Source organism: Pseudomonas sp. FP597, from assembly GCF_030687435.1.
Classification (GTDB): Bacteria; Pseudomonadota; Gammaproteobacteria; order Pseudomonadales; family Pseudomonadaceae; genus Aquipseudomonas; species Aquipseudomonas lactucae.
This window is the reverse complement of the sequence record NZ_CP117432.1, coordinates 3,218,198-3,448,883: the sequence shown is the minus strand read 5'-3', so window position 1 is coordinate 3,448,883 and position 230,686 is coordinate 3,218,198. Positions and strand designations below refer to the sequence as shown.

Here is a 230,686-nt window from a genome sequence, read left to right as displayed (position 1 = left end):
AGGTGTGTTGTTACTCAAGAACCTCTCCACAGTTGCCAATCAGAAAGGCGAAATCTCCAGCGAACGTGGCTTCTCCCTGACTGCAGAAAGCCTGGACAACAGCGAAGGCAAACTCCTCAGCGATCAAGCCGTGACGCTGAAAATTGAACAGGCCCTCGTCAATATCAAGGGTGTAATCGCAGCGGCCGGCCTGAATGCACAGGCAGTCCGGTTGGATAACACTGAAGGTGTGCTCACAAGCTCAAAAGACTTGAGCCTAGCGGTGGTCGGTGAATGGCTGAACATCGACGGGGAAGTCTCAAGTGCCGGCGTCAGCGTGATTGATGCGATGACGCTGAATAACCGAAATGGGCAGGTTATGAGCGACGTCAGTCTCAACCTGATAACCCGAGGCGCGTTGGCGAACCAAGGCGGTACGCTCGGTGCCGGGCAGCGTCTACAAATCAACGCCTCCAATGTTGACAACAGCCAGTCCGGAAGCTTGGTCAGCGATGGCAGCGTCACCGTGCAGGTGGATGGACTTCTGAATAATCAGGCCAAGGGGCGCGTGTTGTCCAAGGGCGACATGACGGTAAAGGCGGGCAGCCTGGACAACCGTGGCGGTGTACTGAATAGCAAACAGGCACAGGCCCTCACCGGGCAATCCTTGAACAACCAGGGCGGCCTGATCAGCGCCGCCGGGCCACTGCTCCTGATGTGGGGGGCGGCAGACAACACCAAGGGCCGTATCGCCAGCCAGGCCGAACTCGACGCTACAGTCGGCGTGTTGAAACAACAGGGTGGTGAACTCGTCGCACAAGGCAATCTGAGCCTTACTGGCAACGACTTGGATAACCGCAACGGCGGTTTGGTAGGCGGGACAAAGGCGCTGAAACTCAACGTCGATCGGGTGGATAACCGTGCCGGGGAAATCTCCGGCCAACTCAAGACCGAGATCAGCGGGCAGCGCATGGACAACAGCGGCGGTAAGGTATTGGCCAGCACTGCGCTGGAATTGGTTATGGCTCAGGTGATCAATCGCACCAAGGGCCTGGTGTTCGCCCAAGATCTACACCTTAGTGGTTCGAGCCTGGACAACACTGACGGCACATTGGCCGGTCAACGTTCGTTGGCGGTGCAACTGTCGGCGGGGCTGGACAATATGCGCGGCAAGATCAGCAGCGAAGGCAGCCTGATACTGCGTAGTCAGCGGGTCGACAACTCTGGCGGCAGTCTTTCCAGCGCAGGCAACCTGACCCTAACCAGCGACGGCGAATTGCTCAACGTGGGCGGCGTCGTGGAGTCTGCGCAGGCGCTTAATGTCGCCAGTGCAAGCCTGGACAATAACGAGCAAGGTCTGTTGAAAAGCCAGGGTGCCACCATCGTGACCACCGGGCGCTTCAACAACGATCTTGGCGGGCGCGTGGTCAGTGTCGGCAACCTTGACCTTAAAACCACCGATCTCAAAAACGGTGGGCGCATTGCCAGCGGCGGCGCATTAACCGCAAACCTTGCAGGCTTGACCCAAGTAAGCGGCAGCGAGTTGTTCAGCAGCAGCCAATTGAATCTGGATATGAATCAAGGGCAGTTGACCAACGCTGGTGTGATCAATGCCCCCATCTTGGTGTTGAAAAATCTCGGGAGCGTGAACAACCGCACCGGTGAAATTTCTAGCCAGGGCGCTTTTACCTTGGTGGCAAAAAGCCTGGATAACGGCAACGGCAAGCTGATCAGCAACCAGTCGCTGGATCTGCGCATCGAGCAGGCTTTGGCCAACATCAAAGGTAGCATCAGCGCAGTCGGTCTCAACGCACGCAGTGCAAGCTTGGACAATACCGACGGTCTGATCAGCAGCCGTAGCGGCTTGGAGATCAGTGCTGATGGCCTGATCGATAATCAGCGTGGCAGCGTGATTGGAGACGGTAACGTTCTGATGGCGGCCGCAAAACTGGACAACCGCGCGGGTGAATTGGCAGGCAAGGCCCAGTTCACAATCAACGCCAATCGTATCGACAACCAGAAAGGCCAGGTGGTCAGCACCGAGACCCTGGCGATGACCAGTGCCAACCTTGACAACCGCGATGGCCTGGTTGGCGCTACAAAAGCGCTGAAACTAGACGTGCGTGATGTCGACAACCGTGCCGGTGAACTGACCAGCAACGCCGACTTGAGCGTCACCGGCCAGCGTCTGGATAACAGCGATGGCGGGCAGGTATTCTCGGCCACAGCCCTGAGCTTGGCTGTGAACCAAGTGCTCAACCGCGCACGCGGCCAATTGAGTGGACAGTACCTGTCACTGACAGGCACTGCGCTGGATAACAGCGGCGGCAAGTTGTTCAGCCAGCAACCATTAGTAGTGGACCTAGCGGGCGAGCTCATCAACAGCCAGGGGCTGTTGAATAGCGAGGGTATGTTGGACGTCAAGGCACGCAGCCTCGACAACACCGAGGGCAGCCTCTCCAGCGCGCAAGGTCTGAGTGTTGTTGTCAGTGATAACCTGAACAACCAGCGTGGAGAACTGGTCACCGATGCTAACTTGATACTGCGCAGCGCCAGCCTGGGCAACCAGCAAGGTACCGTCAGCGGCAAAGGTCCGGTCTTTGTTACCACCGGCGCACTGAACAACCAGGCGGGCCGCCTGAACAGTGGGGACACCTTGACCCTGGTCACCGCACAGTTGAACAACGGTGGCAGCATCGGCAGTGTCAAGACACTGAGCGCCACGCTGACAGGCCTCGATCAGCAGGCAGGCAAGCTGTTCAGTCAGTCTGGATTGAGCCTTGACTTGAAGAACGGCCAGTTGAATAACCGTGGCGGTTTGATCAATGCCAACGGCGCGTTATTGCTGAAAAATCTCAACACCATCGACAACCTGAACGGTGAAATTTCCAGCGATCAAGCCTTCACCCTGTCCGCGCAAAGCTTTGATAACAGTAACGGCAAACTGTTGAGCAACCAGGACCTGACGCTGCGAGTAAACCAGGCTCTAGTCAATATCAAGGGCCTTATCGGCTCCGCTAACCTCAACTTGTATGCAGGTTCCGTAGACAACCAAGGCGGTACTCTGACCGGCCGAGGCGAACTGCAGTTGACCAGCGACGGCTTGTTGAACAACCAGAGTGGCAATCTGTTGGGGGGCAGCCGTGCGACTCTCAGCGCAATGACCCTGAATAACACTACCAATGGGTTGATCAATAGCCAAGGTACCCTCGACATCACAGCAAGCGACCTCACCACCGGTAGCGGCGGTGAAGTCTCAGCCAAGGGCACAATGGACTTGAAGCTTGGCGGCTTAACGCTGTCCGATGGTCAAATTGTGGGTGGGCAGGACGTGACCCTGGATTTGAACAATGCGGATTTGGATAACCGCAACGGTCTGATTGCCGCCAAAGGTGCGTTGGCCCTGAACCGCGTACGGGCAATCAATAACCAGAATGGCGAGCTGTCTACTCAGCAAAACTTGACGCTGAACCTAAGTAGCCTGGACAACAGTGGCGGCAAGTTGATTAGCAGCCAAGTGCTGTCGGTCAACGCAGCTACGCTGCTCAATCAGAACGGTCTGTTGTCCGGCTGGCAAGGCTTGAGCGTCATTGGCGATAGTCTCGATAATCGCAACAACGGCACGCTGTCCAGCCGCAATGGCGCAGTGGATGTACGCCTTACTGGCGCTTTACTTAATACCGGCGCCGGCGCGTTGGTCAGCCAGGGCCGGCTGGGCCTCAGCGCTGGCCGTCTCGAAAACAGCGCAGGAATACTCTCCAGCGGAGCGGGACAGCGCCTGACAGTCAACGGCCAGTTGAACAACGACAACGGTGGTCTGATCGACAGCGGTGCCGAACTTGACCTGCAAGCGCTAACTTTGGGCAACCAGGCGGGTACGATTAACGCACAAAAAGCGCTGACCATCACCGGCACCGACCTCAACAACACCAGCGGCATCGTCGCCGGTAACGACCGATTGACCCTGAACCTGCTGGGTTCGCTGACCAACAAAAACGGAAAACTGGCCAGCGCAGGCCCGCTGCTGCTCCAGCGTGCGATGCAGGTCAACAACCAGGGCGGCCAGATCGCCAGCCAAGGGTTGCTAACCTTGCTGGCCGGTAGCCTGGACAATCGTCAACAAGGCACCATCGCTGGTAAGAGCCGTGTGGCGATCACTAGCTCCAGTGCCCTGCAAAACGACGCCGATGGTCTGATCTACAGTCAGGACGCCGACCTGCAGATCAAGGCCTCAATCCTCACCAATGCCGGCGGTTCAGTGCAAGGCCAAAGCGGCCTTAGCCTCGACATCAGCGGCGACATCGACAATCAGGGCGGCAAGCTCCTGGCACAAACCGGTGATGCTTCCATAAAGGCCAATACCCTGAACAACCAGGGCGGCGGTGTGGCTAGCCTGAACGGGCTGGTGGATGTCACTCTGAACGATAGCCTGCTCAATGGCGTTGGGTACAGTAAAGGCGGGGTCGTGCAAGGCCAGCGCGTGAACCTGGTTGCGCTCACCGTCGATAACCAACAAGGCCGTATCGCCGCCCAAGACGGCGACGCCATCATTACCGCCAGTCACTTCCTCAACGCCTATGGCGGGCTCTACGCCAATGGGGCCTTACAAACACGAGGCACCGCGCTGGATAACAGCTTCGGACAAATCGCCGCCAAACGCATCGACCTCGGTCTCAGTGGTCAATTGAGCAACCATTTGGGGATTATCGAAGGTGATGAGACGCTGACACTGCACACCAATGATCTTGTTAACCAGGGAGGCAAGCTGCGTGCCTTGGCGCGCACGGGTAAGACCCAGTTTCAGATCGGCAATCTGTTTGACAACCGAAATGGCATCGTTGAAATCGCCAACGCTGACCTTGCCCTGATAGCTACTACTTTCCAGAACACCGGCGGCCAACTCCTGCACGCCGGGGAGGGTGTTTTTGATATATCTCTTCCCAATGTCACCGGTGCTGGCGGCAATATTGTCACTCGTGGCGGCCTGACCCTGAACGCCGATACATGGACTAACAGCAGCGTTATTGAGGCCGGACGTCTGAATGTGAACGTCGGCACCTTTACTCAGACTGAAACGGGGAAGTTGTTGGCGTCCTCACGCCTGGAAGGTAAGGGCGGGCACTGGATTAACAATGGTTTGATTGCCAGTGATGGCAGCCTGGCGCTGGATTTAACAGCTGGCTATGAGGGCATCGGTCGGGTCAGTAGTGTGGGGGCGATGGACCTTACGTCTGCCCAGTTGTCCTTGGCGCAACTCAGTACCATCGCCGGTGGTGGCAATACGCGCATAACCGTAGGCGGTGCACTGGCAAATGAAGGTCGAATTACTTCGGCTGCAGACCTGAACGTCACTGCTGGTGTTATCAACAACTACGGCACGTTGGGCAGTACCGGCAACTTGCGTTTGTCCACGTCCGCACTGCTGAACCAGAATGGTCTGATCTTTAGCGGCGACGATATGGCGCTGCGCACTGACACGTTCACCAACCGCTTCGCGGACATATACGGTCTGGGGAATGTCAGCATTGCCAAAGACGACGACAACGGTCAGAGCACGTCGATTAACAATATTTCGGCGACGATCGAGAGTGGCGGTGACCTGAGTCTGGCGGCTGTGAACATCGAGAACCGCAAGGATGCGTTCAAGGCTACGGGCGGCCTGGTATCCAGTTACATTGGTGTTCAGTGCACCAGTTGTACTTCGATCGTTCCGAATCGTTCATCTGACAGTTATCTGGTCTGGGTGCAAAACTTCAAATCGCAAATAGTCGCGGATTCAGCATCGGCTGCGATGACCGCTGGGCGCAATTTCCTCGTCACCGGGGGAGACATGAGTAATAAGAACTCAACTCTCAGCGCGGGCGGCGACATCAATTTTGCCCTGCAGAACTTTACCAACGAGGGTGCGTCGGTTGGTGACTACAGCCTGCGTCGCTCGTACTCCTACGATGGATTGCATCCTTACGACCTATCGCGTTTCATGGTGACGGTCATGAACTACAACCGTGATCACGACCCTTACTACAACGCGCCTGCTCCGAATATTCATGTTTGGACCAGCGATGGGACGGAGTCCATTGTTCGTGTGGGCCACCAGCGCAATGGCCGGGAAGACCGAGGGTCAACGATTTATGGTCCTTTAATTCTCCAAAACTCCGATAAAGGCGTTGACCCTGGAGTTGGTGCTGCGGATGGCCCTTGGGAGATGCTCACCACTCAGCCATTTAATAACACCACCATTGGTTCCTCGAACGCGGCAAACGCCGTTGTTCAGGCGGGTGGAGCGGTCAGCATTAACGCAACACAAACCCTGACTAACAGTGTTGTGCGTCAGAACGTCGCCGTAACCGGCAACGGATCGCGTGTGGGGGCAACGCAAGTTGCCGGAAATACCGCGGTGATGATCACGATCAACCGCGAACTACCACCAGGGCTTGCTCTGCAGCAGGTTAATCCGCTGACTCTGCCAGGCTTCAGCTTGCCAAGCGGAAAAAACGGATTGTTCCGCCTGAGTGGTCAGGCAGCGAACGATAGCCCGGTGAGCCATGACAACGTCGGTTCGCAGAACTGGGCCATTGGCGGTTCTAACGTCAGCGTAGCGCAGCGCCAGCAAACGTCTCCCGGCACAACAGGCCGTATCATTAAGACCGCTGATGCAGCGCAAACTGCTGCCGGTGCGCGTCAGGTAGTCTTGGCTGCCCGCGAAGCCAGTGGCATCAACGCTAGCGCCAGTACGATCAATGTTGCTGGCAATGTAGACAGCGGCGAATGGCAGCCCGGTCGTACCCCAGGAATTGAAATCAACCACGGCGATGGGGCTAACACGCAGATTCTCCGTCCAGAGAATTTCAACTCGCTAGGGTTAACACCTATTGAACGCGACACCGCTGCCCAAATTACCTCGCTGACAAACGCCTCCCGGCCAAGTCTGACCGTACCTGGCCTATCTAATGTCGCTCGTGACACTTCTGTAGTAGCGAATACCGGCGCGGCTATTAACATTCCAGGTCTGACCCCGCAGGCTCAGGAGATCACCCAACTTGGCGCGGCACAACCTATTAATCGCGTAAAGGGATTGCCCAACAACAGCGCAGCCTCGCAACCACACAAGTACCTGATCGAAACCAATCCGGCACTCACTGAAATCAAGCAGTTCATGAGTTCGGACTACCTGCTCGCCGGACTGGGCTACAACCCCGACGACAGTGCCAAGCGCCTCGGTGACGGGCTGTATGAACAGCGCCTGATCCAGCAGGCGGTAGTCGCTCGTACTGGCCAGCGCTTCCTCGACGGCCAGACCTCAGATGACGCCCTGTTCCGTTACCTGATGGACAACGCCATTCGCAGCAAGCAGAGCCTGGACCTGACGGTGGGTGTGTCGCTGACCGGTGAACAGGTCGCGGCGTTGACTCACGACATTGTGTGGCTTGAAGAGCATGAGGTGGCGGGCGAGAAGGTTCTGGTACCTGTGCTCTATTTGGCCAATGCCGATCAGCGCCTTGCGTCGAACGGGGCGTTGATCGCCGGCAAGGATGTCAACTTAATCGCCGGCAAGGACCTGGTGAACGCCGGGACTTTGCGTGCCAGTAACAATCTTTCAGCCACCGCAGGCAATGATCTGATCAACAGCGGCCGGATCGAGGCGGGCAACCGTCTGGATCTGCTTGCAGGTAACAACATCGTTAACCAATCCGGCGGCGTGATTGCTGGGCGCGATGTGACGCTTTCTGCGACAAAGGGCGATGTAATCAATGAGCGCAGTCTTACCGGATTTGGCACAGGCAATCGTAATTACTATGGCGATTCGGCACGTATTGAAGCCGCAAATGCACTGAGCATCACGGCCGGGCGTGACGTGACCAACAGCGGTAGCGTGCTTAAGAGCGGTGCTGATATGGCCATCAGTGCCGGGCGCGATATCAATATTGTTTCTACTGAAACGCGTGATTCCGGGAACAGTGGGATGGGCGCGCGCTCCTCATCTGTAACGCAGAGCAGTTCTGCTATTGATGTCGGTGCAAATCTTCGCATGACAGCTGGGCGCGATGTAAGCGTCGTAGCGAGCCGAATCGACGTTAAGCGCGACCTGGCCATTGCTGCGGCCGGAGACCTGAGTATTTCGTCAGCAGCAGAGGAGGAGCACTCCTCAAGTCACACCAAAAAAGTCACTCGCTCGGAAGACCACATAAGCCAGGTTTCCAGCGTGCTGACCGCTGGTGGGAACGTATCGCTGAATGCGGGCAAGGACTTGGAGTTAACCGCCAGCCGCATCACGGGCGGCGGTAACGTGGCCCTGGAGGCACAGCGTGACCTGAGCATTCTTTCAGCGCTGGACGAAGACGCCTCGTTCTACTCGAAAAAGAGCAAAGGCTCGTTTGGACGCAGCAAAAGCGAGCAGCGGGAAAGCTACGACAGTACCAACGTGGCTTCCGTCGTGGAGGCGGGCAAAGATTTGACGATCAATGCCAGCAAAAAAGCCGATGGCGGGATGAACATCGAGGGTGGGCGTGACGTCACTGTGATCGGCAGTCAGTTGAAAGCCGGTGGCGACATGCTGCTGGGCGCCACTGGTGACATCGCGGTGCTGTCAGGGGTTGAAGAGCATGGCTCTTACAGCAAGAAGACGAAGTCTGGATTCCTGGGGCTTTCAAAAAGTGGCAAGAGCCAACTGAAAACGACCGCCACTCAGGTAGGCAGTGAGTTGGAGGCCGGTAACGACGTGGTGGTGGCTGCGGGCAATGACATTCGTTTGCGGGCGAGTGAGATCAATGCCGAGAACGATGCAGAGTTGCGGGCCGGTCTGGTGAAGGATACCGGTGACATCAACCTGGTATCGGCCAATGACACGGCCTATAGCCGTAGTGAGAAATACGAGGAAAAGACCGGTTCAATGTCGGGTGGCTTCATCGCAATTTCCTCGGCCAAAAAAGCCGGACAGGAAGCCCAGAGCAGCACCAGCGTTGGTAGCCAGGTTATGGCGGATCGCGATGCGACTCTGCAGGCTGAGCGCGACATCAACCTAGTGGGCAGCGGCATCAGTGCCGGACGTGACGTCAGTCTGAACGCGGGGCGCGACGTCAACGTAGTCGCCGCGCAAAACTCGAAAAGCGAGCGTGATTGGGCAAAGTCTAAACAGTCGGGGATTGGTGTATCCAGCGATGCCAACGGGGTAACGTTCTTTGCCGGTACTGATCGCAGTGTCGAGAAAAATCGTCTTGAGCAACAGACTGCAGCCGCGAGCCAAATCAGTGCAGGTGAAAATCTGGCGATCACGGCCAAACGGGATGTCAATCAGCGCGGCTCTGATCTGGCGGCTGACAACGATATTGATCTGAAAGCTGGGCGCAATATCAATATTGATGCGGCTCGTGAGCGGTTGTTGGTAGAGCAACAGCTTGAAAAGGAGCGCAATGGGGTTAGCGCATCGCTTAATCATAACTATGGCAGCACGAAAGATGCTGTAAATGGTGCAGGCAAGGGTGAGGACAATGTCAGCAAGGGCTCCAGCGCCCTGAGGGGCGTCGATGCTGTTGGCCAATTCCTGGCAGGTCCTACGGGAGACCTGAAAATAGGTAGCAGTAGTGAAAGTACCAGCAAGCAAGTAGTGGAAGTGACCAATCGGCCTTCGACACTCCACGCTGGTAAGGACCTCAACATAACTGCCGGTAACGATGTTGCAGTCGCTGGTGGTCAGTTAAGCGCAGGGCGGGATATCAACGTAACAGGGCGCGATATCAAACTTGATGTGGCCAAAGGCAGTATCGAACAGAATAACTCCCAGACCCAGAGCTGGGCTGGCATTCACGGCGGTACCAGCGGCGGGGCTAAGCTGGGGATCGGTGGCAGTCATGGTGTTGCTGACGAAGATGCCAGCCACGAAACTTCAACTCCCACAGTGGTAGACGCTGGACGAGATATCAATCTGGTTGCCAGTCATGACTTGAATCTTAGTGGAACTCAAGCCCGGTCGGGTCGCGACATCGATCTAAAAGCAGGAAATGACCTGAATATTGGTGCGGCGAAAAACGAGAGCAATAGCGAAAGTAAAAGAAGCAGCGGTGGAGGGGAGGTAGGACTCACCTTTGGCGGTGAAGAGGGCGCTGGTATCTATGTGAGCGTCAGCATGGGGAAGGGGGACCTTGAAAGGGAGAAACAGGGTCAACAGAACGCCTACCTATATGCAGGGGACCATCTGAGTTTCAACAGTGGGAGAGATACCAACATCGCAGGCGCTGAGCTGCGCGGGGATCAGGTGATCGGTCGCGTGGGTCGAGATTTGAGCGTTTCTTCTGTTCCTGACACCGGTAAGGTTAAAGGGAAGGAATTTGATATCAGCGCAACCGTAACAATTGGCCCAGGCGCGGGTGTTAGCGGCTCAGTAGGTTATGGTCAGACCACGGGTAAAACCAACTGGGTAGAAGATCAGACCCGTATCACTGGGCGAGACAAGGTAGATATCCGCACAGAGGATCATACGCAATTGGATGGTGCGTTGATTGCTTCAGACACCGGTAATCTTAAACTGGATACAGGCACACTCGGGTTCAATGACATCGCTGGCAAAGATACTGAGCATGGTTATTACCTGAACGTCGGTGGGACCTATAAAAGCGGTCAGAGCACCACTCAAGACCCGAGTCAAGTGGGTAAGGGAAAGGCAGGTGATACAGGTTGGAGCGCTTCAGGCTGGAAATACGACAAGGAGCGCGAGCAATCGGTCCGTGCAACGGTTGGGGCGGGAGAGGTCATTGTTCGCGAAGCTTCCGATGCGGGTTCCGCTATTGCAGGTCTCAATCGAGACGTGGAAAAAGCATTCGAAGTAACGAAAGACAAAGAAAAGCGTACGGACCTTTACATCAGCGACTCTTCGTTGACGGCGGTGACTAACCCAACAGCAGTCATTGGGCAATGGAAAACGGATGCTAATAAATATGGGGACCAAACAGAGGAAACCATTCACAAATTGCTGGATCTGTTTGGTGCGGGTGCGCAGATTACCGTAGGGACGAATCCTGATGACGTCTCCAAAGAGATGCTCGGCAAGGCTTTATTTAGGCAGTTAAGTAGTCGTCATGCGGAAGATCGCGCAGCGCTGATCACTAAAGCGATAGGGGGAATCACTGGAAAAGAACAGGCACCTGAAAACCAAGCGCTGATTGATAAGCTCACTCAGATTGCAGGGGATGATCCTAACAAAGTTTTGAGCATCATTAGCTTGTTGAAGAGCTTGAATGGGCCTGAAACTGGCGCGAAAAACTTTGTGGCGGTTCCTATTATGGCGGCTGATGCTGTCGTAGTGACTGTCGGTGCTGTTTTGGTAGCTTCAGACGCAACGGTACAGGAAAAAACACGCATTGCTGCCAATGCTCTCGTTGCTGAAGGTGCGAAGCTCGGCAAGGAAGGCGAGAAACAGATCAGGACTTCCATTGCTCTGTGGGAGCTTTTGCTTGGAACACAATTTCCGGCTCACCAGCTCGATCCTGAAAATCTGGTATATATCACGCCAATCATCAACGTTCTTATCGAGCATCCGAGCAGTGGTGGTTTCGCTACTGGTAGCGCTGTTAACCCCGCGATCAATACCGGAGGAACCCAGCTGGATGGGCAGCGGGATGATGGGAAATACGTAACGCCTGAGCACCGCCTTGACCCGGGGAATATGTATAGCGAGAATGGTTCTGGTCCAAAAGCAACTACTAACGCTACAAATACACCCAGGTTCATTACGGATTCTGCCGGTAATGCTATTGATTTAGATTATACCAAGGGACTCAGGGAAACGAATGTGACGGTCACGGGAACGCGTGGTGGTGTTCAGTATCCGTTGCAAGGGCAAACTCCCGATTCTTATGCGAATCTTGGAAATGGGCATGTTGTTGTCTACGGTCCTGAGGGGCGTGCACTATATGATGTGTCTAGCTCTCGGATTAAGGTGGTCGAATGGAACCAAGCTCCGAATGGAACATATTTCCCCAAGAAGGGAAGTGATACAAAATTTTTTGAGGGAAAAGTTCCTCAGTCGGTTCTCGATAGCTTAGGGTTGAAATGATGAAAGTTTATCAGGGTAATATTTCTAAAGAGTCGTTGAGTCTGTTTGTTTCAGATATTGGCTCCGGGGAGTTTTTTTCATATGTAGGGCACTTGGTTTCATTGGAACAGGCAATTTCTGTTCTGGGTTTGCTCTCTCCTGATTTTATTGAGGACAATGGTCATATTTTCTGGCTGCCTAACGCTCAGCAATACGATCCGCAAAAATTTCATTTGAACGGGCTGGTTGAGACCGAATCTAGTGTGTTGGAACAAAGTACGTCGCGTAGAGACGTTGAACGATACAGAAATACTTTTTCAATAAATCAGTTCTTTTCAAAGTGGGAGGATGCACCGGGCCGACCCGTTTTTAAAGTGGGCCTGTCGGAAGAAGATTATCGTCTTTGTCATTTATTTGCTGAGCAGATCACTAGATATTGGAAGCGCGCGTTATTCGATGCCTTTCCAGAGAAGGTATTTCAGTTTGAAATTGCTGACGATCTTCTCGATGAATATGGCGTCTGTCTGACATTCTGGCAGTCGTAGTTTAAATGGCGCACAGGATGTGTCCGCGCCATTAAAATCACTGCCAGAGACTAAACAATAATTATGCGTTTAGAAATGATTGAGAAAAGCCTTGTAGAAAAACTTAAGGTAGTCAGTGAGAAACAACGAAAACGTGCTGTAAAAGTGGCTTGCGAACTTGCTTTACAGGCCTGCCCAGTAGAAGTGTCTATTGTTGCCGAATCTCTTAGGTATCTACAATCTGGTAATCAACTCACGACTGATCAGGTTTCTGGACTAGATGCTTTAGCTGCATAGTTAGACGAGAAGTATTTTGACTTGCAAGACAGCCTAGACGAAGGTCGAAGCTTAAATGTAGAAGGCCTTCAGCTGTTTAGCCAAGCTCGCGCTGTATCGGCGCTGTCCTTAGCTGGTGGAGAGGATTCGCTTATGGCTGCTACCGGAGCAATATATGAGGCATCATCAGCCGTTGATGATGGAACTCATATTTTTAAAGCAGTACTTTCGTTTTTGCCAAAGTCTTAATCAGCAGGCGTTTTGCTTTGGCTGATATCCGGCGCACTCTTGCTCCGGTATTTTGTAACCGTCCAGGCAACACACCTTCCTGACACCGTCGCTTGAGGCGAAGGTGTCCACCTAAAAATGATCTGACCCCGAAAAGTTGGACGCATTCTATGCCTGCCGTGCTTGACCTTGTCGGATGCGCAAACGATGGATGCCGTTCGAGCTATTGGAAATGGCCCCGCGCTTGAGGCTAGGGCCGATGGCGCCTCGTTGCATCAAACGACAATTAGCGGGATTAAAATTGAGCTCATTAATGTTGGGGACCGCGTTAGTGCTGGCTACACTTGAGGCAGAGGCTGCACGGATTCGACGAAATTCTGATTGGTGAAATATGTTTAAAGGATATGAATTTTTGCTTGATTCGACAGGGTCTGACGATTACTGGGCGGATGTAGGAATTGATATCGCGGCCTCCAAGATCTCTCAGTTTGATAATTCAAGCTGGAACCAACTTGAATCTGCTCTTGTGGCGAAGTCTGAAGTCTGGCGAGGTCGGTGCGCGGAGTCTCTCGGTGACTCGAATGATGAGCGGGCGTTGCGCGTTTTGCTAACGCTTCTAAAAGCTGGAGGGGAGTCTGTTGTCATTCACGCAATTGAATCAATTGAATCAGTTTTTTTGGCTGGTTATATTCTTGACAGGGCGCAGGTCATACGCGTTCTAGATGAGGGGTCTGAGGCCGGGAGCAGAACGTTGAAGCTAATGGCAGCTACGTTGGTCAGGAAGTTAAGTGAGGCATAAAGGTTGCTCGATAGCTGACAGCGAACGCCTCCTTTTCCTACAAGACATTGCTTCACCACGCTTTGACAAGCTAATCCAACACGACTAACTTTCGTTGCGTGCTGCACTCACGCGGCTCACGCTATGCAGCAACCATATATCTCCACCACGTTCTTCCATGGCACCGTTGCGACTAACAGCCAGCAAATGACTGTTAATCATTTTGACGGGCCTAACCTGAAAATATGGCTGCCGAACGACGCTTTGTTCCAGGTCGCTTGACGCGCCAACGATCTCTCCTTGGGCACCTATCCTGAGATTGATCTGCGTGAAGCACGCTCCTTGTGTCATGACGCCCGAGCGCTCTCGCGAAGGATATCAATCCCATGCTGACCGCAAATAAAAGCGACACGCTGCGGCTGTGAACAACATCCTGGGCAAGTGAGCAGGCAAGTAAGCTAGTCTGTTCGCGCGATAGGCCGTCGGTATTCGCCGGCCTGAAAACAAAGGCGTTATCAATGTCGAAGCATTTGCTGTTGGGCTGGACCCGTTCCTTGTGCGTGCTTGCTGCCTTGAGCGGCGCGGCCACCATGGCAGTTGCTGTTGCGCCTGAAAATACCGCTACGGCGGCATCGGACGCGCAATCGGTGTCCCTGGCAGGCGGCAAGCTGAAGTTCGTGCTGAAAGGCGTCGAGGCCCGTACCTTGAACAGCGAGCACGGCGGCACGATGTACTTCGATCCGACAAGCGAGCGGGCCATCATCGTTACCGAAGGTCCGGCGCCGACATCGGGCACCACCCCGGACGCTGCGTTTCGCCTTGGCGTGGATACCTTGAAGGAAAAGCAGCAGGCCGCGTCACCCAACTTTCGCATGACTGGAGAGACGACCATTCAAGTGAACGGCTTGAAGATGTACCGCCTGGACGGCACCGACGATTTCAACGGCCTGAAACTACTGGTGGCTTCGTTGATGACGATGAGCGATCAGAACATCACCATCATCGAAGTGATGTCCAGCGTAAACGATCCGGCCGGCCATACCGCTGCGTTGAAGAACATTCTGGGCAAGTAAACCGCAGGTTTCCGGATAGTAGGCTGTCGGCTCTCGACAGTCTGTCCATCACAAGGAGCCCGCATGATCTCGTGCAAAGCCCCGGAACCCACTGGATTTAGACGGACGGCTTTGGATTCGAAATCGAATAACCTATTGTTACTAAAGCTTTTTTTGAATCTGTGGAATTCAGTTACAAGCTATCGGGGTCCCCAAAAAACATCTGAATCCGCGACCTCAACCACCGCTCCCCAGGGTCGTTGTCCTGCGACCCGCGCCAGGCCATGTGCAGCTCGAACGAGCGCACCGGTAAGGGTGGATCTTCCGCTCGCAAGCCGCCCGCTGAGGTCAATGCCTCGGCCGCATAGTCCGGCACTGTTGCAAGAATATCGGTGCCCGCCAGCAAGGTGCCGAGGCCGTTGAACTGCGGCACGGCCAGTACGACGTGGCGTTTGCGATCGAGCTTTTCCAGTTCCTCATCGATAAACCCGCTCAGGTCGCCGGCAAAGGACACCAAGGCATGGGGGCGGGCGCAGAAGTCGTCCAGGCTCAGGGAGCCCGGTACGCTGTCGGCACGCAGCAATTTTGGCATGCTGCGGCGCAGCACTTTGCGTTTGGCGTTGGCCGGCAGGTCGGCGGTGTAGCTGACACCGATGGAGATTTCGCCGGAGGCCAGCAGGCCGGGCATCAGGATGTAGTTGACGCGGCGCACCACCAGCACGATGCCGGGGGCTTCGGCGCGCAGGCGTTTGAGCAGTTGCGGCAGCAAGGCGAATTCGACGTCGTCGGACAGGCCGATGCGGAACACGGCGGTGCTGGTCGCCGGGTCGAACTCGGCGGCGCGGCTGACCGCGGTGGAAATGGAATCCAGGGCCGGGGAGAGCAGGGCGAAGATCTCTACCGCACGGGCAGAGGGCTCCATGCTGCGACCGGTGCGCACGAACAGCGGGTCATCGAACAGCCCACGCAGGCGCGACAGCGCCGCGCTGATCGCAGGCTGGCCGAGGAACAGCTTCTCGGCGGCGCGGGTCACGCTGCGCTCGTGCATCAAGGTTTCGAATACGATCAAGAGGTTAAGGTCGACACGACGCAGGTCGTTACGGTTCATCTTGTGTCCTGGAAGAGTCAGCAAACTTGACGAGAGCGGTCATATGAGAACAATGCCCGGCATGAATCTTACGGGGAAAGGCTGGTACTCTGCACAGGATAATTGAGTTTTCCTACAAGACTTGGTGTCTGTTCCTCAGAAGCTGAATCAATGACAGGCATGTCGACTATTAACGGTGACCGGTGGTCTTACCCCTAAAGCCCAGATAGAGTTCAGGGCATTAGAAGTTACTTTGACGAGGTTTGCGATGTCCCGCACGATCCGTTTTCACAAGTTTGGTCCGGCCGAGGTGCTCAAATGCGAAGAGCATGCAGCCGCGCAGCCCGCACCGGGCGAAGTGCAGGTGCGTGTCGAGGCGATTGGCATCAGCTGGTACGACATTTTGTGGCGCCAGAACCTGGCGTCTTCCCATGCACGTCTGCCCTCGGGGCTGGGGCATGAGATGGCCGGCGTGGTCGTGGCCGTTGGCGACGGTGTGGATGATTTGGCCGTGGGCGACAAGGTGGCCAGTTTTCCGGCCGAGAGTCCCAACGATTATCCGGTATACGGCGAACGGATCGTATTGCCGCGTTCGGCCCTGACCCGTTACCCGGATGTCTTGAGCCCTATCGAAGCGAGTGTGCACTACACGCCGCTGCTGATCGCATATTTTGCCTACATGGACCTTGCGCGGGTCAAGCCTGGGCAATTTGCCCTGGTTACGGATGCCAGTCATTGCGCCGGTCCTTCTTTTGTACAATTGGGCAAGGCCCTGGGTGTGCGGGTGATCGCGGCGACCAAGGACAGTACCGAGCGTGAGTACTTGCTCTCCCTCGGCGCCGAGAAGGTCATCGTCACCGAAGAACAGGACCTGCTGATGCAGATCAACAAGATCACCGATAACCGCGGCGTCGATGTGGTGTTCGATGGCTTGGGCGGCCCGCAGATGTCATTGCTCGGTGATGTGCTGGCTCCCCGTGGCAGCCTGGTGCTGTATGGCCTGCAGGGCGGCAACCAGACGCCATTCCCGGCATGTGCGGCGTTCCAGAAGAACATCCAGTTCTTTGTGCACTGCATTGGCAACTTCACCGGCAAACCGGAACTGGGCATCATCCAGGACCATGTGGCCTTGCAGCGAGCGTTGCGCGATATCAACCAGCTGACCGCCGACCGCGTGCTCGTGCCATTGAAAACCACGGTGTTCCCGTTCAACCAGTTCGTGGAAGCGCACCGCTATATGGACGAATGCCCGTGCCGCGAGCGCGTGGCCTTGCAGGTTGAAGCTGTTTAAGATGTAGGAATATTCGCAAACAAGTCGTTATAGCCCTTGGCGCATGAGGCAAATGCGCCATTTAACAGGGCTTAAACCGCGCGCGCCTTGGCGCGTAGGCTGGGCGCCCGAGCCCCTGAAACCAGTACTTTTTCCCTGACGCCGCCCTGTATTGCAGTGCGGCGTCTTCGTGTGCGCGTCCTTTGCGCATCCCGCCGTCACCCATCTGCACTGCTTTCAGGCCAGGTTCTGTATCTATTAATCATTATTCCAGCACTGATAATTACCGCTTCAACTTTCATCTCAAGGAACGAGCAATGATTGATTCTATGACGCAGCTGCCAATAGTTGACTCTACCAAGCGCAAGGCCCTTTCAGGGGGGCAGGGAAATAGGCTCTGGCATAAAAAGTCACTCTCCAATAAATGGGAAAGTTACTTAAGTTTATTTGTCAGATGCTTCCTTAAATGAGGGTTAAGAATGTGTAGGAGTATGTCGGAACCATCCTAGGGCCACTACCTTGTCCCGTAATCCCAAGGGTTCAAGGGGGGCGTGCATATTTTGTGGGCAGGATGCTCACCCCGCCGCCGCCTGTCATTTTGTTGCTCGATGCTAATGTCTATTTATCGAAACAGAGCACCGCACGCAACTCTCCTGCACACGCAATAGGTCGAGCAAACGCTCTCGGCAGTTGCTTGAAACTGATATTTCAACTTAGGTAGTAGAACCATGAGCACTATTCACGAACAAGCTATGAATCACGTTTATCAGCAAGTTCTGCAGCGTTTAGTTGGGCACTTCAGCCGCTCGGGGCGCACGGCACTCCAGCTATTGATCCAGCGTATCGTCGTGGCGGCCGGGGGCATGGAGCAGGTGGGAGAATACAAAGTGCTGGTCACCCATGGTGGCGGTGAAGTCAGCAGCTATACCCTGGCGCTGCTGCGTGCTGCCCAATTGACGATTGCCGGGCGTGCGCCGCGTACCTTTCACCTGCGCGTGGCCACGCTGCGCTATGCGGGGATGACCGATGAGCAGCTCGACACCCTCGATCGCGGTTACAGCCGACTGTTTCTGCATGATGATCCGCGCGTCGAGTTGTTGATGGTAGAGAACCAGGAGATACAACCCTTCAACTACTTGCGTTCGTCGTCGCTGGTCGCTCGCGAAAAGAGCCAGCGCAACCGGCTGATGGTGGGTCACGTGACCTCCGGCGACTGTCGCGAAACACTCTGCAATGACACATACCTGGCCCTGGGGGATTTCTACCAGCGTGTCACCACCTGCAACGGTGGTGTGCATGCGCTGGTCACCGGAGACTCACCGCGCAAGCAAAGCCAGTTTCTGGCCTGGGTCAAGAAAACCGCCCAGGGTGCTGGCATTCCTATCGCCAGGACCCGGCCGCTGATGCTGCACGAGTTGTTTGCGCGCATGGACGAATGGAGCGCCGGGTATTACCGCGATGTGTATGGCGAGCACTATGTGGCCGACGACAACCCCAGCAAGGTCGGCCATCGCCATCTGGCCTATATCGGCATCGCGGACCTGCTGGAAGATGTCGACCTCGCATCATCGTCCCTGCTGAGCGAGTTCATGGCCTATGCGCCCGATCCGCTGGGCTTTCACTTCAGCCACCCGGCGTACTCCTACCCGTTGCTGATGGCACACTTGCGCGGCCTGCAGGCCGAATGCCTGCGCGAGCTGGACTACGAAGACGGTGTCGATAGCTTTATCCAGCAAGCCAGCCAGTACCTGCATCACTTGCGGATGCCGGAAGAACTGCTCGCGCGGGCCACGACTCAGGAAGGGCGCATTCAGGCGAGTATCCAGGCCCAGCAGTTTTTTGGCCTGGATGAAACACAGTTGACCTGCCTGTTGTTTTCGCCGTTTATCCACCATGGCGAACGACTCGAAGGCTTTTTGCGCCAATGCCACCCAGGCATGCTGGTGGCCTTGCCCGAATTGCACAAGGCGCTGCAGGGCAAGCCCTCGGCCGAGATGCTGCAGCAGTGGGTGATGGACATCAGCGGTCTGTCGATGCCGTTACTCCAGCACTTGTACAAGCGGCGGCCGGTGCTGCCGCGCCGCGCCAGGCTGCGCACGGCCTGCGCCGCGGACGACGGTGCCGCACAGGCCTTTCAATTGTCCGAGCGATGACCCTGCGCGGCGAGCGGCAGGCGGACTTTGCGTATCAGGCGGTCTATCGCTACATGATCTGCCTGATCAATGAAGTCAGTACCGACACTCGGGTAAAGCTGCCGTCCTTGCGCCAGTTGGCCGAGCGCCTGAATGTATCGATCTCGACGATCCAGTACGCCTATTCGTTGCTGGAAAAGGAGGGCCGGGTCTATTCAGTCGCCAAGTCGGGTTATTACGCCTGGCCGGTCTCGACCAACGCACTGGCGTGGAGCGGCGGCGATCTGCTCGATCGGCTCTATGCCGCGGCGCGACGTCCCGGCATGGTGGTACTCAGTGGTGACGAGCCGGCGTTACTGGCCTCCCTGGACAGCACCTTATTGCGACTGGAGCGTGAACTGGTGCGCCAGTATCCCGGGCATCTCCAACCCTGGTCGCAGCCTTGCGGCGTGTGGGAGCTGCGTACGGCACTGGCGGCACGCTATACCTCATCGCCTACGCGCTGCTGGCATGCGGATGATGTGTATGTCGGCGCCGACTTGCGCGGCGTGCTGGACATTCTGATCGACGTGCTCGCCCTCAGAGGGACCACGATGATCGTCGAGTCGCCCTGCGACTGGTTGATCCTGCGCTTGTTGCAGGACGTCGGAGTGCGCATTCTCGAACTGCCCTGGACAGCGGAAGGCGGCCTGGACCGCGACAGCCTGGAGCGGCTGTTGCGTGATGAGCCCGTGCGCCTGGTCTTGCTGTCATCGGCGGTGAGTTTGCCGGCGGGCGTGTGCATGTCGGCCCACGAGCGCCTGGAGGTGGCGCGCCTGCTGGAACGCTACGGCTGCTGGCTGCTGGAAAACGACACCTTTGGCGACTTGAGTTTCGAGGCCACGCACGCTGCGTTGCGCGAACTGGTGAATCCGGAACGGCTGGTAGTGTTTTCATCGTTCGAGAAAATACTGGGACAGGAAGCGCCCTATGGCTACCTGCTGTGCCGGCGCATGAGTGGTGAACTGCAGCGTCAGTTCCTGCTGCGTTCATTCCGTCTATCATCGATTCGCCAACGCGCCATCGCGCGGTTGTACCAGAGCGGCCGGGTTGACCAGCACCTGCACGCGCTGCGCGATCAGTTAAGTGAACAAGCGGCGCGCATGGACCAGCGTCTGGCCCAGCACCTAGAGGGGCAGGTGACGTATCGAATGCCGGCGGCCGGAGCGACATTCTGGCTCAGGTCCACGCACGCAGTGGATATGCGCCAGGCTTTCCAGCGCTTGCTGGCGCGCCAGATAGTGGTGGCACCGGGTGAGTTGTTCAGTGCCAGTGGCTTGCATCACCAGAACCTGCGCTTGAGCCATACCTTTCATGGGCAACCCAACCTGGACGTCGCGCTCGCAGCCCTGAGCGAGGCATTGCGTCAGGCTGAGACCGGATGAGATTTCTCTTAATGTTGTAGGATTTATAACGTCGCGCGGTAGTCCAACTCCCAGTAAACTGACACTTTTCCGAATCCTTCTTCTCGAGGTTTATGCATGACAATCAGTCCTTTTGCGGGCAAACCGGCCCCGGCACACCTGCTGGTGGATATCCCGCGACTGGTCACGGCCTATTACACCGGCCAGCCTGATGCAGCGATCTCCACCCAGCGCGTGGCCTTCGGTACCTCCGGTCACCGTGGCAGTTCGTTCGAGCTGAGTTTCAACGAATGGCACGTGCTCGCCATCAGCCAGGCCATCTGCCTGTACCGCGAAGCCAAAGGCATCGACGGTCCGCTGTTTGTCGGCCTGGACACCCATGCACTGTCGACGCCTGCCGGCGCCAGCGCCCTGGAAGTGCTGGCCGCCAATGGCGTGCATGTCATGCTTGCCGAAGGCGATGAGTACACGCCAACCCCGGCGATTTCCCACGCCATCATCTGCTACAACCGCGGTCGCACCAGCGGCCTGGCCGACGGTATCGTCATCACGCCGTCCCACAACCCACCGCAAAGCGGCGGCTATAAATACAACCCGCCCAACGGCGGCCCGGCCGACACCGATGTCACCAAGTGGATCGAAGCCAAGGCCAACGAACTGCTGGCCAACAAACTGGCCGGGGTCAAGCGCATCAGCCATGCCCAGGCCCTCAAGGCTGACACCACACACCGTCACGACTATTTGAACACCTATGTGGCCGACCTGATCAATGTGATCGACATGGACGCCATCCGCAGCGCAGGCCTGCGCCTGGGCGTTGATCCGCTGGGTGGAGCAGGGGTGCGCTACTGGTCGGCGATTGCCGAGCACTATCGCCTGAACCTGGACGTGGTGAACACCGAAGTCGATTCCACCTTTCGCTTCATGAGCGTCGACTGGGATGGCCAGATCCGCATGGACCCGTCCTCCAGCTACGCCATGCAAGGCTTGATCGGCCTCAAGGAACGCTTCGATGTGGCCTTCGCCTGCGACCCGGACCACGACCGCCACGGCATCGTCACCCCGTCCGGCGGCCTGTTGGCGCCGAATAACTACCTGGCGGTGTCGATCGATTACCTGTTCCAGAACCGTCCCGAGTGGCGCGCCGATGCGGCCGTGGGCAAGACCGTTGTCAGCAGCGGCCTGATTGACCGCGTCGCCGCGCGCATTGGCCGTCGCCTGTACGAAGTACCGGTGGGGTTCAAGTGGTTTGCCGATGGCCTGTTCGAAGGCTCGCTGGGCTTCGGCGGCGAAGAGAGCGCCGGCGCCTCGTTCCTGCGCAAGGACGGCAGCGTATGGAGCACCGACAAGGATGGCCTGATCCCGGCCTTGCTGGCGGCGGAAATGACTTCGCGCAAAGGCCGGGACCCAAGCCAGCTCTACCGTGGCCTCACCGAGGTGCTGGGCGAACCGTTCGCCATCCGTGTCGATGCCAAGGCCACGCCGGCGCAGAAGGCATTGCTGGGCAAACTGTCGTCGCAGCAGGTGACCTCCACGGAACTTGCCGGTGAGCGCATCCAGCAGGTCCTCAGCCACGCGCCGGGCAACAACCAGGCGATCGGCGGGCTCAAGGTCATGACCGAAAACGGCTGGTTCGCCGCGCGGCCATCGGGCACCGAGGACATCTACAAGATCTACGCCGAGAGCTTTATCGGTGAAGACCACCTCAAGCAGTTGGTGGAAGAGGCGCAAGTGCTGGTGGACGGCGCAATCAGCTCCAACTGACACTGCTGTAAAAATGTGGGAGGGAGCAAGTCGAATCGTCGCACCCCCCTCCCACATTTCGATCAGGCTAAATCGACCAACACGATCTCGCTGTCCTCAACGGCCGTGACCCGCAACACCTGCTCATCCTCAACCGCCACACCGTCTCGCGCCTGCGCACGCAGGCCATTGACTTCAATCACCCCCGTGGCCGGCACCAGATACGCCCGGCGTCCGTGATCCAGCCGATATTCGGCACTTTCCCCGGCTTTCAGGTTGGCCGCTACCAGGCGTGCATCGGCGCGAATGCGCAGGCTTTCGCTGTCGCCGGCCTTGCCGCTGGCCAGGGTCACAAAGCCCTCGCGGTTGCCCTGAGGAAACGGTTTGGCGCCCCAGGAAGGCGGCAGGCCGGCTTCATTCGGGATGATCCAGATCTGAAAAATCTTCGTCGGCGTGGCTTCCAGGTTGTACTCGCTGTGGGCGATCCCGGTGCCGGCGCTCATCACCTGGACATCGCCCGCCTCGGTGCGGCCTTTGTTGCCCAGGTTATCGGCATGGCTGATCGCACCTTCGCGCACATAGGTGATGATTTCCATATCGCGGTGCGGGTGCTGCGGGAAGCCCGTGCCCGGCGCGATGATGTCGTCGTTCCACACCCGCAGGTTGCCCCAGTGCATACGTTTGGGGTCGTGGTACTCGGCGAACGAGAAGTGGTGGTGAGCGTCAAGCCAGCCATGATGGGCGCCGCCCAGGGAATTGAAAGGTCGAAGTTCAAGCATGATTGCCTCCTGTTGATGGCCCTATCATCCGACAGCCCATCATCGATAAAAAGCGTAAAAAATGCCTGATTCCTATCGGTTAAATTGATGTTTTATTGAGGTTTTAACTTTCACTTCATCGCCTAACCGCATGACTGCGCAGCAATTGGCTGGAACTGAGGGGCGTTTCCGGCGACCATGGCGCACTTGTCAAAGCCAAGCTCATCGCAGGAGTCCGCGTGCCGCAACAAAAGCCTGATCTGCCCCCTGAACTGCGCCCATTGGCCGAGATGCCGCTGTTGAAACGCCTGGCTGCGCGCCTGTTTGGCCACGGGTTGACCCGCCTGCGTGCGCAGCACCGGTTTTCCTGGTTGCACGGGCAAGCCGATGGCTTTCGCAGCGGGCATGAGGCGGGCGTGGAGTACGGTTACCGCGAAGGCAAGGCCGAGGGTATCGAAGAAGGGCGTCAGGTCCTGTTGATTCGCGATGTCCGTGCGGATGAACACCGTGCTCCCGGCGTTGACGACAGCCTGTTCGACGACTGGCGGCTGCCCCTGACCGCCGACCTGAAAAAGCGTATCAAGGCCGATGTCGCCCGTTTGCTGCCGGCCCATGCCCAGCCGAGTGCGACGCAATGGAAGATGATCTTCAGCGATACGCCGTCAACGTCCGTGATTGCAGGTGCCGGGGCGGGTAAATCCACCTCGCTGGTGCTGCGCATTTTGCTGCTCACCCATTACCTGGGCTTTGAACTGAGCTCAATGACGGTGGTGACGTTCACCCGTGAATCGCGCAAAGACTTCATCAGCAAGCTCATGGAAATCCTCAACCTGTGGGGCCAACCCCTTGCTCTTAAAGAGGCTGAGGCGGTGGTGCGAACCTTCCATTCGCGCATCCTGCCGATGGTGCGCAGCCTGCCGGGTTTTGAGCGCCTGCAAGCGTTCGAGAACCTGAACTCGGGTTTTGAAGGTGCCGACAGCAACCCGTTCGACCTGCGTATCAATGACGCCCAGCGCCAGCAGATGAATGCGTGCTATCACCGACTGCACGGCCGTCATCCACGCTTTCGCGAGTTGATCGCGCCATTGGCCCGTCATGGCTTGCAGCTCAAGGAGCTGGAACGTGACCACCCGGATGTGCAGAAACGTATGGCGGTCACCGAATTGGCCGCCAAACGCGATGAAGAGCTGTGCGATGTGATTGAAGACCTGTGGTTTCGCGCAGGCGCCTGGCCGATCAAGGGCATCGAGCCCAACCGTCAGACTGTGGAGATCAACGGCGCGCTGTTTCATTGCCACGGCTATATCGCCGAACTGGATGCCTGGGTAGTGCTCGGCTTCGACCCGCGGGAAAATGCCCAGCTCAGCCGGCCCAACGCCAAGTTGTCGGTCCGGGCGGAATGGGCGGTGAAGCGCACACTGTTTCAAGCTTTTTGTCGTAAACCATTGATTTGGCTGGATAGCTATGAGTCCTCCAAGCGTCTCCTGAGCAGCCTGGCGGGTGATGCTACAGCCGGTCCCGGCTTTGATTACAAGGTCAAGGGTGAGCTGGCCTCGGCGCCGCTGCTGGACAGTTTTGTCATGGCGGCGGGCTTTATCGAGAACCTCGGCCTGGATGTACCGGCCGCCGTGGGCCAGATGAGCTTTGCCAAGGATGATCCGGACCGTTTCTTCTTTGAAGCCTTGAGCATTTTCTGGAGGGCCCTGGAAGACCACCTGCTCGAACAATCGCCGCCGATCATGACGTATAACCGTATGTTTTCGTTGTTTGGCGAAAATACCCCGGAAAACCTCAAACTACTCAGCGATCCGTTGCTGCGACCCCTGTCGCACCTGATGATCGATGAATTCCAGGACGTTTCGCCGCAAATCGTCTCGTGGATCCGCGCCAGCCTGCGCGAAATCCGCAGCCGAGGCCCGGCCATGCACGTCGGGCGTGGTGCACAGCGTTCTTCGCTGTTATGTGTGGGAGATGACTGGCAGTCGATCTATGGCTGGCGCGGCAGCTCGCCGAAGTACTTCATGGCGTTCAACAAGGAATTCCCTTCACCGAGCACCACCCGAGTCATGCTGGGCGAGAACTACCGCAGCCACCAGCACATCATCGACGCGGCCGAACACATCGTGCGCGCCGCGCCGGCGATCCCCGGCAAGAAGGCCAAGGCCAGCGGCGCGCCCAAGGTACTGGAGCCGGTCAAGGTGTTGGCACGCGACGATGCCGCGCTGGGACGTCAATTGGCAGCGCACTACCAGAAAGGCGATTCAGTATTAATGCTTTATCGAAAAAGCAGCGATAAGCTACTGATTCAAGAGCATATTCAGTCGATAGTTAATGTGGATTCTAGCTTGCCGCCAGCAGCTCGCCGGCTGAAGCAACTGACCTATCACAGTGCCAAGGGCCTGCAGGCCGATGCGGTATTTCTGCTCGGCGATTGCCAGCATGTGACCAGCTCGCCCTACAAGAACCAGGTATATCGCATGGCGGGTCTGGGCAAGGACGGTGATAGCGAACCCTATGACACCGCGCAAAAGGACGAGGTGCTGCGCCTGGCCTACGTCGGCATTACCCGGGCCATCAGCCATTGCTACTGGTATGTGGAAAAGCCCGAAGGCCAGGCCGTGAATGTGCCCCGGGCCTCGGAACGGGTGGATGGGAAAAAGGCTTTTTTTGACGACCAGCGCAATTAGGCCGGTGAATGCAAATTCAAAGGTGCGATGGGCCGTACCAGGCGAAAGATCGCGATTCAGGCCCGCAACGACAGCGGCGGCACAAAAGACGCCAGTTCATCCTCCACGGCCTCGATAATCCGTTCCACATCGGCGGCATTCATCACCGTGGCGCACGGGATACCGGCAATGGCGATCAGGGTTTCGCCGCTGGCGCGATCGAACAGGCGGGCGACCATACTGCCAGGCGCGTCCATGCTGCCCTCGAAGCCCATCGGATGGAAATGCCAGCGCATCAACTGGCAGGCGTTGGGGAACGTCACTTTATTCATGTTGCCCACCTTGTTCATTGAGCGCTTCCTTTAGCTCGCGGCAGGGGCCATGACCGTCACTGGGCATGGCGTCGGAGCATTAAAAATAGCATTCGTTCGCAACGGCAAAGTGAATTTTTTCGCTCCGTTCGGCGGTTGTTTCGCATCGGGTTGACGCAGGTCATGTCTTGCGCAAATTATGGCGAATTGCCATTAGTCAGGCGCTGCGACTGCGGTCTGAAGGCGTTCCCGTATGCATAGGGCGCTGATCTTCGGCGATCGGCGCCTTGGACGACGCGTGGCCTCCGTCCCGCGTAGCAGCTGCCGAGCGCAAGCGAGGCTGCGTCAGCCGCACCGCCGATCTCGAAGAACGCTTACGGTTTTTCCAAATCATGCCCCAACGACTGGATAAACAACGAGAACAGCTCCGGCTGTGACGATATGTCCAGCTTCGCGTACAGATGCCGACGGTGCACTTTCACCGTGTCCGGCGATATGTTCAGGCGCTCGGCCATGGCTTTTGAAGAAAACCCGCGCAGCACCAGGCGGGCAATTTCCAGTTCGCGCTCCGACAGCACGCCGCTGCCGAATTGGCTCAGCGCATCGCGGATCTGGCTGTCCATGGCCGGTACGCGTTGAGTGCTCTGTTGCCAATGCTGCTGCATCAGCGGCAACACCCAGGCCGCCAGCAGGGTCATCAGCCCGGTCTCTTCCCCGCTGAAGCGCCGCTGCATGCCCAGCGACAGTGATAACGTGCCCGCACCCGGCAGTTGCAGGATGAACTGCACTTCGTCTTCCAGTACGTTGTCGTGGAAATAGTTGAGGAAGTATTCGCTCTGGCGAAAATGGTCCGGCGCGACTTCCTCCAGGCGGTACACGCCGCTGGCATAACCTTCGCGACAGGCCTGGAAAAACGGGTCGAGCAGGTACAGACCATTGAGGTACGCCAGCATCGAGGCCGGTTTGCTGCTGGGCTGGGCGTCGTATTCCTCCAGGGCTTGGGGTGGCCCCTCCAAAGGATAGAAAATCGCCAGGGCGTTATCGAAAGGCAGGCACTGGTGCAGCAACAGCACCAACTGTTTCCAGAACCGCTCGGTGCCGAGGTGTGCGACGGCGCGGCCCAGGCCGGCGTGCATGGCAACTTCGCGAAACAGGCGCATAGGGCAGGCTCCCGCCATCCAAAGATCGGCCAAGGGTTCGGTTTTTGCCGGATGCCGTCAAGGGGAGTACGCCAATAGGGGAATAGTCCGACAACCGCGGCTTCGATAACGTCGCCTTCATCCAACGGGAAACATATCCCGAAAAAACATCATTTTTCGTTTCTGCCTCACACCAAGAACAACGACAGAGGATAACGATATGAGCACTTCCCCCACGCCCGATGGCGTGTTGAAACCCACCCTGAGCGTGTTCGATGTGGTGGCCATCACCGTCTCCGCCGTGACGCCCGCAAGCTCCGTGTTCGTGATCGCGCCCTTTGCCATCCAGCAAGCCGGCAGCGGTGTGTTCCTGGCGTTTGTGATGGCCGGCCTGCTCGCGCTGATGTTCGCCTTCTGCTACGCCGAACTGGGCCGTGCCCACAACAGCGCCGGCGGCGAGTATGTGTACGCCAAGCGTGTGTTCGGCGGCATGGCCGGCTACGCGACCTTCCTCACGGTGCTGGTGATGTTGCTGTTTATCCCGCCGGTACTGGCGACCGGTGCCGCGACCTACCTCAATAACGCCTTGGGCACGACGTTCGATTCGCAAACCGTCGCCCTGGTGATCGTGGTCTGCAGCTACGCCCTGGGCATCCTCAATATCAAGCTCAACGCCTGGATCACCGGCACCTGCCTGCTCCTTGAAGTGGCGGCCTTGCTGGTGATCGTGTTTATCGGTTTCGGCCATCCAGTGCAGCCCGCCAGCGTACTGTTCCAGCCGCAGATCGTCGAAAACGGCGAGCTGCACCTGGCGCCCTGGGCCTTGGTGATCGGCGCGGTGGGTATCGGGTTGTTTTCCTACAACGGCTATGGTCCGGCGGTGTTGCTCGCCGAAGACATGAAATGCGGCGGCAAGGGTGTGCACAAGGCGGTGCTGTGGTCCCTGGGACTGGTGGTCATTATCGAACTGGTGCCGATCACCGCGCTGTTGATCGGCGCACCGTCCCTGAGCGCGATGATCAGCAGCCCCGACCCCATCGGCTACCTGCTGACCAGCCACGGCAATGAAACCCTGTCACGCCTGGTCAGCGCGGGGATTTTCCTGTCGGTGTTCAATGCCATCGTCGCCATCGTCATCCAGATCGGCCGCGTCGTGTTCAGCAGCGGGCGCGATGCGCTGTGGACGCCGGGCATCAACACACTGTTCACGCGCATTCACCCACGCTGGGATTCCCCCTGGTTGGCTACGCTGTTCCTGGCTGTCCCTTCGGCGCTGCTGAGCTTCAGCTCCAACCTGGCCGACCTGACGTCGTTCAGCGTGCTGTTGATCATCCTGGTGTACCTGGTGGTGGCATTGAGCGCGTTGATGAGCCGCGTGCGGTTGCGCGACCGCGAACATCCCTACCGCATGCCGCTGTGGCCGTTGCCGGCGTTGCTGGCGGTACTGGGCGCGGGGTACTTGTTGATCACGTTGATCATTGCGGCCTCGGTGCGCGACATCCTGGTCATCCTCGGCTTGCTGGCTCTGTCAGTGATTTTCTATTGCATCAGCGGCCGGTCGAGTCCGGTCTTCCAGAAACTGTAAGGAGAGGTTATGCGCGCACGTCAATTGGGTATTACGTTGGGGCTGGGCACGCCCGGCGAGTTGAACGCCATCACCGATGTGCCCGGTGTTCGGGTCGGTCACAGCACACTCAAGGCGCGCATCGGCGGCAAACAGGTGCGCACCGGCGTCAGCGTGATCCAGCCGCGCGCGGTTGAGGCGCGCCAGCAACCGTGTTTCGCCGGTTACCACGTGCTTAACGGCAACGGCGATGCCACGGGCCTGGAGTGGATCAACGAGTCGGGATTGTTGACCACGCCGCTGGCGATCACCAATACCCACAGTATCGGTATCGTGCGCGATACCTTGATTGCCCTGGAGCGCGAGCGCCTGGCCGACCCGGCGGTGTATTGGTGCATGCCGGTGGTGATGGAAACCTATGACGGCCTGCTCAACGATATCTGGGGCCAGCATGTGCGCCCTGAACATGTGCGCGAAGCCGTCGACACTGCGCAAACCGGCCCGGTGCAGGAAGGTGCGGTAGGCGGCGGCACCGGGATGATTTGCCATGAGTTCAAAGGTGGTATCGGCACCGCGTCGCGGCGTCTGCCGGCGGAGCAGGGCGCTTGGACCGTGGGTGTACTGGTGCAGGCCAACCACGGCAAGCGCCAGGAACTGCGGGTCGACGGCTACCCGGTGGGCCGTCGGCTCATGGACATTCCCTCGCCATTCGCCGAGCGCGGCACGCCGGGGATGGGCTCGATCGTGGTGATCCTGGCCACGGATGCGCCGTTGTTGCCGCACCAATGCCAACGCCTGGCGCAACGTGCCTCCATCGGCATCGCCCGTACCGGCGGCGGTACCGAGGACTCCAGCGGCGACCTGTTCCTGGCCTTCGCCACTGGCAACCAGGACCTGCCACCCGCGGATTACGGGCGCAAGGGCCTGCCGTTTTGCAGCACGTTGCGGATGGTCAACAACGATCATATTTCGCCACTGTTCAGCGCAGCGGCGGAAGCGGTGGAAGAGGCGATCATCAACGCAATCCTGGCCGGGGAGGACATGGCCACCGACGACGGTGTGCAGGTGCCGGGTCTGGCCGGCGAAACCCTGGTGCAGGCGTTGCAGGGTACGGGCTGGCGGGTGTGCCGGGAGTGAGGCGAGGTTAATGCTTAGTTGAAGTAGTGGCTGTTTAATGTCGCCAATGCCACCGTGGCAATATATTGGATCCATTTATCAAGTGCGCCGCTGAAGTTGAGCGGCGTTAGCGCTATTTAATATTTAAATAAGAGCGGCCTGCTTTTTGTCCGACAAACTCACACCACCCCAATAAATACGGTATGAACTAGCGTTAGTTGCCAAATCGAAGATTTTCCACCCTGGAAATAGAGGTAGACGAAAGATTTCAAGTTGTGTCAGTTTCATGACGCCTTCAAAAGAGGCGAGTGATAGGACGATCTCGCCAGCGGGGTTCCTATCGAACAAAGACTGATGCACTTGCACACAAGGAAGTACGTTTATGTCCAAAGTAAAAGACAAGGCTATCGTGTCGGCGGCGCAAGCCAGCACCGCTTACTCGCAAATCGATAGCTTCAGCCATCTGTATGACCGTGGCGGCAACCTCACGGTCAATGGCAAACCCTCCTACACCGTTGACCAGGCAGCCACCCAGTTGCTGCGCGACGGCGCCGCGTACCGGGACTTTGACGGCAACGGCAAGATCGATCTGACTTACACCTTCCTCACCTCGGCTTCCTCGGCCACCCTGAACAAACATGGCATCTCCGGGTTCAGCCAGTTCAACGCACAGCAGAAAGCACAGGCCGTACTGGCCATGCAATCCTGGGCGGACGTAGCCAACGTGGCGTTCACCGAGAAAGCCTCCGGCGGTGATGGCCACATGACCTTCGGCAACTACAGCAGCGGCCAGGACGGCGCCGCGGCCTTCGCCTACCTGCCCGGCACCGGTGCAGGCTACGACGGCACCTCGTGGTACCTGACCAACAACAGCTACACGCCGAACAAGACCCCGGACCTGAACAACTATGGCCGGCAGACCCTCACCCACGAAATCGGCCACACCCTGGGCCTGGCTCACCCCGGCGACTACAACGCCGGCGAAGGCGCGCCCACCTACAATGACGCGACCTATGGACAGGACACGCGCGGCTACAGCCTCATGAGTTACTGGAGCGAGAGCAACACCAACCAGAACTTCAGCAAAGGCGGGGTCGAAGCCTATGCCTCCGGCCCGCTGATCGACGACATCGCCGCGATCCAGAAGCTCTACGGCGCCAACTACAACACCCGCGCCGGCGACACCACCTACGGTTTCAACTCCAACACCGGGCGTGATTTCCTCAGCGCCGGTTCCAATGCCGACAAGCTGGTGTTTTCGGTATGGGACGGTGGCGGCAACGACACCCTGGACTTCTCCGGTTTCTCCCAGAACCAGAAGATCAACCTCAATGAGACCTCGTTCTCCGACGTAGGCGGCCTGGTGGGCAACGTGTCCATCGCCAAGGGCGTGACCGTCGAGAACGCGTTCGGCGGCGCCGGTAACGACCTGATCATCGGCAACAACGCCGCCAACGTCATCAAGGGTGGGGCCGGCAACGACCTGATCTATGGCGGCGGCGGGGCGGACCAACTGTGGGGCGGCGCGGGCAGTGACACCTTTGTGTTCGGCGCCAGTTCCGACTCCAGGCCAGGGGCGGCGGACAAGCTCTTGGACTTTACGTCGGGCTCGGACAAGATCGACCTCAGCGGCATCACCAAAGGCGCCGGCCTGAGCTTCGTCAACGCATTTACCGGGCATGCCGGCGATGCGGTGTTGAGCTACGCCGCGGGCACCAACCTGGGCACCTTGGCGGTAGACTTCTCCGGGCACGGCGTGGCGGATTTCCTCGTCACCACGGTCGGCCAGGCAGCGGTCAGTGACATCGTAGCGTGATACAAGGGCGCGGCGTTTCGACGTCGCGCCTGCACGAGGGAGCGTGAAGATGCAGCGTTTTTTCAATGTGATCGCCTGCGGGTTGCAGGTGATGTTCGTGTCGGCAGGAGCCCACGCAATGGCGAGCAGTCTTGTATTACCCACCACGGCCCAGTTGGCCGGGCATTGGCAGTTGCACCGGCAGGATCAGGTATGTGCCCTGGACCTGTTTGAACAGGCGAATGCGCTGGGCGGCGATGTGGCCTGTGCCGAGCAATGGCTGGGAGAAAAACCCCTGACCTGGTCGCCGACACCTGACGGCATCTGGCTGTTCAATGCCGAGGGCAGCGGCATTGCACACTTGAATCGCCAGAAGAGTGGCGACTATCAGGCCCGCACCAAAACCGGCGCCGTCATTGAACTAAAACGAATGCCTTAGTTATCGCTATAAGCTTATTGCTGGATTTTATTAGTTGTTCGGCCTGTATCAGGGTTCGGGCAGCTTATGCGCGCAATTTGGTTCAAGGAAGATAAAAAACATATGGCCAAGCCCCCTGTTGTTGCGCCGTTATTCAAAGCGCTGGGTGAATACAAGAGCATCTTGATCAGTATTGGCTGCTTCACCGCCTTGATTAACCTGTTGATGCTGGTGCCGTCGATTTACATGCTGCAAGTGTATGACCGTGTGCTGTCCTCCCAGAACGAAACCACCCTGGTGATGTTGACGCTGATGGTCGTGGGCTTCTTTGCGTTTATTGGCACCCTGGAAGCGATCCGCAGTTTTATCGTGATCCGTATCGGCAGCCAGTTGGAACGGCGTTTCAACCTGCGCGTGTACAAGGCCGCGTTCGAACGCAACCTGCAACGCGGCGAGGGGCATGCCGGGCAATCCCTGGGCGACCTGACCCATATCCGCCAATTCATCACCGGGCCGGCGCTGTTCGCGTTCTTCGATGCGCCGTGGTTTCCCATCTACCTGTTGGTGATTTTCCTGTTCAACCTGTGGCTCGGCGTACTGGCCAGCGCCGGCGCGCTGCTGCTGATCGGCCTGGCCTGCCTGAACGAATACCTGACCAAAAAGCCTCTGGGTGAGGCCAGCGGTTTCTCCCAGCAATCGACCCAGCTGGCCACCAGTCATTTGCACAACGCCGAAACCATCCAGGCCATGGGCATGCTCGGTGCGTTGCGCAAACGCTGGTTTGCCGTGCATACGCAGTTCCTGGGCTTACAGAACACCGCCAGTGACACCGGTTCGGTGGTCACCTCATTGAGCAAATCCCTGCGTCTGTGCCTGCAGTCCCTGGTCCTGGGCCTGGGCGCGTTGTTGGTGATCCGTGGCGAGATGACGGCGGGGATGATGATCGCCGGTTCAATCCTGATGGGCCGGGTACTCAGCCCTATCGACCAACTGATCGCCGTATGGAAGCAATGGAGTTCGGCCAAGCTGGCCTACCAGCGCCTGGATGACTTGCTGCGCGAATTCCCGCCGCAAGTGGAGCAGATGGCCTTGCCCGCGCCCAAGGGCCAGGTGAGTTTCGAGCAGGTGAGCGCAGGCCCGCCGGGGCGGCGTCTGGCGACCTTGCAGCAGGTCAGCTTCAACCTCGCCGCCGGCGAAGTGCTCGGCGTGCTCGGCGCCTCGGGGTCCGGCAAATCCACCCTGGCCCGCGTGCTGGTGGGGGTATGGCCAACGCTGGCCGGCACCGTGCGCCTGGACGGTGCGGATATCCATCGCTGGGACCGCGACGACCTTGGCCCGCACATCGGCTACCTGCCCCAGGACATCGAACTGTTCAGCGGCAGCATCGCCGACAACATTGCGCGCTTTCGCGAGGCCGACCCGGAGCAGGTGGTGAAGGCCGCTCGGCAGGCCGGCGTGCACGAGCTGATCCTGCGTTTGCCCCAAGGCTACGACACCGTCTTGGGCGACAACGGCGGCGGTCTGTCCGGCGGCCAGAAACAACGCGTGGCCCTGGCCCGTGCACTGTACGGCGGGCCGCGCTTGATCGTGCTGGATGAACCCAACTCCAATCTCGACACCGTCGGCGAAGCCGCGCTGGCCGGTGCCATCGTGCAGATGAAAGCCCAGGGCAGCAGCGTGGTGCTGGTCACCCATCGCTCCTCGGCGCTGGCCCAGGCCGACAAGTTGCTGGTGTTGAGCGATGGGCATTTGCAAGCCTTCGGGCCGAGCCAGGAAGTGCTGCGTGCGTTGTCCGGCCAGCAACAAGCGCCCAAGGAAAAACCGGGCGTCAGTTTCAGTCGTCAGTATCAAGCCGGAAGGAATCCAGGCGCATGAGCAGCCTTACATTTGCACAACGTGACGCGCGGTTTTTCGTACGCGTAGGCTGGTGGCTGACCGTGGTCGGCGCCGGCGGTTTTTTCCTGTGGGCCAGCCTGGCGCCCCTGGACCAGGGCATTCCGGTCCAGGGCACAGTGGTGGTGTCCGGCAAGCGCAAGGCTGTGCAAACCCTCAGCCCCGGCGTGGTCAGCCGCATTCTGGTGCGCGAGGGTGAGCGGGTGAAGCAGGGCCAGCCGCTGTTTCGTCTTGACCAGACCCAGAACCAGGCCGACGTGCAGTCGTTGCAGGCCCAGTACCGTATGGCCTGGGCCAGTGTGGCACGCTGGCAGAGTGAGCGTGACAACCAGGCCGGCGTGACCTTTCCGGCCGAGCTGAGCGCCAATCCCGATCCGGCCCTGGCGTTGGTGCTGGAAGGCCAGCGCCAACTGTTCAGCAGCCGCCGCGAAGCCTTTGCCCGTGAACAAGCCGGTATTCGCGCGAATATCGACGGCGCTTCGGCGCAGTTGAATGGCATGCGCCGCGCCCGCAGTGACCTGACCGCCCAGGCGCAATCCCTGCGTGACCAATTGAATAACCTGCAACCCTTGGCCGACAACGGCTACATCCCGCGCAATCGCTTGATGGAATACCAGCGCCAGTTGTCCCAGGTGCAACAGGACTTGGCACAGAACACCGGCGAAAGCGGCCGGGTAGAGCAGGGCATCCTCGAGTCGCGGCTCAAGTTGCAGCAGCACAGCGAGGAATATCAGAAGGAAGTGCGCAGCCAACTGGCCGATGCACAACTGCGCAGCCTGACCCTGGAGCAGCAACTGACCTCGGCCGGGTTCGACCTGCAGCACAGTGAAATCAACGCCCCGGCCGACGGTATCGCCGTCAACCTCGGTGTGCACACCGAAGGCGCCGTGGTGCGTGCCGGCGAAACCCTGCTGGAAATCGTACCCCAGGGCACACGCCTGGAAGTCGAAGGGCACCTGCCGGTGCATCTGGTGGACAAGGTCGGCACCCACCTGCCGGTCGACATCCTCTTCACCGCCTTCAACCAGAACCGCACACCAAGGGTGCCAGGGGAGGTCAGCCTGATTTCCGCCGACCAGATGCTCGACGAGAAAACCGGCGCGCCGTACTACGTGCTGCGCACCACGGTCAGCGAAGCCGCCCTGGAGAAACTCCACGGCCTGGTGATCAAGCCCGGCATGCCCGCCGAGATGTTCGTGCGTACCGGCGAGCGCTCGCTGCTCAATTACCTGTTCAAGCCGCTGCTCGACCGCGCCGGCTCCGCGTTGACCGAGGAATGAGCATGAAACCTGTGTTCATTGCCCTGCTGTTCAGTTGTGCCAGCGCCCAGGCGTCCATGGGCCCATTCGATGTGTACGAGCAAGCCCTGCGCAACGATCCGGTGTTCCTTGGGGCCATCAAGGAGCGCGATGCCGGTCTGGAAAACCGCACCATCGGCCGCGCCGGCCTGCTGCCCAAGCTGTCGTACAACTACAACAAGGGTCGTAACAACTCCGAGGCGCACTTGCCGGACGGGCGCGGCGGCAGCTACCGCGACGACCGCAACTACAACAGCTACGGCTCTACCTTCAGCCTGCAACAGCCGTTGTTCGACTACGAAGCCTACGCCAACTACCGCAAGGGCTTGGCCCAGGCGCTGTTTGCCGACGAAAGTTTTCGCGACAAGAGCCAGGCGCTGCTGGTGCGCGTGCTGACCTATTACACCCAGGCGCTGTTTGCCCAGGACCAGATCGACATCGCCCGCGCCAAGAAGAAAGCCTTCGAGCAGCAATTCCAGCAGAACCAGCACCTGTTCCAGCAAGGCGAGGGCACCCGCACCGATATTCTCGAAGCCGAGTCGCGCTATGAGCTGGCCACCGCCGAAGAGATCCAGGCGCTGGATGAGCAGGACGCATCGTTAAGAGAGCTGGGCGCGTTGATCGGCGTGCAGAGCGTCAACATCCACGACCTGGCACCGCTCAACCAGGGCTTTGCGGCGTTTACGCTGAGCCCGGCCAACTACGACAGCTGGCATGAACTGGCGCTCAGCAGCAACCCCACGCTTGCGTCCCAACGCCAGGCCCTGGAAGTGGCGCGCTATGAGGTGGAACGCAATCGCGCCGGGCACCTGCCCAAGGTCACGGCCTACGCCAGTTCGCGCCAGCAGGAGTCCGACAGCGGCAACACCTACAACCAGCGCTACGACACCAACACCATCGGCGTGGAAGTGAGTGTGCCGCTGTATGCCGGTGGTGGCGTCTCGGCCGCAACCCGTCAGGCCAGCCGCGCCATGGAGCAGGCCGAATATGAGCTGGAGGGCAAGACCCGCGAAACCCTGATCGAATTGCGTCGGCAGTTCAGCGCTTGCCTGTCCGGCGTGAGCAAGTTGCGCGCTTACCAGAAGGCCCTGGCCTCGGCCGAAGCGCTGGTGGTGTCGACCCAGCAAAGCATCCTCGGCGGCGAGCGGGTCAACCTCGATGCGCTCAACGCCGAGCAGCAGCTGTACAGCACCCGTCGCGACCTCGCCCAGGCGCGTTATGACTACCTGATGGCCTGGACCAAATTGCATTACTACGCGGGCAACCTGCGTGAGACCGACCTGGCAAAGGTGGACGAGGCCTTTGGCCCCGTGAGCACACGCCCATAACAACAAACGGAGGTTCTGATGAGCACTGATGTGTCGCGTTTCAAGCCGTTTACCGCAGGTTCCTTGTTGCTCTTGTCCGTGACGGCACAGGCGCAATACACCGAGACCGGTCAACTCGGTAACCCCGCCAGTTGGCGCTCCACCGAGTACCTGAGCGACTGGGGCCTGGACCGCATGCAGGCCAACCAGGCCTACGCCGCCGGGATCAGCGGCAGTGGGGTCAACATCGGTGCGCTGGACTCGGGCTTCGATGCCAGCCACCCCGAGGCGTCCAGGGACCGCTTCCACCCGGTCACCGCCAGCGGCACTTACCTGGACGGCAGCCCGTTCAGTACCACGGGCGCACTCAACTCGAATAACGACTCCCACGGCACCCACGTCACCGGCACCCTGGGCGCCGCGCGTGATGGCGTCGGCATGCACGGCGTGGCTTATAACGCGCAGGTCTACGTGGGCAACACCAACGCCAACGACAGCTTCCTGTTCGGTCCCACCCCGGACCCCAAGTATTTCCAGGCGGTGTACGGCGCCCTGGTGGATTCCGGCGTGCGCGCCATCAACAACAGCTGGGGCAGCCAGCCCAAGGATGTCAGCTACCAGACCCTCGGCGACCTGCATGCCGCCTATGCCCAGCACTACAACCGTGGCACCTGGCTGGACGCAGCGGCGCAAGTGGCCAAGGCCGGTGTGATCAATGTGTTCAGCGCTGGCAACAGTGGCTATGCGAATGCCAGCGTACGTTCGGCGCTGCCGTATTTCCAGCCGGAGCTGGAAGGACACTGGCTGGCGGTGTCGGGGCTGGATAAAGCCAATAACCAGAAATATAACAAGTGCGGTATCGCCAAGTACTGGTGCATTTCCACCCCAGGTGCGTTGATCAACAGCACCGTTCCCAATGGCGGTTATGGAGTGAAATCCGGCACCTCGATGTCGGCGCCCCATGCCACGGGGGCCTTGGCGCTGGTCATGGAACGCTACCCCTATATGACCAACGAGCAGGCCTTGCAGGTGCTGCTGACCACCGCCACCCAGCTCGACGGCTCGACCACCCTGGCCCCCAACGCAAGCGTGGGCTGGGGCGTGCCCGACCTGGGTCGGGCGATGCACGGGCCGGGGCAATTGCTCGGCGCGATGAACGTGAATCTGGCTGCCGGGAGCGGCGATCTGTGGAGCAACGGCATTTCTGACCAGGCCCTGATCCAACGCCAGGCCGAGGATACGGCCGAGCACGCCGCCTGGCAGCAAACGCTGATCGACAAAGGCTGGCAAAACGGCGTGAGCGCTAGCGCCAGCCAGCAGGACCAGACGGACTATGCCGTGGGGACGGCCCGTGACCGCGCTGCAGCGAATCGGGTCTATGTCGGCAGCCTGGTCAAGTCCGGCGCGGGCACCCTGGTACTCAGCGGCGACAGCACCTATCGCGGCGCCACCACCGTCAACGGCGGGTTGCTGGCCGTCAACGGTTCGCTGACCTCGGCGGTAACCGTGAACGACAGCGGCACCTTAGGCGGTTCCGGGCGGATTGCTGCGTTGTCGGTCAACAGTGGCGGGCGCGTCGCACCGGGCAATTCCGTGGGCACCTTGCAGGTGGCGGGGGATGTGAACCTCGGCGCGGGCTCGACCTACGCCGTGGAACTCACGCCCACTGGCAGCGACCGGATTGTCGCCGGCGGCCAGGCCATCCTCGGCGGCGGCAACGTCACCCTGGCCCTGGAAAACAGCCCGACGTTGCTCAGCGCGGCGCAGGCGCACAGTCTGATCGGTCGCCAGTACAGCATTCTCCAGGCGACGGGCGGCATCCAGGGGCAATTTGGCCAGGTACTGCCCGATTACCTGTTCCTGGGCGGCCGCCTCGATTACGCAGGTAATGCCGTGCAACTGGACGTGGTGCGCAATGAGGCGAGTTTCGCCAGCGTCGCGGCCAACCGCAATCAGCGTGCGGTGGCCGATGCCGCCGAACAACTCGGCGCGGGCAACCCGGTGTATGAAAGCCTGCTGCGCTCCGACTCCCTGGGCACTGCGCGGCAAGGCTTGCAGCAACTGTCCGGAGAGATCTACCCGGCACTGGGTGCCCAACTGATCAACGACAGCCGCCAACTGCGCGATGCGCTGGGTGAGCGGCTGCATGACGAAGCGGCGACGGCGCAGAGCAACCTGTGGCTCAAGGCACTCGGCGCCTGGGGCAAGACCGACAGCCGCAGCGAAACCGCCGGTTCCACCGCCGCCCTCGGCGGCCTGCTGCTGGGCGTGGACGGTGCGTTGGATGAGCAGACCCGCGTCGGCGTAGTCGCAGGCTACAGCGACAGTTCGCTGAACATGGGCAGCAGCTCCCATTCCCGGGCCGCCGTCGACAGCTACCACTTCGGCACCTATGCCGGGCGCGAAATCGGCGCCTGGCGTCTGAGCGGCGGCGCCACTTATAGCTGGCACCGCGCCGACGTTAAGCGCGACCTGCAATACGGCGAGGTCAGCGGCAAGCAAAAGGCCAAGCTGGACGCGCGCAGTGCCCAGCTGTTTACCGAAGCCGCTTACCGCCTCGCGCTGCAACCCCTGACGCTGGAGCCGTTCGCCAACTTGGCCTACGTGCACCTGGACACTGATGCATTCCACGAAAAGGGCGATGCCGCCGCCCTGCAACGCGGCAGTGACCAACGCGATGCCGTGCTCGGCACCCTCGGCCTGCGCGCGCTGAAGACCCTGGCGCTCAACGATCACCAGCAACTGGAACTGTCCGGTTCGCTGGGCTGGCAACACAGCCTGAGCGCCGTCGAGTCCGAAGAGCACCTGGCGTTTGTCGCCGGCGGCCCGTCATTCGCGGTGCGCAGCGCGCCGTTGCTGCGGGATGCAGCGCTGGTGGGCGTGCAGGCGAGCCTGGCGCTGAGCCCGGCGACGCGGGTCAACCTTGATTACAACGGGCAGTTGGGCGGGCGCGCGAAAACCCAAGGCGTGGGCTTGAGCCTGAACTGGCAGTTCTAGCGTGGGAAGTGTTTACACACCGGCAATAAGAAAACTAAGGAAGGTCACCGTGAATAAATGCAAGTCAGGGTTAACTACCGCCATCCACACCGCCTTGGGCTACCCGCTCAAGGCCAACCGCAGCGCGCCATACGGTGCGTTGTTGTGTTGCCTGGCAAGCCTGGGTACCGCCCAGGCCGCACCCTACGTGGAAACCGGCAAGCTGGGCGATGCGGCCAGTTGGCGCAGCGCCGAGTTCAAGGCCGACTGGGGCCTGGGCGCCGTGCGGGCGGACACCGCGTACGCCGCCGGCTATACCGGCAAGGGCGTCAAACTGGGGATCTTCGACCAGCCGGTGTACGCCCAGCACCCGGAATTCGCCAGCCCTGGCAAAGTGGTGACGGTTGTCACCGAGGGCATTCGCCAGTACACCGACCCCTATATTCCGGTCAAAGCCGGTGATGCGTTTCGTTATGACGGTACGCCGTCGCTGGGTTCCAACGGCAAGCTGGGTAACCACGGTACCCACGTCGGTGGTATTGCCGCCGGCAACCGCGATGGCGGGCCGATGCACGGCGTGGCCTTCAACGCGCAGATCGTCAGCGCCGAGAACGGCGATCCGGGGCCCGAGGACGGGATCATCCTCGGCAACGACGGGGCGGTGTACAAGGCCGGCTGGGATGGCTTGGTCGCCAGCGGCGCGCGGATCATCAACAACAGCTGGGGCATCGGCATTGGTGACCAGTACGCCAAGGGCGGTCGCGACCCGGCCTTTCCAAACTTCACCGTCAATGAAGCGCAGGCGCAGTTCGATAACATCCGGCCGATCCTCGGTACGCTGGCAGGCGGCGCTTATCAAGGCGCGATCGACGCCGCCCGCAGTGGCGTGCTGACCATCTTCGCCGCCGGTAACGACTACAACCGCAACAATCCCGATGCCATCTCGGGGCTGGCGTATTTTGTACCGCAGATCGCCCCCAACTGGCTGTCGGTCGCGGCATTGCAGCAGAACCCGGACACCGCCAGCGCCAATCCTTACGTGATCAGCACGTTTTCCTCACGCTGCGGGTATGCCGCGAGTTTTTGTGTGGCGGCGCCGGGAACCAGAATCTATAGCTCGGTGATCAACGGCACCAGCCTTGAGAACCTCACCACCGACTGGGCCAACTTCAACGGCACCTCCATGGCCGCGCCGCATGTGGCCGGCAGTGCGGCGGTGTTGATGGAGCGCTTTCCCTATATGAGCGGCGAGCAGATTTCCACCTTGCTCAAAACCACCGCCACCGACCTGGGCGCGCCGGGCATCGACTCGCTGTATGGCTGGGGCATGATCAACCTGGGCAAGGCCGTCAACGGCCCTGGGATGTTTATCACCGCTGAGGATATTCCCGCCGAGTTCCGCATCGATGGCGCGTATGGCAGTGGGCAGTTCGTCGCCGACCTGCCGGGCATCGGCGCGGTGGTGGATGCCGGCAAGCCGACCCAACGCCTGTGCAACGACGTGCACTGTGGCCTGGATGTGTGGAGCAACGACATCTCGGGGCATGGCGGCCTGACCAAGCTGGGCGTCGGCGCGTTGGTACTGACCGGCAGCAACACCTACAGCGGCCCGACCCTGGTCAACCAGGGCCTGCTGGCGGTCAATGGCTCGATCACCTCCGACGTCACCGTCAGCCAGAGCGGCGTGCTGGGTGGCTCGGGGCGCATCGGTTCGCTGCTGGCACAACGCGGCGGCACGGTGGCGCCGGGTAATTCGATCGGCACGCTCAACGTGGCAGGGGACGTAACGTTCGAAGCAGGCTCCACCTATGCGGTAGAACTGTCGCCCACCAGCAGCGACCGCATCGTCGCCGGGGGAACCGCGACGCTCAACGGCAACACCGTAACCCTCGCGCTGGAAAACAGCCCGACGTTATTGAGCACGGCACAGGCCCAAAGCCTGATCGGCCGCCAGTACACCATTCTGCAAGCCGCGGGCGGCATCAACGGTGGTTTTGGTGCGGTATTGCCCAACTACCTGTTTATCGGTGGTGACCTGAACTATGCGGCCAACGGCGTGCAACTGGCTGTGGCGCGTACGGCCAACAGCTTCGCCAGCGCGGGTGCCACCGACAACCAACGCGCCGTGGCCGCCGCCGCCGAGCAACTGGGCGCGGGCAATGCGGTGTATGAAAGCCTGCTGCTGGCACCGAATGTCGCCACGGCGCAGGGTGCGTTCCAGCAACTGACCGGGGAAATCTACCCGGCGCTGCAAAGTGCGCTGGTCAACGACAGCCGCTACCTGCGCGAAGCGGTGGGCGAACGCCTGCAAAACGGCGAAATGGGTGCCAGCAGCCAGACCGTCGACACGCGCGGCAACGTCTGGGTCAAGGCGCTGGGTGCCTGGGGCAAATCCGATGGGCGCAGCGATACGGCAGCCTACACCACCTCGATTGGCGGCCTGCTGGCCGGGGTCGACGGTGCGCTGGACGACGACACCCGCCTGGGCCTGGTCGCGGGCTACAGCGATACCTCGCTGAATATGGGCAGCGGCACGCATTCCCGGGCAGCCGTCGACAGCTACCACTTCGGCGCCTACGCCGGACACGAAATCGGCGCCTGGCGCTTGAGCGGTGGCGCCACCTACAGCTGGCACCGCGCGGACGTCAAACGTGACCTGCAATACGGTGACGTCAGCGGCAAACAAAAAGCCAAGGTGGACGCACGCAGCACCCAAGTATTCGGCGAAGCGGCGTACCGCGTGAACCTGCAGCCCCTGGCCCTGGAGCCGTTCGCCAACCTGGCCTACGTGCATCTGGACACCGACGGTGTGACCGAAAAGGGCGATGCCGCTGCCTTGAAAAGCCGCGATGACCGCCGCGACCTGGTGCTGAGCACCTTGGGCGTGCGTGGCCTGAAGACCTTCAACGTCAATGACCACCAGCAACTGCAACTGTCGGGCACCCTGGGCTGGCAACACAACCTGAGCAGCACCGCGTCGCAGCAGCACCTGGCGTTCGCGTCGGGCGGCCCCTCGTTTGCGGTCGAGAGTACGCCAATGACGCGCGATGCCGCGTTGGTCGGCGCACGCGCCAGCCTGGCGCTGAGCAAGGAGGCACGGGTTAATTTCGACTACAACGGCTTGCTGTCCGGCAAGGAGAAGGTCCACGGCGTGGGCTTGAGCCTCGACTGGGCGTTCTGAAGGTTCCAACGCCCCGCAAGGGGCGGTATCCAACAATAAGAAAAGAGGATGCAGCATGGCTGTCTTTGACTATAAAAACCTCGGGGTCGAGGGTTCCAAAGCGCTGTTCGCCGATGCCATGGCGATTACGTTGTATAGCTACCACAATCTGGATAACGGCTTTGCCGTGGGCTACCAGCACAACGGTTTGGGCCTTGGCTTGCCCGCCACACTGGTCGGTGCGTTACTGGGCGGCAGCGATTCCCAAGGCGTGATTCCCGGTGTGCGCTGGAACCCCGACTCGGAAAAAGCCGCGTTGGAGGCCGTGCAAAAGGCCGGTTGGACGCCCATCAGCGCCAGCACCCTGGGCTACTCGGGCAATGTCGACGCCAGGGGCACCTTCTTTGGCGAAAAGGCCGGTTACACCACGGCCCAGGTCGAGGTGCTGGGCAAGTACGATGACGCGGGTAAATTGCTCGAAATCGGCATTGGCTTTCGCGGCACATCCGGCCCCAGGGAAAGCCTGATCAGCGACTCCATTGGCGACCTGGTCAGTGATCTGCTCGCCGCGTTCGGCCCCAAGGATTATGCAAAAAACTACGCCGGCGAGGCCTTTGGCGGCTTGCTCAAGCACGTTGCCGACTACGCCGGCGCCCAGGGCCTGAGCGGCCACGACGTGGTGGTCAGTGGCCACAGCCTGGGCGGCCTGGCGGTCAACAGCATGGCCGACCTGAGCGCGGGTAAATGGGCGGGGTTCTACCAGGACGCCAAGTACGTGGCCTATGCCTCGCCGACCCAGAGCAGCGGTGACAAGGTGCTCAATGTCGGCTACGAAAACGACCCGGTCTTCCGTGCGCTGAATGGCTCGTCCGTCAACGGGTCGTCGCTGGGCGTGCATGACCAGCCCCACGCGTCGACCACCGACAACATCGTCAGCTTCAACGACCACTACGCCTCAACGCTGTGGAACGTGCTGCCGTTTTCCATCGTCAACCTGCCAACCTGGGTCTCGCACTTGCCCACCGGGTATGGCGACGGCATGACGCGCATCCTCGATTCCGGGTTCTATGAGCAAATGAATCGCGACTCGACGATTATCGTCGCCAACCTCTCCGACCCGGCCCGCGCCACCACTTGGGTGCAGGACCTCAACCGCAACGCCGAACCGCACAAGGGCGATACCTTCATCATTGGCAGCGACGGCAATGACCTGATCCAGGGCGGTAAAGGCGCCGACTTTATCGAGGGCGGCAAGGGCAACGACACGCTGCGTGACAGCAGTGGGCATAACACTTTTTTATTCAGCGGGCAGTTTGGCCAGGACCGGGTCATCGGCTATCAACCGACGGATAAGCTGGTGTTCACCGACATCGCGGGCAGTGCCGATTATCGTGACCACGCCAGGGTGGTGGGCGGCGATACGGTAATCAGCTTTGGCGAGGATTCGGTGACATTGGTGGGGGTGAATGGTTTGTCGGGGGAGGGGATTGTGATCAGTTAAACGGGCTGCTGTGGCGAGGGAGCTTGCTCCCGTTGACTGCGCAGCAGTCTCCGGCTTTAAAGGGGCGCTTCGCACCCCAGCGGGAGCAAGCTCCCTCGCCACAAAGTCGAATCGTCGCACCGCCCCTCCCACATTTGATCGGTGTTGATTGAAAGAAATCAGTTTTCCTTGCGCACGGTGGCCACGTCATCAGCCTTGACGCGGATACGCTTGCCGGCGATATCGGTGAACTCGTAAAAACCGTCGACGGTTTTGGCGTTCGGTGTGTCCTTGGTCAAATACTGTGTGCCATTTTGCAGCGTTACCACGGTTTGCGTGGCGCAACCGGCCAATACCAGAAAAGTGAGTGCAACCAGCGGCAGACCCAAATTCTTCATGTTCATAACCCTTACCGTTAACCCTGGAAAGTCCCGCGCCAAAGGCGGCGGGGTATAAATGTTACGCCATCGACTCCACTATCTGATCACTTTTATACAAAAAGTTGCGTACGCCATTTATCTATTACCGATTGCAACACGGCATTGGCAACGGCACTCTGTATGCATAACCAGTATTTGATCAGCGCGCACCATGGCCAACCCCCTCGAAGATCCGCTCTATTACCTGCATAACTTCCGCCAGGTCCTGCATTGGCTGGGGGAGCGCTATGCCGATCTGCTCGATCCTGATGAACAGCATTTCATTCAGCAATTTGACAGGTTGCCGCAGGCATCCCAGGCGCTGTTGGTGCGCATGGTGATGCGCAAGGGCGTGCATTTTCGCGCGGGTAAGCTCAACTATGTCGAGATCGGTTGTACCCATGCCGCCGCCGCGCCGCTGCTGGCACTGGGCTGGGTCGATGACCAACCGCTACTGGACGTCGCAGAACTGTTCGCACTGCTGCAAAAAGCCGAAATCCTGAGCGCCTTCGCGCCTTGGATTGACCAGCCAAGAGCCAGGAAAGTCGATTGGCTGGAAGGGTTGTCGCTGCAGTTCACCGACCGCCGCCGCTTTGCCCACTGGTGCCCCGGGCTTGCCGATACGCTGTACAGCCTCACCGTGATGGAGTTGTGCGAGCGCCTGCGCTTGATGTTTTTTGGCAACCTGCACCAGGACTGGTCCGAGTTCGTGCTGGCCGACCTTGGCATCTACACCTATGAAAAAGTCCAGTTCTGCGCCGAGTCCCGTGGCCTGCGCAGCCGTGACGATGTGCACGGCTATCTGTTCCTGCAGCAGTGCCAGCGCGCCTTTGAAAGCGGTACGGCGTTGGAAGAGGTGCTCGCCGACATTGCAACCCTGGGCACTGACAACCCCTGGCTGGAGAAACGCCGCGCCAAGCTGTTGTTCCAGATCGGCCAGTCTTGCGAGCGCAGCGCCGAACTGGCTCTGGCGCAGCAGATCTACCGCACCTGTGCCTACCCCGGCGCGCGCTCGCGACTGATCCGCGTGCTGGAGCGCCAAGCCGACTACGTCCAGGCCATGGCCCTGGCGAGCGCCGCGCAACAGGCACCGGAAAGTGCGGCGGAACACCAACACCTGTTGCGTGTAATACCGCGCCTGCAACGCAAATTGGGCGGGCCTGCCGTCCCCAGGAGCAAGCCTCGCGAAGTCACGCGCCTGGACCTGGAGCTGGCGCTACCCGAGCCGTTGATGTCGGTGGAGTATTGCGTGCAGGCCCACCTGAGCGAACCCGATGCGCCGGTGCATTACGTCGAGAACGGGCTGATCAATTCGCTGTTCGGCCTGCTGTGCTGGGACGTGATCTTCGCACCGTTGCCGGGCTCGTTTTTCCACCCGTTCCAGCGCGGTCCGGCGGACCTGCACAGCGAAGACTTCCAGCATCGCCGCGCGCCGCTGTTCGCCGCGTGTTTCGAGCAACTGTGCGATGACCGTTATAAAACCAGCATCCGCCGGCGCTACACGGAGAAATGGGGGATCCAGTCACCGTTCGTGTTCTGGAACCTGCTCAGCGAGGAGCTACTGGAACAGGCGCTGGAATGTCTGCCCGCCGCGCACCTGCGCTGCTGGTTCGAGCGCCTGCTGCTGGATATTCGCGCCAACCGCGCCGGCATGCCGGACTTGATCCAGTTCTGGCCGGCGCAAAAGACCTACCGCATGATCGAGGTCAAGGGCCCTGGCGATCGCCTGCAAGACAACCAACTGCGTTGGCTGGAGTTCTGCGCGCAGTACCAGATGCCGGTCACCGTCTGCTACGTGCGCTGGGCGGAGCAACCCGCTTGAGCTACAGCGTGGCCGTGCGGGCGCTGTGTGAGTTCACGGCCAAGGTCGGTGACCTGGACCTGCGCTTTACCCCGTCGCCCAGTGCCCAGGAAGGGATTGTCGGGCACCGCACCGTGGCGTCGAGGCGCAGCGCGCACTACCAGAATGAAGTGGCCCTTGAGGGCGAGTACCAGCAACTCAACGTGCGGGGCCGGGCCGATGGCTATGACCCGGACGCCAATCGTCTGGAAGAGGTGAAAACCTATCGTGGCGACCTCGATGCCCAACCCGCCAACCATCGGCAATTGCATTGGGCCCAGGTCAAGGTGTACGGCTGGCTGATGTGCCAGAAACTCGGGCTCGCGGAAATCGATCTGGCGCTGGTGTACTTCGATATCGTCGGCGAAGGGGAGACGCTGCTCAACCAGCGCTGCCGGGCGGACGAGCTGCAAGCCTTCTTCAACACGCAGTGTGCGCTGTTTCTACGCTGGGCCGAGCAGGAGATGGCGCACCGCGCCGCGCGCAACCGTGCGGCGCAAAGCCTGGCGTTCCCGCATGCCGATTTTCGTCCCGGCCAGCGCGCGTTGGCCGAGTCGGTGTACAAGGCCGCCAGTACCGGCCGTTGCCTGATGGCCCAGGCGCCTACCGGCATTGGCAAGACCATCGGCACAATCTTCCCGCTGATCAAGGCCCTGGCCCCCCAGCAACTCGACAAAATCCTTTTTCTCACGGCCAAGACCCCAGGTCGCAAACTCGCCCTCGATGCGGCCCGGGTGCTGCACGCCGGCGAGTTGCCGTTGCGCGTACTGGAACTGGTCGCCCGCGATAAAGCCTGCGAGCACCTGGATAAAGCCTGTCACGGCGAGTCCTGCCCGTTGGCCAAGGGTTTCTACGACCGTCTGCCGGCCGCGCGCGAGGCCGCCGCCCAAGTTCGCCTGCTGGACCAGCGTACGCTGCGCGAGGTCGCCCTGGCACACAGCGTCTGCCCGTATTACCTGAGCCAGGAAATGGCGCGCTGGGCCGATCTGGTGGTCGCCGACTACAACTACTATTTCGACTTCGGTGCCCTGTTGTTCGGCCTGGGCCAGCTCAACGGCTGGCGTGCTGCGGTGCTGGTGGACGAAGCCCACAACCTGGTGGAGCGGGCGCGCGCCATGTACAGCGCCAGTCTCGACCAGTACAGCCTCAAGACCCTGCGCGATACGGCGCCCGAACCGCTGAAAAAACCCTTGCAACGCCTGAACCGTGAATGGAATGCGTTGCACAAGGACCAGATCGCGCCGTATCAAGCCTACGCCGCCAGGCCCGAAAAGCTGGTGCAGGCCCTGAGCCTGTGCACCAGCGCCATGGGCGACTATTTCAACGATCACCCCGAATCACTCAGCGGCGAGCTGCAAGCGTTCTACTTCGAGGCCCTGCAGTTTGCGAAGGTTGCCGAGTTGTTCAACGAACACTTTATCTTCGATATCAGCAAGCGTCAGCTCAATGCCAGACGCAGCAGCTCCACCCTGTGCCTGCGTAACGTGGTGCCCGCCGAGTTCATCCGCCCCCGGCTCACCGCCGCCCGCAGCAGCGTGCTGTTTTCGGCCACGTTGAGCCCACGCCACTATTATGCGGATTTGCTCGGCTTGCCCGCTGACACAGCCTGGATCGATGTGGAATCACCGTTCAAGGCCGAACAACTGCAGGTGCGTATCATCGACCGGATCTCCACCCGGTTTGTGCACCGCCAGGCATCACTGGCGCCGATCGTCGAGCTGATTGCGCGCCAGTTCGCGCAACGACCGGGTAATTACCTGGCGTTTTTTTCCAGCTTCGATTACCTGCAGCACGTGGCGCAGTTGCTGGTCGAACGACACCCGCAGATCCCGCTGTGGCAGCAATCGCGGGGCATGGCCGAAGCCGAGCGCCAGGCGTTTCTCGACCAGTTCACCGAACACAGCCAGGGTATCGGCTTTGCCGTGCTCGGCGGCGCGTTCGGCGAGGGCATCGACTTGCCCGGCGCACGCTTGATCGGTGCGTTTATCGCCACCTTGGGCCTGCCGCAACTGAACCCGGTCAATGAACACATGAAGGCACGCATGGGCGCGATCTTCGGCGCCGGTTATGACTATACCTATTTGTATCCCGGCATTCAGAAAGTCGTGCAGGCAGCGGGGAGGGTGATCCGCAGTCAGCAGGACCAGGGAGTGGTGCTGTTGATCGATGACCGGTTTGGCGAGGCGCGGGTACGTCAATTGTTGCCGAAGTGGTGGTCAATCGATAGTTGAGAGGGACGGCGCCCCAAATGTGGGAGGGAGCAAGTCGAATCGTCGCACCGCCCCTCCCACAGTTTTTATCGGTGGGGTGCTTAGACCACCTCCAGATAAGAGCTGTGAATCGACCGCGCCAACTCACGCACGGTGTCGATAAAGTCCGTCAGGCGGGCATGCAGGCCGTCCTCCAGAATTTCGTCGATCCCCGTGTAGCGCAGGCGCGCTTCAAATTCCGCTGCGAGGCGTTGCGCGGTGCGCCCATAACTGCCGGGCAGGTCGGCGAGGATATGGCTCAGTTCCTCGATACAGGCATGCAACGAGCGCGGCACGTCGCTGCGCAACAGCAGCAGCTCCGATACCGACCGTGCATTCAGCGCATTCGGGTACAGCTCGGTGTACGCCTCGAACGATGACAATGCCCGCAGCAGGGCGCTCCACTGGTAATAACCGCGTGCCGACAAATCGCTGACTTCTTCCGATTCCTCGCCGAACATTTCGTAGCGCGCATCCAGCAGGCGCAAGGTGTTGTCGGCACGCTCGACAAAAGTGCCCAGGCGAATGAACCGATAGGCGTCATTGCGCATGATGGTGCCCGAGGTCGCGCCACGGAACAGGTGCGAACGCTGCTTGACCCAGTCACAGAAGTGGCTGATGCCATGCCGTGCCAGGCCGCCGGCGGCGATGCTGCGCATTTCCAGCCAGGTGGAGTTGAGGTTTTCCCACATATCGGCGGTGATACGCCCGCGTACCGCGTGGGCATTGCCGCGGGCGGCGCGCAGGCAGTTGTAGATGCTCGCGGGGTTTTCTTCGTCGAGGGCGAAGAAGTGCAGCATGCGTTCGGCATCCAGCGTCTGGTGGCGTTCGAGGTAGCTGTCCAGGGTGCCGCTGCTGAGCAGCGACATGGCCAGTTCATCGAGGCCGTCGGTATGCCCGGCCTGGGGCATCAACGACAGCGAGTAACTGACTTCCAGCATGCGCGCCAGGTTCTCGGCGCGTTCCAGGTAGCGGGACATCCAGTACAGATCTGCGGCGGTTCTACTCAACATGATTCAGCCCTCCACCACCCAGGTGTCCTTGGTTCCGCCGCCTTGCGACGAGTTGACGATCAATGAGCCTTCACGCAGGGCCACCCGCGTCAGGCCACCCGGCACCAGGCGCGTTTCCTTGCCCGACAGCACGAAGGGACGCAGGTCGATATGCCGGGGGGCGATGCCGTTCTCGACAAAAGTAGGGCAGGTGGACAGGCTCAGGGTCGGTTGGGCGATATACGCATGGGGACGGGCCTTGATGCGCTGGCGGAAGTCTTCGATCTCGGCGGCGCTGGCGGCAGGGCCCACCAGCATGCCGTAGCCACCGGAGCCCTGGGTTTCCTTGACGACCAGTTCCGGCAGGTGGGCCAGCACGTGGGACAGCTCATCGGGCTTGCGGCACTGGAAGGTCGGTACGTTTTGCAGGATAGGTTCTTCGTCCAGGTAGAAGCGGATCATTTCCGGCACATAGGGGTAGATCGACTTGTCATCCGCTACGCCGGTGCCGATGGCATTGGCCAGCACCACGTTACCCGCACAGTAAGCCGCCACCAGGCCGGGCACACCGAGCATCGAGTCGGGGTTGAACGCCTGCGGGTCGAGGAAGGCGTCGTCAATGCGCCGGTAGATCACATCCACGGCCTTGGGGCCGTCGGTGGTGCGCATGAACACCTTGAGGTCGTGCACGAACAGGTCGGCGCCTTCGACCAGTTCCACGCCCATTTCCCGGGCCAGGAACGCGTGTTCGAAGAACGCACTGTTGAAACGCCCAGGGGTCAGCACCACCACGTTGGGGTTGTCCAGGCGGCTGGAGCTTTTCAGGGTCTTGAGCAGCAGGTTGGGGTAGTGGTCCACCGGCGCGATGCGCTGCTTGGCGAACACTTCGGGGAACAGGCGCATCATCATCTTGCGGTCTTCGAGCATGTAGCTCACGCCGCTGGGGGTGCGCAGGTTGTCTTCGAGTACGTAGTAGGTGCCATCGCCGTCGCGCACCAGGTCGACGCCGGAAATATGCGAGTAGATGCCGCGATGCAGGTCCAGGCCCACCATGGCCTTCTGGTAACCCTCGTTGCCCAGCACCTGATCCGCCGGAATGATGCCGGCCTTGATGATGCGCTGGTCGTGGTAGATGTCGGCAAGGAACATGTTCAACGCGTTGACCCGCTGGATACAACCGCGTTCGATCACGCTCCATTCACTGGCGGGGATGCTGCGGGGAATGATGTCGAAGGGGATCAGGCGCTCGGTGTCCTGCTCGTCGCCATAGAGGGTGAAGGTGATCCCGGCGCGGTGAAACAGCAGATCGGCTTCACGGCGACGCTGAGCCAGCAGTTCCGGCGGCGTATTGGCCAGCCAGCGGGAGAATTCCTGATAGTGCGCACGGCACACGCCGTGTGCGTCATTCATTTCATCAAAGAAAGATCGAGCCATTCCAGTACCTTGTCAGTGCCCAGTGTTACGCGGATGGCACTGCCGCTTAAAAAAACGCATGTTTTTATGAGCCCGTGGCTATGGGTGCCAACAGACCTGGTCCTTACTTTCTTATAGGGTCGGCTCTGGGTCGGGGGGTAACGAATGCTCCTTTATTCGGGCAGATGAATGGTTTAAGCAATGCCTGTGCCGAAACCGCTCTGGCCTGACGATTACCTTGTGGTGAGCGGGCTTGTAGTGAGCAGGCTTGCCCCGCGCCGGGCCGCGCAGCTGCCCCAAAAACGGGAGCGCTACGCACTCCAGCACGGGGCAAGCCTGCTCACTACAGGTCGTGTCGCTCATCCCCACAATAAGGCAGGGCGCGCACAGCTTTGGTGCGCCAACAAACTTGAACTTCACCTACCCCTGATTCTTCTAAACAGTTTCGCCACTGTGTGGAGCATCGCTGTGCCCAGAATCATCGCCCCCGATACCCCAGAAGCGGTCCTGACCGATCACAGCGAACACAATGCCAAGATTTTCGGCTCGCCCAAGGACCGCCTGGACTTCTACCGCCGCGAGATCCAGTACGAAACCTCGATCCTGGCCAACCGCACCGACGCCTACCTGACGGCGCAGTCATTCCTGGTGATCGCTTTTGTGTCCGGCATGGGCAACGTCAACCCGGAGTGGGGCAAGTTGTTCACGCTGGTGGTGCCGATGTTCCTGGCACTGCTGGGCATTCTCAGCTCACTCAATGCCTGGCCGGGTATCCGCGCGGCCTACGAAATCATCGACCACTGGCACTACAAGCAAAGCGAACTGCTGCGCAGCGAGCCGGTGATGGGCATGGCCTATGACGAGTCGCCGTTGTTCTCGGAAGTGGAGTCGTCCCACAAGGGCTATCGCAAGTCACTGCTGTTCTCGATGCGCGCGCCGTGGTTGTTCATGGTGTTCTGGTTGCTGCTGGGGATCTATGCGTTCTACATCCAGATCGATAACCCCATCCGATGATCCATCGCATGGAACTTCAACCTGCGTCGCAGCGCCTTAACTTTACCCAGCACAGGCAGAGGTGCACCATGAGCACAGATAACGATCCACAAGTGAGTAACCGTAACGACCCGGCCATCGACGGCTCGCAGCCGACTCCCGGCACTGCCGCCGATGCACCGAAAGACCCCAGGCCCGCCAGCGATCCCAAGGCCAGGGACAACGACTACAGCCCTGACTTCAAGCCTGAGCCCGAGCACAAGCCTGAAACCGATGCCGATATCGATACCCAGGGCGGTTAGAGGAACAGGTCATGTCAACAGAACCGGATGAAGAGCCCAACGACCCTGGCAATGAAGACCCAGGCTCGTTGATGGACGAGGCACAAGTGCCGCTGATCGATCCAGAGGACGCGGCCGAGGGAGGCGATCCCCACCCGTCCGGCTAACCCGCAACCGTGGCGGCCGCCCCGGTTGCGGCTTCAACCTGGCGCGATCAGGTCTGGGCCCAGGAATGATCAGCGCCTACTTGAACCCTGAATTTGTATCTCAGCGGGAAATAATGTTCCTTCATCCGTTTTATCTGATTATCCAGCAGGTCTGGAGGAACAATGCCTTGGCTTGTGTAATGGTCGAGCACGTCGTCTTTAATGTTGACGATCGGACCCGAAGATACAAGTTGGCCATCGACCAATTTCGAGTCTTTGGCAACACCATCCAGTCCAAAGTCATACATGTCGGGCTTTTTCAGCTTAAGCCTGTCATTGAATAAGTTAGGCCCTACGGTATCGAATATCTTTCGTTCATAGGCGTTGAATTCAGGGGTGTATTGCAGCTTGCCGTCGGCGCCTCGACTGATGTTGGGGCGTGTGGTGGGGAAGGTCGCCTTGTTGGTGGTAAAGCGTTTGTGCATTTCGCCGATGATATCGTCGATCACTGGATTGCCAGGCCGAGTTGCAAAGTTGCTGGTGTTATAGAAGGGTTTGTAGTCAGTCAGACTGTGCACGACCGCAGCGCCAAGCAGGACATCGTCAGCACTGGCTTGTAAGGCAACATCATCGACTTTTGCCGCAATCAAATCATCGGTGTCGAGATAGATGCCGCCGTGTTTATTCATGATCGGGTAACGGGCTACATCCGAAGCGGCGGCCAGGTTTTTCGTGGGTCCGTTGCGAAAATAATCATACATTCCGCCTTTTTTCAGGGTTTTGAAGACCTCCTCCTCCTGCAGATTCATGACCGTCAGGCCAGGGGCTCTTTTTTGCAGATCGTCTTTTATCTTTTGCAGGATCTCCGGCGAATCGGCATCCACGTGAATAATCGATTTGTAGCCTGGCGTCTGGCTGGCATTTCTGGTCATGTTCTCGATCAGGTGCGAGGGAATTTCACGACCCGCCCAAAAGTAATGCAATGCTTTGGGGAGTGGTTTTACGTCGTTGGGGATTTTCAGCGCAATCGAGGGGGTAATGTCTACAAAGCGGTAATGATGGGCGTCCAGTATCTTGGCCTTTTTAAGTTCTTCGAGCGTCCCGCGTTGCCATTCGACCTTATCTTTGCCGGTTCTCCAGAAATAGGTGCGGGGGGCATCATCGGCACCGCTGGCAACTTTGCTGTCTGTCCACGCGCCGGCCAGACTATTGAACCTGACGTCTTGGTCCGTGCCCTTATAGTTGAGCGTAAAGGGCGCGGACGCGTTTCCCGTAACCTTGATGTCGTCCATCGGCACGACATGGGTCGTGTCTCCGAGCCGCCACCGGATGGGCGTTGAGCTTGCGCCGCCGAGCAAGCGCGGAGTCCGAGCGGCGGGTTCCCACCCCAGGGCGCCCAGGTCTCTGACAGGGATATCAACGCCCGTGCCTGCTGGATGCAGGATGACGCGTTGACCCTCCTTCAACTGGGACTCATAAAGCATCCCATCGACTTTCACGTATTCTTTTTTACTGCGACCCACATAGATATTGCCCTGCAGGCCCTTGGGACTCAGCTGGTCAGGCGCAATGTATTTAGCCTCGTACCCCAGAAGCGTGGCATCCACCGGCCTTAACTCACCGCTGGCCGCTACATGGGTGGGGCTGAAATCTTTCAGTGGCGGGCCAAACGCCCGTTTTTTCAGGGTGTCGTATTGATGCCAATTGCCCTGAAACATCACGGCGTTACCCGTGACCGTCTCCTGCCCGACCTTGAACGTACCGATTGCCGCCAGACCGTGTTGCTGGCTGGCCGCCTGGGCCGGATTGGCACTGCCGATGCCTTGCAGGCCCTCGGCGCCGCGCACGCCGGGCGTATCGGCGACGAAGTGTTCCAGCGGTTTGCCGTAGGCCTGCTTCGTCTGAAGATCAAAGGCGTACCACTTGCCCCTGGCCTCATCGTACTGGGCCAGGGCTTTGCCGCTGTGCGCGCTATTGACCGCCTTGAAAGTACCTTCTGCGATATCGGGTCGCTGGGCCAATTCCAGCAAATTGACATTCCGATAAGATCCGCGCAGTTGTTTGACCCCTCTGTAGGCTGCTCCCGCGACTGAGCGCACACCCCTGGCAACGCCACGAACCAGGTCATCCACTCCGCTCAATGGGTTAAGCGCGCCTACCGTTGCCCGGCCAACCACCTTGCCGACCTGGCCAATCTTTGAAAGCACCGAGGCGCCCGCGAATGCGCCTTTCGCGCCTTTTGCCGCAGCACCGAGGCCGACCGCGAAACCAAAGATATCGAAAGCCAGGTCAACGACGCCGTCTAACACCTTGCCATTTTTGAAGTTCTGGATGGCGGACCTGAGCGGTATCAGGTTGAGCGCAATCTGTTCAACGATCTTGTACGTCGGCAGTTCGGTATCGAAGGTTGTCGCGCCCTGGGCGTACTTTTTCACCGCAGGCAGTTGCATATCGTCGATCACCGTATCGACGATGTACTGGGTTCTGGCACTGCTGAAGCTATTGGGCACGCCCGATGCGCCCGTGTTTTCCCGAGTGATCCCGGCAGGGTGCTCGCCTGCGGGTTTCACCCGGTCGTAGCGCTTGCCTGGGGACGGATACAAACCGTCTCTTGGAGGGCGCTCCTTATACGTTGCGTCCGGCCGCCGGGTGATCGTGCCCTTCAAACGATCGATTTCATACGTCATGACGTTGCCGTTGCGCTCGGTTTCAACCAGCAGAACGCCCTCTGCCGCTCGACGGTCATCCCGGTGGTATTCGATTTCCTTGCGGATGGTTATTTTGCCGAACTCCAGGTTCTTGCGGTCTTCCATCGGCAGTCGGGAAACAAGGTATTTGAGGTGTGCCGCGGTCGTTTTCTTGACGGCGCCGGCGTAGTTCGTGAAGGCCTCATCAAAGATTTTTTGCGGTCGCGGCAAGTGTTTGATCGCTGCCAGTACTTCGTTGACAGGGATTGCATCAGTGCTTGAGACCCATGTCCCGGGCTTCCCGTCAGGCGGTATGTTGACTTGCCCAAGCGTGATCCCTTTTACAAATCCGCGACCCCATGTGCCCCAGTCATCCGCCGAGTCGGGTGCTTGATGCAGTCCGCGACCGTCTATGAACAGATCCAGAATCGAGTAAGGCCCAGGATAAAACCGGTTGGAGGGCTGCGAACGGATGACGTTTTTTTCGAACAGTTGCGGGTCCATGTCCGGCAGCGCTTTTTTCAACTGTTCGAGAGCGATAGTGCGGGTCATCGGCAGTTCAATGTCGGGTGTTGCAGCAGCTTCGGCGAGTTCTTTGACCTGCGTATCGAACGCCTGACGCACGTCGGCCACCTGCTTATCGGTCGTTGGGTAGCCCATACCCGCGGCGGTGCCCCAGTTCTTGATCGCCTGGTTCTGGGCGGCATATTCAACCTGGCGTTCTTCATCGCTGATGGGGGCGATGCTGGCCTGGAGCATGACTTGCGCATAACTCATCGTCGCCGTCGCCCCAGGGGCTTTCGCTTCGATGCGTGCGACCGCCGTGGCAAAGCTGACCCAGCTGTGGGTGCCCACCGCCACTTGCTCCGGGATGTCCCTGACCAGGAATTCCGGCGCGCGAAGGGCGAGTGCGAGGTGAGCGCGTACCGCTGCGATTTCCGGGGACGCGGCACTGCCGGTCGCCAACAGATAACCCTCAATGCCCTTGATTATCGCCGAAGCGGACTTGTTGGCATTGTGCGCAGCGAACACTTGATAGCCCTCAACATTGGTTTCGCCGCGGTCGTCCGGTGTGGTCCCGACAGTCAACGCCGCCAGCAGCCAGTCGGTGGCACTGCCTTTTACATCCCGAGCCTCGAATGTGTCACGGATGGCCTTGCCCAGCGCCTGGCCTCTGGGCGAGTCGAGCAGGGTGGCGATCAACCGCCGTGGGTTGTGCTGCTCATCAGCAGAGATGGGCCTGCCGTCCAGCAGATACTCGAGCACCTTGCGAAAGGGGCTCAGCGTTATATCGGCGAATTTCCCCGCGCGTATGGATTTTCTCAACGCTTCCAGGCTGCCTGGGTCAAGCCAGGCCAGCGCGCCAACGAGGTTGCCATGGGTGGGGGACTGAGGTTGCACGGTGGACAGCGCGTTCGCCAGATTCAACAGTTGTTCGCGATCGGTGGGAATGTCCCAGCCACGATCCTGCAGGAACTGCCCAAGGCTGCCCCCGTTCCACTTGTCGTTACTGACGGGGGCATAGGGGACACGGGTATCCTGCGTAATTATCTCCCGCAACGTATCCCGGAGTTTTTCGGAGAAATCGGGGCCATCCTCTGCGGTTGTCGCCAGGTGTCGAAGCAGGTCGATGGCCGTATGGCGATCGTGGATATCGCGCAGCGCCGCTCTATGTTCCTGGAGCGCATTTTCACTGCGCGACCGGACCAACTCGGCGCAGGTGTGTGGATCGAGGGGTTTAAAGCTCCGGTCCCGGCCAGGATCATCCGAACGGTTGCGCGGGGCCGTCGGCTCTTGATAGAACCGCCCGATCAGCCAGGCAGGAACGGGGTTATTCAGACTGTTTGCCGGCGGCTTGAACGGGGCGTGCGGATTGATGACTCGCGCAGCGTGAAGAACCGGCCCGCTGATCGCCGCCCAATGGCTGTCGTCTTGCCCGACGGTGTGGCGCTTTTGTTGCGGGTCAAGGCGGCGCGTCAGCGTGAAGGAGATTTCGCCTGACCGTGGGTCGAGCGTTATCGATGAAGTATCGATGCCTTTATCCCGCAGCCACTGAGCAACATCAGCGGACTGGAAGGCGCTGCGCAACTGTTCCCACCACTGGCCGAACGTGGAGTGTGGCGGTATCGGCCACAGTTCGCGATTCGTTTCGCGATCTCCGCTCGGTGGACTCAGTTGGGCGTGGTACATCGCGCCCAGCTCATGATCACCTTCGGCGCGAGAGGTACTCCGCGTCTCCTCCGTTTCTCCTGTGGCCGAGAGGTCGCGCTTTTGCCTGGGCTGCGGCTGCGGGATATGCAGCGGTGACATCGGTAAAGGTTGGGAGAGCGCGCGCGTGCCATGGAGAGCGTTGTTCATGATATCTACCACCGTCGTCAGAGGTTCGCTTGAGGCTCATCAGTCCTCGAAGCAGTAACCGTATGTAGTGACGACGACCGGATTGATTCCATGACGATCCGGTTCAGTGGTTGCGTTTTATTGCAAAGTTTAGGAAAACGTCTCTTGTGCCGCCAGGGCGCCGGCCTGATGTCGGCCGGCAACCCGCTTGGGCGATTGCTCTTGACCGTCTGAATGTCTCACTGCTGGCGCAACAGCCGCTCCAGGTTGTCCACCGGCAGCGGTCGGCTGAACAGATACCCTTGAATCTGATCGCACCCGGCTTCTTTCAGAAATGCCATCTGGTCCTGGGTCTCTACGCCTTCGGCAACCACGCGCAGTTTCAGGCTGTGGGCCAGTTCGATGATCGTGCGGGTAATCGCCGCGTCCTGGGGGTTGGTGGTGACTTCGCGGATAAACGCGATATCGATCTTGAGCGTGTCGATGGGAAAGCGGCGCAGATACGCCAGGCTTGAATAGCCGGTGCCGAAGTCGTCGATGGCGATCTTCACGCCCTTGGCGCGCAGGCGTTGCAGGCTGGCGATGGTGTGCTGGGTATTTTCCATCAGCGAACCTTCGGTCAGTTCCACCTCCAGGCAATGGGCTTGAACGCCGGTCTGGTCGAGGATCAGCCCGATATCGGCAATCAGGTCGCCCTCGATCAGTTGATGGCCGGAGACGTTGACCGCGACTTCAACCACGCCGATGTCGCACTGCTGCCACCTGGCGATCTGTCGGCAGACCGCCTCGATCACCCAGCGCCCCACGGGCACGATCAGGCCCAGGCTTTCCAACACCGGCACGAACACCGCGGGCGAAACCGCACCGTACCCCGGTCGATCCCAGCGCAGCAAGGCTTCCAGAGCGCAGATGCGTCCGCTGGCCACCTCGACCTTGGGCTGGTAATGCAGCGTGAACTCATCGCGCTCAACGGCCGCGCGCAAGGCGGTTTCCAGATCCTGTCGAGCCAGGTCGTGCACGTTCATACGGGTGGTGTCATCGCGCTGGCGTTGCAGTTGCTGCTCCAGCATTGCGCTGTGTTTTTTCAACTGGTCGCCATGGCTCTTCAGCCGCAGCAAATTGCGCACCCGCAGCCACAGTTCGATGTGCTCCACCGGCTTGTTGATGAACTCTTCGGCACCGGTGTGCAGGCCGCTGACCCGCGCGCCGGGTTCGTTGAGGGCCGAAAGCATGATGATCGGGATATTTGACGTCGCCGGGTTACTCTTGAGCCGGTTGGCCACCTCAAAGCCGTCCATGCCCGGCATCATGACGTCCAGCAGGATCAGGTCGGGCGGCTGCTGTGCCACCAGTGTCAAGGCTTCTTCCCCGCTACTTGCACTGCGTGTCTGGTAACCCTCGTGTTGCAGCAGGGTTTCCAACAGCTTGCGAACCTGGGGTTCGTCGTCAACGATCAACAGCGTTGCGGGTGAGCTGGCCATGGAGAAGACTCATACGGGGGGTGTGAAGGTTGGGTTCAGCAGGGTGTCGATCACTTGGTACAGTTCTTTGTAGCGCAGGGGTTTGATCACATACGCGTCACAACCGGCCAGGCGGGTTTTTTCGCGGTCTTCCTTCATCGCCATGGCGGTGAGGGCAATCACCGGAATGTGCGCGGTGTGCGGGTCCTGCTTGAGCAGGCGCGTCGCCGCCAGGCCGTCCATGCCCGGCAGCTGGATGTCCATGAGGATCAACGCCGGTTTCTGCTCGCGTGCCATGGCCAGTCCGGTTTCGGCATCGGCGGCCCACAGCACGCTATGCCCGGCAGTGACCAGCAGCAGGCGCGCCAGGCGCATATTGGCTTCGTTGTCCTCGACGATCAGGATTGTGGCCATACCGCCTCCGTAGGCTTGGCGCGGTGCAGCGGCAGCCACACCACAAAACGTGCACCCAGGCCCTCGCGACTGGCCACGGCCACGCTGCCGCCATGCAGGTCGGTGAGTTGCTTGACCATCGCCAGGCCCAGGCCGGTGCCTTCGAATTTGCGCGCCAGGCTGCTATCGATCTGGCTGAACGCCTTGAACAGCTTGCCCATGTCGTCGGCGGCAATGCCGATGCCGGTGTCGCTCACGCTCAACTCAAGAAAGCGCTGGTGCACGCTGGGCTGCAGGGCGAAGCCATACACGGGCCAGTCACCTGGTACCAGGCCGACCTGGTCGCGATCTACCTCGCACACCGCCAGGTGTACAAAGCCTGCGTGTGCGCTGAACTTCACCGCGTTGGCCAGCAGGTTGTAGACGATCTGTTTGGTCTTGCGCTGGTCGAGCATCAGGGTGCCCAGGTCGCCCTGGCTGTCCAGTTTCAACTGGATACGCTGCTGGGCGGCCTTTTCCCGCACGATCAGCAGGCTGTTGGCCAACAGACCCGCGAGTTCCACCGGTTCCAGCTCCAGGTCCATCATCCCGGCCTCGACCTTGGACAGGTCGAGAATGTCGTTGATCAGCGACAGCAAATGCTGCCCGCTGGTGAAGATGTCGCCGATGTATTCACGCTGGGTATCGCTCATGGCGCCCACCAGTCCATCCTTTAACGCCTCGGAAAAACCAATCACCGCGTTCAACGGTGTGCGCAGTTCATGGGACATGGTGGCGAGAAATTCAGACTTCATGCGGCTGGCGTGTTCCAGCTCCAGGTTCTTTTCCTCCAGCGCGCGTTCAAAGCGTTTGCGCTGGGCCTCTTCCTGTTTTCGCGCGGTGTTGTCGGTGCCAATCAACAGATACCCGATGATCATATCGCTGCGGTTGCGCAACGCCGTCACCGAGACCATGGCCGACAGGCGACTGCCATCCTGGCGGATATAGGTCAGCTCGTAAATGTCCTCAATCCCACGTGAGGCCTTGAATACCAAGGCTTCAAAGCCGGGAGTGATGGGGGTGTCCAGCTCCAGGCTCAGGGCGGCGGCGCGGATGATCAGCTCGGCGGGGTCGGAAATGTCGGCGGGGGTGATGCGGTTGACCACATCGGCGGCGGCATAGCCGAGCATGCGTTCGGCACCGACGTTGAAGATCTGGATCACGCCTTTTTCGTCGGTGGCGATGCTGGAGAAATACGCGCTGTTGAAAATCGCATCTTGCAGCGCACCGGCCTTGAGCAGGGTTCTCTGGCGCTTGAACTCAACGAGCTTTTCGGCCCGCGATTGCGGCAGGGAGGAGGGCGTCATGTCCATCGCTTGAGCATTCCATGATTGTGAGGCCCGCCATCGGCAATCGGCGATGGCGCAGAGCATGCTCACAGAAAATCGCGGAAGGCGATGAGGAGGAGATGAGTGCTGTGACAATAGCAGAACCGTGCACAACTGACCTGTGGCAGGGGAACGAGCGCCCTTGCAACGAAAATGTTAGAAATGTGGAAATTGCGGTTTATGTGCCTGGTGAAACGTTTCTTCTAGCGACAAACGGACAACGCAAGCGCTTGCGTAAGCAAATGTATCTGGCTAGAGTCGGTGGCAATCGGCTCTGATCCAAAGAGGGCTGAACAACAAAAATAATAAATCCAGGAGCTCATCCATGAGCCTTGAACCCTTGCTCGAGATGCAGGGCATCAGCAAAACCTTCAACGGGTTGCGCGTGCTCAAAAGTGTCGGCCTGAAGGTCTATCCCGGCGAAATCCACGCCTTGATGGGAGAGAACGGCGCCGGCAAATCGACGCTGATGAAAATTCTCTCCGGCGCCTACCAGGCCGACCCCGGTGGCGAAATCCGCATTGGCGGTCAGCCCATCGCCACCTACAACCCCGCAACCGCCAAAGCCCTCGGCATCGCTGTGATTTATCAGGAATTGAGCCTGTGCCCGAACCTGAGCGTGGCCGAGAACATCTACCTGGGCCGTGAACTGCGGCGTGGCTGGACCATCGACCGCAAGGGCATGCGGGACGGCTGCAAGGAAGTGCTGCAGCGCCTGGGCGCCGAGTTCACCGCGGCAACCCAGGTCAGCAGCCTGTCGATTGCCGAGCGCCAGTTGGTGGAAATCGCCCGCGCCCTGCATGCCCACGCCAGGATCCTGGTGATGGACGAACCCACCACGCCGCTGTCGTCCCGCGAGACCGACCGCCTGTTCGCGCTGATCAAACAGCTGCGCAGCCAGGGCCTGGCGATCATCTATATCAGTCACCGCATGGCCGAGATCTACGAACTGTCCGACCGGGTATCGGTGCTGCGTGACGGCCAATACATCGGCGAGCTGACCCGCGACGCGTTGTCGGCCGAGGTGCTGGTCAAGATGATGGTGGGCCGCGACCTGTCCGGCTTCTACAAGAAGGAACACGCCGCCTACGACCCCGGCGCGGTGGTGATGCGTGTGCGCGACATGGCCGATGGCAAGCGGGTGCGCAATTGCAGCTTCGACCTGCACGCCGGTGAAGTGCTGGGCATCGCCGGCCTGGTGGGGGCAGGGCGCACGGAACTGGCGCGTTTGATCTTCGCCGCCGACCCGCGCACCAGCGGCACCCTGGAAGTGGTGGGCAAGACCGTCACCCAACTGCGTAACCCCGCGGATGCGATACGCGCAGGGGTGGTGTACCTCACCGAAGACCGCAAGGCCCAGGGCCTGTTCCTGGACATGAGCGTGGCCGACAACATCAACGTCTGCGCCTGTGTGCCGGACGCCCGTGCCGGTGGTGTGCTCGACCGTGGCCACGCGGCGCAACGCGCGAATGACGCGATCAAATCGCTGTCGATCCGCGTGGCGTCGGGCAAGGTCAATGTGGGCGCGTTGTCCGGCGGCAACCAGCAGAAGGTGTTGCTGGCGCGGCTGCTGGAGGTCAAGCCGCATGTGCTGATTCTCGACGAACCCACGCGGGGCGTGGACATCGGCTCCAAGTCCGAGATCTACCGCATCATCAATCAACTGGCCCAGGCCGGTGTTGGCATCGTGGTGATCTCCAGCGAGCTGCCGGAGATCATCGGCACCTGCGACCGGGTGCTGATCATGCGCGAAGGCCAGTTGGTGGCCGAAGTCGGCGGGGCCTCGGGCCACGCTATTTCCCAGGAACGTATTATTGACCTCGCCACCGGTGGCGATCAGGTGGTTGCCAATGGCTGATTCGATGATTGCACCAATAGGCAAGGCAGAGCGCGCACGTGAACTGATGCGCACGGTGGGCATGTTGCCGGTGCTGGTGTTGCTGCTGGTGGGCTTTGCCCTGGCCAGCGAAAACTTCCTGACCATGCAGAACCTGTCGATCATTACCCAGCAGGCCTCGGTCAACGTGGTGCTGGCGGCGGGCATGACCTTTGTGATCCTGACGGCGGGCATCGACCTGTCGGTGGGGGCAATTCTAGCGGCGTCGGCGGTGGTGGCGCTGCAGGCGTCGATGTCGCCGCAATTGGGCATGTTCGGGATTGCGGCCGGGATTGGCTTTGGCCTGTTGCTGGGGCTGGTCAACGGCGGGTTGATCGCCTTCATGCGGCTGCCGCCGTTTATCGTCACCCTCGGCGCACTGACGGCCATGCGTGGTTTGGCGCGCCTGTTGGCGGACGACAAGACGGTGTTCAACCCCGATCTGCCGTTTGCCTTTATCGGCAATGACTCGATCCTCGGCGTGCCATGGTTGGTGGTGATCGCCGTGGCGGTGGTGGCGCTGTCATGGTTCATCCTGCGGCGCACGGTGATGGGCGTGCAAATCTATTCGGTGGGCGGCAACCCGGAAGCGGCGCGACTGTCGGGCATCAAGGTGTGGAAGGTGCTGCTGTTCGTCTACGCCATGTCCGGTGCTTTGGCCGGGCTCGGCGCGGTAATGAGCGCCTCGCGCCTGTTCGCCGCCAATGGCCTGCAACTGGGGCAATCCTATGAGCTGGACGCGATTGCCGCGGTGATCCTCGGCGGCACCAGTTTTACCGGGGGCGTCGGCACCATCGGCGGCACGCTGATCGGCGCACTGATTATCGCGGTACTCACCAATGGCCTGGTGCTGCTGGGGGTGTCGGATATCTGGCAATACATCATCAAGGGCATCGTGATCATTGGCGCGGTGGCGCTGGATCGTTATCGCCAGTCCGGTGCGCGCACCTGATTTGACTCCTACAACAATCACAAGAGAGACCCGCATGAACGTCAAACGAATCTTCCCCGTCATTGCTCTGGCTGCGCTCATGTCCCAAGCCGTCGAAGCGCGTGAACTCAAGGCCCTCGGCATCAGCATGGGCTCCCTGGGTAACCCGTACTTTGTGACCCTGGCCGACGGTGCGACCGCACGCGCAAAAGAGCTGAACCCCAACGTCAAAGTCACTTCAGTGTCGGCCGACTATGACCTGAGCAAGCAGTTCTCGCAGATCGACAATTTCATCTCGTCCAAGGTCGACCTGATCCTGATCAACGCCGTCGACCCGTCCGCCATGGCCTCGGCGATCAAGAAAGCCCGTAACGCCGGCATCGTGGTCGTGGCGGTGGACGTGGACGCCAAGGGCGTGAATGCCACGGTGCAGACCGACAACGTCGAAGCCGGCAAGCTCGCCTGCCAATTCCTGGTGGACAAACTCTCGGGCAAAGGCAATGTGATTATCCAGAACGGCCCGCAGGTGACCGCTGTGACCGACCGGGTCAAAGGCTGCAAAGCCGCACTGGCGGGCGCACCGGATATCAAGGTGCTGTCCGACGACCAGGACGGCAAGGGTTCGCGTGAAGGCGGCTTGAACGTGATGCAGGGTTACCTCACGCGCTTCCCGAAAATCGACGGCCTGTTTGCGATCAACGATCCGCAAGCCATCGGCAGCGACCTGGCGGCCAAGCAGCTCAAGCGCAGCGGCATCGTCATTACCTCGGTGGATGGCGCGCCGGATATCGAAAACGCGCTGAAGACCGACACGCTGATCCAGGCCTCCGCCAGCCAGGATCCATGGGCCATGGCCCAGACCGCCGTGAACGTGGGCAATGACCTGCTCAATGACAAAGCCCCGGCCGAAGCGGTGACCCTGCTTACACCGAAACTGATCACCCGCGACAACGTCGGCACGTACAGCGGCTGGTCGAGCAAGCATTGATCCAGCGGCATTGATGGAGGAACAGCGCCATGGTCACCATGGACGATGTGGCAAGCCGGGCGGGGGTGTCGACGTCGACCGTGTCCCATGTGCTCAACGGCACCCGCAAAGTCAGCCCGGCCACGGTGCTGGCGGTGCAGCAGGCGATCCAGGCGTTGGGGTATATCCCCAATACCCTGGCGCGCTCGCTGGCCCGTTCCAGCACCAGCACCATTGGCGTGGCGATCTCGGCGTTGTCCAACCACTATTTCAGCGAAACCGTGCACGCGATTGAAACCGAGTGCGCCAAACACGGTTACATGATGTTGTTCGTCGACACCCATGACGACCCGGAGCAGGAGCTGCGGGTGGTCACGGCGCTGCATCATCGGCGGGTCGACGGCATTGTGTTGGCGCCGTCGAACGGCTCATTGGCCCTGGAATACCTGCGGGCCAACGAGATTCCGGCGGTGTTGGTGGACCGGATGATGAGCGAGCGGTTCGATCAGGTCGGGGTGGAGAATAGCCAGCCCACCCAGGCCCTGATCGAGCACCTGATCGCCCATGGGCACCGGCGCATCGGCTTTATCGCCGGGCGCAGCGGGTTCAGCACGACGGATGAGCGGGTGGCCGGTTATCGCGCGGCGTTGCAGGCGCAGGGGCTGGCGTTCGACGCGCAGTTGCTGGTCAACGGCGGCTCCAATACCGAACCGGCACGCCAGGCCACGGTGCAGCTGTTGGGCCTGGCGTCGCCGCCCACCGCGATCATGGCCGGTAATAACCTGATGACCCTCGGCGCGATGCATGCCCTGCGGGACGCGCATATCGAGGTGCCGGGGCAGATGGCCCTGGTGGGGTTTGATGATTTTGAATGGGCCGACTTCTTCGTGCCGCGCCTGAGCCTGATCGCACAGCCGGTCAAGGCGCTGGGCGCCCGCGCGGTCGACCTGTTGCTGCAACGCATGGCCGCGCCCGACGCGCCGCCGCAGAGTGTGCGCCTGGCACCGACTCTGCAATTGCGTAACTCCTGTGGCTGTTCTTGATTGGAATAACACGTATATGAGCAGTCCTGTTTCCCTTGGCATTGACCTGGGTACTTCCGAACTCAAAGCCATTCTCATGGGCCTGGACGGAACGGTGCTGGCCCACACCGGCGTACGCTTGAACGTGTCGCGACGCCACAGCGGCTGGTCCGAGCAGGCCCCTGAAGATTGGTGGCAGGCCTGTCTGCAAGCGCTTGACCTATTGCGCGCCCATGAAGCGTTTGACCGCGTGGCGTGTATCGGCCTGTCCGGGCAAATGCACGGTGCGGTGTTGTTGGGCGCTGACGACCGCGTGTTGTACCCGGCGATCCTGTGGGACGACTCGCGCGCTGTCGCCGAGGCCGAACAACTGGGGCCGGGCTTTGCCCAGGTGACCGGCAGCCTGCCCATGGCCGGGCTCACCGCGCCCAAGTTGCGGTGGCTGCAACGCCACGAACCCGAGGTGTTCAAGGCCATCGATTGCGTGCTCTCACCCAAGGATTACCTGCGCCTGCGGCTGTGTGGCGAGCGCATCAGCGAGATGTCGGACGCCGCCGGCACGCTGTGGCTGGATGTGGCGCGGCGCGAGTGGTTCACGCCGATGCTGCGTGCTACGGGCCTTGAACCTGCGCAGATGCCCACGCTGGTTGAGGGCGGTGCGGCGAGTGCCCGTGTGACCCTGACGGGCTTGGGTCTGCCCGCCGACGTGGTGATTGCCGGTGGCGGCGGCGACAACCCGGTGGCCGCCGTGGGGATCGGCGCGATCAACCCCGGGGACGGTTTCATCACCCTGGGCACCAGCGCGGCGATTGTCGCGATTACCGACCACGCCGCCGGCAATCCGGCCAGTGCGGTGCACAGCTTCTGCCACGCATTGCCCGAGCGCTGGTACACCATGGGCGCCATGCTCGCCGGCGCCAGTTGCCTGCGCTGGGTCACGCGACTCACGGGCATGGTCGATGAACAGACGCTGCTGGAGCAGGTGCAGGCGCAGTTGCCGATCGGGCAACCGGTGCCGCTGGGCACACCATTGTTTCTGCCCTACCTGGCCGGTGAGCGCACGCCGCATAACGATCCGTTGTTGCGGGGTGGTTTTATGCATCTGGGCCATGACTGCACCCCGGCGATGCTGGGGTATGCGGTGATGGAAGGGGTGGGCTTCGGTTTGCTGGATGCGCTGCGCGCGGTGCAATCGGCCGGCGCCGACGTGACGTCCTGCGCCCTGGTGGGCGGCGGCGCGCGCAGTGAGTATTGGGCGCAGTTGCTGGCCAATATCCTGCAGCGGGAGATCTTTACCTTGCACGGCAGTGAGTTGAGCGCCTGCATCGGTGCGGCGAAGCTGGGGTTTATGGCGATCGGGGAGGGTGCGGGTTTGCTGGCGGCGGGGATGCCGGTCAAGGCGCGGTATCAGCCTGACCGCACGCAGCAGCCGGTGTTGGAGGCGCGCTATCGCAAGTTCCAGGGGTTGCTGACCGCCGCAAAGGCCCTTCATGACTAACCTCTGTGGTGAGCGGGCTTGCCCCGCTCACCACAGTAGGCCTGCTCATCACAGCAAGTCCGTTTGCCACGGTTTGTTGTCGTTCAGCCGCTGGTCAACGGTGGCAAACGCCGCTTCACCGGGGTTTTCTTGACGATCGCCGTATTGGTCTCGGCATAGCCGTTGAGCCGGTCGAGCAGGCTGTCGAGGTGGTCCATGGTGCGTACATGCAGGCGCGCGATGAAGCAGTCGTCGCCTGTCACTTTGTCGCACTCGGTGAACTCGGGAATTGCCTGGATCTGGCGCTCCACTTCCTGCAATTGGCCTGGCAGGGGGCGGATGCGCACGATGGCTTGCAACAGGTAACCGAAATGTTTGGGGTCGATGTCGACGGTGTAATGGGTCAGTACGCCGCGCTCTTCCAGGCGGCGCAGGCGTTCGCCAACGCTGGGCGAGGACAGCCCCGTAATGCCCGCCAGCGCCTTGAGGGACAAACGTGAGTCGTCCATCAAGGCGGCGATCAGTTGCTGGTCGATGGTGTCGATCATGGTTTACGCCTAATAAGAAAAGGTGATTATGTGACTTTGCCTTTTTTAGTCACTGGAGCCGCTGCCGAGCAGATTGCCATAATTGAGCCTCAATTGAGGAGCATCAATCATGGACTCATCCATTCGTCGCGGTTCGTGGGAAATGATCGCCGCCATGCTGATCTCGGGCACCATCGGCTGGTTTGTGCTGGTGTCGGGCGTGTCGGTGATCGAAGTGGTGTTCTGGCGCTGCGTGATCGGCGGCCTCACGCTGCTGCTGGTGTGTGCGGTGCTGGGTTATCTGCGCCTGGACCTGCTCAGTTGGGCCAAACTCGGACTGGCGATGCTCAGTGGTGTCGCCATCGTCGGTAACTGGCTGTTGTTGTTTGAATCCTACTCTCGCGCGTCCATCGCCATCAGTACGGCGGTGTACAACGTGCAGCCGTTCATCTTGGTGATGCTGGCGGCTCTGTTCCTGGGTGAAAAGATCACCGTGCAAAAGCTGGCGTGGCTGAGCGTGGCGTTTCTCGGGATGCTGGCGATCGTCACTGCCCATGGCGAGCAACAGAGCGGGGGCGGGGATTACCTGACGGGGATTGCACTGGCCCTGGGCGCGGCGTTTCTCTATGCGGTGGCGGCACTGATCATCAAGCGCTTGAAGCAAGTGCCGCCGCACTTGATGGCGCTGATCCAGGTCATCACCGGCGCGTTGCTGCTGGCGCCGCTGGTGCCATGGAACAGCCTGCCGGCGGCGAGCAATGCCTGGGCGGCATTGGTCACGCTGGGGATGGTGCATACCGGCTTGATGTATGTGCTGCTGTACGGCGCGATCCAGAAACTGCCCACGGCAATCACCGGCGCGCTGTCGTTCATCTACCCGATTGCGGCGATTTTCGTGGACTGGATTGCCTTCGGCCATCGCCTGGGCTGGCTGCAATGGCTGGGGGTGGCGGCGATTCTGCTGGCGGCGGCGGGGTTGCAGCGGGGCTGGTGGTTGCCCCGCGCTCGCCGGGTCAGTGCGTGCCCTGAAAGATGATGTTTTGCGGGTTGAAATGCTCCACGGTACTGCCCGGTTGCGGCAACCCAAGGATATGCCCCTTGATCTTGCCCACCACGTGCATCTCGCACGGCTTGCAGTCGAACTTCAGCGTCAATACTTCATCGCCATGGATCAACTGCATCGGCGCCACCTTGGTCTTCACCCCGGTCACCCCCTTGGCCTGTTTAGGGCACAGGTTGAACGAGAAACGCAGGCAGTGCTTGGTGATCATCACCGGCACTTCGCCGGTTTCTTCATGGGCTTCGAACGCGGCGTCGATCAGCTTGACGCCGTGACGGTGGTAGAAGTCGCGGGCCTTCTGGTTGTAGACGTTGGCCAGAAACGACAGATGCGCGTCCGGGTACACCGGCGGCGGCGTGGTCTCGGCCTTGCGTCCTCCGCGTGGATGCGCGGCAACACGGGCGGCGGTCAGCGCTTCGATCACTTCACGGCGCAGTGCCTTGAGCTGCGAGTTGGGAATGAAGAACGCCTGTGGCGCATCCAGCTCGATGCGAGTGGCGTGGTACTCGGTGGTGCCGAGTTGGCCAAGCAGGTCACGCAACGTATCCAGTGCCTGTTCCGGCTTGTTGGCCACGCCGAACGGGCCGGGCAGGGCCACGCCGGCGCTGATGCCTTCTTCGCTGGTCGCGGTGATTTGCAACTGGTCTTCGCGCAGGCGCGCCACCCACGACAGGCCGATACGCCGCTCGGCGGAGGTCTTGAGCAGCGCCTGTTGCCAGTTGTGGTCCAGGTTGCGATTGAGCGGGTGATGCGCACGCAATTGATGCAGGCCGGCGGGCATTTCGTTCGGCTCGACGCGGTAGCGGTAACGCTTCTGGCCGTCTTCTTCGAATTCACCCTTGGGTTCGGCGATGTTGGCGCGGAAACCCACCACCTCACGCTTGATCAGCACATTGAGGCCGTCGCCGTTGGACAGCGGCTCATGGGTGACCACTTGCAGGTCACGCTTGCCGGCTTTTTCCACGGTGCCCACCGGCAGGCCGGTAAAGGTCGGGGTGTCGAACGCGCCGATGTCGATCTTGCGATCACTGACAAAGTAGTCGGTGCTGCCACGGTGGAAGGTTTTTTCCGGATCGGGCAGGAAGAAATGCGCGGTACGGCCGCTGGACGCACGAGCCAGGTCGGGGCGGTCTTCGAGGATTTCGTCGAGGCGCTGGCGGTAATAGGCGGTGATGTTCTTCACATAACCCATGTCCTTGTAGCGGCCTTCGATCTTGAATGAGCGCACACCGGCTTCCACCAAGGCACGCAGGTTGGCGCTCTGGTTGTTGTCTTTCATCGACAGCAGGTGTTTTTCGAAGGCTACGACGCGGCCCTGGTCATCCTTCAAGGTGTACGGCAGGCGGCAGGCCTGGGAGCAGTCGCCACGGTTGGCGCTGCGGCCATTTTGCGCGTGGGAGATGTTGCACTGCCCGGAGAACGCCACGCACAGAGCGCCGTGGATAAAGAACTCGATGGCGGCATCGGTTTCGTCGGCGATGGCGCGGATCTCTTGCAGGTTCAGCTCACGGGCCAACACCAATTGCGAGAAACCGGCCTGGTCGAGGAACTTGGCGCGGCCCAGGGTACGAATGTCGGTCTGGGTGCTGGCGTGCAGCTCGATGGGCGGAATATCCAGCTCCATCACGCCCAGGTCTTGCACGATCAACGCGTCGACACCGGCGTCGTAAAGCTGATGGATCAGCTTGCGCGCGGGCTCCAGTTCGTTGTCGTGCAGGATGGTATTGATCGTGGTGAACACGCGCACATGGTAACGGCGGGCAAATTCGACCAGTTGAGCGATATCGCTCACCTCGTTACAGGCGTTATGGCGTGCGCCGAAGCTCGGGCCGCCGATGTAGATGGCGTCGGCGCCATGCAGGATGGCCTCGCGCGCAATGGCAACATCGCGGGCAGGGCTGAGCAATTCCAGGTGATGCTTGGGCAAGGACATAGTTTTTTTAGTCAGGCTTGTCACGGGTGAGGCGCGCATTGTAGCTGTGAAATGCGTGGCGGGCATCCACCGTAGGGCTAAACGAGCATTGCTTATTGAATGATGTCATTATAGTGGCGCCCCGCCCAGCACTGATTAAAGAAGGGAAGCTAATGTTACGAATACTCAAAAAATACCTCGAATGGAGCGATCGACCAGTGCTCAAATCATTCGTCTTCACTTTTCTCTCGTTTTTGTTATGCATCGTTCCTGTCTTGTTAATCATAGGTAGCAGCGTCTGCTTGCATGGCATTCAGTGGCTATTGCAATGGATACTGACGTTTAAATGGCCTTGCTTGACGTATGCCATCGATTGGTTGCTGCGGACAATCGCATGGATGATCGAAAACCTCACACTACTGGCCATGCCGACGCTATTCGTGGTGCTTGGGGTGCCATGCCTTTGGTATTTCTCTCACCGAGCCTCGATCCGCTTGATGCTCGCTACTTACATTTTCAAGCGAGCGAGCGAGCCGCTGCTGGCCTTGCACTTCGCGGCGCTGATGGTTAATTGGCTCACCAGCCTCACGTTGTTTGAATCGATGGACGAAGAGCTGTTGAGCACATTCGGCACGCAGTTCACCGTCGGGAGTGGCCAGATGGTCTTGGTCACACTTGTGATGTGGTTCTTGCTGAGTCTCGCCCTTAATTGTCAGCTCAAAATCATTCGCAAAGAAAAAGCCAAGGCAGGTCAGCCGGATATCCTGGAGAGCATTCGCTTGCTGTTATTGGATCGAATAAACGATGCGTTGCCTGATAAAAAAAGCCGGTCATGAACAAGCCGATGCCTACTTGTGAATGCTGTTCAAACTTCACTGCAAAGAGAGCCTTTCAAATGAAGGATATCTTTGATCTGGAGACAACACTGCGGATAGACCCTGATAACGCCTATATTCGCGCCTATCCGCATATGCTTTCTTCGCTGGCCGGCCAGACCTCGTTTACCGAGCGCGACTTCATCTGCGCGGCTCATATGGTGTATGGCTGGATGCCGACTATCTTGGAGATTCATGCGACTAAGATGGTGAGCGTCGCCATGGGCGCACAGATATTGACTGAGGCCAAGCAGAACGGTGCATTGAGTCATGCCCAATTGATTCACTTGGCTCAGTTGGTGAATCACTCTGTGGTCGGGGCCTCCAAATTGCTTCATTTCGTCAATCCAGATGCATTTCCCATTTGGGACTCGCGGATCTATGCGTTCGTCCATGGGGTCAAGGCTCATCAATACCGAGTCAACAATGCCGCAGCTTATGAACATTACATAGCGTTGCTTCGCGACCTCCAAAAGGATAAGCGTCTTGCGACGTTGCGCGCATCGATCGACAAAAAAATGGGATATCCGGTCAGTGCGTTACGGGCATTGGAGGTCGTGATGTTTCTCAGCTGATACGCGTTGCTTGATTTCAGGCCTTGGCCGCCATCGCCGTAACCTCCACACGCATGCCTTCCACCGCCAGCGCAGCGACGCCAACCGCCGCGCGTACGGGCCAGGGCTTGGCAAAGAAGCGTTTGTAGACCTCGTTGAAGGCGGCGCGATCGGCCATATCGGTCAGATAAATGGTCAGGTGCATGACGCGGTCCATGGCGCTGCCGGCTTTTTCCAGGGCCACTTTCAGCGCTTGCAGGGTGCATTCGCTTTGCACGGTGATATCGCCCAGCTCCAGGCTGCCGTCGGCGCGGGTCGGGATCTGGGTGGAGACCAGGATGCCGTTGAAGCCGATCACGTCCGAGGAAATCGAATCAGCATCGGGATCGGGGGTGTAGGACAGGTCGTGGTTGGCCATGGGCGCCTCTCATTGGCAGAACAGAAAGGCGCCATGGTCCCTGAAATCAACCGCAGGGGCAAACCGCCGCTTATGCCCAGCGGCGGAACAGCACGCTGGCGTTTACGCCGCCAAAACCGAAGCCATTGGACAGCGCGTATTCAATCGCCATAGCGCGCGCCGTGCCGTGCAGCAGATCGAGGCCCTCGGCGAGGGCGTCTGGGTTTTCCAGGTTGAGGGTTACCGGCGCGACCTGATCGCGCAAGGCGAGCACGGTGAAAATCGCCTCGATCCCGCCGGCAGCCCCCAAGAGGTGACCGGTCGCGGATTTGGTCGAGCTGATCGCCGGGCTGCCCGTGGTACCGAACACCGTGCGGATCGCGGCCAATTCGCCCTTGTCACCCACTGGCGTCGAGGTGGCGTGGGCGTTCAGGTACTGCACTTGGGACGCGTCGATACCCGCCTGGCGCAGCGCTTGCATCATCGCCCGACGTGCGCCGTCGCCGTCTTCGGGCCCTGCCGTCATATGATAGGCGTCGGCACTGGTGCCGTAGCCGACCAGCTCGGCGATAGGCTGCGCACCCCGTGCGAGGGCGTGCTCCAGCTCCTCGATGACCAGGATGCCAGCACCTTCACCCATGACAAACCCGTCACGCGCCTGGTCGAACGGCCGCGAGGCGCGTTCGGGCGTGTCGTTGCAGTCAACGGACAAGGCCCGCGCCGCGGCAAAGCCGGCGAGGCTGACCCGATGAATCGCTGCCTCCGCGCCGCCGCACACGGCCACGTCGACTTCGCCGGCGCGGATCATGCGCGCAGCGTCGCCGATCGCTTGCACGCCCGCTGCGCATGCGGTGACCGGTGCGCCCAGCGGGCCTTTCAAGCCGTAATTGATCGAGACATGCCCGGCCGCCATGTTGCTCAGGAAGGACGGAATGGTGAACGGCGAAAGGCGCCGCGGGCCCTTACTGTCGGTCGTGCGGACCGCCTCGGCGATCGCCGGAAAGCCGCCCACGCCGGAAGCAATGATGGTCGCGGTGCGTTCCTGCTCTTCAGGCGTTTTGGGCGCCCAGCCGGCCTGTTTCAACGCTTCATCGGCCGCCGCAAGGGCAAACAGGATAAACCGGTCCATCTTGCGCTGCTCTTTGGCGGCCAGCAGGCGATCAGGATCAAACCCTGCTTCAGGGTCTTGCTCGAGGGTTTGCACCTGGCCACCGATGCTGACCGTCAGGTCGCCAATCAGTGTTTCCGGCAGGCGGCGAATGCCCGATTGCCCGTCCAGCAGGCGTTGCCAGGTTGGCTCCACGCCGCAGCCCAGCGGCGTCAGCGCGCCCATGCCCGTCACAACGATTCGTTTACTCATGATTCATCGACTCCGCTTGCATTGAGGGATACAGACTCAGTGGACGTCACTATCATCATGAAAGTAACATGGCGACCTACAACTTTGTACCCGCACACAGGAACCGCCATGCAGCGCACGTCTCTCACCCGCAACGAATGCCCCATCGCCCGTAGCCTCGATCAGGTCGGTGAATGGTGGAGCATCTTGATCATGCGCGACGCCGTGCAGGGCCTGCGTCGCTTCGATGAGTTTTCCCGTAGCCTGGGGATTGCGCCCAATATGTTGACGCGGCGCCTTAACGCGTTGGTGGAGGCCGGGATGCTGGAACGCCGGCCCTACAGTGAGCGCCCGCCGCGTTACGAATACGTGCCGACGGCCAAGGGTGAGGACTTTCGCATCGTGCTGATGTCACTGGTGGCGTGGGGTAACCGGCATTACGCCGAGGAGGGCGCGAGTGTGCAGGTGGTCGAGCGTGGCAGCGCACGTGTGCTGGAGCCGATGATGGTGGATGTCGTCGATGGCCGAGTGGTTCCTTGGGAAGCTTGTACCTTGCAGGCAGGGCCGGCAGCGAGCAGCGGCATGCGCGAGCGATTGACGTCGCTGGCGCAGCCGCGGAAATCGCCTTGAACAGCTACTTTCATAGCGCTTATTTGACGCCAGAAAATAAACATTAAAATTGCGTAAAGTCGCGTATTCCGCCGCCGATAGCCCGATTAGAGATGGGTTCTTCGCACGGCTGAGGGTACGTCATGTTCAACAAAACGCTCAAAACAGAACTGGCGGCCAGGACGGCCGAAGTTAGTGAATACAAAGGACTGATCGCTGCCCTTGAACGCTCCATGGCCGTGGTCGAATTCGACCTCAATGGCAAGGTGTTGCGTGCCAACGATAATTTTCTGAAAACCATGGGCTACAGCCGCGAACAGTTGGCCGGCAAATCCCACCGTGACTTCTGTTTGCCGGCGCTGACCAGCAGCCCGGCCTACGGTCAGTTCTGGAGTGAGCTCAAGTCCGGCAAGTTTGTGTCGGGTACGTTCAAGCGCGTGGACGCTCATGGCCGCACGGTGTGGCTGGAAGCCAGCTACAACCCGGTGCTGGATGAGCGAGGCCAGGTGTTGAAGGTGGTCAAGTACGCCCTCGACGTCACTGCCAAAGTCGAGCTGGAAGCCGCGACCCGCAGCAAGCTGACCGCGCTTGACCGTGCCATGGCGGTGATTGAATTCGATCTGAACGGCCAGGTACTGGATGCCAACGAAAACTTCCTGAACGTCATGGGCTATTCACTGGCCGAACTCAAAGGCAAACATCACCGCATGTTTTGCGAGCCGGCGCTGATCAACAGCAGTGAATATTCGGACTTCTGGCGCCGCTTGAACAACGGCGAATTCTTCACCGGGCAATTCAAGCGCATCGGCAAACACGGCCGTGTGGTATGGCTGGAAGCCAGTTATAACCCGGTCTACGACGGCGACGGCAAGCTGATCAAGATCGTCAAGTTCGCCAGCGACATCACTGAACGCGTGGAAAAATTCGAGGAAGACTCACGCGGCGCCTCGCGGGCCTACCATATTTCTTCCGAAACCGAGCGTTTCGCCGAGCACGGCACCCAGGTGATCCAGGAAACCGCCACGGAAATGCGCCGGATTGCCGAAAATATCGGCGCTTCGGCGCGTCTGGTTGGGCAGTTGGGTGACCGTTCCGAGCAAATCACCGCGATCGTCAACACCATTCGCGGCATCGCCGACCAGACCAACCTGTTGGCGCTCAACGCGGCCATCGAGGCGGCGCGGGCGGGTGACCAGGGGCGTGGTTTTGCGGTGGTGGCCGACGAAGTCCGGCAACTGGCCGGGCGCACCAGCCGTTCTACCGCAGAAATCGCCGAGATGATCGGCATGATCCTCTCGGAAACCCGCGATGCGGTGGCCAGCATGAGCGCCACCCAGGAGGGCGCGCAACGCGGTGTCAGCCTGGCGGACCAGGCGGGCTCGGTGATCCTGCAGATCCGCACCAGCACCAGCGATGCGGTGCAGGCGGTGAGCATGTTCGCGTCGAAACTGGATGAGTCGGAAGTGATTCCCAAGACTGCCGTCGGCTGGGTAGGCTGATGCCAATGGTCCGGCCAGCCGCAACGCTGGCCGGACCGCACGGCTGCCCTAGAGCAAGGTAAACGGATAGTCGACAATCAAGCGCAGTTCATTCAAATCCCCATCACGCTGATCGGCGTTCGACGCCACGATCGCATCGCGCACCCGCAACGACAGGTTCTTCGCCGGTCCACTCTGAATCACATACTTGGCTTCCACATCCGTCTCGTGCTGCGCGCCGTCCGCGCCGAAGTCACCGGCGTAGGCACTGTGCTGTGGCGTGTGGGTGCCATCAATGTCGGAGCCGTTGATATAGCGCGCCATGAAACTCAGCCCCGGCACGCCGTAACTGGCCATGTTCAGGTCATAACGTATCCCCCACGACTGCTCGCCCGGGCCATTGAAGTCCGACCATTGCACCGAGTTGGCCAGCAGGATCGAGTCGCCACCTTCGCCCGCGCCGTTATTACCGGTGCCGATGTAGTCAAAGGGCGTGTCGCCATGCACCTTCTGAAATGACAGCGTCAAGGTGTGCGCCTGCAGGAAAGTGTAGGCCGCCGCCAACGAATACGTGGTGTTGTTGATTGCACCGGCTTTGGCGCTGCCGGTGTCGAGGGTGCGGTACAGGTTGCCGTCCAGGGCCAATGACTGGTCGTGGGGCAGGGCGATGACGTAATTGAGGTTGGTGTAGTACTGGCGCCAGATATCCTCAAGCTCGCCGGCGTACAACGTGGCGCTCAAGGACGGCGTGAAGCTGTATTTGCCGCCGACGAAGCTCGCGCTGTTGGCCGCGACATTGGCGTACGTGGCGTAGATATCGTGGTCGTGGCTGCTGGTCATGCCACTGTTGGTGCTGGTGAAATGCCCGGCTTCCAGATCCAGGCCGGCGATTTCGCTGCTGGTGAGGTCAAAACCGGTGGCCGTCTGCGGTAACAGGCGCGTACCACCGGTGGCGAATACAGGCGCGGTAGGTTGCATATCGCCAAATTTGAGCTGGGTCCTGGAGATTTTCACTTTCACGGCTGCGCCCACGGAGCCGTAGGCATTTTCGGGATCGCCGTGGCGGTCGGTGGGCAGGTTGCCGGTGCCGGCGTCGGCGTGCGTGGCATCGAGCTTCAACCCGCCATAGGCGTAGGCATCCACACCAAAACCGAGCGTGCCCTGGGTGAAGCCCGAGGCATAGTTGAGCATTGCGCCTTGGGTCCAGTCGCGGTTGTCGGCCCGGCCGCCTTCACGGTTGCGGTTCATGTAGAAGTTACGCAACAGCCCGGTCACGCTGCTGCCCTCGATAAAACCCTTGGACTCGGCCTGGTCCGTGACGGACTCGGCAAACGCCACAGGGCTGACACTGGCACACACGGCCAGCGCTAACAGACTCCACTGTTTAAGCATGTTCTGACTTCCCCGGAATAATGAACGCGCGCGTAAACATTGCGCTTTTTGGATGGCGCATAAACGCTGTAAGGGCAGGTGTGTTTTCAGCTAAGCGTTAACAGTTTTTGGTCTGTCGGATGTGTTGTCGAGGCCGATTCTAAGCACAGTCTGCGCGGGCTGCAGCCCTGTAGCGGATTAAACTCGATTAATTAAACTTCACTCTTTTTAATCGGCGGGGAGGTGTAGCGTGAGGACTGTCTTAGCCGCTCTGCTTCGACAAAATCCTTTGGTTGCCGCCGCAGATAATGCGGCGGATTTTTTCGTGGGAAAGGGGAGAATCGTCCCTGCTTCGCGCTGTTTTATTCTTCCACGTCCATGAATTCCTTGGCCCACGCCACATAACTCTCCGGCAGCGTATAGGTATGGGTCAGCTCGGTAGCACTCAGGTTCGAGGTGCTGTGAGTCAACTGACGCTGGGCACGCAAGCTGTCATAGGTGGCCTTGATCGCCGCGAAGTAAGCGCCATGGCCTGCGACCACCACGCGTACGCCGAGGTCGGCCAAACGCTGGGCGTCATTGAGCTTGGGATTGCCGTAGGTCACCAGCATCAGCGGCACCGTAAGGTTTTCCGCGATTTTCTCCAGATGCTCGAAATCGCTGACGCCCACCATGCAGATCCCGTCGGCACCGGCTTTCTGGTAAGCCTGGGTGCGCTCGATAACGGCTTCGGTCGACAACACACCGGCGTTGGTTCGGGCAATGATCGACAGCTCGGGATCGACACGCGCTTCCAGGGCCGCGCGGACCTTGCCGATGCCTTCCTCGATGGAAATCAAGTCGGTGGATTTGCGCCCGAATTGCGCCGGCAGCAGCGTGTCTTCAATGGTCAGCGCAGCCACGCCGGCGCGCTCAAGTTCTTCGACGGTGCGCATCACGTTGAGGGCATTGCCGTAGCCGTGGTCGGCGTCGGCGATAAAAGGCAACTGCGCTACCCGGCCGATGCGTGTGGCCTGTTCAACGAACTCACTCAGCGTGATCAATGCAAAATCGGGCGCCGCAAGCACCTGCAACGAGGCGACCGAGCCACCCAGGATGCCCACCTCGAAACCCAGGTCGGCGGCGATACGCGCCGACATCGGGTCGAATACGGAGGCGGTTTCAACGCACGCAGGCGTTGCAAGCAGTTCACGGAAGTTGCGGCGCAACGCTGAGTGAGATTTTTTTGGCATGTTCTTTCCTGGCTCTGGTCATCGTCATGTGACGATCTATGTCTATTCGTGGTGGCGCGAGATTACCATGCAGGCGAACCGGGGATTATGACGTTTGAACATGGGGCATGCGGATGACACATGGAACCCGTCGCGATAAAAATACGCAAAAGACATTATTATAGAATTACGTTATGCGTTATCAGTATTTTACATGCCCGGTACCTGGCCTCATCGTACGCCGCTGACTACCCCTTTTGAATATCAGCGAGACCGCACGCGCGGATCGACTTGAAATGCCTGACAAGGCATCTGGAGACGAGCGTGCGTTACCTCACAACACTGGCGGCCGGGTTGGCCACTCTATTGCTTTGCCTGGGCGCGAATGCGCAAACCCTGGTGGTCGGCGATCAAAGCTACAACGCCCAGGCGGTGATGGAGGCCGCGGGCGTGCTGGATGACCTGCCGTATACCCTTGAATGGAAGCAATTCACCGCTGGCTCGCCGGTTGCCGAAGCGCTCAACGTCGGCAGCCTCGACATTGGTTTGCTGGGGGATGCGCCGGTGCTGTTCCTGGGCGCATTGGGCGCACCGATCAAGGTGATCGCCGTCAGCCGGCAAAACCTTGACGGCGTGGCCATCCTGGTCAAAAAGGATTCCCCCATCCACAGCCTTGCGGACCTCGCAGGCAAGCGCGCCGCCATCTGGAAAGGCTCCTGGAGCCAGCAATTGTTGCTCACCGCGCTGGATAAAGCGGGCGTGCCCCGCGACTCGCTGGAGCTGCGCTATCTCAGCGCATTGGATGCTTCCCATGCGCTCGAAGGTGGCTCGGTGGACGTGATCGCTACGTGGGAGCCTTACGTCACACAACAGGAACGCCAAGGCGCACGGGTGCTCGCGACGGCCGAAGGGTTGATTCCGGCCCAGAGTTTCATAGCGGCCAATGCCAAGGCCGTCGAGACCAAACGCGCGCCCATCAGTGATTTCCTCCAACGCCTGAAAAAAGCCCGCGACTGGGCGCGTCAGAATCCCGCCAACACTGACGCGTATGCAGATGCCTGGGCCAAACGCACAAGGGCGGATGCGGACATCGCACGAGTCTGGTTTGCCCGCGCCCGCACCACGGTCGAGCCGCTGACGGCCCAGTCGCCGGTAGAGGCGCAGAAAACCGTGGACTTTTTTGCAGGCGAAGGGCTGGTCAAGGCTTACGCGGCGACCCGCTTATTCGACGATTCATTCGCCGCATCCTTGCAACCCGCCGTCGCCAAGACCCAGCCCTGAAGGCACCCAGGAAGACGCCACACATGACTAAAAGACAGCTGAAACTCGGGGCCCTGACAATGGGCTGTGGTGGTCCGGGCCGCCATAACCTGTGGCTTGACCCTCAATTGCCGGCCGATGCCAGCGTCAACGTCGACTGGTACATCGCTATTGCGCGCCAGGCTGAAGCGGCACTGTTCGACCTGATATTTATCGTGGACAGCCAGTTCATCACGCCGGGGTCACCGTCCCACTACCTGAACCGCCTGGAACCGCTGACCCTGTTATCCGCGCTCGCAGTGAGTACACGGCATATCGGCCTGGTCGGTACGCTGACCACGTCCTACAACGCGCCGTATAACGTCGCACGGCGTCTGGCGTCCCTGGACCTGATCAGCAAGGGCCGTGCAGGGTGGAACGTGGTGACCAGCGGCGATGCCGGCACGGCGGGTAATTACAGTCGGGACGAACATTATGATTACGACACGCGCTACGGTCGCGCCGCCGAGCACGTTCAGGTGGTGCAGGGGTTGTGGCACTCCTATGAGGACGATGCATTCGTGCGCAACCGCGCGACGGGGCAGTTCCTCGACCCGAGCAAGCTGCATAGCCTGAACCACCAGGGTGAGCACTTTTCGGTGGTCGGCCCGCTGAATATCCAGCGCTCGCCTCAAGGCCAGCCGGTGATATTCCAGGCCGGTGACTCACCGCAAGGTCGCGACCTGGGCGCCGCCACCGCCGATGTGATCTTCACCCACGCCGCCAGCATCGAGCAGGGCCAGGCGTTCTACAGGGATGTAAAGGGCAGGGCAGTGCAACGCGGTCGCGACCCGGAACAACTGCTGGTCATGCCCGGTGCCGAAATCTACATCGGCGACACGGACGAGCATGCCCGTGAAATCGAGCAGCACTACCATCAGGTCGATCACAGCTTTGAGCTGGCGCTGAAGGAGTTCGGGCGTAATTTCGGCTGGCACGATTTCAGCCAGTACGACCTCGATGCACCGTTTCCACAGCAAAGCCTGGAGGCTGCCCGCAGCAGCTTTTTTACCGCCGCCAAACGTATTGCGGACCAGGCGCGCGAGAAAGGCTTCACCTTGCGCCAGGCGGTTGAATTCGGCCGGCAACTGCGTCCGGGCGCCTTCGTGGGCTCGGCTGAGACGGTCGCGCAAAAAATGACGGATTGGTTCCAAGCGCGGGCGGTGGATGGGTTCAACATCTACATCGGGCACCCGGAGCAATTCAATCGGCTGACTGAACACGTCATACCGTTGTTGCAGGCGCGTGGGGTGTATCGCACGGCGTATGAGGGGACGACGTTGCGCGAGAGCTTGGGGTTGGATATTCCAACGTTCAATCGGTGAAACGGTTGCGACAGCGCAAGCCTTCCATTGCACCCGTGGGCTGGAAGGCTTACGCGTCAGCCGCGCACTCAGCCGACCGACTTCAAGGGCATGGGCCCTTTGATCCGCTCCAGCATAGTGGCGCAATACCAATCATCGAACTGGCAAACCCCGGTCTCGGCAGTTTCGGAATACGGGCCTGGCTCATAAGAGGGCGAGGTTACACCGCGCTGTGTACCTTCGACCAAGGTGCGGTCCTGATCATTGGTGGCGATCCAGACCTTGGTCAGTCGATCAATGTCGTAGTCCACGCCTTCCACGGCAGTCTTGAGTACCAGCCATTTGGTGGTCACCTGGGTTTCTGTCGCGCTGATCGGCAGCACCCGGAAGCTCAGGGCGTGGTCGCCCAGGAAGTGATTCCAGGTAGACGGGTAGTTGAAGTACAGCAGTGCGCCGATATCCGCTTCGCCGGTGTTGTCCAGGCGGCGAGTGACCGCCGGTTTGCCGTCCATGGTGTAGCTCACCGCGCCCTTGGACAAGGGAATACGCGTCATACGGAACTGACCTTTGATGTCCATCACCAACCGGCTTGGTAACCCGGCTCGTTCGCATTTGTTCCAGTAGGCCGAGAGTTCTGGATCGTCGTCGCCGCTGGTACCGCCCACGGACAGGTTGTCGACGAACGATTGCAGCAGTTCAGGGTGGGAACCGTCGCAGTGATAGCACTCACGGTTGTTTTCGAAGACCAGTTTCCAGTTGCCTTTTTCGACGATAGTGGACTCGAAGGCGACTTTGCAGTCATCGAGGTTATGGGGTGCTACAAAAGGCGTCACGGCGCTACGGAAGGCCTCGAAGTCCGGTGCCTTGCTCGCGACACACACATAAATAAAAGTGTTCACGATTTCGCAATGTACGCTTTTGAGCGTGTATTCGGACTTGTCGAAGTCCTGCCCCATGTTCCCGGCGAAGAGCAGGTTGCCATCCAGCTCGTAAGTCCACTTGTGGTAAGGGCAGACCATCTTGGCGACCTTGCCATGCTCGGCTTCGCAAATTCTGGCGCCACGGTGGCGACAGGCATTGTGAAACGCACGGACCTGGCCATCTTTGCCACGCACCACCGCTACCGGGTAGTCACCCACTTGCAGGGTGAAGTATTGGCCGGGTTTTTCCAGTTCAAAGGTGTGCCCGGCGAAGATCCAGTCTTTATGCCAAATCTGCTCAAGGTCCTGACGGTACACACCTTCGCTGCTGTAAAGCGCCCCTGGGAGTGAGTGCCATGGTTTACGTTGGGCAATCAGGTCAAACACGGTTTGTTTATTATCCATCTTATCCTCCCAGGATAAATAACGTGAGCGCTCACTGTTAACGGTGACTTTTATAGTGCTCTAGAAGTTCGGCATCGGTTTAAGACTTAGAGGGTGCGACAACGGCATAGCGTTTTTAGATAGAGGCCAGCCTATAGCGGCGGCTGCCGCGCTCGCAAACGACATTTCGTAGGGGTAATCAATAATGGCAGGTTATCGATCAGTGGCCTCGCCGGGATGCGCGGCGCATGAAAAAAGCGGCTCAAGGGTGGCAATGGCTGAGTGCGACTGAGCAAGCGAATGAACCGCTCGCTTCACCGCAAGACTTCGCTCAAGCCCAAGATGGGTACAGAACAAGTCGAATTTTTTATCCAGCTCATCCGCCGTCATCGCGGTGTGGGGATCACCTTTTGCCGCTGTCACAGGGCTGACGATGACCGTGCCATTGTTTAAGGCAAGGGTGAGTCTGGAGAGGATTTCATCCGGGAACCGCGCAGAGATATCCGGCGCTTCGAGGACTTCGATGCGCGCACTCAGCGCCAGAATGTCGGGGGCAGTGATGGCGTCACCCGTGACCTCATCAGGCCCCAGCTTGCCTCTGACGATCAGTGCCGCCAGCGGAAACGCCAGCGCATATTGGGCCTCATCGGCGTTACGTGGAGCATGGCCTTGCAAGCACATTGATTCGTAGAACGTTTCGACGCGGATCGTTTTGATCGCATCAGCGCTCAACGCGGGATGATGGCGCTGTATTTCAAGCATTGCAGTCAGTGCCGGCTGCGCCCATCGGCACACAGGCCAGGGTTTGAAGTACTGGCTGTCTATCTCCCAGCGTTGACCAATGTCGGCCCAGTGCGGCGCAACGCTGGGGTCCTCAACCGTTTCCGCAGGTGCACCGGTCATGCCGGCCTGCGCCATCAACAATGAATTCAAACCGACGTACGCGCCTGCGCCATGGGCATCACGCAGCATGGTGGGCGACAGCACCACGCGCATCATCGGGCAGCGGGCGCTGAAATACTCGGCAATGCCCAGAGCATGCCGAAACGTCGGCTCATCGAACCCCAGCAACCGGGCGCCGGCGCACACCACTCCCATGGCGGAAAACCCGCCGGAGGCGTGATAGGTGGGGGAGGTCGCCATTAATGCAGTGCCGGCGCGCAGCGCGGTTTCATAGCCGATGCACAGCGCCGACAGGAATTGGTGCCCGCTGATGTCCTGGCCGTTGTGGTGCAGCGCATCGGCCAGCGCCAGTAACGCCGGGACCACGGTTGCACCGGCGTGCCCCTTGGATTTGAAGTGGCCTTCGTGGGCATCCAGGCTGTCAGCGGAAAATCCGCCAGCCCAAGCGGCGCCGAGCATATTGACGCGTTGACCGTCGAACATCAGGCGGCTGGTGTACAGGCCAGCAGGGTAGTGCAGCCGCGCATAAGTGCGCATCGCCTGGCTGGTGTGATTGGATGCCGCGCCCGCCATGACCGCGACGATATCCAGCAAGCTGTTTTTGAGTATTGTCTGCGTGTTGGCGGGCGCGTGCTGGAAGTCGAAATCGCGACAGAATTCGAACAATGACATCCTGGGTTTCCTTACGAAAATGATGATGGGGTCGCTGCACGATGACCCAGCGAAGGCTCACCGTTCCAGCAACATTTTCGTAGGGCAATCGATAACAAAAATGCCGACTTTTCTGCCGACGTTGGCAGCGTCAGCGGGGGAACTTGGACAATATCCACTCACGGAATTGGCGCAGTTCATCTTCGTTCTCGGCATTCTCTCGACAGCTCAGGTAGTGCGAGCTGTTGCGTAGCTGAACCTGCTGCGGGATCGGTCGCACCAACACGCCGCGCTCCACCAGCCGGATGACCAGGTGGTTCCAGCCCAAGGCCACGCCTTGATGTGTCAGCACCATACTGATCAGCAAGTTGTAGTCGTTGGCATTGAAGATGGTCGGACTGCCTGCCGCGCGCTCGTCAATGTCAATCGACTGGAAAGCAAACCAGACACCCCAGTCGACATGCTCGGCCACCTGGGATCGGCCGTAGGGGCTCAGGTTCAGCAGCGCCGAGTTTCTAAGGCCTTCGATCGTCGAGATTTCCGGATGCTGCTCCAGAAACTGCGGGCTGCATACGGGGTAAATGACGTCATGACACAACGGGTAGCTTTTGTAGTCTTCCCGGATGCGAGCCATCTTGGTAATGAAAACGTCCGGTTGAACACCCGGCTCCATGGTCTGGAAATTTTGCGTCGTGACCAGGTTTAGCTCGATGTCGGGGCATTGCTCGATGAATTCCGGCAGGTGCGCCGACAGCCACAGCGCGGAAAACGCGGGCGAACAGCAGAGGGTCAGCATTTTTCTGGAGGATTGGCTGCTGCGAATTCTCTCGGCGGCCTGTGCGATGTTCACGAACGACAGCTGGGCCGCGTCAAAGAACACCGCGCCGGCGGAAGTCAGCTCCACAGTGCGTCCAACGCGAGTGAAAAGCTGTGCGCCCAGATAATCCTCAAGCTCGCGAATCTGCCGACTGATAGCCGCCTGTGACACACAAAGAGCCTCGGCGCCGAGGGTAAAACTTTCGTACTTGGCCGCCGCCACAAAAGCCTTCACAGCCCTCAAGGACGGCATTTTCAGCAGAATGCTGTCAGGGTCGACATGCTTTGACATTTTAATTTCTCCTTACGCCATCGCTCCCCAGCGAAGCGACGCGAGGGTAACTGAAGCCGGGCGGAGGCAGCGTTGCACAGGTCGTATTTGGGACATAATCGGTCGCACCTGAGCGACGTCGCCAAAAAATGAGACGCTTTGGGCGACCTATAACCCGACGTTATCCAATTGTCCCCGTAAATGTAGTTGGATTTGACAGAGTGTTACCCATAGATTTGAAACGTCCCTCCTTCCTAGGGGCCAAAAAATAATAAAAGGAAAATCGTCGTGAAACTTTCTATTCATTACCGCTGCCGTTTAAAACTATTTTCGATCGTTTGCGCCTCGCTTAAAGCGAACAGTGCTGAACACGAAGGGGGCAAGGTATGACTAATTCCGACGAGATTATTTCGGTCAAGAATGTCTATAAGGTATTCGGCACGCAGCCAGACCTCGCAATGAAGATGCTTGCCGAGGGCGCCTCCAAAGAGGAAGTCTTCAAAAAAACCGGACAAGCCATTGGTGTGTTTGATGCGAACTTTTCCGTCCGCCGCGGCGAGATCTTCGTCATCATGGGCCTGTCGGGATCGGGTAAATCAACCATGGTCCGGTTGTTCAATCGTTTGATTGAGCCCACCAGTGGTTCGATCTTTCTCAATGGCAAGGAAATTACCGGGCTGGCGGATAAAGATCTTCTGCAAGTGCGCAGGAAAGACATGGGCATGGTCTTCCAGTCCTTTGCACTCATGCCGCACATGAGCGTCATCGACAATGTCAGTTTCGGTTTGGAAATCAGCGGTGTCGCCGAAAAAGAACGCTATTGCCGGGCCATGGGCGCGTTGGCGCAGGTCGGGCTTGCGGGCCAGGAGTTCAGCTTTCCCCATCAACTGTCCGGCGGCATGCAGCAACGGGTCGGGCTCGCCAGGGCCTTGGCCAATGACCCCGCAATCCTGCTGATGGACGAGGCGTTTTCCGCCCTCGACCCGATGATTCGCAGCGAGATGCAAGGCGAGCTGATCAAGCTGCAAGCCGAGCAAAACCGAACCATCATCTTTATTTCCCACGATATCGAAGAAGCCGTACGTATCGGGCATCGCATTGCAATCATGGAAGGCGGCCGGGTGGTGCAAATTGGCACGCCCCGTGAGCTGCTGTGTAATCCGATCAATCAATACGTGCGCGACTTCTTCAACGGGTTTGATACCAGTCGAATTCTGAAGGCGGGCGATATTGCTCAACAGGACGCCAGTATCGTTTATGAGCCTGGTCGTCACACCCCTCTAAAAGCCGAAGCGTCGCTCAGGGACATTCTTCATCTAGTTGCCGCGTCTGCGACGCCCATGCCGGTCGTGGACGAGATTGGCCTGTACAAAGGCTCGATTTCGCAAGGCCATCTGCTGAGCTGCCTGAATAACAGTTAATTTGAATAATCAGAGCAGTCTCACGTTCTGAGGGTGAGGAAACATCATGTCGGATTTCAATTATTTGGACCCGTTCCAAAGTTTTACCGTTCCACTGGGCGCGTGGGTAGAAGCAGCGCTTACTTACCTGGTGCATAACTTTCGAGAAGTGTTCAGATCGATCAGGTGGCCGGTCGATCAAGTGCTTGACGGTATTCAGTGGGGCCTGCTGTCCGTACCGCCCACGGTATTCATTATTATCGCGGGTTTGATCAGTTGGCAGATCGGCGGTAAGCGAATCGCTATCTTCAGTGTCGCCACGTTGACCGGGTTGGGCCTGATTGGCGTGTGGGCCGATTCCATGGTCACCCTGGCCCTGGTGCTGACCTCGTTGCTCTTTTGTGCCGTCATCGGTATTCCCCTGGGCATCCTGTGTGCCCGTAGCGACCGAATGGAAGTGATTGTTCGTCCGGTACTGGATGCGATGCAGACACTGCCTGCCTTTGTTTATTTAGTGCCGGTGGTGATGTTATTCGGCATCGGTAACGTGCCGGGCGTGATTGTCACCATTATCTTCTCGGTTGCGCCCTTGGTGCGCCTGACCAACCTCGGTATTCGCCAAGTCCCCGCCGATAAAGTTGAAGCCGCCCGTGCCTTCGGTTGTACCGCTACCCAGATGCTTTTAAAGGTCCAGTTGCCCCTTGCTGCGCCGACCATGATGGCGGGCTTGAACCAGACGCTCATGCTGTCGCTGTCGATGGTCGTGGTCGCCTCGATGATCTCCGTGGGCGGTCTTGGGTTGATGGTGCTGAGCGGTATCGGCCGTTTGGACATGGGGCTGGCCAGTGTCGGGGGTGCGGGGCTGGTACTCCTGGCCGTCTTCCTTGATCGCTTGACCCAAGCGATGGGTGAACGCAGCGCCGATCTGGCAACAGGCCAGCGCTGGTACGAGACCGGGCCGGTGGGCCTGGTGCTGAAACTCAAGAAGAAAAAGAACCTGGTACACCCAGTGACGCCTTAAGCGCATCTGCTCACCTACTATAAAATCAAGCGTGGTGAAATATGAAACTTGCAAACCTCAAGCAAACCGTCGTTGCGACACTGATGGCGACTATGTTGGGTGCGACAGCGTGTTCAGCGGTATATGCCGCTGATGCAAACAAACCGGGGCAGGGTGTTTCGATCACGCCTATTTTCCCGACGATTGCTGAAGAACGTTTTCGGGGCGAGGTGGCAATAGCAGGGTTGAAAGACCTCGGTTATGACGTGAAGGCGCCCAAGGAAGTTGATTACCCTGCGATGTTCCTGGCGCTGTCTTACGGCGACGCGGACTTCACCGTGCATGAGTGGGAAAACCTGCACGCGGCGTTTTATCAGAAAGCCGGTGGCGACGACACGATGGTGAAAGTCGGGCAGGTCATGAAGGGCGTGTTACAGGGCTACATGATCGATAAGAAAACAGCCGAGGCCTACAACATCAAGGACCTCTCGGACTTGAAGAAACCGGAAATCGCCAAACTGTTCGACGCCAATGGCGATGGCAAGGCGGACATGACCGGCTGCAACCCTGGCTGGGGCTGCGAAGTGATGGTCGAGTACCACATGAAAGCCTATGGCCTTGGCCCAACGGTGGTGGATAACCGTGGTTCTTACTTTGCGTTGATGGCCGACACCATCGCGCGGTTCCAACAAGGTAAACCCGTGTTGTATTTCACTTGGGTGCCGCAATGGATCTCTGGCGTTCTGGTCGAAGGGCGCGATGTGGTGTGGTTGCCGGTTCCATTTACCGCGTTGCCTGATGGCAAGGACAATAAAGACACCTTTTATCAAGGCAAAAACCTCGGTTTCCCGGTGGATAACGTTAACGCAGTGATGAACAAAGAGTTCGCCGAGAAAAATCCGGTGGCGCGCAAGTTCTTGTCGCAAGTCAGTATCACCACGGATGACGAAAGTGCGCAGAACCTGCGTATGCAAAAGGGCGAGAAATCACTGGCTGACATCAAGCGACATGCGGCCGAATGGATCAAGGCTCACCAGGCACAATACGATGGCTGGTTGAGTGACGCACGCGCCGCAGCCAAACAATAACAAAGAACGAGAGGCGTGCGGTCAGCGTCTATAAGAGACTGGCCGTGTGCAGGATCGGCTGCGTTCGTTTTACGTAATAAGTGATCAGGTGGCGAAGATAATGGATACTTTCCAAAGTTCGTTGAAGTTTCAGAACATCGCCTTTCAGCAAACGACCGACTCGGCGCGTCACGAAAAAATAGTGCGCGTGGCATTCATTGTGCTTGATCACTTTTCGTTGACGGCACTCTCAATTGCAATGGATGCGCTGGCGACCGGCAACCTGATCAACAGCCATACCGTCTACAAAGTATCGATGTACTCGCTTTTGGGCGGGTTGGTGGAAAGTGATATCGGTATACCGCTGTCCTCGGAGCGTTTGAACGCTGAAAAAATCAATCACGATGTGGTGATCGTCGTCGGTGGCCTGCGTGTAAGGCTGTCCAGCAACCCGACCATTCGACGCGCCTTGAAAAAAGTGGCGAGCGCAAAGGGTGTAGTTGCCGGCATATGGAACGCTGCCTTTTATCTGGCCGATGCGGGCTTGCTCGATGATCAGGACTGCGCGTGTCATACCGATAGTTGTGCACTGATAAACGAGTATTTCCCCCAGGTTAAAACGGGGGAGGCTGCATACACCTTTGCCCGGCGCCGCGCGACATGCGCAGGAGCTTTGTGCGCGCTGGACATGATCCTGGCGATCATGCAGGACCTCGGCGCCCATCGCGACGCTGACCTGGTGGAGGAGATCAAACGAGTGCATCAACCCAAAAAGCTGCACTTCGATGATGTGTCCCTTGGCGCGGCCGGCCTGGCAAGACCGGTTCCTCGTCCGCTGAATGTGGCGGTCTCGCTGATGGAAAATCACATCGAAGAACCCATGGAGATTGACGAAATCGCCAGCCATGTCGGGGTTTCGCGCCGACAGTTGGAAAGACGGTTTGCACGCTATTTGAACGCGGCGCCCAACCGATACTACCTGGAGCTGCGCCTTACCCGTGCCAGGCAACTGATTATCCAAAGTAATCGATCATTGACCGATGTGGCACTGGCCACCGGGTTTGTCAGTTATCCGCATTTTTATAAACGCTTCAAGGATTTGTTCGGGGTGCCGCCGATGTCGTTCAGGGAAAGTTATTATTCCAGCGACTTCGGCAATTCGGAGCGCTACGCCATTGCGGCAGGTTTTTGAGTAAAGTTTAAAAGGCTTCAGTTAAAGGGTTATCGGCGGGGTGGGCTATTGCAACTCTCCTGCGGCGTCGCCCTGTTTCCGGCTGGTTATTGAGTTATTACCGCCCAGTGCAACTTCACCTTTACGGCCATATGATTATGAAAGTTACCTCGCTACCTGCCGACGACAATAGCTGTGGCTGGTTTCATTTAAGCCGGCCGCGTGAACCCAGGCCTGCCCATCATGGGCACCGCACCGCCCGCTGGGTGATTATTGGCGCGGGATTTACCGGGCTGGCGGCGGCGCGGCAACTGGCGTTGAATTTTCCCGACGACGAAGTCGTGCTGGTGGAGGCTCAGGAGGTCGGCCTTGGCCCTTCGGGCAGGAACGCAGGGTTCGCAATTGACTTGCCCCATGATATTGGCGCCGAAGATTACATTGGTGATATCGCCCTCGCGCGAACCAGCCTGAAACTCAATCTGGCAGGGCAATCCATTCTGCGCGACCTCGTCGAACAACACGGCATCGACTGCCAGATGAAGGCGTGCGGCAAATACCAGGCCGCCGTTGAAGATCGGGGAATCGCCGTACTCAATGCCTATCGGCGGGGCCTTGATAAACTCGATCAGCCTTACCAGATGATTGATCAAGATGAATTGCCCAAACACTTGGGGACGCACTTTTACCGCAAGGCTTTATACACGCCGGGGGCGGTTTTGTTACAGCCGTCGGCGCTGGTCAAGGGCCTTGCCGACCATCTGCCTTGCAACGTTACCTTGTATGAACGCACCCCTATTCTGGAAGTCGAGTACGGTGCCAAAACAGTATTGAAACATGCCAATGGAAGTATCACGGCCGACAAGCTGATCCTGGCCAATAACTCTTTTGGTATGCGCTTCGGGTTTCTTCAAGGCCGCATGTTGCCCATCTATACCTACGGCAGCATCACTCGACAACTGACGCAGGAAGAACAGGCGCAACTGGGGGGCAAACCCTTTTGGGGCGCCATTCCAGCCGACCCGTTTGGCACCACGGTCAGGCGCACGCCAGATAACCGCTTACTGATTAGAAACAGCTTCAGTTTTAATCCCGACGGGCGCAGTAACACCCGATATAACGACCGATTCCTGCGACGTCATCAAGCGTCATTCAAGCAACGTTTTCCCATGCTGCCGGCTGTGGATTTTGAATATACATGGGGTGGTGCTCTGGCCATGACCCGAAATCACAACGGCTTCTTCGGTGAGCTGGCACCTCATGTTTACGGCGCACTGGGTTGTAACGGCCTGGGTGTCACCCGCGGCACGGTGACCGGGCAATTACTGGCCGACTGGCTGGCCGGTCAACGCGATGAGCGCATTGACTTTTTATTGCAGGCGCCCGGGCCCAACAACAATCCGCCTGAGCCGTTTCTTTCGCTGGGTGTCAATGCAAACCTTAAATGGGGGCAGTACCGCGCCGGCCGAGAGAGCTGATTGCATGTTGAACACTGTTTTACAGCCATGCGGATAAACCCTAGGAACCACAGGAGAAAAATCATGAACTTTGACGGTATTTTCACCCCCGCGATTACGCCGCTTTCTTCGGATGGGCACATTGATTATTCGGCCTTTGACGAGGTGCTTGAATACCTGGTCGAGTCCAAGGTACATGGGATCATTATCGGCGGCTCCACGGGTGAGTATTACGCCCATACACCTGCTGAGCGCCTGGCCGTGGCGGAGCGTGCAAAGAGTGTGCTGCAAGGCCGTCTGCCACTGGTGGTCGGCACCGGCGGTATCAGAACCGAAGATTCGGTCTACTTCGCCGAGCAGGCCAGAGCACTCAAGGCGGATGCGATCCTGGTGGGGTCGCCGCCATACGCATTGCCCACCCAGAAGGAAATCGCTGCACATGTCCTGGCAGTGGACAAGGCTGCGGGGCTGCCGATCATGCTCTACAACTACCCGGCGCGCATGGGGGTGGCCATGGGCGATGAGTTCTTTGACGCGATTGCGCAGTGTAAAAACATCGAAGCGATCAAGGAAAGTTCGGGGGAGATGAACCGCCTGCATCGCTTGGCTTGTGCGCATCCAGCGATCCAGATCTCGTGTGGCTGGGATGATCAAGCGCTGGAGTTCTTTGCCTGGGGCGCGCGCAGTTGGGTGTGTGCCGGTTCCAATTTCATTCCCCGCGAACACGTTGCGCTCTATGAAGCCTGCGTGATTGAAAAAGACTTCGACAAAGGGCGTCGCATCATGTCGGCTTTGCTGCCGTTGATGGACTTCCTCGAAGGCGGAAAATTTGTCCAATCGATCAAGCATGGCAGCGAGCTGAGTGGCTTGCGCCCTGGTGGCGTGCGTGCGCCCTTGTTGGCGCTGGACGACGCGCAAAAGCAAGAACTCAACACAGTGATCAAGACGCTCAAGCAAAACGTTGCACACATTGTGGGAGGTGCTTGAAATGGCGGACCTGCTGAGTAAAGAGGCTTATCGGGAATTGGCCGGCAAGCTTGCGTTCCGCACCCAGGCGTTTATCGATGGACAGTTCCGCAGCGCCCGATCGGGCCGCACGTTCACCACGATCAACCCGGCCACCGGCGATGTGCTGGCTGAGATTGCTGCGTGTGACGCCCAGGACGTAGACGTGGCGGTGGCTGCGGCCAAGGCGGCGTTTGCGGATGCTCGCTGGCAAGGGCTTGCTCCTTCGGCACGTAAAAATATCCTGCTGCGGTTTGCCCAACTGCTGGAGGACAACGCCCACGAACTGGCAGTGCTCGAAAGCCTGGACAGCGGTAAACCTGTGCGTGAATGCCAGAACGTCGATGTGCCTGAGACGATCCATACCTTGCGCTGGCACGCCGAGCTTATCGACAAGATCTACGATGCCACTGCGCCGGTGGGTTCCGGGGCGGTGACGATGGTGGTGCGTGAGCCTATCGGTGTGGTCGGTCTGGTATTGCCGTGGAATTTCCCACTGTTGATGCTGGCCTGGAAAATTGGCCCGTCGCTGGCCGCAGGCTGTTCAATCGTGGTCAAGCCGGCGAAGGAAACCACACTGAGCGCGTTGCGTGTCGCCGAACTGGCGTACCAGGCCGGAATCCCCGCCGGCGTGTTCAACGTGGTACCGGGTGGCGGCAAAGAGGCCGGTGAACCGTTGGGGCGGCATGGTGATGTCGCGATGGTCAGCTTTACCGGCTCGACCGACACCGGGCGTATTTTCCTCAAGTATTCCAGCGAGTCGAACCTCAAGCGCATCGTGCTGGAGTGCGGCGGCAAAAACCCTGCGGTGGTGATGAACGACGTTGAAGACGTCGACCAGGTCGCGCAGCACGTGCTCAACGGCGCCTTCTGGAACATGGGCGAAAACTGCTCGGCGTCTTCTCGTTTGCTCGTTCACACCGATATCAAGGACGCGCTGCTCGAACGCATCCAGGTGAACTTGAAGGACTGGAAAATGGGCGATCCCCTTGACCCGGAAAATCGCCTGGGTTCGATGATCAGCACAGCGCATTTTGAGAAAGTAAGGTCGTACATCGAGCACGCCAAGGACGAAAACCTGACTGTCCTGGCCGGGGGCAATACCACCCACGATATCTTCGTAGAGCCAACCATCGTCGACGGAGTAGGGCGCAACAGTCGTCTGTTCCAGGAGGAAATCTTCGGCCCGGTCCTGAGCGTCACCACGTTCAACTCGGTCGAGGAAGCCATCGAGCTGGCTAACGATACGGCTTACGGCTTGGCGGCCTCGGCCTATACCGGCAACCTGCGCCATGCACTCAAGCTGTCACGCGGCATCCGCGCCGGCATTGTGACGGTGAACTGCTTCGGTGAAGGGGACGCGTCTACGCCTTTCGGCGGTTATAAAGAGTCGGGTTTCGGTGGGCGGGACAAGTCTATCTGGGCACACGACCAGTACACCGAGCTGAAAACCATCTGGATCGACGCTTCCTGAGGGGCGGGTGTGGTGAGCGGGCTTGGCGAATCGTCGCACCGCCCACTCACCACTGGGAGGATTTTCAACTTTAAACGTTGTTTAGATCCTCCCGCCTATGACATCGCACATCGCTCTGGCTGAATGGGCTGGGGCGTTGGAGTCTGTTCAAAGTCGGACCCGCCGCAATCGTCCGCTCAGCGCAACCACCTGCTGATCGGCGGTGGGAATCGGCCGTCCGCTCAGCCCCATGCCTTCGCTCACCAACACCGCGCCCTCGATGCAGCAAAGGTTGGACGGCGTATCCAGGCCTTTGGCGAGCACTTGGACATTGCGTTGCTGCACGTCGCAGCGCAGCAGGCGGCCACTGAAGCGGGCGAAGCCGCCGTGCAAGACTTCGCCGGACCAGTCGAGCGGCAGGGGTTGCAACAGCCGATCGCACAGTTCCAGCACCAGAATCCGTCCCTGCGGATCCAGCGCCAATCCGGTGGGCAGTTGCAGCCCGCGAATCAACACCTCGATCCTGCCGCTGGCAGGCCAGACACGGATGACCTTGCCGGCGTTGTCGGCGAAGTCGATGCCCTTGCGCGTCGGGTCGCGATGCAGTTCCCCGGAGAACAGGCTGATCAGCACCGCATCGGTTTGCGGCTCGTACACCAGGGTTACAGGGACCGCTTCCTGGCCCTGATCCTGGTCGGGCAACAGGGCCAGGATCTGCTCGCCGTCCGGGGTGAACTCCACCAGTTGGTTGGTATCGGGCTTGACGGCGAGCCAGCTTTGGCGCGAAGGGTGATAGCACAGCGAGTTGAGGTTGCCGCGACTATGGAACAGCGGTTCGGGCGGGCTGTATTGCAGGTCCAGGAGCTTCGAACCGGCGACGTAGTCGGTCTGGCTGACCACGTAGCGCCCGGCACCGAAGGCGATGTCCGACAGGCCCATGATTTCGTCCCGAAGCATCCGCGCCTGCATGTTCATCGAGCGAAAGCCCTGGGCCAGGACCTCGGGCGGCAGGTAGCCGTCCTGGGCGCGTGCGTCTGGTCGCAGGCGACTGATACGGCCACTGAACGTCTGGTCAGGCAGGCCTGAGCCGGCTTCCACCAGCAGTAGGCTGCCATCGTCTTCGACGCAGACGCCGCGAGGGTTGAAGAGGCCCTCGGCGATGATATCGCTTGGGCGCAGCGTCTCTTGCGGCTCGCCGGGTATGTGTAAAGCAACGGTCATGGTCTTCTCCTTGTTCAAGGCTGCCAGGGGGTGCCGTTGAGATAGGTCGTCAGCAGGGAGCATTGGCTCGGCGACATCGAGCGCACCACTGACATGTACAAGGTAGTGTTCTGGTACTCGGGAGAGATCCGGGCCAGGATCGCCTGCTTGTAGCTCATCACCGCGTCAGGTTGGTTGAGCTGGATGTAGCGTGACATGGCAGGAAAGGCCAGGTAATGGAAGCGCAGCACGTTCTGGTACACCTGCTCCCAGGTCACGATGCTGCCCGTGGGAATGCCGAAGTCGCTCCAGGCGTATTTGCGAAAGTTACTGAAGCTCTGGGTCAGGGGGTTGTTGTCGAGGGTGTAGGTCAGGGTGGTGAAGCCGGCCTGGGTTCTGGAGCCGGCGACGGGGAGGACATTGAAACTCACCGAGGGCTGACCGGCCGGAACCGTCAGCGAGTTCGGTAGCGCCAGGAAGTCCCAGTAGCGGTTGGCCTCATAGACGGCGGTCGCCGAGGCCGCGATATCGATTGGCGTATCTGCTTGCACCACGGCGCCCAGGTAACGGACTTGCAAGGTGATCTGCACGCCTGTGCTGTCAGGATCGAGGTAGGTGTTGCGCTGATCGCTGTAGACTCGATACGCGCATTCGGGTGCCGATAGCGCTGGGTTAAGGGCGTTCCCTGGAGCACTGATGCACAAGGGCGTGCTCTGCACCTGCTGGATCTGGGTGGTGTCGAGCGGCACGTCGATGATGCCACCGAACCGGTAGTAGTCCTGCAGCAGCGGGTCGCTGGGTTCAAAACTCGCCAGGACCGTTGCCGCGCTCGCGATGGTGACGGTCCCGTAGTCGGCGTTGGGACCAATAGGGCTGGTGATGTCGTCGCGCACGGCCCTGAAGGTCTGCTTGGGGATCAGGTTGACCATATCGATGCTCAGTTGCCCATTGGCGACCTCGGCATAGGCAACGCTGCTGATGTTCAGGTCCTTGTCGGCATTGATGAGTTGACGGCCCGGCGGGCAGATCTGCGGCTCATCGGCATACGCCGTGGCCAGGGTGCCGATGACCCGGCCGATGCTCGGGTTAGGGTTGAACTGGTTGGCGGCGTAGTCCGCGTTCAGTTGCTCGGTGGTCAGGGTGGGGCACATTTCGAACATCACGAAACGCAGCACGATCCCGGTGGCGTTGGGCGCTTCGATCAGGGCCTTTAGTCCGGCACTGCCCTTGTTGTAGCTGACGATGCTGCTCAGTGGAAAGGTCAGCTGAAAGGTGCCGCTTGCATGGAAAGAGCCGGGTGAGTCCATGCTTCCAGGCTCAAGCACACGGGTATTGAGGTCGAAACTGCTGCACACGGTATTACAGCGAATCAAGAGCTCGGGAGCTGTACTGCTGCCGATCTGCAGGCCGCCGACAAATATCTGGGTCGTGGTGCTCGCTGTGGGGTCCAGGTCGACCATCATCGGGCCGGAATTGGGGCCTTGCCCGGTGCCGGGGGTAACGGAGCCGAGCAGGTACACCGGCTGGCCGACCATGTCTCCTTCCAGCGAAATGTTGCCCGGTGTGCCTTGGGAACTGATCAGCGCATTGTGCATCGTCACCACGTGGTCTCCGTAGTGGTTCCAGCCGCCGGCCGTGTATCGGCTGTTGGGACCGATTCTGGGGTCCGGGGCGTTGATCAATTCATATAGGCGGTCATCGCTGTAGGTCCGGGCCGGTTCCGACACCGTTGAGGTGGTCAGGTCATACAGATCAAGGGACGTGGCGATGCCGTTGGGCAAGGTCGGCGAGTTGTTGGACACGCTGACGTCGGTGGAGATGCCACCCCAGAAGTTCAGCCGGGGTCCGTTCAATATGCTCATGATCTATTCCTTATCCTGGGTGGCATGGGTGACCGGGGCGTGGGCGAATCTGAACAGGAAGGAGAAGTCGCTCTTGTATTGGCTATGCAGCGGTGTCGCCATGGAGTGGCAGTTCATGCAACTGCTGTTGTTCTGGATGTAGCTTTCCATGGTGACGTTGGCCGACAGCGACGGTGTTGGCTGACCCAGCGGATTGCCCGGATTGTCCGGCGACTGGGGGTGCTGCGTGGTGATCAACTGGTAGTACTTGAACACGCTCTGTTGCACCTGCGGATTGCCCTGGTACTGGGTATTGACCTGCTGGGTGACGTCGGTGATCGGGGTGACCCGGTTCAGCGGATCCGGCGTGCTGAAGCTGGTGCCGGGCTTTGGGGTACAGACCATCTGTGTGCCTTGCTGCTGCCACAGGCAGGGAGACTGATTGAGGCTGCCGGCGGGAGCCTTGGCGTTGAAGTAGGAGTAGAAAATCCCCGAGACCGGTTGGTCCACCCACTTGCCCCCCAGGTTGACCTTGGGTGGCACGTTGTCGATCTGCTCGAAGGTCGACCAGATCCACTGCGGGTAGCCCTCGACCTTGCTGATGATGTGCAGCCCCACCAGCCCGATGTTGGCCGGTTCGGCGCCGTTGGGCCGTCCCTGGCTGTCGAATGTTGTCACCAGGGCCTTCGTCGTCAGGTAGCGGCTGCTGTCGTCGGCCGTGGTGAGGATGCGCCAGCTGGCCTTGATCTCGCCGGCATTGTTGGGAAAGTTGATGTTCTTCGCGGCGTCGACGATCGCTGCGTTGTAGAAGTCGTTGGCGACGATGTAATTGTAGGACACCTGGTTGGCGGCAATGTCGTAGTAGGTCGGGTTACCGCGCTGATCAATCAGCCAGCCCCCGACCGCCTGGTTGTCCGCCTGCACCACTTGGGTGTTCTTGATCGCGGCGATGTTGATCAGGTTGAGACTCCTGCGCGGCAGTTTCGAGTTCCAGGGGCCTGGATTCGTGGCCCCGGGAAGGAAGGTCTCGCTGACGCTCTTGTAGGTCTGCCACACGGTATCGCCGGGGCTGCCCAAAGGCTTGGTGCAATCGGCCACCCCGCGCTGGCCCGCCTGTGCGGGCCAGTTCAGGTTGATGAACGTCTGCCAGCTGTACTGATCGAAAGCCTGCTGGGAGGCTCCGGCAGCGGGTACCACGGCATTGGGTGGGCAAGTGGTCTGCGACCCAGGCGTGCCGGGCTGCAACGCGCTGGCCTGCTGGCTGCCCAGGCCCAGCAACAGCAAGGCAGTGAAACGGCTCCAATGGTTCATGAGACAGCTCCTGTCACTGCGAAGGGGGCATGAGTTGGTTCCACTGCGGCCGCGCACCGTTTTTCAACGATGGCGGTGGGGTGAAGAGCTGGCAGTCCGGCGGGTTGGCCGGGCACATCTTGGCGACTTGGTCCCAGGTCTTGGCCGGATCCGGTTTGTCGGTGCGCCAGTTCAGATAGTTCTGGCTGACGATCGGGGCGTTGGCGACGCTGACATCCCCGGAGAAGTAGAACGACTGCGGGTGCTGGTAGGCCGGTTGGCCCGGAGCATCGCTGGTGGGCTGCTTGTAGAACGCGTAGCCGAACAGGATCGGGCTCGGTTTGACCGGGATTTCCAGCGCGTAGGCCTGCACGCTGCCGTTCAGGTTCTGGCTGCGGGCTGCGCTGTACGGCAGGTGTTTGATGAAGTCCCGGCGCGGCGGGTGGTTCATTGGCGAGAACATGCAGCAGGCAGGCATATCCTTGGGCCGGTCCTCGGGGTAGGTGAGGAAGTAGGCCTTGTTGCCCAGGGACACGAAGGAGCAGGTGTAGTTGTTGTCCTTGATGGGGAAGATCGGCAGGCAGTACTTCTCGTAGTGCTCCATCATCGCGCCGGAACCGTCGCCGTCGGCCGGGACATAGTCGTTGTCGTAGTAGCTGGTGCCACGGGACACGGTGTAGTCGGCTGGTTGCAGGGTGCTCGGCGGGCTGCTGTAGGGCGGCGGGTTCTTCGCGTAGTTGGCGGTGACCCGGTACATGATCCAGTCGCTGACCCAGGTGGCCGGGTAGAGCGGATCGGCCGGATCGGTGGCTGTGCGCTTGGCAATGCAGTTATGGGTCTTGGCGTCGCAGCCCTTGTCGTTGTGCACGCCCATATTGAAGTAGACGTTGTCGGGGTAGGTCTGGGCCCACGGCGCCTGGCTGGCGCCCAGCAGGCCGGCGGCCAACAGCAGTTGCTTGAAGAGACTGGCGTTCATCTGACACTCCTTTGCAAAAGCTGGGCGCCACGGTGCGCCCAGGGTTCCGTTGCATGACGGTTGCGGATCAGCCTTGCTGGTAGTCCGTAAGGTTCAGTGGGCGCGGCGGGTAGCCCGTGCTCACCAGGTCCTTGGCCCAGATTTCCAGCACCTGGCGACGGCTTTGCGGCAGGTCTCGGGTGATGGGCATGGCCAGGGTGCTGGCCTCCTGATACTCCTTGCTGATCAGCTTGATGAACTGCTCGATCGCGCCCTCGATGCGTTGCAGGGAGTTGAGCGGCATGTACTTGTTCATGATCGGGTAGAGGTAATAGAAGGGTTGGAGGATCTGCGGATAGATGAACTCGTTCCAGATCCGTACGTTGGCGTCGTCGGCCGTACACATCTGGTTCCAGCTGTCGACGAAGTCCTTGAGCATCTGCGGCTCTTGCGGCAGTACCCGCAGCGGCGACAGGAAGTCGGTGAAGGCGTCGGTGTAGGAAAAGCTGAACGGAACGCCCGTCGGATCATCCTGAATGAAAAAGCGCAGGGTAGGGAAGCCCGGCGCCACAGCGTGCACGGTCACCTGGGCAATGCCGTCGTCATTGGTCTGGATGCGGGTCAGGCTGTAGTCCACGGTGGCGCCCAGGCCGGCCTCATCATCCAGTTTCCCGCTCATCGCTTGTGGCTTGTCGAACCTCAGGCATGGCCTCAGATCGATAGCGGCCGGTGTTTTCAGGAATTGCTGATAGGTGATGGCGTTGCTTACCGGCACATCGCACCCGGGAGCCGTGACGATCATGGCGCTCAGGCGCCTGCCACTGCCTTCCCTCAACAGGCTCGGATGCTGCGAGGCGTCGGCGAACTGAGGCATGCCCGGCTCGTTCTTCGCGCGCACTTCGGGAAAGTCGGTAATCAGCACGAAATCCGCCGGGTTGCTGAACGCCAGGTAGTAGTTGCTGGTGGTCAGCATGAAGGCGTTGTTGTATTCGGCCACCCACAACGAGGTTCCGGCGGGCGCGGGCTTGCCGTTGTGCTGCACCATGATGCTCAGCGTCCGGCTGTCCCCGACGTCGATGAAGCTGGCGCTCTCGATGACTTCCGCGGTCCACATCTGCTGTTGGGCGGCGATGGTGTCGGTGCCCTTGAGCCGCAGCGCCAGGTTGCCGTTTTTCAGCGCGGCCTGGGCGCTGGTGTCGAGGGGCAGGTCCAACAGGCCGGAACGCTTGTCGAAGGCCGATTGCCGATACTGGTCGAAGCCGATGCTGGCCAAGAAGGAGAAGTCCTTGCCCTGCAGCACCCCCAGCTCATAGTCACCGACGTTGAACTTGGCGGCGACCGGAATACCGTTGTTGCGCCCATCAAGCTCGGGGGCGGCCGGGCCCTCATGCACGGCTGGGTAGATCGGAAAGGTATTGCCCAAGTCCAGCGACAGCGTGCTGCCATTGAGCTCGGCAGTGAGCACGCCCAGGTTCACCACCTGTTCTTTGGCGTGGATCTGCGCATCACCCGGTACGCTCTTGTAGAACGGTACCCCGGCGTTGGGCACCAGGCGTTGACCGGCCGGCGCGGTGGGGAACTCGTTGCGCAGCCAAAGCCCAAGGGTGCCTGCGCTGCGGCTGTAGGCGGGGTTGAAGAAGAGCTCGGTCGGGTTGTCCAGGCCTATCTGATAGAGCATCTGCAGCCTGGACATGTCCCAGGGCGCGTGGGAATGGGTGTTGACGTTCTTGAAGTCATTGAACAAGCCGTTCTTGTCGTAGACGGTCAAGTAGGTGGTGAACCTGAGCATCAGGCCTTGGGCGTCGGTATTACGCTCCATTTCATCTTTCAGCTCCTGCAGCAGTTGCGAACCGCCGATGACCCAGTCCACCTGATCCTTGGTAAAGCAGGTTTGCCAGGTGCATGTCACGTAGACCAGGCCGCCGAATGCTCCCCAGTTGAAATCGAGGAAGCGGTTGAGCATGCGGCAGCCCTGTCTCAGGGTCACGCCGCAGGTGGCATCGCCCAGCATGATCTTTTCGAAGTACAGGGCAGTGAAGGTGTTCTGCCAGGGGCTGACGTCGACAAAGCGTGCCGCGGTCGGGGTTGGGCTGCCGAACGAGTTGCCCTGCAGTTGGTACGTCTTGTTGATCAGTGGGTCGGTGTCGATGTAGCTGTCGACCTTGCTTTCACCGCCGATGATCACCGAGCGAAATTGCTGGTAGTCCACGGTGCCGCAGGCGTTGTCACCGAACAGGTCCCACTCGGCGGGAATCATCGGGTAGTTGCTGGGGTCGCCGTTGGTGGGCACCTGCAACACGTAGTCCGGAACGTCCTTGTAGGCCAGCGGGGTAATGGCCCAGGGCATCAGCGTTCGCGGAGCATTCTCGGCGTTGATCCCGTACGTGCTCAAGAAGGGCCAGTTCATCTGCATCTTCACGGCGTCGTACAGCGGTAGCACATCATTGTTATTGAGGGTTGGGGGGTTCCAGAACATGAAACCGTTGAGGTAGATCCGGGGAAAGTTCAAGACACTCATGGGCTGCTCTCCTTAGCGTTTCCACTGGGCGCGTTTGAGCGACCAGACATAGTCCAGTTTTTGATAACCGTCGAAGTCCTTGTCCGGCAGTACGCTGGTGGGGTAGAGAATTCCGCCGCTATGGTCGATGTTGAAGGAGAAGAAGGTGTTCTTCTGTGTCGAATAGGCTGCGGTGCTGTGGCACGCCAGGCATGAGGAGCTGCCCTGGAAGGCCGATTCCAGCTGGGAGTTGGCAAGTAGCTTAGGCTCGGCCTGGTGGCGGTCGTATTGCACGCCGATCAGTTCGTACTGGGCCAGGTTCGGGTACTGCTGCTGGTAGCTACTGTTCACCGGCTTGGCCGCCTCGGTGGGGCCGGTGCTATTGATCATGGGCTTGGGCGGCGCGTCGTTGGTGACGGTGTACTTGGGATTGTTGCGGTTTTCGAAGGTGGTCCAGACCCAGTCCGGGGTCAACTTGTTGATCACGTGCATGCCGCTCAGGGCGGCGTAGCCCACCTGATACTGGCCGATGCTGTTCACGTAGTAGGCCTGGGAAATGTAGTACCCGTCCTTGGCCAATTGGGACATGAAGTCCTTGTTGCCGCCGATCCAGAACCACGCCGTCTTCAGCTCCCAGGCGGTGGTCGGGAAATTCAGGTTGCTGGTCAGCTTGGCCAGGCCGTCGCGGTTGTAGATCTGGTTGGCGACGATGTAGTTGAAGGTGTCCTCGCCCATCAACAGGTGAAAGCGCACCAGCTGTTCTGTCTTCGAGGGGGGAACCGGCGGGTTGGGGCTCATCTTCAAGGCCAGGCCATCGACCTGCTGGGTGCCGTTCTGTGGGCTGCCGGCGGTGTCATTGCCAAGAAACTGGAATAGCCCCTTGGGGTCCATGCCCTGCTGTTGCGCCAGTTGCGTTACCTGGCTTGGCGGGGTTTCGCGGGAGCTGTAGGGCTGTGGAGTGGCGCCCTTCAACAGGTAGACCTGATCGGCTGGCTTGAACGTCTCCCAGACCCGATAGGCGCCTTGCTGGGCATCCTGCCGGTTGAGGCAGACGAACCAGTTCCAGGCCATGGTTTCCGGGCTCTGCTTGAACGTGGTCAGGGTGCCGCTGGGGTCATTTGCGAATGTGAGGAAATTATTGCACTCAACGGTGTTCGTGCCCTGTGCCTGAGCAAAGCCGCTCAACACACTCAGCACGACTATAGGGATGGTTCGCCGCATGGAATCTCCTTGGCCTGAGCCTTATCGTCATAGGGGCGCCCCAGGAAATGTTCTAGGAGCAGGTGTTTTACCGCAGTGGCCGGCAGATGCTCCGGCAGTGGTAAATCGCAATCGGTGATCAGCAGTGGCCCGACCTCATCGTCGCTCGGCAAGCGTCCGTGGCTGCCGCGAACCAATGAGGTGTCCAGGGGTATCAGGTCCATGTAGTAACGAAAGCCGAGTTTCTTCTGCAGCAGCCGGCGCGCGACCCGCAGCTTGGGAAAACGGATCGCCGGGTCGACGAACAGCTCCAGTGGGTCGTAGCCCGGCTTGCGGTGGATATCCACGGTGCGGGCGAAATCCGGGGCCAGGCGGTCGTCAAACCAGTAGTAGTAATCGAACCAGAAACCCGGGGCCGCCACCGCCACCAGCTCGCCACTGCGTGGGTGGTCGAGCTGGTAAGCCTGTTGCTCGCGTTTGTCCAGCACCTGCTCGATACCGGGCTGGCTCAGCAGCAGGGCCTTGACTCGGGCAATGTCCTCGGGCTGGCGCACGTAGACATGAGCGATCTGGTGGTCCACCACGGCAAAGGCCGTGCTCGCACCAGGGTCCAGCAGCTCCCAGCTCAGAGAGCGGCGCACGTGCAGCAGGCCTTGCTCGCGCAGCACGCGGTTGATCGAGACCGACTGCTGCACCGCCTCGATACCGTATTCAGAGAACAGCATCACCGCCGCACCTTTCTGCCGGGCAAAATCCAGCAGGCGCCCGACTTCATGGTCGATGGCCCGCACTTCGTCGCTGATGGACGGATGCTCCGGCCCCAGGCGTTGCAGGCTGTAGTCCAGGTGCGGCAGGTAGATCAATTGCAGATCGGGACGGCTGATCTGGAATTCGGCCATGGCGCAGTCGACGATCCAGCGGCTGGAGGCGATCCCCGCCGCCGGGCCCCAGAAGCTCGGAAAGGGAAACTCGCCGATCTGCTGTTCGATGCGTTCGTGCAGGCCCGATGGTGAAGAATAGAGGCCGAACATCTTGCGCCCGTCGGCGGGGTAGTGCGGCCTTGGCGTAATGGCCGCATCCACCTGGGCATACATGTTGAACCACCAGAACAGCTGGCTGCAGCGCAGGTCGGGGATTGCCCGTTGCAGGGTCTGCCAGACCTTCTCGCCCTGGATCAGCGCATTGGGTTGCAGCCAGAAACGCACTTCGGCCTGATCACGGAAATACCAGCCGTTGCCGACGATGCCGTGTTCCGAAGGCGGTAGCCCGGTGAGGATCGAGGCCTGCACCGTCGAGGTCACGGCGGGGAATACCGGCTGCAGTTTGGCCATCCGTGCCCGTTGCAGCAGGCTATTGATCCGGGGCGTGGCCGGGCCCAACAGGCTTGGGGTCAGGCCCACCACATTGATCAGTAGCAAGGGTTGGCGTTCAGAAGGCATGGGCCGCGGCCTCCCTGGACGAAAATCGACTACGCAGCAGCTGCCGTTTGTGCAGTTGGCTCTCGACCCATTGCAGTTCTGCGGCGATGCCTTGCAGCAAGGCTTGCTCGCTGTCCGGACGCAGGGCGGCGGGCAACACGTTCCAGCTGTAGGTTTCCACCTCCAATACCGGCTGGAAGTGCGGATGCGCGGCGAGGAAGTCGAAGGTGCGCAGCAGGGCCTGCTGGCTGCCACTGAGCTCGCTCAACAGAAACTGCTCGCTGAACAACGGCACATGAAAATGAATGCGCAGCTCTGGGCATTGCCCTTGGGTCGGTTCGGCGGCGCTCAGTGCCCCGGGCAGGTCGGACCAGGCCAGCATTTGACCGGCGCCATCCCTGGCCTTGACCTGATGCAGGTAAGTGGCCTCCACGAAGTTGCCCAGGGCCTGCAGCACCTGCTCGCGGCGCTGACGATCGGCCAACGGCAACTGGCAGATCAGTGCATTGGACAGCTGGATCTTCCCCACCGTGATGTGTGCGTCCAGCAGCCGTTGCAGGGATTGGTAGCAGTCCTCGAAGACCACTGCCTGGTGGCAGACATCGAAGCACAGCGCCAGGTAGCCATGGTGGGGGTCGGTAGCTTGCCAGTGCTTGAAAAAAGCCAGCGCTTGGTCGGTGTTCTCCAGTACGCAGTCCGGCTCCATTTCCAGGCACAACAGGATTTTTTTGCCGCTGCTGCGATGCAGGCTTGCCAGTTCGGCAGTCAGTTGTCTCAGGTGTTCCTCGGCCTGTTGCTGCCTGGCCTCGTCCCAGGTGGCGGCATACCCGAGAGGCACGCTGGAAATCACCCCTTGCGGGCAATCCAGGGGCAGGGCGGCTGCCAGCAGGTGCGCCAGTTGCAGGCTGTATTCCAGGCGCTGTGGCTCGGCCCAGGTCGGCCGGTAGACCTCGGCTTTCACCGCGCCCTCATGGAACTGACCATAGGGAAAACCGTTGAGCGAAGTCAGGCGCAGGCCGCTGTCGTGCAGCAGTTCGAGGAAGGCTTCACGTACCTCGGGCTGCTGCAGTTCGGCCGCAGCCTGGGCGCTGATCCACAGGCCACTGTCCTGTACCGCCAGCCCGCGCTGGCGCCGTACCTCCTGGAAGTGTTGCTGGATCGATGCCCGCAGGCCGGCCACGTCACGGGCCGGATGCACGTTACTGCAATACCCGATCTGCGCGGCGCTCCAGCCGGCCCGGGCACTCATTTGACCACCGGTTCCTGGCCGCGCAGCGCCGAGTTCTCTTGCCATTGGCGGCGCTGATCGATCGGCAGCGGAGTGCTGACCAGCGTCTTGTCCAACTGCCCGCTCTGGGCGAAGAAATCCACCGGGTTATGGAACAGCACCTGTTCGACCTGCGCTTCGCTGAAGCCGGCGGCGAGCATCGCCGCGCCGGTTTTCGGCACCTTGAGCGGGTCGCTGATGCCCCAGTCGGCGGCGCTGTTGACCACCATTTTCTCGGTGCCGTACTCCATCAACAGGGCGACCATGCGTTGCTCGGACATCTTGGTGTTGGGATAGATGGAATGACCGCGCCAGCAGTCGCTGTCCAGCACCAGGGGCAGGGTCAGTTCGTTGAGGTGGTCGATGATCACCAGGTGCTCAGCAATGCCGACTTCGCGAATCACCGCCAGGGTGCGCTTGGTGCCGCCAATCTTGTCGCGGTGCGGGGTGTGCACCAGCACTGGCAGGTTGAACTGCTTGGCCAGCTCCAGTTGCGCGGCGAGAAAGCGGTCTTCTTCCGGGGTGATGTCGTCATAGCCGATTTCCCCTACCGCCACCACACCGTCCTTGACCAGATACCGCGGAAGGATCTCCAGCACTTCGTTGGCCACCGACAGGTCGTTGGCTTCCTTGGGGTTGAGTCCGATGGTGCAGAAGTGGTGGATGCCGAACATGCTTGCGCGAAATCGCTCCCAGCCGAGCAGGGTGTCAAAGTAGTCGATGAAGCTGCCGACACTGGTCCTGGCCTGGCCCTGCCAGAAGGCCGGCTCGATAACCCCGGTGATCCCGGCGGCCGCCATGTTCTGGTAGTCATCGGTGGTGCGGCTGACCATATGAATGTGCGGATCGAAGTACTTCGCCATGGTGGCTCCTTGATTGGGTGCTACAGAATTCGTTGCCTGACCTGGATGGATTCAGGTGCCGGCGGGAAAATGTTCGAGCCAGTGCCGGGGCAACCGTCCCTGCTGGTATAAGTTGCGCAGGCGCTGTCGCTGGGCCTGGCTCAATAGGTAGAAGGCGATGACCTGGGGCAAGCCGTGGGAAATCTCACGCTCGGCGGCCAGCTGTTCTTCCATAAGATCCAGGGCCAGTTGGTTGAGGTCGACGCTGCGACGCTCCGCCAGGCCGTGGATGCGACGGCTGTCCAGGCCCATGCCCAGGGTCTTGAGCACCAGCTGATGGAAGGCCCTGTCCTGGTAGTGACGCGCGGCAAAGGGGTTGTCCAAGGCGATGGCGGCGAACACTTCGCGGTTGTTGGTGCGCCCGGCCTGGAGCGCCAGGTCGAGGCTGGCACCCTGGCTGTCGAGGTCATCCAGGGCGTTGAGCAGCGCAGCCTTTTCCTGGTCGTCGCCCCACAGAAACAGCTGGCGTAGCAAAGCCAGTTGATCGGTGTCGGCCTGCTGCTCCAGCAACTGGGCCAGGAGCAGCGCCCGGGCCAGTGGGAGGCCGTTCCCGTCCGGGCCGGCGGTCACGGGGCCGAGGCGGCGCCGGCACTGGCTGCTGAGCAGTATCAGTGTGTTGGCCGAAGGGTCCCGGGCCAGTTGCTCCCGGGCTTCTTGCCACCAGCGGCGGCTTTCGTCGTCCAGTTGCCGGTCCAGCCGTTGCTGGCGCTCGGCGAAGGCTGCATGACGAATGGTGAGCGCAGTGTGCGCGCGAGAGAGGGCATCCATGCTCATGTCGGCTTGATCCAGCGTTGAAGGTGGGGAAGCAGAAAGAACACCAGCACACACAGCAGGCTGCCCAGGGGCTGGTTGGCCAGGGCCAGCACCAGCGCATCGAACAACGGCAGGGCGGCCAGCCCGGCACCGATGAAAGCGCGGATCTGCCGTTGCTGCGGGTTGGCCAGGTGGCGTTGGTAATGCCAGCCCAGCCAGCCCAGCCACAGCAGCATGACCAGCCAGAACACGCTGTTATCGGCGTAGGCGGCCAGGAGTAGGGGGCTGAGCATGAGCAGCAGCGGCAGGCGACTGAGCAACTGGTTGCGATGTTCCAGCCGGGCCAGGTAGGTCAACCCGGCGATGTAGGTGCCCAGCAGCGCAGCGCACAACCACAGCGGCTGGGGCGGCATCGCCAGGCTGGCGGCGGCGGTCAGGTACAGGGCCGAGCGGCAGCCGCCCATCAACCAAACGCTGTGCGGGTATTTCTTATGCAGCAGGTTGTAGCCAAGGATGAACAACAGCAGCAAACCGGCGCTGGCCAGCATCCAATGGGGCTGGGCGATCAACCGGCTAAGGCCGAAGATCGCCAGCGCCGCCAGCAGTAACAGGGCCGCGGTGGCCAGGCTGACCTGGGTGCGGCTGACCAGGCCCAGGACGATCGGCCGAGGGTTGTGATGCTGCTGGTCCCAGTCGGCATCCAGCAGGTCGTTGAGCAACATGCCCGCCAGGTACAGCGCCGAGAGCGCCACCAGCAGCAAGCTCCAGACCAGTGGCGTGGGCGGCGCCAGGGTACTGGCGCTGCTGACCAGCAAGGCGGCGGCCAGGGCGTTGGTCCACACGGTCGGCAGGTTGGACACCCGCCCCAAGGTGAGCCAGGTGGTCAGCGAGGAGTGAGTCATTGCGCGCACCCCGCGCCCCAGGCGAAATCCGGCCCGCCGAACGCCGACAGGCGCGACAGGGCCTGCTCCATCAGCAGCATGTCGATGTGATGCACATCCACCGACTGGCCCAGGCGGCAGAGCATCGGGATCGACAATTGCCCCCCCAGGTGCTGGCGGAACTCTTCCAGGCCGAGCAGGATCGGCGAGCGCCCCTGTGCGTCGCGCAGGCTCAGTTCCGGCGGGCACAGGTTAAAGCCGAGTGTGTCCAGCAGTTGCAGCAGGCGTTGGCAGTCGGCGTCCGACAACAGGCCGCTGGCGTTGGCATACAGCGCATCCAGGGCCATGCCCACGGCCACCGCTTCACCGTGGCGCAAGCGGTGCTGGCTGAGGTTTTCCAGCTTGTGGGCCGCCCAGTGTCCGTAGTCCAGGGGCCGGCCATTGCCGCGCTCGAACGGGTCGCCAGCACCGGTGATATGGTCCAGGTGCAACTGCGCGCAGCGGTGGATGGCGTAGCGGCTGGCACTGTGCTCGAAACCGGCCAGGGCCTCGGCCCGCTGCTCCATCCACTGGAAGAAGGCCGCGTCCTTGATCACCGCGACTTTCACTGCCTCGGCGAGGCCGGCGATCTGATCTCGCTGGGAAAGGCTGAGCAGCAACTGGAAGTCATTGATCACCGCCGTGGCCGGGTAGAAGGCCCCCAACAGGTTCTTCTGGGCAAAGGCGTTGATGCCATTCTTCACGCCGATGCCGGCATCGTTCTGCGCCAGCACGGTGGACGGGATGCGGATCAGGCGCATGCCCCGGTGGAAGGTGGCGCAGGCGTAGCCCACCGCATCCAGTACCGCGCCGCCGCCCAGGGCCAGCACATAGCAGTGGCGATCCAGGCCGTGTTGCAGCATGTGCGCATACAGATGCTGGAGCACGTCCGGGGTTTTGCTCAACTCACCGGCCGGCACCGTGATCGGCGCGGCTTGCAGATGCAGGTCGGCCGCATGGGCGCTGAAATAGCTGTTGATCTGCTGCGGCAACTGCGGCGAACACAGCAGCAATTGTTCATCGACAAACACCAGCACCGTGATCGGTCCGGGCCCCTGCCGAGTCAGTTGCTGGTACAGGCAGGGGTTGTCCGCCTGGAAAATGTGGTCGGTGAACAGCACTGGGTAGTGGTAGCTCACCTCGAAGCGGCCTTGCAGAGGTTGATCCGTGTCGAGAGTTGGTTGCGCCACGCGCTGTTTGAAAAGGCTGCGGGCGCCCAGGAACAGCCCAGGCAGCACCATGCTGGCCAGAATGGTCGCCAGCAGCGCGTGCTGCTCCACCAGCAGGCTGCCTATCGCGGCGTAGGCCAGGGCCAGGCCGGCGTTGGCCAAAGTGGTGACCAGCAGGAACGGGCGCAGTGGATAGCCTTGCATGCCGGCTGCCAGCACCGAGGTTTCCGCCAGCACCGGCACGCCACGCAGGCACACCAGCGAAAGCGTGCTGAGGCGATAGGCCAGTTGCCCGGGTTGCCGGCTTCTGAGTCCCAGCCAATTGGACAGCAGGCGAAAGTAGCCGGCCCCAAGCCAGTAGCCGAGGCTGGCGCCCAGGCACAGCCCCATGAGGATCACCAGATAACCGCCAATGGCGCCCAGGGCCGCCACGGCCAGCAAGGCCACGAGGCTGGAAGGCACGGGCAGCAGCACATCCAGGGCCAGAAGCGTTACCAGCAGCACGGCCAGGCTCAGGCGTTGTACCGGGTCGGTGGGGAGGAGGGTGCTCAGGTGATTCAGCAGCTGTTGGATCTGCTGTTCAAACAACAGAAAGCTGGCAACAACCAGGATCGAAAACACTGATAACGAAAGCCAGTAGTTTTCGGCCGCACCCTTGAGTGAAAAAGCTCTAGGCAACACGCTACGCTTCATCAAGCATCCCTCTTGATTGATATGACTGAATTCCGTGTCAGTGTCAGTTGGGTACGATGTAAGGGCGTCTGGTTATTGAATTCCTCGACGATGGTTATGGGATTTCTGGCCGCTGAAGGGCACTCGGGTGGCCAGTAGCTATCAACTTAGTCAAAGCCGGGGATATTGCAAGGAAGGGGAGCCTACAGAATTTGGAAAACGTCTTGCGCTAAGGTTTACCGACATGGCGTAGAGGTGTGAGTTTGGCCTTTTACGGCGTGCGGCTCTGCCGCCGGATATCGTCAGAGTTGTCGGGTTTTTTAGCAGGGTTCCGGTCGAACGCGACGAAGGGCGTTCAGGCAGACCGGCAGCGATTTGCGCGATAAGATGCATGCCGGGCTAGTCGGCCTGGCAATTGGCAGGAGTCATGAAATGCAGCTAGCCAACTATCTGTTCTTCACCACGCAGTGCGAGGCTGCGCTTACATTCTATGCAGAATGTGGCCTTGGTCAGATAACAACGTTGATGCGCCATGGAGATCACGGCATTCCAATCGCAAGCGAAGCGATGAAGGGCAAGGTAATGCATGCCCGCTTCGAAGGGCCCGGCGTTCTATTCTTCGCCTCGGACAATCACGATGCTGAGCCAATGCGAGGTTCGTCCCACATGCTCATCATGGGCAGTCGCGACAGCACCGACAGTTTGTTTACGAAACTCGCTGTCGGCGCAAAGGTAACCACGCCCGTCGCGATGCAACCGTGGGGGAGCTACTATGGCAAGCTCACCGATCGGTACGGGGTTCAATGGATGCTTGACTGCGAAGTCTAGATTCTTCAGTACGTTGTCGCTGCATGATGGTGGTGACGGTATTTGTAAGGGTCGTCAGATAAGTGGAATTGCATAACCATATGAGTTGATTGAAAAAAATTGACCCAATCAGCCTGGAGTGGAATTTTTTATGGATTTTTCGGCTAACTGCCAAAAATCGGGTCAAAAATAAAATCTGTCGTCCCAGAAAAGCCAATGCCCCGACAAGTCGGGGCATTGGCTTTCTTATGAGCGAGTGGTCGGTTTGTATCGTTTTGTATCTGCACTTTGGATAGATACACAGCGATTCCTTTAAGTCAGTTGATGACACATACGGGATACCTGCGGGGCTTTAAATGAACCCATCGAGAAGGCGCAAACCTTCTCCAATGGATGACTCATTTAACTCGCGGCTATCTCTGCGCGTTTCGCGACGTTGTCGACCAATGACTTATAGGAAATTCAAAATGCCTGCAGCTACGTTCGGTTTCACCTGGCGCCATTGTCTGGCTTCTTCCGTGAGAATGGGCGTTTTGGGGTTGGCCCTGATAGCCAGCAGCGGCGGTGCCTGGGCTGCTGGCCCGGCCGCCGATGCGTCAGTTGCCAGCTCGGCCTCGACCAATCCCGAATCGATTCGACCCTATCGAATTCACGTCGATGAAGCTCAACTGTCCGATCTGAAAAAGCGCATTGCGGCGACCCGCTGGCCGGACAAAGAGACCGTCAATGACGTTTCCCAAGGCGTGCAGTTGGCCCAGGTCCAGGCGCTGGTGAAGTATTGGGGCAGCGGCTATGACTGGCGCAAGGCCGAAGCAAAGCTCAATGCGCTGCCTGAATTCATCACGACTATCGACGGCGTCGATATTCAATTCATCCATGTTCGCTCGCGAAACCCCAACGCGATGCCGCTGCTTCTGACACACGGATGGCCTGGCTCCCAGTTTGAGTTCCTGAAGACTATCGGCCCGCTGACGAATCCCGTTGCTTACGGCGGTAAGGTTGAAGATTCGTTCGACGTGATCATTCCATCGATTCCGGGACACGGTTTTTCCGGTAAGCCAACTGAATTGGGCTGGGGGCCGGATCGAGTCGCGAAGGCTTGGGATGTGCTCATCAAGCGTCTGGGTTATACCCACTATGTTTCCCAGGGCGGAGATCACGGTTCGGTCATATCCGATGCATTGGGCCGCCTGAATCCGCCGGGGTTGTTGGGCATTCACTTGAACATGCCGGCCACCATCCCGCCCGAATTGGTCAAACCGATCAATAGTGGTGACCCGGCCCCTGTCGGGCTCACTGAGCCTGAACGCAAGGCGTTTGATTCCTTGAGCACCTTCTTCGGCCGCAATGCAGCATACGGCGCGATGATGGTTACGCGCCCGCAAACTATCGGTTACCTGCTGGCCGATTCGCCTACCGGTACTGCGGCGTGGATGTACGAAAAAATCGCCGCGTGGACGGACAGTGATGGTCAGCCTGAACGGGTATTGACCCGTGACGAGATGCTGGACGATATCAGCCTGTACTGGCTGACGAACGCAGGCGCATCGTCATCGCGTTTCTACTGGGAAAACAACAACAACAATTTCAGCGCTGCCGCGCAGAACACCGCAAGCATCAAGGTGCCGGTGGCGATCACGGTCTTCCCGCACGAGATCTATCAGGCGCCAAAAAGCTGGGCGCAACGCGCTTACCCATCACTTTCCTACTACAGCCAGGTTAACAAGGGCGGCCACTTCGCTTCCTGGGAGCAACCTCAATTGTTCAGCGAAGAGTTGCGGGAGGCCTTCCGGCCGCTGCGCGCCAAGCTGAGCGCAACGAAGACAGCCCAGTAGCTCACACGCAATCCAGTCAACACACCGGGCCGCTATTCGGCGGCTCGCTACGGAGAAACACCATGGAGATGACCTTGCTGACCAATCAAAATAAATCCAGCCGCCTGCGGGGTCTTGCCCCATCGCTGTTGGCAGCAGCGGTGCTGCAATTCGCAGCGGTTGCTTTAGGTTTTTCCCAAGCCAGCGCGGCTGATGTACCCGCGTCCACCCTTGGGGCTATCACGCCGGGAGCTCACACCTCTCTCGGTGCTCTTAAGCATGTGAAAGCGGGGCTGCTGGACGTTTCTTACGCGGAACTCGGCCCAGCCGATGGCCCTGTGGTCATTTTGTTGCACGGCTGGCCCTACGATATCAATGCATACGCTGATGTCGCTCCTGCTTTGGCGGACAAGGGATATCGAGTGTTGATCCCTTCTGCGCGTGGTTATGGCGATACGCATTTTCTCTCGGCCAAGGCAGTTCGCAATGGTCAACCTGCCGCGCTGGCGACCGACCTGATCGACTTCATGGACGCGCTGAAGATCAAGACGGCGGTGCTGGGTGGGTTTGACTGGGGCGCCCGCACTGCAGATATCGTTGCCGCACTGTGGCCGGAAAGAGTGAAAGCCCTGGTCGCTGTGAGCGGTTACCTGATAGGCAGCCAAGAGGCGGGCAAGGCGCCATTGCCGCCAGCCGCCGAACTGCAGTGGTGGTACCAGTTCTACTTCGCGACCGAGCGCGGGCGCCTGGGCTACGAGAAAAACACCCATGACTTCGCCAAGCTCATCTGGAAGCTGGCGTCGCCACAGTGGAATTTCGACGACGCCACTTATGAGCGCAGCGCGGCGTCCTTGCAAAACCCTGATCACGTGGCCGTGTCGATTTTCAACTATCGCTGGCGCCTGGGGTTGGTCAAGGGCGAGGCCAGATACGACGCGCTGGAGAAGAAACTCGCGGCATTTCCATTCATCAGCGTGCCCACCATCACCCTGGAAGGTGATGCGAACGGCGCACCGCACCCACCTGCCGAAGCGTACGCCAAACGCTTCACTGGCAAGTATGAGTACCGATTGATCACCGGTGGTGTAGGTCACAACTTGCCGCAGGAAGCGCCGAAAGCCTTCGCCCAAGCGGTGATCGACGCCGATCATCTTTGAAAACCGGCTGAGAGGATGGCGATGATGAAGCTGAAATTTTTTGCCGCGATGTCGGCTGCCATTGCAATCGCGACGTTGACCGCTACCGGTGTTGCCTCGGGCGACGCCAGTACTGGGGACGCCTCACCGATCTATGGCGTGAAATTGCCTGAAAACTACCGCCTATGGCCGCTGATTGCGCCTGCGCAGGAAGCCGCACCCCTGAATGAACTGCGAGCCGTGCTGGGCAATGACTCGGCCATCAAGGCTTATCAGGACTCAACGCTGCCATTCCCCGATGGCACGGTGCTGGTAAAGCTGGCCTGGAAACAGGTGCAGTCCCCGGAATTCGAGCCGGCGTCCATCCCGGGGCCGGCCACGACCGTGCAGGTGATGGTCAAGGACTCGAAAAGATATGCAGCAACCGGTGGCTGGGGATTCGGGCGGTTTATCAACGGTAAACCGGCCGATGAAGCCCAACACGAAACCTGCTTCGCCTGTCACCAGGCGCGAGTGCGTAATCACGACTTTGTCTTCACTCGCTTCGCTCCCTGATTCCCGTCAAACCCGGAGTTAACAATGAAAAAGGTATTAACCGCATTGGCCGTTGCCGTCAGCCTGAGCATGGCGACACACGCCTGGTCGCAAACTGAAAAACCCACGATTGTGCTCGTACATGGCGCCTTTGCCGATGCGTCGAGTTGGAATGGCGTCGTGAAGATTCTCGAGAAGGACGGTTACCCGGTGGTTGCCGCTGCCAACCCATTGCGCGGTGTAAAGAGCGATGGTTCGGCAATCTCGGCATTGCTGACGAGCATTCATTCGCCGGTGGTGTTGGTCGGCCATTCCTATGGCGGCAACGTTATCAGTGATGCGGCCAACGATCATGTCAACGTCAAAGCCCTGGTTTACGTCAGTGCGTTTGCACCAGAGGCCGGGGAAACCGTTGCCGGGCTGGCCGGCAAATTCCCGGGCAGCACGCTGGGCCCAACGCTGGCTGCGCCTGTACCGCTGGCCGATGGGGGCAAGGACTTGTACATCCAGCAGGACAAATTTCACAACCAGTTCGCCGCTGACGTCCCCGCGAAAGAGGCGGCATTGATGGCCGCCACCCAACGCCCGGTAACGGAAGCGGCGCTCAACGAAGCGTCCGGCAGCCCCGCCTGGAAGCATATTCCGTCCTGGTACATCTACGGCGACCAGGACAAAAACATTCCCCCGCAAGCCATGGCATTTATGGCCAAGCGCGCCGCTGCCAAAGCCGTGGAAGTGGTCAAGGGCGCTTCACATGTCGTGATGGTTTCGAACCCGGAACCGGTTGCCCGCCTAATCGAAAAAGCCGCCACGGCGAAATGACACGCCAAGGGCGAAGCAGCGTTTTCAGCGCTCTACGCCGAGGCGAGTTTTCCACGTCGCCCGGCGGGTTTCGCTTTGAAGTAGTGCAACGCTGAAACGCGGGAGAGGGGGTATTCGACGTGGCCAACGCCTGGGCATACCGGGCGTTGTGCTTATCGCGGGCAACCGCAATCAATCAGGTACGCCACGATGTGGAAGATCAATCACAGTTACATTGACGGAGCATTCGTTCCCGTTCAGGGCAATGAAACGGTGCAATGCATCAATCCGGCTACCGAGGCTGTCATCGGTACGCTCACCCTGGCTGATCGTGAAGATGCCAGGCGCGCTATCGCGGCGGCTTCGCGTGCTCAAGTCGCGATGGGCCGCACCTCCAAGGCCGAGCGTATCGACATGCTCGAGCAGTTGCAGGCCGCCGTGCTGGCGAGCACGAATGAAATTCGCGATACCGCCATCGAAGAGTACGGTGCGCCGTTTGCCCGTGCGCAATGGGTCAGTCGCTACGCTTGGCAGTCATTTACCAATGCGGCGCAGGTGTTGAAACACTTCGACCTGAGTCGTTCGGTCGGTGACGCTACCGTGGTGATGGAGCCGGTCGGAGTCGCGGCGCTGTTTGCCCCCTGGAACAGCACCGCCGGGACAATATGCAGCAAACTGGCATCGGCCATTGCGGCTGGCTGTGCCTCGGTTATCAAACCGAGCGAGTTGAGCCCCTTGCAGACCACCGTGCTCGCCCAAGCGTTGCATCGCGCAGAGTTGCCCAAAGGGGTTTTCAACATTCTGTTGGGACGCGGCAGTGATGTGGGTGACGAAATCAGCGCCAGCCCACTCATCGCGAAAATTTCATTCACCGGGTCCACCGCTACCGGAAAGCTCATTGCACGCGCCGGAATCGAGACCATGAAGCGAGTGAGTCTGTCGCTCACGGGGAAGTCGGCCTCTATCATCCTGGATGACGCCGATCTCGACATTGCCATTCCCCTGGCTCTGAATGCTGCGTTCATGAACAACGGTCAGGCATGTGTCGCCGGCACACGTCTGCTGGTGCCACGCGCGCACGCCGAAGACATTATCAACCGCGTCAAAAGCCTGGTTGGAGCGATGGTCGTCGGCAATCCGCAGGATCCGGCCACTGCTTTCGGGCCGCTGGTCAATCGCGCCCAATTCGACCGCGTACAAGCTTTCATCCGCCGCGGGCAGGCGCAAGGCGCGACGTTGATTATCGGCGGGGAGGGCAGACCGACCGGCTTGGATAAGGGCTATTTCGTCAGGCCTACGGTCTTTGCCGACGTCAGCAGTGACATGGACATCGCGCAAGAGGAGATTTTCGGCCCGGTGCTATCGATCATTGCGTATGACTCGCAAGAACAGGCGATCGCTATTGCCAATGCCAGTCTCTACGGTTTGCAGGCTTATGTGTTTACCCGGCAACCGGAACGTGCCCAACGCCTGGCGACCCAGCTGCAGGCCGGCTCGGTGTTGATCAACAGAATTTCGCCAGAGCTGCTGGCGCCGTTCGGCGGGGTAAAGCAGTCCGGTGTCGGCCGGGAGTTTGGAGTCTTTGGGCTGGAAGCATTTCTTGAGGCCAAAAGCATCGTGTCAGATTAGCCTGGGGTTGGCGGGAGAGGGTGGTCGCGCAACCCAGGCCGCAGGAGAAAAAGCTAATGGCCCACAGCACGTTGCCTGTGGGCCATGGGTTTTCAAGGATTACGCGGCTGGAGCTTTCGCCTCCTGCAGCAGTTGCTGAATCATCTTTTCCTGCGTCTCGTAGCGACCTTCTCCGAAGTGGGTGAAGCGCACTTGCCCTTTGGCGTCGATCAGGTAGTGCGCGGGCCAGTACTGGTTATCGAAGTTGCGCCAGATCGCGTAGTTGTTGTCGATGGCCACCGGGTAAGTGATGCCGAGCTTTTTCACCTCATCCTTCACATTATCGATAATGCGTTCAAAGCCGTATTCCGGGGTGTGGACGCCGATTACCACCAGGCCATCCTTCTCGTACTTCTGCGCCCAGTCCTTCACATACGGCAGGGTGTGCTGGCAATTGATGCAGTCGTAAGTCCAGAAATCGACGAGCACCACTTTGCCTCTGAGCGACTCACTGGTCAGTGCCGGCGAATTGAGCCATTCCACCGCGCCGGACAACGACGGCATCGGGCCTTGGGCGTTGTCGAAGGAGGGTTCGGCCTTGGCCTTGCTTATCAGGTATTCGACGACTTTGGGGACGCTTTGCAGTACGCCTTTTTCCAGCACGCTGACGCCTTCGGACGACGCCCCGGCCAACAGCGTCTTGTCGGCACCGCTAGAAATCATCAGCGCGGCGGCCAGGACCGCAAAACCGGTGACGCGCCGCAGCCAACCAGTGACCGGAATCGAGGCCTTCAGGCGATTGACTAAACCGCGTCCGGCAAAAATCAGCGTACCCAACGACAGTGCACTGCCCAGACCATAGGCTGCCAGCAGCAGGCTGGTTTGCGCATTGGCGCCTTGCAACATGGCGCCGGTAAGGATCACCCCGAGGATAGGCCCGGCGCACGGCGCCCAGAGCAGGCCGGTGGCGACGCCGATCATCAGCGAACCCAGCGGCCCGGACATTTTGCGCGTCTGGGGGTCGAGGCGATTGCCCAGTAACACGAACGGGCTGGCCAGCCAGCCACTGATTCGCGCCGAGATCAGCGACAAGGCAAACAGCGCCATCACTACCAGTGCCACATGACGCCCGGTGTTGTTGGCCTGAATCACCCATTCACTGCTGACCACGGCCAGACTGGAAATCAGCGCGAAGGTCAGGACCATGCCGCCAAGGGTAAGCAGGATCGATGAGCGTGTACGGTCGATACCGGCGAACAGAAATGGCACGACCGGCAGGATACAAGGACTGAGGACGGTCAATAAGCCGCCCAGGAATGCGATGAGGAACATAAGGATCACCTGATGAAATGTGGGCCGAACTCAGTTATCGCTGTGGCAATCGGCAAATTTTCGGTAGTTCAGGATCTCGGTCTTGCCCTGCGAATTCAGGTAGGTCAGTTGAGCATCGACAATGCCGCAGGAAGCCCCGGCATCCTGTGTCAATGCCACCACTTTCTGGATGTCCAGGTGCGTGCCGAAGGCGTAGGTTTGCGGCGTGACGTCGGCTTCGGCGCGGGCCGAGAAGGTGCAGATATTCAGGGCGGCAAACAGGCAAGTGGCATAGAGGGTATTGGTGTTCATGGTCGTTTTCTCATGGCTTCAATGGTTGGGTCGTTCAGTTGAGCCGAGGCGCTTGGGTTGGCCTCGATGTGGCTCATTAGAAGCCCGCGAGGTATCTCGTCTGTGTCAAAAACAGGCGCGGATAAATCGGTTCGTATCAGGACCCCGTCCCGATACACAGCCATACAAAACCCCGGAAATTGTTGTTTTTGCCTCTGCATGTATCCTTCGCCACAGCAGATACACTGCAATACAAACCGCCGCGGGCGAACGGGCTCAGTCTCTATAGACTGAGCCGCAATTCCCATTGACAGAGGCTTGGCCCATGGAACACGTTGATCACATCCTCATCGTGGACGATGACCGTGAGATTCGAGAGATGGTAGGCAACTACCTGAAGAAGAACGGCCTGCGCACTACCGTGGTTGCGGATGGCCGCCAGATGCGCTCGTTTCTCGAGTCCACGCCGGTGGACCTGATCGTGCTTGACATCATGATGCCCGGCGACGATGGCCTGGTGCTCTGCCGCGACATTCGCGCCGGCAAACACAAGGCCACGCCGGTGCTGATGCTGACGGCCCGCAACGACGAAACCGATCGCATCATCGGCTTGGAAATGGGCGCCGACGATTACCTGGTCAAGCCGTTCGCCGCCCGTGAATTGCTGGCGCGCATCAACGCTGTGCTGCGCCGTACACGCATGCTGCCGCCCAACCTGGTCGTTACCGAAACCGGAAGGTTGCTGAAGTTCGGGCGCTGGCGCCTGGACACATCCGCCCGCCATCTGCTTGATGAAGACGGCACCATGGTCGCCCTCAGCGGCGCTGAATATCGCCTGCTGCGGGTGTTCCTCGACCATCCGCAACGGGTACTCAATCGCGACCAGTTGCTCAACCTGACCCAGGGCCGTGACGCCGACCTGTTCGACCGTTCCATTGATCTGCTGGTCAGCCGCCTGCGCCAACGCCTGCTTGACGATGCCCGCGAACCGGCTTACATCAAAACCGTGCGCAGCGAAGGGTATGTCTTCTCGCTGCCGGTGCAAGTGCTTGGAGCACCGGCATGAAGCCTTCGCTGCATTGGCCTCGTACCCTCGTCTCGCGGTTGTCGCTGATCTTTCTGGTAGGGCTGACCCTGGCGCAGGCCTTGTCCTTCGGCGCGCAGTATTACGAGCGTTACGAAACCGCGAAAAACACCATGCTTGGCAATCTGGAGACCGATGTGTCGACGTCCATTGCCATCCTTGACCGCTTGCCCGCCGAGGAACGCATGAGTTGGTTGAAACAACTGGATCGACGCAATTACCGCTATTTGCTCCATGAAGGCTCGCCAGGCGCCGCCCTGCGTGACACGCCGATTGCAGTGACCTCGATCAAGGAGGCCATCGGCAAGGATTACCCGATGACCGTGACAGACATTCCCGGGCCTATCAAACACTTCCAGGTCCATCTGAAACTGGCCGACGGCAGCCCAGTGACCATCGACGTGCGCCCCTCAATGGTGCCGTTGTCGCCGTGGCTGCCGGTGGTTTTGCTGGGCCAGTTGGCCTTGATGATTCTGTGCGCGTGGCTGGCCGTGCGCATTGCCATACGCCCGCTGACCCGCCTGGCCCAGGCCGTGGAAAACCTCGATCCCAATACTCACCCGGTGCATCTGGATGAACAAGGCCCGACCGAAGTCGCACACGCTGCCATCGCCTTCAACGCCATGCAGGCGCGCATTGCGGCCTATCTGAAAGAGCGCATGCAACTGCTGGCGGCGATTTCCCACGACCTGCAAACCCCGATCACGCGCATGAAGCTGCGTGCCGAATTGATGGACGACTGCGGCGACAAAGACAAATTGTGGAATGACCTCGGCGAGATGGAGCATCTGGTGCGTGAAGGCGTTGCCTATGCCCGCAGCGTGCATGGCGCCACCGAGGAAAGCCGCCGTACCGATCTTGATTCATTCCTCGACAGCCTCGTGTTCGACTACCAGGACATGGGCAAGGACGTGCAGCTCAGCGGCAAAAGCAACGCAGTGATTCACACGCGGCCCCACGCGCTGCGCCGAGTGCTGGTAAACCTCACGGATAACGCGCTCAAATTCGCCGGTGCAGCGCAGCTGCGGGTCGAGCCGAAGGACGGCGACAGCCTCTCGGTGACCGTGATGGATCGTGGTCCCGGCATCGCCGAAGAGGAGCTGGCCCGTGTGATTGAGCCATTTTACCGCGTGGAAAATTCGCGCAACCGCAGCACCGGCGGCACGGGCCTGGGTCTGGCTATCGCCCAGCAACTGGCACAAGCCCTCGGCGGCTCCCTGACCTTGAGCAATCGCGAAGGCGGCGGACTGTGCGCTGAACTGAGATTACCGACGCGCTTATCGTAGGAGGAGCGAATCATGCAGGATACGTTCAATCTGTCCCGTTTCGTCGAGGCTCAGCGCCCGGTGTTCAGTCGAGTCATGGACGAACTGCGCGCGGGCCGCAAGACGAGCCATTGGATGTGGTTCGTCTTCCCGCAATTGCAGGGGCTGGGTCGCTCCGATATGGCCGGACGCTTCGCGATTTCCGGCCTTGCCGAGGCTAGTGCCTATCTCCAACATGAGTTGCTAGGGCCACGACTGGAGGCGTGCGTCGCGGCCGTTTTGCAGCACCGAGGGGTGAGTGCCGAGCGGATATTCGGCTTGCCCGATGACCTGAAATTTCGCTCCTGTCTTACGCTGTTCAAGAGTGTCCCGTCCGGCCCCGCGGTGTATCAGCAGGCGCTCGAGCAGTTTTATTCGGGTGAGCCGGACCGCAAGACACTGCTCTTGCTTGAGCAATCGGCGTGAGTGCTAAACCCTGAAAGGATCCTTACTGCTCGCCAGGGCTCAACTTTCCTTATCAATTGCTGACGTTGATGTGTATCTGGAGCGGCTCAAGGAGGAGGGTGGTGAGTTGCGCCAGCTGCAGGCGAGGGCGGCTATGCCCCCCAGCGGGGCAAGCTCCCTGTTCTTCAGGGCATGATCGGTAATTCAATGAGATTCGGGCTGCCTGCTCTTGATACCCTTTGCGTTGTTTCTCAGCGCGATCAAAAGGCGCGCGCTCAAGGCTCGCTGCGTACGCCTTTATCCTGCGCTTCCATGACGAGCCGTGCGATCTCGGGCAGCAGCATCCACGCCGTGACCCGTTAGTGTGCCGCTCTGCGAACTGCAGCCACAGCAGCCTCGAAATCGGCAATCAATCTTGCATCCTGTAGAGCATGGATAGAACTAGATATCACTCCTTTTGTGGCGCATCACTGATGATCCATTTGACTGCAGATCCTTACAGAAACAAGCGACAGGGTTCCTTCACAATATCTAATTTAACGAGTGGGCGATGTCGGATGTTCATGTATCGGTCAAAGCGCCGTTCTAGCTGGTTAGCTTTCTATGGATGGGAGAGGGTGTTCATCTATATATGTTCATGAACCTTGTTCGTCAAGTACAACGGCAGCAGCGTCTGCTTGGAGATGAGCAACCTCAAATAGGAGGGAAAGACATCGCCGTGGTTCACGAAGAGTCCCGAAATCGCTATGTCCAGCGCCTTGCTCAAATTGTGGAGCCGAATGTTCATAAATTGATGCTAATGAGAGATAGCTCTCTAGGAAGCCGCCCCCTTTTGCGGACCGCTGCAGCGCGCTCAGATTGAACGCGCTTGTCTGATTCATGCTGGACCGACTCAGCTCACCCCGAGGTGATTGAACCCGCCTGCTCTTGATACCCTTTGCGCAGTTTCTCCGCGATCAGCTTTTCCGCTTCACGAAAAGCACGTTCAGGGCTGTCGAGGGATTTGATCAGGGTCTGACCCTTGGTGCCGATACGGCCAAAATGCACCGTCACCTCGGCCTCTGCGACACCAATACGCCAGAACTTATTGGAGTTGCCTTCACCAAAGGTGAACTCGCGCATCAAGAGTGACGCCTCAGTGGTTGCAGGCCGTTCGGCCTCGGCCTCGACGGTGTCCGCTACCGGTTCCGCTTCTGGCAGCGCAGGAGCTTCCTCACCCCGCAGGAGCCTTTCGATGCGATTGAGTACGTCCTCCGGATCGCGCAGCCAGTCATGGCTAAGCACGTCGATGATCTTCCAGCCAAAACTGCGCAGCACCGTCGGGCGGAAGATGTAACGCTCACGCACGTCGGCAGCCGCCGCCGTATCGCCATCCAGCAGCACGCCGAGGCTGAAGTGTTCGCCACTGGCGTCACTGATCGCCAGTTCACAACGGAACTGCGAACGCCCGACATATTCCTGGACCGAATGCCCGCGTTTGCGCAACGCGGTGGCGAGGGCACTGCGCAGGTGGTCCTTGGGCATGCTGACGGCAAAGGATTGCTTGGCGCCTGGATTGAGGTTGGCGAGGATGCCTTGGGAGCGAGGCGCATCCCCAGTGGCACTGGCCTGGGCAAACTGCAGGAACGCACGCAGTGCAGCGGCACCATCGTTGTGGGTGTTGGTGATGGCCTCGGACTCAATGCTGGAGACGATCGCCATGCGCTTGCGGGCGCGACTGAAGATCACATTCAGGCGTTTTTCCCCACCACGCTGGTTGATCGGGCCGAAGTTCATCAGCATCTTGCCGTTCGGCCCTGGCGCGTAGCAGATGCTCAGAATGATCACATCACGCTCGTCCCCTTGGACGTTTTCCAGGTTCTTGACGAAAAGGCCATTGAATTGCCCGGCATCTTCGCGCACATACTCGCGCTCAAGCCGTGTGGCAAAGGCCGAGTCGCTGCTGGCCAAGTTTTCCAACGCCTGCTCGATGGCGCCTTGCTGGGCCTCGGAAAACGCCACGATGCCCAGGCTCAAGCCGGTCTCGCGTTGCAGCAGTTCACGCACCAGGTTGGCGATATAGCGTGCTTCGGCCAGGTTGCTGCGGCTGAGATAGACACCGTCGCTCATCTTCAAGAAGCTGATCGGGCTTTCCAACAGCGTGTCGGCACCTTGGATCACGGCCTCGGTATCCGTGGAGTCCAGTGCGGCGTGGGCCGGGGCAGGGCGCTCGATACGACGGTCGGGAATGGTGATCAACCGCCCTTCATAGAACGCCGCGTTGGAGAAACTGATCAAGGCTTCGTGGCGGCTGCGGTAGTGCCAGGCCAGCAGGGTCGCCGGCAGGTTACGCGCGGCTTGGCTGAGCAGGCTGTCGGCATCAAGGTTGATAGCGATCTGTTCGCCGTCCTCCATGGCAATCAGTTCGTTATCGTCCTGGTCGCCGGCACTGGAGAAGAAGTTGGTCGGTGGCAACTGCATCTCGTCACCCACCACAATCACCTGCTGCGCACGGCTCAGGGCCGGCACGGCTTCTTCGCTGGGGATCTGGCTGGCTTCATCGAAAATCACCACGTCAAACAGGTCCGGCGTCAATGGCAGGGTGTCGGACACTGACAGTGGGCTCATCAACCAGATGGGCTTGAGGTCGTTGATCACCCGGCCACTGTCACCACTGGCCATTTCACGAATGGAGCGATAGCGCATGGTCTTGCCCAGCTCATGCTCCAGTTCACGGCGCCCCTTGGCGTAGACCTTCTTGAACTCACGCGCCTGGGCGTCCAGTTGCGTCACCGACATCGCCGATTGCTTCACATGCTCCAGAAACCGCTGGTGCAGCGTGGCGCTGAGCACCTGAGCGTTGCTTTTGAGCAGGTTGCTTTCTGCCTGGCTGACCTGGCGCGCGGCCAAACTCAAGGCCGGGCCATCGAAGCGGGCCAGCTGTGGGTTGGCGCGGTACAGGCGGGTCAGGTTTTCCTGGGCAATCAAGCCGTCCAGTGCACGTTGCGCCAAGGCGTACTGTTGCACGACCGCCAGGCAGACAGGATTGGCCTGGTGCAGCTCATTGAGCAGGGGCAGGGTATCGGGCAGTTCGTCGAGTTCTTCACGCAGATCGCGCAGGTATTCCGACAACTCGCCCAGGCTTGGCGCGGGGTCGAACACACAATGTTGCGCGACCAGCTCGGCCAGGCGCGCCAACGGCTGACGCAGGCTGGCTTCCTGGCGCACGCCGGGGAGGGCGTCCGGGTTACCCCGCAGGCTCTCGACCCACTGGCGCAACAGCGGTGATGCGCTGAGCTGCTGGAGCAGGGCTTGCAGATTGCACACGAACAGGTCGATGTCCGGGATGCCATAACGGCTTTGCAAGCGTTGCTGCTCGGCGTGCAACTCGGCCGTGGCGCGGTGCTCACCCGCCAGATTGTCGAGCACACTGCGCAAACTCGGGCGAATCGCGTGCTGGCTGAAGTCGTAGCATCGTTGCAATTCACCGCGCAGTCGCCACCAGGCGGGTTGCAACCAACGCAGCGGCGAGCTTTCCAAACGCTGTACCAGCTCGAGGGCCGCCTGGGTGTCTTGCGGCGCAAGCTTTTCACGCCAGTAGTGGGTGGATTCGCGGGCGTTGTGTTGCTGCACGGCCAGTGCCTGCAACGCTGCTTGTTCGGCATGCAGCGCTTGAGAGCCTGATGAGCCTGGCTCCAGCAGATCGAGGTGCGCGGCCAGGTTGGCGCTGGTCAGTTGTTCGGCGGCCTGGGTCAGTACGCACGCATCTGCCAAGCGAGTATTCCCGGACAGCAGGCTCGACGATGACTCCAGAAACAGTTCGACACTGTCCATCAACCCACTGGTTTCATCCAGGAATGCCTTGAGTTGACCATAGGCATGTTCATGGGTAATCAGGCTTGAGGCCAAGCGGCTGAAAGGATGCCGTGCAAAGCTGTCGAGGCCGAAACGTTCTTTGATCGCCTGATACACGCGGCCAGTCAGCTCGCTTTGGGCCTGCCAATGACGCCACTCGGGCAAACGCTCCAAGGCTTCGGGTGGTAGCTTGGCAACCACGGGCGGCAGCTCGATCAGATGACGCACCAGCTCGCGTACGGAGCATGCCAAGGACTCCGGCACGCCCGTCATGGCGTGTTCAAAACGCTCGATCAAGCCCAGCTGTTGGCTCAGGCCGGCCAGTAAGGTGTCGCGCCGCGCTTGCAACTGCGGCGACTGGGCATCGCCGGCGATCCAACGTTCATAGCACTCGCGCAGGTTACCCACGAAGGCTTTCTTATCGGTCTGGGAGTCATGGATCAGGCAGCACAAGTCGCCTAGTTCACTTTGTTGCAGGCGATGGAATACCACGTCCAGCGCCGCACGTTTCTCACAGACAAACAGCACTCGCAGGCCGCGACCGGCATAGTCCGCGATCAGGTTGGTGATGGTCTGGGATTTGCCCGTGCCAGGCGGCCCTTGAATAATGAAGTTGCGCCCGGTGCGGGCCAGGCTGACGGCAGCATTTTGTGTCGCGTCGCCGGCCACCACGTTCCATTGTTCGGGTAGTGGGATAGGGTCGGGGGCCTGGACCTCAACGTCCCGCGGCTCGATGGAGAACATCCGGTCAAACGCTTCGTTCTGCGCCGGTTCGTCGATCAACTGGGCATAGTCACGCACCAGCGACATCTTGCGATAGTTGAAGTTGGCCAGGGTCACCTGGGTCAGGTCGATGTCCCAGGCGTAGCGATGCCCCTGGTTCTCGGGCAGAGCGAAGGTGCTGTTTTCGGCGCTGCTCGCAACCATCTGAGGATGTTGATTGCGCAGCACAGGTTTGGCGCCTACGGCCAGGCGCAGCGGCAATTCGCTGGGCAGGACCTTCTGTTGGAACCATTGCAGGCCCAGCGGACGGAAATCTTCGCGGTCGTAGCTGAAATCCGGTTTCACCAAAGGCATCGCCGAGCGCTGGCGGGCACGACGGCGCTGGAAGTGGTGCAGATGCTGCACGGCCTTTTGGTGGATCAATTCGATTTGCGGTTTGCTTTGCAGGCGTAACTCGACGCCGGGCTCGGTCAGTTTGATCTGGCGCGCAATATCGGCGTGGATGTCTTCCAGCGAAGTCTTTTGCAGGTCGACGGTTTCCGGCAACTGGATATCGTAGAGCTGACGCAGTTGATGGCGCAGGACCGGGTTGAATTCGGCCTCGGTTTCGTCGCACTGCAACACGAACTGGTCACGCACGCCTTTTTTGCGACTCAACTCCACTGGAAGCCACAGCAGCGGGGTGACGATGCGTTCTTCCGGCGTGTCCTTGAGGTTGTGCCAGCGCATGAAGGCCACCACCAGGCGCAGGTTGCTGAAGCCAAACTCGGCACGGTCGCGCCGGGTTTCCTGGATGATGCGCTCCAGCGACGCCTGCAACCAAGTCTGGTCTTCAAAGCGCAGCCACTGTTGCAGGCCAACGGGCTTGCCGCTCAGCACTTGTTCGGAGAACCCGCCGAAGGTCGGCTGCCAGGTGCACAGCGCTTCAGGCCGGATGCTTTCAATGCGCATCACCAACGGCACGCTGGCCACGGTCAGATTGACATTGGCCTGGGTCGTCCGGAAATACAGCAAGCGATTGCGCCGCGATAGGTCAAACAAGCGGTTGCGCAGATGTTCCAGCACCACCGTACGCCGCGACGCCGGGCCTTCGGCCTGGGCCAGCACACGCTCGACATCCAGGCTGGCCGGCTGTTCGCGCCAGGACTCCAGGCGCCGCGCCAGCGAGCCCACATCCGTGGCACGTTCGTGGCGGTTGAGCTCCGTCATCTCGACGATCAGGTTGGCCAGCACCGGGTTGAGCCGGCCATTGAGCTGGAACAGATTGCGTCGGTGCCGGGCAAACGTCTTGAGGTCATTGATATCGGCAAAATCCAACCCGCACGCCAGGCACGCCAGCAACTGGCCGAGCTGGAATATGTCGGTGATCTCATCGTGGTGCCCGAGGCGATGCTCCCAACTGTGCAGGTCCGGAAGGAACACCGGGTGGTCGATGGCCTGATGCAGGTCCTCCTGGACCTGCAGGTCGGTAATGGCCACGCCGCTTTCCGAATCCAGGGTCAGGCGGACTTTGCCGACGACGTTCAGCGCCGATTCCGGATTGGGCTGCACCTGCTTGATCGCTTCCAGCGCCAGCCGTGGCGGCACGCCTTCAGGGTTACGCAGTTGCAGCGTGCGTTCCGGCCCTTGCAGCACATCGAGATAACCGAGCTGGGCGACACGTCCCAGCTCGTGCAGCTGTGCCACCTGACGCAGCAGTGGCAGCGCCAGGAACAACACATCGTCGATGGGCACGGCCGCGCCATCGTGGCTCTGCAGTAATTGAGTGAACGTGACGGGTTGGATTACTGGGTCCATGTGTCGACCTCCGCTTTGAGCGCGCGAACGAGCGGGTCGAGCTCACGTTTGGGTAGTTTGATATCGCGCTTGAGCACGCTGATAAAGTCATCGGCGCTGCCGAGTTTCTTCGCGGTGCGCGCGGCGTGCAGCAGAGCCTCATCCCGCAAGTCGAGGTCCACCAGACTCAGGTCGAGCATGATGAAGTGCAGGTATTCATGGATGCTGGTGTCGATGCGCTCGGCATTCAACGTCGTCAGGTCGAGCGGCGTTTCGTTGGCTTTCCAGTCCGGGAAAAATCCACGTACCTGATTTAGCACAACCTCGGATTGCAACACCGGTGAGCCGATGAAATGGGCTATAAAGCCGCGGGTGAGGGTGGTCAATTCGACCTGGTCGGTCACATCCAGGCGATTGAGCGACAAGGGCCCGCGCAACCGGCGATCCAGCCAGTTATCCGTCTGCGGGAGTTGCTGCCACCAGCTGTCCACCGCCTGGGAGCGCAAAAACGTCTCCGGATGGGAAACGCCCTGAGACAGCTGCGCGTCCTTGCCATCCAGCTCGCGGGCCTGCTTCAAGTAACTGGCCGCATCGACGCTGACAATGCCGGTGTGAATCTTGACCAGCGAGGTAATCGACGCCTCCGACCCATTGGCCACCAGTGCCGCGCCGCGGTCGGCATAGATTTCGGTGTGCAGGCTATAGAGACGTGCAGTCTGTTCCAGGCTGGGCGGCGTATTCATGTCGGCCATGGCGTGATTGAGAATCCGCTCGGCGGTGAGAAAGTCGCCACCGTGCTCCGACCATAACCGGTAATGAGCCAGTTCATGCCCGAGCAATGCGAGCAATTCCTGAGCGTCCAGACGCTCAAGAATCGGCCCGTAAAACACTACATGCACTTCGCCGGCCAGGTAATACAGGCTCGCGTTCATCGCGCCGTCGCCGGCCTGGTAAAGGGTGGCGGGTGCCTTGATCTGCAAACACTGCAATGCGGTTTCACAGGCCTGATAGGCCTGCGGATGGGTCTCGGGGCTCAAGCGATAGGTGTCACGCAGCAATTGCGCACGTACATCCTGGGCGTGTTCCTGTTGAACGCCCAAGGACGAGGCCCATTCCCACACGACTGGTTCATGGGCTTTCAGGTAGTCGACCACATGCTGGTGGTAAGGCAATGGCGTCAGGCTGCTGGTATCCAGCGCAGGGGTACTCATCGTGTTCAAACGTCCTTGAGAGGATACGGCTCCATACACTGCGTGGGCAGCAGAGACTGGGCTGGCATCCCGGTATCAGTGATCGGCAATAAACGCGGAGCATACCTAGGGGGTGGGGAAAATACTTGTGAAAGTACATGTTTCCGCTCAGTGAAAAACCGATCAGCCTCGCAAAGCCACGGGGCACGGGGCAGGGCGACAGGGATACCCAAGAGCGATGGCATTAGGCTATTATTCAGTTTTCGCATTATCAGGAAGGGAATCGCATGAACGCGGCAGCATAGTTTCGCAAGGAAGATATATTGGCGCAGTTCCCTGGTATTGAGGCCAGATACACGCTTGAAGGCGACAAGGCAATCGGCGAAGTTAGCGGCTTTGGTGCTGTTTGGCGTGCGCGCGATAACTGGATCGGTTCGACGGTCGCCATTAAATTCAGTGAACATAATCTGTCGGATGAAGTTCGACTCTGCCGTGAAATTGATGGGGAGACCGCTCGGGTATTTGATTTCTATAAGGGTGTAAATGGCTGGGAGGCTTACACCATGGAACACCTTGAGGCGCCTTGGTCAACGCTCTCAAGTTTAATTAGTAAGCGTCGATATAAAAAATCAGACATACAGTTTTATTTTGAGTGTTTCGAAGTGCTCCGCGCGATTTTACATGGCCTGAGCTCCATGCATGGCAAACCCTACCAACGGGGCACTCGTGTAATTCATGCGGATATCAAACCAGCTAATCTGTTTCTTTTTAATAAGAAAAAACAGCGACCTCACTCTGTTTTTACGATGCCGGCCTATGTCGACATGATAAAACTTATAGATTTGGGGGTGAGTACTTATAAAGGCGGCGTGCCGCGTGGGTATACGCCGGCCTATCGACCCCCTCAAATGCAGTCCGTTGGACCAGGCTTTGATCTTTATGCAGTGGCAATCACATTTGCGGAACTGCTGACGAAACAGTTGCCAGCACATGAAGACTTGCTGAATCCCGCGGCCATTCGCAAAGTAATCGCCATTCGGTCGTCCGGCTCGTTCTGCATTGATGAACTGGCGGTAGAGATGATAAAGCGCTGCAAGAATGCAGCGACTCAATCCGCTCATACGGCCAACAAGTTGATCGAATATTTAGACTCAAAACTGTTTGATCGCGAACACCTTAGCCTAATGTGCTTGCGAAAACTCGTGAAGTCTGGAATAGCATCGGGCACCAAGGCCGAGCTGGGCGCTGCAATCTATCCCGAGATAGCCAAGTATTGGGGATGGAAAAACACCTCTCCAAAACGGAGGACGCTGTCTGAGGAGTTTGTTACTACGATGGTTGATGAAGGGCTCATCAAAAAAAGTCCCGCGGCCAAGCGGTTTGTTGTAGCAACAGGAGCGACATAGGCTCACCGACGAACCTGCAGTTTGCAAACATAGCCGCCTTTAGGGCGGCCTTTTACATTGCCGCATTCCAGCATTCACCAGCGGGAGGGTGAGTCATGGAGGTCAAGCCTAGCGGAGCTGCTAAGAAGTCCGGATACTTAAATATTTGATTTAACATAATATACATTATGCGTAATACCGCATTGCGTAATGAGGGGCAGTGCCCATCAGATTTCAACGGGCAAAACCCCTTTCAACATCAAACCTGAGCGAAGCCTCCATCCACGAACATTTCGCTGCCTGTCATGAAGCTGCTTTCATCCGATGCCAGGAACAACGCCGCAGCGGCAACTTCTTCCGGCTGACCGATTCGACTCAATGGCAACTGCGCCGTCATGCCTTCAATGATCGCGTCCTTTTGACCTGTACCGGACAGCGCCATGTCCAGCCCCGGTGTCGAAATCGGTCCAGGTGAAAGTACGTTGACGCGAATACCGGTGCCTTTCAGATCCAGCGCCCAGCTCCTGGCGAAGTTACGCAGCGCGGCCTTGGTAGCGCTGTACACACTGAATGCGGGTGTGCCCATGCTGCCGGTGGTCGAGCCAGTCAGTATCACCGAACTACCGGCGCGCATCAGTGGCAACGCTTTTTGCACGGTGAATAGCGTGCCTTTGACGTTGATGCCGAATGTACGATCAAACGACTCTTCGCTGATTGATCCGATGGGCTGGAAATCGCCAAGACCCGCATTGGCAAACAGCACATCTATCCGGCCTTTGGCAGCTTTGACTTGAGTAAAGACACGGTCCAGATCGTCAAGGTTTGAAATATCACCTTGGATGGCCATGGCCTCGTGGCCGATCTGGTGCAGCGCCTTGTCCAGTTCTTCCTGCCGACGTCCGACAATAACCACCTTCGCGCCTTCCGCTGCAAAACGGATGGCACTGGCCAGGCCGATGCCGCTGTTGCCGCCGGTAATCACTGCAATTTTTCCGTTGAGCCTGCTCATGGTGAACTCCCAAAAATGTTGAGGCCCAACTCTAGATCCAAGCTATTCTTTTGAATAGTATGCACCTTTTAGTAAGTACCCCCTTGGAGTTCCAAACCATGGCCAACAACAGCTTTAATTGCGGACTCGAAGCCGCCCTGGCGGTGATTGGCGGCAAATGGAAACCCTTGGTTTTGTATAACCTGGCGAAGAACGTGCACCGGTACGGCGAACTGAGACGTGCGATCGGCGGCGTGACCGACAAGGTGCTGATCCAACAGCTCAAGGAACTGGAACGCGATGAAATCATTACACGCATCGACTTCCAGGAAATCCCCCCCAAGGTCGAGTACTCCCTTACGCCATTCGGGCAATCCCTGGCGATTGCGCTGGGCGGGCTGTGCGCATGGGGCACGGAACATATGCAGACGGTCGAGCGCATCAGTGCACGGCGCACGTCTGCCCTCGCCCATTGCTGAGCCCTGCCCCTGAACCCAACTCAACTAAATGACTATTTAGTTGAGTTAAATGAATAACGGATTTACCGCAGCGACAAAACGCCTCAATAACCACTCGCCGCCGTCATCGATCCGCCCACAATTGCAATCCCGGAACTGCTGCCCAGACGTGTCGCCCCGGCCTCAATCATCTTCACCGCCGTCGGATAATCACGCACGCCGCCGGACGCTTTCACCCCCACGCTACTACCCACTGTTCTGCGCATCAGCGCCACGTCTTCGACCGTCGCACCACCACGGCTGAACCCGGTGGACGTCTTGACGAACGCCACCGCCAATTCCCGGCAGATTTCACAGGCCTGGACCTTCTGTTCGTCATCAAGCAGGCAGGTTTCCAGGATGACCTTCAACGGTACGTCCCCACAGGCCTGGAGAACCCGGGCAATGTCTTCGCGCACGGCGTCCAGCAAGCCGTCCTTGAGCCATCCGATATTGAGCACCATATCGATCTCCCCTGCCCCGGCGGCAATCGCCTGTTGCGCTTCGAAGGCCTTGGTATCACTCAGGCCGGCGCCCAATGGAAAGCCGACCACGGCGCAAATCACCACCTTGTCGTCGGTCAGGCACGAAGCCGCGTAAGGCACCTGCCCGGAATTGACGCACACCGAATAAAAGCCATGCTCGCGAGCTTCTTCGCACAAGGTACGGATCTGTTCACGGGAGGCGTCGGGCGCCAGCAAGGTGTGATCGATGTATTTGGCCAATGCGGTGGGTGGAAGACTGTTCATTTAACGGGCCCTTGCCTGTATGTTGCCAATGAATGTGAGGCGTTTGTCACAGTGCTCACGCCAATACGTTACAATACTAACAATTAATGTTACTTATTTAACACCAACAATCAAGCCCTGGAAGACTCGTGGACAGTAGAAAAGCCGAGCGATTGAAGCTTATTCAACAAGCCCTGCAGGACCAGAACGCGATTCACCTGAAGGAAATGGCCGCACTGCTGGACGTTTCCGAAATGACCCTGCGCCGCGATCTCAACCACTTCAGCGATCACCTGCGGCTGTTGGGCGGCTATATCACTCGGGTCGGCAATGAAGTCGGCGATTACCGGGTGGCCGAACAGGACACGCGCCATGTGGAAGAAAAACGCCGCATCGGCAAACTCGCCGCGCAATTGATCCAGCCCGGTGACACGGTATTTTTCGACTGCGGCACCACCTCGCCCTTTGTGGTTGATTTCATCCCTGATGCCTTGGAGTTCACTGCGGTGTGCAGCTCGTTGAACGTACTGCTCAAGCTGCAGAACAAGCCCAATTGCCACATTGTGTTGTGCGGCGGCACTTTTCATCGCAAGAACCAGGTGTTTGAAAGCAGCGCCGAAAGCAGCATTCTCCACAGCGTGCGCCTGACCTGGGCCTTCGTGACCGCCGCCGGCGTCAGCCAGCAATTTGGTGTGACGTGCTTTAACTTCAATGAAGTCGAGGTCAAGCAAAAGGTCCTGCGCCAGGCTCAGCAACGCGTGTTGCTCGCCGACTTCAGCAAGTTCGACACGGTGCGCACCGCTCACTTCGCTACCCTGGAAGATTTTCAATACGTGGTCAGCGACAAGAAAATCCCCCGTGCTTATAAAGACATCATTCAGGCCAATGGCGCGCAATTGCTGGTTTAACCCAGCAATCGTTGGCGTTCCCGTGCGCTCAAATAGCCAGTGGTGACACTGAACGAAGCGCAGGCTCCGGCCGGCAGCAGACGCACATGACCTTTGGCTTTTTCCGCGTTATAGCCCTCGGGTTCGCAGGTGGACGGCAGCACGAACGCCGCCACTTGCTGGTCCGGCGTGTGCAGGATCCAGCGTGCGGCATGCTCGAATTGCTCGGGACGGTAGCGGGTGTAGAACGCCGCACCGCTGGGATGGTCCAGCAGAAAGTGCGCGTGGCCCGTGGCATCTGTGCCAACGCCGTCGAAGAAAAACACGATCTCGGGATCGTACAGTGACGGCTGTTCGAGGCAGTCCAGTTGATTGGGATGCTCGGCCAGTTGCGCCATATAGGTAGTCCAGGCCGGCGTCGGCTTGACATGGTCCGGCACGCTGGTGCGCAGGCGCTGGCGCTGCATGCCCAAGGGCTCGATGAACCGCGCGTCCGCCACATACGCGTAGTTCATATGGGCCATGTACATCAGGTCCATGGGCTTGCCGGCCAGGTTCGTCACCTGCATATCGATATCGAACAGCGCCGAATCGGCGCGCAGTGTCACGCTGGGGCACGCCCGGTAGCGATCACCGAAGCCCTTGGCATATTCATACTCACCGCCCAGGCGCACGACGCCCTCGCCCACCTCCAACCAGGCCGTGTCCATGGGTGCGCAGGGCATTTCGCCGTGCAAGGCATGGCTGTCTTCCGGCGCCGGGCAGCCGTTGCGCAGCAGGCCACTGTGAAACATGAAGCAGCCGTAGGTGTCGATAATCGTCGGGCTGGGCCGGGGTTGCTCGAACAGATTGCTCATGGTCAGGTCGCAACCGTCGAACACGGCCGACCAGATCATCTGCCCCTGATAAGGCAATACCACCAATCGACCCCGACTGTTCTCCAGGCCCACGGCCAACACGCCGGACGGATAGGTCCAGGCGCTGACCTTGAAGGCCGGCGATTGCAGGAGGATTTTCTCCCGCTCGCCAAACACCGCCGGGTACAACGGGATACGTGTACTCATGAGGCCACCGCTCCGGTCGCACCCACCGGCAAGGTGCCGGGTTGGCGCATGCACTTGAGCGCATACATTACGATCACAATGAAGCACAGCAACGGCACGCTGTAGGCCAGTTGCATGTTGCCGCCGCTGGCGTCGGACAACAGGCCCTGGAAGATCGGGATCACCCCGCCGCCGACGATGCTCATCACCAGCAATGAACCGCCGACGCCGGTGTCTTCACCCAGGCCATCGATGGTCAGGCCGTAAATGGTCGGCCAGCAAGGACCGAGGAAAATACTCACGCCGACCGCTGCATATACCGCTGAGATGTTCGGCACCAGAATGGTGTAGGCCAGCAGCACGATGCACAGCACGCCGTAGATCGCCAGGACCTTGGCGGGGTGCAGGCGGCGCATCAACAGGTTGGCGATCAGCTTGCCGACAAAGTAGGCGGCAAAGGTGGTGAGCAAAAACCACGACGCGCTGCGCTCGTTCATATTCCCCATTTGCATGGCCAGGCGAATGGTGAAACTCCACACACCCACCTGCGCGCCCACATACAGAAACTGCGCCAGGACGCCAAAGGTAAAACGCGGGTTACGCCACAGCCGTCCCAGGCTTTGACGCACGCTGACCGGTTTGCTGCCGGCGGTTTTGTTGCCCTTGCAGGCGGGAAAACGGGTGATGGCGATGAGGATAAACATCAGCACCAGCACGGCAATCATCCACTTGTAGGGCAACAGCGTGGATTGGATCATTTGCAACTGCTGCACGGCCGCCTCGGTGGCGCTCATTTGCGTCAGTTGTTCGGTGGTTGCGTCGGTTTCCTTGAACATCACGAAGCTGCCCACGTAGACCCCGGTCATGGCGCCGAATGGGTGGAAGGTCTGCGAGATGTTCAAGCGCCGGGTCCCGGTTTCCCGTGGTCCCATCAGCGTCGAGTAGGTGTTGCAGGCGGTTTCCAGGAACGACAGGCCGGCGGCGATCACAAACAGCGCCAGCAGGAACATGCCGTACTTGGCCGTGGATGCGGCGGGAAAGAACAGCAGGCAACCCAGCATGTACAGCAACAGCCCGATCAGAATCGTGCTTTTGTAGCTGAAACGCCGAACCACCATCGCGGCCGGAATCGCCACGAAAAAGTAGCCCAGGTAAAACGCCGACTGCACAAAGGCCGTCTGGAAATCACTCAGCAAAAACGCTTTCTTGAAGTGGGCGATCAGCACGTCGTTCATGCTCGCCGCCGCGGCCCACAGCGCAAAGATGCTGCACAGCAGGATAAAGGCGAACCAGGGCGTGCGGTTCAGGTAGAAACCATCGGGTGTCTGTTGCAGCGCAGGTTTGTTCATTATTGTTCTCCGGGCTGGGTTGAGGTGCTAGCGCTGTTGCTGGAAGCGATTGAACGTTTCGTTGTCGGGGTAGGAACTCTGCGTACCTAGCCCCATGACCGAGCAGGCGGAATACGCCACCGCCTGTTCCATGGCCTGACGAATATGGCGGTCGCGGTTCCAGTGGTGAATGAAACAACCGATAAAGGCATCACCGGCACCGGTGGTGTCACGGGCCTCGACCCGTATCCCCGGCACCTGGAACTCGCCCTCCTCCCCCACGTACAGCGCACCCTGTTCGCCGAGGGTGACGATCACATGGCGAATGCCGCTGGCCACCAGGCTGCGGGCGGCGGTTCGGGCCGATTCCGGCGAGTCGACGACATGGCCGCTGATCAACGCCAGTTCCGATTCGTTGGGGATCAGGAAGTCCAGTTGCGCCAGATGCTCACGGCTCAAACCGGCCAGGGCCGGCGCCGGGTTGAGCAGCACCGCGATAGCGTGACGGTGTGCGAATTCGATGGCGTGGTAGACGGTTTCCAGATTGATCTCCAACTGCAGCACGATCAGCGTGCACTCACGCAGGTCGGCGGCCGCCGCTTCAATGTCCGCCGGCGACAAATGCGCATTGGCGCCCTTGACGATCAAAATGCTGTTGTGGGAGTCGGCCCGGACAAAAATCGGCGCCACGCCGCTGGAAACCCCCGGCACGCGTTGCACGTAACGGGTGTCGATACCAAAGCGCTGGAAGTTGGCGACGGTGTTGTCGGCGAACATGTCGTCGCCGACCTTGCTCACCATCAGCACATCCGCCCCGAGCTTGGCGGCGGCCACCGCCTGGTTGGCCCCTTTGCCGCCGCAGCCCATGGCAAAACCCGGCGCTTCGAGGGTTTCGCCCTGGGCCGGCATGCGATCGATGTAGGTAATCAAATCCACCATGTTGCTGCCGATGACTGCGATCTTGCTCATTGCTATTCCACCTTGTTGCGGCACGGCCAGGCAGGTCGTGTCGCTCTTGTTTTGTTATTTAAATAACATTAGGTGTGAATATTCAATCTTTTTTTTGCGCACGCAAAAAAAACCGGCCCACTGGGGGCCGGCCGAAAAGGTGTCTGCGTTACAGACTGAACCGGTCCACCGACTGCGACAACTTGCTGGCCAGGCCGGCCAACTCATCGGTGGTCGAAGCGGTTTGACCAATAACGCGGCTGTTGTTTTCCGACATGCCGGCGATCATTTCCACCTGATGGGAGATTTCGTTGCTGGCCAGGCTCTGTTCACCGATGGTGCGCGAAATATCGTTGACCAACTCGGTGGTATTCAGGGTGGCCTGCAGAATGTCGCGGATCGCCTTCTCCACCTCAGCGGTCACGGCCATGCCTTTGTCCACCTGGGAGACGCCCTCCTCCATGCTGGTCACCGCCTCGCGGGTGTTTTGCTGGATACGCCCGACCATGCTGGCAATTTCCTGGGTCGAGGCGCTGGTGCGTCCCGCCAGGCTGCGTACCTCGTCGGCCACCACGGCAAACCCGCGTCCTTGCTCACCGGCGCGGGCGGCTTCAATCGCAGCGTTCAAGGCGAGCAGGTTGGTCTGGTCGGCGATGCCCTTGATCACCTGGATAATGCTGTAGATCGCCTCGGACTCCTTATCCAGCGTGCGGATGACCTGGGCCGACTGCTGCGCTGAACGGGCGATGCCGTCCATGTCCTTGACCACCTGGTGGATCACACGGCCGCCATCCTTGGCCAGGGCTTCCGCCTGGTTGGCCATGTCCAGGGCGCGCCCGGCGTGGCGGGTGATTTCTTCAATACTGGCGGTCATTTCACTCGCGGCCGCCGCCATGGTGCTGGCGGCGCCGCTTTGTTGCTGGCTGCTGCCGGCCACTTCATGGCAGCCCTGGCTCAAGCGCTCGCTCATGCTATTGACGCCCTGGGCGTTGCTGCGCACCACCTCGATCATGCCGCGCAGGTCGCGCTGCATGGTAGAGAGGCTGCGGATCAACAGCCCGGCTTCATCGTTGCGACGCGGCTCGACAATCGGCTCGCTCAAGTTGCCCCGTGCGATACTCGCGGCAATACGGCTGGCGGTTTGCAGCGGGCCCATGATGCTCAGGATGACCCAACGGCCCTGGGCCAGCAGCAGCAACAGGCTGGCAATCAATACTGCGCCGAGGGTGAGGTTGGCGTTGTTCAGGGAGTGGTGCGTGCTGGCGCTGGTTTTCAGAGTATGGCTTTCGATCATTTCGCTCAGGGCAGCCATCTGGTCTTCCAGTTGGCTGAAGGCGGTATTGAAGGTATTCAATTCCCCGCGAGCGGCCTCGGGGTTGTCCAGGGCCAATGCGACGATGCGTTCGCCGGCGCCGATGTAGGTGTCCAGGCTGGGTTTGATTTTTTCCAGGCTGACCTTGATCGTTTCTTCCACGGGCAGCTTGAGATTATCCCCCAGCACCTGGCGAAAATGCTCGGCATGCTCCTTCAACGAGCTGTTGACCTCGTCCTTGGTGCTGGTGCTCTTACCCAGGCCCACCAACATGGCCGACAGCACATCGGCGCGCAGGGCATCGTGCATCATGTCGGCTTCCATGTGGTTACGCAGCACGGTCATGCCAACCTCGTTGTCCTGCACCGCATTGCCCATGTGCGTGTTCCCCAAGTAGGCGGCCAGGCTCATGATCAAGGCCGTGAGCAACCCGGTCGCAATCAACAACATCAAGCGTAATTTGATCGTCATGCTGGTTTCCCCATACTTGGACTGCCGGCTGGAAGCCCAACCGCTTGCACACCGCTTCTACTGTTATCGGCAACGGTTGTCTGTTATTGAAGCCTAAGTTTGCGCAATTGCGCGAATACCTTAAGCTGACCGACCTCTGCCCTGCCCGGAACCGCTCATGTCACGCCGTATTGCCCACCTCGCCCTGCTCCTGGGCTTGATCACTGCCGTCGGCCCGTTCGCCATCGACATCTACTTGCCCGCCCTGCCCACCCTGGGCGCCAGCCTGCACGCCTCGCCGGCGGCGGTGCAGATGAGCCTCACGGTGTTCTTCGTGACCATTGGCGTGTGCCAGCTGTTCTACGGGCCGATCAGCGATGTGTTCGGGCGCAAGCCGCCGATCTATGCGGGCCTGGTGATCTTTGCCGTGGGCAGCATCGGCTGCGCGCTGGCACCGACCATCGACGTGCTCATCGGTTTTCGCGCCCTGCAGGCATTCGGCGCGTGCGCCGGGATGGTGATTCCCCGCGCGATTGTGCGCGACCTGTACACCGGCCATGAAGCCGCGCGGTTGATGGCGCTGCTGATGCTGGTAATGAGTGTTTCGCCGATCCTCGCGCCCCTGGCGGGCAGTCTGGTGATTTCGCTGTGGAGCTGGCGCGAAGTGTTTGCGGTGCTCGCCGTGGTCGCCGTGCTGTGCCTGGTGATGACCATCGTGCAACTGCCGGAAACCCACCCGGCCGAGCGCCGCCTGGGCAAGACCCTCGGCAGTGCGTTCAGCAGCTACGGGGCACTGCTGCGCGATCCGGTGTTTATCGGTTTGTCGGTGGTGTGTGGTTTTGGCCTGGCGACCTTCTTTGTGTATCTGGGCAGCGCGCCTTTTGTGTACATCGAACACTTCGGCCTGACACCCACGCAATTCAGCCTGTGCTTTGCACTGAATGCCGCCTCGTTTTTTGCCATGAGCCAACTGACCGCCCGCCTGAGCGCGCGCTTTGGCCTGGCACCGCTGATTCGCTGGTCGGTGACGGCCGTGGCCGCGGTCATGGCACTGCTGGCGATCACCACGCTGTGGGGCAGCCACCTGGCCCTGATGATGACCTTGCTGTTTATCGGTTTCGGTTTTCTCGGCTTGCTGCTGCCTGCGGCCGGCGTGCTGTCGCTGGAGGATCACGGCGCGGTGGCGGGTTCGGCCTCAGCCCTGCTCGGCGCGATCCAGATGATCATCGGCGCGGTGTCCATGACCCTGGTGGGGATTTTTGCCGACCACACGCCGGCGCCCATGTTGATCGGTATTGCGCTGTGTGCCGTGGCGGCGCTGCTCACGGTGCTGTGGACGCTGCGCCGCTTGCCCGCGCATCTGGCGAGCGCGCCGCCCTCCGCCTGAGGCGAAGCAACCACTCGTCGGGCCCGGCCGGGATTCATTACAACTATCACCGGCCGGGAAATCACTAACTCCATAGCCCCTCTGGAAACCTATGGAGACTGAAATGACTGATTATCCACGCCCGCCATTCGCCCCCCAGGCCCAGCCGGTACCGGGTACCCAGAAGAAAATGGACCCATACCCGGACTGTGGTGAACAGAGCTACACAGGCTCCGGTCGGTTGGCCAACAAGATCGCCCTGATCACCGGCGCCGACAGCGGTATCGGCCGCGCGGTGGCCATCGCCTTCGCCCGTGAAGGCGCCGATGTGGCCATCGCCTACCTGGATGAGCACGACGACGCCAAGGAAACCGCCCGCTGGGTGGAAGAAGCCGGCCGCCAGTGCCTGCTGCTGCCCGGCGACATCGCCGAGAAAGCCACCTGCCAGGCGTTGGTGGACAAGACGGTCGAACAGTTCGGCCGTATCGATGTGCTGGTCAATAACGCAGCGTTCCAGATGACCCATGAAACCCTCGAGGAAATCGAGGACGAGGAATGGGTCAGGACCTTCGATATCAACATCACCGCGATGTTTCGCATCTGCAAGGCCGCCCTGCCGCACATGCAGCCCGGCAGTTCGATCATCAACACCAGCTCGGTGAATTCGGACATGCCCAAGCCGACGCTGTTGCCCTACGCCACCACCAAGGGGGCGATCGCCAACTTCACCGGCGGCCTGGCGCAGATGCTCGGCAGCAAAGGCATTCGCGTCAACAGCGTGGCACCGGGCCCGATCTGGACACCATTGATCGTTGCGACCATGACCGACGAAGAGGTGCAGAACTTCGGCGGCCAAACCCCGCTGGGCCGTCCCGGCCAGCCGGTGGAGGTGGCGCCGATTTATGTGCTGCTTGCCTCGGATGAAGGCAGCTATATCTCCGGTTCGCGATATGCGGTGACGGGGGGTAAACCGATTCTCTAAGCGCGACCTATGCTCGTTCCCACGCTCCGCGTGGGAACGAGCGTAATCGCCCCTATAAATCAAACCGATCCACCGCCCTTCGCCGTTCATTGTCGTCACGCACGTCATAGCTGGCGGTGGTCTGGATATTGGTGTGGTGCGCCAGTTTCTGCGCAATCGACAGGTCATGCTCCTCGATTACCCGCGTGATGAACGAGCGCCGGAAGTCGTGGGGCATGATCTTTACACCGACCTGCTCACCGCGTTGGCGCGCAATGTAGTAAATCGCATGCTTGGTGATGCGCTCGCGGGTGATATGACTGCCCCGGCGGATACGGTTGAACAGAAAACTATCGTCCTGCTCGCCTTCCTTGAGCTGCTCCCGCCGAAACGCCAACCACGCCTGCAACTTGGCGAACGCCCAGTCGGGTGCGTACTTGACCAGTTCCTTGTTGCCCTTGCCGATCACCCGCAGGCTGCGTTCTTCGAAATCGATCTGTGCCAGGTCCAGGTTCACCGACTCTGACTTGCGCATGCCCGAGCCATACAGGATGCCGATTACCGCGGCATCGCGCAGGCCCTGGGGGCGCGGGTCGGCGGCGCAGGCTTCCATCATTTCGCGAATCAGCGTACGCCGCAGGTTGCGCCCCTGGCCCAGGCGCGTGCCGGAGGCTGCCTTGACCGTGCGCATTTTGAGCAGGTGCTCCTGGCTGATCAGGCTCATGCGCCAGGCTTCGTTCATCACCCCGCGTACGGCATTCACATACAGCGACGAGGTGTTCGGCGCATAGCCGTCCTCGCGCAAGGCGGCCACCAGAGCGATGACGTGCTCAGGCTGCAGCAGATGCCAGTCGATGTCTTCCAGGTTGATGTCTTCGAAGCCCAGGCGGTCGGCGGCGTCCTGCAGCACGTAGCGCATGGTCAGTTGGCTGGAGGGAGCCAGGCGGGTCAGATAAAGGGTCAGCGGGTTACGGATAGACTCAGTCACGGTAGATCAGCCTTTGGATTAAATACCTCGAACAAACCATTGTTTAATCGAGGTATTTAGTGATTGGCGAGGGCCGAGTCTAGCGCAGGACCGGCCCTGTTACCAAATCACGGGGCGGATTCTTCGTCCTCGGTGGGTTCCTGCGGCTGGGTCTGGGCCTGGCTCCAATCGGTGTCCTGCTTCTGCATCAGCGCGAACCAGTGTTGGCGCATGAAGGTGAGATAGGCCTCGGGGGCCTTGGCAAAATCCTTCTCATCGCCATAACAGCCGGGCAACGGCAACTCGGTGCCCTGCTCCTTGTATTGGCTGACCAGCGCCTGTTGGGCGGCAACGCTGCAATCCTTGGGCAACGGCATGCCGCGCAAGGCGCCGGCCTCTTCGTCCCACCAGGCAGCGCCGTAACGGTCGACGCCGCGCAGGCGGTACTTCTGCGACTTGCCCACATGCATGATCAGCTTGAATTCGTTGGGGCTCACATCGCTGGTGCAGGTGCGCGAATAACCCACCGTGGCCTGGGTGATGCCGTCGCCGGTGAGGTCGGTGACCTTGGTTGCGCCCCGATCGAAGCGCAGCGACGCGTCGAATTCGCAATGCTGTACGTCGTCATAGAGCATCCAGACACGCTTGGGGTGGGCACCGTCGATCAAGTACTGCGCCGCATACACAAACGCCGACTGGGTGCCGTCGTCATCGCGCTCGCTGACTTGCTCGGCGAGCACCAGCAGGTTCTTGCCCTGGCGGTCATCCCAGGTGTAGGCCGCGATTTGCTTGCCACGCACTTCCACGCCTTCGGGCACCTGATCGAGGCTGGTGAGCGCCACGCCGTCGTCGGCGCGCACTGTGGTGACGCACGCTACGCTCATCAACAACCCCATCAACACTGGCCGCAACTGGCCACGCAAAAGTTGCACGCTGTTCATCCCCATACCCTGGCAAGAGAGCGCTTACTTTACCGGCACTTGGGGAGCATTGCAGAGAAGATTGTTGAATAAATTCGCCGGCCGCCCATTCCCGCCAGGGTTGCACCAGGCGCCCCGCAGAGCGTCCCGGATCGCCCTCTGCCGGCCGTGGTTGATTAGCTGAACCCTAGCTGTCTGCCTGTCAAATAAACGAGTTTTTCATCTGCCTTTCATATCGGTACAACATTTTTGCGCTTAATCTTTAACCCAGTACTTCATGGCAATCCGCGTTTTGCCGACTAACCTATTGAAAGCACTGCAACTTTGTCCGGGACTTTAATCGGCCACCTAGCGTTTTGCCCCAATGTTCGCCGCTGTTTTCACGCTTCAAGTTGTCTCAGCCCCGAGGTTATGAATCTTTGAAACCCTACCCTATTCATTGTGTGTCGATCGTCATCCCGGTCTACAACGAACAAGAAAGCCTGCCTGAACTGCTGCGTCGTACCACCGCCGCCTGCAAGCAACTGGCTTACGAATACGAAATCATCCTGGTGGATGACGGTAGCCGCGACAACTCTGCGCAATTGCTCGAAGACGCCGCCGAAGAAGCCGGCAGCCACGTGGTCGCGGTGATCCTCAACCGTAACTACGGCCAGCACGCGGCGATCATGGCCGGCTTCGAGCAGTGCCGTGGCGAAGTGGTGATTACCCTGGACGCCGACCTGCAGAACCCGCCGGAAGAAATCCCGCGCCTGGTGGAACAGGCCGCACTGGGTTACGACGTGGTTGCCACCGTGCGCAACAACCGCCAGGACTCGGCCTTTCGCCGCTGGCCGTCGCGCCTGATCAACCTGGCCGTGCAACGCTCCACCGGCGTGGCCATGAGCGACTACGGCTGCATGCTGCGCGCTTACCGGCGCACCATCGTCGACGCCATGCTCGCCTGTCGCGAACGCAGCACCTTCATCCCGATCCTGGCCAACGGCTTTGCCCGCCACACCACCGAGATCCTGGTGCACCACGCCGAGCGTGAACACGGCGAGTCCAAATACAGCGCCATGCGCCTGATCAGCCTGATGTTCGACCTGCTCACCTGCATGACCACCACGCCGCTGCGCCTGCTGTCCATCGTCGGCTTCAGCCTGGCGGCTTTGGGCGTGGTGTTTGCGTTTGCGCTGATCGTGCTGCGCCTGGCCTTTGGTGCCCAATGGGCTGGAGACGGCATGTTCGTGCTGTTTGCGGTGCTGTTCGTGTTCACCGGTGGCCAGTTCATCGGCATGGGCCTGCTGGGTGAATACCTGGGGCGCATGTACAGCGATGTGCGCGCCCGCCCACGCTTCTTTATCGAAAAAGTGCTGCGCAACACCCCCGCAGCACCGGCTTCGGTGGTCGTCGTCGACGGCCTGGCCTCCTCCCATTCCTCCACTTCTTCCGATCAGGTTCAGTCATGAGTTCAAAAGCTGTTGTATTCGCGTACCACGATATTGGTTGTGCAGGCATTGAAGCCCTGCTCGGTTCGGGTTACGAAATTGCTGCCGTATTCACCCATGCCGATGACCCCAAAGAAAACAACTTCTACGGCTCCGTCGCCCAGCTGTGCGCGCGCAATGGCATCCCGGTGCACGCCCCGGAAGACGCCAACCACCCGCTGTGGGTCGAGCGCGTCGCCAAGCTCAACCCGGACTTCATTTTCTCGTTCTACTACCGCAATCTGCTGAGCGAGCCACTGTTGGCCACCGCACGCAAAGGTGCGTTCAACCTGCACGGCTCGTTGCTGCCTAAATACCGTGGTCGTGCCCCGGCCAACTGGGTGCTGGTCAACGGCGAAACCGAAACCGGCGTGACCCTGCACCGCATGGTCAAGCGTGCCGATGCCGGCGCGATCCTGGCCCAACAGAAAGTCGCCATCGAACTCAGCGACACCGGCCTGACGCTGCACGCCAAGCTGCGTGAAGCCGCCGCAAACCTGTTGCGTGATGCGTTGCCGCAGCTGAGCCAGGGCAAACTGACCGAAACCGCCCAGGACGAAACCCAGGCGACCTACTTCGGCCGCCGCACCGCGGCTGACGGCAAGCTGGACTGGAAACAACCGGCTCACACGTTGTTCAACCTGGTCCGTGCCGTGACTCAACCCTACCCGGGCGCCTTCTGCGCCGTGGGCGAGCACAAGCTGATCGTATGGCAAGCCGAGGTCGTACAGGGCAACGAAGGCCTGGCGCCGGGCCGTGTGGTCAGCGTCAACCCGCTGCGCATCGCCTGCGGTGAAGACTCCCTGGTGATCAAGTTCGGCCAGCGCAACGACAACGGCCTGTACCTGGCCGGTCCGTCGCTGGCTGACGAGCTGGGCCTGGTCGACGGCTCCGTGTTGCGCGGTGCCGAATCCGGGCGCAAGCCCCGCCGTACCCGCGTGCTGATCCTGGGCGTGAACGGTTTTATCGGCAACCACCTGTCCGAGCGCCTGCTGCGTGACGACCGTTACGAAGTCTACGGCCTGGACATCGGCTCCGACGCCATCGAGCGCCTGCGCAGCCACCCCAACTTCCATTACGTGGAAGGCGACATCAGCATCCACACCGAGTGGATCGAATACCACATCAAGAAGTGCGACGTGGTGCTGCCGCTGGTGGCCATCGCCACGCCGATCGAATACACCCGCAACCCGCTGCGTGTGTTCGAACTGGACTTCGAAGAAAACCTCAAGCTGGTGCGCTACTGCGTCAAGTACAACAAGCGCGTGATCTTCCCGTCGACTTCCGAAGTCTATGGCATGTGCCAGGACCAGTACTTCGACGAAGATACCTCCAACCTGGTGGTCGGCCCGGTCAACAAACAACGCTGGATCTATTCGGTCTCCAAGCAACTGCTGGACCGCGTGATCTGGGCCTACGGTGCCAAGGGCCTGAACTTCACCCTGTTCCGTCCCTTCAACTGGATGGGCCCGCGCCTGGACCGCCTGGACTCCGCGCGTATCGGCAGCTCCCGCGCGATCACCCAGTTGATCCTCAACCTGGTGGAAGGCACACCGATCCGCCTGTTCGACGGTGGCGAGCAAAAACGCTGCTTCACCGACATCGCCGACGGCATCGAAGCGCTGGCGCGCATCATCGATAACGACAACGATGCCTGCAACGGCCAGATCATCAATATTGGCAACCCGGAAAACGAAGCCAGCATCCGCCAGTTGGGCGAAGAGCTGCTGCGTCAGTTCGAAGCCCACCCGCTGCGCGGCAACTTCCCGCCGTTCGCCGGTTTCCGCGACGTGGAGAGCAAGGCGTTCTACGGCACCGGTTACCAGGACGTGGCGCACCGCAAGCCCAGCATCGAAAACGCCAAGCGCCTGCTGAACTGGGCGCCGACCGTGGAGATGAGCGAAACCATCGGCAACACGCTGGACTTCTTCTTGCGCGAAGCGATGTTAGAAATCGCGGATAAACGCTGATGAAGGCAGGCTTGCGCATCGACGTCGACACCTACCGAGGCACCCGTGAAGGGGTGCCCCGGCTGCTCGACACCCTGGATGAAGCGGGCGTGAAGGCGACGTTTTTCTTCAGCGTCGGGCCGGACAACATGGGGCGCCACTTGTGGCGCCTGATTCGCCCGCAGTTCCTGTGGAAAATGCTGCGCTCCAACGCCGCCGGTCTGTACGGTTGGGACATCCTGCTGGCCGGCACCGCCTGGCCAGGCAAGCCGATCGGCCGCGACCTGGGGCATTTGATGCGCCAGGCCAAGGCGGCCGGGCACGAAGTCGGCCTGCATGCCTGGGATCACCACGGCTGGCAGGCCAACACCGGGCGCTGGAGCGATGCGCAACTGGTCGAGCAGATCCGCCGTGGCGTCGACACCCTGAGCGACATCCTCGGTGAACGCGTCGACTGTTCAGCGGCCGCCGGATGGCGTGCCGATGAGCGCGTGGTGCAAGCCAAGCAAGGGTTCAATTTTCGCTACAACAGCGATTGCCGGGGCACCAGCCTGTTTCGACCGACCCTGGCCGATGGCAGCGCGGGCACCCCACAAATTCCGGTGGACCTGCCGACCTTCGACGAAGTCGTCGGGCCGGTGGTGGCCGCCAAAGACTTCAATGGCTTCATCCTCGACCGCTTTGCCGAGTCGAAGCTCAACGTCTATACGATCCACGCAGAAGTAGAAGGGATTCTGATGGCCCATGATTTTCGCCAGTTGCTCGCCCAGGCAGGGCAGCGCGGCATCGACTTCCAACCGCTGGGCGACTTGTTGCCGGCGGACCTCGCCACCCTGCCTCGGCAACAGCTGGTACGCGGCGCCTTGAGCGGCCGCGAAGGCTGGCTCGGCGTACAACAGGCATGATCCGGCGTTGGGCATTGCCCCTGCTCCTGTTGGCATTCGGCGTGTTTTATCTGCTGCCGCTGGCCACCCACGGCCTGTGGATTCCGGATGAAACCCGTTACGCGCAAATCAGCCAGGAAATGCTGCTGAGCGGCAAGTGGGCCTCGCCGCACTTCATGGGTATCCGCTATTTCGAAAAACCGGCGGCCGGTTACTGGATGATCGCGCTGGGCCAGGCGATCTTCGGGCAGAACCTGTTTGGCGTGCGTTTCGCCTCGGCCTTGAGCACCGGCTTGAGCATCCTGCTGGTGGCCCTGGTGTCGCGCCGGTTGTGGAACGACCCGCAGAAAACCCTGATCAGCAGCCTGCTGTACATGAGTTTCGTCAGCGTCGCGGCGTTGGGCGGCTATGCCAACCTCGACCCGCAGTTCACCTTCTGGGTCAACCTGACGGGCGTGGCCTTGTGGTTCTGCTTCGACAGCACCACGCGCAATGGCCGCCTGGGCGCCTGGGCGTTGCTCGGTTTTGCCTGTGCCATGGGCTTTATGACCAAGGGTTTCCTGGCGTGGTTACTGCCGGTGCTGATCGCCCTGCCCTATGCGATCTGGCAGAAGCGCTTTCGTGAGCTTGTGCTGTATGGCGTGGTGGCCGTGGTGGTAGCAATCGTCGTCAGCCTGCCATGGGCACTGGCGGTGCACCTGCAAGAACCGGATTATTGGCACTTCTTCTTCTGGCACGAGCATATCCAACGCTTTGCCGGTGACGACGCCCAGCATGCCGAGCCGTTCTGGTACTACCTGCCGTTGCTGGTCGCGTTTTGCCTGCCGTGGGTGGCGCTGCTGCCGTCCACGCTCAAGCAGGCATGGCTGGACAAGCGCAGCGCGAACGTTGGCTTTGTACTGCTGTGGCTGTTGATGCCGCTGGCGTTCTTCAGCCTGGCCAAAGGCAAATTGCCGTCCTACATCATGCCGTGCCTGCTGCCCCTGGCCTTGCTCATGGGCAACACGCTGGCGGGCAAATTGGCGGCCGGGCGTGGCCGCGTATTGCGCATCAATGGCTGGCTCAATCTGGTGATCGGCGTCGTGCTGTTGCTGGCGCTGAGCTGGTTTCAACTGAAAAAACCGGTGTATGAGCCCGGCCAGGAAACCCTCAGCCTGGTGCTGGTGTTCGTCTTTCTGTTTGGCTGGATCATCGTCAACCTGCTGCAGGCCGCTCGACCTTTGCATCTGTGGGCCGCGCCGGTGCTGGGCAGTTGGCTGATGGTTGCGCTGCTGCCGGCCGCATTGCCGCACTCGGTGGTCTACAACAAGACCCCGGATCAATTCATCATCGATCACTTGCAGGAACTGCAACCGGCCACTGCATTGCTCAGCAATGACCTCGGCGCGGCGTCGGCGCTGTCATGGCGCCTGCAACGCCCGGATGTGACGCTGTACAACACGATTGGCGAAGTGAAATACGGCCTCGCCTACCCGGATGCCGGCCATCACCAGGTGGACCTTACCCAGGTCCAGCAATGGATGAGCGACGCACGCAAAAAAGGCCCGGTCGGCGTGGTGATGCGGGTCAAGGGTGACGATGAAATCGCCGAAGTGAACCTGCTGCCGCCGGACGGCAAGCGTTATGAGCAGGGCAACATCGTGATCCTGATCTTCCCGCAGGTCGCGCCATGATCACCCTGCTGCTGTTACTCGCCGCGTGCCTGCTGACGTGCATGGGCCAGGTGTCGCAGAAGTTCGCCGTGGAAAGCTGGCGCGACCGGCCCGAGGGCTGGGCGCTGAAACTGCGTTCGCCGTGGCTGTGGATCGCGCTGATCTGCCTGGGCCTGGGCCTGCTGGTGTGGCTGCTGGTGTTACAGCGCCTGGAGGTGGGCATTGCCTACCCGATGCTTAGCCTGAATTTCGTATTGGTCACCTTGGTGGCGAGGTTTGTCTTTCATGAGCCCATCGACGCTCGGCACTGGCTGGGCGTGGCGCTGGTGATCGGCGGTGTCGTGCTGCTGGGGCGTCAGTTATGAGCCGGGTGCAAGGCTTTGCCCTGGCCCTGGGCAGTGTCGCCCTGGTGAGCGCAGCCCAACTGGGCATGCGCTGGAGCATGACGCGCCTGCCGCTGCCCAACGAATGGCTGACCGCCAGGATCGACCTCGGCGCCCTGGGCGTAGTGGCCCTGGCAATCTTCGCATATGCGCTGTCGATGCTCTGCTGGCTCGGCGCGCTCAAGCACTTGCCCCTGGGCCGTGCCTATTCACTGCTGAGCATCAGCTATGCGCTGGTGTACCTGCTGGCCGCCAGCCTGCCGGTGTTCAACGAACATTTTTCGCTGTCGAAAACCCTCGGGGTGGTGCTTGTCATCCTGGGTGTGCTGATCATCAACTCTCGTCGTGCTAGCGTTGCAAGCCCCAGGAATGCCCCATGAAAATCAGTGTATTTGGTAGTGGTTACGTCGGTCTGGTCCAGGCCACCGTCTTAGCCGAAGTCGGTCACGATGTCATCTGCATGGACGTGGATCAGAACAAGGTCAGGTTGCTGCAGCAGGGCCAGGTCAGTATCTTCGAGCCAGGGCTGGCCGCCATGGTCAAGGAGAACCTGGAAAGCGGACGGCTGCATTTCACCTTTGATGAGAAACTTGCGGTCGAGCACGGCGAAGTGTTGTTCATTGCCGTGGGTACGCCTTCGGATGAAGACGGCTCGGCAGACCTCAAGTACGTGCTGTCGGTGGGCGATGCGGTGGCCCGGCATCGGATCGACCCGGTGATCCTGGTGGAAAAATCCACCGTGCCCGTCGGCACCGGCGACACCCTGCGTGCGCATATCGAAAAAGCCCTGCGCGTGGCTGGCCGGCATCTGGATTTCGATATCGTCTCCAACCCGGAATTCCTCAAGGAAGGCTCGGCGGTGGCCGACTGCCGCCGCCCGGACCGCATCATCATCGGTTGCGAGCGCGAAGAAGTGCGCGAGGTCATGCGCGACCTGTACGCGCCGTTCAACCGCAACCATGACCGCATCATCTTCATGGACCTGCGCAGCGCCGAGCTGACCAAGTACGCCGCCAACTGCATGCTGGCCACCAAGATCAGCTTCATCAACCAGATCGCCGAACTGGCCGAGCACCTGGGCGCCGACATCGAAGCCGTGCGCCTGGGGATCGGCGCCGACTCGCGCATCGGCTACCACTTCATTTATCCCGGTTGCGGTTATGGCGGCTCGTGCTTCCCCAAGGACATGCGCGCCCTGATCCACAGCGCCAAGCAGGCCAACTGCTCCAGCGACCTGCTCGAAGCCGTGGAAGCCATCAACCAGCGTCAGAAGAGCAAGCTGTTCGATCGCATCAATGCCTTCTTCAAGGGCAACCTGCGCGGCAAGACCTTCGCCCTGTGGGGCCTGGCGTTCAAGCCCAACACCGATGACATGCGCGATGCGCCCAGCCGTGTGCTGATGGAAGCACTGTGGGCCGCCGGGGCCAATGTGCGTGCCTTCGACCCCGAAGCCATGCAGGAAACCCAGCGCATCTATGGCGACGAAGAACGCCTGATGCTGATGGGTACGCCTGAGTCCACCTTGACCGGCGCCGACGCGCTGATCGTCTGCACCGAGTGGCAGCAGTTCAAGGCTCCCGACTTCGACCTGATCCACCAGCGTCTCAAAACCCCGGTGATCTTCGATGGTCGCAACCTGTACGACGGTGACCGCCTGTCACGCAAAGGCTTCCAGTACTACCCGATTGGGCGTGGCGATTCGTGCCAGTTGCCGATTCCCCAGCAGCAGTGGCTGCCAAAGGTCGTGGAAGCCTGATACGTGAACAAAACGCAACCGTCACCGCTCACAGCCACCCTGCGCCGCCAGTCCCTTGGGTTGGGGGTGTTGGCGCTGTTGCTGTTTATCGCGGGCAGCTGGCACCAGGCAATCATTGGCTTCGACGCTCGCTTCGTGTTGTTTGCCCAAGAGATGCTGCGTCACGGGCCGGGTTTTTTCCCGACCACCTATGGCCAGCCGTACGCTGATTACCTGGCGACCTCGACGCTGATGACCTGGCTGCTGTCGGTGCCGCTGGGCGAGGTCACCAGCCTCACGGCCTGGCTGCCTACCGCCGTGGCATCGGCGACGATCGTGGTGCTGGTGTATCGCCTCACGGCGCCCTACTCCCAGCGCTGGGGCCTGCTGAGCATCGCGATATTGCTGCTCAGCAGCACCTTTATCAGCGAAACCCGTGCCGTGTCCCTGGACCAGATGCTCGCCGCCATCAGCCTGGCAGTGTTTTACCTGGGGTATGCCCATGATCACTTCGGCAAGGGCAAGCGCCTGCATTGGCTGTGCCTGCTGGTGCTCTTCGGGTTTGCGATCCGCGGGCCGATTGGTCTGGTCATTCCCACGGGCATGTTGTGCAGCTATTACCTGATCAACCGGCAGTGGCGCCAACTGTTCAGTTTCGGGCTATTGGCCCTGGCGCTGCTGGCGGCCTGTGTAGGCCTGCTGTTGCTGATGGCCAAGCTCAGCGGCGGTGAAAGCTTCATGCAGGACGTAATCCGCATGCAGTTCCTGGGGCGCATGGATGGCAGTGAAGGCTCCAGCGGCGTGCTGTATTACTTCACCAGCTCCCTGGGCAATTACGCCCTGGCGTACCCCTTGGCGGTGCTGGTTCTGGTGGCCATGGTAGTGAGTGGGCGGCGCGTGCCAGGCCCGGCGCTGCAACTGGTGTGGTACTGCGCGGCCGCGGGGCTGCTGGTGATGGTCGGCCTGTCGATTCCACAGGCCAAGAAAGCGCGGTATGTGCTGCCCATGTTGCCCATGGCGGCCATGATTGCAGCGTATCCGTTCCAGGCCACCCACGGGCGGCTGTTTGCCTGGCTGCGCAGGTTGATGCTGGCGATCTGGACCTTGTTGCCGGCGCTGCTGGTCGTCGGTTTGTTGTTGGCACGCAAGCGCTACCCAGAGCCATTGAGTGACCTTGGCTGGGTATTCGGCGTGCTCGGCGCCCTGCAGGCATTGACGCTGCTGGCGCTGTTCCTGCCGCGCGCGCGCCCCGTGGTACCGGCCTTCGTCGCCGTGCTGGCGGTGTGGGGGACCTATATCGCGGTGGTCGAGCCGTTGGAGCGCGAGGTCTACGACACCCGCACATTCACCCTGCGCGTGCATGAACAGGTGATGCAGCAGCACGCGCCGCTGGTGCTGCATGGCCTGGGTAAAGACGCCAAGGCGATCAAATACATGGTTAACCTGGACTGCGACCGGGTGCCGTTATTCACCCAGCAAGCCACCGACCTCAAACAGCTTCCGGGCCCCGCCTGGCTGGTGATGAGCCAAGCGGACTACGAAGGCTTGCAAGATCCGCGCTTTCGTTCCATTACCCCGACCCTGAGCGGTGAATTCGACAAAAACCCTTATGTGCTGTTGCACTTGCCCGCAACCGTGCAGCCATGATCCACACACGCAGAAAACTCCTACGCATTCAAGCGTAAAGGCTGCTGTCTATTCCCTTTCATACGCGCGAAACGCAGTTGTAAACTCGACGTCCACATGCGGTAAGCATTTACCGCCACTGGCCATGCATGACAGCAAGGACGCCAGGGGCCGTGTCGGTCGTCGCGGTTTACTTCATGAGAGGACAATGCAGTGCCGGATCATGTTTCAGGCAGCCTCCCTGCCCCGTTGGCCCACGATGACCTGCATCAGTGCGCGCCTAAGCTGGACCGACTGATGGCGCTACGTGACGCCCTGGTGGCTTTGAACGGGCCGCTGGCCAGCGACCCCCAACGGCGGGAGAACCTGCGCAAGCGCTTGTTAAGTGCAGAGGTCGATGACCGCGTGCTGGGCAAGCGCTGGACTCGCCCCGACATCCTTCAACCCGTTTGAATCCACTTTTTTTGTATTTAACCTTCACTAATATGCATTGGCGCTGATCAGCGTCGGCACGGCACACTGCGCTGGTTCCTCCCCCAAATGCAGGAACTTTCAAGGACTTTTCCGGGCAACCAGATGAGTCTTTTTTTTGCCCGTCGTTTATGGACTCTTCCTCGATGCTTGCTCGCTGGTTTCCCGCTGCTATCAATACCCGCCCCTCTGAATGGAGCCGCGCCGCCATCGGCATGGCCCTGGGGACGCTGTTCAGTGTCTGGCTGTGTGGTCAGGTGTTTGGCATGGAGGTGGCGCTGCACCTGCTCGGCCCGCTCGGCGCCTCTGCGGTGCTGTTGTTCGCGGTGTCATCCGGTGCCCTGGCCCAACCCTGGTCGATCATCGGCAGCTACCTGTGCGCAGGCGTGGTGGCGTTGCTGGTCGCCCGCGTGCTTGGCCGTACGTTGGGCGGTGCCTGCCTGGCGGCGGGCATGGCCGTGGTGCTGATGTGCTGGCTACGCTGCCTGCACCCACCGGCGGGTGGCCTGGCCATGACCCTGGTCCTGGCCGACCCGGCCTCCGCCGCCCTGGGCTGGCATGAGTTGGGCGCCGTATTGCTCGGTGCCGGGGCTTTGTTGACGTGCGCCCTGGCCTATAACAACGCCACGCGCACGCGCTACCCCAAGGGCGCAGCGCCGTCACCGGCAGTCATTCTGAATACCCCGAATGCCGCGCGCGATCCGGAGGTGACCGCCGCGGACCTGAAACTGGCCCTGGCCGAGATGGAACAGTTCTACGACGTGGCGCCCAATGAGCTGGAACAGTTGATCAACACCGCACAAATCCATGCGCGTCGACGCAGCATCGGTGAAGTCCTGGCCAGCCGAGTGCCTTGAGACAGCGCCGGCGCGCTGCATAAATGCAAAAACGACCTGCATGATTCCGGGTTGTACTGGGCAAATTTGCACTGGTACGATCATGAGAGAGTTCGCCCGCGAACATCTTGATAAAGAACAATAAAAGCAGGGAGTTAGAGATGACTGCTCAGGTTCCATCCGAAGCAAGCCGCGCCGATGCCCCTCAGGATGAGGTACTGGCTGACGTGCGAAACCATATCGGCCACCTCACCCTCAACCGCCCCGCTGGCCTGAACGCCATTACCCTTGAAATGGTCCGCCGCCTGACCGCGCAACTGCAGGCCTGGGCGGACGATCCACAGGTGTATGCAGTGGTGTTGCGCGGTGCCGGCGACAGAGCCTTCTGTGCCGGTGGCGACATTCGCTCGCTTTACGACAGTTTCAAAAACGGCGACACCCTGCACGAAGACTTCTTCGTCGAGGAGTACGCCCTGGACCTGGCCATCCACCATTACCGCAAGCCGGTCCTGGCGTTGATGGACGGGTTCGTCCTGGGCGGCGGCATGGGCCTGGCCCAGGGCGCGGATCTGCGCATCGTCACCGAACGCAGCCGCCTGGCGATGCCGGAGGTTGCCATCGGCTATTTTCCGGACGTGGGCGGCAGTTACTTCCTGCCGCGCATACCCGGCGAACTGGGGATTTACCTGGGCGTCACCGGGGTCCAGATACACGCCGCCGATGCCCTCTACTGCGGGCTGGCCGACTGGTTCCTGGACAGCGCCAGGCTTGCGGACCTGGACCAGAAACTCGATCGCCTGCAGTGGCACGACTCCCCGCTCAAAGACTTGCAAGGCGTACTGGCCAAACTGGCCGTGCAACAACTGCCCGACGCGCCTCTGGTGGCATTGCGTCCGGCCATCGATCATTTCTTTGCGCTGCCGGACATCCCGAGCATTGTCGAGCAATTGCAGGAAGTCACCGTTGCCGACAGCCATGAATGGGCCCTGACCACCGCCCACCTGATGCAAACCCGCTCGCCCCTGGCCATGGCCGTGACCCTGCAAATGCTGCGTCGCGGTCGCCGCCTGCCACTGGAGCAGTGCTTCGCGCTGGAATTGCACCTGGACCGCCAATGGTTCGAGCGCGGCGACCTGATCGAGGGTGTCCGAGCGCTGATCATCGATAAAGACAAGCGTCCGCGCTGGAACCCGCCAACGCTTCATGAACTGGCGGCTGCCCGTGTCGAAAGCTTCTTCCAACACTTCGAGCAGGTTGCGAGATAAGTCATGCAAGATATTGAATATACAGAAGAACAAGTAATGATCCGCGACATGGCGCGCGATTTTGCACGGGGTGAAATCGCCCCTCACGCTCAAGCCTGGGAAAAAGCCGGCTGGATCGACGACGCACTGGTGGCGAAGATGGGTGAACTGGGCCTGCTGGGCATGGTTGTGCCGGAAGAATGGGGCGGCACCTACGTCGACTACGTGGCCTATGCCCTGGCCGTGGAAGAAATCTCCGCCGGGGACGGTGCCACCGGTGCACTGATGAGTATCCATAATTCAGTCGGTTGCGGCCCGATCCTCAACTACGGCACACCCGAGCAGAAGCAAACCTGGCTGGCCGACCTTGCCAGCGGTCAGGCGATTGGCTGCTTTTGCCTGACCGAGCCTCAGGCCGGGTCCGAAGCGCATAACTTGCGCACCCGCGCCGAACTGCGTGATGGCCAATGGGTGATCAATGGCGCCAAGCAGTTTGTCAGCAATGGCAAGCGCGCCAAGTTGGCCATTGTCTTCGCGGTGACCGACCCGGCGTTGGGCAAGAAGGGTATTTCCGCGTTTTTGGTGCCCACTGACACCGCCGGGTTTGTCGTCGACCGCACCGAACACAAGATGGGCATTCGCGCCTCGGACACCTGCGCCGTCACCCTCAACCAATGCACGGTGCCCGAAGCCAACCTGCTCGGCGAACGCGGCAAGGGCCTGGCGATAGCGCTGTCCAACCTCGAAGGCGGTCGCATCGGCATCGCGGCCCAAGCCCTGGGTATCGCCCGCGCCGCGTTTGAAGCCGCGCTGGCCTACGCCCGTGACCGGGTGCAGTTCGACAAGGCGATCATCGAGCACCAAAGCGTGGCCAATCTGCTGGCCGACATGCAAACCCGCCTTAATGCCGCACGCCTGCTGATCCTGCACGCGGCGCGCCTGCGCAGTGCCGGCAAGCCTTGCCTTTCGGAAGCCTCCCAGGCCAAGCTGTTTGCCTCGGAAATGGCTGAAAAAGTCTGCTCGTCAGCGATGCAGATTCACGGCGGTTATGGGTACCTGGAGGACTACCCGGTGGAACGTTACTACCGGGATGCGCGGATCACGCAGATATACGAAGGCACCAGCGAGATTCAGCGGATGGTGATTGCCAGAGAGCTCAAGCACTACCAACTCTGACTGACACACCACAAAGCCAATGTGGGAGGGGCGGTGCAACGACGCCCCTCCCACATATGTATCTCAGTGCTTGAAAGGTCGCTTACTCGTCCTTGAACTCCGGCGCCCGCTTGGCCACGAACGCGGCCATGCCTTCCTTCTGATCCTGTGTCGCAAACGCCGCATGGAACACCCGGCGTTCAAAACGCACGCCTTCGGACAGGCTCACTTCAAACGCGCGGTTCACGCTTTCCTTGACCATCATGCTGATCGGCACCGATTTACCGGCAATCAACGTGGCGACCTTCAGCGCCTCGTCCAGCAACTCGTCGGCCGGCACGATGCGCGCCACAATTCCGCAGCGCTCCGCTTCCACCGCATCGATAAAGCGCCCGGTCAGGCACATTTCCATGGCCTTGGCCTTGCCAACCGCGCGGGTCAGGCGCTGAGTGCCGCCCATGCCCGGCAGAACGCCGAGGTTGATTTCCGGCTGGCCGAATTTGGCGCCGTCGCCGGCCAGGATAAAATCGCACATCAGCGCCAGCTCACAGCCGCCGCCCAGGGCAAAGCCGTTGACGGCGGCAATGATCGGCTTGCGGCGGTTGGCCACGCGGTCGCTGTCGCTGAACAGGTCGTCGAGGTAGATCTGCGGGTAGGTCAGCTCGGCCATTTCCTTGATGTCGGCACCGGCGGCAAACGCTTTTTTCGAGCCGGTCAGCACGATGCAGCCGATTTGCGGATCAGCTTCCAGGCCGTCCAGCGCCTGGTTCAACTCGCTCACCAACTGCGCGTTCAGCGCGTTGAGGGCTTGCGGACGATTAAGGGTAATCAGCCCGACACGGCCCTGGACTTCGAGCAAAATCGTTTCGTAACTCATCTATCGGCTCCTTAAAGATTGCGTGAAATGACCATGCGTTGGATATCGCTGGTGCCTTCGTAAATCTGGCAGACCCGCACATCGCGGTAGATCCGCTCCAGCGGGAAGTCGCTCAGGTAACCGTAACCACCGAGGGTTTGCAAGGCGGCCGAGCAGACTTTCTCGGCCATTTCCGAGGCAAACAGCTTGGCCATGGAAGCCTCCACCAGCGCCGGCTTGCCGCTGTCGCGCAGGGCCGCGGCGTAATGCACCATCTGCCGGGCCACGGCAATTTGCGTGGCCATGTCGGCCAGGCGAAACGCCACGGCCTGATGTTCGATCAGCGCCTTGCCGAAACTTTCGCGCTCACGGGCATAATCCCGCGCCGCCTCGAAGGCTGCGCGCGCCATGCCCACCGCCTGCGAGGCGATGCCGACGCGCCCCCCTTCAAGGTTGGCCAGGGCAATCCTGTAACCCTCGCCCTCCTCGCCCAACCGGTTGGCCACCGGCACCTTCACGTCTTCAAACAGGATCTGGCAGGTATCCGACGCATGCTGGCCGAGTTTGTCCTCGACCCGCGCCACGCTGTAGCCCGGTGAATCGGTGGGCACGATAAACGCGCTGATCCCGCGCTTGCCGGCGGTCGGGTCGGTGACCGCGAACACAATCACCACGCCGGCGTTTTGCCCCGAGGTGATGAACTGTTTGCAACCGTTGAGCACATAGTGGTCGCCATCAAGGCGCGCACGGGTTTTCAGGCTGCTGGCGTCGGAGCCGGCCTGGGGTTCGGTCAGCGCGAAGGCGCCGAGCATGGCGCCGCTGGCCAGGGGCGTGAGGAATTGTGCTTTCTGTTGTGCGTTACCGAAGGTGAGGATCGGCACACACCCGACCGAGTTGTGCACGCTCATGATGGTCGAGCAGGCGCCGTCACCGGCGGCGATTTCTTCCAGGGCCATGGCGTAGGCCAAGTAACCGGTGTCGCAACCGCCCCACTGTTCCGGCACCAACATGCCGAAAAAGCCCAGCTCGGCCATCTCGCCGATGGCTTCTCTGGGAAAGCGGTGCTCGCGGTCCCACTCGGCGGCGAAGGGTTTCAGACGCTCCTGGGCAAATTGCCGGGCCGCGTCACTGATTTGCAGCTGTTCGTCATTGGGCAGCATGGGGGACAGTCCTTAATACAGGCATTCGACGGCCATGGCCGTGGCTTCACCACCGCCGATGCAGATAGCGGCAACACCGCGCTTGAGGCCTTGCTGGCGCAGGGCCGAGAGCAGGGTCACCAGGATCCGCGCGCCGGAGGCACCGATCGGATGGCCCAGGGCGCAGGCACCGCCGTGCACATTGACCTTGGCATGGGGGATGTCCAACTTGCTCATGGTCACCAGGCTGACCACGGCGAAGGCTTCGTTGATTTCGAACAGGTCGACGTCAGCCAGGTCCCAGCCGGTCTTGCTCATCAGCTTGCGAATCGCGCCCACCGGCGCCACCGGGAACAGCCCCGGCTCATCGGCAAACGCCGCATGACCGTGGATGACGGCCAACGGTTTGAGCCCACGCTTGCGCGCCTCGGATTCGCGCATCAGCAGCAAGGCCGCCGCACCGTCTGAAATCGAACTGGAGTTGGCCGCCGTCACCGTGCCGCCTTCGCGGAACGCCGGTTTCAGGCCGGCGATCTTGTCCAGCTTGGCCTTGGGCGGCTGCTCGTCATGCAGGATGGTCTTCTGCTCCTTGCCCACGGTGACCTGTACCGGAACGATCTCGGCGGCAAAACTGCCGTGGGTGATCGCTTCCTGGGCGCGGGTCAGGGAGGCGATGGCGAAGGCATCCTGGGCCTCACGCGTAAAACCGTTATGCAGGGCGCAGTCTTCGGCGAAGGTGCCCATCAGGCGGCCCTTGTCGTAGGCGTCTTCCAGGCCATCGAGGAACATGTGGTCGAGCACACGGCCGTGGCCCATGCGGTAGCCGCTGCGTGCGCGGTCCAGCAGGTAGGGCGCGTTGGACATGCTTTCCATGCCGCCGGCGACCACCACCTCGACGCTGCCGGCCAATAGCGAATCATGGGCCAGGATGGCCGCCTCCATGCCGGAACCGCACATTTTGTTGAGTGTGGTGCAGCGCGTGGACTTGTCCAACCCGGCGCCCAATGCCGCTTGGCGGGCGGGCGCCTGGCCGAGACCGGCGGGCAGCACGCAGCCGAACAGCACTTCATCCACCGCATCCGGGGCGATACCGGCACGCTCCACCGCCGCACGAATCGCGGCCGAACCCAACTGCGGGGCAGTCAGGCCCTTGAGGTCGCCCTGGAAGCCGCCCATGGGCGTGCGCACGGCACTGACGATAACGATAGGATCGTTCATGACTACTCCTCCTTACTTGGCTGCCATGCGCAAGGCACCGTCGAGACGGATCACCTCACCGTTGAGCATGCTGTTTTCAATAATGTGCCGCACCAGCGCGGCGTATTCGGCCGGCTTGCCCAGGCGTGGCGGGAATGGCACGCCGGCGGCCAGGGAGTCGCGCACCTCTGGCGTCATGCCGGCCATCATCGGGGTTTCGAAGATGCCGGGAGCGATGGTCATCACGCGTATGCCAAAGCGCGCCAACTCGCGGGCGGCAGGCAGTGTAAGGCTGGCGATCGCGCCTTTGGACGCCGCATACGCCGCCTGGCCGATCTGGCCGTCGAACGCCGCCACCGAGGCGGTGTTGATGATCACACCGCGCTCGCCATCGGCATTGGCGTCGGTTTCAGCGATGGCCGCCGCCGCCAGGCGCAACAGGTTGAAACTGCCGATCAGGTTGACGTTGATCACCTGGGCAAAGCTCTCCAGCCCGTGGGGACCGTTCTTGCCGAGGATTTTCTCGCCGCGCACCACACCCGCGCAGTTGACCAGCCCGTGCAAGCCACCAAAGGCTTGCACGGTGGCTTGCACGGCGGCTTCGGCAGCGGCCTGCTGGCTGATATCGGCCACGGCGCTGCGGGCGTTATCCCCCAGTTGCTTGGCCTGGGCCGCCACCGCGTCGGCGTTCAGATCCACCAACATCACCTTGGCGCCCGCCGCGATGAGCATCTGGGCCGTGGCCGCCCCGAGGCCCGAAGCGCCGCCGCTGACCAGAAAAACCTTGTTTTCAATCTGCATCATTTTTTCCTTGTTCGATGGACCCGGTAACGAGCGTATGGGCCGAATAGTCGCTTCAGCGTTGCGCAGCGACAATGGTCAAAGCCTTCAACATGGCTGACCGTTTTGGCCAATCCCCATTGATCTTAGCCCGTACCGATCCTGCGGCCGGTTCAAGCGACTGAGCGGATGCGTGTTTGACACCTGCCTTGGTCTGACCGAAGCTGACGACTTTGCCTACGCTGCCCGAGCTTTTGGACACCCGCATGTCAAAGTCACGCCGTTCTGCCCTTGTCGGCCTCTGCGCCTTGTTGTCGATTGTGCTGATCACTTGGTACGTCACCCGCTCCACCCCGGTGGCTGTAACACCCGCCATTGCCCATGGTTACGCCAAAGCCCTGAAGCAGGCGCGTAACGGCGAGCCTGGCGCCGCACGTGTGCTGTATCAGCAACTGGGCCGGCCGGACTTGTCCGATGAACGCCGGGTCGCCTTGCATGCCGAACTGCCTAACTACCCCAGCCCGCAAGCCTTGAAACTGGCAGATAAGGACCTGTCCAACGCCTCCCCCCTGGTCCGAGAAGCCGCGATCCACAGCATTGTCGGCCTGGTGCCCACCGGCCAGCGCACACTGTTGCTCGGCCCGGTGCTGGATGATCCCGAACAACCTGTGCGGTTTGCGGCGGCCAACGCCTTGCTCGGCCTGTCGCCGGACACCCTGGGCCTTTATTTCGGACCGTTGCAGCAGGTGCTGGATGAATTTGTGAAAACACTCAAGACCGAGCCCGAAACCGCCGAAAGCTGGATTCAACTGGCACGCCTCTACATCCACAGCGCCCTGCTGCCCGAGGCGCAACACGCGCTGGAACAAGCCATGCGCCTGCAACCGGAAAACCTGCGCGCGGTGGTCGCACAGATCGAGCTGCTGGATAAACAAGGCAAGAGCGACGAGTCGCGGCAACTGCTGGCCCGGCAACTGGCGGCGCACCCGGAATCGGCTTATCTGCAACACGCCCTGGGCCTGTGGTTGCTGCACCACGGCGAGCGGCCTTATGCCCTGCTGGGCCTGTCCAAGGCGGTGGAGCTGGAACCGGATAATCAGGATTACCGTTACGACCTGGCCACCACCCTGCATGACCAGCAGGAACTGGAAGCTGCCCAGCGTCAGCTGGAAGAAATCGTGCAGCGCCACCCGGCCAATCGCAAGGCGCGCGTGCTGCTGATCAACTACTGGAAAGAAGGCGGCCAGTTACAGAATGTGCAGGTGCTGCTGGCGCAGCTGGAACAACAGAACCCGGACGACCCGGCTCTGCAACAGGGGCTGTGAGGCGCGCTGCAACTTATTGAAAAAACTCCTGACGGTCCACAAATTGAAGCTTTTGGTTGAACGGCTGCAAAGTGCCATGGTCAAGTGAACATGGCATGTCGTCAGCGGCATGCACCTCTATTTGTCTGTGACTCGAGGGCACTACTTGTCTACATCCACAGAGCAACTCAGCGAAAAAGCGGCCATCGGTATCGAAGGCCTGGATGACATCCTCCGCGGAGGCCTGTCGCGCAGCCACCTGTTTCTGTTGGAAGGTGAGCCCGGCACAGGTAAGACCACCGTGGCACTGCACTTCCTGCAGGCCGGCGCAAAAGACGGCGAACGTAGCCTGTACATCACCCTGTCCGAGACCGAGCGGGAATTGCGCCAAGGTGCCGAGTCCCATGGCTGGAACCTGAACGACAACATCCACATCTTCGAACTGACACCGCCGGAAAGCCTGCTCAATGCCGAGCACCAGCAGAGCCTGTTGTACTCCTCCGACCTGGAACTGGGTGAAGCGACGCGGCAGATCTTCGAAGTGGTCGAGCGGGTCAAACCCACCCGCGTCGTCATCGACAGCCTTTCGGAAATCCGCCTGCTGGCGCAAAGCTCCCTGCGCTACCGAAGGCAGATCCTGGCGATCAAGCACTATTTTGTACGTTATGACGCCACGGTCTTGCTGTTGGACGACCTGACCACCGAGTCCCTCGACAAAACCGTGCACAGCGTGGCCCACGGGGTGATTCGCCTGGAAGAGTTGACCCCCAACTACGGCGCTGAACGCCGCCGGGTACGTATCGTGAAATACCGTGGCCAGAAATACCGAGGCGGCTTTCACGACTTCACCATCATGCAGGACGGTATCCATGTGTTCCCACGCCTGGTCGCGGCCGAACATCGCGGTGGCTATATACGCCAGACCCTGAGCAGCGGCATCGCCGAGATGGATGCCTTGATGGGCGGTGGCGTCGAGACCGGCTCCAGCAGCCTGATCCTCGGCCCCGCCGGTACCGGCAAATCGCTGATCTCGATGATCTTTGCCGCCGCCGCCGTGGCACGCGGCGAGAAGGCCGCACTGTTCATCTTCGACGAAGAGTTGGGCCTGCTGTTCGAACGCATGCGCAACATGGGCATCGACCTCGCGGCCCTGCAGGCCACCGGCAACCTGCTGATCGAACAGGTGGACGCCGCCGAGCTGTCCCCTGGCGAGTTTTCCCACCGCGTAAGGCGTTGCGTCGACGAGGGCGGGATCAAGACCGTGATCATCGACAGCATCAACGGTTACCAGGCGGCCATGCCGGAGGAAAACGCGCTGATCCTGCACATGCACGAGTTGCTGCTGTACCTCAACCGTCGTGGCGCGGCGACGTTCATGACCGTCGCCCAGCACGGGCTGGTCGGCGACATGCAGACCCCGGTCGACATTACCTACCTGGCCGACACGGTGATCCTGCTGCGCTACTTCGAGGCGCTGGGCAAAGTCCGTCGGGCCATTTCGATTATCAAGAAACGCACCGGCTCCCACGAATCGACGATTCGCGAATACCGCATCAGCGGCAATGGCTTGACCGTGGGCGAGCCGCTGGACAACTTCCAGGGCGTATTGCGCGGCATTCCTATCTACATGGGCGCCGGTTCGCCCCTGCTCAAGGATGAGGGATAGTGCCGCACCTGACTGCCTTCTCCGCGCGCGCGATCATCCTGGCCCCGCTGGGACGTGACGGCGCACTGGCGCTGATGATGCTCAAAGAGGCCGGCTACAGCGGCATGGTCGCCACCAGCCTGCCGATGCTGTGCGAGGCGCTCGAACAGGGCGCGGGCCTGTTGATCATCGCGGCCGAAGCCTTGCGCGGGGTCGACCTGGAACCGCTGCTGGAGTATTTGCACCAGCAACCGGCCTGGTCGGACATGCCGATCGTGCTGATGACCCATCACGGCGGCAACGAACAGAACGGCGCGTCGCACCTGAGTGGTTTGTTGGGCAACGTCACCTTCCTGGAGCGCCCCTTCCATCCTGTCACCCTGATCAGCCTGGTCAGCGCGGCCTTGCGCGGCCGGCGTCGCCAGTACGAAGCCCGTGACCGCCTGATCGACTTGAGCGAAAGCGAACTGCGTTTGCAACGCACCCTGGAAACCCTGGAGCAGCAGGTCGAGGAGCGCACGGCGCAACTGCGCAGCAATGAAGAAGCGCTGCGCCAGTCGCAGAAAATGGAAGCCGTGGGCCAATTGACCGGCGGTATTGCCCACGACTTCAACAACATGCTCACCGGCATCATCGGCAGCCTCGAGTTGCTGCGCAGGCGTGTGGCACGCGGCAAGCTGGACGACCTGGACAGCCTGATCGACCTGGGGGTCACCTCCGCCAACCGCGCGGCCGGGCTCACCCACCGCCTGCTCGCCTTTTCGCGTCGGCAATCGCTGGACTCCAAACCGGTCAATATCAATGAACTGGTGGTGTCCATGGGCGCCTTGCTGCAACGCAGCATTAACGAGAGCATCACCCTGCAGATGCGCTTCGACGATGACCTGTGGACCGCCGAAGCCGACCCCAACCAACTGGAAAGCGCCCTGCTCAACCTGGTACTCAATGCCCGGGACGCAATGCCCAACGGCGGCAAACTGGTGGTGGAAACCACCAACCGCCACTTGGACTCTGTGTTTACCGCCGCCTATGGCACCCTCGCGCCGGGCGATTACGTGGAGCTGAGCATCAGCGACAACGGCTGCGGCATCCCCGAGAGCGTGATCAATCGCGTGTTCGATCCGTTTTTCACCACCAAGCCGATCGGCCAGGGCACGGGCCTTGGGTTATCGATGATCTACGGGTTCGCCCGCCAGTCACACGGCCACGTCACCCTGCACAGTGAAGTCGGCAAAGGCACCACCGTCAGCCTGTTCCTGCCGCGGTATATCGGCGAAATGGCCAAGGTCGAGCCCACCAACGCGGCGTTGCTGCCATTTGCCAATGCCGGCGAAACCGTGTTGATCGTCGAAGACGACCCCGCCGTGCGCGTGCTGGTCTGCGCGGTGCTCAAGGAACTGGGCTACGCCTATGTCGAAGCCGGCGACGCCAACGCCGCCGTGCCGATCATCGAATCCGAACAACGCATCGACCTGCTGATCAGCGATGTCGGCCTGCCGGGCATGAACGGCCGGCAACTGGCGGAAATCGGCCGGCAAATTCGTCCCGAGCTGAGAGTGTTGTTCATTACCGGTTATGCCGAACATGCCGCCGTGCGTGGCGGGTTCCTGGAGCCTGGGATGCAGTTGATCACCAAGCCGTTTACGTTTGATCTGTTGACGGCGAAGGTGCGGGAGATGATCAAGCAGTAACGTGCTTAAAGAGCCGGAGAATTGATTTGAAACGATTGGAGATAGCCTGATCCGTAAGAGATAGGAACCGGGTGTTGTAATCCAGGCACATAGGGGCAAACCCTGCTGGATTCATATCGGTGGGACTGTCGCCCTCTCGCCTGGTTATTCCGATGCCGCCAATCTCCGACGTCAGTCATTTGCCTCAAACGCCTCGTTCGATCCCTCCCCTGTATCAAGCGCCCGCGTTGCGGCTGTCATCGGCGGCCGACACGTCACCGCAGACACCGCGCGAAAAAGGTGACAGCGAACTCGCTCAACTGTATGAAAATCGCCTCCGGGAAAACGACAACAGCACACACACCTCACACATCGGTGGCTTACGCCTCGAGCGTATTCCAGCGTCGTCAACATTCGGGCAATGGCGCCAACACTTGCAGAAACTGCTGCAGATGCCTGATTTCGTCAATTGGGCAAACGAACACCACGTAGACCTTTCCAAGCCCCTGACGATTTTTCCGCCGCGTGGTGTGACGCCGGCCCGGATTGCCTGCGTATTGAAAAGCGATGGCAAGGCAGGGTCCAGTATGCCCTCGATTCGGCAATTCCCTGCCTTCCCACGTTCATGGCCCCTGATTACGCAGGCGGCCACGGTGCTGGCTAACGGGCAGTTAATGGTACAGCTGGAAAAGGATGGCTCGGCCAGGATGAGCGACGTGGCACGGTTTTATGGCGAACGCCTGCCACAGACCCAGGAGCAATTGCATAAGCGGGTCGAGGAATTGCAGATGAGTGGGGTACTGGGTACCGGGGTCCTTGATAACGAACAGATACGCATGCGCTCGGACGATGCCCTCGATTACGAACAACAGAAACTGGGCGATATCCAGAATCGCCACCGATTCAATGACGTGCTGAAAAACCAGTTTCTGACGCGCTATGTCCCACAGCTCCTGGAGGTTGAGGAACTCGCTAAGCTGCCTTCCACCGACAAACGTTATCTGAGCCCGGACCGGCTAGAAGTTCGTCACAAAGAAATCATCGAGCAGTGTCTGGAGGCAACCTCCATGCCTGTTGCCGAGCAATCCGGATATGCGCGGACTCAGGGCCTGGCAACGGATGAGCGGGTCAGCCTGAAGCGCTATATCGAAGATAATGGTTGGTTGATGCCCACTAACAAGAACGAGCTTGAGTGTTTGTTTGACAGCAACATGGGGTCGGTCCCTGTGAGACCCGCTCACGGCGACTTCGGTGGTGCACTGTCCTGGCCAATGCCTGCGAGCGATCAAGACCTGCGCGGGGCTTATTACCACCCGATTCAGTCGATTGGCGCTGTTGCGGAGCATGGCCTGTTCAAGCTGCTCACACAACGATTCGACTGGAATGAAGCCACGCTGGCTCATCCTCGTGCGTTTATCGAGCAATTGCTTGAATCGCCCATCGCCAAGGAAGTGGGGACAGAGCTGAATGCCAAATACGGCGGCGCCTCCAGCGCATCCAGTGTTTCAGACTGGGCGCTCACGGCGCTTCAGGTTTCTCTGGATAAAGAGACGCTGCTTGATCAATCGCAAACATCCAAGCGAACCCGCGTGGCCGGTTTCGACTTGGCCGACTCCAGGCACGTCACACAACACCCGTCACAGGTGGTGCAAGCGCTGGCGGCACATCTTCAGGCTCAGGGCAAAACCACCGCGCCGTTAGCGCCCATCGCCGCGCATCTGCTGTTATCGCGTTGTGCTCCGGCCTATCTCGTCAAGGACATTCCCCCCGGTGTCACCTATGGCTCCCACACTTGGCTCAGCCTTGAAGTCGCCGTAGCCCGCCTTGAGGCCAAGGCGCCAGGCTCAACCGGCCTGATGACTTATGCGCAAGTGATGAAGCAAACGCAGGTCGCCCCCATTTCCGCCGATGAGCAAGCCGTGGAGTTCACGGCTCAACACGCCGCACTGAAGGACTGGGCAGTCGCCAACGGCGTCATTGCGCGCAGGCCTGACGACGAGTACACGCAGGCCCAGATGCAGACGGTACGCAACGCCTTCAACGAGCAACTGGATGCGCTCAAGAACGCTTCCGCGGCCTATGCCAGCACTATGCCCACACGCCGGGAAATAGCCCTTGATGAACTCGAGCGTGCCTACGGCAAGGGGATTGCCTTCGAGGAAAAATGCCTGACGTCCTTTTTGCCCAACCGTGATTATCCTGGCCCTTACTCCTTGCTCGACATTTATTTGTCCCAGGACCACGAGCACAAGATCGGGCATGAATGGCGCTCTTCCAACCCCGCCATTCAGATTGACATGACACGAGGTGTCTATAACTTACCGGACCCCACCGAGAAGTTTAACCAGGCATTTGCTGCTTATGTCGACGCGATGAAGAAAGCCATCGCCACCCAGACCAGGCACTTGATCGCGAGCTTACCGCTGGACGATCGTCGCCACATCGAGTTCGGCAAGCTGACCCTGGGCCCTAAGTTCTCGACCCCCCAAACCCCGTTCGGTCCAGGCAAAAAGACGCGCGTTCCGAACGAACATACTGTGTTGCTTGAGACCGTGCATAAGGGCGAGACACGCTTCTACGAACTTAACCTGAAGGACAGCACCCTTCGGCGGACAGACACATCACCGCCGACGTTGGGAGATATATCGGACAGCGCAGGCAAGCGAATTTTCCCGCACGCCGACCGCCTCCTTGAAAGCCCCGCCAAACCCGACACCCATGGTCTCTTCCAAAGTTTTGGCAGTGAACGAACCACATTGATAGCCGATGCCATGGTGGCCGATGCCAATATCCAGCGTCACGAAGCCGACGCCCGCGGGCAGACGATCTTCGAGACCGAAGTGCCGTTTTACAAGAAAGGACGCGAGTTTTTATTGAACCTGATCCCATTGCGTTCGGCGATCAAGAGTTTTCGCGAGGGCGATGTGGCTGGCGGCATTATCGACTTATCGATGGACATTTTTGGGTTCATGGTCGGGGCCGGAGCAGCGGCCAAGGGTGCCCGGTTACTGCGCGGTGGCTCCAGGTTGAGTCAGGGCGTGAGTATTATCGGGCGTGCTGCGATAGGTGCGTTGAACCCATTGGATGGCGTTGGCAACCTGGTCTTGAACGGGGTAAAGGGGATTCACAAAGGAGGATTGAAAGCCATCAGGACACTGCAGGGCAGCGCCGATGGTTACGATTTGATTGACGCGAGCCGGCGTTTTGATGCCAGTGCAATGGGCACGTTCAAACACCTGGATACCGTCGCTGAAGGCCCCGCAGTACTTAAAGACGGCAAGTGGTACGCCTTTGACACGCTGAGCAAACAGCCATACGGCAAGGCGCTGGATGAGTTTCAACCCTTGATCAGGGCCAACGGGCAGATGCTGGATGCGCACAAGTCTGCCGCTGCAATCCCCGCTGGCAGTAGTGAGAATTGGGTGAACTGGGTGGAAGCGAAGAAAAACGGTCCGCACGGTACACAGTTCGATCAGGGATATGCCGAGGGTGATCCGCTCAGCGTTGCCGGCTACCGAGCAGAAATGAAAGCCGACGAGGTCATGGGGCTTGCACGCTCCGGCGCTCTGACGCCGGCCGAGATCGGCATCTTGGTCCGGCAGCGGGAGCGGCTCGCGGTGCAGCACAGTTTCAGGGGGGTCAACAGGTTTTACGAACACATGAGCGCCGCCAATGGTACGTTCACTCCGATCCCCCAACTGTTCTATCTCAGCCAAACCAACCCCCTGAGTAAAGGGCAATGTGCGGCCCTGTCACGTGTGATGGCTAACGCCACAGCGCAAGGGAAGGAAACCCAGTTCATTGCAAATCTCTTTACGGCGGCAGCCAACCCCGTGGAATCGAGACAGTTCGTTGAGCACTTGACCACCATTCAAAAGCAGTTGGAGACACCCACTCAATTTCATGCAGCCATGCCGGTACGCAAAATGGGCCATGCACAATTGGTGGACGAGCTGGTAGATGCCAAAGGTCCAAAAACCTTGATGATTGGCACGGCTGACCACGCAATGATGGCCGGAACCAACGGTGAAGGCCCTGCGAAGCGCTTCTTCTTCTACGATCCCAATTACGGTGTGAGTGAATTTCGCAGTGCTGACGCCATGAAAATGGGCCTAGAGAAACTGTTCACCGATAAGCGCCTGCCCGTACCTTATAAGACTGCGGGAACGGATCCGACCAAGCTGGAGTTCAATGTGAGTACTCACAACGACTCATGGAGCAAAATCAATCATATTTCTGATTCGTCAGTCCAGGCGCTGATTGACAAAACCATCGCCAAGCAAACTTCCAAGCTTGCACCTGACCGTAGCGTTCCCGCAAAACCACAAACGGTCGAAGTGTTCGTTGCTGAGTCAAAAACCCTGCAAGACCAAACGAGTATTCTCAAAACCGATGGTCTGAGTGACTGTTCAGCACTTATCGTATTAACGGATCTGAAAGACGGCATCTACCAGAAACGCACCCTTATTCACTTGAACGGTAGCTACCTGGACGCGCCCGTAGACCGGTCGAGCAACGCCTTCGAGCTGATCCGGCAATTGGATGAGTCGTTGGAGCATGGCGGCAAGGTGATTTTCGTCGGTGGTACTACAACCCGTTCCGCAGTGGGCGTGGGCAGCGTATTGGGCCAAGCGAACAGCCAAGGCGGTAAACCACTGCTGGCGCTGATGCAGAAAAAGGATGTGTCTGTAACCTATGCCAGTTCCGTCGGGGTCGAGGTCTATCCCGACGGCCGCTTCAAACTGCGCGATGATGATGGAGCGGGCGTATTCGACAACAACAAGATCAAGGACATCCTTGACTGGGCGCGAGACTGACGCCTGGCGCCGCCAGGGAAGGCACATGCAACGCGGCTGATCACGCCAGCAGTCGCTGGATATGCTCCTGCAACGTATCCAGATCAAACGGCTTGCCCAGGATCGGCGCGTTGCGCGTGATCGGGCTGTTGCAGTCGAGGATTTCCTGTGGGTAACCACTGATGAAGATGACTTTGAGTTCCGGCCGCAACTTGAGTGCCGGCTCGGCGATCTGCACCCCGGAAATTCCGCCGGGCAGGCGATAGTCAGTGACCATCAGGTCCAGGTGCGGTTTGGTGGCGAGGATTTCGAACGCCTGCTCTCCATTGATGGCCTTCAACACGCGATATCCCAGGCCCGCCAGGTATTCACCCAACACAAACATAATGGATTCGTCGTCCTCGACGATCAGTACGACATCTTGTGCATCTTCACTCATGGGAAGCCTTTGTTATCCGGTCAATTGCTGCATGTACGACCATGGGGTCACACAGAGGTTGCGTCGGGGTGACGATTGAACTCATGCCGACGGTTCAAGCGGCAGGCATACCCGAAACAGGGCGCCCTCGCCTATTCGGCTTTCGACCTCGATGGTGCCGCCGTGGGCTGCAACGATCTGCTCGGAAATAAACAGCCCGAGGCCCAGGCCCGCTGCCACCTGGCTGGCGGAGACGCGCTCGAACTGCTGGAAAATGCGTTTCTGGTTTTCTTCACTGATACCGATCCCGCGGTCACGCACTTCGACCCTCGCCTCGCCGTGCTCGGCGTACACGCGCACGTCCACCGGGCTCTTGGCCCCGTAGCGCAGGGCGTTGGTCAGCAGGTTGGTGACCACCTGCTCGATGCGGAACTCGTCCCAATTGCCCTCCACCGGGCCGTCGACGGCCAGGTGCATGGACGACTCGGCGGCCGCTACCTGCGGCGCGAAATTCTCGACCAGGTGGCCGACCAGCTGCGCCAGGTCGAAACGTGCAGGGCGGATCGACAGCTTGCCGGTACGGATGCGTGACACATCCAGCATGTCTTCAATCAACCGGATCAGGCTCTGGATCTGGCGTTCATCGCGGTCGACCATGGCGCGCATCTTGTCCAGGGTGAACGCATCGGCGTTGTCCCGAGCCAGGTGCATCTTGCGCAGCTGGGTTTCCAGGATCAGCCCATTGAGGGGCGTACGCACCTCATGGGCGACGATCGACATGAAGTCGTCACGCATGCGCACGGCCTGTTCCAGCTCGGCCTGAGTGGCCTGCAGGCGCGTCAGCAGCAACTCCTGCTCACGGCGGCTGCGCTCCAGGGCTTCGACTTGCTGCTTCATGGCCTTGCTCTGGCGGTACAGGTCGACGAACACGTTGACCTTGCTCTTGACCGCGTGGATATCCAGCGGTTTGTGCAAAAAGTCGACGGCGCCGCTTTCGTAGCCCTTGAACGCATAATTGAGTTCACGCCCGGCGGCGCTGACGAACACAATCGGGATGTTCTTGGTTTTTTCGGTGCCGCGCATCAGTTCGGCCAGCTCGAAACCGTTCATGCCGGGCATTTGCACGTCGAGGATCGCCATGGCGAATTCGTGCTCCAGCAACAGGGACAAGGCCTCGTCGGCGCTCAGAGCCTTGAATACCTGGCGGTCCTCGCGCTTGATCAGCGCTTCAAGGGCCAGCAGGTTTTCCGGCAGGTCGTCGACGATCAGTAATTTGGCCTGGACAGTACTTAACATGGGCAAGATTCCAGGGAAGCCAGCAATGAGGCAATGCGGCTCAAGGTCAGAATATGGTCAGGGGTGTGCAACGCCAGGGCCGCCAGCGGCATCACGGCAATCCGCGCTTCGGTGGGGTCCTGCACGACAGTGGTACCGCCCGACTGCTTGACATGGGCCATGCCGCGCGCGCCGTCCTGGTTGGCGCCGGTCAGCAGAACCGCCAGCAAACCCGGGCCATAGGCATCGGCGGCCGAGGCGAACAGATAATCGATGGCCGGCCGGGAGTGGTGCACACGTTCTTCCTGGCTCAGGGACAGGCTGCGGTCCTGCTCCACCGACAGATGATAGCCGGGCCCGGCGAAATACAAGGTGCCGGCCTCGATCACTTCTTTGTCCTGCGCTTCCTTCACCGGGATCCGCAGGCGCCGGGCAAACACTTGCGCCAACTGGCTGCGGCGTTCGTCGGGCAGGTGCAGCACGGCGATGATCGGCAGGCCGAAGCCGTCGGGCAGTTCGCCAAAAATACTCAACAACGCCTCCACTCCGCCGGCGGAGGCGCCGACGACGATGGCTTCAATCCCGCGAATCGGGCTGACGGTGATGTCGTTCATGATTTTCGGTAGATCCGTTCCTGCTTGACCAAGGGTTCGAATTGTTTGCCGTAGGCAGAAAAATCCAGGGTTTCCTTACTGCCCAACACCAGGAAGCCGCGATGGCACAGCGACTCATGAAACAACCCAAACGCCCTATCCTGCAATTTTTTATTGAAATAAATCAGCACGTTACGACACGAAATCAATTGAGTTTCTGAAAATACGCTGTCGGTCGCCAGGCTATGGTCGGCAAAGGTGACGTTCTCCCGCAGTGTCTTGTCGAAAATCGCGTAATCGTAGGCCGCGGTGTAGTAGTCGGCAAATGAACGTTGCCCGCCGGCCTGCTGGTAGTTGGCGGTGTAGGCCCGTACGTTCGCCAGAGAGAAAATCCCCTGCTTGGCTTTGTCCAGGGACGCCGGGTTGATGTCCGTGGCGTAGATGATCGTGCGCTCCAGCAACCCCTCTTCCCGCAGCATGATCGCCATGGAGTACACCTCCTCTCCCGTGCTGCAGCCGGCGATCCAGATCTTGATCGACGGGTATGTCTTGAGCAGCGGCACCACCTCCTGGCGGATCGCCAGAAAGTGTGATGGGTCGCGAAACATCTCGCTCACCGGGATCGTCAGAAATTGCAGCAGTTGCATGAACGCCGCCGGATCGTGCAGCACGCGCTCCTGCAACGCCGAAATGGTCGCGCAATCAAACTGGCGCAAGGCATGGGCCACGCGGCGTTTGACCGACGCACCGGAATAGTCGCGAAAGTCATAGCTGTACTTGAGGTAAATCGCCTCGATCAGCAGGCGCAGCTCAATATCGCTGCTTTTTTCCAAAAAACTTCGCTCCACTTAAATGCGTTCCATCTTCGGTAGCCATACGCGGATCAACGAGAACAGACGGTCCAGATCGATCGGCTTGGCCAGGTAATCATTGGAACCCGCCGCGAGGCAGCGCTCCTGGTCATCCTTCATGGCCTTGGCCGTCACCGCGATGATCGGCAGTTTTTTCCAGCGCGGGTCCTGGCGGATCAAGGCCGTGGCCTCGTAACCGTCCATCTCCGGCATCATCACGTCCATCAGCACCAGGTCGATATCGTCGATCTCATTGAGCCTCTCGATGGCTTCACGGCCGTTGCGCCCGATCGCCACCACGGCGCCCTTGTGCTCCAGGGCACTGGTCAGCGCGAAGATGTTACGCACATCGTCGTCCACCAGCAGGATCTTGCGCCCCTCGAAGACCTTGTCGCGACTGCGGGCGGTCTTGAGCATCTTCTGGCGCTCATGGGACAGCGTGGATTCGACTTTGTGCAGAAAGAGTGTGACTTCGTCCAGCAGGCGTTCCGGCGAGCGGGCGCCCTTGATGATGATCGAGCGCGAATACTTGCGCAGCTCGGTCTCTTCATCGCGGGTCAGGTTGCGGCCGGTGTAGACGATCACCGGCGGGAACGAACAGATGTCTTCGGTGGCCATGCGCTTGAGCAGCTCGTTGCCGAGCATGTCCGGCAGCTTGAGGTCGATGATCATGCAGTCATAGACGTTGTTGCGCAGCAGGTCGAGGGCTTCCTGGGCAAAGCCCACGGCGGTGATCTCGATGTCATCGTCGCCGATCAGGCGGGCAATGCTGTCGCGTTGCAAGTCATCGTCCTCCACCAGCAGCACGCGCTTGACCTTCTGGGTCAGCTTGGCCTCCAGGCGCGCAAATACGTCCTTGAGCTCTTCGCGGGTGGTGGGTTTGACCGCATAGCCGATGGCGCCCATGTGCATCGCGGCTTCGACGCGGTCTTCCACGGAAATCACATGCACGGGAATGTGGCGGGTATTGGCGTGTTCCTTGAGGCGTTGCAGCACGGTCAACCCGGAATGGTCCGGCAGGCGCATGTCGAGGAGGATGGCGTCGGGGATATATTCTTCGGCCAGGCTGTAGCCCTCGTCCGCACCGTGGGCAACCAGGCATTGGTAGCCCAGCTCGTGGGCCAGGTCGAACAGGATGCGCGCGAAGTTGGGCTCGTCTTCCACCACCAGGATGCAACGGGTGGTGAACGGGGCCTTGTCACGGTCGTCGGCAAAGCGCGGGATCTGGCTGACCTCGACGACCGGCAACGGTGAAACCTTGACCGGCGCAGGCGCGGGGGCCGTCACCACCTGGCGCGGCGGCTCGATCGGCGCGGCGTCGTCTTCGCGCTCCACATACTGTTCCGGCAGCACCAGGGTAAAGGTACTGCCCTTGCCCGGCGCGCTGGTCACGCTGATGTACCCGCCGAGCAAGGCGGCCAGGTCACGGGAAATCGACAGGCCCAGCCCGGTGCCGCCATACCGCCGGTTGGTGGTACCGTCAGCCTGGCGGAAGGCTTCAAAGATGCTTTGCTGCTGGTCCGGCGCAATACCGATGCCCGAATCGCGCACGCTGAAGGCGATGCCCTCCCCCGGCGCGCGGGACACCGACAGGCTGACCTCGCCCTGCTCGGTAAACTTGATTGCGTTGGACAGCAGGTTCTTGAGGATCTGCTCCAGGCGCTGGCGGTCGGTAAACAGCATCGCGGGTGCGTCGGGCTGAACCTGCACCTGAAAGCCCAGCTTGCGGTCGGCCGCCAGGGGCTCGAACATCCCGCGCAAACCATCGACCAGACGGGCCACGCTGGAGTTGTCCGGGCGCACTTCCAGTTTGCCGGCCTCGACCTTGGAGATATCCAGGATGTCGTTGATCAGGTTGAGCAGGTCATTGCCGGCCGAATAGATCGACTCGGCGAACTTGACCTGTTCGGCGCTGAGGTTTTCCTGGGGGTTTTCGGCCAGCAACTTGGCCAGGATCAGCGAGCTGTTAAGCGGCGTGCGCAGCTCGTGGGACATGTTGGCGAGGAATTCGGACTTGTACTTGCTGGAGCGCTGCAACTCTTCGGCGCGGTCTTCCAGCTCCTGCTGGGCCTGGTTGAGTTCGCCGTTCTTGCGGTCCATGGCGTCGCGCTGCTCGGCCAGGGTCTGGGTCTGCTCGGCCAATTGCTCATTGGTCTGCTCAAGCTCGGCCTGTTGGGTTTCCAGGTGGGCCTGGGACTCCTTGAGGATGCGTGACTGCTCTTCGAGTTCTTCGTTGGCGGTCTTGAGCTCTTCCTGCTGCACTTGCAGCTCTTCGTTGAGCTGCTGGGTCTCGGCCAGCACTTCCTGCAGGCGCTGGCGATAACGCGCGGCCTCGATGGAGGTGCCGATATTGCCAGCGATCAATTCCAGCAGTTCGACGTCACGTTCCTGCAGCGTTCGCAGGAAACCGAGCTCGATCACCCCGTTGACGCGATCGTCATCACTGGTCGGCACCACCAGCACGCTGCGGGGTGTGCCCTCGCCCAGGCCCGAGCTGACCTTGAAATAATCCACCGGCACATCGTCCAGGCGAATCAGACGATCAAGCTGCGCGGCTTGGCCGACGATGCCTTCGTCGCTGTAGATCGCCTGTTCCAGCTGTTCCTGATCGCGGGAGAAGCCGTAGGTGGCTACGCGCTTGAGGCCGCCGTGCTCTTCACGTACGTACAGCGCCGCCACCGCCGAGCCCATGTACTGGGCAAAGAACTGCAGGATGTTGCGCCCGAGCATGTTCAGGGTGAGCTGGCCCAGCACCTGTTCGGCCAGTTCGGTCTGGCCGTTGCGCAGCCAGGCTTGCTGCTCCAGGCGCCGCGCTATCTTCTGTTGTGACGCGAGGTTTGCGCTATAACTCTTTGAAAGCGCTACAAGATTTTTTCTTCCGATGTAGGCCAGGAAGCCGCTCAAGCCGAGCACGAACACCAGATACAGGGTGACGCTGATGACCGTCGTGCGGGTGACATCCTGGTTGCGCGCAATTCGAAACTGCTGCTCCATGGCGACCGCATCTTCATATTCCTTGCGAATTTCATCGGTCAGCCGCTTGCCCCGCCCGGCCTTGACCGCGCCCCGGTAATCGCCGCTCTGGCGCTGCAGATCAATCATCGACTGGGCGTAGTTGTTCCACTCCAGTTGCAGGGCCTCCAGGCGCTTGAGGCGATCGACCTGCTGCGGGTTATCCGCCACCAGGTCCTGCAAATTGCGCAGGTCGGCAATGATGCGCGGCTTGGCCACTTCATACGGGTCCAGGAAATGCTCATCGCCGGTAATCAGGAAGCCGCGCATGCCGGTTTCCTGGTCCACCGTCAGCTTTGACGTCTCATTGAGGTTATTGATGACCCGGTCGGTGTGCTCGACCCACTGGATACCCGCCAACAGATAGGTGATCAGGCAGACGAAAAACACGGCGCTGAGCACCCCCACACCCAGGGGCAATGCCACGTTTCGGCTCAGGAGGGTACGAAAGCTCTTTTCATCGACTGTCGACGCGGGAGTCATGGGCATGCCTTGGCCAAGTGTGGAAAAACCGGGAGTTTGCCCCAAACGTGCGCCTGAACGCTATTTTTTGACGTCGACCGATACAAGAGCGGCCGCCATTGGACCCGCATGTACCCGTTAATTGTTTATTTGCAGGGTATATCGACTTGGCTTCTTACATTGTCTGCAAGGCCGATCGGAACCTGGGCACGAGCGTTTTCCACCCAAAGGTGCGTCTGCAAACAGGGAGTTTCCAATCAGGAGGACGCGTACTTCCTTTCCGAAAAGGTACTTACTCATGCTCAATGTCATGTCACGCGCGGTAACCCTGCCTCCTCCCGCCCCAACCTACCTCACCCCGACTGCCACGGAGTCACGCTCGAACGAAACGCCGCCTACTCATGCCTCACAAACGCCGTCGTCAAGCAATCCGACCCGGCTCGCGCGCAAACTTGCCGCCAATGAAAACCTCAAGCAGTGTGCGCTGAAGCTCAAGGAAGTGGCCGCAAGGCTCGGCGAGAAGGCCTCACCGAGCGCAGTGTGGAACGCGTTGCGCACCACGCTCATGGACGTCCATCCCGACTCTTCCTACGCCACGAAAGCCGGCAGCAGTGTCAGCCTGGCGAAATTTCTCAGATCTCACACGCTGCCCTTGTCACACAGCCATGATCATCTCGTCAGAACCGCGGACTGGATAACCGACAAGGCCATGCAGCATCCGTTGGAAAACTTTGGCGGCGCCCTGTCCTGGCCAGCGCCCATGGGTGCTGACGAACTGCTGCGCTTGCAACGGACCACCGCGGACACCAGGCACCCGCTGGGCGACCGTCCAGATGTTACAGGGACGCAGGGCGGCATCCTCGAATTCCTGCGCTATCAATCTCCCCTGCCACCGCAAACGCTGGGCGATCCGCTCAAGATGCTGGAAGCACTGCTCGACTCCCCGCCAGCGCGACAGATCGGTAAAGCGCTGCAGCAGACAATGCAAGGCGTTGCCAGTGATAGCAGCGCGAGCGATTACTTGCTCGCCGGGGTCTTGCTGCAACTGGACCCGGCGTCCCGGACCGACCCGCAACGCAATACCGTCGCCGGCTTCAAGCTGTCCAGCGACAAGCACTGGGGCAAACCGGCGTCCACCGTGGTGGATGCTTTGGCCGAACATTTGACGACCACGGGCAAAACCAGCCCGGACCTGGCCAAAGTCGGGGCTTACCTGCTATTGGCAAGCCGCGCCCCGGTCTTCCTGATCAAGGACATTCCCGCCAGTGTCACCTACGGTAGCCCGGCGTGGGTCAACCTGGCGATTGCCGCTGCCACCCTGGAAGCGCAAACGCCCGGAAAAGTCGCCAACCTGACATTTGCCCAGGTCATGCTCAAGGCCGAGAGTGCCGCCAAGGCTGACCCAGAGGTCACCCAGATCGCCCAGCGCGAGGCGTTGATCGATTGGGGCGTGGCCAATGGCGTGCTGCAAACAAAAGCCGACGCGCTGTATGGCACCGATGAGCTGAGCGCGCTGGCAACGACCTACGATGCGCGTCAGACATTGATGAACAACGCCGCCGAGGCATTCGCGAAAGACATACCCTCGCGCAAAGAGATGGCGATGGCTGAGCTGCGTAAACGCTTTCCCGATCAGGAAGCTCTGTTTGACCAGAAAATGTTTCACGTTTCACGCAAAGCGTTCTACCTGGGACAAGACACCTACGAAACCGTGGAGATAGGCCCTCACTCGCTGCTCGATATCGCCATGATGGACCTGAAGGGTCCGAATCTGGTTTTTACGTCTGAATCCAAGGACAGTGAAATTTTCCTGAACGCACTTAACGCCAATCACGCATTTGGCGTGGCGGATGAATTCGAACAGCAGTTCAAGGACGTCGTCGAAGAAAAAAAGCGCGCGGTCAACACCTGCATAAAGCATCTGATCGCCCAACTGCCGCTGGAAGACCGCAAGCATTTTGAATATGGCAACGTCACGCTGTATCAGAAGCACTCGTACAAAATGGGAACGGGCTTCTTCGATAGAACCCCTCTTCCCAAAGACGAAGCCTTGCTGATAAAGATCGAGCGCGACGGGGTGACGATCGCCTACCAAATCAGCTTTAACGAAGGCAGGATCTACACGATCCCGACCTATCAGGCAGCGCCGGGTTCCACGACCCATGGGAACCTGGTACGCCAAACCAAAACATTCACGCCCACCGGCGGCGATATCGGTAGCGAACGAGCGCCCACGAACGACTCGCCTCCAGACAGTTTTACCCGCGAGCGCACTCAACGGATCGCCGACGCCTTTATCGAACATATCGGTCTGGACGATCCGGCCATCAAGCGCAGAGCCAGGGGGCTCACCACGGCGGATAAAAATCGTCAGAAAGCCGATGTGGTTGACGAATTCATTTTGAACCTGATCCCCTTGCGTTCGGCCATCAACAACTTTCGCGCTGGCAATATTGGCGAAGGCCTGGTTGACCTGGGCCTGGATGTTTTCGGGCTCCTGACAGCCGGCGCGGCCACCGCGGGCAAAGTGATGAAAATTGCCGGCAGCGCAGCCTCCTCGGCAAGCAAAGCCGCCAGGATAGGCAAGGCTATCGGCGTGGCGAGCATTGGCTTGCTCAACCCGGTGGCGGGCACCGGTGATCTGGCGGCAGGGGGCGTGAAGCTGATGGGTAAGGGCCTTGCCAAGGCCCGCGAATGGACCAACACCCTCAGGGGCGCAAGCGGCAGTTATGATTTACTCAAGACGGCCAGCCGGCAGTACGACGCCGCGGCGATCGGTACCTTAAAAATTGCCGAGCAGACTGTTCAGACACCCGCGGTATTCAAGGACGGGCATTGGTACCACTACAACGTCGCCAAAGCCGAGGCGTACGGCCAGCCCCTGAAAGACTTCAAGCCCATCGTCGCAGCACACGAAGGCGAGATAAAAGCGATTATTGATAGCTGGCTTGGAAAGTTTCTGGGCTCGATAGTGGCGCCGCCGTCCACCAACCCTAACTATCGCCAGGACTACATCAGCGCGATCGCCAAGGCCAAAGTCGATGACCCGGCCGCGTACCAGCGTGGTTATTTATCTGGAACGCCAAGCAACATTTATGGTTATTCCTCAGCGCTGAAAGTCGAGGATCTAAAACGTTTGGCCGTCAACGAACGACGCGCGCCGGCGGAACTGGGTAGTTTGGTCAAACGCATCGAAGACCTTGAACGTCTTCCCGAACACTTCAAAATCGCTCGTCAAAATGCCCAGGTAGCCCACCCGGCTGCTTATAAAAAAGGCTATGACACGGGAACACCGGAACACATCAGCGGTTTCTCGGACTCGTTAACCCTCAATGAACTTGCAGAACTTGCCGTCGCGCCTGGACGCACGCCTGAAGAGTTAGGCCGTTTGACCCGGTATATGGAACGAAGGAGGACGTCCATCAGCCTGGAGAATTACAAGGAATTCAATAAGGAAATCACTGCCGCAGGTGGCACTCCCGTTGCGGTCCCGCAGAGCTTTTACCTCAGTCAGGCATCATTGCTGTCGGAGGGCGAGTGCGCCGCGCTGTCCAACGTCATGGCCGCCGCCATCAAAGAAGGAAAACAAGACACCTTTATCAAGAACCTATACACCGCAATGGTACCTACGCTCAGCCCCGCCGAGATTGCGGCGTTGAGGAAAGTCGATCCGGCCAAGGCCGCGATCGAACAGCGCAAGGCAACTTCCGTGAGCCACTTTCAGGAGCAATTGGAGGCGCTTCAGGAGGTACTGGGCAAAAACACTGGATTTCATCACAACATGCAGTTCAAGCAGGCGCCCTACACCGACATCATTGAGACGTTGGCCAATGCCCGCAGCTCCAAAACGCTGTTGATCAATGGCCCTTCCCATGGCATTACCGCCGGGGTGATGGTGAACAACGGCAAGAAGGAATGGTTTTATTTCGACCCTAACTTCGGAAAAGCGACCTTTACCACGCAGGCGCAGATGCGAGACGCACTGGAAAGCACCTTGAAGCGTGGCCGCACCAAAAGTCTGTTGGAGCACTTTGGTAGCCCAGACATGCCCGAGTACCGTTTTTCAGTGTTCGACCGTATCAATCTCAACGCCATGACCAGCCCATTGCCACGCCATATGCGCAATGTGGACGATTTGTTCGATCTCCCTTTGTAAGCTCGTGCAGGCGTGACAGTCGGTTTATCGACGGCTGTCGCGCTCCTGTGTATCCGAATCCTCGGAGCGCTCGCGGCCAGCAACAGTGATGGGTGCAACAGCCTTGTCAACGTCAACGCACGCGAACAAGGCTGAGTAGACCGACGTCAACCCACCACGCGTCAGAGCACGGTGGTAAACAACTGATTCACCGCTGGCGTGTCGATGTTACCGGTTGCCATGTCACTGGGATCAAAGGTACTGACCGTGAACTCGCGCGCGCCCCGTTTTTGCCCGTATGCATTGAGGGTCGAAGCGATGCCCCCGCTATTCAGGACTTTTTCCATGCCTTCCTGCATGGAGCGTAAGGTCGTGAACTCCACCATTCCTGAATTGGGCTCATAGAAGAACCATGACGTCTTGCCATCCTTGACCTTTATTCCAGCGAGCATCGCATGGTCTTTGGAACCGATTCGGAGCGTGGTTGACATGGGGAAATTGGTCAGCTCATCAATGATGTCCTGATAGCCCAGTTTCCGTTCCATCCCCATATGAAAGTTACTACGCGTACCGACGACGCTCTGCAACGCCCGTAAATCCTGGATGAACTTGGCACTCGCCGGATCGTTTTGATTGGTCGCGGCTCTGTATAAATTCTGCATCAGCGTGCTGTCCTTGTCGTGATGAATGGCCAGGGCCATGGCATCCGCCAATGCTGCGCACTCGCCCTTCGACGATATGTCCGCATGCGCCAAGAAGTATTCCTGTGACACGGGTGTAACCTTCACGCCGGGCGCACTGACATCATTCTTTAGGACTGCAGAAAAATAGGTCGCATCGCTGAGCATGCTTTTTTTCAACTCCCTTGTCAGTACCCCTACCTCATACGGTGGGCGACCAGGCAGTGAAGCCAAGCCCCTCAGTTCTGTAGTGTTCATGCCCTCGCGATAATCTGGAATATCGCGCAGCCGACCGTTTTTATAGCCGTCGTTATAACGAACGCGATTGCCGGAAAAACGGGCTCTTGCGATGTTGTTATATAAATCTTCGTAGTAAGGCGTGTGTTGGCCGCTCGCATTCAGCGTCCGTGGCCTATTGCTGCCCAGCGGTTTAAAATCCGCGATCGGCGAACCAAAGGGTTGTTTTTTAATTGGGTCATAGTGATACCAACGATCGTTCTTGAGTATGGCGACCGTATCGATGCTGCGGTTCGCGTGGGTGAACGAACCCATTAATGCAAGCCCCTGCTCTTTGCTCACCGCCTTGAGCAGGTCATAGCTGCCGGTTGCTCCGCGAATTAAGTTAACGGTTTCGGTCCCTCTAGACCACAGGGTGCGACCACCGCTGCGGAGCAAGTTGACGCCTCCCGCCGCCAAATCGCCTAGGCCACTGGTAGGGTTGAACGCGCCGATAGTCGCGGAACCGATGATTTTGGCGGCCTGTAACGCTTTGGCCCCTGTCGACAGGGCTGATGCACCGACCTTGACCAGCTTTCCGGTGGTTGCGGCGCCAGCGGTGACAAATCCGAATATATCCAATGCAAGATCGGCCAGACCGTCCCCTATATTGCCCTTGATAAAATGGTTGATGGCTGAGCGAAAAGGTATCAGGTCGAGTACGAACTCTTTGACCGACTCGGCAGTTTTACGGTGTCCGTCAATCGGCGTGAGACCGCGCGCTTGCTGCCTGATAGCCTCATTATCGAGATTGATGTGCTGGAGGAAGGCGTCAGCGATGTACTGTGTGCGTTCAGAGGTGAAGCTATAGAGCGATGAATCACCCGGTGCTCTGCGTTCGCTGCTCAAATGGCTTGCACCGCTGGCGGGGGTTAACTCCACAATGTTTGGCGGGCCGTCGTGGGTGATCACTTCCGTGCCAATCTGCGCATCGATCTGCCCCCGGGGGCGAGGCACCGTGCTGTCCGGATTGAGCGTTCGGATCGTCCCCGTGTTGAAGTCGATCTCATAGGAAGTCGGCACGCCTTCACGTTCGACCCTTACCAACAGCTCTTCGCGTTTAGGATTGCCTTGATAAAAGGTGACCTTGCCATATTCAAAATTGTGTCGATCCTGGATCGGCAGTTGGCTAATCATATGTTTTATAGCGACGCCGACCGCGTTCTTCTTTTGTGTGATCATGCCCTTGAATTGTGATTCGAACGCCTCGGCCACTCCCCATTTGTAATCGGCGTTCAATTGCGCCAAGGGGATACGGCTATCGGTGGAGGTGAATTGCACGTCATCTGCGGACAAGTCCTGCATCGCAATATCCAACAGCGAAAAGGGGCCTATTTCCGCTGGACGCAACCCTAGAACTTTACCCTCCTCAGTGCGTCTGACGCGATGCATGTTGATCAGCTTTTCCTCAAACAGTGCCTGCAAGTGAGGAAAGCGTTTTGTAAGTTCGGCCAACGCCATTTCCTTGCGAGAGGGAAGCGCTTCGTCCAGAGCCTGGGTTGCCGTTTCCATCAACGACTTGCGGGCATTGAAGCTTGACCTCAAGGTGTTCAACGTATCGATGCTAAACAAATCGTCGGATTTGTTTTCCGATAGCCCATTGACCACACTCCAATCGATCAAGGCGTTGCGTTCAGCCGCTTGAGTGACAGCCGGATCCGCCTGGCCGGCGCGCTCGGCCGCCAGCATCACCTGGGCAAACGTCATGTTCGGGACTTTCCCTGGTGTCTGCGCCTCTATCGTCGCTGCGGCAATCGTCAGGTTGACCCAAGCCACGCTGCCATAGGTCACGCTGCTGGGGATGTCCTTGATCAGAAAAACTGGCGCGCGGGACGCCAACAACAAATACGCAGCGGCTCCCGCCAATTCGGAACTGGTTTTTTTTTGCGTCACCAGGTGCCTGCTCAGCGCTTCAACCACCTCGCTGGCCGGTCTGCCCGCGTACTGTTCATCGGCCAGTTTGAAACCGGCAACGGTGTTGCGGTCCGGGCTGGTAATGGACTCCGGATCCAACTGCACGCTCATTGCAGCAAGCAGGTAGTCAAGGGTGCTGCTGTCAGTGGCAATCCCTTGCATGTTCCTCTGGAGCTGTTTGCCCAGCAATTGTGCCTGCGGGGTGTTGACTAACGCATTCAATGTGCTGGAAGGGTCTTTTAGCGCTTCGGGCGAGAGAGGCGTTCGACGCCTCAAAAACTCCAGCAATAACCCGTTGGTTTGCATGACCAACGGCGCATTCACATCCGCCTCGCCAGCACTCATTGTGAACAGACGTAAACGGCGCTGTTCATCTTGGCTCAAGGGGACTGGCCAACTGAGCGCCCCGCCCAGATTGCCCAGCGGATGCTGCAATGATCGGTCGTTCACATCGTTCGAAAGACGGCTCAGGGAGAAATGGTTAGTGGGTAACAACAGGTTGAGATGCTTGATGACTGCATCCAGCGTCGCGCTCGCGCCCGCCGTGCCGTAATAAGCAGAATCCGGGTGTATGGTCATGTGCGTCGTTTTTAGCGCTGTTTGTATGGCGGCTGAGGAGGCATCAGGCCCTAACCGCTTGGCGAGTTCGCTAAGTTCGCGTGCAAGTGTTTGCAAGTTATGACGTTGGCCAAGTTTCTGCTCAAACGTAAGCGGGATGCCGACTGTTTCAAGAGGAGCGCGCGTCTCAGGGGGCTGGGTAACACTTTCGGGAATTGTCACACCTGAGCTGCGGGTCGCTACAGGGTCAGCCTCTGTGGGGATATGGGCGTAGGGGATGTTGGTGGTTCGCTGGACGATGGGTGTGGCGTTCATGAGGGTGACCTTCGTGGGTAAGGAAAGTGCCCTGAAAGGGATCTTCCTTGTTCCGGAGGCACCGTCCTGAGTAACACCTCGCTGTAGGCGGGTTCCGATATTTGCCGCCGACATGTGTCATAAAACATGTAGTTAAATCGGGCTGTCCCGGCGGCAATGCTGGGCATCCTTGAGACTTCCGGGCGGCTGGACGGGACATCTTTCGCCAACTTCGGCACAATGCCATCGCCTTTCGGGAACTTGCCGAGTTTGACGCGACTCATTAGAGGATGGTCATTCAACTGCGAACGACCTGCTCCTTCATTTTTCGGGAATTTTTAATATGTCTGCGTCGTCCCCCATCATTCTTGTAGTCGAAGACGACGATATCGTGCGCATGCTGATCGTCGATGTCCTCGAAGAGTTGGAGTACACGGTGCTCGAGGCTGCAGACGCCGAGGAGGCGCTGAAAGTGGTGCAGAACGCTCAGTCGATTGATCTGATGATGACCGACGTGGGGTTGCCGGACATGGACGGCAAACAACTGGCAACGAAAGTGCGTGAACTGCGCCCTGCTCTGCCGATTCTGTTTGCCAGCGGCTATGCCGAAAACATCGACGTGCCGGACGGCATGCAGGTGATTGGCAAACCCTTTTCGATCGACAAGTTGCGTGACAAGGTCAAGTCCATGCTTTCACCGATTTGATGTTGGCGCGTCCAGTGCCGCCTCCCGGGGCGGCTTTTTTGTGTCCGGCACGCAGAGATTTACGTGACCTGCGGCGAATAAAACCGGAAACTCAGCGCTTTGCCACGCCACTCAACCTATTTCTTCAAAAAGCACTCACGAAGGATGCAACAACATGATTGCAAAACCCACGCGCCTGCTGCTGGCGAGTCTCTCGATCCTCATGAGCACCGGCGCCTGGGCCGACTTCACGGCAACTCCGAGCGAAGCCCGGGTCATTGCCAAGCAAGCCTACCTGTACGGTTATCCGGTGGTGGAGATGTACAAAACGCTCTACACCCAGGCCGTCGATAAAGGCGGCGCTCATTTCAAGGCGCCGTTCAACCACATTGGCCATTCGTCCCCGGTGTTGACGCCCAAGGACGTCGGCGTAGCGACGCCGAACCTCGATACGCCCTACTCCTTCGTGTGGATGGACCTGCGCAGCGAGCCGCTGGTGCTGACGCTGCCCAAGATCGAAGACGAGCGTTACTACTCGGTGCAGTTGGTCGACCTGTATACGCAGAACATCGCCTACCTGGGCACCCGCAGCACCGGTAACAATGGCGGGCACTACATGATCGCCGGCCCCGACTGGAAGGGCCAGCAGCCGGTCGACGTGGACCGCGTGGTCTACAGCGAGAGCAACATCGCCTATGCCCTGTACCGCACGCAGTTGTTTGACGAGAAAGACCTGAGCAAGGTCAATAAGATCCAGAACGGCTATAAGGTGCAGCCGCTGAGCAGCTACGTGAAGCAGGCCGCGCCGGCCAAGGCACCCAAGGTCGAATGGCCCAAGCCCATGGCGACCATGACCGAAGGCCCCCAGCTGTTTCGCTACCTGAATTTCATGCTGGCGTTCGCCGCCCCCCAGGACAGTGAAAAAGCGCTGCTGGCAGACTTTGCCAAGATCGGCATCGCCCCTGGCGCTCCGTTCAAGCTCAACCAGTTGACGGCCGAGCAACGCAAAGCGCTGGAGGACGGTATTTCCGATGCGCGAGCCGAATTCGCCGCATTCAAGAAGGACAAGATCGACACCCGTCAGGTCGCCCGCAGCGACCTGTACGGCAGCCGTGACCGTCTGCAAAACAATTACCTGTACCGCTACGCCGGCGCCGACCTGGGGATTTTCGGCAATTCGCCCGACGAAGCCGTCTCGTTCACCTACCGTGACGACAGTGAAGGCAAACCGGCCAACGGTGCCCGTCATAGCTATACCGTGCACTTTGACAAGGACCAACTGCCGCCCGCCGATGCGTTCTGGTCATTGACCCTGTACGACGCCAAGACCAAGCAACTGGTGCCCAACCATAAAAAGCGCTACACGATCAATTCGCGCATGCTGGCGGGCTTGAAGCGCGATGCCGATGGCGGCCTGACCCTGGCCCTGCAACACCATGAGCCGCCCAAGGCGGAACAGGCCAACTGGCTGCCCGCCCCGCCCGCCCCGTTTTACGCGGTACTGCGCATCTACCTGCCCAAGCCTGAAGCCGGCAACGGGCAGTGGAAACTGCCACCGTTGACCCCCCTTAAATAACGCGACACGCCAGGCCGTTGTCAGGGAGCTGCATCGCATATGAATTGCTGGAATATCCTCGGCCTGGCGCCGGATGCCGATAGCCGCACGATCAAGCGCCAGTACGCGGCCTTGTTGAAAAAGACGCGCCCGGACGAAGACCCGGAGGGCTTCCAGCGCCTGCGCGAAGCTTATGAGGCAGCGTTGGCGTGGAGCCAGAACCCGCAGGAACCCGAGGATGACGTGCTCGTCGAGGATCTCGGCGAAACCCTGGCGCAGCAATACGACGCGGCAATGGTCAACGGCACCGCGCTGTTTCTGGAAATCCACCTGTTGCAGCGCTGCATCGACGGCGACCTGAGTGCCGAGGACACGCGCTGGGCCTTTGAGACGTTCAACTGGCTGACCGCCTGGCAACGGCTCGAATTGCCCAGCGCGCTGATCGACACCCTGGAGCGCCAGCACCGCGCCGAATTACAGCGACCGCTGTATGAGGCCCTTGGGCGGAAAGACGACGCCGCGTTCCTGACGGCCTATGCCGCCCGGCATGAGCATCCCTGGGTGAATAATCATCCCCATGCCGAGTGGTTCAATGAATGGTTGGCCAGGTTGCTTGCCAATCATCATTACTGGTCGAGCCGCGTGTTCGAAGCGGTGTGTGCCGGGCAGCACTGGCACGGCGGCGCCGACCATGGCTGCCCGGCCGGCGATTGGGCGCTCTTGTTGAAACGCCAGCAAGGGCCGGCCTTTCTCGCACGCCAACGGGCATTGGCGGCCGAACCGCCCTACAGCCCGGAGCAGCGCGCCGCGCGTTTACTGTTTGCACCAATGAGCCTGGGCCAGCGCCGTGCCTTCGCCCAGCGCTTCGACGAACAGGACTGGAAGGTCTGCCAGCAACTCAGCGCCGAGATCTATGCCGACCACGTCAGCGTCGCCGAAGCGATGCCCGGCGGCACGGTGTATTTCTGGCAGGGCTGGGATTCGGCTCTGGACACCTGGCCGTGGATCGTCGCGCTGGTGCTCAGTTGTCTGGTGGGCGTGCTGGTGCAGGTTGAACCCCTGGCCGGCATGGTCATTCCGACCCTGGGCCAGGGCATTCTCTGGTCGATAGGTGCCGTGATCTGCGCCGGCTTAGCCTGGCAGGGCTGGCGGCCGTTGGCTCATCATTATCGTGTGCTCGACGAACAACTCAGCCAGCGGTTACCGCGCTGGATCAGCCCGACCCACTTACCGTTGCTACCGATACGCGATCTGGCACCGGGTGTCGTTCTGGCGGGTGCGCTGGGTTATGTGTTCGGTCCGTTTGCCAGCTTGACCCTGGTGGTGGTGCTGGCGCTCGCGGGCTGGATCAAGCGGCCGTTTATGAACAGCCATACGCCCTGGACTGCCCGGCACCCACGCTGGGCCGTACTGGGCACCGCACTGTGCTTGATCAGCGCAGTCGTGCTGTACGCCGGTTTGAAGATACTCGACGATAGCCACCGGGTCACCCGCAACCAAGGCCTGCAACAGTGGACCGAGCGCCTGTGCAGCCGCATGCCACGCAGTGCAACCGAATGCCAGGCGCCCGCCACCCAGGCCCAGTGGTACGGCCAGGAGGACAAGCGATGAATCCGAAATGGCTCTTACCCATCGGCCTGGTGCTGGGCCTTGGGCTGCTCGGTGCCGCCGGCGCGACCAAACCCTTGCAATACGCGCAATTGTGGCTGGACCAACGTGACAGTCCAGCCACCGCCACGGCCAGCGCGCTGGCGCCCATCATTGATTGCGTGAACCGTATTGATCGGGACACCCGTTTGGCGTACTACCGCCTGCACGCCTCATCGCCGCCTGCGCCCGACCACGATAACTTTGGCGACAGAAACGAGCCGGAACCGCGCATTATCCAAGCGTCGGTGTGTTCGTCCTTGTACACCCTGAAACTGGAGCGCCAGCAACCCGGCAGCCGCTTGATCGGCCTGGCCAGCGTCTATGCCTACAAGCTGCAGAAATTCACCTCGCTGGCGGACATGATCACGCCAACGCCGCCGCCAGCAGGCCTGCCTCAGGGCGCTCAGCAAATGGTGGCCGAGGCCATGAATAAACAACTCCTCGCACAACTGGCCGACAAAGGTGAAGCCTACCTGGCGGTGTCCACCGAACTGCGCAGCCAGCTGGAACGTGAAGACCTGAGCGTGCGTCCCGCGCAGTTGGCGCGTATCGAGGCACGTTTTGGCCGTGACCTTCATTGGCACGTGCTCAATTACATGATCGCGGCGCGTCAGGCCATTGACAGGATTGAACACGATATGCACGACGCCAGCCTGACACCGCAGACCGTCGCCGTACTGACCGAAGCCGTGCAGAAGGCGGCGGACGACGGCAATGCCTACAAACGCCTGCATCCCAGCAGCAATCGTGATGAGGAAGCCTGGAACCTCTGGTATACGATTACTCCGGCGGCAGAGGCTTACCTCGCGGCGTTGACCACCCTTCGACAAGACTGGCTCGAACGCGCCACGCCGCAGCAACTGAGTGAGGATTACTACCTCGTCACCCGTCGCTACGACGCCCTTCTAAGCTACTACAACCGCCCTGCGCGCAATGCGTTCTAGTGTTTCTTGAGCTTCAGATAGGACTGATGCAGGTCGGACGCCCAGCCATCGATCACGCTTTTCATGTCGTCGGCCTTCATCACCTGCGAGTCGTTGGCCAGCGGCTTGCCGGTGCCTTTGCGTACCACCTGCGCAAGGACCTTGCCGTTGGCGCCATCAAGGAACTGTGCCTCGGTGCCCAAGGTGGTTTCCTGGTCCCGAATACCCGCGCCGGTACTCACCGCTGCCGCGACTAACGCCACTGGAACGAACTCATATGGCTTGAGGCCCTCGGTCTTGCTGCTGACCGCAGTGATTGCCGCACGGACCACGATCACGCCAGGGCCCGGACCGTTGGCCAAGGGCAATGACTTGGCCAGTTCACGCTGGAGCGCCTGGTTGAAATAGCGGTTGATGCCGTTGAGGGTGCTGTCCGGAATTTTCGCCGTGGCCTGGGGCTTCGGATAGAACTGAGTGGGTTCGATATACGCCGCGGTGTAACGGCTCAGGTCCAGTTTCGGATCGACCCAACGCATCACTGCAGCGCCCGACGGCGACTTGGCTTCCTTCAATTGGCTGTAGTTGGACAGAAATCCCGAATATTCATCCGGTGGCGTGATCTTGCTGGCGCAGCCCGCCATGCCGATTGAAGCGATGCACAGCGTGCTGATCATTAGCCTTGGCTTCATCATTGAACTCCCTGGCGGTCATCATCGTTAGAATGAGTTCTAGGTATAGACAATCCTGGGAGTTACACCTTACCTGACGCAGGACTTTTGACAGGCCTGCGCTTGAATAAACGCTTCAGCCGCGTTCGCGGGGGATCAGGCTCTGCAACTGCGACGCCAGGAAGTTCGCATCGAAGCCAAACGTGTCCGGGTCTTTCAGGCCATTGGTTTTTTTCCACTGCCAGTCGTTTTTATCTGCCGGCAACACCAGCGACACGCTGCCGTGCCGAGCCGCCGTCAGCCCCATCACGGCCACGCAAATCAGCCCGCCCGCCCCCATCACATCGGGCACAAATTCCACGGTTTTGCCGGTAATGTGCACGGTCAGTTTCTCGGTCTTGAACGTCGATGTTTCCACCGGCACACTCGGGCCGCTGGCCACGTAGGCTTCACGCTCGACGTCCAGCAACCCAACGGTTTTTACCGGCGCCAACCACTGCTCGATCTGCGCGAACAACTCATTGAGTTTCTGTGCCCAGCGGGCCGACTGCACGTCCAATTGCTGCTTTTTATGCGCTTCGCTGTCGGCGTAATGGCGAAGCATCTCACCCAGTTGCTGTACATCGTCCATTGCGGCATTCCTTGGTCAGCCAGGTTGGCGAGCCTTGATCATGGCAGATGCTGCGCTGCACCGTATGGCTTAAAACTGCACCGGTCATTTGGCCGCCAACTGCGTATGACTAATGCCCGACCAGTGGGTAAGGTGAAACCACATCCTCTGTAAGGAACATCACATGCGTACCATCGGCCTTATCGGCGGCATGAGCTGGGAGTCCAGCGCCGAGTATTACCGCATCATCAACCAGTGCGTGCGCGACCAGCTCGGCCCGCTACGCTCGGCGCAACTGTTGATGTACAGCGTGGACTTCGGCCCGGTGGAACAGGCCCAACACGCCGGACGCTGGGATGATACGGCGCTGATCCTTGAAGATGCCGCGCGCCGCCTGCAGGCCGGCGGTGCCGAGTGCGTGGTGCTGTGTACCAACACCATGCATAAGCTGGCGCCCCATATCGAAGCGGCAGTGTCGATTCCGTTCCTGCATATCGCCGATGCAGCCGCATTGGCCGCCGTGGAGGCCGGGACGTTGACGGTTGGTTTGCTCGGCACTGCCTTCACCATGGAGCAGGACTTTCTCAAGTCCCGACTGGCCGGCCACGGTCTGACAGTGCTGGTACCGGACGCGGATGAACGCAAGGAGGTGCACCGCGTCATCTATGAGGAACTGTGCGTCGGCGTGATCAGCGACACTTCACGCCGGACTTACCAACGCGTCATAAAGTCCCTGGCCGCGCGCGGCGCTGAGGCGATCATCCTCGGTTGCACGGAAATCGGCCTGTTGATCAAGCCCGAACACAGCGAGTTGCCACTGCTGGACACCACCGAGCTGCATGCGCAGGCTGCGGTGGCGTTTGCCTTGCAGGACTAAGCGCGCGCGCGCAGGCGCGCCATGCTGACGGTGTCGACAAACACCCCGTCACGCAGGGCGCTGTCACGCAGCACACCTTCCACTTCGAAGCCGAATTTACGGTACAGGCGTTGCGCCGCTTCGTTGTCGACGTACACCGTCAACTCCACGCGGTGCAGGTTCATCCAGTTGTCGGCCACGTCCAGCGCGGCCGTCAACAGGCGCGAGCCTACCCCCTTGCCTTGCCAGGCCGTGGCCACGCCCATGCCGAACGAGCCGACATGGGCCTGGCGCACGCGCAGGTACTGTTGCAGGCCGAGTTGGCCAATGACCTCGCCGCCATGCACGGCCACCAATTGCAGGCGCCGCTCATCGTCCATCACCAGTTTCTTACGCCACGCCTCCACCGACTGGAAAGGCATCTGCAGCACCTGACGGCATACGGCCGGTTCGTTATAAAGCGCCGCGACGCCTTCAAGATGGGCCTCGGTAAAGCGCTGGATGACGATATGGGGTTCAGGCGTGTGCATGGTGCTTCATCCTTTGAATAACACATGGCCGGCCAGTGTAGAGGCCCTCCCCGCTTGATGGCTAGGGCGCGGGAGCGGTCGACCACAAAGACGGCCAATCCCCGTAGGCCACTCCGGTGCAACGCGGCATCCTCTTGAATTCGCTGAGCTGGAACGCCTTGCCGTCAAATACCCACACGCCACCGCCGCCACAATCGCCGATCCCGCGTTGTTTGTAGAAGTAGCTCAAGGTGCCCGTGGCCGGGTCATACCCGACCGAGCCTTGCAGCGCCGCGTCCTCCAGTGGCAAGGGCTCAAGCTGCAGGGTTGTTTCGGCATACGGCGCCTGGCGCTGGCGGCTGACCACATCGTACTCACAGTTGTACGCCGCACAGTCATAACGCGCCACGGTCATTGCTTGCTGCGCCGTCAGCGCCCCGGCGCTGGCCTCGGGTTCGCTTCCGGTGCCGTTGACCTCGGGAGTGATGGTGCGCAGCGCCGTCGCTACCAGGCCGGCCTGTTCCTGTGCGGTCAACGTGGGTGCCCGCGGGAATTTGCGCAGTACGGGCGTCGGCAAACGCGCCGGCACGGCACTGGCCTCGCCTTTACCCGGCCGGACCAGGGCGGTGACGTTATCCACCCGCCCCTGCACGGCATCCATCAACAGCAGCGAAGCGCTCAGCCCGCTCAACGACACATGGGCGTCCTTGTCACCCGGTAGCTCCAGACGCTTGCCATCACGCAAGGCCTGCAACCAACGGCGGGCCGCGGCCTCCTCGATCACACCGTAGGACCGCAGCTCGGGATCACCGCCCTCATCGTCCAGTTCGACGTGCAGGTCCCGAGTCAACTCCAGGCCCAGCGGCTGACCGTCCAATCGCAAGGTGGCCAGGTCCAGCGCTTCGCCACGATGGTCGAAGCGCAAGCGCAGGTAGCCCTCGGCCCCGGCCTGATGCCAGATGTGCAACGTGAGGGAACTGTAGTCCTCTTCGTCGACCCCACTGGGCGCGCTGAGGGCATGGCAATTGCGCAGGTTGTCGCAACCGATCACCCATTCCTTGATTTCCCGCAGCAGCGGTACGGTTTCGGGCTTGGCTTGAACGAGGGTGGCGGTGCCGCTCAGCAGCAGGGCCAGGAGTACGGGGCGCAGCATGGGGACTCTCCGTGTCGAAAAGGTGCGGATTGTCCCATGTTCTGACGGGTGCGTCAGCGCTTGGCAGCCACCCGCCACACCCGCGCAATATCCGCCGCCCGCTCACTGAGCAAGCGCGGCGCTTCAGCACATGCCTGTTCCAGGCTGGTCGGCCCGGAGGGCAACGCGAATGCGGCATCGACGCCATGGGCGTACATCTGCTCATAACCATCGCCCAGGGTGCCTGCGATCACGATCACCGGCACGCCATGTTGCCGGGCGATGCGCGCCACACCGAAGGGCGTTTTGCCGCGCAGGGTCTGGGCGTCGAAGCGGCCTTCGCCGGTAATCACAAGGTCGGCGCCGCGCACGGCTTGATCAAGGCCGACCAACTCAGCCACGACCTCCACACCCGCACGGAACTGCGCCCCCAGGAAGGCTTTGGCGGCGAAGCCCAGGCCGCCCGCCGCGCCGCTGCCGGGTTCGTCGCGTACATCGCTGGGCAACACACGAGCGCAGTGGTCGGCGAAGTGGCCGAGTGCAGCGTCAAGTTGGCCGACCTGCTCAGGGGCGGCGCCTTTTTGCGGGCCGAAAATCGCCGATGCGCCCTGGGGACCGCACAGTGGGTTATTCACGTCGGCGGCAATTTCAAAGCGCACCTCGGCCAAGCGCGGATCCAAGTGTTCGAGGCTAAGACGAGCCAGGCGCGACAAGGCCAGGCCTCCAAGGGCCAGCGCTCGCTCCTGGGCGTCGAACAATTGCACCCCCAACGCCTGCATCGCCCCGGCCCCGCCGTCGTTGGTGGCGCTGCCGCCAATCGCCAGGATGATGCGTCGGGCACCGGCATCCAGCGCCGCGCGGATCAGCTCGCCGGTACCAAAGGTGCTGGTAATGCAGGCGTTGCGCTGACCGGGCGGGACCAATTGCAGGCCGCTGGCTTCGGCCATTTCGATGATGGCCGTGTGGCTGTGCGCCAGCCAGCCCCAGCGCGCATCAACCTTGGCCCCCAGCGGTCCGTGCACCGTTTGGCGGCGCAGTTCGCCGTGGCAGGCGGCGAGCACCGAATCTACCGTCCCTTCACCGCCGTCCGCCATCGGACACTGGATCAACTGCGCATCCGGCCAGACCTGGGCCAACCCGTGGGCGATGGCCCGGGCGACGCCTTCGGCACTCAGGCTGTCCTTGAACGAGTCGGGGGCGATGATGACTTTCATGGGCTTTCTCCGGTTTTTATGACGCCCATGCTGCCAGTTGGCACCGGAATTGACGCCGGTCCGATGCACAAGTGCGGCTGAGGTTTGTTGTTCATTCCGACAAAGACTGGGGCAGCAGCTGCACGCCGAGATACAACGCGAGCATGCCGTCCAGGGTCAACGGATCGACTCCGCTGAGTTCGGCGATGCGTTCCATGCGGTAGCGCAGGCTGTTGCGGTGAATACCCAAGGCATCGGCGCAGGCCTGGCTTTGGCCGTCGTGCTCGCACCAACTGCGCAGGGTGGCCAGCAGTTGACCGTTGCTGTCCTTGGCCAACACTTTACGCAACGGGCCGAGCAGCTCATCGAGAGCATCGTCGTTGCGATGGCGCCAGAGCATCACCGGCAGGCGGTAACGGTTGAGCGTGAGCAGCCGTGAATGCGGCAGCACGTCGCGCCCGTAGGCGAGCAAATCGCCGACACGTCGATAGCAGCGGCGCAGCCCGGCCAGCCCGTCGGCCTGGCCACCGACTGCCACGCGAAGGATGTTCCAGCCCTGGCCTTCGAGCTTTTCCAGCAGCCGGGGATTGTCCACCTGAACGGCCGCAGGCCGGCACCACAACAGCGAAAATTGCGCCGAACTCACGCACCAACTGTCCGGGTAACGCGCGGTCAGCCAGGCGCTCAATGCTTGCGCCGATTGGCCGGCGCCCAGTTCGAACAGGTACGGCGTGCGCGCCAATTGCGGCTTGAGTCCCATCTGCCGGGCCTCATCGACCAGGCGCGGTGAATCGCCGGTTTCGGCCAGCAATAATGCCAGCAGGTCGTCACAACGCTGGCGTCGCCATTGCTGTTCGGCTTGTTGATGACGATGACTGACCAGCATTTCGGCGGTCATGCGCACCAGTTCGGCGTACGTGCGCAACTGCTCCGGTTCGCCGGTGAGGCCAAGTACGCCAATCAGGCGCTGGTCGTGCATCAGCGGCAGGTTGATGCCCGGTTGCACCCCCTTGAGATGCCTGGCGGTATGGCCGTCGATTTCCACCACGCGGCCATTGGCGAGCACCAGTTGCGCGCCTTCATGGCGGGTATTGATCCGCTCGGCTTCACCGCTGCCCAGGATCAGCCCTTGACTGTCCATGACGTTGACGTTGTAGGGCAAAATCGCCATGGTCCGATCGACGATATCCTGCGCCAGGTCATGATCCAGCTCGAACATGGGGGCACTTCCTCAAAAAATCCTGAAAACAGGGTTGTTCATCGGCACAGCGCAAACCCGGCTTGCCTGTGCGCGAGCACAAAGACAGCCCAGCGTTGCGTGGCCGAGACTCATAGGGCGATCAACGTTACCCGCGCATCGCGAAAAATCATAATAAAGAGAGAGTCCCATGTCCCAGAGCGCCGCTGCCACACTGGCCACCGATGACGATAAAAACGCCATCTACAAGCGCATTACCCTGCGCCTGATCCCGTTCATTTTCATCTGCTATCTGTTCAACTACCTCGACCGAGTCAACGTTGGCTTTGCCAAGTTGCAGATGCTCGATGCACTGAAATTCAGCGAAACCGTGTACGGCCTGGGTGCCGGGATTTTCTTTATCGGCTACGTGCTGTGTGGCGTGCCAAGCAACCTGGCACTGACCAGGTTCGGTCCACGGCGTTGGATTGCGTTGATGATGATTGTGTGGGGCACCCTGTCCACCTGCCTGCTGTTCGTGACCACCCCGACGCATTTCTACGCCTTGCGCCTGCTGACCGGCGCCGCCGAGGCCGGCTTCTTCCCCGGTGTGGTGCTGTACCTGTCGCAGTGGTTCCCGACGTTCCGCCGTGGGCGGATCATGGCGCTGTTCATGTCGGCGATCCCGGTGTCGGGTTTGCTCGGCAGCCCGTTTTCCGGCTGGATCCTCAACCACTTCGCCGCAGGCCAAGGTGGCCTGGCGGGCTGGCAGTGGATGTTCCTGCTGCAAGGCATCCCGACCGTGATCCTCGGCGCCCTCGCCTACTTCCTGCTCAGTGACAGCTTCGCCAACGCCAAGTGGCTCACGCCCCACGAGCGCGCGGTGCTGGAAGCCGACCAGGCTACCGACCTGGCCAACAAACCCAAGACCACCACCGACTCCCTGGCTGAGGTGTTCAAGAACCCGGCCATCTGGGCCTTTGGCCTGATCTACTTCTGTATCCAGAGCGGTGTGTACGCGATCAATTTCTGGTTGCCGTCGATCATCAAGAACCTGGGCTTCAGCGACAACCTGGTGATCGGCTGGCTTAGTGCGATCCCTTACTTGTTGGCGGCGGTGTTCATGTTGCTGGTGGGGCGTTCCGCCGATTTGCGCAAGGAGCGCCGCTGGCACTTGGTGGTGCCAATGTTGATGGGGGCCATCGGCCTGATGATTGCGGTGAATTTCGCTACCACTCCGGCCCTGGCAATCCTCGGCCTGACCATCGCCACCATGGGCGCCCTCACCGGCCTGCCGATGTTCTGGCCCGTGCCCACCGCGATGCTCAGCGCAGGTGCGGCGGCCGGTGGCCTGGCGCTGATCAATTCCATGGGCCAGATGGCCGGTTTCCTCAGCCCGTATATCGTCGGCTTCGTCAAGGATGCCACCGGGTCCACGGATCTGGCGCTTTACCTGCTGGCAGCGGTGATTGTGGCGGGTAGTGTGTTGGCGTTGCGGATGACGCGGGCCTTGAAGATGTAACCGACCGATAAATGAGTCATAGGGCGCCGGCCAACGGCGCCCGAACATCAAGTGAAAAACTGTTATTGATTATATCAAATGACCTTTTTAAACCTGTCAACTTTAACAGTATCATTGTTTCACTGATCCACCTTAGGCTGCGTTGTCATTCGACGTTTAATCAACGAGGACTACGCAGATGGAACAGGCGAATAACACTACTGCAATACTTACAGCAACGGGCAACCTCCAAGCCAAAATAACCGGCGCTATCAATCACAACTACAATGTAAGTCAGGGCGAATTAGCCAAAGGCGAAAATGGTTGGAAAATCACCTCTATTGAATTTATAGATGGCAAATCCAGGTATGAATTCCAATTTCGCATCCCTTCTTTGCCTGACGACGGCAGTGAGCACAAGTACTCGTTAAACAACGTGAATGCGCTAGGGTACTTTTATGATGGTTCTCGTTTATTCGTGGCGTCGGTGGGGGAAATCACCGTGACACTGAAAGATAACCGGATGAGGGGGAGCTTTCATTTCTCAGCCTACCGGGAGGATGACTCAACGCATAAGATTGAGGTGAGTGAAGGGGCGTTCGACTTGCAAAATGATGCTGGTAGTTTCACCGCCAGGCTGGACGGACCAGGTCAACCGTATCCCGAGTTCACTGCGAGGCAGGTTGGAATAAACTTCCATGATCGTCCGGATGGGCCGATGCCTTCTTATTATGTTACAGAGGGTCGCATTGTTAACTATGACAACATCCCCTCCTCTGAAGACAGGATTTCGGTATTTACCAATAAAGGTATCGCGCCGGGTCGTTATCAACTGGACCTCACCACTGATAACGTACGCGTACATTTTTTGCGCATAGGCGGACTTTCCATCGGCACTCAAGCCTATAAAGGCGAACTTATAGTAGAAGAAGTCGCCGACAGCGGGCATGCAAAAGGTAGTTTTAACTGTACATTTATAAATCGCGATGAAGAATTTACCGCCGCCGGAAAATATGACGTATTCCAACAATAACCTTTGCTTGCCGGCATTAATATCCAATCAGGGCCAGACTCATACCGCAGTGTCATTTTACGAAGCAAAATGACTGATTGGGTGCGGCGTGAAAGTCTGGCCCTTAGGTTTCGAAGCGTTTACAGCAGACCGCCGCCGTCGATATCGATGATCGCGCCAGTCATATACCCATTCTCCATGGCCAGCACATACCCCGCCGCCACTTCCTCTGCCTGCCCTACCCGGCCAACCGGCAATGCACCACCGGCCTTGGCGAACATTGCCAGGCGCTGCTCCTCGGCCAACCCCGCATACGCCGGTGTATCGATCACCCCCGGGCTGATCACGTTGACGCGACGCGGCGCCAGCTCTTTGGCCAATTGCTTGCCCAGCGCTTCGGTCGCGGCATTGATGCCGACCTTGATGAACTGGCCCGGCAGGAATTTACGCCCCAGTTGCCCGGAGGTCAGGCTGATGCTGCCGCGCTCATCCAGAAATGGCAGGGCCAGTTGAATCGCCCGCAATGCGCCCCAGAGTTTCACATTGAAATTGCCCTGAGCTTCCTCAAGGTCGGTCTCGCTCAAGTGTTTGGCGCGTACCGAAGGGCCAGACGTGTACACCAGATGGTCAAAGCGCCCGACTGTTTCGAACAGACGTTGCAAGGACAGCGCGTCGGTGACATCCACCGGTTCGCTGCGCACGCCGTTGTCGGTACTGGAAGACAAGCGCCGCCCGGCCAGCACCACCTGAGCGCCGCGCGCAGCCGCCGCCTTGGCCACCGCTGCGCCAATACCGCTGCTGCCGCCGATCACAATCACGGTTTTGCCATTGAGGGGAGATGTCATGGGAAATGTCCTGGGGAGAGAAAGTGAGCGTTCATCTTCCCAGCTTGGCAATTGACGAAAAATCCCGGTAAAACGACAAGATCTTTAAAGGATTTTTACAAATGAGTTCCATCCTCGACCTTGAAGTCTTTGTGCGCACCGCCGACACGGGCAGCCTGTCCGCCGCTGCCCGCGGCCTGGGCTTGACCCCCGCAGCCGCCAGCATCGCCCTCAAGCGCCTGGAAACTCGGCTGGGCACTCGCCTGCTGGCGCGCTCCACTCGCAGCATGCGCCTGACCGAAGAAGGCAAGCACTACCTCGACAGCGTGCGCGAGGCCCTGGCGGCGCTGGCCGAGGGTGAGCAGGCGCTCAAGCAGCAAGGCCAGGGGTTGACCGGCCTGCTGCAACTGGCCGCGCCCTCGGATTTCGGGCGCAATGTGGTGCTTGGCTGGCTGGATGAATTCAAGCGGGAACACCCGAATATTCGCTTGCAATTGCTGCTTAACGACAGCAATGCCGACCTGTTCCGCGACACCGTCGACATCGCCCTGCGCTTCGGCATACCCCGGGATTCGAGCCTGGTGGCACTGCCGGTGGTGCCGGGCCACCAGCGCATTGCCTGCGCCAGCCCCGATTACCTCTTGCGCCATGGCACCCCCACCACGCCGGCGCAGTTGGCACAGCACACTACGCTGCGCTACATGCGCCAGGGCCGGGCCAACAGCACCTGGTTTTTTCGCCAGGGCAACGACCTGCAGGAGGTCGAAGTGACCGGCGACTACTTGAGCGACGACGGTGAAATCGTGCGGCGCTGGGCCTTGGCCGGCCACGGTATTGCGTACAAGGCCAACCTGGATATCGCGCGGGATCTCAAGGCCGGCCGCCTGGTGCAACTGCTGCCCGACTGGCAAGGCGAACCCACACCGTTCAATCTGATGTGCCCACACCGCCTGCAAGTGTCGGAGCGGGTGAAAGTGTTGCATCGATTTCTGCAGGAGCGTTGCCAGGCCTTGCTGAATCCATGAAGAAATGCCCCAAGGGCTTGTTGCAGAGCCTCTGAGTCTGGTATTGCATCGGGTCACGTTTCCCAGACTTGAGGAGCTTTGCATGATTTACCGCACATTGGGCCAGTCCGGCTTGAAAGTCAGCGCCTTGACCCTGGGCAGCATGATGTTTGGCGAACAGACCAACACCGAGGACTCGCTGCGCATCATCGACAAGGCCTGGGACCAGGGCATCAATTTTATCGACACGGCGGACGTGTACACCGGCGGCCGCTCCGAAGAACTGGTCGGCGAAGCCATTGCCCGCCAGCGCCAGGATTGGGTGGTGGCGTCCAAGGTCGGTTTCGGCCCGCCGGATGGGTTGCCCAACCGCAGCGGCCTGAGCCGCAAGCGGATCTTCAATGCGCTGGAAGCCAGCCTGACCCGTCTCGACACCGACTATCTGGACATCTACTACCTGCACCGCGAAGACCACGCCACGCCGCTGGAAGTGACTGTATCGGCGATTGGCGACCTGATTCGCCAGGGCAAGATCCGCTACTGGGGCCTGTCCAACTATCGCGGCTGGCGCATTGCCGAAGTGATTCGCGTGGCCGAGCGCCTGGGCGTGGACAGACCGGTGATCAGCCAGCCGCTGTACAACATCGTCAACCGCCAGGCCGAGGTGGAACAAATCACCGCCGCGGCGGCCTATGGCTTGGGCGTGGTGCCCTATAGCCCGCTGGCCAGGGGTGTGCTGAGCGGCAAATATGCGCCGGATGTCACCCCCGAACCTGGCAGCCGCGCCGCGCGCCAGGACAAACGCATCCTGGAAACCGAATGGCGCGTGGAGTCGCTGCGCATCGCCCAGCAGATCCAGCAATACACCCAGGGCCGTGGCATAGGCATCGTGGAGTTTGCGATTGCCTGGGTGCTGAACAACGCAGCAGTGAGTTCGGCGATTGTCGGGCCGCGCACCGAAGCGCAGTGGGACGCCTACACCGGTGCGCTGGATGTGAAGATCACGGCAGAGGATGAAGCGTTTATCGATTCGTTGGTCACGCCGGGGCATTCGTCCACACCGGGGTTCAATGATGTGAGCCACTTTGTTTCGGGCCGCGCGGTGCGCGCATAAGCAGCCTTTCGGGCGGATCTGGAAGCCTATGGGGGGTCGACAGCTCCCACATTCGAGCTGCGTAAACCGACCATTTTGAGTCATTTTCCGTCTTCCGCCCCAAAACGGCGCACCCTCCGCCGTTAAAAGCACCATAATCCGCTTCTCGATTCTCTTTCTTTATTCAAATCGGCTTCGCGAGGACAGCGTGTCTAAAGGTGTTGTGTTATCGGTATCGGCCTCGGTGTTGTTTGCCGTCATGTATTACTTCACGTCGCTTCTCACGCCGTTGAGCGGCCTGGAGATTTTCGGCTGGCGCATGCTGCTGACCGTGCCTTGCATGACGGTGTTCATGATCGTCAGCGGCGAATGGCGGCGAGTGCGCGACTTGCTGCGCGTGCTGGCGGCCAAGCCTCGATGGATTGCCGGTGTGATGCTGTCGTCGACGCTGCTTGGCCTGCAATTGTGGCTGTTCATGTGGGCGCCGCTGAACGGGCGCAGCCTGGATGTGTCGGTGGGTTACTTCCTGCTGCCGCTGACCATGGTGCTGACCGGTCGCCTGGTGTGGGGCGAACAGCTTTCCTACCTGCAAAAAATCGCGGTGTTTTTCGCTGGCCTTGGCGTGCTTAACGAGTTGTATCAGGCCGGCGGATTTTCCTGGGCGACGCTGGTGGTGATCATCGGTTACCCGCTGTATTTCATCCTGCGCAAATACCTCAAGACCGATCACCTGGGCGGGCTGTGGCTGGATATGGCGCTGATGCTGCCGGTGGCCTGGTGGTTTGTGCAAAGCGGTGAACAAGGTTTTGCGGTGATGGATACGCACCCCAAGCTGTATGCGTTGATACCCTTGCTGGGCCTGATCAGTGCCTCGGCCTTGGTGAGCTATATCATCGCCAGCCGTTTGCTGGCGTTCAGCCTGTTCGGGCTGCTCAGTTATGTCGAACCGGTGTTGCTGCTGGTGGTTGCCCTGCTGCTGGGTGAAGGGGTCAAACCGGGGCAATGGCTGACCTACATTCCGATCTGGATCGCCGTGATGGTGCTGGTGTTCGAAGGGTTCAAGCACTTGGTGCGCCAGCAGCGAGCCTGATGCCCAGACAATAAAAAGCCCGGCCGGGGTTGTCCTCGGCCGGGCTTTTTTTCAGCCTTAGTCGGTGGTCAGCACACCACGACGTACCTGGTCCCGCTCGATGGACTCGAACAACGCCTTGAAGTTGCCCTCGCCAAAGCCATCATCGCCTTTGCGCTGGATGAACTCGAAGAATACCGGGCCCATCAGGGTTTCCGAGAAGATCTGCAGCAGCAGACGCTTGTCGCCTTCAATGGACGAACCGTCCAGCAGGATGCCGCGCGCCTGCAACTGATCCACCGGCTCGCCGTGGTTCGGCAGGCGGCCTTCGAGCATTTCGTAGTAGGTGTCCGGCGGCGCGGTCATGAAGCGCATGCCGATCTTCTTCAGCGCATCCCAGGTCTTGATCAGGTCGTCGGTGAGGAAGGCCACGTGCTGGATGCCTTCACCGTTGAACTGCATCAGGAACTCTTCGATCTGCCCGGCGCCCTTGGACGATTCCTCGTTGAGCGGGATACGGATCATGCCGTCCGGCGCGCTCATGGCCTTGGAGGTCAGGCCGGTGTATTCGCCCTTGATATCGAAGTAGCGCGCTTCCCGGAAGTTAAACAGCTTCTCGTAGAAGTTGGCCCAGTAGACCATGCGCCCGCGATACACGTTGTGAGTCAGGTGATCGATCACCTTGAGGCCTGCGCCTTGCGGGTTACGGTCCACGCCGTCGAGGAAGACGAAGTCGATGTCATAGATCGAGCTGCCTTCGCCGAAACGGTCGATCAGGTACAGCGGCGCGCCGCCGATACCTTTGATCGCCGGCAGGTTCAATTCCATCGGGCCGGTCTCGATATGGATCGGTTGCGCGCCCAGTTCCAGCGCACGGTTGTAGGCTTGCTGCGAGTCCTTGACGCGAAACGCCATGCCGCACACCGATGGGCCATGCTCGGCCGCAAAATAGGAGGCGATGCTGTTGGGCTCGTTGTTGAGGATCAGGTTGATCTCGCCCTGGCGGTACAGGTGCACGTTCTTGGAACGGTGGGTCGCAACCTTGCTGAACCCCATGATCTCGAAGATCGGTTCCAGGGTGCCCGGGGTCGGCGATGCGAACTCGATGAATTCAAAGCCCATCAGGCCCATTGGATTTTCGTATTGGTCGGTCATGGCCGGTACCTCATCATTCTTGTGGATAGCAATTGATTATTTGCAAGCAAGGATGAGAGGTAAGGGAGGCGCGCAGGACAAGCCTCGCACGCTGCGGGCGAGGAAGTCACCAAAGATGAGGGGGGAGCCGTGTCGCTTCATGGTGTCATCAGTCTCTGACGGCTTAGGCTTGCGTGAGCGCAAGTCCATATTCTTGTATGCGTAAATCGATTCTACACAGCGTAACCATGTTTGTCCGTACTCTTATCAAATCCCCATTGCCCTGGCCCGTGCAAGGGGTTTGTTGCACAGGAAAATCCCCAGCAGAATGATCACGCCGCCGAGCAACATCGGCGCGGTCAACTGTTCGCCCAGCAGCAAGGCACCGCAGATCACCGCCGTCAGTGGGTTAAGGGCGATAAACACGCCGGAGCGCGTCGCGCCGATACGACGGATCCCGTCGTAGTAGCCGATATAGGCCAATGCCGAGCCCAGCACCCCAAGGTACAACAGGCTCAGCACTTGCGGCAGGCCGATGCCGGCAAGCGCTTGCAGCGTGACGCTACCGGTGAGCGTCGTAGTGGCCGTCAACATCAGGGTGCCCAGCAACACCGACCAGGTCACGGTCTGCAATGGGCCCAGGCTTGCGTTCAACCCTCGCGAACACAACGAATAAATGCCCCACGCCACTACGCAGCCAACAATCAACAGATCGCCCAATCCGCTGCCTGGGGTGGCCAGCAATTGCGGGTTGCGACTGATGATCACCGTGGCGGCGCCTGCCAGGCACAGCGCAATCCCGAACACCTTGGCGCGGCTCAGGCGTTCCTTGAACAGCCACCAGGAGGCCAGGCCAATCACCGCCGGGTTCAGCGCCACGATCAACGAGGCCCGTGACGCGTTGATGTACTGCAACCCGTAGAAGAAGCACAGGTTGTAGAAAAAAATCCCGAAAAAGCCCAGCACCGTCAGTTGCAACAGCTGGGGCACGCTCGGACGTACCAGACGGATGCGGGCCACCGCCATGAACAGCAACAGCGCCAGGCTGGCCAGGATAAACCGCAGGCTGGCGGCCAGCAGCGGGCTGATCTGATCGGCCAGGTAGCGCCCGGCGACAAAGGTGCCGCCCCAGATCATGGTGACGGCGGCGAGTTTGCAGTAAGTCAGGCGATCTGAAGTGACAAGCATGGGATTTGCTCAAGGAACAGGAGAATGGGCGTATTCTTCAGCTAATACCCCATCATCGTAAAATGAGTCTTTACTCATGACCCTGACGCAACTGGAAATCTTCTCCCTGGTAGCCGAGCTGCAAGGCTTCACCAGCGCGGCGCACCGATTGGGTGTCAGCCAATCGGCGGTGTCGCATGCCATCAAGGCCCTGGAGCAGGAGCTGGGGGTGGAGTTGTTCCGACGCCATCAGAGCCTGGTAGTACCGAGCGACATCGGCCAGCAACTGCTCGGCCGCGCCCGCGCCATGCTGGGCCTGGCCAATACACTGCAACAGGAGGCCGCCGATGCCCGAGGCATGAAACGCGGCACGTTGCGGATCGGCTCGTTTGGGCCAACCGCGTCGATTCGCCTGCTGCCAGGCATACTCGAGCACTTTCGCGCTGCGCATCCGGGCATTGAAGTGCATGTGGACGAAGGACCGGACCGGCAGGTGCTGGAGTGGCTGGACGAGCGCCGCATCGATGTGGGCTTCGTGGTACTGGAACAGGACCGTTTCGACACCTTCACCTTGTTCGAAGACCAGATGGTCGCGCTGTTGCCTGCTGATCATCCTTTGGCCGTGCGCGCCACCCTGACATTGCAGGACCTGTGTGACGACCCGTTCATTTTGACCCAGGCCGGTTCGTCGGAACTGGTATCGCGATTGTTCGGCGCCGCCCAATTGCGGCCCAAGGTCCGCTACCGCTGCGCCCAATTGCTGAGCACCCTGGACGCGGTCAGCCGTGGAGACGGGGTGAGCATCGTCGCCGAGGCATCGCTGCCGCTGGTGCCCGATACGCGCTATGTGCGGCGGCCGCTGTCACCGCGCGAACCGCGGCAGATAGGCCTGGCGGTACTGGACCGTCGGCAGTCTTCACCGGCGGCCCTGGCGTTCATCGAGATTGCACAGCGCCTTGCCGAAACGAGCATATTTGCGTCGGCCCATCTATCATCCAAATATTCCTGACCGGTCCGCCGGTACAGCTCCCTTCGCCACAGGCCGCTGCCTTCATGCCGCTCACCGTCAAAGGTCCTCGCAAGCCCTCCGCCCGCTACGCGATCAGCGCCCTGTGCGGGGTGCTGCCGATCTTTCTGGGCGTGGCCATCCTCTATTGGCAAGCCGAACGCACACTGCAACAAAGCACCGCCCGTACCGCAGTGGAAGCCGTGCGCCAGTTCGACCTGATGCTCGACAACACCGCCCTCGCCGCCCAGGCCCTGCTGCCGCTGGCCGGACAGCCTTGCGACAATGCTGCTCAATTGGCATTGCGCGAGCAGGTCACGCGGCGCCCCTTCGTGCGCGCAACCACCTTGTCCTGGCAGAAAAACATCTATTGCAGCTCATTGTTCGGCAGCGATTATGAGTCGTCGGTCAATCCGCGAGACTACGTCGACGGCACGCTTTGGTTGATGAACGGTAATCCTGTGACACCCGACACCGCCCTGCTGGTGTATCGATTGGTCGACGGCGATAAAGCCGCGTTTGCCTCGATTGACGGCTACCACCTGACCAACGCCCTGCGCCTGATCAGTCGCTACGCGGGCCTGACCCTTCAGGTCGGGCCTCATTGGCTCGGCCCTGACGGTAAAGTACAGGACGTGCCGGCACCCGCGTTTGCCGTGGCCGCTCAGCATTTGGCCTCCACGCATTATCCCTACAGCGTCGACGCCGGCATGCCCGCCGGTGAAGTGTGGCGATTCATGCGCGACCGCTACCCTGCCCTGTTCAGCCTGGTGCTGTTCTTTGGTGTATTGGCGGGCATGTTCGCGCATTGGCTGCAAAAACGCGTTTCTGCGCCGAGCCACGAACTGCAACGCGCACTCGGTGCCCACGAGTTCATCCCGTACTTCCAACCAGTGGTGCGCGGTGACACACGTGAATGGGCCGGCTGCGAAGTGCTGATGCGCTGGCAGCACCCCAAGGAAGGCTTGGTGCGACCGGACCTGTTCATTCCGCTCGCCGAGGATTGCGGCCTGATCGTACCGATGACCCGCGCCCTGTTGCGCCAGACCGCCGCGCAACTGGCGCCGCATGTGTCGCGCTTGCGCCCGGGGTTTCATATCGGTGTGAATATCACCGCCCGCCACTGCCAGGACCTGGCCCTGGTGGCGGACTGCCAAGCGTTTCTCGCGGCTTTCCCACCGGGCCGGGTGACGTTGGTGCTGGAACTGACCGAGCGCGAGCTGATCGAACCCACCGACATCACCCGACGCCTGTTCGATGCCCTGCATCAACTGGGTGTGATGATTGCCATCGATGACTTCGGCACCGGCCACTCCAGCCTGGGTTATTTGCGTCACTTCAATGTCGACTACTTGAAGATCGACCAGAGTTTTGTCGCGATGATCGGTGCCGACGCACTGTCCAGCCATATTCTGGACAGCATCATAGAACTGTCCGGCAAGCTCGACCTGGGTATCGTGGCCGAAGGCGTGGAAACAGTGCAGCAATGTGAATACCTGGCGGCCAAAGGCGTGGACTTCCTGCAAGGGTATCTGTTTGGACGGCCATTACCCGCTGACGAGTTCATTAAATCGCTGGTCGACGTTGAATAGCCACGCACTAGCGATATTGAAATAATGTTAGTGAGATGAAAGACGTGATTTACTCTTAGCAAATTAACTACTACAATTTTCCTGCCTGTGCGGCCCTCGCAGGAAGGCTTCTTTGTTGAGTCGCCTTAAAGCTCTTGATTCACAGCTTTGTCTGCAGTTGATATCAGCCAAATACACGATTGGAGTAACTATTTTGTCCAGACTTGCCGAATTTCGCGCAGCAGAAAAAGCCCTTCAAGAGCAGCTTGCCCAGCTGGAATCTCTGAAGAACGATGCTGGCCTGAAGAAAGAAATCGAGTTCGAAGAAAAGCTTCAAGCCCTGATGAAGAGCTATGGCAAAGGCCTGCGCGACATCATTTCCATCCTCGATCCAAACCCGGGCAAGGCCAGCGCAGCCGCTGCGACCGCACCCAAACAGCGCCGTGCACGCGTGGTCAAGGTCTACCACAACCCGCATACCGGCGAACTGATCGAAACCAAAGGCGGCAACCACCGCGGCCTCAAGGCCTGGAAAGAACAGTATGGCGCCGCCACTGTAGATTCGTGGCTTCGCGGCTGATCGCCGACACTAACAAAGAGCCCCGCTTACGCGGGGCTTTTTTTATTCAAGGGTTCGAAAGCGAACTTAAATAACATTTCATCTGTTCAAAATCGATCAGGCTGACACACTTAAAGTTTCAGACTGTCGCGCACCGAACTGACTTCACCCTTGCTCGAATCGTAGGCTTGGGCTTGCCCTGCGTAAGAAAAAACATAGGCCTTTTGGCTATCAACCGCCGCCACCAATGTTTGCGACAATACGTGACGGCCATTCTCGGTAATCACACAGGTAGTTTCCAGCGCCTCAAGACGGCTCAATGTTGCACTGTGCATTTTGGTGCACACGCTTTGATAACCGCCTTGGGCAAAATCTTTCTGAATGGATTTACGCATCTCCAACAACACACCTTGAAGATTAACGTTATGCCCTGCTTCGATTGGCGTACCGGTTAACTCCATGACCATCACCGTGTTGCCATTATCGTCTTGCTTGACGGCACGCTGGCGGGACACCGGTCGAGGGTTCGTCGAGGGTTCGCCGTCGGGCACATTCTCCACTTGCCAGCCTTCAGGCCATTGAATCTCGGGGCCCTCCGCCTGCACGAACGGGCTGGCCAACAGCAAAAACACAGCACTCAACAGCGGTTTACGAAGTTCGATCATTGCCAGAAATACCAGAGGTCCAAGGCGCAAAGTGTGAGCCCCACCAGCCGCCTGTCGCAAGGGCTGCGTGGCCTTTTTCATTTGGCGCCGCAGGCGAGCCTTGCGTATCATGACTGCGCTGCATGGATGCCGGCCGCAAGCCAAGGGAACGCTCCTCTCACCTGGAGCCGCGTTTGCCCCATTTTTTTCTGGAGGGCCCATGAGCCTGCACGAACTGAACACTTTCCCGGGCGTCACCGCCCAACCTGACACCGCCACCACGAACTTCGTGTTCAACCACACCATGCTGCGGGTCAAGGACATCACTCAGTCACTGGACTTCTACACCCGCGTCCTGGGTTTCTCGCTGGTTGAAAAACGCGACTTCCCGGAAGCCGAATTCAGCCTCTATTTCCTCGCCCTGGTCGACAAGGCGCAGATCCCAGCCGACGCCGCCGCCCGCACCCAATGGATGAAATCGATCCCGGGCATCCTGGAGCTGACGCACAACCACGGCACCGAAAACGACCCCGACTTTGCCTACCACAACGGCAACACCGACCCACGTGGTTTTGGCCATATCTGCATCTCGGTGCCGGACATCGTTGCGGCGTGCGAACGTTTCGAAGCACTGGGCTGCGACTTCCAGAAGCGCCTGAACGATGGCCGCATGAAAAGCCTGGCGTTCATCAAGGACCCGGATGGGTACTGGGTTGAGATTATTCAGCCGGCGCCGCTGTAACGAAAAAACCCCATGATCGCTCATGGGGTTTTTCGTATTCAGGCCCTGCTTTACGCCGGCGCAGATGTACGGATCAGGTGATCGAACGCGCTCAGGGAAGCCTTGGCGCCCTCGCCGACCGCAATCACGATCTGCTTGTACGGTACGGTCGTCACGTCACCGGCCGCGAACACGCCGGGCAGTGATGTCTCGCCACGTGCATCGACAATGATCTCGCCACGTGGCGTCAGCTCCACCGTGCCTTTGAGCCAATCGGTATTGGGCAGCAAACCGATCTGCACGAAGATGCCTTCCAGGTCGATGGTCTTGAATTCCCCACTGTCGCGATCCTTGTACGCAAGGCCAGTGACTTTCTGGCCATCACCTTTGACTTCACTGGTCAGTGCGCTGGTGATCACGTCAACGTTCGGCAGGCTGTGCAGCTTGCGTTGCAACACCGCATCGGCGCGCAGCTTATTGTCGAACTCAAGCAGGGTCACGTGGCTGACGATGCCGGCCAGGTCAATGGCCGCTTCTACGCCGGAGTTACCGCCGCCGATCACCGCTACGCGCTTGCCTTTGAACAACGGGCCGTCGCAGTGCGGGCAGAAACACACGCCCTTGGCCTTGTACTCCTGCTCACCCGGCACGCCCATTTCACGCCAGCGGGCGCCGGTGGCCAGGATTACGGTCTTGGACTTGAGCGTCGCACCGCTTTCGAAGCGAATCTCGTGCAAGTCGCCGGCATTTTTCGCCGGGATCAAGGCACTCGCACGCTGCAGGTTCATGATGTCCACGTCGTACTGACGCACATGGGCTTCCAGGGCACTGGCCAACTTCGGCCCTTCGGTTTCCTGTACCGAGATAAAGTTCTCGATGGACATGGTGTCCAGCACCTGGCCGCCAAAACGCTCGGCGGCAACGCCGGTGCGGATGCCTTTACGCGCAGCGTAGATAGCGGCCGAAGAACCGGCCGGGCCGCCGCCGACAACCAGTACATCAAAGGCCTCTTTGGCACTGATTTTTTCAGCAGCCTTTTCAATGCCGCTGGTGTCGAGCTTGGCGAGGATTTCTTCCAGACCCATGCGGCCCTGGCCGAAGTTCACGCCGTTGAGGTACACACTCGGTACCGCCATGATCTGGCGCTCATCGACTTCAGCCTGGAACAACGCGCCGTCGATGGCGACATGGCGGATATTCGGGTTGAGCACGGCCATCAGGTTCAGCGCCTGGACCACGTCCGGGCAGTTCTGGCACGACAGCGAGAAGTACGTCTCGAAGCTGAACTCGCCTTTGAGGGCGCGGATCTGTTCAATCACTTCGACACTGGCCTTCGACGGGTGGCCACCGACTTGCAGCAGGGCCAGCACCAGCGAAGTGAATTCATGGCCCATGGGGATGCCGGCGAAACGCAGGCTGATATCGGCACCCGGGCGGTTGATAGAGAACGATGGCTTGCGCGCATCATTGCCATCGGTTTTCAGGGTAATCAGCGTGGTGAGGCTGGTTACGTCTTGCAAAAGGGCGAGCATTTCCTGGGATTTCGCGCCGTCATCGAGGGAGGCGACGATCTCGATCGGCTGGGTGACCCGTTCCAGGTATGACTTCAACTGAGCTTTAAGATTGGCGTCCAACATACGGGCGATTTCCTGTTAATTCGATTTATTGCAGACAAAAAAACGCCCGAGCGAATCTCGCCCGGGCGTTTCAGGGGCGGATGCAGCTTACTTAAGTGCGGAATACCGCCCTTGAGACTTCACAGACTTAGATCTTGCCGACCAGATCCAGGGACGGAGCCAGAGTGGCCTCGCCTTCTTTCCACTTGGCTGGGCAGACTTCGCCCGGGTGGGCAGCCACGTACTGAGCGGCTTTGATTTTGCGCAGCAGCTCGGAAGCGTCACGGCCAACACCACCGTCGTTCAGTTCAACGATCTTGATCTGACCTTCCGGGTTGATCACGAAAGTACCGCGGTCTGCCAGGCCAGCTTCTTCGATCAGTACGTCGAAGTTGCGCGAGATGGTCAGGGTCGGGTCGCCGATCATGGTGTACTGGATTTTGCCGATGGCTGGCGAAGTGTTGTGCCAGGCAGCGTGGGCAAAGTGAGTGTCGGTGGAAACGCTGTAGATTTCGACGCCCAGTTTCTGGAATTCGGCGTAGTTGTCAGCCAGGTCTTCCAGCTCGGTTGGGCAGACGAAGGTGAAGTCGGCTGGGTAGAAGAAGACTACGGACCATTTGCCTTTCAGGTCAGCGTCGGTCACATCTACGAAGTTGCCGTTTTTGTAGGCGGTGGCTTTGAACGGTTTAACTTGGCTGTTGATGATAGGCATCGTTGACTCTCCGTCAGGGGTTAAGAAGTTGATGAAGTGAATCCTACCCACTCTCTTGACTGATGGCTCATTGGCAAAGCTGATGCTGACGATTGGTTTTCCCTATCAGGTGACTGTATTAATAGAAGAAAACTCAAAGCAGCGGTTGTGTGGCCAGGGTCATGCCGAGAAAAGGTGTCGCTTCAACATAGCGCATGGCGGATTTCATGTCGCTCCAGCCGACGTAACTCATCAATGACTTCAAGTCCCAGCCACTGCGATGGGCCCAGGTGGCAAAACCCCGGCGCAGGGAGTGGCTGGTGTACTGCTCGGCGGCGATGCCCGCGCGCTCAAGCGCCTGGCGCAATAACGGGATCACACTGTTGGGATGCAGGCCCTCCTCGCCCAGGTTGCCCCAGCGATCAATGCCGCGAAACACCGGGCCGCGCACCAACGCAGACGCACTGAGCCACTCGGTGTAGGCCTGTACCGGGCACAGCCGCAGCAGCGCCGGGGTGTGATAAGTCTTGCCGAGGTTGTCGCGGTCGCTTTTGCTGCGCGGCAGGTACAAGCTGATCCCGGCGCCTGGCGTGGCCTGCACATGCTCGATACTCAATCGACACAACTCATCGCTGCGAAAGCCGCGCCAGAAGCCCAGCAGGATCAACGCGGTGTCGCGCTTGGCCCGCAGCAGCCTGGGCTGATCCTGCGCCTCGCCGGCCTTGCGCGCTTCGACTTCAAGGGATGCCACCACCTGCTCCAGGTGTTTGAGCTGCAACGGTTCGGCTTGCTTTTCCTGCGCCGGGTGCACGGCCCGAATCCCTTTGAGCACTTTGCGCACCACGGGGGCTTTCGTCGGGTCGGGAAAACCCTGACTGGTGTGCCATTGCGCTAACGCCGAGAGCCGCAATTTCAAGGTGTTGACCGCCAATACACCCGCATGCGCCACCAGATAGCGCGCCACGCTGTCGCTGGTGGCCGGCAGGAAACCACCCCAACTCACTTCAAAGTGCTCGATGGCGGCGCGGTAGCTACGCCGCGTGTTATCGCGGGTGGCGGCGTTGAGGTAACGATCCAGATCGCTCATGGGAGGCCTATTCGTACTGCGGGTGGACGTAGCGGCGTCAAAACCGACTATGACACGGGATAATACGCCAATATCCCATCTGTTAAAGGATGAATTCAAACGACGTTTTATTAGTGTTATAGTACGTGTATACATACTATGTACCACAGTACTAAATCGACGGAGACCCCATGGCGCGCGGCGGCATAAACAAAGCAGTGGTTCAAACGGCACGCCTGGCGATCCTCGCCCGCGGCGAAAACCCCAGCATCGATGCCGTACGCATCGAGATGGGCAATACCGGCTCGAAAACCACGATTCACCGTTATCTGAAGGAGCTGAACGACAGCGAGACCCGGCTGACCATCACCGAAGCCCCTATCGACGACGAGTTGGGCGAACTGGTAGCGCGGCTGGCCCAACGCCTGAAAGAAAAAGCCCAGGAGCCCATCGACCTGGCGCTGGGGCAATTCGAGCAACAAAAAGCCGCCCTGCTCGCCCAACTGCAGACGCTGGAAGCGGCCCACAGCCAGCTCAAGCAGCAATTCGATATCCAGGCCGCCGCGCTGGCGGAAGAAAGCGCCGCCCTGCAAACCGCCTGCACCAGCCTGCAAACCGAGCAAACCCGCAACGCCGGACTCAGCCAGGCGTGCAGCGATTACGAACTAAGGATCAGTGACAAGGACGAACAGATTCGTTCGCTGGAAGACAAGCACCTGCACGCCCGCGAAGCGCTCGAGCACTATCGCAACGCAATCCAGGAGCAGCGCGAGCAGGAACAGCGGCGCCACGAAGGCCAGTTGCAGCAGGTACAGGCAGAACTGCGCCAGGCCCAGCAAAGCGCGATGGTGCGTCAGGATGAGATCACCCAGCTGCATCGCGACAATGAACGTTTGCTGATCGAGCACCGGGTAGCGGCCAAAGAGCTGGCGGCGCTGCAGGATCAGGTGCGCAAGGACCAGGCCCAGCAAGGCAAGCTGAACGAACAGCTGAGCCAGATCGATAGCGAGCGCACCCTGCTGCAGGAGCGCCTGCGGGTGGCAGCCCTGCAAAGCGAGTCACGCCAGCAAGCGCTGAGCGAGCTTCAGCAGGTCAACAAGACGCTGGAACTGGACCTTGTCAAAGCCCACGCCAGTATCGAGGCATTGCGCCTGGCGGCCGTCGTTGCAACGGCGCCAGAGGCAACACCCGACACCTGATCAGTGCGCCACAGGCGTGCGCATGGTGACGAACTCTTCCGCCGCCGTCGGATGCACCCCGATGGTCTCATCGAAATGCCGCTTGGTCGCGCCCGCCTTGAGCGCGATCGCCAGGCCCTGGACGATCTCACCGGCGTCCGGGCCAACCATATGGCAGCCCAACACCTTGTCGGTGTCGGCATCGACCACCAGTTTCATCAAGGTCTTTTCCTGGCAGTCCGTGAGCGTCAGCTTCATCGGCCGGAAGCGGCTTTCGAAGACCTGCACGTTATGCCCATTCTTCTTCGCGTCCTCCTCCGTCAGGCCGACCGTACCGATATTCGGCAGGCTGAACACGGCCGTCGGGATCATGGCGTAATCCACCGGGCGATACTGCTCGGGCTTGAACAAACGACGCGCCACGGCCATGCCTTCGGCGAGCGCCACCGGTGTCAGCTGCACGCGACCGATTACATCGCCAATCGCCAGGATGGATGCCTCAGCGGTTTCGTACTGCTCATTGACTTGAATAAACCCACGCTCATCGAGTTTGACCCCGGTGTTTTCCAGGCCGAGGTTATCCAGCATCGGACGGCGGCCGGTGGCGTAGAACACGCAATCGGTTTCCAATACACGACCATCCTTGAGGGTGGCCTTGAGGCTACCGTCGGCTTGCTTGTCGATGCGCTCGATGTCGGCATTGAATTGCAGGTCCAGGCCGCGTTTGGTCAGCTCTTCCTGCAGGTGCTTGCGCACCGCGCCGTCAAAACCACGCAAGAACAGGTCACCGCGATACAGCAGCGAAGTCTTGGCGCCCAGGCCATGGAAAATACCGGCGAATTCAACCGCAATATAACCGCCGCCGACCACCAGCACGCGCTTAGGCAACTCTTTGAGGAAGAACGCTTCGTTGGAGCCGATGGCGTGTTCGCGCCCTGGAATCTCCGGAATCTGCGGCCAGCCGCCGGTGGCGACCAGAATATGCTTGGCGGTGAAGCGCTCGCCATTGATTTCCACCTGATGCGCACCCACCAGGCGCGCATGCCCTTCATGCAGCGTTACGCCGCTGTTGACCAGCAGGTTGCGGTAGATGCCATTGAGACGATTGATCTCACGGTCTTTGTTGGCGATCAGGGTTGCCCAATCAAAGTTCGCCTCGCCCAGGGACCAGCCGAAACCACTGGCCTGCTCGAAGTCTTCGGCAAAATGCGCGCCGTACACGAGCAATTTCTTGGGCACGCAGCCCACGTTCACGCAGGTACCGCCCAGGTAGCGGCTTTCCGCCACGGCCACCTTGGCACCAAAGCCGGCGGCAAAGCGCGCCGCACGAACACCGCCGGAACCGGCGCCAATTACATACAGGTCAAAATCGTAGGCCATTTCACTCTCCTCGGCAGGCCATCAGCATACCGACTTACATGGGGCTGAAAAACGAAAAAGCCACCCGAAGGTGGCTTTCTCTTACAAGCGTGCAGGCAAGCGTGAATCAGTAAGCCTTGCCGGTCTTGTAGAAGTGCTCGTAGCAGAAGTTGGTGGCTTCGATGTAGCCTTCGGCGCCGCCGCAGTCGAAACGCTGGCCCTTGAACTTGTAGGCAATCACGCAGCCGTCTTTGGCTTGCTTCAACAGAGCGTCAGTGATCTGGATCTCGCCGCCTTTGCCTGGCTCGGTTTCTTCGATCAGCTTGAAGATGTCCGGAGTCAGGATGTAACGACCGATAATCGCCAGGTTCGACGGCGCATCTTCCGGTGCCGGTTTTTCAACCATGTCACGCACGCGGATCAGGCCATCACCAATGTCGTCACCGGCGATAACCCCGTACTTGTTGGTTTCGGTCGGGTTCACTTCCATGACCGCGACGATGGTGCAACGGTATTTCTGATACAGCTTGACCATCTGGGTCAGTACGCCGTCGCCTTCCAGGTTGACGCACAGGTCATCCGCCAGGACCACGGCGAACGGCTCGTCACCGATCAGCGGGCGGCCGGTGAGGATCGCGTGGCCAAGGCCTTTCATCTGGGTCTGACGGGTGTAAGAGAAGGAGCACTCGTCCAGCAGCTTACGGATACCAACCAGGTATTTTTCCTTGTCGGTGCCCTTGATCTGGTTTTCCAGCTCGTAGCTGATGTCGAAGTGGTCTTCCAGCGCGCGCTTACCGCGGCCGGTGACGATGGAAATTTCGTTCAGACCGGCATCCAGTGCCTCTTCCACGCCGTACTGAATCAGTGGCTTGTTCACCACCGGCAGCATTTCTTTGGGCATGGCCTTGGTCGCTGGCAAGAAGCGAGTGCCGTAACCGGCTGCTGGGAACAAGCATTTCTTGATCATATGGGTCCTTACAAAGGGCTGTGCGTACGAAATTCGGCGCAGTCTAATCAGGCCGCAGCCACCTTACAATGGGAGCTGCTGGCGTTGCGATGTCATCATAGAGAAAAAATGTCAGCGTAAGTTCCGCTTATCTTACAAAGAGGTTCTCCACTGGCACGGCAAAATCTACCGGCCGCTCATCATTTCAACGGGCTGTGGTCTTTTTAGCATGCTTTTCAGGCAGGAACACTGACTTGGAATAACTTACGCGGCCCTGCGACATTTGGCGCTATCATTGCACCCTTGAACCAGACCAGACGAGATTGTTAATAGATGTCAGAACCAAAAGGCGTGAACGGCTACCTGATCACCCAGCGAGCCGACGGCTGGCACCTGATCAACTTCCACGGAGACAGCGTCGCTGGCGTTTTCGAAACAGAAAGCATGGCGATCGCGGTAGCCGAAGTGTTCGTGGATGAAGCGGGCCACGCGTCGAGCAAACGACCGAAGGGCAAGTAAGTCTTCAGCCCCTACGCAAAAAGCCCCGATTGACGGGGCTTTTTTTGTGTTTGTCTGTACCTAGATGGCAGTTAGCTATAATCTGCCGAAAATGCGCCACGACCGTGTCAGCACCCCCTCCCACACCCTCGACGACGAACACACATGAACAAACTTCTGGCACTGACTGCGGTACTGGCACTCGCCGGCTGCACCACCACGTCCGACGTCTACCTGAAAAACGGTGAACAAGGCCTGACCATCGATTGCTCGGGAGAAGCCAACGCCTGGGCGAGCTGCTACGAAAAAGCCGATGCCTCCTGCGCCGGTACCGGTTACCGCATTGTCGGCACCGAAGGTACACCGTCGCTCAAGGAGAGCGACAAGACCCTGGGCCAGGACGTGGGCAACTACAAGACCCGCAGTGTGGTCGTGGTCTGCAAGTAGCCTGAGGCTACAGGTGGATCTCGGCGAACTTGATGCCCAGCTCCCGAAGGATTTCGGTCAATTCATCCAGGCTTGCGAAGGATTCGACCTCATCCTGATCGTCCACCAGGAAAAAACTGCGCCCGCCGCTCTTTTTGAAAAATACGATCCACTCGCCGAGGTCGGCAGGGTTCTGGATCACATGGGTGGCCGAGAGTTGCCCCTCGGCATTGTGGGTTCTGACGTGTTCACGCTTCATATCTGATTTTTCCACCATGGCATCAGCCGGAAATGCAGGCTTCCCCGGCGCTCTTCACGTCACCTGGACGGATCGGCACATTGGACATGCTTTCATAGAGCTTGATGCTGCTGCCGCTGGAGCGCTCTTCGATTTCAAAAATCGCCGAAGGGTCGGCGGAGAATTTCTGCGGCACGATCACGCGCACCCCTTCTTTATGCGGTTCGATTTGCGGCGGACGGCGGGTCGTAGACAATTTCTGTACCACACATGCGGCGTATTCCTGGGGCTTTTTCCCGGAAATGACGGCCAGCGTCGGCGGGGTCTGCTTGATATCTGCCACCGAAGCACAGCCACCTATCGCCAAGGCCAGAACCAACACACTCCACTTCATACGAAAACCTCCGATAAAGACGCTACGACAGCGGGGATGAGAATTTTCTCCCGCAGACGTAGGATTTATCCCTGATAACTCGGTAAATAACTGTTTTAAATTGTCGACGCCGTTGAAGACGAGCCGATAATAAACGCGCTAGGGCTGATAAACTCTATCTTAACCTACGTATCGTTCTGATTTTTCAGTAAAAGCCCTTCTGGAGACACCCTCATGAAATTCATCCACCAGCGCGAACACCTCAACGAGGGAGACATTGTCGTCATAGAATGCTCACAGACTTGTAATATCCGTCTGATGAGCGATGCGAATTTTCGCAGTTTCAAAAATGGCGGCCGCCACACCTACCACGGCGGCGCATTCGACAAATTCCCCGCCAAAATCACCGCACCGAGCACCGGGTTCTGGAACATCACCCTGGACGTGGTCACGCGTCGGGCGATCAGCGTCACCCGCAAGCCCGCGTTGTCCCACAAGATTCGTATTGTTCGTCGTACCAGCACCAAGCTGAGCTGATCAGAACGCACCACAGGAAATAGCCGTGACTCCTACTACCAAATACGTCATCAAGTACAAGCTCAACGGCGAACGCCGCTTTGAGTTCGCCCAACTGACGACCAATAGCGTGGAAGAAGCCAAGCAAGCCTTGGCGAAAATCCATGATGCCAGCGATGAAATCACTGACATCAACGTGAGCAAGGCGCTGTAAGCCATGCCCGGCCCTACTGCCGACCTGTTCGCCGACGACGCCCTGCAACAACCCGCCGGGCGCGAGCAAATTGGCGAACAGTCCTATGTGCTAAAGGGCTATGCCCTGCCCTGGATCGAGCGGCTTCTGCCCGAACTACGCCGCGTACTGGCACAATCCCCGTTTCGGCACATGGTCACCCCTGGCGGGTTTACCATGTCCGCGGCGTTGAGCAGTTGTGGCGAACTGGGCTGGACCACCGATGCCCGCGGCTATCGCTACAGCCCGCTGGACCCGCATAGCCAGCAACCCTGGCCGGCCCTGCCCGACGCGGTGCGAGAACTGGCCGTACTGGCGGCAGCCGAGGCCGGGTTCAGCGACTTCGCCCCGGATGCCTGCCTGATCAACCGCTATGTACCCGGCGCGAAAATGTCCCTGCACCAGGACAAAAACGAACGTGACTACCGTGCGCCCGTGGTGTCGGTGTCCCTCGGGCTGCCGGCGATTTTCTTGTTTGGAGGCCGCGAGCGCAGCGACAAGCCAAAAAAAATCCCGTTGTTTCATGGCGACGTCGTGATCTGGGGCGGGATTGATCGCCTGCGCTTTCACGGTGTGATGCCGATCAAGGACGGCGTACACCCCATCATGGGCGCGCAACGCATCAACCTCACCCTGCGCACCGCCGGCTGATTTGAGCGCAAGCTTCGGGGTGTCAGGTAGTCACGGCACGGCTAATCTGCCGAGAGTCCGTCAAGAGTGCCGATTATGACTACCGAACAAGACCCGCGCTGGGCAGCGATCCTGGCCCGCGACCCCAAGGCCGACTCGTTGTTCGTCTATGGCGTGAAAACCACCGGTGTGTATTGCCGCCCCAGCAGCGTGTCGCGCTTGCCGCGCCCGGAAAATGTCGAGTTCTTCGACACACCGGCGCAAGCCGAAGCGGCGGGATATCGGCCCAGTAAGCGTGCCGTCGGAGATCAGACCCAACGTGCGGCACAGCATGCGCAACGGGTGGCCGACGCCTGCCGTCATATTGAGCAAGCCGACACCCCGCCCAGCCTCGATATCCTTGCCGCACGGGCGGGCCTGAGCCCGTTTCACTTCCATCGCGTGTTCAAGTCCGTCACCGGCCTGACTCCCAAGGCCTACGCCAGTGCCCATCGCTCGCGTAAGTTGCGCGCTGGGCTCAAAGGCCAGCACCGGGTGACGGACGCGCTGTATGACGCCGGTTTTAATTCCAACAGTCGCTTTTATGCGTCAGCCGATCAGTTGCTCGGCATGAAACCCAGCGATTACAAAGCTGGCGGCAGCCACAACGAAATCCTGTTCGCCGTCGGCCAATGCTCCCTGGGGGCGATTCTCGTGGCGCAGAGCACGCGCGGCGTGTGCGCGATCCTGCTGGGCGATGACCCCGACACGCTGGTGCGGGATCTGCAGGATCAATTCCCCAAGGCCGACCTGGTCGGCGCCGACCGCCGTTTCGAACAGTTGATCGCACAGGTGGTGGGGTTTATCGAAGCCCCCGCCCTGGGCCTGGACCTGCCACTGGATGTGCGCGGCACCGCGTTCCAGGAACGGGTTTGGCAAGCCTTGCGCGAGATTCCGGTAGGCAGCACGGCCAGCTACGCGCGGATCGCCGAGCAGATCGGCGCGCCCCAGTCGTTTCGCGCGGTGGCCCAGGCCTGCGGCGCCAACCGCCTGGCAGTGGCAATCCCTTGTCATCGCGTGGTGCGCAGCAATGGTGACCTGTCGGGTTACCGCTGGGGGGTTGAGCGCAAGCGCCAATTGCTCGACCGCGAACGCGGCGACTGAACCGCACGAAAAGCCAGCGTCGTCCAGTGAATAAAACAGACTGGCCGGGCAACGGATGCCCTGCTAAAACAGCGAAAAGACCGACTGACACTGGAGACGCATCCCATGAGCAACTGGCCAGACACGCGCATTCTCGACCTGTTGGGCATAGAGGTGCCCATTATCCAGGCGCCCATGGCCGTCGGTACCACCCCCGCCATGGTGATCGCCGCCAACCGGGCGGGCGCGCTGGGCTCGATGCCGGCCGCCGCGCTGAGCATCGAACAGTTGCGCGACGCACTGACCCGCATCCGCCAGGCCAGCGATCGACCGATCAACGTCAATTTTTTCTGCCATCAGCCGCCGGCGCCTGACGAAGCGCGGGACCGCCGCTGGAAAGCGCTGCTGGAGCCCTACTACCGCGAACTGGGCGCCGATTTTGATGCGCCGACGCCGGTGTCCAACCGTGCGCCATTCAACGATGCCGCCTGCCAGGTCGTTGAAGCGTTTCGCCCGCAGGTCGTCAGTTTTCACTTCGGCCTGCCGGAAAAATCCCTGCTGGCGCGGGTAAAAGCCACAGGCGCCAAGGTGTTGTCCTCCGCCACCACCGTGGAAGAGGCGATCTGGCTGGAGCGTCATGGCTGCGATGCAATTATCGCCATGGGCCTTGAAGCCGGCGGGCATCGTGGCTTGTTTCTCAGCGACGATCTCAATACCCAGATCGGCCTGTTCGCGCTGTTGCCGCAGATCGTCGACGCCGTGAGCGTGCCGGTGATTGCCGCCGGCGGCATCGGCGATGCACGCGGCATTGTCGCGGCCTTCGCCCTCGGCGCCTCGGCCGTGCAGATCGGCACAGCGTACCTGTTCACCCCCGAAGCGAATGTGACCACCGCCCATCACTACGCATTGCGCCACGCCCAGGCCAGCGAAACAGCACTGACCAACCTGTTCACCGGCCGTCCCGCGCGCGGCATCGTCAATCGGGTGATGCGCGAATTGGGCGCGATCAATCCGGCGGCGCCTGCCTTTCCCACGGCCGGTGGCGCGTTAATGCCGCTCAAGGCCAAGGATGAAGCCGGCTTCAGCAACCTCTGGTCGGGCCAGGCACTGCGCCTGTGCAAGGACGTGACCACCTATGAGCTGACCCGCGAGCTGGCGGCACAAGCCCTGGCCAGACTCAAGTAACCCTGCCACCTGCGGCAACGTTGCGCTGTACCGGCAATGGCCAACCGCTATATATTCGCATACATAGCGGTTAGCCCTTTTACCCCCGTGCCGTACATCCCCAGGAGCTGCTCCATGATGATTCACGCCTCACGCCTGGCCGTGCTGATCGCCGTGTTAGCGGTCGGCTCGGCCAACGCCGATGAAGTCCAGGTGGCCGTCGCAGCCAACTTCACCACGCCGATCCAGGCAATTGCCGTCGACTTCCAAAAAGACACCGGCCATACGCTGGTCGCGTCCTACGGTGCTACCGGGCAGTTTTACACGCAGATCAAGAACGGCGCGCCATTCGAGGTGTTCCTCAGCGCCGACGACACCACCCCGCAAAAACTCGAAAACGAAGGCGACACCGTCAAGGGCTCACGCTTCACCTATGCCGTGGGCACGTTGGCGCTGTGGTCGGCCAAAGAAGGCTATGTGGACGCCAAGGGCGACGTGTTGAAGAAAAACGCCTTCCAGCACCTGTCCATCGCCAACCCGAAAGCCGCCCCCTACGGCCTGGCCGCCGTTCAAGTGCTGGCCAAAGAGGGCCTGACCGAGCAGGTCAAGGCCAAGCTGGTTGAAGGCCAGAACATCACCCAGGCCTATCAATTCGTGTCCACCGGTAATGCCGAGCTGGGTTTCGTGGCCTTGTCGCAGATCTATAAAGACGGCAAAGTCACCCAAGGTTCGGCGTGGATCGTCCCCACCTCCCTGCATGACCCGATCAAACAGGACGCGGTGATCCTCAACAAGGGCAAAGACAGCGCCGCTGCCAAGGCGTTGGTTGAGTACCTGAAAGGCCCCAAAGCCGCTGCCGTCATCAAGTCCTACGGTTACGAGCTCTAAATGCCGCTATCGAGTGCCGATTTTTCCGCCATCTGGTTGACCATCAAACTGGCGTCACTGACTACCGTGATCCTGCTGGTCATCGGCACGCCGATTGCCCTGTGGCTGTCGCGTACCCGCTCCTGGTGGCGTGGTCCCATTGGCGCAATCGTCGCCCTGCCGTTGGTGCTGCCACCCACGGTGATCGGCTTCTATCTGCTGTTGACCATGGGGCCCAACGGTTACGTCGGCCAGTTCACGCAATGGCTGGGCCTGGGCACTCTCACCTTCAGTTTTACCGGGCTGGTGATCGGCTCGGTGATCTACTCCATGCCGTTTGTGGTGCAGCCGTTGCAAAACGCTTTCTCCGCGATCGGCACGCGCCCGCTGGAAGTGGCCGCGACCCTGCGCGCCAATCCCTGGGACACCTTCTTCAGCGTGACGCTGCCGTTGGCACGCCCGGGATTCATCACCGCGGCGATCCTCGGGTTTGCCCATACGGTGGGTGAATTCGGCGTGGTCCTGATGATCGGCGGCAATATCCCGGACAAGACCCGCGTGGTCTCGGTGCAGATCTACGACCATGTCGAAGCCATGGAATACGCCCAAGCCCATTGGCTGGCCGGGTCCATGGTGGTCTTCGCGTTCCTCGTATTGCTGGCACTGTACTCCAGCCGTAAAACCCGGATGGGCTGGAGCTGATGTCGATGATTGATGTACGCCTGCAACTCAAGTACTCGGACTTCGCCCTGGAGGTGGACCTGCATCTGCCTGGGCGCGGCGTGACGGCGCTGTACGGGCAATCCGGCTCCGGCAAAACCACCTGCCTGCGCTGCATCGCCGGGCTTGAGCGTGCGCACGACGGGTTTATCCAGGTCAACGATGAAGTCTGGCAAGACAGCCGCGCGGGGGTGTTCGTCGCGCCGCATAAGCGCGCGTTGGGCTATGTGTTCCAGGAGGCCAGCCTGTTCGCGCATTTGTCGGTGCGCGCCAACCTGGAATTCGGCCTCAAGCGCATCCCCCGCCAGCAACGTCGCGTGGACATGGCTCAGGCCACCGAGTTGCTGGGCATCGGCCACTTGCTCGAGCGCAACCCGCTGCACCTCTCCGGCGGCGAACGCCAGCGCATCGGTATCGCCCGCGCCTTGCTCACCAGCCCTCGATTGCTGTTGATGGATGAGCCACTGGCGGCCCTCGACAGCCAGCGCAAGGGCGAGATCCTGCCGTATCTGGAGCGCCTGCACGACGAACTGGATATTCCCGTGCTGTATGTCAGCCATGCCCAGGATGAAGTGGCGCGCCTGGCCGACCATATCGTGCTGCTGAGCGCCGGCAAGGCCCTGGCCAGCGGCCCCATCGGCGAAACCCTGGCGCGGCTCGACCTGCCGCTGGCACGCGGCGACGACGCCGGTGTGGTCATCAACGGCACCGTCAGTGCCTACGACGCGCACTATCAGTTGCTGACGCTGCAACTGCCGGGCAGCGCGCTGCCGATGCGCGTGGCCCATGCGCCGCTGGCCGTGGGAAAAGCGTTGCGGGTCAAGGTGCAGGCGCGGGACGTGAGCCTGAGCCTGCAAGCCGAAGAACACAGCAGTATCCTCAACCGCCTGCCGGTGACGGTGACCGAGGAAATTCCCGCCGACAACAGCGCCCACGTGCTGGTGCGCCTGGACGCCGATGGCACACCGTTGCTGGCGCGCATCACGCGCTTCTCCCGCGATCAGTTGCAACTGCATCCCGGCCAGGTGCTATGGGCGCAAATCAAGGCAGTCGCGGTGCTGGCGTAACTATTTGGCACGACCACACAGGGCTGCGGTCAATCAGACATACCGGCCTGATGTGTTGCCAAGGAAACCGCCCATGCCTGACTCTGCGCTGCCCGCCGACCTACCCCGCGATTTGCATTACGTTGACGACACCCAACCCGGCATCCGCCGCAAGAAAGTGCGCGGCAAATTCCAGTATTTCGATGCCAATGGCCAGCGCATCACCGACGCTGACGAGATCAAGCGTCTCAATGCCCTGGCCGTGCCACCCGCCTACACTGACGTGTGGATCTGCGCCGATCCGCGCGGCCATCTGCAGGCCACCGGACGCGATGCCCGTGGCCGCAAGCAATACCGTTATCACGCGCGCTGGCGTGAAGTGCGCGACAGCGATAAATACGCGCGCCTGCAGGCGTTCGGCAAGGCGCTTCCCACATTGCGCAAGCAATTGGAAGCGCAACTGGCGGAACCCGGTTTTACCCGCGAGAAAGTCCTGGCCACCGTGGTGATGCTGTTGGATGCCACCTTGATCCGCGTCGGCAATACCCAGTATGCCCGCGACAATAAATCCTACGGACTGACCACCCTGCGCAACCGCCACGTGGGCATCAAGGGCAGCGAAATCAAGTTTCAGTTCCGGGGCAAAAGCGGCGTGGAGCATCAGGTCAGCGTCAAGGACCGGCGCCTGGCCACGGTGGTCAGACGCTGCATGGAACTACCGGGGCAGAACCTGTTCCAGTACCTGGATGAGGACGGTGAGCGTCACACCGTCAGCTCCCAGGATGTGAATGCCTACCTGCACAGCCTGACCGGCGCCGACTTCACCGCCAAGGACTACCGCACCTGGGCCGGCACCGCCATGGCGCTGGCGGTGCTGCGCGAACTGCAATGGCAGCCCGAGTCCGATGCCAAGCGGCACGTGGTGGCGATGGTCAAGGACGTCGCCAGGCAACTGGGCAATACGCCGGCGGTGTGCCGCAAGTGTTATATCCACCCCGCCGTGCTGGAGCATTTCAGCCTGGGCGAGCTGTCAAAACTGCCCAAGCCGCGCATGCGCAAGGGGCTCAAGGCCGAGGAAGTCGCCCTGGCCATGTTCCTTGAACAGCTCGCCAAGGAACGTTAGGTCGTGCAGCTGAAAGCTGTCTGAGATCATTGCGCACGTCAGCAAAGCGTCCTACCGTAGTGGCCGGTTAATCTCATTGAGGAGCCCGGCCCCATGCTGCCTTCGTCCCACAAGCCGTTTGCCAACGTCGCGCTTGCTCACCAACAGCGTTGGCGCGGTCGGATCGGCTTGATGCTGGTGGCCAGCCTTTCGGTGCTGGCGGGCATGACCGACGCCATTGGCTTTATGGCCAGCGGTGACTTCGTGTCGTTCATGAGCGGTAACACCACGCGCCTGGCGGTGGCGATCAGCGCCGGTGATCTTGGCTTGACAGGACGCCTGCTGCTGCTGGTCGCCACCTTCGTTATCGGCAACGCGTTGGGCGTGATGGTCAGCCGCTACGGGCGGCGACATGCGCTGCCCTTGCTGCTGTGCATTGCCATGCTGTTGTGTGCGGGCGCGCTGTGGCCGTTCGAGGATGCCTTGCCCGCATTGCTGGCGGCGATCACGGCGATGGGCATGCTCAATGCGGCGGTAGAAGAAGTGAATGGTTTACCGGTGGGGCTGACCTACGTCACCGGGGCGCTGTCACGCTTCGGTCGTGGCCTGGGCCGCTGGATGCTGGGGGAGCGCCGCAACGGTTGGCGAGTGCAGTTGATCCCGTGGTGCGGCATGTTTGTCGGCGCGGTGATCGGTGCGCTGCTGGAGCAGCAGATGGGCCTGAAGGCGTTGCTGGTCAGCGGCGTATTGGCGGGGCTGCTGGGGTTGTTGACACTGAAGATCCCTCGACGCTGGCACTTGGGGTTTATGCCACGGTAAAGGAAAGGATGCTCGCCCGAGGTACTGGCCTCGACATCCGTGTACTGGTAAAGAGCCATTACCTCGGGCGAGCGACGTGAATAATAAGCGAATGTCCGACGGCTGTCCCGCCGGGCGTTTCCGAATATGACTAAGGCAACGGATTACAGACAAGTCGCCAGTGCGGCCAAACGACGCTTGGCGGGCATATTGTCGTCGGCGGCGTAGTACTTGACGCTGGAACCGCCACCCGCGCTTTGCACGTCCACAAAATAGTCGCCGCCCGTTGTGTAAACGGTGAAACCGCCCGCGCCGATCGGCTCCTTGAAGCCGCCGGCGTCAACGCCAAACACGCTTTCATCCTGCCAACCGAACTGGATGCATTCGGCGACCACCAGGGTTGCCTTGTCCGACGCCAGGGTCTTGTAAGGGCTGCCGGTACGCGCTTCTTTCATTTTCGAACCCGCGCAACCGGCCAGTGCTGCCAGTACCAATGCGCCCATGACCACCTTTCGCATGCCATCGCTTCCTTGAAAAAAACGCGACTGTATCACTCGCCGCCACCTCGCACGACGCCATACGCCTTAACGCCCAAGCTGGCGTCAGTCACAATCATGGCATTATGATGTCGCCGTTGGCCTCACTGAGGAGGCCACGGGATACTCTCTACAAGGAAGCGTCATGAAAGATTTCGTCATCAGCGTCAATAACTATGTTCTCTACATTGCACTGGCCTTCGTATGGCTCATCGGGCTGGTATCGATGTTCAGCGCAAGTTTTCTGTCGGGCCTGGCGGTCCTGGTCGGTGGCACGCTGACCTGGTGCATCGTCTCCGGCTTCTGGTTTGTGCAGTCGGCTACCTACGAAGAACTGCGCAAGCTCAACGCCAAAAACTGACGCGACACGGCGGTCCTTCTGGGGTCGCTTTACCGCCAGCCGCATGAATTTAGTTTCACTGTGAAGGGAGATTCGCACATTTATAGTGGCCAGGCTCATTTTTAGAAGTCTTCCTTCTGCCCGCCCTCCCGCGGGCTTTTTTACGCCTGCGCGTCAGACCCACCAGCGAAACAGATAGAACAACGCCATGCTCAGCAGCACGGTAGTCAACACATTGCGCGTCCAGTACATCAGGCCTATCGCGCAGATACCGGCCAGGAAATACGGATTGGCCGGGCTCAGGTTGAGCTGGTGATCGGGCAAAAAAATGATCGGCCCGCAAATCGCCGTCAGCATGCCCGGTACCGCAAATCCCAGAAACTCCCGCGCGCCGCGGTTGAGGCGCACCGGCAGGCGCGGTTCGATAAACAGGTAACGGTTGAAAAACACCACCAGGCCCATGCCCACGATCATCAGATAAATCATGGCTGCCCTACTCCCAGTCGTTTGCAGGCAAACCCCGCGCTCATGCCCAGCACGCCGGACACCACCACCGCCGACTCCCAGTGCAGATAACTCAGCCACACCGAACTCAGCAAGGCCACCGCCACGCAGACCACCGTCGGCGCATCGCGCACCACTGGCGTGATCAAGGCGATAAAGGTCGCGGCAATCGAAAACTCCAGGCCCAATTGATCAAGGCCCGGAATGCTTTTACCCAGCACGATGCCAGCGAGGGTGAACAGGTTCCAGATGATATAAAACGTCAGGCCCACGCCCAACGCATACCAGCGGTTGAAGGTCTGGCGGTCATAATGGCTGACCAGCGCGAAGAACTCATCGGTGAGCAGAAACCCCAGGCTCATGCGCCAGCGCGCCGTGAGCGGCGAAAGCACCGGACGCAGGTGCATGCCGTAGAGCAGATGCTGGGAGGTCAGCAGCAAGGTGGTCAGCACAATGGAAATCAGGCTGGCGCCGCCCTTGACCATGCCGATGGCAACCAACTGCGCGGCACCGGCAAACACAATGACGGACAAGCCTTGGGCCTGCAGCGGGGTAAATTGCGCGTCGATGGCCATGGAGCCGGCGAGCAGCCCCCAGGGCGCACAGGCCAGGGATAACGGAATGACGGCAATGGCGCCGCGAGCGAAGGCGTAATGAGGCAAGGCAGCAGACATGGAAACGGCTCATCGACAGACAGTCGACAAGCATGCCAGGGCGAAAAAAGGTTGTCTTGAACGATCTTGCTCAGGCGAGCTTTACCGACACCTGCCCCACCGAATCACGCGCTTCTCGCAGTTCATGGGCGTCCTGATTGAGCCGGTGAATGGTATTGAGCAGGCGTTGACGTAGCACTTCATCAGAGAGTTTTTCCACGGCACGCATCAAGTCGAACGCCGCGGTTTCGTTATTTTCCGCGACGCAATCCAGGGTCTTGCGCAGGTTACGAGTGGCTCGGGTCACGCGGGTCTTCCTTCATCGGCAATGGGCAGGCACTTTAGGACATGCGTGTTTCATTTTAATTTCAAACACTTGTGTGTCGATTCGCGGATTATTGATCCCTATCAATCGAAACAGCATTTGACCGAAACATATGGAAATACGTATATTCGAATATCCCTATCTACAAGGGCCCCGCCATGCCGGACCTCTTCTCTGCGCCCACCCTGTTCAAATGCCTGGCCGATGCCACCCGCGCCCGGATCACACTATTGATTCTGCGCGAAGGCGAACTTTGCGTATGTGAATTGATCCATGCTCTGGGCGACAGTCAGCCGAAAATTTCTCGCCATCTGGCGCAACTGCGCAACGGCGGATTAGTGCTCGATCGTCGCCAGGGGCAATGGATCTACTACCGCATCAACCCGGCCCTGCCTGAGTGGGTAAAGCAGGTGCTGGACACCACCCTGCAAGCCAACCAGCCATGGTTGCAACACGACGCACTGCGTCTGGATGCAATGGGCGACCGACCACAACGGGCCAGCACCTGCTGCTGAGCCATCGGAGCGTTTATACATGCTTGTCGCAATTGCGATTTTTATCGTCACCATCATCCTGGTCATCTGGCAGCCCAAGGGGCTGGGCGTCGGCTGGAGCGCCACGCTGGGCGCGATCCTCGCCCTCGCCTGCGGCGTGATCAGCCTGGCGGATATCCCGGTGGTGTGGCACATCATCTGGAACGCCACCGGCACCTTTGTCGCGCTGATCATCATCAGCCTGCTGCTGGATGAGGCCGGCTTCTTTGCCTGGACTGCCCTGCATGTGGCGCGTTGGGGCCGAGGGCGCGGGCGTCGACTGTTCGCCTACATGGTGCTGCTCGGGGCACTGGTGTCGGCGCTGTTCGCCAATGATGGCGCGGCGTTGATCCTGACCCCCATCGTCATGTCGATGCTGCTGGCGCTGCGCTTTTCTCCAGCGGCGACCCTGGCGTTCGTAATGGGCGCAGGCTTTATCGCCGACACGGCGAGCCTGCCGCTGGTGGTGTCGAACCTGGTGAATATCGTCTCGGCGGACTACTTCAAGATCGGCTTCAACGAATACGCGGCCGTGATGGTGCCGGTCAACTTCGTGAGTGTCGCCGCCACCCTGGCGGTGCTGCTGTGGTTCTTCCGTCGCGATATCCCACAGACCTACGACCCGGCCGACCTGGCCGACCCTGCCAGTGCCGTCCACGACCGTGCCACGTTCCGCGCCGGCTGGTGGGTGCTGGGCATCCTGTTGGTCGGCTGCTTTGCCCTGGAGCCGCTGGGCATTCCCATCAGTGCGATTTCCGCGGTGTGCGCCGTTCTGCTGCTGGTGATTGCCGCCAAGGGTCACAATATCTCCACGCGCAAAGTGCTGAAGGAAGCGCCGTGGCAGATCGTGGTGTTTTCCTTGGGGATGTACCTGGTGGTCTATGGCCTGCGAAACGCCGGCCTCACCACGTACCTGGCGACCTGGCTGGATACCTTTGCCACCTACGGCGTCTGGGGCGCGGCCATGGGCACCGGCGTGCTGACCGCGTTGCTGTCCTCGGCGATGAACAACCTGCCGACCGTATTGATCGGCGCGCTGTCCATCGAGTCCAGCCATGCCGTGGGCGTGGTCAAGGACGCGATGATCTACGCCAATGTAATCGGCAGCGACCTCGGCCCCAAGATCACCCCTATCGGCAGCCTCGCCACATTGCTGTGGCTGCATATCCTGGCGCGCAAGGGCATCACCATTACCTGGGGCTATTACTTCAAGGTCGGCATTGTGCTGACCCTGCCGGTACTGCTGATCACCCTTGCCGCCCTCGCCCTGCGCCTGAGTATTTAAGATGAAAGTTCTGTTCATGTGTACGGCCAACAGCTGCCGCAGCATTTTGTCCGAGGCGGTGTTCAACCACCTCGCACCCGAGGGTTTCGAGGCCGTCAGCTCCGGCAGCTTCCCCAAGGGCCAGGTGCTGCCCCGCAGCCTGAGTACGCTGCAAGCTGCGGGCATCAGCACCGAGGGTTTGTACAGCAAGGGCAACGACGCCTTTGAAGGCAGCCCGCCGGACATCGTGATCACAGTATGCGACAAGGCCGCCGGTGAAGCCTGCCCGGTGTATTTCGGGCCGGCCGTGAAGGCGCATTGGGGCTTGGAGGATCCTTCCGATGTGCAGGGCGATGAAGCCCGTGTGGACGCTGCGTTCAACGCCACGCTCGAGACAATCGAAACCCGCTGCCGGGCGTTCTTCGCCCTGCCCTTTGCCAACCTCGCGCCGGTTGAGTTGAAGGCAGAACTCGCGCGCATCGCAGCACTGTAGCCGCAGAAAAGCAGTCACAACGGGTCAATCAACAGTCGATTTGAGCGCGCCTGCTGACGTATGCTTTGCGACTTTCTCGAAAGGAAGCGGGCATGTTGGCGATCTTTTTTTACGCACTGGTGTTTGGTTTTGTGTTTTGCCTCTCCCCCGGCGCCGTGCTGGCGGAGACCTTGCGTCGCGGCTTGCTCCAGGGGTTCACGCCTGCGCTGTTGGTACAGATCGGCTCACTGGTGGGCGATGCCGTGTGGGCGGTGATCGGCCTGACCGGCATCGCCCTGCTGATCCAGCATGACGCCGTGCGTGTGCCGCTGACGGTGATCTGCGCGCTGTACCTGGCCTGGCTCGGCGTACGCAGCCTGATTGACGCCTGGCACCTGCCCGAGGCGGACGACGCACCGGCCAGCTCCGGGAAAAACGCACTGGCGGTGGGTGCTGCGATTTCCCTGGCCAACCCGAAGAACATCGTTTATTGGGGCGCGTTGGGCAGCGCGTTGTCCGGTATCGTCGGCGCCACGCCCAGCCATGGGCAGACGCTGATGTTTTTTGCCGGGTTTATGCTGGCCTCGGTGCTGTCGTGTTTTCTGATCGCCGCGCTGGTGAACCTGTTGCGCAAGAACGCATCCCCGTTGTGGCAGCGCATCAGTTATGGCACCTGCGGTGTGGTATTGATTTATCTGGCGGTGCTCGCGGCCCAGGGTGTATGAAGTTATACAGGCATAGGTTCTACACATCCTGGATGCGACTTTGAACCTGTGGCGAGGGAGCTTGCTCCCGTGACGAACTGACTGGCGCCCCGGTACTGATCTGATGCACTGCGGTTCAAAATGTGGAAGCGGGCTTGCTCGCGAATACGGTGGATCCGTCAATGAATTTGGTGACTGTCACTCCGCTTTCGCGAGCAAGCCCGCTCCCACACTTTGACCGCTTAAATGTCTTGCAACTTGATCGCCTGCCCGATAGTCACGGGAGCAAGCTCCCTCGCCACAGGTTCGACCATACCCGAGATGTGTAGATACCCAGACAGAGGCCAACACTTGCCTGAATGTACGCTGAAACCCAACTCAGCAGCCGATGAGAGATAAGCGACGTGAACCGTATCGAACAGGTCGCGCTGATGGCCACCTACAACCAGTGGATGAACCGCAAGGTCTATGACGCTGCCGCTCAGCTGTCAGAGGCGCAAGTGCGCCTGGATCGCCAGGCATTTTTCGGCTCGATTCTCGGCACGCTCAATCACCTGGCGCTGGGTGACACGGTCTGGCTCAAGCGCTTTGCCCAGCACCCGGCAGGCTTCACGGCGTTGGTCCCCCTGGAGACCATCGCCCAGCCCGGTGACCTCAAGCAATTAGCCTTCGCCGACCTGGATGCGCTGGCGGCCCGTCGCGTCTGGCTGGACCAATTGATCCTCGACTGGGTCAGCACCTTGCGTGAGCCCGATCTCGACCAGCAACTGCACTATCGCAACATGCGCGGCGTGGCGGCCAGCAAGCCGTTTTTCAGCCTGCTGACGCATTTCTTCAACCACCAAACCCACCACCGAGGGCAAGTGACGACCTTGCTGACCCAGGCGGGGGTGGATGTTGGCGACACCGACCTGCTGGCGCTGATCGACTGAGTTCAGCGTGCCTGCAATTGGGCATAGGCCTGCATCAGGCGCGCAAAGTCATGGGGTTCAGGCAGTTGCGCAAAGTGCTCGACAGCCGGAGTGACCGCCCAGGGCAGCTTTTCACAGGTCCATGTTTCCATGAACGGCACGTAATCGTGGGCATTATCCAGCAAGGTCG

The 230,686-nt window shown here is 60.0% G+C and carries 183 protein-coding genes and 2 pseudogenes (2 of these 185 cut by a window edge); 108 read left to right on the top strand and 77 right to left on the bottom strand.

The genetic code is table 11. The annotated features are described in order from the left end of the window. The 4 genes from PSH66_RS15800 to PSH66_RS15785 all read left to right on the top strand — a co-directional run. On the top strand, positions 1-12,028 hold the 3' portion of the coding sequence (locus PSH66_RS15800) for a hemagglutinin repeat-containing protein (protein WP_305427178.1). The gene continues 3,851 nt to the left of window position 1, outside the view; 12,028 of the gene's 15,879 nt are visible here — the last part of the coding sequence; its start codon lies off the left edge, out of view; its stop codon occupies positions 12,026-12,028. Continuing rightward, a complete protein-coding gene (locus PSH66_RS15795; protein ID WP_305427177.1) occupies positions 12,028-12,552 on the top strand; it encodes a hypothetical protein in 525 nt (174 codons plus the stop codon). Before PSH66_RS15800 ends, PSH66_RS15795 begins: the two co-directional genes overlap by 1 nt. A 75-nt stretch (positions 12,553-12,627) precedes the next feature. Beyond that, positions 12,628-12,828, top strand: coding sequence for a hypothetical protein (locus PSH66_RS15790; RefSeq protein WP_305427176.1), 201 nt, complete (start codon positions 12,628-12,630; stop codon positions 12,826-12,828). A gap of 1,503 nt (positions 12,829-14,331) precedes the next feature. Then, entirely contained in the window at positions 14,332-14,886 is a 555-nt protein-coding gene (locus PSH66_RS15785) for a hypothetical protein (protein ID WP_078824706.1), read from the top strand. 172 nt (positions 14,887-15,058) lie between these two features. Here the strand turns inward: PSH66_RS15785 and PSH66_RS15780 are convergent, their stop codons facing one another. Further along, positions 15,059-15,973, bottom strand: coding sequence for a LysR substrate-binding domain-containing protein (locus tag PSH66_RS15780; RefSeq protein ID WP_003174025.1), 915 nt, complete (start codon positions 15,971-15,973; stop codon positions 15,059-15,061). A gap of 247 nt (positions 15,974-16,220) precedes the next feature. On the opposite strand from PSH66_RS15780, the gene PSH66_RS15775 reads away from it, so the two are divergent. The 4 genes from PSH66_RS15775 (at position 16,221) to pgm (ending at position 22,521) form a co-directional block, all read left to right on the top strand. Beyond that, entirely contained in the window at positions 16,221-17,243 is a 1,023-nt protein-coding gene (locus PSH66_RS15775) for a zinc-dependent alcohol dehydrogenase family protein (protein WP_003174024.1), read from the top strand. Between the two features lie 707 nt (positions 17,244-17,950). Further along, entirely contained in the window at positions 17,951-19,375 is a 1,425-nt protein-coding gene (locus tag PSH66_RS15770) for a hypothetical protein (RefSeq protein WP_003174023.1), read from the top strand. Beyond that, positions 19,372-20,778, top strand: a complete 1,407-nt coding sequence (locus PSH66_RS15765; protein ID WP_003174022.1) for a PLP-dependent aminotransferase family protein — start codon at positions 19,372-19,374, stop codon at positions 20,776-20,778. The genes PSH66_RS15770 and PSH66_RS15765 overlap by 4 nt, the downstream gene beginning before the upstream one ends. Positions 20,779-20,874: 96 nt before the next feature. Then, the gene (gene pgm, locus PSH66_RS15760) at positions 20,875-22,521 is read left to right on the top strand and encodes a phosphoglucomutase (alpha-D-glucose-1,6-bisphosphate-dependent) (RefSeq protein ID WP_305427175.1); all 1,647 of its coding nucleotides are present in this window, start codon (positions 20,875-20,877) and stop codon (positions 22,519-22,521) included. Positions 22,522-22,583: 62 nt separating this feature from the next. Here the strand turns inward: pgm and PSH66_RS15755 are convergent, their stop codons facing one another. Next, positions 22,584-23,279, bottom strand: coding sequence for a pirin family protein (locus tag PSH66_RS15755; protein WP_305427174.1), 696 nt, complete (start codon positions 23,277-23,279; stop codon positions 22,584-22,586). A 218-nt stretch (positions 23,280-23,497) separates the two neighbouring features. Here PSH66_RS15755 and PSH66_RS15750 point away from each other — a divergent pair, with 218 nt between their 5' ends. Continuing rightward, positions 23,498-25,945, top strand: coding sequence for a UvrD-helicase domain-containing protein (locus tag PSH66_RS15750; protein WP_305427173.1), 2,448 nt, complete (start codon positions 23,498-23,500; stop codon positions 25,943-25,945). Positions 25,946-26,001: 56 nt separating this feature from the next. Here PSH66_RS15750 and PSH66_RS15745 read toward each other — a convergent pair whose 3' ends face one another. Together PSH66_RS15745 and PSH66_RS15740 are read right to left on the bottom strand one after the other, a co-directional pair. After that, the gene (locus PSH66_RS15745; RefSeq protein WP_003174017.1) at positions 26,002-26,274 is read right to left on the bottom strand and encodes a DUF1652 domain-containing protein; all 273 of its coding nucleotides are present in this window, start codon (positions 26,272-26,274) and stop codon (positions 26,002-26,004) included. A gap of 335 nt (positions 26,275-26,609) precedes the next feature. Then, entirely contained in the window at positions 26,610-27,395 is a 786-nt protein-coding gene (locus tag PSH66_RS15740) for a helix-turn-helix transcriptional regulator (RefSeq protein WP_141064684.1), read from the bottom strand. A gap of 199 nt (positions 27,396-27,594) precedes the next feature. Here PSH66_RS15740 and PSH66_RS15735 point away from each other — a divergent pair, with 199 nt between their 5' ends. From PSH66_RS15735 to PSH66_RS15690, 10 genes are all read left to right on the top strand, one after another. Further along, entirely contained in the window at positions 27,595-28,959 is a 1,365-nt protein-coding gene (locus PSH66_RS15735) for an APC family permease (RefSeq protein ID WP_003174014.1), read from the top strand. 9 nt (positions 28,960-28,968) lie between these two features. Then, complete coding sequence (locus PSH66_RS15730; protein WP_305427172.1) at positions 28,969-30,075, top strand: P1 family peptidase; 1,107 nt, start codon at positions 28,969-28,971, stop codon at positions 30,073-30,075. A gap of 361 nt (positions 30,076-30,436) precedes the next feature. After that, positions 30,437-31,870, top strand: a complete 1,434-nt coding sequence (locus tag PSH66_RS15725) for a serralysin family metalloprotease (protein ID WP_305427171.1) — start codon at positions 30,437-30,439, stop codon at positions 31,868-31,870. 49 nt (positions 31,871-31,919) lie between these two features. After that, entirely contained in the window at positions 31,920-32,288 is a 369-nt protein-coding gene (locus tag PSH66_RS15720; RefSeq protein WP_141064687.1) for an AprI/Inh family metalloprotease inhibitor, read from the top strand. Positions 32,289-32,390: 102 nt separating this feature from the next. Continuing rightward, positions 32,391-34,142 carry a type I secretion system permease/ATPase gene (locus PSH66_RS15715; protein WP_305427170.1) on the top strand — a complete coding sequence of 584 codons (1,752 nt, stop codon included), beginning with the start codon at positions 32,391-32,393 and terminating at the stop codon, positions 34,140-34,142. After that, positions 34,139-35,440, top strand: coding sequence for an HlyD family type I secretion periplasmic adaptor subunit (locus PSH66_RS15710; protein ID WP_305427169.1), 1,302 nt, complete (start codon positions 34,139-34,141; stop codon positions 35,438-35,440). Before PSH66_RS15715 ends, PSH66_RS15710 begins: the two co-directional genes overlap by 4 nt. 2 nt (positions 35,441-35,442) lie before the next feature. After that, positions 35,443-36,786 (top strand): TolC family outer membrane protein, encoded by a 1,344-nt coding sequence (locus PSH66_RS15705; RefSeq protein ID WP_305427168.1) that lies wholly within the window; start codon positions 35,443-35,445, stop codon positions 36,784-36,786. Between the two features lie 18 nt (positions 36,787-36,804). Further along, on the top strand, positions 36,805-39,762 hold the full coding sequence (locus PSH66_RS15700) for an autotransporter serine protease (protein WP_305427167.1): 2,958 nt from the start codon (positions 36,805-36,807) through the stop codon (positions 39,760-39,762). Between the two features lie 49 nt (positions 39,763-39,811). Continuing rightward, positions 39,812-42,922: an autotransporter serine protease gene (locus PSH66_RS15695; protein WP_305427166.1), complete on the top strand. Its 3,111-nt coding sequence runs from the start codon at positions 39,812-39,814 to the stop codon at positions 42,920-42,922. Positions 42,923-42,977: 55 nt separating this feature from the next. Next, positions 42,978-44,402 (top strand): lipase, encoded by a 1,425-nt coding sequence (locus PSH66_RS15690; protein ID WP_305427165.1) that lies wholly within the window; start codon positions 42,978-42,980, stop codon positions 44,400-44,402. A 158-nt stretch (positions 44,403-44,560) separates the two neighbouring features. Here PSH66_RS15690 and PSH66_RS15685 read toward each other — a convergent pair whose 3' ends face one another. Continuing rightward, complete coding sequence (locus tag PSH66_RS15685; RefSeq protein ID WP_042944708.1) at positions 44,561-44,785, bottom strand: YgdI/YgdR family lipoprotein; 225 nt, start codon at positions 44,783-44,785, stop codon at positions 44,561-44,563. A 187-nt stretch (positions 44,786-44,972) separates the two neighbouring features. On the opposite strand from PSH66_RS15685, the gene PSH66_RS15680 reads away from it, so the two are divergent. Both PSH66_RS15680 and PSH66_RS15675 read left to right on the top strand, forming a co-directional pair. Further along, on the top strand, positions 44,973-46,622 hold the full coding sequence (locus PSH66_RS15680; RefSeq protein ID WP_003174003.1) for a VRR-NUC domain-containing protein: 1,650 nt from the start codon (positions 44,973-44,975) through the stop codon (positions 46,620-46,622). After that, a complete protein-coding gene (locus PSH66_RS15675) occupies positions 46,619-48,871 on the top strand; it encodes an ATP-dependent DNA helicase (protein ID WP_305427164.1) in 2,253 nt (750 codons plus the stop codon). Before PSH66_RS15680 ends, PSH66_RS15675 begins: the two co-directional genes overlap by 4 nt. An 80-nt stretch (positions 48,872-48,951) precedes the next feature. On the opposite strand, the gene PSH66_RS15670 is transcribed toward PSH66_RS15675, so the two are convergent. Both PSH66_RS15670 and PSH66_RS15665 read right to left on the bottom strand, forming a co-directional pair. Continuing rightward, positions 48,952-49,902, bottom strand: coding sequence for an alpha-E domain-containing protein (locus PSH66_RS15670; protein WP_305427163.1), 951 nt, complete (start codon positions 49,900-49,902; stop codon positions 48,952-48,954). A gap of 3 nt (positions 49,903-49,905) precedes the next feature. After that, on the bottom strand, positions 49,906-51,315 hold the full coding sequence (locus tag PSH66_RS15665; protein ID WP_003174000.1) for a circularly permuted type 2 ATP-grasp protein: 1,410 nt from the start codon (positions 51,313-51,315) through the stop codon (positions 49,906-49,908). A 447-nt stretch (positions 51,316-51,762) separates the two neighbouring features. Between PSH66_RS15665 and PSH66_RS15660 the strand changes: the two genes are divergently transcribed. The 3 genes from PSH66_RS15660 (at position 51,763) to PSH66_RS15650 (ending at position 52,735) form a co-directional block, all read left to right on the top strand. Then, positions 51,763-52,308, top strand: coding sequence for a hypothetical protein (locus PSH66_RS15660; RefSeq protein ID WP_141064696.1), 546 nt, complete (start codon positions 51,763-51,765; stop codon positions 52,306-52,308). Between the two features lie 68 nt (positions 52,309-52,376). Then, on the top strand, positions 52,377-52,589 hold the full coding sequence (locus PSH66_RS15655) for a hypothetical protein (RefSeq protein ID WP_003173998.1): 213 nt from the start codon (positions 52,377-52,379) through the stop codon (positions 52,587-52,589). Between the two features lie 11 nt (positions 52,590-52,600). Continuing rightward, the gene (locus PSH66_RS15650) at positions 52,601-52,735 is read left to right on the top strand and encodes a hypothetical protein (RefSeq protein ID WP_003173997.1); all 135 of its coding nucleotides are present in this window, start codon (positions 52,601-52,603) and stop codon (positions 52,733-52,735) included. A gap of 47 nt (positions 52,736-52,782) precedes the next feature. On the opposite strand, the gene PSH66_RS15645 is transcribed toward PSH66_RS15650, so the two are convergent. The 4 genes from PSH66_RS15645 to PSH66_RS15630 all read right to left on the bottom strand — a co-directional run bounded on the left by PSH66_RS15645 (position 52,783) and on the right by PSH66_RS15630 (position 60,937). Continuing rightward, positions 52,783-57,759, bottom strand: coding sequence for a glycosyltransferase family 32 protein (locus PSH66_RS15645; RefSeq protein WP_305427162.1), 4,977 nt, complete (start codon positions 57,757-57,759; stop codon positions 52,783-52,785). A 218-nt stretch (positions 57,760-57,977) separates the two neighbouring features. Beyond that, positions 57,978-59,219, bottom strand: a complete 1,242-nt coding sequence (locus PSH66_RS15640) for an EAL domain-containing response regulator (protein ID WP_305427161.1) — start codon at positions 59,217-59,219, stop codon at positions 57,978-57,980. Positions 59,220-59,228: 9 nt separating this feature from the next. Beyond that, complete coding sequence (locus PSH66_RS15635) at positions 59,229-59,612, bottom strand: response regulator (RefSeq protein ID WP_305427160.1); 384 nt, start codon at positions 59,610-59,612, stop codon at positions 59,229-59,231. Beyond that, on the bottom strand, positions 59,597-60,937 hold the full coding sequence (locus tag PSH66_RS15630) for a sensor histidine kinase (protein ID WP_370694808.1): 1,341 nt from the start codon (positions 60,935-60,937) through the stop codon (positions 59,597-59,599). Before PSH66_RS15630 ends, PSH66_RS15635 begins: the two co-directional genes overlap by 16 nt. A 346-nt stretch (positions 60,938-61,283) precedes the next feature. On the opposite strand from PSH66_RS15630, the gene PSH66_RS15625 reads away from it, so the two are divergent. From PSH66_RS15625 to xylB, 5 genes are read left to right on the top strand one after another with little or no spacing between them, the layout of a single operon-like run. Continuing rightward, positions 61,284-62,816: a sugar ABC transporter ATP-binding protein gene (locus tag PSH66_RS15625; protein ID WP_078824680.1), complete on the top strand. Its 1,533-nt coding sequence runs from the start codon at positions 61,284-61,286 to the stop codon at positions 62,814-62,816. Next, positions 62,809-63,786, top strand: coding sequence for a ribose ABC transporter permease (locus PSH66_RS15620; protein ID WP_078824679.1), 978 nt, complete (start codon positions 62,809-62,811; stop codon positions 63,784-63,786). The genes PSH66_RS15625 and PSH66_RS15620 overlap by 8 nt, the downstream gene beginning before the upstream one ends. 34 nt (positions 63,787-63,820) lie before the next feature. Continuing rightward, entirely contained in the window at positions 63,821-64,753 is a 933-nt protein-coding gene (locus tag PSH66_RS15615) for an ABC transporter substrate-binding protein (protein WP_305427158.1), read from the top strand. A 29-nt stretch (positions 64,754-64,782) separates the two neighbouring features. Next, the gene (locus PSH66_RS15610) at positions 64,783-65,775 is read left to right on the top strand and encodes a LacI family DNA-binding transcriptional regulator (RefSeq protein ID WP_003173989.1); all 993 of its coding nucleotides are present in this window, start codon (positions 64,783-64,785) and stop codon (positions 65,773-65,775) included. 16 nt (positions 65,776-65,791) lie between these two features. Next, positions 65,792-67,252 carry a xylulokinase gene (gene xylB, locus PSH66_RS15605; protein ID WP_305427157.1) on the top strand — a complete coding sequence of 487 codons (1,461 nt, stop codon included), beginning with the start codon at positions 65,792-65,794 and terminating at the stop codon, positions 67,250-67,252. An 83-nt stretch (positions 67,253-67,335) separates the two neighbouring features. On the opposite strand, the gene PSH66_RS15600 is transcribed toward xylB, so the two are convergent. Continuing rightward, positions 67,336-67,779, bottom strand: coding sequence for an Lrp/AsnC family transcriptional regulator (locus PSH66_RS15600; protein ID WP_078824676.1), 444 nt, complete (start codon positions 67,777-67,779; stop codon positions 67,336-67,338). A 109-nt stretch (positions 67,780-67,888) separates the two neighbouring features. Between PSH66_RS15600 and PSH66_RS15595 the strand changes: the two genes are divergently transcribed. Then, on the top strand, positions 67,889-68,794 hold the full coding sequence (locus PSH66_RS15595; RefSeq protein ID WP_305427156.1) for a DMT family transporter: 906 nt from the start codon (positions 67,889-67,891) through the stop codon (positions 68,792-68,794). On the opposite strand, the gene PSH66_RS15590 is transcribed toward PSH66_RS15595, so the two are convergent. Then, complete coding sequence (locus tag PSH66_RS15590; protein ID WP_305427155.1) at positions 68,772-70,751, bottom strand: U32 family peptidase; 1,980 nt, start codon at positions 70,749-70,751, stop codon at positions 68,772-68,774. The genes PSH66_RS15595 and PSH66_RS15590 overlap by 23 nt on opposite strands. Positions 70,752-70,846: 95 nt before the next feature. Here PSH66_RS15590 and PSH66_RS15585 point away from each other — a divergent pair, with 95 nt between their 5' ends. Beyond that, positions 70,847-71,566 (top strand): hypothetical protein, encoded by a 720-nt coding sequence (locus tag PSH66_RS15585; RefSeq protein WP_157135719.1) that lies wholly within the window; start codon positions 70,847-70,849, stop codon positions 71,564-71,566. A gap of 59 nt (positions 71,567-71,625) precedes the next feature. Continuing rightward, a complete protein-coding gene (locus PSH66_RS15580; protein ID WP_003173982.1) occupies positions 71,626-72,180 on the top strand; it encodes a DUF6308 family protein in 555 nt (184 codons plus the stop codon). A 16-nt stretch (positions 72,181-72,196) separates the two neighbouring features. Here the strand turns inward: PSH66_RS15580 and PSH66_RS15575 are convergent, their stop codons facing one another. Next, positions 72,197-72,577 carry a RidA family protein gene (locus PSH66_RS15575; protein WP_003173981.1) on the bottom strand — a complete coding sequence of 127 codons (381 nt, stop codon included), beginning with the start codon at positions 72,575-72,577 and terminating at the stop codon, positions 72,197-72,199. A 70-nt stretch (positions 72,578-72,647) separates the two neighbouring features. Then, positions 72,648-73,916, bottom strand: a complete 1,269-nt coding sequence (gene fabF / locus PSH66_RS15570) for a beta-ketoacyl-ACP synthase II (RefSeq protein ID WP_305427154.1) — start codon at positions 73,914-73,916, stop codon at positions 72,648-72,650. A gap of 108 nt (positions 73,917-74,024) precedes the next feature. On the opposite strand from fabF, the gene PSH66_RS15565 reads away from it, so the two are divergent. From PSH66_RS15565 to PSH66_RS30185, 3 genes and pseudogenes are all read left to right on the top strand, one after another. Then, a complete protein-coding gene (locus PSH66_RS15565) occupies positions 74,025-74,525 on the top strand; it encodes a helix-turn-helix domain-containing protein (RefSeq protein ID WP_305427153.1) in 501 nt (166 codons plus the stop codon). A gap of 122 nt (positions 74,526-74,647) precedes the next feature. After that, positions 74,648-75,367 (top strand): annotated as a pseudogene (locus PSH66_RS30190) (PAS domain-containing protein); the annotation flags it as partial. Between the two features lie 51 nt (positions 75,368-75,418). Continuing rightward, positions 75,419-76,003 carry a methyl-accepting chemotaxis protein gene (locus PSH66_RS30185; RefSeq protein WP_232291326.1) on the top strand — a complete coding sequence of 195 codons (585 nt, stop codon included), beginning with the start codon at positions 75,419-75,421 and terminating at the stop codon, positions 76,001-76,003. A 48-nt stretch (positions 76,004-76,051) separates the two neighbouring features. Here the strand turns inward: PSH66_RS30185 and PSH66_RS15555 are convergent, their stop codons facing one another. Beyond that, the gene (locus PSH66_RS15555) at positions 76,052-77,374 is read right to left on the bottom strand and encodes an OprD family porin (protein WP_305427152.1); all 1,323 of its coding nucleotides are present in this window, start codon (positions 77,372-77,374) and stop codon (positions 76,052-76,054) included. 341 nt (positions 77,375-77,715) lie between these two features. After that, positions 77,716-78,585, bottom strand: a complete 870-nt coding sequence (locus PSH66_RS15550) for an oxaloacetate decarboxylase (RefSeq protein WP_003173975.1) — start codon at positions 78,583-78,585, stop codon at positions 77,716-77,718. A gap of 303 nt (positions 78,586-78,888) precedes the next feature. Between PSH66_RS15550 and PSH66_RS15545 the strand changes: the two genes are divergently transcribed. Further along, positions 78,889-79,845: an ABC transporter substrate-binding protein gene (locus tag PSH66_RS15545; RefSeq protein ID WP_305427151.1), complete on the top strand. Its 957-nt coding sequence runs from the start codon at positions 78,889-78,891 to the stop codon at positions 79,843-79,845. A gap of 23 nt (positions 79,846-79,868) precedes the next feature. Next, positions 79,869-81,188 carry an LLM class flavin-dependent oxidoreductase gene (locus tag PSH66_RS15540; RefSeq protein ID WP_305427150.1) on the top strand — a complete coding sequence of 440 codons (1,320 nt, stop codon included), beginning with the start codon at positions 79,869-79,871 and terminating at the stop codon, positions 81,186-81,188. Between the two features lie 68 nt (positions 81,189-81,256). Here PSH66_RS15540 and PSH66_RS15535 read toward each other — a convergent pair whose 3' ends face one another. From PSH66_RS15535 to PSH66_RS15525, 3 genes are all read right to left on the bottom strand, one after another. Beyond that, complete coding sequence (locus PSH66_RS15535) at positions 81,257-82,492, bottom strand: aromatic ring-hydroxylating dioxygenase subunit alpha (RefSeq protein ID WP_305427149.1); 1,236 nt, start codon at positions 82,490-82,492, stop codon at positions 81,257-81,259. A 192-nt stretch (positions 82,493-82,684) separates the two neighbouring features. Beyond that, positions 82,685-84,046: an MmgE/PrpD family protein gene (locus PSH66_RS15530; protein WP_305427148.1), complete on the bottom strand. Its 1,362-nt coding sequence runs from the start codon at positions 84,044-84,046 to the stop codon at positions 82,685-82,687. 130 nt (positions 84,047-84,176) lie between these two features. Then, positions 84,177-85,133 carry a LysR substrate-binding domain-containing protein gene (locus PSH66_RS15525; RefSeq protein WP_305427147.1) on the bottom strand — a complete coding sequence of 319 codons (957 nt, stop codon included), beginning with the start codon at positions 85,131-85,133 and terminating at the stop codon, positions 84,177-84,179. Between the two features lie 365 nt (positions 85,134-85,498). Here PSH66_RS15525 and PSH66_RS15520 point away from each other — a divergent pair, with 365 nt between their 5' ends. The 7 genes from PSH66_RS15520 (at position 85,499) to PSH66_RS15490 (ending at position 93,683) form a co-directional block, all read left to right on the top strand. Beyond that, positions 85,499-86,533 carry a glycine betaine/L-proline ABC transporter ATP-binding protein gene (locus PSH66_RS15520; RefSeq protein WP_305427146.1) on the top strand — a complete coding sequence of 345 codons (1,035 nt, stop codon included), beginning with the start codon at positions 85,499-85,501 and terminating at the stop codon, positions 86,531-86,533. A 46-nt stretch (positions 86,534-86,579) separates the two neighbouring features. Then, the gene (gene proW / locus PSH66_RS15515) at positions 86,580-87,533 is read left to right on the top strand and encodes a glycine betaine/L-proline ABC transporter permease ProW (protein ID WP_305427145.1); all 954 of its coding nucleotides are present in this window, start codon (positions 86,580-86,582) and stop codon (positions 87,531-87,533) included. Positions 87,534-87,574: 41 nt separating this feature from the next. Next, on the top strand, positions 87,575-88,600 hold the full coding sequence (proX, locus tag PSH66_RS15510; RefSeq protein WP_305427143.1) for a glycine betaine/L-proline ABC transporter substrate-binding protein ProX: 1,026 nt from the start codon (positions 87,575-87,577) through the stop codon (positions 88,598-88,600). Between the two features lie 100 nt (positions 88,601-88,700). Next, on the top strand, positions 88,701-89,771 hold the full coding sequence (locus PSH66_RS15505) for a GlxA family transcriptional regulator (RefSeq protein ID WP_305427142.1): 1,071 nt from the start codon (positions 88,701-88,703) through the stop codon (positions 89,769-89,771). Positions 89,772-89,905: 134 nt separating this feature from the next. Next, complete coding sequence (locus tag PSH66_RS15500) at positions 89,906-91,225, top strand: FAD-binding oxidoreductase (protein WP_305429616.1); 1,320 nt, start codon at positions 89,906-89,908, stop codon at positions 91,223-91,225. A 63-nt stretch (positions 91,226-91,288) separates the two neighbouring features. After that, positions 91,289-92,191 carry a dihydrodipicolinate synthase family protein gene (locus PSH66_RS15495; RefSeq protein WP_305427141.1) on the top strand — a complete coding sequence of 301 codons (903 nt, stop codon included), beginning with the start codon at positions 91,289-91,291 and terminating at the stop codon, positions 92,189-92,191. A 1-nt stretch (position 92,192) separates the two neighbouring features. After that, positions 92,193-93,683 (top strand): aldehyde dehydrogenase, encoded by a 1,491-nt coding sequence (locus PSH66_RS15490; protein WP_305427140.1) that lies wholly within the window; start codon positions 92,193-92,195, stop codon positions 93,681-93,683. Positions 93,684-93,830: 147 nt separating this feature from the next. On the opposite strand, the gene PSH66_RS15485 is transcribed toward PSH66_RS15490, so the two are convergent. The 12 genes from PSH66_RS15485 to PSH66_RS15430 form a co-directional block, all read right to left on the bottom strand. After that, positions 93,831-94,883: a hypothetical protein gene (locus PSH66_RS15485; protein WP_305427139.1), complete on the bottom strand. Its 1,053-nt coding sequence runs from the start codon at positions 94,881-94,883 to the stop codon at positions 93,831-93,833. A 14-nt stretch (positions 94,884-94,897) separates the two neighbouring features. Next, positions 94,898-96,724 (bottom strand): hypothetical protein, encoded by a 1,827-nt coding sequence (locus PSH66_RS15480; RefSeq protein WP_305427138.1) that lies wholly within the window; start codon positions 96,722-96,724, stop codon positions 94,898-94,900. 3 nt (positions 96,725-96,727) lie between these two features. Beyond that, positions 96,728-98,014, bottom strand: a complete 1,287-nt coding sequence (locus PSH66_RS15475; RefSeq protein WP_305427137.1) for a hypothetical protein — start codon at positions 98,012-98,014, stop codon at positions 96,728-96,730. Between the two features lie 13 nt (positions 98,015-98,027). Then, positions 98,028-98,969, bottom strand: coding sequence for a hypothetical protein (locus PSH66_RS15470; protein WP_305427136.1), 942 nt, complete (start codon positions 98,967-98,969; stop codon positions 98,028-98,030). Positions 98,970-99,036: 67 nt separating this feature from the next. Next, entirely contained in the window at positions 99,037-101,466 is a 2,430-nt protein-coding gene (locus PSH66_RS15465; protein WP_305427135.1) for a hypothetical protein, read from the bottom strand. 12 nt (positions 101,467-101,478) lie between these two features. After that, entirely contained in the window at positions 101,479-102,666 is a 1,188-nt protein-coding gene (locus PSH66_RS15460; protein ID WP_078824661.1) for a hypothetical protein, read from the bottom strand. Continuing rightward, positions 102,645-104,084 (bottom strand): alkaline phosphatase family protein, encoded by a 1,440-nt coding sequence (locus PSH66_RS15455; RefSeq protein WP_305427134.1) that lies wholly within the window; start codon positions 104,082-104,084, stop codon positions 102,645-102,647. The genes PSH66_RS15460 and PSH66_RS15455 overlap by 22 nt, the downstream gene beginning before the upstream one ends. After that, positions 104,074-105,312, bottom strand: a complete 1,239-nt coding sequence (gene eboE / locus PSH66_RS15450) for a metabolite traffic protein EboE (RefSeq protein WP_305427133.1) — start codon at positions 105,310-105,312, stop codon at positions 104,074-104,076. Before eboE ends, PSH66_RS15455 begins: the two co-directional genes overlap by 11 nt. After that, the gene (locus PSH66_RS15445; protein ID WP_305427132.1) at positions 105,309-106,193 is read right to left on the bottom strand and encodes a TatD family hydrolase; all 885 of its coding nucleotides are present in this window, start codon (positions 106,191-106,193) and stop codon (positions 105,309-105,311) included. Before PSH66_RS15445 ends, eboE begins: the two co-directional genes overlap by 4 nt. Positions 106,194-106,244: 51 nt before the next feature. After that, complete coding sequence (locus PSH66_RS15440) at positions 106,245-107,006, bottom strand: EboA domain-containing protein (protein WP_305427131.1); 762 nt, start codon at positions 107,004-107,006, stop codon at positions 106,245-106,247. Continuing rightward, positions 107,003-107,887 (bottom strand): UbiA family prenyltransferase, encoded by an 885-nt coding sequence (locus tag PSH66_RS15435; RefSeq protein ID WP_078824657.1) that lies wholly within the window; start codon positions 107,885-107,887, stop codon positions 107,003-107,005. The genes PSH66_RS15440 and PSH66_RS15435 overlap by 4 nt, the downstream gene beginning before the upstream one ends. After that, positions 107,884-109,767 carry a 3-dehydroquinate synthase gene (locus PSH66_RS15430; protein WP_305427130.1) on the bottom strand — a complete coding sequence of 628 codons (1,884 nt, stop codon included), beginning with the start codon at positions 109,765-109,767 and terminating at the stop codon, positions 107,884-107,886. Before PSH66_RS15430 ends, PSH66_RS15435 begins: the two co-directional genes overlap by 4 nt. Before the next feature lie 411 nt (positions 109,768-110,178). On the opposite strand from PSH66_RS15430, the gene PSH66_RS15425 reads away from it, so the two are divergent. The 6 genes from PSH66_RS15425 to PSH66_RS15400 all read left to right on the top strand — a co-directional run bounded on the left by PSH66_RS15425 (position 110,179) and on the right by PSH66_RS15400 (position 116,467). Beyond that, the gene (locus PSH66_RS15425) at positions 110,179-110,574 is read left to right on the top strand and encodes a VOC family protein (protein ID WP_078824655.1); all 396 of its coding nucleotides are present in this window, start codon (positions 110,179-110,181) and stop codon (positions 110,572-110,574) included. 446 nt (positions 110,575-111,020) lie between these two features. Continuing rightward, complete coding sequence (locus PSH66_RS15420) at positions 111,021-112,388, top strand: epoxide hydrolase family protein (RefSeq protein WP_305427129.1); 1,368 nt, start codon at positions 111,021-111,023, stop codon at positions 112,386-112,388. 62 nt (positions 112,389-112,450) lie between these two features. After that, the gene (locus tag PSH66_RS15415; RefSeq protein WP_003173958.1) at positions 112,451-113,524 is read left to right on the top strand and encodes an alpha/beta fold hydrolase; all 1,074 of its coding nucleotides are present in this window, start codon (positions 112,451-112,453) and stop codon (positions 113,522-113,524) included. Between the two features lie 24 nt (positions 113,525-113,548). Further along, on the top strand, positions 113,549-114,058 hold the full coding sequence (locus PSH66_RS15410; protein ID WP_305427128.1) for a cytochrome P460 family protein: 510 nt from the start codon (positions 113,549-113,551) through the stop codon (positions 114,056-114,058). Between the two features lie 24 nt (positions 114,059-114,082). Next, positions 114,083-114,859, top strand: coding sequence for an alpha/beta fold hydrolase (locus PSH66_RS15405; RefSeq protein ID WP_003173956.1), 777 nt, complete (start codon positions 114,083-114,085; stop codon positions 114,857-114,859). Between the two features lie 189 nt (positions 114,860-115,048). Next, positions 115,049-116,467: an aldehyde dehydrogenase family protein gene (locus PSH66_RS15400; RefSeq protein ID WP_305427127.1), complete on the top strand. Its 1,419-nt coding sequence runs from the start codon at positions 115,049-115,051 to the stop codon at positions 116,465-116,467. A gap of 99 nt (positions 116,468-116,566) precedes the next feature. Here the strand turns inward: PSH66_RS15400 and PSH66_RS15395 are convergent, their stop codons facing one another. Beyond that, positions 116,567-117,778, bottom strand: a complete 1,212-nt coding sequence (locus tag PSH66_RS15395) for a cytochrome c biogenesis protein DipZ (RefSeq protein ID WP_305427126.1) — start codon at positions 117,776-117,778, stop codon at positions 116,567-116,569. A gap of 30 nt (positions 117,779-117,808) precedes the next feature. After that, the gene (locus PSH66_RS15390) at positions 117,809-118,069 is read right to left on the bottom strand and encodes a DUF2790 domain-containing protein (protein WP_141064717.1); all 261 of its coding nucleotides are present in this window, start codon (positions 118,067-118,069) and stop codon (positions 117,809-117,811) included. Between the two features lie 304 nt (positions 118,070-118,373). On the opposite strand from PSH66_RS15390, the gene PSH66_RS15385 reads away from it, so the two are divergent. The 3 genes from PSH66_RS15385 to PSH66_RS15375 are packed head-to-tail and all read left to right on the top strand — an operon-like array spanning position 118,374 to position 120,862. Beyond that, positions 118,374-119,114: a response regulator gene (locus PSH66_RS15385; RefSeq protein WP_003173951.1), complete on the top strand. Its 741-nt coding sequence runs from the start codon at positions 118,374-118,376 to the stop codon at positions 119,112-119,114. Then, positions 119,111-120,418 carry an ATP-binding protein gene (locus tag PSH66_RS15380; RefSeq protein ID WP_305427125.1) on the top strand — a complete coding sequence of 436 codons (1,308 nt, stop codon included), beginning with the start codon at positions 119,111-119,113 and terminating at the stop codon, positions 120,416-120,418. Before PSH66_RS15385 ends, PSH66_RS15380 begins: the two co-directional genes overlap by 4 nt. A gap of 12 nt (positions 120,419-120,430) precedes the next feature. Then, entirely contained in the window at positions 120,431-120,862 is a 432-nt protein-coding gene (locus tag PSH66_RS15375) for a DUF1810 domain-containing protein (RefSeq protein ID WP_305427124.1), read from the top strand. A gap of 876 nt (positions 120,863-121,738) precedes the next feature. Here the strand turns inward: PSH66_RS15375 and PSH66_RS15370 are convergent. Beyond that, positions 121,739-127,195 carry a WGR domain-containing protein gene (locus PSH66_RS15370; protein ID WP_305427123.1) on the bottom strand — a complete coding sequence of 1,819 codons (5,457 nt, stop codon included), beginning with the start codon at positions 127,193-127,195 and terminating at the stop codon, positions 121,739-121,741. Then, positions 127,183-128,385 (bottom strand): M48 family metalloprotease, encoded by a 1,203-nt coding sequence (locus PSH66_RS15365; protein ID WP_305427122.1) that lies wholly within the window; start codon positions 128,383-128,385, stop codon positions 127,183-127,185. Before PSH66_RS15365 ends, PSH66_RS15370 begins: the two co-directional genes overlap by 13 nt. Positions 128,386-128,687: 302 nt before the next feature. Between PSH66_RS15365 and PSH66_RS15360 the strand changes: the two genes are divergently transcribed. Continuing rightward, positions 128,688-129,770, top strand: a complete 1,083-nt coding sequence (locus PSH66_RS15360) for a hypothetical protein (RefSeq protein WP_305427121.1) — start codon at positions 128,688-128,690, stop codon at positions 129,768-129,770. Between the two features lie 238 nt (positions 129,771-130,008). Here PSH66_RS15360 and PSH66_RS15355 read toward each other — a convergent pair whose 3' ends face one another. Then, positions 130,009-130,758, bottom strand: coding sequence for an SDR family NAD(P)-dependent oxidoreductase (locus PSH66_RS15355; RefSeq protein ID WP_305427120.1), 750 nt, complete (start codon positions 130,756-130,758; stop codon positions 130,009-130,011). 98 nt (positions 130,759-130,856) lie between these two features. Here PSH66_RS15355 and PSH66_RS15350 point away from each other — a divergent pair, with 98 nt between their 5' ends. After that, on the top strand, positions 130,857-131,216 hold the full coding sequence (locus tag PSH66_RS15350; protein WP_003173896.1) for a helix-turn-helix domain-containing protein: 360 nt from the start codon (positions 130,857-130,859) through the stop codon (positions 131,214-131,216). 83 nt (positions 131,217-131,299) lie between these two features. Here PSH66_RS15350 and deoC read toward each other — a convergent pair whose 3' ends face one another. After that, positions 131,300-131,983, bottom strand: a complete 684-nt coding sequence (gene deoC, locus PSH66_RS15345) for a deoxyribose-phosphate aldolase (RefSeq protein ID WP_305427119.1) — start codon at positions 131,981-131,983, stop codon at positions 131,300-131,302. Positions 131,984-132,111: 128 nt separating this feature from the next. Between deoC and deoR the strand changes: the two genes are divergently transcribed. Then, positions 132,112-132,870 (top strand): DNA-binding transcriptional repressor DeoR, encoded by a 759-nt coding sequence (deoR, locus tag PSH66_RS15340; RefSeq protein ID WP_305427118.1) that lies wholly within the window; start codon positions 132,112-132,114, stop codon positions 132,868-132,870. Here deoR and PSH66_RS15335 read toward each other — a convergent pair. The 5 genes and pseudogenes from PSH66_RS15335 to PSH66_RS30175 all read right to left on the bottom strand — a co-directional run. After that, positions 132,867-133,913, bottom strand: a complete 1,047-nt coding sequence (locus tag PSH66_RS15335; RefSeq protein WP_305427117.1) for an aldose 1-epimerase family protein — start codon at positions 133,911-133,913, stop codon at positions 132,867-132,869. The two genes, deoR and PSH66_RS15335, sit on opposite strands and share 4 nt — an antisense overlap. Then, a complete protein-coding gene (fucP, locus tag PSH66_RS15330) occupies positions 133,910-135,241 on the bottom strand; it encodes an L-fucose:H+ symporter permease (protein ID WP_003173892.1) in 1,332 nt (443 codons plus the stop codon). The genes PSH66_RS15335 and fucP overlap by 4 nt, the downstream gene beginning before the upstream one ends. A 27-nt stretch (positions 135,242-135,268) precedes the next feature. Continuing rightward, positions 135,269-136,189: a ribokinase gene (gene rbsK, locus PSH66_RS15325; RefSeq protein WP_305427116.1), complete on the bottom strand. Its 921-nt coding sequence runs from the start codon at positions 136,187-136,189 to the stop codon at positions 135,269-135,271. Between the two features lie 148 nt (positions 136,190-136,337). Continuing rightward, positions 136,338-137,042: a methyl-accepting chemotaxis protein gene (locus PSH66_RS30180; RefSeq protein WP_370694854.1), complete on the bottom strand. Its 705-nt coding sequence runs from the start codon at positions 137,040-137,042 to the stop codon at positions 136,338-136,340. Between the two features lie 201 nt (positions 137,043-137,243). Continuing rightward, a pseudogene (locus tag PSH66_RS30175) lies at positions 137,244-137,324 on the bottom strand (hypothetical protein); the annotation flags it as partial. A gap of 784 nt (positions 137,325-138,108) precedes the next feature. On the opposite strand from PSH66_RS30175, the gene PSH66_RS15315 reads away from it, so the two are divergent. Together PSH66_RS15315 and PSH66_RS15310 are read left to right on the top strand one after the other, a co-directional pair. Beyond that, complete coding sequence (locus PSH66_RS15315) at positions 138,109-139,317, top strand: multidrug effflux MFS transporter (protein WP_305427113.1); 1,209 nt, start codon at positions 138,109-138,111, stop codon at positions 139,315-139,317. Between the two features lie 103 nt (positions 139,318-139,420). Further along, complete coding sequence (locus PSH66_RS15310; RefSeq protein ID WP_305427112.1) at positions 139,421-140,278, top strand: SDR family oxidoreductase; 858 nt, start codon at positions 139,421-139,423, stop codon at positions 140,276-140,278. A 52-nt stretch (positions 140,279-140,330) separates the two neighbouring features. Here the strand turns inward: PSH66_RS15310 and xerC are convergent, their stop codons facing one another. Continuing rightward, positions 140,331-141,245 carry a tyrosine recombinase XerC gene (xerC, locus tag PSH66_RS15305; protein ID WP_205489760.1) on the bottom strand — a complete coding sequence of 305 codons (915 nt, stop codon included), beginning with the start codon at positions 141,243-141,245 and terminating at the stop codon, positions 140,331-140,333. A 107-nt stretch (positions 141,246-141,352) separates the two neighbouring features. Then, entirely contained in the window at positions 141,353-142,165 is an 813-nt protein-coding gene (locus PSH66_RS15300) for a M949_RS01915 family surface polysaccharide biosynthesis protein (protein ID WP_003173886.1), read from the bottom strand. Between the two features lie 398 nt (positions 142,166-142,563). Between PSH66_RS15300 and arnC the strand changes: the two genes are divergently transcribed. The 12 genes from arnC (at position 142,564) to PSH66_RS15240 (ending at position 155,569) form a co-directional block, all read left to right on the top strand. Further along, positions 142,564-143,595: an undecaprenyl-phosphate 4-deoxy-4-formamido-L-arabinose transferase gene (gene arnC, locus PSH66_RS15295; RefSeq protein WP_305427111.1), complete on the top strand. Its 1,032-nt coding sequence runs from the start codon at positions 142,564-142,566 to the stop codon at positions 143,593-143,595. Next, positions 143,592-145,583 carry a bifunctional UDP-4-amino-4-deoxy-L-arabinose formyltransferase/UDP-glucuronic acid oxidase ArnA gene (arnA, locus tag PSH66_RS15290; RefSeq protein ID WP_003173884.1) on the top strand — a complete coding sequence of 664 codons (1,992 nt, stop codon included), beginning with the start codon at positions 143,592-143,594 and terminating at the stop codon, positions 145,581-145,583. Before arnC ends, arnA begins: the two co-directional genes overlap by 4 nt. Beyond that, positions 145,583-146,467 carry a 4-deoxy-4-formamido-L-arabinose-phosphoundecaprenol deformylase gene (gene arnD, locus PSH66_RS15285; RefSeq protein ID WP_003173883.1) on the top strand — a complete coding sequence of 295 codons (885 nt, stop codon included), beginning with the start codon at positions 145,583-145,585 and terminating at the stop codon, positions 146,465-146,467. The genes arnA and arnD overlap by 1 nt, the downstream gene beginning before the upstream one ends. Continuing rightward, a complete protein-coding gene (gene arnT / locus PSH66_RS15280) occupies positions 146,464-148,119 on the top strand; it encodes a lipid IV(A) 4-amino-4-deoxy-L-arabinosyltransferase (RefSeq protein ID WP_305427110.1) in 1,656 nt (551 codons plus the stop codon). The genes arnD and arnT overlap by 4 nt, the downstream gene beginning before the upstream one ends. Beyond that, positions 148,116-148,463: a 4-amino-4-deoxy-L-arabinose-phosphoundecaprenol flippase subunit ArnE gene (arnE, locus tag PSH66_RS15275; protein ID WP_305427109.1), complete on the top strand. Its 348-nt coding sequence runs from the start codon at positions 148,116-148,118 to the stop codon at positions 148,461-148,463. The genes arnT and arnE overlap by 4 nt, the downstream gene beginning before the upstream one ends. Beyond that, a complete protein-coding gene (arnF, locus tag PSH66_RS15270; RefSeq protein ID WP_305427108.1) occupies positions 148,460-148,861 on the top strand; it encodes a 4-amino-4-deoxy-L-arabinose-phosphoundecaprenol flippase subunit ArnF in 402 nt (133 codons plus the stop codon). The genes arnE and arnF overlap by 4 nt, the downstream gene beginning before the upstream one ends. Then, entirely contained in the window at positions 148,858-150,237 is a 1,380-nt protein-coding gene (locus tag PSH66_RS15265) for a UDP-glucose/GDP-mannose dehydrogenase family protein (protein ID WP_305427107.1), read from the top strand. Before arnF ends, PSH66_RS15265 begins: the two co-directional genes overlap by 4 nt. A gap of 3 nt (positions 150,238-150,240) precedes the next feature. Continuing rightward, on the top strand, positions 150,241-151,863 hold the full coding sequence (locus PSH66_RS15260; protein WP_305427106.1) for a glycosyltransferase family 39 protein: 1,623 nt from the start codon (positions 150,241-150,243) through the stop codon (positions 151,861-151,863). A 276-nt stretch (positions 151,864-152,139) separates the two neighbouring features. Continuing rightward, positions 152,140-152,295: a hypothetical protein gene (locus PSH66_RS15255; protein WP_181408603.1), complete on the top strand. Its 156-nt coding sequence runs from the start codon at positions 152,140-152,142 to the stop codon at positions 152,293-152,295. A gap of 164 nt (positions 152,296-152,459) precedes the next feature. Further along, positions 152,460-153,170, top strand: coding sequence for an HPP family protein (locus PSH66_RS15250; RefSeq protein WP_042944665.1), 711 nt, complete (start codon positions 152,460-152,462; stop codon positions 153,168-153,170). Between the two features lie 140 nt (positions 153,171-153,310). After that, on the top strand, positions 153,311-154,414 hold the full coding sequence (locus tag PSH66_RS15245) for an enoyl-CoA hydratase/isomerase family protein (RefSeq protein ID WP_003173875.1): 1,104 nt from the start codon (positions 153,311-153,313) through the stop codon (positions 154,412-154,414). A 3-nt stretch (positions 154,415-154,417) separates the two neighbouring features. Then, complete coding sequence (locus PSH66_RS15240) at positions 154,418-155,569, top strand: acyl-CoA dehydrogenase family protein (protein WP_003173874.1); 1,152 nt, start codon at positions 154,418-154,420, stop codon at positions 155,567-155,569. A gap of 82 nt (positions 155,570-155,651) precedes the next feature. Here the strand turns inward: PSH66_RS15240 and PSH66_RS15235 are convergent, their stop codons facing one another. From PSH66_RS15235 to PSH66_RS15220, 4 genes are read right to left on the bottom strand one after another with little or no spacing between them, the layout of a single operon-like run. Further along, complete coding sequence (locus PSH66_RS15235; protein ID WP_003173873.1) at positions 155,652-156,425, bottom strand: enoyl-CoA hydratase; 774 nt, start codon at positions 156,423-156,425, stop codon at positions 155,652-155,654. 11 nt (positions 156,426-156,436) lie between these two features. After that, positions 156,437-157,564 carry an acyl-CoA dehydrogenase gene (locus PSH66_RS15230; RefSeq protein ID WP_003173872.1) on the bottom strand — a complete coding sequence of 376 codons (1,128 nt, stop codon included), beginning with the start codon at positions 157,562-157,564 and terminating at the stop codon, positions 156,437-156,439. Between the two features lie 12 nt (positions 157,565-157,576). Then, complete coding sequence (locus PSH66_RS15225; protein ID WP_305427105.1) at positions 157,577-158,761, bottom strand: acetyl-CoA C-acyltransferase; 1,185 nt, start codon at positions 158,759-158,761, stop codon at positions 157,577-157,579. 12 nt (positions 158,762-158,773) lie between these two features. After that, entirely contained in the window at positions 158,774-159,541 is a 768-nt protein-coding gene (locus tag PSH66_RS15220) for an SDR family NAD(P)-dependent oxidoreductase (RefSeq protein ID WP_305427104.1), read from the bottom strand. Between the two features lie 245 nt (positions 159,542-159,786). On the opposite strand from PSH66_RS15220, the gene PSH66_RS15215 reads away from it, so the two are divergent. The 4 genes from PSH66_RS15215 to PSH66_RS15200 all read left to right on the top strand — a co-directional run bounded on the left by PSH66_RS15215 (position 159,787) and on the right by PSH66_RS15200 (position 168,956). Beyond that, a complete protein-coding gene (locus PSH66_RS15215) occupies positions 159,787-160,845 on the top strand; it encodes a hypothetical protein (protein WP_305427103.1) in 1,059 nt (352 codons plus the stop codon). Between the two features lie 145 nt (positions 160,846-160,990). After that, positions 160,991-162,490 carry an ATPase domain-containing protein gene (locus PSH66_RS15210; RefSeq protein WP_305427102.1) on the top strand — a complete coding sequence of 500 codons (1,500 nt, stop codon included), beginning with the start codon at positions 160,991-160,993 and terminating at the stop codon, positions 162,488-162,490. A 74-nt stretch (positions 162,491-162,564) separates the two neighbouring features. Further along, positions 162,565-164,160 (top strand): ATP-binding protein, encoded by a 1,596-nt coding sequence (locus PSH66_RS15205; RefSeq protein ID WP_370694853.1) that lies wholly within the window; start codon positions 162,565-162,567, stop codon positions 164,158-164,160. 152 nt (positions 164,161-164,312) lie between these two features. Next, positions 164,313-168,956 carry a hypothetical protein gene (locus PSH66_RS15200; RefSeq protein ID WP_305427100.1) on the top strand — a complete coding sequence of 1,548 codons (4,644 nt, stop codon included), beginning with the start codon at positions 164,313-164,315 and terminating at the stop codon, positions 168,954-168,956. Positions 168,957-168,996: 40 nt separating this feature from the next. Here PSH66_RS15200 and PSH66_RS15195 read toward each other — a convergent pair whose 3' ends face one another. The 5 genes from PSH66_RS15195 to PSH66_RS15175 all read right to left on the bottom strand — a co-directional run bounded on the left by PSH66_RS15195 (position 168,997) and on the right by PSH66_RS15175 (position 175,567). Continuing rightward, positions 168,997-169,374 (bottom strand): response regulator, encoded by a 378-nt coding sequence (locus tag PSH66_RS15195; RefSeq protein ID WP_078824620.1) that lies wholly within the window; start codon positions 169,372-169,374, stop codon positions 168,997-168,999. Positions 169,375-169,455: 81 nt separating this feature from the next. Continuing rightward, positions 169,456-170,649 carry a hybrid sensor histidine kinase/response regulator gene (locus PSH66_RS15190; protein ID WP_305427099.1) on the bottom strand — a complete coding sequence of 398 codons (1,194 nt, stop codon included), beginning with the start codon at positions 170,647-170,649 and terminating at the stop codon, positions 169,456-169,458. Further along, positions 170,643-171,242, bottom strand: a complete 600-nt coding sequence (locus tag PSH66_RS15185; RefSeq protein WP_141063794.1) for a chemotaxis protein CheB — start codon at positions 171,240-171,242, stop codon at positions 170,643-170,645. The genes PSH66_RS15190 and PSH66_RS15185 overlap by 7 nt, the downstream gene beginning before the upstream one ends. Continuing rightward, positions 171,239-172,069: a protein-glutamate O-methyltransferase CheR gene (locus tag PSH66_RS15180; protein WP_003173862.1), complete on the bottom strand. Its 831-nt coding sequence runs from the start codon at positions 172,067-172,069 to the stop codon at positions 171,239-171,241. Before PSH66_RS15180 ends, PSH66_RS15185 begins: the two co-directional genes overlap by 4 nt. Then, positions 172,070-175,567, bottom strand: coding sequence for a response regulator (locus tag PSH66_RS15175; RefSeq protein WP_305427098.1), 3,498 nt, complete (start codon positions 175,565-175,567; stop codon positions 172,070-172,072). 277 nt (positions 175,568-175,844) lie between these two features. Between PSH66_RS15175 and PSH66_RS15170 the strand changes: the two genes are divergently transcribed. Continuing rightward, positions 175,845-179,702 (top strand): hypothetical protein, encoded by a 3,858-nt coding sequence (locus PSH66_RS15170; RefSeq protein ID WP_305427097.1) that lies wholly within the window; start codon positions 175,845-175,847, stop codon positions 179,700-179,702. Between the two features lie 161 nt (positions 179,703-179,863). Here PSH66_RS15170 and PSH66_RS15165 read toward each other — a convergent pair whose 3' ends face one another. Next, a complete protein-coding gene (locus tag PSH66_RS15165; RefSeq protein WP_305427096.1) occupies positions 179,864-183,424 on the bottom strand; it encodes a hypothetical protein in 3,561 nt (1,186 codons plus the stop codon). A gap of 322 nt (positions 183,425-183,746) precedes the next feature. On the opposite strand from PSH66_RS15165, the gene PSH66_RS15160 reads away from it, so the two are divergent. The 4 genes from PSH66_RS15160 to PSH66_RS15145 all read left to right on the top strand — a co-directional run bounded on the left by PSH66_RS15160 (position 183,747) and on the right by PSH66_RS15145 (position 188,237). After that, positions 183,747-184,109: a response regulator gene (locus PSH66_RS15160; RefSeq protein ID WP_141063797.1), complete on the top strand. Its 363-nt coding sequence runs from the start codon at positions 183,747-183,749 to the stop codon at positions 184,107-184,109. A 154-nt stretch (positions 184,110-184,263) separates the two neighbouring features. Further along, a complete protein-coding gene (locus PSH66_RS15155) occupies positions 184,264-185,664 on the top strand; it encodes a DUF1254 domain-containing protein (protein ID WP_003173858.1) in 1,401 nt (466 codons plus the stop codon). A gap of 39 nt (positions 185,665-185,703) precedes the next feature. Continuing rightward, positions 185,704-187,254 carry a J domain-containing protein gene (locus PSH66_RS15150; RefSeq protein ID WP_305429560.1) on the top strand — a complete coding sequence of 517 codons (1,551 nt, stop codon included), beginning with the start codon at positions 185,704-185,706 and terminating at the stop codon, positions 187,252-187,254. Next, positions 187,251-188,237, top strand: a complete 987-nt coding sequence (locus tag PSH66_RS15145; RefSeq protein ID WP_305429559.1) for a DUF3829 domain-containing protein — start codon at positions 187,251-187,253, stop codon at positions 188,235-188,237. The genes PSH66_RS15150 and PSH66_RS15145 overlap by 4 nt, the downstream gene beginning before the upstream one ends. On the opposite strand, the gene PSH66_RS15140 is transcribed toward PSH66_RS15145, so the two are convergent. Together PSH66_RS15140 and PSH66_RS15135 are read right to left on the bottom strand one after the other, a co-directional pair. After that, positions 188,234-188,905 (bottom strand): DUF3313 domain-containing protein, encoded by a 672-nt coding sequence (locus tag PSH66_RS15140; RefSeq protein ID WP_003173855.1) that lies wholly within the window; start codon positions 188,903-188,905, stop codon positions 188,234-188,236. The genes PSH66_RS15145 and PSH66_RS15140 overlap by 4 nt on opposite strands. Before the next feature lie 115 nt (positions 188,906-189,020). After that, complete coding sequence (locus PSH66_RS15135; protein ID WP_003173854.1) at positions 189,021-189,515, bottom strand: hypothetical protein; 495 nt, start codon at positions 189,513-189,515, stop codon at positions 189,021-189,023. A 163-nt stretch (positions 189,516-189,678) separates the two neighbouring features. On the opposite strand from PSH66_RS15135, the gene PSH66_RS15130 reads away from it, so the two are divergent. Further along, positions 189,679-190,371 (top strand): aspartate/glutamate racemase family protein, encoded by a 693-nt coding sequence (locus PSH66_RS15130; RefSeq protein WP_305429557.1) that lies wholly within the window; start codon positions 189,679-189,681, stop codon positions 190,369-190,371. Here the strand turns inward: PSH66_RS15130 and PSH66_RS15125 are convergent. The 4 genes from PSH66_RS15125 to PSH66_RS15110 form a co-directional block, all read right to left on the bottom strand. Continuing rightward, entirely contained in the window at positions 190,368-190,880 is a 513-nt protein-coding gene (locus PSH66_RS15125) for a GNAT family N-acetyltransferase (RefSeq protein WP_003173852.1), read from the bottom strand. The two genes, PSH66_RS15130 and PSH66_RS15125, sit on opposite strands and share 4 nt — an antisense overlap. A gap of 61 nt (positions 190,881-190,941) precedes the next feature. Beyond that, entirely contained in the window at positions 190,942-192,012 is a 1,071-nt protein-coding gene (locus PSH66_RS15120) for a DUF1176 domain-containing protein (protein ID WP_305429555.1), read from the bottom strand. A gap of 53 nt (positions 192,013-192,065) precedes the next feature. After that, positions 192,066-193,205: a glycerate kinase gene (locus tag PSH66_RS15115; RefSeq protein ID WP_141063801.1), complete on the bottom strand. Its 1,140-nt coding sequence runs from the start codon at positions 193,203-193,205 to the stop codon at positions 192,066-192,068. Positions 193,206-193,296: 91 nt separating this feature from the next. Further along, positions 193,297-194,403 (bottom strand): sugar diacid recognition domain-containing protein, encoded by a 1,107-nt coding sequence (locus tag PSH66_RS15110; protein ID WP_305429553.1) that lies wholly within the window; start codon positions 194,401-194,403, stop codon positions 193,297-193,299. Between the two features lie 169 nt (positions 194,404-194,572). On the opposite strand from PSH66_RS15110, the gene PSH66_RS15105 reads away from it, so the two are divergent. Together PSH66_RS15105 and PSH66_RS15100 are read left to right on the top strand one after the other, a co-directional pair. Beyond that, positions 194,573-195,883: an MFS transporter gene (locus PSH66_RS15105; RefSeq protein ID WP_305429551.1), complete on the top strand. Its 1,311-nt coding sequence runs from the start codon at positions 194,573-194,575 to the stop codon at positions 195,881-195,883. Between the two features lie 178 nt (positions 195,884-196,061). Beyond that, entirely contained in the window at positions 196,062-196,895 is an 834-nt protein-coding gene (locus tag PSH66_RS15100; RefSeq protein WP_305429550.1) for a hypothetical protein, read from the top strand. 119 nt (positions 196,896-197,014) lie between these two features. On the opposite strand, the gene PSH66_RS15095 is transcribed toward PSH66_RS15100, so the two are convergent. After that, positions 197,015-197,719: an SDR family oxidoreductase gene (locus PSH66_RS15095; protein ID WP_305429548.1), complete on the bottom strand. Its 705-nt coding sequence runs from the start codon at positions 197,717-197,719 to the stop codon at positions 197,015-197,017. 101 nt (positions 197,720-197,820) lie between these two features. Between PSH66_RS15095 and PSH66_RS15090 the strand changes: the two genes are divergently transcribed. The 3 genes from PSH66_RS15090 to rarD all read left to right on the top strand — a co-directional run bounded on the left by PSH66_RS15090 (position 197,821) and on the right by rarD (position 200,885). Next, complete coding sequence (locus PSH66_RS15090; protein ID WP_141063805.1) at positions 197,821-198,723, top strand: LysR family transcriptional regulator; 903 nt, start codon at positions 197,821-197,823, stop codon at positions 198,721-198,723. A gap of 82 nt (positions 198,724-198,805) precedes the next feature. Next, positions 198,806-199,816, top strand: coding sequence for an aldo/keto reductase (locus PSH66_RS15085; RefSeq protein WP_305429547.1), 1,011 nt, complete (start codon positions 198,806-198,808; stop codon positions 199,814-199,816). 187 nt (positions 199,817-200,003) lie between these two features. Next, positions 200,004-200,885 carry an EamA family transporter RarD gene (gene rarD, locus PSH66_RS15080; protein ID WP_042945735.1) on the top strand — a complete coding sequence of 294 codons (882 nt, stop codon included), beginning with the start codon at positions 200,004-200,006 and terminating at the stop codon, positions 200,883-200,885. 57 nt (positions 200,886-200,942) lie between these two features. On the opposite strand, the gene hppD is transcribed toward rarD, so the two are convergent. Then, the gene (gene hppD / locus PSH66_RS15075; RefSeq protein ID WP_003173843.1) at positions 200,943-202,019 is read right to left on the bottom strand and encodes a 4-hydroxyphenylpyruvate dioxygenase; all 1,077 of its coding nucleotides are present in this window, start codon (positions 202,017-202,019) and stop codon (positions 200,943-200,945) included. Between the two features lie 246 nt (positions 202,020-202,265). Next, the gene (locus PSH66_RS15070; protein WP_003173842.1) at positions 202,266-203,186 is read right to left on the bottom strand and encodes a DMT family transporter; all 921 of its coding nucleotides are present in this window, start codon (positions 203,184-203,186) and stop codon (positions 202,266-202,268) included. Between the two features lie 76 nt (positions 203,187-203,262). Between PSH66_RS15070 and PSH66_RS15065 the strand changes: the two genes are divergently transcribed. From PSH66_RS15065 to PSH66_RS15055, 3 genes are all read left to right on the top strand, one after another. Beyond that, positions 203,263-204,174 carry a LysR family transcriptional regulator gene (locus PSH66_RS15065; RefSeq protein ID WP_305429545.1) on the top strand — a complete coding sequence of 304 codons (912 nt, stop codon included), beginning with the start codon at positions 203,263-203,265 and terminating at the stop codon, positions 204,172-204,174. Between the two features lie 44 nt (positions 204,175-204,218). Further along, a complete protein-coding gene (locus tag PSH66_RS15060; RefSeq protein WP_305429544.1) occupies positions 204,219-205,763 on the top strand; it encodes an EAL domain-containing protein in 1,545 nt (514 codons plus the stop codon). A gap of 193 nt (positions 205,764-205,956) precedes the next feature. After that, a complete protein-coding gene (locus PSH66_RS15055; protein WP_003173839.1) occupies positions 205,957-206,322 on the top strand; it encodes a histone-like nucleoid-structuring protein, MvaT/MvaU family in 366 nt (121 codons plus the stop codon). Between the two features lie 110 nt (positions 206,323-206,432). Here PSH66_RS15055 and PSH66_RS15050 read toward each other — a convergent pair whose 3' ends face one another. Next, positions 206,433-206,966 (bottom strand): DUF4946 domain-containing protein, encoded by a 534-nt coding sequence (locus tag PSH66_RS15050; protein WP_042945731.1) that lies wholly within the window; start codon positions 206,964-206,966, stop codon positions 206,433-206,435. 199 nt (positions 206,967-207,165) lie between these two features. Here PSH66_RS15050 and gloA point away from each other — a divergent pair, with 199 nt between their 5' ends. Continuing rightward, positions 207,166-207,687, top strand: a complete 522-nt coding sequence (gene gloA / locus PSH66_RS15045; protein ID WP_078824595.1) for a lactoylglutathione lyase — start codon at positions 207,166-207,168, stop codon at positions 207,685-207,687. 50 nt (positions 207,688-207,737) lie between these two features. Here the strand turns inward: gloA and ahpF are convergent, their stop codons facing one another. The 3 genes from ahpF to PSH66_RS15030 form a co-directional block, all read right to left on the bottom strand. Continuing rightward, entirely contained in the window at positions 207,738-209,303 is a 1,566-nt protein-coding gene (gene ahpF / locus PSH66_RS15040; RefSeq protein WP_003173836.1) for an alkyl hydroperoxide reductase subunit F, read from the bottom strand. Between the two features lie 127 nt (positions 209,304-209,430). After that, positions 209,431-209,994 (bottom strand): alkyl hydroperoxide reductase subunit C, encoded by a 564-nt coding sequence (gene ahpC / locus PSH66_RS15035; RefSeq protein WP_003173835.1) that lies wholly within the window; start codon positions 209,992-209,994, stop codon positions 209,431-209,433. 133 nt (positions 209,995-210,127) lie between these two features. Then, positions 210,128-211,060 (bottom strand): site-specific integrase, encoded by a 933-nt coding sequence (locus PSH66_RS15030; RefSeq protein ID WP_042944658.1) that lies wholly within the window; start codon positions 211,058-211,060, stop codon positions 210,128-210,130. A 170-nt stretch (positions 211,061-211,230) separates the two neighbouring features. Here PSH66_RS15030 and PSH66_RS15025 point away from each other — a divergent pair, with 170 nt between their 5' ends. Then, positions 211,231-212,238: a DNA-binding protein gene (locus PSH66_RS15025; protein ID WP_305429541.1), complete on the top strand. Its 1,008-nt coding sequence runs from the start codon at positions 211,231-211,233 to the stop codon at positions 212,236-212,238. On the opposite strand, the gene gorA is transcribed toward PSH66_RS15025, so the two are convergent. Both gorA and galU read right to left on the bottom strand, forming a co-directional pair. Next, a complete protein-coding gene (gene gorA, locus PSH66_RS15020; RefSeq protein ID WP_003173831.1) occupies positions 212,239-213,597 on the bottom strand; it encodes a glutathione-disulfide reductase in 1,359 nt (452 codons plus the stop codon). It abuts the gene before it with no gap. A gap of 106 nt (positions 213,598-213,703) precedes the next feature. Beyond that, positions 213,704-214,543 carry a UTP--glucose-1-phosphate uridylyltransferase GalU gene (gene galU, locus PSH66_RS15015; protein WP_003173830.1) on the bottom strand — a complete coding sequence of 280 codons (840 nt, stop codon included), beginning with the start codon at positions 214,541-214,543 and terminating at the stop codon, positions 213,704-213,706. A gap of 312 nt (positions 214,544-214,855) precedes the next feature. Here galU and PSH66_RS15010 point away from each other — a divergent pair, with 312 nt between their 5' ends. Both PSH66_RS15010 and PSH66_RS15005 read left to right on the top strand, forming a co-directional pair. Then, entirely contained in the window at positions 214,856-215,041 is a 186-nt protein-coding gene (locus PSH66_RS15010) for a hypothetical protein (RefSeq protein WP_003173828.1), read from the top strand. Positions 215,042-215,185: 144 nt separating this feature from the next. Further along, positions 215,186-215,467, top strand: a complete 282-nt coding sequence (locus PSH66_RS15005) for a hypothetical protein (protein WP_003173827.1) — start codon at positions 215,186-215,188, stop codon at positions 215,465-215,467. 7 nt (positions 215,468-215,474) lie between these two features. Here PSH66_RS15005 and PSH66_RS15000 read toward each other — a convergent pair whose 3' ends face one another. Beyond that, positions 215,475-215,705, bottom strand: a complete 231-nt coding sequence (locus tag PSH66_RS15000) for a hypothetical protein (RefSeq protein WP_042944655.1) — start codon at positions 215,703-215,705, stop codon at positions 215,475-215,477. A 22-nt stretch (positions 215,706-215,727) separates the two neighbouring features. Further along, on the bottom strand, positions 215,728-216,078 hold the full coding sequence (locus PSH66_RS14995; protein WP_003173825.1) for a hypothetical protein: 351 nt from the start codon (positions 216,076-216,078) through the stop codon (positions 215,728-215,730). A gap of 213 nt (positions 216,079-216,291) precedes the next feature. Here PSH66_RS14995 and PSH66_RS14990 point away from each other — a divergent pair, with 213 nt between their 5' ends. The 10 genes from PSH66_RS14990 (at position 216,292) to PSH66_RS14945 (ending at position 224,275) form a co-directional block, all read left to right on the top strand. Next, positions 216,292-216,594 (top strand): DUF1883 domain-containing protein, encoded by a 303-nt coding sequence (locus PSH66_RS14990; RefSeq protein ID WP_003173824.1) that lies wholly within the window; start codon positions 216,292-216,294, stop codon positions 216,592-216,594. Between the two features lie 25 nt (positions 216,595-216,619). Further along, on the top strand, positions 216,620-216,787 hold the full coding sequence (locus PSH66_RS14985) for a hypothetical protein (protein ID WP_003173823.1): 168 nt from the start codon (positions 216,620-216,622) through the stop codon (positions 216,785-216,787). Between the two features lie 3 nt (positions 216,788-216,790). Next, positions 216,791-217,456 (top strand): DNA oxidative demethylase AlkB, encoded by a 666-nt coding sequence (alkB, locus tag PSH66_RS14980; RefSeq protein WP_003173822.1) that lies wholly within the window; start codon positions 216,791-216,793, stop codon positions 217,454-217,456. 75 nt (positions 217,457-217,531) lie between these two features. Then, positions 217,532-218,578, top strand: coding sequence for a bifunctional DNA-binding transcriptional regulator/O6-methylguanine-DNA methyltransferase Ada (gene ada / locus PSH66_RS14975; RefSeq protein WP_003173821.1), 1,047 nt, complete (start codon positions 217,532-217,534; stop codon positions 218,576-218,578). A gap of 105 nt (positions 218,579-218,683) precedes the next feature. Then, on the top strand, positions 218,684-219,742 hold the full coding sequence (locus PSH66_RS14970; RefSeq protein ID WP_305429538.1) for a nitronate monooxygenase family protein: 1,059 nt from the start codon (positions 218,684-218,686) through the stop codon (positions 219,740-219,742). Positions 219,743-219,856: 114 nt separating this feature from the next. Then, the gene (gene modA, locus PSH66_RS14965; RefSeq protein WP_305429537.1) at positions 219,857-220,609 is read left to right on the top strand and encodes a molybdate ABC transporter substrate-binding protein; all 753 of its coding nucleotides are present in this window, start codon (positions 219,857-219,859) and stop codon (positions 220,607-220,609) included. After that, a complete protein-coding gene (modB, locus tag PSH66_RS14960; RefSeq protein WP_003173818.1) occupies positions 220,610-221,290 on the top strand; it encodes a molybdate ABC transporter permease subunit in 681 nt (226 codons plus the stop codon). Further along, positions 221,290-222,375: a molybdenum ABC transporter ATP-binding protein gene (gene modC / locus PSH66_RS14955; protein WP_003173817.1), complete on the top strand. Its 1,086-nt coding sequence runs from the start codon at positions 221,290-221,292 to the stop codon at positions 222,373-222,375. Before modB ends, modC begins: the two co-directional genes overlap by 1 nt. Before the next feature lie 73 nt (positions 222,376-222,448). After that, entirely contained in the window at positions 222,449-223,477 is a 1,029-nt protein-coding gene (locus PSH66_RS14950; RefSeq protein WP_141063814.1) for a DNA topoisomerase IB, read from the top strand. A gap of 93 nt (positions 223,478-223,570) precedes the next feature. Then, positions 223,571-224,275 (top strand): YoaK family protein, encoded by a 705-nt coding sequence (locus PSH66_RS14945; RefSeq protein WP_141063815.1) that lies wholly within the window; start codon positions 223,571-223,573, stop codon positions 224,273-224,275. Between the two features lie 143 nt (positions 224,276-224,418). Here PSH66_RS14945 and PSH66_RS14940 read toward each other — a convergent pair whose 3' ends face one another. Further along, positions 224,419-224,772 carry a hypothetical protein gene (locus PSH66_RS14940; RefSeq protein ID WP_042944652.1) on the bottom strand — a complete coding sequence of 118 codons (354 nt, stop codon included), beginning with the start codon at positions 224,770-224,772 and terminating at the stop codon, positions 224,419-224,421. Positions 224,773-224,935: 163 nt separating this feature from the next. Here PSH66_RS14940 and PSH66_RS14935 point away from each other — a divergent pair, with 163 nt between their 5' ends. Beyond that, complete coding sequence (locus PSH66_RS14935) at positions 224,936-225,151, top strand: hypothetical protein (protein WP_042944651.1); 216 nt, start codon at positions 224,936-224,938, stop codon at positions 225,149-225,151. A 153-nt stretch (positions 225,152-225,304) separates the two neighbouring features. Here PSH66_RS14935 and PSH66_RS14930 read toward each other — a convergent pair whose 3' ends face one another. From PSH66_RS14930 to PSH66_RS14920, 3 genes are all read right to left on the bottom strand, one after another. Beyond that, the gene (locus tag PSH66_RS14930; RefSeq protein ID WP_003173813.1) at positions 225,305-225,616 is read right to left on the bottom strand and encodes an AzlD domain-containing protein; all 312 of its coding nucleotides are present in this window, start codon (positions 225,614-225,616) and stop codon (positions 225,305-225,307) included. Then, positions 225,613-226,308: an AzlC family ABC transporter permease gene (locus PSH66_RS14925; protein ID WP_003173812.1), complete on the bottom strand. Its 696-nt coding sequence runs from the start codon at positions 226,306-226,308 to the stop codon at positions 225,613-225,615. The genes PSH66_RS14930 and PSH66_RS14925 overlap by 4 nt, the downstream gene beginning before the upstream one ends. A gap of 70 nt (positions 226,309-226,378) precedes the next feature. Next, positions 226,379-226,594 carry a hypothetical protein gene (locus tag PSH66_RS14920; protein ID WP_003173811.1) on the bottom strand — a complete coding sequence of 72 codons (216 nt, stop codon included), beginning with the start codon at positions 226,592-226,594 and terminating at the stop codon, positions 226,379-226,381. Positions 226,595-226,770: 176 nt separating this feature from the next. Here PSH66_RS14920 and PSH66_RS14915 point away from each other — a divergent pair, with 176 nt between their 5' ends. The 5 genes from PSH66_RS14915 to PSH66_RS14895 all read left to right on the top strand — a co-directional run bounded on the left by PSH66_RS14915 (position 226,771) and on the right by PSH66_RS14895 (position 230,517). Next, positions 226,771-227,127, top strand: coding sequence for a metalloregulator ArsR/SmtB family transcription factor (locus PSH66_RS14915; protein ID WP_003173810.1), 357 nt, complete (start codon positions 226,771-226,773; stop codon positions 227,125-227,127). A gap of 19 nt (positions 227,128-227,146) precedes the next feature. Further along, positions 227,147-228,430 (top strand): arsenic transporter, encoded by a 1,284-nt coding sequence (locus PSH66_RS14910; RefSeq protein WP_003173809.1) that lies wholly within the window; start codon positions 227,147-227,149, stop codon positions 228,428-228,430. Position 228,431: 1 nt separating this feature from the next. Then, positions 228,432-228,902, top strand: a complete 471-nt coding sequence (locus PSH66_RS14905) for an arsenate reductase ArsC (protein WP_003173808.1) — start codon at positions 228,432-228,434, stop codon at positions 228,900-228,902. A gap of 92 nt (positions 228,903-228,994) precedes the next feature. Continuing rightward, positions 228,995-229,606 carry a LysE family transporter gene (locus tag PSH66_RS14900; protein WP_078824577.1) on the top strand — a complete coding sequence of 204 codons (612 nt, stop codon included), beginning with the start codon at positions 228,995-228,997 and terminating at the stop codon, positions 229,604-229,606. A 383-nt stretch (positions 229,607-229,989) separates the two neighbouring features. Further along, positions 229,990-230,517 (top strand): DinB family protein, encoded by a 528-nt coding sequence (locus PSH66_RS14895; protein WP_305429534.1) that lies wholly within the window; start codon positions 229,990-229,992, stop codon positions 230,515-230,517. A gap of 2 nt (positions 230,518-230,519) precedes the next feature. Here PSH66_RS14895 and PSH66_RS14890 read toward each other — a convergent pair whose 3' ends face one another. After that, positions 230,520-230,686, bottom strand: partial view of a GFA family protein gene (locus PSH66_RS14890; RefSeq protein WP_078824575.1) — the end only. 292 nt of this gene lie beyond the right edge of the window; only the last 167 of its 459 coding nucleotides appear in the window; its start codon lies off the right edge, out of view; the stop codon is at positions 230,520-230,522.

Excerpts from the sequence above, each read along its gene's own strand:
- PSH66_RS15795 (WP_305427177.1), top strand. The coding sequence starts at position 12,028 with ATGAAAGTTTATCAGGGTAATATTTCTAAAGAGTCGTTGAGTCTGTTT.
- PSH66_RS15790 (WP_305427176.1), top strand. The coding sequence starts at position 12,628 with ATGATTGAGAAAAGCCTTGTAGAAAAACTTAAGGTAGTCAGTGAGAAA.
- PSH66_RS15785 (WP_078824706.1), top strand. The coding sequence starts at position 14,332 with ATGTCGAAGCATTTGCTGTTGGGCTGGACCCGTTCCTTGTGCGTGCTT.
- PSH66_RS15780 (WP_003174025.1), bottom strand. The coding sequence starts at position 15,973 with ATGAACCGTAACGACCTGCGTCGTGTCGACCTTAACCTCTTGATCGTA.
- PSH66_RS15775 (WP_003174024.1), top strand. The coding sequence starts at position 16,221 with ATGTCCCGCACGATCCGTTTTCACAAGTTTGGTCCGGCCGAGGTGCTC.
- PSH66_RS15770 (WP_003174023.1), top strand. The coding sequence starts at position 17,951 with ATGAGCACTATTCACGAACAAGCTATGAATCACGTTTATCAGCAAGTT.
- PSH66_RS15765 (WP_003174022.1), top strand. The coding sequence starts at position 19,372 with ATGACCCTGCGCGGCGAGCGGCAGGCGGACTTTGCGTATCAGGCGGTC.
- pgm (WP_305427175.1), top strand. The coding sequence starts at position 20,875 with ATGACAATCAGTCCTTTTGCGGGCAAACCGGCCCCGGCACACCTGCTG.
- PSH66_RS15755 (WP_305427174.1), bottom strand. The coding sequence starts at position 23,279 with ATGCTTGAACTTCGACCTTTCAATTCCCTGGGCGGCGCCCATCATGGC.
- PSH66_RS15745 (WP_003174017.1), bottom strand. The coding sequence starts at position 26,274 with ATGAACAAGGTGGGCAACATGAATAAAGTGACGTTCCCCAACGCCTGC.
- PSH66_RS15740 (WP_141064684.1), bottom strand. The coding sequence starts at position 27,395 with ATGCGCCTGTTTCGCGAAGTTGCCATGCACGCCGGCCTGGGCCGCGCC.
- PSH66_RS15735 (WP_003174014.1), top strand. The coding sequence starts at position 27,595 with ATGAGCACTTCCCCCACGCCCGATGGCGTGTTGAAACCCACCCTGAGC.
- PSH66_RS15730 (WP_305427172.1), top strand. The coding sequence starts at position 28,969 with ATGCGCGCACGTCAATTGGGTATTACGTTGGGGCTGGGCACGCCCGGC.
- PSH66_RS15725 (WP_305427171.1), top strand. The coding sequence starts at position 30,437 with ATGTCCAAAGTAAAAGACAAGGCTATCGTGTCGGCGGCGCAAGCCAGC.
- PSH66_RS15720 (WP_141064687.1), top strand. The coding sequence starts at position 31,920 with ATGCAGCGTTTTTTCAATGTGATCGCCTGCGGGTTGCAGGTGATGTTC.
- PSH66_RS15715 (WP_305427170.1), top strand. The coding sequence starts at position 32,391 with ATGGCCAAGCCCCCTGTTGTTGCGCCGTTATTCAAAGCGCTGGGTGAA.
- PSH66_RS15710 (WP_305427169.1), top strand. The coding sequence starts at position 34,139 with ATGAGCAGCCTTACATTTGCACAACGTGACGCGCGGTTTTTCGTACGC.
- PSH66_RS15705 (WP_305427168.1), top strand. The coding sequence starts at position 35,443 with ATGAAACCTGTGTTCATTGCCCTGCTGTTCAGTTGTGCCAGCGCCCAG.
- PSH66_RS15700 (WP_305427167.1), top strand. The coding sequence starts at position 36,805 with ATGAGCACTGATGTGTCGCGTTTCAAGCCGTTTACCGCAGGTTCCTTG.
- PSH66_RS15690 (WP_305427165.1), top strand. The coding sequence starts at position 42,978 with ATGGCTGTCTTTGACTATAAAAACCTCGGGGTCGAGGGTTCCAAAGCG.
- PSH66_RS15685 (WP_042944708.1), bottom strand. The coding sequence starts at position 44,785 with ATGAACATGAAGAATTTGGGTCTGCCGCTGGTTGCACTCACTTTTCTG.
- PSH66_RS15680 (WP_003174003.1), top strand. The coding sequence starts at position 44,973 with ATGGCCAACCCCCTCGAAGATCCGCTCTATTACCTGCATAACTTCCGC.
- PSH66_RS15670 (WP_305427163.1), bottom strand. The coding sequence starts at position 49,902 with ATGTTGAGTAGAACCGCCGCAGATCTGTACTGGATGTCCCGCTACCTG.
- PSH66_RS15665 (WP_003174000.1), bottom strand. The coding sequence starts at position 51,315 with ATGGCTCGATCTTTCTTTGATGAAATGAATGACGCACACGGCGTGTGC.
- PSH66_RS15655 (WP_003173998.1), top strand. The coding sequence starts at position 52,377 with ATGAGCACAGATAACGATCCACAAGTGAGTAACCGTAACGACCCGGCC.
- PSH66_RS15650 (WP_003173997.1), top strand. The coding sequence starts at position 52,601 with ATGTCAACAGAACCGGATGAAGAGCCCAACGACCCTGGCAATGAAGAC.
- PSH66_RS15645 (WP_305427162.1), bottom strand. The coding sequence starts at position 57,759 with ATGAACAACGCTCTCCATGGCACGCGCGCGCTCTCCCAACCTTTACCG.
- PSH66_RS15640 (WP_305427161.1), bottom strand. The coding sequence starts at position 59,219 with ATGGCCAGCTCACCCGCAACGCTGTTGATCGTTGACGACGAACCCCAG.
- PSH66_RS15635 (WP_305427160.1), bottom strand. The coding sequence starts at position 59,612 with ATGGCCACAATCCTGATCGTCGAGGACAACGAAGCCAATATGCGCCTG.
- PSH66_RS15630 (WP_370694808.1), bottom strand. The coding sequence starts at position 60,937 with ATGACGCCCTCCTCCCTGCCGCAATCGCGGGCCGAAAAGCTCGTTGAG.
- PSH66_RS15625 (WP_078824680.1), top strand. The coding sequence starts at position 61,284 with ATGAGCCTTGAACCCTTGCTCGAGATGCAGGGCATCAGCAAAACCTTC.
- PSH66_RS15620 (WP_078824679.1), top strand. The coding sequence starts at position 62,809 with ATGGCTGATTCGATGATTGCACCAATAGGCAAGGCAGAGCGCGCACGT.
- PSH66_RS15615 (WP_305427158.1), top strand. The coding sequence starts at position 63,821 with ATGAACGTCAAACGAATCTTCCCCGTCATTGCTCTGGCTGCGCTCATG.
- PSH66_RS15610 (WP_003173989.1), top strand. The coding sequence starts at position 64,783 with ATGGTCACCATGGACGATGTGGCAAGCCGGGCGGGGGTGTCGACGTCG.
- xylB (WP_305427157.1), top strand. The coding sequence starts at position 65,792 with ATGAGCAGTCCTGTTTCCCTTGGCATTGACCTGGGTACTTCCGAACTC.
- PSH66_RS15600 (WP_078824676.1), bottom strand. The coding sequence starts at position 67,779 with ATGATCGACACCATCGACCAGCAACTGATCGCCGCCTTGATGGACGAC.
- PSH66_RS15595 (WP_305427156.1), top strand. The coding sequence starts at position 67,889 with ATGGACTCATCCATTCGTCGCGGTTCGTGGGAAATGATCGCCGCCATG.
- PSH66_RS15590 (WP_305427155.1), bottom strand. The coding sequence starts at position 70,751 with ATGTCCTTGCCCAAGCATCACCTGGAATTGCTCAGCCCTGCCCGCGAT.
- PSH66_RS15580 (WP_003173982.1), top strand. The coding sequence starts at position 71,626 with ATGAAGGATATCTTTGATCTGGAGACAACACTGCGGATAGACCCTGAT.
- PSH66_RS15575 (WP_003173981.1), bottom strand. The coding sequence starts at position 72,577 with ATGGCCAACCACGACCTGTCCTACACCCCCGATCCCGATGCTGATTCG.
- fabF (WP_305427154.1), bottom strand. The coding sequence starts at position 73,916 with ATGAGTAAACGAATCGTTGTGACGGGCATGGGCGCGCTGACGCCGCTG.
- PSH66_RS15565 (WP_305427153.1), top strand. The coding sequence starts at position 74,025 with ATGCAGCGCACGTCTCTCACCCGCAACGAATGCCCCATCGCCCGTAGC.
- PSH66_RS15555 (WP_305427152.1), bottom strand. The coding sequence starts at position 77,374 with ATGCTTAAACAGTGGAGTCTGTTAGCGCTGGCCGTGTGTGCCAGTGTC.
- PSH66_RS15550 (WP_003173975.1), bottom strand. The coding sequence starts at position 78,585 with ATGCCAAAAAAATCTCACTCAGCGTTGCGCCGCAACTTCCGTGAACTG.
- PSH66_RS15540 (WP_305427150.1), top strand. The coding sequence starts at position 79,869 with ATGACTAAAAGACAGCTGAAACTCGGGGCCCTGACAATGGGCTGTGGT.
- PSH66_RS15535 (WP_305427149.1), bottom strand. The coding sequence starts at position 82,492 with ATGGATAATAAACAAACCGTGTTTGACCTGATTGCCCAACGTAAACCA.
- PSH66_RS15530 (WP_305427148.1), bottom strand. The coding sequence starts at position 84,046 with ATGTCATTGTTCGAATTCTGTCGCGATTTCGACTTCCAGCACGCGCCC.
- PSH66_RS15525 (WP_305427147.1), bottom strand. The coding sequence starts at position 85,133 with ATGTCAAAGCATGTCGACCCTGACAGCATTCTGCTGAAAATGCCGTCC.
- PSH66_RS15520 (WP_305427146.1), top strand. The coding sequence starts at position 85,499 with ATGACTAATTCCGACGAGATTATTTCGGTCAAGAATGTCTATAAGGTA.
- proW (WP_305427145.1), top strand. The coding sequence starts at position 86,580 with ATGTCGGATTTCAATTATTTGGACCCGTTCCAAAGTTTTACCGTTCCA.
- proX (WP_305427143.1), top strand. The coding sequence starts at position 87,575 with ATGAAACTTGCAAACCTCAAGCAAACCGTCGTTGCGACACTGATGGCG.
- PSH66_RS15505 (WP_305427142.1), top strand. The coding sequence starts at position 88,701 with ATGGATACTTTCCAAAGTTCGTTGAAGTTTCAGAACATCGCCTTTCAG.
- PSH66_RS15495 (WP_305427141.1), top strand. The coding sequence starts at position 91,289 with ATGAACTTTGACGGTATTTTCACCCCCGCGATTACGCCGCTTTCTTCG.
- PSH66_RS15490 (WP_305427140.1), top strand. The coding sequence starts at position 92,193 with ATGGCGGACCTGCTGAGTAAAGAGGCTTATCGGGAATTGGCCGGCAAG.
- PSH66_RS15485 (WP_305427139.1), bottom strand. The coding sequence starts at position 94,883 with ATGACCGTTGCTTTACACATACCCGGCGAGCCGCAAGAGACGCTGCGC.
- PSH66_RS15480 (WP_305427138.1), bottom strand. The coding sequence starts at position 96,724 with ATGAGCATATTGAACGGACCCCGGCTGAACTTCTGGGGTGGCATCTCC.
- PSH66_RS15475 (WP_305427137.1), bottom strand. The coding sequence starts at position 98,014 with ATGAACCATTGGAGCCGTTTCACTGCCTTGCTGTTGCTGGGCCTGGGC.
- PSH66_RS15470 (WP_305427136.1), bottom strand. The coding sequence starts at position 98,969 with ATGAACGCCAGTCTCTTCAAGCAACTGCTGTTGGCCGCCGGCCTGCTG.
- PSH66_RS15465 (WP_305427135.1), bottom strand. The coding sequence starts at position 101,466 with ATGAGTGTCTTGAACTTTCCCCGGATCTACCTCAACGGTTTCATGTTC.
- PSH66_RS15460 (WP_078824661.1), bottom strand. The coding sequence starts at position 102,666 with ATGCGGCGAACCATCCCTATAGTCGTGCTGAGTGTGTTGAGCGGCTTT.
- PSH66_RS15455 (WP_305427134.1), bottom strand. The coding sequence starts at position 104,084 with ATGCCTTCTGAACGCCAACCCTTGCTACTGATCAATGTGGTGGGCCTG.
- eboE (WP_305427133.1), bottom strand. The coding sequence starts at position 105,312 with ATGAGTGCCCGGGCCGGCTGGAGCGCCGCGCAGATCGGGTATTGCAGT.
- PSH66_RS15445 (WP_305427132.1), bottom strand. The coding sequence starts at position 106,193 with ATGGCGAAGTACTTCGATCCGCACATTCATATGGTCAGCCGCACCACC.
- PSH66_RS15440 (WP_305427131.1), bottom strand. The coding sequence starts at position 107,006 with ATGAGCATGGATGCCCTCTCTCGCGCGCACACTGCGCTCACCATTCGT.
- PSH66_RS15435 (WP_078824657.1), bottom strand. The coding sequence starts at position 107,887 with ATGACTCACTCCTCGCTGACCACCTGGCTCACCTTGGGGCGGGTGTCC.
- PSH66_RS15430 (WP_305427130.1), bottom strand. The coding sequence starts at position 109,767 with ATGAAGCGTAGCGTGTTGCCTAGAGCTTTTTCACTCAAGGGTGCGGCC.
- PSH66_RS15425 (WP_078824655.1), top strand. The coding sequence starts at position 110,179 with ATGCAGCTAGCCAACTATCTGTTCTTCACCACGCAGTGCGAGGCTGCG.
- PSH66_RS15420 (WP_305427129.1), top strand. The coding sequence starts at position 111,021 with ATGCCTGCAGCTACGTTCGGTTTCACCTGGCGCCATTGTCTGGCTTCT.
- PSH66_RS15415 (WP_003173958.1), top strand. The coding sequence starts at position 112,451 with ATGGAGATGACCTTGCTGACCAATCAAAATAAATCCAGCCGCCTGCGG.
- PSH66_RS15410 (WP_305427128.1), top strand. The coding sequence starts at position 113,549 with ATGAAGCTGAAATTTTTTGCCGCGATGTCGGCTGCCATTGCAATCGCG.
- PSH66_RS15405 (WP_003173956.1), top strand. The coding sequence starts at position 114,083 with ATGAAAAAGGTATTAACCGCATTGGCCGTTGCCGTCAGCCTGAGCATG.
- PSH66_RS15400 (WP_305427127.1), top strand. The coding sequence starts at position 115,049 with ATGTGGAAGATCAATCACAGTTACATTGACGGAGCATTCGTTCCCGTT.
- PSH66_RS15395 (WP_305427126.1), bottom strand. The coding sequence starts at position 117,778 with ATGTTCCTCATCGCATTCCTGGGCGGCTTATTGACCGTCCTCAGTCCT.
- PSH66_RS15390 (WP_141064717.1), bottom strand. The coding sequence starts at position 118,069 with ATGAACACCAATACCCTCTATGCCACTTGCCTGTTTGCCGCCCTGAAT.
- PSH66_RS15385 (WP_003173951.1), top strand. The coding sequence starts at position 118,374 with ATGGAACACGTTGATCACATCCTCATCGTGGACGATGACCGTGAGATT.
- PSH66_RS15380 (WP_305427125.1), top strand. The coding sequence starts at position 119,111 with ATGAAGCCTTCGCTGCATTGGCCTCGTACCCTCGTCTCGCGGTTGTCG.
- PSH66_RS15375 (WP_305427124.1), top strand. The coding sequence starts at position 120,431 with ATGCAGGATACGTTCAATCTGTCCCGTTTCGTCGAGGCTCAGCGCCCG.
- PSH66_RS15370 (WP_305427123.1), bottom strand. The coding sequence starts at position 127,195 with ATGGACCCAGTAATCCAACCCGTCACGTTCACTCAATTACTGCAGAGC.
- PSH66_RS15365 (WP_305427122.1), bottom strand. The coding sequence starts at position 128,385 with ATGAGTACCCCTGCGCTGGATACCAGCAGCCTGACGCCATTGCCTTAC.
- PSH66_RS15355 (WP_305427120.1), bottom strand. The coding sequence starts at position 130,758 with ATGAGCAGGCTCAACGGAAAAATTGCAGTGATTACCGGCGGCAACAGC.
- PSH66_RS15350 (WP_003173896.1), top strand. The coding sequence starts at position 130,857 with ATGGCCAACAACAGCTTTAATTGCGGACTCGAAGCCGCCCTGGCGGTG.
- deoC (WP_305427119.1), bottom strand. The coding sequence starts at position 131,983 with ATGAACAGTCTTCCACCCACCGCATTGGCCAAATACATCGATCACACC.
- PSH66_RS15335 (WP_305427117.1), bottom strand. The coding sequence starts at position 133,913 with ATGAGTACACGTATCCCGTTGTACCCGGCGGTGTTTGGCGAGCGGGAG.
- fucP (WP_003173892.1), bottom strand. The coding sequence starts at position 135,241 with ATGAACAAACCTGCGCTGCAACAGACACCCGATGGTTTCTACCTGAAC.
- rbsK (WP_305427116.1), bottom strand. The coding sequence starts at position 136,189 with ATGAGCAAGATCGCAGTCATCGGCAGCAACATGGTGGATTTGATTACC.
- PSH66_RS30180 (WP_370694854.1), bottom strand. The coding sequence starts at position 137,042 with ATGACCGCCAGTATTGAAGAAATCACCCGCCACGCCGGGCGCGCCCTG.
- PSH66_RS15315 (WP_305427113.1), top strand. The coding sequence starts at position 138,109 with ATGTCACGCCGTATTGCCCACCTCGCCCTGCTCCTGGGCTTGATCACT.
- PSH66_RS15310 (WP_305427112.1), top strand. The coding sequence starts at position 139,421 with ATGACTGATTATCCACGCCCGCCATTCGCCCCCCAGGCCCAGCCGGTA.
- PSH66_RS15300 (WP_003173886.1), bottom strand. The coding sequence starts at position 142,165 with ATGAACAGCGTGCAACTTTTGCGTGGCCAGTTGCGGCCAGTGTTGATG.
- arnA (WP_003173884.1), top strand. The coding sequence starts at position 143,592 with ATGAGTTCAAAAGCTGTTGTATTCGCGTACCACGATATTGGTTGTGCA.
- arnD (WP_003173883.1), top strand. The coding sequence starts at position 145,583 with ATGAAGGCAGGCTTGCGCATCGACGTCGACACCTACCGAGGCACCCGT.
- arnT (WP_305427110.1), top strand. The coding sequence starts at position 146,464 with ATGATCCGGCGTTGGGCATTGCCCCTGCTCCTGTTGGCATTCGGCGTG.
- arnE (WP_305427109.1), top strand. The coding sequence starts at position 148,116 with ATGATCACCCTGCTGCTGTTACTCGCCGCGTGCCTGCTGACGTGCATG.
- arnF (WP_305427108.1), top strand. The coding sequence starts at position 148,460 with ATGAGCCGGGTGCAAGGCTTTGCCCTGGCCCTGGGCAGTGTCGCCCTG.
- PSH66_RS15265 (WP_305427107.1), top strand. The coding sequence starts at position 148,858 with ATGAAAATCAGTGTATTTGGTAGTGGTTACGTCGGTCTGGTCCAGGCC.
- PSH66_RS15255 (WP_181408603.1), top strand. The coding sequence starts at position 152,140 with ATGGCGCTACGTGACGCCCTGGTGGCTTTGAACGGGCCGCTGGCCAGC.
- PSH66_RS15250 (WP_042944665.1), top strand. The coding sequence starts at position 152,460 with ATGCTTGCTCGCTGGTTTCCCGCTGCTATCAATACCCGCCCCTCTGAA.
- PSH66_RS15245 (WP_003173875.1), top strand. The coding sequence starts at position 153,311 with ATGACTGCTCAGGTTCCATCCGAAGCAAGCCGCGCCGATGCCCCTCAG.
- PSH66_RS15240 (WP_003173874.1), top strand. The coding sequence starts at position 154,418 with ATGCAAGATATTGAATATACAGAAGAACAAGTAATGATCCGCGACATG.
- PSH66_RS15235 (WP_003173873.1), bottom strand. The coding sequence starts at position 156,425 with ATGAGTTACGAAACGATTTTGCTCGAAGTCCAGGGCCGTGTCGGGCTG.
- PSH66_RS15230 (WP_003173872.1), bottom strand. The coding sequence starts at position 157,564 with ATGCTGCCCAATGACGAACAGCTGCAAATCAGTGACGCGGCCCGGCAA.
- PSH66_RS15225 (WP_305427105.1), bottom strand. The coding sequence starts at position 158,761 with ATGAACGATCCTATCGTTATCGTCAGTGCCGTGCGCACGCCCATGGGC.
- PSH66_RS15220 (WP_305427104.1), bottom strand. The coding sequence starts at position 159,541 with ATGCAGATTGAAAACAAGGTTTTTCTGGTCAGCGGCGGCGCTTCGGGC.
- PSH66_RS15215 (WP_305427103.1), top strand. The coding sequence starts at position 159,787 with ATGTCAAAGTCACGCCGTTCTGCCCTTGTCGGCCTCTGCGCCTTGTTG.
- PSH66_RS15205 (WP_370694853.1), top strand. The coding sequence starts at position 162,565 with ATGATGCTCAAAGAGGCCGGCTACAGCGGCATGGTCGCCACCAGCCTG.
- PSH66_RS15200 (WP_305427100.1), top strand. The coding sequence starts at position 164,313 with ATGCCGCCAATCTCCGACGTCAGTCATTTGCCTCAAACGCCTCGTTCG.
- PSH66_RS15195 (WP_078824620.1), bottom strand. The coding sequence starts at position 169,374 with ATGAGTGAAGATGCACAAGATGTCGTACTGATCGTCGAGGACGACGAA.
- PSH66_RS15190 (WP_305427099.1), bottom strand. The coding sequence starts at position 170,649 with ATGTTAAGTACTGTCCAGGCCAAATTACTGATCGTCGACGACCTGCCG.
- PSH66_RS15185 (WP_141063794.1), bottom strand. The coding sequence starts at position 171,242 with ATGAACGACATCACCGTCAGCCCGATTCGCGGGATTGAAGCCATCGTC.
- PSH66_RS15175 (WP_305427098.1), bottom strand. The coding sequence starts at position 175,567 with ATGACTCCCGCGTCGACAGTCGATGAAAAGAGCTTTCGTACCCTCCTG.
- PSH66_RS15170 (WP_305427097.1), top strand. The coding sequence starts at position 175,845 with ATGCTCAATGTCATGTCACGCGCGGTAACCCTGCCTCCTCCCGCCCCA.
- PSH66_RS15165 (WP_305427096.1), bottom strand. The coding sequence starts at position 183,424 with ATGAACGCCACACCCATCGTCCAGCGAACCACCAACATCCCCTACGCC.
- PSH66_RS15160 (WP_141063797.1), top strand. The coding sequence starts at position 183,747 with ATGTCTGCGTCGTCCCCCATCATTCTTGTAGTCGAAGACGACGATATC.
- PSH66_RS15155 (WP_003173858.1), top strand. The coding sequence starts at position 184,264 with ATGATTGCAAAACCCACGCGCCTGCTGCTGGCGAGTCTCTCGATCCTC.
- PSH66_RS15150 (WP_305429560.1), top strand. The coding sequence starts at position 185,704 with ATGAATTGCTGGAATATCCTCGGCCTGGCGCCGGATGCCGATAGCCGC.
- PSH66_RS15145 (WP_305429559.1), top strand. The coding sequence starts at position 187,251 with ATGAATCCGAAATGGCTCTTACCCATCGGCCTGGTGCTGGGCCTTGGG.
- PSH66_RS15140 (WP_003173855.1), bottom strand. The coding sequence starts at position 188,905 with ATGAAGCCAAGGCTAATGATCAGCACGCTGTGCATCGCTTCAATCGGC.
- PSH66_RS15135 (WP_003173854.1), bottom strand. The coding sequence starts at position 189,515 with ATGGACGATGTACAGCAACTGGGTGAGATGCTTCGCCATTACGCCGAC.
- PSH66_RS15130 (WP_305429557.1), top strand. The coding sequence starts at position 189,679 with ATGCGTACCATCGGCCTTATCGGCGGCATGAGCTGGGAGTCCAGCGCC.
- PSH66_RS15125 (WP_003173852.1), bottom strand. The coding sequence starts at position 190,880 with ATGCACACGCCTGAACCCCATATCGTCATCCAGCGCTTTACCGAGGCC.
- PSH66_RS15120 (WP_305429555.1), bottom strand. The coding sequence starts at position 192,012 with ATGCTGCGCCCCGTACTCCTGGCCCTGCTGCTGAGCGGCACCGCCACC.
- PSH66_RS15115 (WP_141063801.1), bottom strand. The coding sequence starts at position 193,205 with ATGAAAGTCATCATCGCCCCCGACTCGTTCAAGGACAGCCTGAGTGCC.
- PSH66_RS15110 (WP_305429553.1), bottom strand. The coding sequence starts at position 194,403 with ATGTTCGAGCTGGATCATGACCTGGCGCAGGATATCGTCGATCGGACC.
- PSH66_RS15105 (WP_305429551.1), top strand. The coding sequence starts at position 194,573 with ATGTCCCAGAGCGCCGCTGCCACACTGGCCACCGATGACGATAAAAAC.
- PSH66_RS15100 (WP_305429550.1), top strand. The coding sequence starts at position 196,062 with ATGGAACAGGCGAATAACACTACTGCAATACTTACAGCAACGGGCAAC.
- PSH66_RS15095 (WP_305429548.1), bottom strand. The coding sequence starts at position 197,719 with ATGACATCTCCCCTCAATGGCAAAACCGTGATTGTGATCGGCGGCAGC.
- PSH66_RS15090 (WP_141063805.1), top strand. The coding sequence starts at position 197,821 with ATGAGTTCCATCCTCGACCTTGAAGTCTTTGTGCGCACCGCCGACACG.
- PSH66_RS15085 (WP_305429547.1), top strand. The coding sequence starts at position 198,806 with ATGATTTACCGCACATTGGGCCAGTCCGGCTTGAAAGTCAGCGCCTTG.
- hppD (WP_003173843.1), bottom strand. The coding sequence starts at position 202,019 with ATGACCGACCAATACGAAAATCCAATGGGCCTGATGGGCTTTGAATTC.
- PSH66_RS15070 (WP_003173842.1), bottom strand. The coding sequence starts at position 203,186 with ATGCTTGTCACTTCAGATCGCCTGACTTACTGCAAACTCGCCGCCGTC.
- PSH66_RS15065 (WP_305429545.1), top strand. The coding sequence starts at position 203,263 with ATGACCCTGACGCAACTGGAAATCTTCTCCCTGGTAGCCGAGCTGCAA.
- PSH66_RS15060 (WP_305429544.1), top strand. The coding sequence starts at position 204,219 with ATGCCGCTCACCGTCAAAGGTCCTCGCAAGCCCTCCGCCCGCTACGCG.
- PSH66_RS15050 (WP_042945731.1), bottom strand. The coding sequence starts at position 206,966 with ATGATCGAACTTCGTAAACCGCTGTTGAGTGCTGTGTTTTTGCTGTTG.
- gloA (WP_078824595.1), top strand. The coding sequence starts at position 207,166 with ATGAGCCTGCACGAACTGAACACTTTCCCGGGCGTCACCGCCCAACCT.
- ahpF (WP_003173836.1), bottom strand. The coding sequence starts at position 209,303 with ATGTTGGACGCCAATCTTAAAGCTCAGTTGAAGTCATACCTGGAACGG.
- ahpC (WP_003173835.1), bottom strand. The coding sequence starts at position 209,994 with ATGCCTATCATCAACAGCCAAGTTAAACCGTTCAAAGCCACCGCCTAC.
- PSH66_RS15030 (WP_042944658.1), bottom strand. The coding sequence starts at position 211,060 with ATGAGCGATCTGGATCGTTACCTCAACGCCGCCACCCGCGATAACACG.
- PSH66_RS15025 (WP_305429541.1), top strand. The coding sequence starts at position 211,231 with ATGGCGCGCGGCGGCATAAACAAAGCAGTGGTTCAAACGGCACGCCTG.
- gorA (WP_003173831.1), bottom strand. The coding sequence starts at position 213,597 with ATGGCCTACGATTTTGACCTGTATGTAATTGGCGCCGGTTCCGGCGGT.
- galU (WP_003173830.1), bottom strand. The coding sequence starts at position 214,543 with ATGATCAAGAAATGCTTGTTCCCAGCAGCCGGTTACGGCACTCGCTTC.
- PSH66_RS15010 (WP_003173828.1), top strand. The coding sequence starts at position 214,856 with ATGTCAGAACCAAAAGGCGTGAACGGCTACCTGATCACCCAGCGAGCC.
- PSH66_RS15005 (WP_003173827.1), top strand. The coding sequence starts at position 215,186 with ATGAACAAACTTCTGGCACTGACTGCGGTACTGGCACTCGCCGGCTGC.
- PSH66_RS15000 (WP_042944655.1), bottom strand. The coding sequence starts at position 215,705 with ATGAAGCGTGAACACGTCAGAACCCACAATGCCGAGGGGCAACTCTCG.
- PSH66_RS14995 (WP_003173825.1), bottom strand. The coding sequence starts at position 216,078 with ATGAAGTGGAGTGTGTTGGTTCTGGCCTTGGCGATAGGTGGCTGTGCT.
- PSH66_RS14990 (WP_003173824.1), top strand. The coding sequence starts at position 216,292 with ATGAAATTCATCCACCAGCGCGAACACCTCAACGAGGGAGACATTGTC.
- alkB (WP_003173822.1), top strand. The coding sequence starts at position 216,791 with ATGCCCGGCCCTACTGCCGACCTGTTCGCCGACGACGCCCTGCAACAA.
- ada (WP_003173821.1), top strand. The coding sequence starts at position 217,532 with ATGACTACCGAACAAGACCCGCGCTGGGCAGCGATCCTGGCCCGCGAC.
- PSH66_RS14970 (WP_305429538.1), top strand. The coding sequence starts at position 218,684 with ATGAGCAACTGGCCAGACACGCGCATTCTCGACCTGTTGGGCATAGAG.
- modA (WP_305429537.1), top strand. The coding sequence starts at position 219,857 with ATGATGATTCACGCCTCACGCCTGGCCGTGCTGATCGCCGTGTTAGCG.
- modB (WP_003173818.1), top strand. The coding sequence starts at position 220,610 with ATGCCGCTATCGAGTGCCGATTTTTCCGCCATCTGGTTGACCATCAAA.
- modC (WP_003173817.1), top strand. The coding sequence starts at position 221,290 with ATGTCGATGATTGATGTACGCCTGCAACTCAAGTACTCGGACTTCGCC.
- PSH66_RS14950 (WP_141063814.1), top strand. The coding sequence starts at position 222,449 with ATGCCTGACTCTGCGCTGCCCGCCGACCTACCCCGCGATTTGCATTAC.
- PSH66_RS14945 (WP_141063815.1), top strand. The coding sequence starts at position 223,571 with ATGCTGCCTTCGTCCCACAAGCCGTTTGCCAACGTCGCGCTTGCTCAC.
- PSH66_RS14940 (WP_042944652.1), bottom strand. The coding sequence starts at position 224,772 with ATGCGAAAGGTGGTCATGGGCGCATTGGTACTGGCAGCACTGGCCGGT.
- PSH66_RS14935 (WP_042944651.1), top strand. The coding sequence starts at position 224,936 with ATGAAAGATTTCGTCATCAGCGTCAATAACTATGTTCTCTACATTGCA.
- PSH66_RS14930 (WP_003173813.1), bottom strand. The coding sequence starts at position 225,616 with ATGATTTATCTGATGATCGTGGGCATGGGCCTGGTGGTGTTTTTCAAC.
- PSH66_RS14925 (WP_003173812.1), bottom strand. The coding sequence starts at position 226,308 with ATGTCTGCTGCCTTGCCTCATTACGCCTTCGCTCGCGGCGCCATTGCC.
- PSH66_RS14915 (WP_003173810.1), top strand. The coding sequence starts at position 226,771 with ATGCCGGACCTCTTCTCTGCGCCCACCCTGTTCAAATGCCTGGCCGAT.
- PSH66_RS14910 (WP_003173809.1), top strand. The coding sequence starts at position 227,147 with ATGCTTGTCGCAATTGCGATTTTTATCGTCACCATCATCCTGGTCATC.
- PSH66_RS14905 (WP_003173808.1), top strand. The coding sequence starts at position 228,432 with ATGAAAGTTCTGTTCATGTGTACGGCCAACAGCTGCCGCAGCATTTTG.
- PSH66_RS14900 (WP_078824577.1), top strand. The coding sequence starts at position 228,995 with ATGTTGGCGATCTTTTTTTACGCACTGGTGTTTGGTTTTGTGTTTTGC.